General features: G+C 66.6%; 219 protein-coding genes and 1 riboswitch (2 of these 220 running past the window's edge). Of the genes, 101 read left to right on the forward strand and 118 right to left on the reverse strand.

Features of this window, described 5'->3' with window-relative positions:
- The 3 genes in view from xrtQ to DZC73_RS12290 are tightly spaced (each overlapping or abutting the next) and all read left to right on the forward strand, a layout consistent with a single transcriptional unit that may run on beyond the window.
- Positions 1-265 carry the 3' portion of an exosortase Q gene (xrtQ, locus tag DZC73_RS12280; RefSeq protein ID WP_161974554.1) on the forward strand. The gene continues 575 nt to the left of window position 1, outside the view, so only the last 265 of its 840 coding nucleotides appear in the window; its start codon lies beyond the left edge, outside the window; the stop codon is at positions 263-265.
- Positions 252-773 (forward strand): hypothetical protein, encoded by a 522-nt coding sequence (locus DZC73_RS12285; protein WP_124540545.1) that lies wholly within the window; start codon positions 252-254, stop codon positions 771-773. The genes xrtQ and DZC73_RS12285 overlap by 14 nt, the downstream gene beginning before the upstream one ends.
- Positions 770-2,029, forward strand: coding sequence for a biosynthetic peptidoglycan transglycosylase (locus DZC73_RS12290; RefSeq protein ID WP_124540546.1), 1,260 nt, complete (start codon positions 770-772; stop codon positions 2,027-2,029). Before DZC73_RS12285 ends, DZC73_RS12290 begins: the two co-directional genes overlap by 4 nt.
- A 1-nt stretch (position 2,030) precedes the next feature.
- On the opposite strand, the gene DZC73_RS12295 is transcribed toward DZC73_RS12290, so the two are convergent.
- Positions 2,031-2,828 (reverse strand): hypothetical protein, encoded by a 798-nt coding sequence (locus DZC73_RS12295; RefSeq protein WP_161974555.1) that lies wholly within the window; start codon positions 2,826-2,828, stop codon positions 2,031-2,033.
- 106 nt (positions 2,829-2,934) lie between these two features.
- Between DZC73_RS12295 and DZC73_RS12300 the strand changes: the two genes are divergently transcribed.
- From DZC73_RS12300 to DZC73_RS12310, 3 genes are all read left to right on the forward strand, one after another.
- Complete coding sequence (locus DZC73_RS12300; RefSeq protein WP_161974556.1) at positions 2,935-4,602, forward strand: CHASE2 domain-containing protein; 1,668 nt, start codon at positions 2,935-2,937, stop codon at positions 4,600-4,602.
- The gene (locus DZC73_RS12305; RefSeq protein WP_124540549.1) at positions 4,599-5,642 is read left to right on the forward strand and encodes a FecR family protein; all 1,044 of its coding nucleotides are present in this window, start codon (positions 4,599-4,601) and stop codon (positions 5,640-5,642) included. The genes DZC73_RS12300 and DZC73_RS12305 overlap by 4 nt, the downstream gene beginning before the upstream one ends.
- A gap of 121 nt (positions 5,643-5,763) precedes the next feature.
- Complete coding sequence (locus tag DZC73_RS12310) at positions 5,764-6,360, forward strand: DUF3617 domain-containing protein (protein ID WP_161974557.1); 597 nt, start codon at positions 5,764-5,766, stop codon at positions 6,358-6,360.
- Between the two features lie 75 nt (positions 6,361-6,435).
- On the opposite strand, the gene DZC73_RS12315 is transcribed toward DZC73_RS12310, so the two are convergent.
- The 9 genes from DZC73_RS12315 to DZC73_RS12355 form a co-directional block, all read right to left on the reverse strand.
- On the reverse strand, positions 6,436-6,852 hold the full coding sequence (locus DZC73_RS12315; RefSeq protein ID WP_124540551.1) for a F0F1 ATP synthase subunit epsilon: 417 nt from the start codon (positions 6,850-6,852) through the stop codon (positions 6,436-6,438).
- Between the two features lie 42 nt (positions 6,853-6,894).
- On the reverse strand, positions 6,895-8,307 hold the full coding sequence (gene atpD / locus DZC73_RS12320) for a F0F1 ATP synthase subunit beta (RefSeq protein ID WP_124540552.1): 1,413 nt from the start codon (positions 8,305-8,307) through the stop codon (positions 6,895-6,897).
- A gap of 33 nt (positions 8,308-8,340) precedes the next feature.
- The gene (atpG, locus tag DZC73_RS12325) at positions 8,341-9,219 is read right to left on the reverse strand and encodes a F0F1 ATP synthase subunit gamma (RefSeq protein WP_124540553.1); all 879 of its coding nucleotides are present in this window, start codon (positions 9,217-9,219) and stop codon (positions 8,341-8,343) included.
- Between the two features lie 36 nt (positions 9,220-9,255).
- On the reverse strand, positions 9,256-10,809 hold the full coding sequence (gene atpA, locus DZC73_RS12330; protein WP_124540554.1) for a F0F1 ATP synthase subunit alpha: 1,554 nt from the start codon (positions 10,807-10,809) through the stop codon (positions 9,256-9,258).
- Between the two features lie 121 nt (positions 10,810-10,930).
- Positions 10,931-11,467 carry a F0F1 ATP synthase subunit delta gene (locus DZC73_RS12335; protein ID WP_124540555.1) on the reverse strand — a complete coding sequence of 179 codons (537 nt, stop codon included), beginning with the start codon at positions 11,465-11,467 and terminating at the stop codon, positions 10,931-10,933.
- A gap of 12 nt (positions 11,468-11,479) precedes the next feature.
- On the reverse strand, positions 11,480-11,950 hold the full coding sequence (locus DZC73_RS12340; protein ID WP_124540556.1) for a F0F1 ATP synthase subunit B: 471 nt from the start codon (positions 11,948-11,950) through the stop codon (positions 11,480-11,482).
- Between the two features lie 46 nt (positions 11,951-11,996).
- Positions 11,997-12,245, reverse strand: a complete 249-nt coding sequence (gene atpE, locus DZC73_RS12345; protein ID WP_011827793.1) for a F0F1 ATP synthase subunit C — start codon at positions 12,243-12,245, stop codon at positions 11,997-11,999.
- A 56-nt stretch (positions 12,246-12,301) separates the two neighbouring features.
- Positions 12,302-13,186, reverse strand: a complete 885-nt coding sequence (gene atpB / locus DZC73_RS12350) for a F0F1 ATP synthase subunit A (RefSeq protein WP_124540557.1) — start codon at positions 13,184-13,186, stop codon at positions 12,302-12,304.
- Positions 13,187-13,213: 27 nt separating this feature from the next.
- A complete protein-coding gene (locus DZC73_RS12355) occupies positions 13,214-13,786 on the reverse strand; it encodes an ATP synthase subunit I (RefSeq protein WP_124540558.1) in 573 nt (190 codons plus the stop codon).
- A 53-nt stretch (positions 13,787-13,839) separates the two neighbouring features.
- Between DZC73_RS12355 and DZC73_RS12360 the strand changes: the two genes are divergently transcribed.
- Entirely contained in the window at positions 13,840-14,283 is a 444-nt protein-coding gene (locus DZC73_RS12360; protein ID WP_124540559.1) for a CopD family protein, read from the forward strand.
- A gap of 13 nt (positions 14,284-14,296) precedes the next feature.
- Here DZC73_RS12360 and DZC73_RS12365 read toward each other — a convergent pair whose 3' ends face one another.
- The 6 genes from DZC73_RS12365 to DZC73_RS12390 form a co-directional block, all read right to left on the reverse strand.
- Positions 14,297-15,874, reverse strand: coding sequence for a glycerol-3-phosphate dehydrogenase/oxidase (locus DZC73_RS12365; protein ID WP_124540560.1), 1,578 nt, complete (start codon positions 15,872-15,874; stop codon positions 14,297-14,299).
- Positions 15,875-15,900: 26 nt separating this feature from the next.
- Complete coding sequence (locus DZC73_RS12370; protein WP_124540561.1) at positions 15,901-16,803, reverse strand: SMP-30/gluconolactonase/LRE family protein; 903 nt, start codon at positions 16,801-16,803, stop codon at positions 15,901-15,903.
- Positions 16,803-17,678, reverse strand: coding sequence for an aldose 1-epimerase (locus tag DZC73_RS12375; RefSeq protein WP_124540562.1), 876 nt, complete (start codon positions 17,676-17,678; stop codon positions 16,803-16,805). Before DZC73_RS12375 ends, DZC73_RS12370 begins: the two co-directional genes overlap by 1 nt.
- Positions 17,679-17,743: 65 nt before the next feature.
- Positions 17,744-18,556 (reverse strand): HpcH/HpaI aldolase family protein, encoded by an 813-nt coding sequence (locus tag DZC73_RS12380; protein ID WP_124540563.1) that lies wholly within the window; start codon positions 18,554-18,556, stop codon positions 17,744-17,746.
- Between the two features lie 29 nt (positions 18,557-18,585).
- Entirely contained in the window at positions 18,586-19,095 is a 510-nt protein-coding gene (locus tag DZC73_RS12385) for a GNAT family N-acetyltransferase (RefSeq protein ID WP_124540564.1), read from the reverse strand.
- A 30-nt stretch (positions 19,096-19,125) separates the two neighbouring features.
- Positions 19,126-19,806: a cytochrome b/b6 domain-containing protein gene (locus DZC73_RS12390; protein WP_124540565.1), complete on the reverse strand. Its 681-nt coding sequence runs from the start codon at positions 19,804-19,806 to the stop codon at positions 19,126-19,128.
- A 277-nt stretch (positions 19,807-20,083) separates the two neighbouring features.
- On the opposite strand from DZC73_RS12390, the gene DZC73_RS12395 reads away from it, so the two are divergent.
- Positions 20,084-20,536: a c-type cytochrome gene (locus DZC73_RS12395; RefSeq protein WP_124540566.1), complete on the forward strand. Its 453-nt coding sequence runs from the start codon at positions 20,084-20,086 to the stop codon at positions 20,534-20,536.
- A gap of 103 nt (positions 20,537-20,639) precedes the next feature.
- On the opposite strand, the gene DZC73_RS12400 is transcribed toward DZC73_RS12395, so the two are convergent.
- A complete protein-coding gene (locus DZC73_RS12400; RefSeq protein WP_235835107.1) occupies positions 20,640-21,380 on the reverse strand; it encodes an alanyl-tRNA editing protein in 741 nt (246 codons plus the stop codon).
- A gap of 177 nt (positions 21,381-21,557) precedes the next feature.
- Between DZC73_RS12400 and DZC73_RS12405 the strand changes: the two genes are divergently transcribed.
- Both DZC73_RS12405 and DZC73_RS12410 read left to right on the forward strand, forming a co-directional pair.
- Positions 21,558-24,002, forward strand: coding sequence for a polysaccharide biosynthesis/export family protein (locus DZC73_RS12405; protein ID WP_124540567.1), 2,445 nt, complete (start codon positions 21,558-21,560; stop codon positions 24,000-24,002).
- A 5-nt stretch (positions 24,003-24,007) separates the two neighbouring features.
- Entirely contained in the window at positions 24,008-25,261 is a 1,254-nt protein-coding gene (locus tag DZC73_RS12410; RefSeq protein WP_124540568.1) for a GumC family protein, read from the forward strand.
- A gap of 31 nt (positions 25,262-25,292) precedes the next feature.
- Here the strand turns inward: DZC73_RS12410 and DZC73_RS12415 are convergent, their stop codons facing one another.
- Genes DZC73_RS12415 through DZC73_RS12440 form a run of 6 tightly spaced genes read right to left on the reverse strand, consistent with a single transcriptional unit; the run spans position 25,293 to position 30,476 of the window.
- A complete protein-coding gene (locus tag DZC73_RS12415) occupies positions 25,293-26,252 on the reverse strand; it encodes a threonine dehydratase (RefSeq protein ID WP_124540569.1) in 960 nt (319 codons plus the stop codon).
- Positions 26,253-26,257: 5 nt separating this feature from the next.
- The gene (locus DZC73_RS12420) at positions 26,258-26,914 is read right to left on the reverse strand and encodes a VOC family protein (protein WP_124540570.1); all 657 of its coding nucleotides are present in this window, start codon (positions 26,912-26,914) and stop codon (positions 26,258-26,260) included.
- Complete coding sequence (locus tag DZC73_RS12425; RefSeq protein WP_124540571.1) at positions 26,911-27,741, reverse strand: PhzF family phenazine biosynthesis protein; 831 nt, start codon at positions 27,739-27,741, stop codon at positions 26,911-26,913. The genes DZC73_RS12420 and DZC73_RS12425 overlap by 4 nt, the downstream gene beginning before the upstream one ends.
- A complete protein-coding gene (locus tag DZC73_RS12430) occupies positions 27,738-28,907 on the reverse strand; it encodes an aminotransferase-like domain-containing protein (RefSeq protein WP_124540572.1) in 1,170 nt (389 codons plus the stop codon). Before DZC73_RS12430 ends, DZC73_RS12425 begins: the two co-directional genes overlap by 4 nt.
- A gap of 49 nt (positions 28,908-28,956) precedes the next feature.
- Entirely contained in the window at positions 28,957-29,865 is a 909-nt protein-coding gene (locus DZC73_RS12435; protein WP_124540573.1) for a DMT family transporter, read from the reverse strand.
- Positions 29,862-30,476, reverse strand: coding sequence for a LysE family translocator (locus DZC73_RS12440; RefSeq protein ID WP_124540574.1), 615 nt, complete (start codon positions 30,474-30,476; stop codon positions 29,862-29,864). The genes DZC73_RS12435 and DZC73_RS12440 overlap by 4 nt, the downstream gene beginning before the upstream one ends.
- Before the next feature lie 117 nt (positions 30,477-30,593).
- Here DZC73_RS12440 and DZC73_RS12445 point away from each other — a divergent pair, with 117 nt between their 5' ends.
- Entirely contained in the window at positions 30,594-32,000 is a 1,407-nt protein-coding gene (locus DZC73_RS12445; RefSeq protein ID WP_124540575.1) for an aminotransferase-like domain-containing protein, read from the forward strand.
- Positions 32,001-32,070: 70 nt separating this feature from the next.
- Complete coding sequence (locus tag DZC73_RS12450) at positions 32,071-32,817, forward strand: hypothetical protein (RefSeq protein ID WP_124540576.1); 747 nt, start codon at positions 32,071-32,073, stop codon at positions 32,815-32,817.
- 13 nt (positions 32,818-32,830) lie between these two features.
- Here DZC73_RS12450 and DZC73_RS12455 read toward each other — a convergent pair whose 3' ends face one another.
- From DZC73_RS12455 to DZC73_RS12470, 4 genes are all read right to left on the reverse strand, one after another.
- The gene (locus DZC73_RS12455) at positions 32,831-34,714 is read right to left on the reverse strand and encodes an ATP-binding cassette domain-containing protein (RefSeq protein ID WP_124540577.1); all 1,884 of its coding nucleotides are present in this window, start codon (positions 34,712-34,714) and stop codon (positions 32,831-32,833) included.
- A 59-nt stretch (positions 34,715-34,773) separates the two neighbouring features.
- A complete protein-coding gene (locus DZC73_RS12460; protein ID WP_124540578.1) occupies positions 34,774-35,916 on the reverse strand; it encodes an ABC transporter substrate-binding protein in 1,143 nt (380 codons plus the stop codon).
- A gap of 213 nt (positions 35,917-36,129) precedes the next feature.
- Positions 36,130-37,080, reverse strand: a complete 951-nt coding sequence (gshB, locus tag DZC73_RS12465; protein WP_124540579.1) for a glutathione synthase — start codon at positions 37,078-37,080, stop codon at positions 36,130-36,132.
- Positions 37,081-37,092: 12 nt separating this feature from the next.
- Positions 37,093-38,277, reverse strand: a complete 1,185-nt coding sequence (locus tag DZC73_RS12470; RefSeq protein ID WP_124540580.1) for a benzoate/H(+) symporter BenE family transporter — start codon at positions 38,275-38,277, stop codon at positions 37,093-37,095.
- Between the two features lie 196 nt (positions 38,278-38,473).
- Here DZC73_RS12470 and DZC73_RS12475 point away from each other — a divergent pair, with 196 nt between their 5' ends.
- Positions 38,474-39,271, forward strand: a complete 798-nt coding sequence (locus tag DZC73_RS12475) for a hypothetical protein (protein ID WP_124540581.1) — start codon at positions 38,474-38,476, stop codon at positions 39,269-39,271.
- Between the two features lie 12 nt (positions 39,272-39,283).
- Here DZC73_RS12475 and DZC73_RS12480 read toward each other — a convergent pair whose 3' ends face one another.
- From DZC73_RS12480 to DZC73_RS12500, 5 genes are all read right to left on the reverse strand, one after another.
- A complete protein-coding gene (locus DZC73_RS12480) occupies positions 39,284-41,158 on the reverse strand; it encodes a potassium transporter Kup (RefSeq protein ID WP_124540582.1) in 1,875 nt (624 codons plus the stop codon).
- Positions 41,159-41,334: 176 nt separating this feature from the next.
- On the reverse strand, positions 41,335-42,630 hold the full coding sequence (gshA, locus tag DZC73_RS12485; protein ID WP_124540583.1) for a glutamate--cysteine ligase: 1,296 nt from the start codon (positions 42,628-42,630) through the stop codon (positions 41,335-41,337).
- Between the two features lie 203 nt (positions 42,631-42,833).
- The gene (locus tag DZC73_RS12490) at positions 42,834-44,378 is read right to left on the reverse strand and encodes an ammonium transporter (protein WP_124540584.1); all 1,545 of its coding nucleotides are present in this window, start codon (positions 44,376-44,378) and stop codon (positions 42,834-42,836) included.
- Positions 44,379-44,406: 28 nt separating this feature from the next.
- Positions 44,407-44,745: a P-II family nitrogen regulator gene (locus tag DZC73_RS12495; protein WP_124540585.1), complete on the reverse strand. Its 339-nt coding sequence runs from the start codon at positions 44,743-44,745 to the stop codon at positions 44,407-44,409.
- Between the two features lie 25 nt (positions 44,746-44,770).
- Positions 44,771-45,547 (reverse strand): TorF family putative porin, encoded by a 777-nt coding sequence (locus tag DZC73_RS12500; RefSeq protein ID WP_124540586.1) that lies wholly within the window; start codon positions 45,545-45,547, stop codon positions 44,771-44,773.
- 280 nt (positions 45,548-45,827) lie between these two features.
- On the opposite strand from DZC73_RS12500, the gene DZC73_RS12505 reads away from it, so the two are divergent.
- The gene (locus tag DZC73_RS12505; protein ID WP_124540587.1) at positions 45,828-47,345 is read left to right on the forward strand and encodes a YifB family Mg chelatase-like AAA ATPase; all 1,518 of its coding nucleotides are present in this window, start codon (positions 45,828-45,830) and stop codon (positions 47,343-47,345) included.
- An 8-nt stretch (positions 47,346-47,353) separates the two neighbouring features.
- Here the strand turns inward: DZC73_RS12505 and DZC73_RS12510 are convergent, their stop codons facing one another.
- The 4 genes from DZC73_RS12510 to metH form a co-directional block, all read right to left on the reverse strand.
- The gene (locus DZC73_RS12510; protein ID WP_235835108.1) at positions 47,354-48,133 is read right to left on the reverse strand and encodes an outer membrane lipoprotein; all 780 of its coding nucleotides are present in this window, start codon (positions 48,131-48,133) and stop codon (positions 47,354-47,356) included.
- A gap of 152 nt (positions 48,134-48,285) precedes the next feature.
- Positions 48,286-49,839 carry a DUF1501 domain-containing protein gene (locus tag DZC73_RS12515; protein WP_124540588.1) on the reverse strand — a complete coding sequence of 518 codons (1,554 nt, stop codon included), beginning with the start codon at positions 49,837-49,839 and terminating at the stop codon, positions 48,286-48,288.
- 17 nt (positions 49,840-49,856) lie between these two features.
- The gene (locus tag DZC73_RS12520) at positions 49,857-51,650 is read right to left on the reverse strand and encodes a DUF1800 domain-containing protein (protein WP_124540589.1); all 1,794 of its coding nucleotides are present in this window, start codon (positions 51,648-51,650) and stop codon (positions 49,857-49,859) included.
- Positions 51,651-51,869: 219 nt separating this feature from the next.
- Positions 51,870-54,608: a methionine synthase gene (gene metH, locus DZC73_RS12525; protein WP_124541126.1), complete on the reverse strand. Its 2,739-nt coding sequence runs from the start codon at positions 54,606-54,608 to the stop codon at positions 51,870-51,872.
- 59 nt (positions 54,609-54,667) lie between these two features.
- A riboswitch (S-adenosyl-L-homocysteine riboswitch) is annotated at positions 54,668-54,768 on the reverse strand.
- A 116-nt stretch (positions 54,769-54,884) separates the two neighbouring features.
- Between metH and DZC73_RS12530 the strand changes: the two genes are divergently transcribed.
- Positions 54,885-56,087 carry an HD-GYP domain-containing protein gene (locus DZC73_RS12530; protein WP_124540590.1) on the forward strand — a complete coding sequence of 401 codons (1,203 nt, stop codon included), beginning with the start codon at positions 54,885-54,887 and terminating at the stop codon, positions 56,085-56,087.
- A gap of 53 nt (positions 56,088-56,140) precedes the next feature.
- On the opposite strand, the gene DZC73_RS12535 is transcribed toward DZC73_RS12530, so the two are convergent.
- Positions 56,141-56,785, reverse strand: a complete 645-nt coding sequence (locus DZC73_RS12535) for a YbhB/YbcL family Raf kinase inhibitor-like protein (RefSeq protein WP_198414843.1) — start codon at positions 56,783-56,785, stop codon at positions 56,141-56,143.
- A gap of 122 nt (positions 56,786-56,907) precedes the next feature.
- On the opposite strand from DZC73_RS12535, the gene DZC73_RS12540 reads away from it, so the two are divergent.
- Positions 56,908-57,822, forward strand: a complete 915-nt coding sequence (locus DZC73_RS12540) for a LysR family transcriptional regulator (protein WP_161974558.1) — start codon at positions 56,908-56,910, stop codon at positions 57,820-57,822.
- Between the two features lie 62 nt (positions 57,823-57,884).
- Here the strand turns inward: DZC73_RS12540 and DZC73_RS12545 are convergent, their stop codons facing one another.
- From DZC73_RS12545 to DZC73_RS12565, 5 genes are all read right to left on the reverse strand, one after another.
- Positions 57,885-58,934 (reverse strand): homocysteine S-methyltransferase family protein, encoded by a 1,050-nt coding sequence (locus DZC73_RS12545; protein ID WP_124540592.1) that lies wholly within the window; start codon positions 58,932-58,934, stop codon positions 57,885-57,887.
- Positions 58,935-58,955: 21 nt separating this feature from the next.
- Complete coding sequence (locus DZC73_RS12550; RefSeq protein ID WP_124540593.1) at positions 58,956-61,163, reverse strand: putative bifunctional diguanylate cyclase/phosphodiesterase; 2,208 nt, start codon at positions 61,161-61,163, stop codon at positions 58,956-58,958.
- Positions 61,164-61,345: 182 nt separating this feature from the next.
- Positions 61,346-63,643, reverse strand: coding sequence for an ATP-binding protein (locus DZC73_RS12555; RefSeq protein WP_124540594.1), 2,298 nt, complete (start codon positions 63,641-63,643; stop codon positions 61,346-61,348).
- Positions 63,644-63,796: 153 nt separating this feature from the next.
- Positions 63,797-64,084, reverse strand: coding sequence for a BTH_I0359 family protein (locus DZC73_RS12560; RefSeq protein WP_124540595.1), 288 nt, complete (start codon positions 64,082-64,084; stop codon positions 63,797-63,799).
- A 151-nt stretch (positions 64,085-64,235) separates the two neighbouring features.
- Complete coding sequence (locus DZC73_RS12565) at positions 64,236-65,303, reverse strand: DUF3108 domain-containing protein (RefSeq protein ID WP_161974559.1); 1,068 nt, start codon at positions 65,301-65,303, stop codon at positions 64,236-64,238.
- A 136-nt stretch (positions 65,304-65,439) separates the two neighbouring features.
- On the opposite strand from DZC73_RS12565, the gene DZC73_RS12570 reads away from it, so the two are divergent.
- Positions 65,440-66,504, forward strand: a complete 1,065-nt coding sequence (locus DZC73_RS12570; RefSeq protein WP_124540597.1) for a fumarylacetoacetate hydrolase family protein — start codon at positions 65,440-65,442, stop codon at positions 66,502-66,504.
- 7 nt (positions 66,505-66,511) lie between these two features.
- Entirely contained in the window at positions 66,512-67,522 is a 1,011-nt protein-coding gene (locus DZC73_RS12575; RefSeq protein WP_161974560.1) for a TraB/GumN family protein, read from the forward strand.
- 102 nt (positions 67,523-67,624) lie between these two features.
- Here DZC73_RS12575 and DZC73_RS12580 read toward each other — a convergent pair whose 3' ends face one another.
- On the reverse strand, positions 67,625-69,439 hold the full coding sequence (locus tag DZC73_RS12580; RefSeq protein ID WP_124540599.1) for a S8 family peptidase: 1,815 nt from the start codon (positions 69,437-69,439) through the stop codon (positions 67,625-67,627).
- A 354-nt stretch (positions 69,440-69,793) separates the two neighbouring features.
- On the opposite strand from DZC73_RS12580, the gene DZC73_RS12585 reads away from it, so the two are divergent.
- The 6 genes from DZC73_RS12585 to DZC73_RS12610 all read left to right on the forward strand — a co-directional run bounded on the left by DZC73_RS12585 (position 69,794) and on the right by DZC73_RS12610 (position 76,302).
- On the forward strand, positions 69,794-70,435 hold the full coding sequence (locus DZC73_RS12585) for a PhaM family polyhydroxyalkanoate granule multifunctional regulatory protein (RefSeq protein ID WP_124540600.1): 642 nt from the start codon (positions 69,794-69,796) through the stop codon (positions 70,433-70,435).
- Positions 70,436-70,466: 31 nt separating this feature from the next.
- Entirely contained in the window at positions 70,467-71,702 is a 1,236-nt protein-coding gene (locus DZC73_RS12590; RefSeq protein WP_124540601.1) for an FIST signal transduction protein, read from the forward strand.
- Positions 71,703-71,786: 84 nt separating this feature from the next.
- The gene (locus DZC73_RS12595) at positions 71,787-73,289 is read left to right on the forward strand and encodes an FAD-linked oxidase C-terminal domain-containing protein (protein ID WP_124540602.1); all 1,503 of its coding nucleotides are present in this window, start codon (positions 71,787-71,789) and stop codon (positions 73,287-73,289) included.
- A gap of 1 nt (position 73,290) precedes the next feature.
- Positions 73,291-74,385, forward strand: coding sequence for a glycolate oxidase subunit GlcE (glcE, locus tag DZC73_RS12600; RefSeq protein WP_124540603.1), 1,095 nt, complete (start codon positions 73,291-73,293; stop codon positions 74,383-74,385).
- A 6-nt stretch (positions 74,386-74,391) separates the two neighbouring features.
- Complete coding sequence (gene glcF, locus DZC73_RS12605; protein ID WP_124540604.1) at positions 74,392-75,624, forward strand: glycolate oxidase subunit GlcF; 1,233 nt, start codon at positions 74,392-74,394, stop codon at positions 75,622-75,624.
- A gap of 210 nt (positions 75,625-75,834) precedes the next feature.
- Positions 75,835-76,302 carry an SET domain-containing protein gene (locus tag DZC73_RS12610; protein WP_124540605.1) on the forward strand — a complete coding sequence of 156 codons (468 nt, stop codon included), beginning with the start codon at positions 75,835-75,837 and terminating at the stop codon, positions 76,300-76,302.
- Between the two features lie 4 nt (positions 76,303-76,306).
- Here DZC73_RS12610 and DZC73_RS12615 read toward each other — a convergent pair whose 3' ends face one another.
- From DZC73_RS12615 to glpD, 13 genes are all read right to left on the reverse strand, one after another.
- On the reverse strand, positions 76,307-76,765 hold the full coding sequence (locus DZC73_RS12615) for a hypothetical protein (protein WP_124540606.1): 459 nt from the start codon (positions 76,763-76,765) through the stop codon (positions 76,307-76,309).
- Positions 76,766-77,116: 351 nt separating this feature from the next.
- Positions 77,117-77,803, reverse strand: a complete 687-nt coding sequence (locus DZC73_RS12620) for a thioredoxin fold domain-containing protein (protein WP_124540607.1) — start codon at positions 77,801-77,803, stop codon at positions 77,117-77,119.
- Between the two features lie 117 nt (positions 77,804-77,920).
- Positions 77,921-78,889 carry a DMT family transporter gene (locus tag DZC73_RS12625; RefSeq protein WP_124540608.1) on the reverse strand — a complete coding sequence of 323 codons (969 nt, stop codon included), beginning with the start codon at positions 78,887-78,889 and terminating at the stop codon, positions 77,921-77,923.
- 62 nt (positions 78,890-78,951) lie between these two features.
- Positions 78,952-79,818: an AraC family transcriptional regulator gene (locus DZC73_RS12630; protein ID WP_124540609.1), complete on the reverse strand. Its 867-nt coding sequence runs from the start codon at positions 79,816-79,818 to the stop codon at positions 78,952-78,954.
- Positions 79,818-81,899, reverse strand: coding sequence for a M13 family metallopeptidase (locus DZC73_RS12635; protein WP_124540610.1), 2,082 nt, complete (start codon positions 81,897-81,899; stop codon positions 79,818-79,820). The genes DZC73_RS12630 and DZC73_RS12635 overlap by 1 nt, the downstream gene beginning before the upstream one ends.
- 68 nt (positions 81,900-81,967) lie before the next feature.
- The gene (locus DZC73_RS12640; RefSeq protein WP_124540611.1) at positions 81,968-82,303 is read right to left on the reverse strand and encodes a hypothetical protein; all 336 of its coding nucleotides are present in this window, start codon (positions 82,301-82,303) and stop codon (positions 81,968-81,970) included.
- 207 nt (positions 82,304-82,510) lie between these two features.
- Positions 82,511-84,244 (reverse strand): ABC transporter substrate-binding protein, encoded by a 1,734-nt coding sequence (locus tag DZC73_RS12645; RefSeq protein ID WP_124540612.1) that lies wholly within the window; start codon positions 84,242-84,244, stop codon positions 82,511-82,513.
- Positions 84,245-84,330: 86 nt separating this feature from the next.
- Positions 84,331-84,639, reverse strand: a complete 309-nt coding sequence (locus DZC73_RS12650) for a DUF2160 domain-containing protein (protein ID WP_124540613.1) — start codon at positions 84,637-84,639, stop codon at positions 84,331-84,333.
- Positions 84,640-84,649: 10 nt separating this feature from the next.
- Positions 84,650-85,462 (reverse strand): carbohydrate ABC transporter permease, encoded by an 813-nt coding sequence (locus DZC73_RS12655; protein WP_124540614.1) that lies wholly within the window; start codon positions 85,460-85,462, stop codon positions 84,650-84,652.
- The gene (locus DZC73_RS12660; protein WP_124540615.1) at positions 85,455-86,339 is read right to left on the reverse strand and encodes a carbohydrate ABC transporter permease; all 885 of its coding nucleotides are present in this window, start codon (positions 86,337-86,339) and stop codon (positions 85,455-85,457) included. Before DZC73_RS12660 ends, DZC73_RS12655 begins: the two co-directional genes overlap by 8 nt.
- A complete protein-coding gene (locus DZC73_RS12665; protein WP_124540616.1) occupies positions 86,336-87,415 on the reverse strand; it encodes an ABC transporter ATP-binding protein in 1,080 nt (359 codons plus the stop codon). The genes DZC73_RS12660 and DZC73_RS12665 overlap by 4 nt, the downstream gene beginning before the upstream one ends.
- Position 87,416: 1 nt before the next feature.
- On the reverse strand, positions 87,417-88,487 hold the full coding sequence (locus DZC73_RS12670; protein WP_124540617.1) for an ABC transporter ATP-binding protein: 1,071 nt from the start codon (positions 88,485-88,487) through the stop codon (positions 87,417-87,419).
- On the reverse strand, positions 88,478-90,037 hold the full coding sequence (glpD, locus tag DZC73_RS12675) for a glycerol-3-phosphate dehydrogenase (protein ID WP_235835109.1): 1,560 nt from the start codon (positions 90,035-90,037) through the stop codon (positions 88,478-88,480). The genes DZC73_RS12670 and glpD overlap by 10 nt, the downstream gene beginning before the upstream one ends.
- A gap of 221 nt (positions 90,038-90,258) precedes the next feature.
- Between glpD and DZC73_RS12680 the strand changes: the two genes are divergently transcribed.
- The 4 genes from DZC73_RS12680 to DZC73_RS12695 all read left to right on the forward strand — a co-directional run bounded on the left by DZC73_RS12680 (position 90,259) and on the right by DZC73_RS12695 (position 95,618).
- Positions 90,259-91,026, forward strand: coding sequence for a DeoR/GlpR family DNA-binding transcription regulator (locus tag DZC73_RS12680; protein WP_124540618.1), 768 nt, complete (start codon positions 90,259-90,261; stop codon positions 91,024-91,026).
- A 16-nt stretch (positions 91,027-91,042) separates the two neighbouring features.
- The gene (glpK, locus tag DZC73_RS12685) at positions 91,043-92,545 is read left to right on the forward strand and encodes a glycerol kinase GlpK (RefSeq protein ID WP_124540619.1); all 1,503 of its coding nucleotides are present in this window, start codon (positions 91,043-91,045) and stop codon (positions 92,543-92,545) included.
- A gap of 123 nt (positions 92,546-92,668) precedes the next feature.
- Positions 92,669-93,355, forward strand: a complete 687-nt coding sequence (locus tag DZC73_RS12690; protein WP_124540620.1) for a PadR family transcriptional regulator — start codon at positions 92,669-92,671, stop codon at positions 93,353-93,355.
- A 397-nt stretch (positions 93,356-93,752) separates the two neighbouring features.
- On the forward strand, positions 93,753-95,618 hold the full coding sequence (locus DZC73_RS12695; protein ID WP_124540621.1) for a phosphoenolpyruvate carboxykinase (GTP): 1,866 nt from the start codon (positions 93,753-93,755) through the stop codon (positions 95,616-95,618).
- 127 nt (positions 95,619-95,745) lie between these two features.
- Here DZC73_RS12695 and DZC73_RS12700 read toward each other — a convergent pair whose 3' ends face one another.
- On the reverse strand, positions 95,746-95,991 hold the full coding sequence (locus tag DZC73_RS12700; protein WP_124540622.1) for a hypothetical protein: 246 nt from the start codon (positions 95,989-95,991) through the stop codon (positions 95,746-95,748).
- A 246-nt stretch (positions 95,992-96,237) separates the two neighbouring features.
- On the opposite strand from DZC73_RS12700, the gene hutU reads away from it, so the two are divergent.
- Genes hutU through hutI form a run of 4 tightly spaced genes read left to right on the forward strand, consistent with a single transcriptional unit; the run spans position 96,238 to position 101,175 of the window.
- Positions 96,238-97,968: a urocanate hydratase gene (gene hutU / locus DZC73_RS12705; protein WP_124540623.1), complete on the forward strand. Its 1,731-nt coding sequence runs from the start codon at positions 96,238-96,240 to the stop codon at positions 97,966-97,968.
- A gap of 5 nt (positions 97,969-97,973) precedes the next feature.
- Complete coding sequence (locus DZC73_RS12710; RefSeq protein ID WP_235835110.1) at positions 97,974-98,573, forward strand: HutD/Ves family protein; 600 nt, start codon at positions 97,974-97,976, stop codon at positions 98,571-98,573.
- On the forward strand, positions 98,570-99,961 hold the full coding sequence (locus DZC73_RS12715) for a formimidoylglutamate deiminase (RefSeq protein ID WP_124540624.1): 1,392 nt from the start codon (positions 98,570-98,572) through the stop codon (positions 99,959-99,961). The genes DZC73_RS12710 and DZC73_RS12715 overlap by 4 nt, the downstream gene beginning before the upstream one ends.
- Complete coding sequence (gene hutI / locus DZC73_RS12720; RefSeq protein ID WP_124540625.1) at positions 99,961-101,175, forward strand: imidazolonepropionase; 1,215 nt, start codon at positions 99,961-99,963, stop codon at positions 101,173-101,175. Before DZC73_RS12715 ends, hutI begins: the two co-directional genes overlap by 1 nt.
- On the opposite strand, the gene hutG is transcribed toward hutI, so the two are convergent.
- Positions 101,134-101,928: an N-formylglutamate deformylase gene (gene hutG / locus DZC73_RS12725; protein ID WP_124540626.1), complete on the reverse strand. Its 795-nt coding sequence runs from the start codon at positions 101,926-101,928 to the stop codon at positions 101,134-101,136. The two genes, hutI and hutG, sit on opposite strands and share 42 nt — an antisense overlap.
- 110 nt (positions 101,929-102,038) lie before the next feature.
- Here hutG and DZC73_RS12730 point away from each other — a divergent pair, with 110 nt between their 5' ends.
- The 5 genes from DZC73_RS12730 to DZC73_RS12750 are packed head-to-tail and all read left to right on the forward strand — an operon-like array spanning position 102,039 to position 105,630.
- Positions 102,039-102,992: an ABC transporter substrate-binding protein gene (locus DZC73_RS12730; protein WP_198414845.1), complete on the forward strand. Its 954-nt coding sequence runs from the start codon at positions 102,039-102,041 to the stop codon at positions 102,990-102,992.
- A complete protein-coding gene (locus tag DZC73_RS12735) occupies positions 102,989-103,762 on the forward strand; it encodes an ABC transporter permease (RefSeq protein WP_124540627.1) in 774 nt (257 codons plus the stop codon). The genes DZC73_RS12730 and DZC73_RS12735 overlap by 4 nt, the downstream gene beginning before the upstream one ends.
- Positions 103,759-104,538 carry an ABC transporter ATP-binding protein gene (locus DZC73_RS12740; protein WP_124540628.1) on the forward strand — a complete coding sequence of 260 codons (780 nt, stop codon included), beginning with the start codon at positions 103,759-103,761 and terminating at the stop codon, positions 104,536-104,538. The genes DZC73_RS12735 and DZC73_RS12740 overlap by 4 nt, the downstream gene beginning before the upstream one ends.
- Before the next feature lie 54 nt (positions 104,539-104,592).
- Positions 104,593-104,832, forward strand: a complete 240-nt coding sequence (locus tag DZC73_RS12745; RefSeq protein WP_124540629.1) for an Imm32 family immunity protein — start codon at positions 104,593-104,595, stop codon at positions 104,830-104,832.
- 15 nt (positions 104,833-104,847) lie between these two features.
- Positions 104,848-105,630 (forward strand): DUF7684 family protein, encoded by a 783-nt coding sequence (locus DZC73_RS12750; RefSeq protein WP_124540630.1) that lies wholly within the window; start codon positions 104,848-104,850, stop codon positions 105,628-105,630.
- Between the two features lie 12 nt (positions 105,631-105,642).
- Here the strand turns inward: DZC73_RS12750 and DZC73_RS12755 are convergent, their stop codons facing one another.
- Positions 105,643-106,584: an AraC family transcriptional regulator gene (locus DZC73_RS12755; protein WP_124540632.1), complete on the reverse strand. Its 942-nt coding sequence runs from the start codon at positions 106,582-106,584 to the stop codon at positions 105,643-105,645.
- A 167-nt stretch (positions 106,585-106,751) separates the two neighbouring features.
- Between DZC73_RS12755 and DZC73_RS12760 the strand changes: the two genes are divergently transcribed.
- A complete protein-coding gene (locus DZC73_RS12760) occupies positions 106,752-107,123 on the forward strand; it encodes a nuclear transport factor 2 family protein (protein ID WP_124540633.1) in 372 nt (123 codons plus the stop codon).
- A 118-nt stretch (positions 107,124-107,241) separates the two neighbouring features.
- On the opposite strand, the gene DZC73_RS12765 is transcribed toward DZC73_RS12760, so the two are convergent.
- The 3 genes from DZC73_RS12765 to DZC73_RS12775 form a co-directional block, all read right to left on the reverse strand.
- The gene (locus tag DZC73_RS12765) at positions 107,242-108,309 is read right to left on the reverse strand and encodes a porin (protein WP_124540635.1); all 1,068 of its coding nucleotides are present in this window, start codon (positions 108,307-108,309) and stop codon (positions 107,242-107,244) included.
- A 163-nt stretch (positions 108,310-108,472) separates the two neighbouring features.
- Positions 108,473-108,835, reverse strand: coding sequence for a DUF4148 domain-containing protein (locus DZC73_RS12770; protein ID WP_161974561.1), 363 nt, complete (start codon positions 108,833-108,835; stop codon positions 108,473-108,475).
- A 200-nt stretch (positions 108,836-109,035) separates the two neighbouring features.
- A complete protein-coding gene (locus DZC73_RS12775) occupies positions 109,036-109,401 on the reverse strand; it encodes a hypothetical protein (protein ID WP_124540637.1) in 366 nt (121 codons plus the stop codon).
- 251 nt (positions 109,402-109,652) lie between these two features.
- Between DZC73_RS12775 and DZC73_RS12780 the strand changes: the two genes are divergently transcribed.
- The 10 genes from DZC73_RS12780 to DZC73_RS12825 all read left to right on the forward strand — a co-directional run bounded on the left by DZC73_RS12780 (position 109,653) and on the right by DZC73_RS12825 (position 120,372).
- On the forward strand, positions 109,653-110,039 hold the full coding sequence (locus DZC73_RS12780) for a VOC family protein (RefSeq protein ID WP_124540638.1): 387 nt from the start codon (positions 109,653-109,655) through the stop codon (positions 110,037-110,039).
- 34 nt (positions 110,040-110,073) lie between these two features.
- Positions 110,074-110,460: a VOC family protein gene (locus DZC73_RS12785; protein WP_124541131.1), complete on the forward strand. Its 387-nt coding sequence runs from the start codon at positions 110,074-110,076 to the stop codon at positions 110,458-110,460.
- 19 nt (positions 110,461-110,479) lie between these two features.
- Positions 110,480-110,827, forward strand: coding sequence for a GFA family protein (locus tag DZC73_RS12790; protein WP_124540639.1), 348 nt, complete (start codon positions 110,480-110,482; stop codon positions 110,825-110,827).
- 27 nt (positions 110,828-110,854) lie between these two features.
- Positions 110,855-111,562, forward strand: coding sequence for a helix-turn-helix transcriptional regulator (locus DZC73_RS12795; RefSeq protein WP_124540640.1), 708 nt, complete (start codon positions 110,855-110,857; stop codon positions 111,560-111,562).
- A 134-nt stretch (positions 111,563-111,696) separates the two neighbouring features.
- Positions 111,697-113,427, forward strand: coding sequence for a molecular chaperone HscC (locus tag DZC73_RS12800; protein ID WP_124540642.1), 1,731 nt, complete (start codon positions 111,697-111,699; stop codon positions 113,425-113,427).
- 6 nt (positions 113,428-113,433) lie between these two features.
- Positions 113,434-115,008, forward strand: a complete 1,575-nt coding sequence (locus DZC73_RS12805) for a hypothetical protein (protein WP_124540644.1) — start codon at positions 113,434-113,436, stop codon at positions 115,006-115,008.
- Positions 115,009-115,225: 217 nt separating this feature from the next.
- On the forward strand, positions 115,226-116,467 hold the full coding sequence (locus DZC73_RS12810) for a 3-methyl-2-oxobutanoate dehydrogenase (2-methylpropanoyl-transferring) subunit alpha (RefSeq protein WP_124540646.1): 1,242 nt from the start codon (positions 115,226-115,228) through the stop codon (positions 116,465-116,467).
- Positions 116,468-116,532: 65 nt separating this feature from the next.
- Positions 116,533-117,537: an alpha-ketoacid dehydrogenase subunit beta gene (locus DZC73_RS12815; RefSeq protein ID WP_124541132.1), complete on the forward strand. Its 1,005-nt coding sequence runs from the start codon at positions 116,533-116,535 to the stop codon at positions 117,535-117,537.
- Between the two features lies 1 nt (position 117,538).
- On the forward strand, positions 117,539-118,867 hold the full coding sequence (locus tag DZC73_RS12820) for a dihydrolipoamide acetyltransferase family protein (protein WP_124540648.1): 1,329 nt from the start codon (positions 117,539-117,541) through the stop codon (positions 118,865-118,867).
- A gap of 137 nt (positions 118,868-119,004) precedes the next feature.
- A complete protein-coding gene (locus DZC73_RS12825) occupies positions 119,005-120,372 on the forward strand; it encodes a glycerophosphodiester phosphodiesterase family protein (RefSeq protein ID WP_124540650.1) in 1,368 nt (455 codons plus the stop codon).
- Between the two features lie 57 nt (positions 120,373-120,429).
- Here the strand turns inward: DZC73_RS12825 and DZC73_RS12830 are convergent, their stop codons facing one another.
- Complete coding sequence (locus DZC73_RS12830) at positions 120,430-120,789, reverse strand: hypothetical protein (protein WP_124540652.1); 360 nt, start codon at positions 120,787-120,789, stop codon at positions 120,430-120,432.
- 90 nt (positions 120,790-120,879) lie between these two features.
- A complete protein-coding gene (locus DZC73_RS12835; protein WP_124540654.1) occupies positions 120,880-121,803 on the reverse strand; it encodes a LysR family transcriptional regulator in 924 nt (307 codons plus the stop codon).
- A gap of 87 nt (positions 121,804-121,890) precedes the next feature.
- Between DZC73_RS12835 and DZC73_RS12840 the strand changes: the two genes are divergently transcribed.
- From DZC73_RS12840 to hpaH, 4 genes are read left to right on the forward strand one after another with little or no spacing between them, the layout of a single operon-like run.
- The gene (locus DZC73_RS12840) at positions 121,891-123,363 is read left to right on the forward strand and encodes an aldehyde dehydrogenase family protein (protein WP_124540656.1); all 1,473 of its coding nucleotides are present in this window, start codon (positions 121,891-121,893) and stop codon (positions 123,361-123,363) included.
- Positions 123,364-123,374: 11 nt separating this feature from the next.
- Positions 123,375-124,244, forward strand: coding sequence for a DODA-type extradiol aromatic ring-opening family dioxygenase (locus DZC73_RS12845; protein ID WP_124540658.1), 870 nt, complete (start codon positions 123,375-123,377; stop codon positions 124,242-124,244).
- Between the two features lie 5 nt (positions 124,245-124,249).
- The gene (locus DZC73_RS12850) at positions 124,250-125,164 is read left to right on the forward strand and encodes a fumarylacetoacetate hydrolase family protein (RefSeq protein WP_124540660.1); all 915 of its coding nucleotides are present in this window, start codon (positions 124,250-124,252) and stop codon (positions 125,162-125,164) included.
- A 19-nt stretch (positions 125,165-125,183) separates the two neighbouring features.
- Positions 125,184-125,987 (forward strand): 2-oxo-hept-4-ene-1,7-dioate hydratase, encoded by an 804-nt coding sequence (gene hpaH / locus DZC73_RS12855; RefSeq protein ID WP_124540662.1) that lies wholly within the window; start codon positions 125,184-125,186, stop codon positions 125,985-125,987.
- Positions 125,988-126,005: 18 nt separating this feature from the next.
- Here the strand turns inward: hpaH and DZC73_RS12860 are convergent, their stop codons facing one another.
- Entirely contained in the window at positions 126,006-126,302 is a 297-nt protein-coding gene (locus DZC73_RS12860) for a hypothetical protein (RefSeq protein WP_124540664.1), read from the reverse strand.
- Positions 126,303-126,417: 115 nt separating this feature from the next.
- On the opposite strand from DZC73_RS12860, the gene DZC73_RS12865 reads away from it, so the two are divergent.
- The 3 genes from DZC73_RS12865 to DZC73_RS12875 are packed head-to-tail and all read left to right on the forward strand — an operon-like array spanning position 126,418 to position 128,729.
- Entirely contained in the window at positions 126,418-127,023 is a 606-nt protein-coding gene (locus DZC73_RS12865) for an RNA polymerase sigma factor (protein ID WP_124540667.1), read from the forward strand.
- A complete protein-coding gene (locus DZC73_RS12870) occupies positions 127,020-127,514 on the forward strand; it encodes a hypothetical protein (protein WP_124540669.1) in 495 nt (164 codons plus the stop codon). Before DZC73_RS12865 ends, DZC73_RS12870 begins: the two co-directional genes overlap by 4 nt.
- Positions 127,515-127,544: 30 nt before the next feature.
- A complete protein-coding gene (locus DZC73_RS12875) occupies positions 127,545-128,729 on the forward strand; it encodes a hypothetical protein (protein ID WP_124540671.1) in 1,185 nt (394 codons plus the stop codon).
- A gap of 7 nt (positions 128,730-128,736) precedes the next feature.
- Here the strand turns inward: DZC73_RS12875 and DZC73_RS12880 are convergent, their stop codons facing one another.
- From DZC73_RS12880 to DZC73_RS12910, 7 genes are all read right to left on the reverse strand, one after another.
- On the reverse strand, positions 128,737-129,690 hold the full coding sequence (locus DZC73_RS12880) for a hypothetical protein (RefSeq protein ID WP_124540673.1): 954 nt from the start codon (positions 129,688-129,690) through the stop codon (positions 128,737-128,739).
- 112 nt (positions 129,691-129,802) lie between these two features.
- Positions 129,803-130,378, reverse strand: coding sequence for a YceI family protein (locus tag DZC73_RS12885; protein WP_124540675.1), 576 nt, complete (start codon positions 130,376-130,378; stop codon positions 129,803-129,805).
- Between the two features lie 29 nt (positions 130,379-130,407).
- Positions 130,408-130,977: a YceI family protein gene (locus DZC73_RS12890; protein WP_124540677.1), complete on the reverse strand. Its 570-nt coding sequence runs from the start codon at positions 130,975-130,977 to the stop codon at positions 130,408-130,410.
- Between the two features lie 47 nt (positions 130,978-131,024).
- Positions 131,025-131,603, reverse strand: coding sequence for a YceI family protein (locus DZC73_RS12895; RefSeq protein WP_124540679.1), 579 nt, complete (start codon positions 131,601-131,603; stop codon positions 131,025-131,027).
- Positions 131,604-131,622: 19 nt separating this feature from the next.
- On the reverse strand, positions 131,623-132,165 hold the full coding sequence (locus tag DZC73_RS12900) for a cytochrome b (protein WP_124540681.1): 543 nt from the start codon (positions 132,163-132,165) through the stop codon (positions 131,623-131,625).
- 157 nt (positions 132,166-132,322) lie between these two features.
- On the reverse strand, positions 132,323-133,714 hold the full coding sequence (locus DZC73_RS12905) for a HAMP domain-containing sensor histidine kinase (RefSeq protein WP_124540683.1): 1,392 nt from the start codon (positions 133,712-133,714) through the stop codon (positions 132,323-132,325).
- 58 nt (positions 133,715-133,772) lie between these two features.
- Positions 133,773-134,495 carry a response regulator transcription factor gene (locus tag DZC73_RS12910; RefSeq protein ID WP_198414846.1) on the reverse strand — a complete coding sequence of 241 codons (723 nt, stop codon included), beginning with the start codon at positions 134,493-134,495 and terminating at the stop codon, positions 133,773-133,775.
- 75 nt (positions 134,496-134,570) lie between these two features.
- Between DZC73_RS12910 and DZC73_RS12915 the strand changes: the two genes are divergently transcribed.
- Positions 134,571-135,536 (forward strand): serine hydrolase domain-containing protein, encoded by a 966-nt coding sequence (locus DZC73_RS12915; RefSeq protein WP_124540685.1) that lies wholly within the window; start codon positions 134,571-134,573, stop codon positions 135,534-135,536.
- Positions 135,537-135,699: 163 nt separating this feature from the next.
- Positions 135,700-136,278 carry an FxDxF family PEP-CTERM protein gene (locus DZC73_RS12920; RefSeq protein WP_124540687.1) on the forward strand — a complete coding sequence of 193 codons (579 nt, stop codon included), beginning with the start codon at positions 135,700-135,702 and terminating at the stop codon, positions 136,276-136,278.
- A gap of 27 nt (positions 136,279-136,305) precedes the next feature.
- Here DZC73_RS12920 and DZC73_RS12925 read toward each other — a convergent pair whose 3' ends face one another.
- Positions 136,306-136,692: a VOC family protein gene (locus DZC73_RS12925; protein ID WP_124540689.1), complete on the reverse strand. Its 387-nt coding sequence runs from the start codon at positions 136,690-136,692 to the stop codon at positions 136,306-136,308.
- 116 nt (positions 136,693-136,808) lie between these two features.
- A complete protein-coding gene (locus tag DZC73_RS12930; protein WP_124540691.1) occupies positions 136,809-137,687 on the reverse strand; it encodes a LysR family transcriptional regulator in 879 nt (292 codons plus the stop codon).
- Between the two features lie 99 nt (positions 137,688-137,786).
- Between DZC73_RS12930 and DZC73_RS12935 the strand changes: the two genes are divergently transcribed.
- From DZC73_RS12935 to DZC73_RS12945, 3 genes are all read left to right on the forward strand, one after another.
- Positions 137,787-138,770, forward strand: a complete 984-nt coding sequence (locus DZC73_RS12935; protein ID WP_124540693.1) for a zinc-binding dehydrogenase — start codon at positions 137,787-137,789, stop codon at positions 138,768-138,770.
- A gap of 133 nt (positions 138,771-138,903) precedes the next feature.
- Entirely contained in the window at positions 138,904-139,155 is a 252-nt protein-coding gene (locus tag DZC73_RS12940) for a hypothetical protein (protein WP_124540695.1), read from the forward strand.
- Positions 139,156-139,166: 11 nt separating this feature from the next.
- Entirely contained in the window at positions 139,167-139,634 is a 468-nt protein-coding gene (locus DZC73_RS12945; RefSeq protein WP_198414847.1) for a MerR family transcriptional regulator, read from the forward strand.
- 61 nt (positions 139,635-139,695) lie between these two features.
- On the opposite strand, the gene DZC73_RS12950 is transcribed toward DZC73_RS12945, so the two are convergent.
- The 6 genes from DZC73_RS12950 to DZC73_RS12975 all read right to left on the reverse strand — a co-directional run bounded on the left by DZC73_RS12950 (position 139,696) and on the right by DZC73_RS12975 (position 146,239).
- Positions 139,696-140,343, reverse strand: a complete 648-nt coding sequence (locus DZC73_RS12950; protein WP_124540697.1) for a hypothetical protein — start codon at positions 140,341-140,343, stop codon at positions 139,696-139,698.
- A 14-nt stretch (positions 140,344-140,357) separates the two neighbouring features.
- A complete protein-coding gene (locus DZC73_RS12955; RefSeq protein ID WP_124540699.1) occupies positions 140,358-141,050 on the reverse strand; it encodes an AHH domain-containing protein in 693 nt (230 codons plus the stop codon).
- Positions 141,051-141,071: 21 nt separating this feature from the next.
- On the reverse strand, positions 141,072-142,307 hold the full coding sequence (locus DZC73_RS12960) for a hypothetical protein (protein WP_124540701.1): 1,236 nt from the start codon (positions 142,305-142,307) through the stop codon (positions 141,072-141,074).
- A complete protein-coding gene (locus DZC73_RS12965; RefSeq protein WP_124540703.1) occupies positions 142,304-145,285 on the reverse strand; it encodes a type VI secretion system Vgr family protein in 2,982 nt (993 codons plus the stop codon). Before DZC73_RS12965 ends, DZC73_RS12960 begins: the two co-directional genes overlap by 4 nt.
- A gap of 193 nt (positions 145,286-145,478) precedes the next feature.
- Positions 145,479-145,871, reverse strand: a complete 393-nt coding sequence (locus DZC73_RS12970) for a GFA family protein (protein ID WP_124540705.1) — start codon at positions 145,869-145,871, stop codon at positions 145,479-145,481.
- An 11-nt stretch (positions 145,872-145,882) separates the two neighbouring features.
- On the reverse strand, positions 145,883-146,239 hold the full coding sequence (locus tag DZC73_RS12975) for a nuclear transport factor 2 family protein (RefSeq protein WP_124540707.1): 357 nt from the start codon (positions 146,237-146,239) through the stop codon (positions 145,883-145,885).
- A gap of 76 nt (positions 146,240-146,315) precedes the next feature.
- Between DZC73_RS12975 and DZC73_RS12980 the strand changes: the two genes are divergently transcribed.
- The gene (locus tag DZC73_RS12980; protein WP_124540709.1) at positions 146,316-146,705 is read left to right on the forward strand and encodes a MerR family transcriptional regulator; all 390 of its coding nucleotides are present in this window, start codon (positions 146,316-146,318) and stop codon (positions 146,703-146,705) included.
- 28 nt (positions 146,706-146,733) lie between these two features.
- Here DZC73_RS12980 and DZC73_RS12985 read toward each other — a convergent pair whose 3' ends face one another.
- The 5 genes from DZC73_RS12985 to DZC73_RS13005 all read right to left on the reverse strand — a co-directional run bounded on the left by DZC73_RS12985 (position 146,734) and on the right by DZC73_RS13005 (position 149,911).
- Positions 146,734-147,267, reverse strand: a complete 534-nt coding sequence (locus DZC73_RS12985; protein ID WP_124540710.1) for a hypothetical protein — start codon at positions 147,265-147,267, stop codon at positions 146,734-146,736.
- Positions 147,268-147,614: 347 nt separating this feature from the next.
- A complete protein-coding gene (locus tag DZC73_RS12995; protein ID WP_124540713.1) occupies positions 147,615-148,166 on the reverse strand; it encodes an SMI1/KNR4 family protein in 552 nt (183 codons plus the stop codon).
- Positions 148,167-148,198: 32 nt separating this feature from the next.
- A complete protein-coding gene (locus DZC73_RS29680; protein WP_161974562.1) occupies positions 148,199-148,339 on the reverse strand; it encodes a hypothetical protein in 141 nt (46 codons plus the stop codon).
- Positions 148,340-148,463: 124 nt separating this feature from the next.
- A complete protein-coding gene (locus DZC73_RS13000) occupies positions 148,464-149,279 on the reverse strand; it encodes a tetratricopeptide repeat protein (RefSeq protein WP_124540715.1) in 816 nt (271 codons plus the stop codon).
- An 80-nt stretch (positions 149,280-149,359) separates the two neighbouring features.
- Positions 149,360-149,911, reverse strand: a complete 552-nt coding sequence (locus DZC73_RS13005; protein ID WP_124540717.1) for an SMI1/KNR4 family protein — start codon at positions 149,909-149,911, stop codon at positions 149,360-149,362.
- A 184-nt stretch (positions 149,912-150,095) separates the two neighbouring features.
- On the opposite strand from DZC73_RS13005, the gene DZC73_RS13010 reads away from it, so the two are divergent.
- Positions 150,096-150,350, forward strand: a complete 255-nt coding sequence (locus DZC73_RS13010; RefSeq protein WP_124540718.1) for a helix-turn-helix domain-containing protein — start codon at positions 150,096-150,098, stop codon at positions 150,348-150,350.
- Positions 150,351-150,538: 188 nt separating this feature from the next.
- Here the strand turns inward: DZC73_RS13010 and DZC73_RS13015 are convergent, their stop codons facing one another.
- From DZC73_RS13015 to DZC73_RS13025, 3 genes are read right to left on the reverse strand one after another with little or no spacing between them, the layout of a single operon-like run.
- Positions 150,539-151,768 (reverse strand): phosphorylase family protein, encoded by a 1,230-nt coding sequence (locus DZC73_RS13015; RefSeq protein WP_124540720.1) that lies wholly within the window; start codon positions 151,766-151,768, stop codon positions 150,539-150,541.
- Positions 151,765-152,235: a response regulator gene (locus DZC73_RS13020; RefSeq protein WP_161974563.1), complete on the reverse strand. Its 471-nt coding sequence runs from the start codon at positions 152,233-152,235 to the stop codon at positions 151,765-151,767. The genes DZC73_RS13015 and DZC73_RS13020 overlap by 4 nt, the downstream gene beginning before the upstream one ends.
- The gene (locus DZC73_RS13025) at positions 152,216-155,740 is read right to left on the reverse strand and encodes a hypothetical protein (RefSeq protein ID WP_124540723.1); all 3,525 of its coding nucleotides are present in this window, start codon (positions 155,738-155,740) and stop codon (positions 152,216-152,218) included. Before DZC73_RS13025 ends, DZC73_RS13020 begins: the two co-directional genes overlap by 20 nt.
- A 449-nt stretch (positions 155,741-156,189) precedes the next feature.
- Between DZC73_RS13025 and DZC73_RS13030 the strand changes: the two genes are divergently transcribed.
- The 3 genes from DZC73_RS13030 (at position 156,190) to DZC73_RS13040 (ending at position 158,452) form a co-directional block, all read left to right on the forward strand.
- Positions 156,190-156,921: an SOS response-associated peptidase gene (locus DZC73_RS13030; RefSeq protein ID WP_124540725.1), complete on the forward strand. Its 732-nt coding sequence runs from the start codon at positions 156,190-156,192 to the stop codon at positions 156,919-156,921.
- A 78-nt stretch (positions 156,922-156,999) separates the two neighbouring features.
- Complete coding sequence (locus DZC73_RS13035) at positions 157,000-157,803, forward strand: substrate-binding domain-containing protein (RefSeq protein WP_124540726.1); 804 nt, start codon at positions 157,000-157,002, stop codon at positions 157,801-157,803.
- 61 nt (positions 157,804-157,864) lie between these two features.
- Complete coding sequence (locus tag DZC73_RS13040; protein WP_124540728.1) at positions 157,865-158,452, forward strand: MOSC domain-containing protein; 588 nt, start codon at positions 157,865-157,867, stop codon at positions 158,450-158,452.
- A gap of 3 nt (positions 158,453-158,455) precedes the next feature.
- Here DZC73_RS13040 and DZC73_RS30260 read toward each other — a convergent pair whose 3' ends face one another.
- The gene (locus tag DZC73_RS30260) at positions 158,456-159,169 is read right to left on the reverse strand and encodes a PEP-CTERM sorting domain-containing protein (protein WP_124540729.1); all 714 of its coding nucleotides are present in this window, start codon (positions 159,167-159,169) and stop codon (positions 158,456-158,458) included.
- Positions 159,170-159,340: 171 nt separating this feature from the next.
- The gene (locus tag DZC73_RS13050) at positions 159,341-160,432 is read right to left on the reverse strand and encodes an alkene reductase (protein WP_124540730.1); all 1,092 of its coding nucleotides are present in this window, start codon (positions 160,430-160,432) and stop codon (positions 159,341-159,343) included.
- Positions 160,433-160,556: 124 nt separating this feature from the next.
- On the opposite strand from DZC73_RS13050, the gene DZC73_RS13055 reads away from it, so the two are divergent.
- Both DZC73_RS13055 and DZC73_RS29685 read left to right on the forward strand, forming a co-directional pair.
- The gene (locus DZC73_RS13055; RefSeq protein ID WP_124540731.1) at positions 160,557-161,399 is read left to right on the forward strand and encodes a 23S rRNA (adenine(2030)-N(6))-methyltransferase RlmJ; all 843 of its coding nucleotides are present in this window, start codon (positions 160,557-160,559) and stop codon (positions 161,397-161,399) included.
- Positions 161,400-161,543: 144 nt separating this feature from the next.
- Positions 161,544-162,623: a hypothetical protein gene (locus DZC73_RS29685; RefSeq protein WP_161974564.1), complete on the forward strand. Its 1,080-nt coding sequence runs from the start codon at positions 161,544-161,546 to the stop codon at positions 162,621-162,623.
- Between the two features lie 4 nt (positions 162,624-162,627).
- Here the strand turns inward: DZC73_RS29685 and DZC73_RS13065 are convergent, their stop codons facing one another.
- The gene (locus DZC73_RS13065) at positions 162,628-163,191 is read right to left on the reverse strand and encodes an SRPBCC family protein (protein WP_161974565.1); all 564 of its coding nucleotides are present in this window, start codon (positions 163,189-163,191) and stop codon (positions 162,628-162,630) included.
- Between the two features lie 46 nt (positions 163,192-163,237).
- On the opposite strand from DZC73_RS13065, the gene DZC73_RS13070 reads away from it, so the two are divergent.
- The 4 genes from DZC73_RS13070 (at position 163,238) to DZC73_RS13085 (ending at position 166,289) form a co-directional block, all read left to right on the forward strand.
- Positions 163,238-164,455, forward strand: coding sequence for a CaiB/BaiF CoA transferase family protein (locus DZC73_RS13070; protein WP_124540733.1), 1,218 nt, complete (start codon positions 163,238-163,240; stop codon positions 164,453-164,455).
- 80 nt (positions 164,456-164,535) lie between these two features.
- Positions 164,536-165,234 carry a PEP-CTERM sorting domain-containing protein gene (locus tag DZC73_RS13075; protein ID WP_235835111.1) on the forward strand — a complete coding sequence of 233 codons (699 nt, stop codon included), beginning with the start codon at positions 164,536-164,538 and terminating at the stop codon, positions 165,232-165,234.
- A gap of 168 nt (positions 165,235-165,402) precedes the next feature.
- Complete coding sequence (locus DZC73_RS13080; protein ID WP_124540734.1) at positions 165,403-165,855, forward strand: Hsp20/alpha crystallin family protein; 453 nt, start codon at positions 165,403-165,405, stop codon at positions 165,853-165,855.
- A gap of 20 nt (positions 165,856-165,875) precedes the next feature.
- Complete coding sequence (locus DZC73_RS13085) at positions 165,876-166,289, forward strand: Hsp20/alpha crystallin family protein (RefSeq protein ID WP_124540736.1); 414 nt, start codon at positions 165,876-165,878, stop codon at positions 166,287-166,289.
- 24 nt (positions 166,290-166,313) lie between these two features.
- Here the strand turns inward: DZC73_RS13085 and DZC73_RS13090 are convergent, their stop codons facing one another.
- Complete coding sequence (locus DZC73_RS13090) at positions 166,314-167,060, reverse strand: helix-turn-helix domain-containing protein (protein ID WP_124540737.1); 747 nt, start codon at positions 167,058-167,060, stop codon at positions 166,314-166,316.
- A 108-nt stretch (positions 167,061-167,168) separates the two neighbouring features.
- Between DZC73_RS13090 and DZC73_RS13095 the strand changes: the two genes are divergently transcribed.
- From DZC73_RS13095 to DZC73_RS13120, 6 genes are all read left to right on the forward strand, one after another.
- Positions 167,169-167,645 (forward strand): YiaA/YiaB family inner membrane protein, encoded by a 477-nt coding sequence (locus DZC73_RS13095; protein WP_198414848.1) that lies wholly within the window; start codon positions 167,169-167,171, stop codon positions 167,643-167,645.
- 22 nt (positions 167,646-167,667) lie between these two features.
- Positions 167,668-168,084: a hypothetical protein gene (locus DZC73_RS13100; RefSeq protein WP_124540739.1), complete on the forward strand. Its 417-nt coding sequence runs from the start codon at positions 167,668-167,670 to the stop codon at positions 168,082-168,084.
- Positions 168,081-168,860: a DUF2145 domain-containing protein gene (locus DZC73_RS13105; protein WP_235835112.1), complete on the forward strand. Its 780-nt coding sequence runs from the start codon at positions 168,081-168,083 to the stop codon at positions 168,858-168,860. Before DZC73_RS13100 ends, DZC73_RS13105 begins: the two co-directional genes overlap by 4 nt.
- Before the next feature lie 10 nt (positions 168,861-168,870).
- Positions 168,871-170,124 (forward strand): amidohydrolase family protein, encoded by a 1,254-nt coding sequence (locus DZC73_RS13110; protein WP_124540740.1) that lies wholly within the window; start codon positions 168,871-168,873, stop codon positions 170,122-170,124.
- 76 nt (positions 170,125-170,200) lie between these two features.
- Entirely contained in the window at positions 170,201-172,120 is a 1,920-nt protein-coding gene (locus DZC73_RS13115; RefSeq protein WP_235835113.1) for an MFS transporter, read from the forward strand.
- A 26-nt stretch (positions 172,121-172,146) separates the two neighbouring features.
- Positions 172,147-172,824, forward strand: coding sequence for a CAAX prenyl protease-related protein (locus DZC73_RS13120; RefSeq protein WP_124540743.1), 678 nt, complete (start codon positions 172,147-172,149; stop codon positions 172,822-172,824).
- Between the two features lie 9 nt (positions 172,825-172,833).
- On the opposite strand, the gene tgt is transcribed toward DZC73_RS13120, so the two are convergent.
- Both tgt and queA read right to left on the reverse strand, forming a co-directional pair.
- Positions 172,834-173,964 (reverse strand): tRNA guanosine(34) transglycosylase Tgt, encoded by a 1,131-nt coding sequence (gene tgt / locus DZC73_RS13125; RefSeq protein WP_124540744.1) that lies wholly within the window; start codon positions 173,962-173,964, stop codon positions 172,834-172,836.
- 5 nt (positions 173,965-173,969) lie between these two features.
- Positions 173,970-175,046 (reverse strand): tRNA preQ1(34) S-adenosylmethionine ribosyltransferase-isomerase QueA, encoded by a 1,077-nt coding sequence (gene queA, locus DZC73_RS13130; protein ID WP_124540746.1) that lies wholly within the window; start codon positions 175,044-175,046, stop codon positions 173,970-173,972.
- A 49-nt stretch (positions 175,047-175,095) separates the two neighbouring features.
- Here queA and recG point away from each other — a divergent pair, with 49 nt between their 5' ends.
- From recG to DZC73_RS13155, 5 genes are all read left to right on the forward strand, one after another.
- A complete protein-coding gene (gene recG / locus DZC73_RS13135) occupies positions 175,096-177,159 on the forward strand; it encodes an ATP-dependent DNA helicase RecG (protein ID WP_124540747.1) in 2,064 nt (687 codons plus the stop codon).
- 121 nt (positions 177,160-177,280) lie between these two features.
- Positions 177,281-177,940 carry a hypothetical protein gene (locus DZC73_RS13140; protein WP_124540748.1) on the forward strand — a complete coding sequence of 220 codons (660 nt, stop codon included), beginning with the start codon at positions 177,281-177,283 and terminating at the stop codon, positions 177,938-177,940.
- Positions 177,941-177,944: 4 nt separating this feature from the next.
- Positions 177,945-179,012: a sensor histidine kinase gene (locus DZC73_RS13145; RefSeq protein ID WP_124540750.1), complete on the forward strand. Its 1,068-nt coding sequence runs from the start codon at positions 177,945-177,947 to the stop codon at positions 179,010-179,012.
- 4 nt (positions 179,013-179,016) lie between these two features.
- On the forward strand, positions 179,017-179,775 hold the full coding sequence (locus tag DZC73_RS13150) for a LytR/AlgR family response regulator transcription factor (protein WP_124540752.1): 759 nt from the start codon (positions 179,017-179,019) through the stop codon (positions 179,773-179,775).
- Between the two features lie 216 nt (positions 179,776-179,991).
- Positions 179,992-180,573: a Yip1 family protein gene (locus DZC73_RS13155; protein WP_124540753.1), complete on the forward strand. Its 582-nt coding sequence runs from the start codon at positions 179,992-179,994 to the stop codon at positions 180,571-180,573.
- Positions 180,574-180,589: 16 nt separating this feature from the next.
- On the opposite strand, the gene DZC73_RS13160 is transcribed toward DZC73_RS13155, so the two are convergent.
- Positions 180,590-181,135: a hypothetical protein gene (locus DZC73_RS13160; RefSeq protein ID WP_124540755.1), complete on the reverse strand. Its 546-nt coding sequence runs from the start codon at positions 181,133-181,135 to the stop codon at positions 180,590-180,592.
- Positions 181,136-181,301: 166 nt separating this feature from the next.
- On the opposite strand from DZC73_RS13160, the gene DZC73_RS13165 reads away from it, so the two are divergent.
- The 3 genes from DZC73_RS13165 (at position 181,302) to DZC73_RS13175 (ending at position 183,461) form a co-directional block, all read left to right on the forward strand.
- The gene (locus DZC73_RS13165) at positions 181,302-182,225 is read left to right on the forward strand and encodes a hydrogen peroxide-inducible genes activator (protein ID WP_124541138.1); all 924 of its coding nucleotides are present in this window, start codon (positions 181,302-181,304) and stop codon (positions 182,223-182,225) included.
- A 107-nt stretch (positions 182,226-182,332) separates the two neighbouring features.
- The gene (locus DZC73_RS13170; RefSeq protein WP_124540756.1) at positions 182,333-182,854 is read left to right on the forward strand and encodes a Dps family protein; all 522 of its coding nucleotides are present in this window, start codon (positions 182,333-182,335) and stop codon (positions 182,852-182,854) included.
- A gap of 1 nt (position 182,855) precedes the next feature.
- Complete coding sequence (locus tag DZC73_RS13175) at positions 182,856-183,461, forward strand: type 1 glutamine amidotransferase family protein (RefSeq protein WP_124540758.1); 606 nt, start codon at positions 182,856-182,858, stop codon at positions 183,459-183,461.
- Here DZC73_RS13175 and DZC73_RS13180 read toward each other — a convergent pair whose 3' ends face one another.
- Positions 183,462-184,346 carry an Fpg/Nei family DNA glycosylase gene (locus tag DZC73_RS13180; RefSeq protein WP_124540759.1) on the reverse strand — a complete coding sequence of 295 codons (885 nt, stop codon included), beginning with the start codon at positions 184,344-184,346 and terminating at the stop codon, positions 183,462-183,464.
- A gap of 73 nt (positions 184,347-184,419) precedes the next feature.
- Here DZC73_RS13180 and DZC73_RS13185 point away from each other — a divergent pair, with 73 nt between their 5' ends.
- Together DZC73_RS13185 and ubiA are read left to right on the forward strand one after the other, a co-directional pair.
- Positions 184,420-186,033 carry a peptide chain release factor 3 gene (locus tag DZC73_RS13185; RefSeq protein WP_124540761.1) on the forward strand — a complete coding sequence of 538 codons (1,614 nt, stop codon included), beginning with the start codon at positions 184,420-184,422 and terminating at the stop codon, positions 186,031-186,033.
- Positions 186,034-186,075: 42 nt separating this feature from the next.
- Positions 186,076-186,951 carry a 4-hydroxybenzoate octaprenyltransferase gene (gene ubiA / locus DZC73_RS13190; RefSeq protein WP_124540762.1) on the forward strand — a complete coding sequence of 292 codons (876 nt, stop codon included), beginning with the start codon at positions 186,076-186,078 and terminating at the stop codon, positions 186,949-186,951.
- 96 nt (positions 186,952-187,047) lie between these two features.
- On the opposite strand, the gene DZC73_RS13195 is transcribed toward ubiA, so the two are convergent.
- The 4 genes from DZC73_RS13195 to DZC73_RS13210 form a co-directional block, all read right to left on the reverse strand.
- Positions 187,048-188,322, reverse strand: a complete 1,275-nt coding sequence (locus tag DZC73_RS13195) for a Glu/Leu/Phe/Val family dehydrogenase (protein WP_124540763.1) — start codon at positions 188,320-188,322, stop codon at positions 187,048-187,050.
- Between the two features lie 191 nt (positions 188,323-188,513).
- Positions 188,514-189,092 (reverse strand): chorismate--pyruvate lyase family protein, encoded by a 579-nt coding sequence (locus tag DZC73_RS13200; RefSeq protein WP_161974566.1) that lies wholly within the window; start codon positions 189,090-189,092, stop codon positions 188,514-188,516.
- Entirely contained in the window at positions 189,089-189,901 is an 813-nt protein-coding gene (gene proC / locus DZC73_RS13205) for a pyrroline-5-carboxylate reductase (RefSeq protein WP_124540764.1), read from the reverse strand. Before proC ends, DZC73_RS13200 begins: the two co-directional genes overlap by 4 nt.
- Positions 189,902-189,932: 31 nt before the next feature.
- Positions 189,933-192,944, reverse strand: coding sequence for an L-glutamate gamma-semialdehyde dehydrogenase (locus tag DZC73_RS13210; RefSeq protein ID WP_124540766.1), 3,012 nt, complete (start codon positions 192,942-192,944; stop codon positions 189,933-189,935).
- A 95-nt stretch (positions 192,945-193,039) separates the two neighbouring features.
- Between DZC73_RS13210 and DZC73_RS13215 the strand changes: the two genes are divergently transcribed.
- The gene (locus DZC73_RS13215; protein ID WP_124540768.1) at positions 193,040-193,516 is read left to right on the forward strand and encodes an Lrp/AsnC ligand binding domain-containing protein; all 477 of its coding nucleotides are present in this window, start codon (positions 193,040-193,042) and stop codon (positions 193,514-193,516) included.
- Here the strand turns inward: DZC73_RS13215 and DZC73_RS13220 are convergent.
- Entirely contained in the window at positions 193,488-194,486 is a 999-nt protein-coding gene (locus DZC73_RS13220) for a helix-turn-helix transcriptional regulator (protein WP_235835114.1), read from the reverse strand. The two genes, DZC73_RS13215 and DZC73_RS13220, sit on opposite strands and share 29 nt — an antisense overlap.
- On the opposite strand from DZC73_RS13220, the gene DZC73_RS13225 reads away from it, so the two are divergent.
- Positions 194,485-195,414 carry a DMT family transporter gene (locus DZC73_RS13225; protein ID WP_124540771.1) on the forward strand — a complete coding sequence of 310 codons (930 nt, stop codon included), beginning with the start codon at positions 194,485-194,487 and terminating at the stop codon, positions 195,412-195,414. The genes DZC73_RS13220 and DZC73_RS13225 overlap by 2 nt on opposite strands.
- Here DZC73_RS13225 and DZC73_RS13230 read toward each other — a convergent pair.
- Entirely contained in the window at positions 195,359-196,045 is a 687-nt protein-coding gene (locus DZC73_RS13230; RefSeq protein ID WP_124540773.1) for a YggS family pyridoxal phosphate-dependent enzyme, read from the reverse strand. The genes DZC73_RS13225 and DZC73_RS13230 overlap by 56 nt on opposite strands.
- Positions 196,046-196,120: 75 nt before the next feature.
- On the opposite strand from DZC73_RS13230, the gene DZC73_RS13235 reads away from it, so the two are divergent.
- From DZC73_RS13235 to DZC73_RS13250, 4 genes are all read left to right on the forward strand, one after another.
- Complete coding sequence (locus tag DZC73_RS13235) at positions 196,121-197,164, forward strand: type IV pilus twitching motility protein PilT (RefSeq protein WP_124540775.1); 1,044 nt, start codon at positions 196,121-196,123, stop codon at positions 197,162-197,164.
- Positions 197,165-197,184: 20 nt separating this feature from the next.
- Positions 197,185-197,817, forward strand: a complete 633-nt coding sequence (locus tag DZC73_RS13240; RefSeq protein ID WP_124540777.1) for a cyclic nucleotide-binding domain-containing protein — start codon at positions 197,185-197,187, stop codon at positions 197,815-197,817.
- Between the two features lie 30 nt (positions 197,818-197,847).
- On the forward strand, positions 197,848-198,984 hold the full coding sequence (locus DZC73_RS13245) for a PilT/PilU family type 4a pilus ATPase (protein ID WP_124540779.1): 1,137 nt from the start codon (positions 197,848-197,850) through the stop codon (positions 198,982-198,984).
- A gap of 316 nt (positions 198,985-199,300) precedes the next feature.
- Positions 199,301-200,194, forward strand: a complete 894-nt coding sequence (locus DZC73_RS13250) for an NAD(P)-dependent oxidoreductase (protein ID WP_124540781.1) — start codon at positions 199,301-199,303, stop codon at positions 200,192-200,194.
- 102 nt (positions 200,195-200,296) lie between these two features.
- On the opposite strand, the gene DZC73_RS13255 is transcribed toward DZC73_RS13250, so the two are convergent.
- From DZC73_RS13255 to DZC73_RS13265, 3 genes are all read right to left on the reverse strand, one after another.
- Positions 200,297-200,929, reverse strand: coding sequence for a BON domain-containing protein (locus DZC73_RS13255; RefSeq protein ID WP_124540783.1), 633 nt, complete (start codon positions 200,927-200,929; stop codon positions 200,297-200,299).
- On the reverse strand, positions 200,926-201,522 hold the full coding sequence (locus tag DZC73_RS13260; RefSeq protein ID WP_124540785.1) for a phosphoheptose isomerase: 597 nt from the start codon (positions 201,520-201,522) through the stop codon (positions 200,926-200,928). The genes DZC73_RS13255 and DZC73_RS13260 overlap by 4 nt, the downstream gene beginning before the upstream one ends.
- A gap of 126 nt (positions 201,523-201,648) precedes the next feature.
- Positions 201,649-202,014 carry a YraN family protein gene (locus tag DZC73_RS13265; protein ID WP_235835115.1) on the reverse strand — a complete coding sequence of 122 codons (366 nt, stop codon included), beginning with the start codon at positions 202,012-202,014 and terminating at the stop codon, positions 201,649-201,651.
- Positions 202,015-202,018: 4 nt separating this feature from the next.
- Here DZC73_RS13265 and rsmI point away from each other — a divergent pair, with 4 nt between their 5' ends.
- Entirely contained in the window at positions 202,019-202,936 is a 918-nt protein-coding gene (rsmI, locus tag DZC73_RS13270) for a 16S rRNA (cytidine(1402)-2'-O)-methyltransferase (protein ID WP_235835116.1), read from the forward strand.
- Here rsmI and DZC73_RS13275 read toward each other — a convergent pair.
- A complete protein-coding gene (locus DZC73_RS13275; protein ID WP_124540791.1) occupies positions 202,891-203,859 on the reverse strand; it encodes an NmrA family NAD(P)-binding protein in 969 nt (322 codons plus the stop codon). The two genes, rsmI and DZC73_RS13275, sit on opposite strands and share 46 nt — an antisense overlap.
- A 92-nt stretch (positions 203,860-203,951) precedes the next feature.
- Here DZC73_RS13275 and DZC73_RS13280 point away from each other — a divergent pair, with 92 nt between their 5' ends.
- Complete coding sequence (locus DZC73_RS13280; RefSeq protein ID WP_198414850.1) at positions 203,952-204,863, forward strand: LysR family transcriptional regulator; 912 nt, start codon at positions 203,952-203,954, stop codon at positions 204,861-204,863.
- Positions 204,864-204,955: 92 nt separating this feature from the next.
- On the opposite strand, the gene DZC73_RS13285 is transcribed toward DZC73_RS13280, so the two are convergent.
- Positions 204,956-205,303 carry a hypothetical protein gene (locus DZC73_RS13285; protein ID WP_124540792.1) on the reverse strand — a complete coding sequence of 116 codons (348 nt, stop codon included), beginning with the start codon at positions 205,301-205,303 and terminating at the stop codon, positions 204,956-204,958.
- 209 nt (positions 205,304-205,512) lie between these two features.
- Here DZC73_RS13285 and tldD point away from each other — a divergent pair, with 209 nt between their 5' ends.
- The 4 genes from tldD (at position 205,513) to DZC73_RS13305 (ending at position 209,670) form a co-directional block, all read left to right on the forward strand.
- Positions 205,513-206,988: a metalloprotease TldD gene (gene tldD / locus DZC73_RS13290; protein WP_124540793.1), complete on the forward strand. Its 1,476-nt coding sequence runs from the start codon at positions 205,513-205,515 to the stop codon at positions 206,986-206,988.
- Between the two features lie 290 nt (positions 206,989-207,278).
- Positions 207,279-208,400 (forward strand): 3-deoxy-7-phosphoheptulonate synthase, encoded by a 1,122-nt coding sequence (locus DZC73_RS13295; protein WP_124540794.1) that lies wholly within the window; start codon positions 207,279-207,281, stop codon positions 208,398-208,400.
- A gap of 157 nt (positions 208,401-208,557) precedes the next feature.
- Positions 208,558-208,848, forward strand: coding sequence for an EF-hand domain-containing protein (locus DZC73_RS13300; RefSeq protein WP_161974568.1), 291 nt, complete (start codon positions 208,558-208,560; stop codon positions 208,846-208,848).
- Between the two features lie 243 nt (positions 208,849-209,091).
- Positions 209,092-209,670 (forward strand): outer membrane beta-barrel protein, encoded by a 579-nt coding sequence (locus DZC73_RS13305; RefSeq protein ID WP_161974569.1) that lies wholly within the window; start codon positions 209,092-209,094, stop codon positions 209,668-209,670.
- A gap of 60 nt (positions 209,671-209,730) precedes the next feature.
- On the opposite strand, the gene DZC73_RS13310 is transcribed toward DZC73_RS13305, so the two are convergent.
- Positions 209,731-210,309, reverse strand: coding sequence for a cob(I)yrinic acid a,c-diamide adenosyltransferase (locus tag DZC73_RS13310; protein ID WP_124540797.1), 579 nt, complete (start codon positions 210,307-210,309; stop codon positions 209,731-209,733).
- A 49-nt stretch (positions 210,310-210,358) separates the two neighbouring features.
- On the opposite strand from DZC73_RS13310, the gene DZC73_RS13315 reads away from it, so the two are divergent.
- Positions 210,359-211,780 (forward strand): FAD-binding oxidoreductase, encoded by a 1,422-nt coding sequence (locus DZC73_RS13315; protein WP_124540798.1) that lies wholly within the window; start codon positions 210,359-210,361, stop codon positions 211,778-211,780.
- On the opposite strand, the gene DZC73_RS13320 is transcribed toward DZC73_RS13315, so the two are convergent.
- From DZC73_RS13320 to DZC73_RS13340, 5 genes are all read right to left on the reverse strand, one after another.
- On the reverse strand, positions 211,781-213,367 hold the full coding sequence (locus DZC73_RS13320) for a SpoVR family protein (protein WP_124541141.1): 1,587 nt from the start codon (positions 213,365-213,367) through the stop codon (positions 211,781-211,783). It lies immediately after the preceding gene.
- Positions 213,368-213,405: 38 nt separating this feature from the next.
- Positions 213,406-214,683, reverse strand: coding sequence for a YeaH/YhbH family protein (locus DZC73_RS13325; protein ID WP_124540799.1), 1,278 nt, complete (start codon positions 214,681-214,683; stop codon positions 213,406-213,408).
- A 33-nt stretch (positions 214,684-214,716) separates the two neighbouring features.
- Positions 214,717-216,639 (reverse strand): PrkA family serine protein kinase, encoded by a 1,923-nt coding sequence (locus tag DZC73_RS13330; protein WP_124540800.1) that lies wholly within the window; start codon positions 216,637-216,639, stop codon positions 214,717-214,719.
- 457 nt (positions 216,640-217,096) lie between these two features.
- A complete protein-coding gene (locus DZC73_RS13335; RefSeq protein WP_124540801.1) occupies positions 217,097-217,999 on the reverse strand; it encodes a ParB/RepB/Spo0J family partition protein in 903 nt (300 codons plus the stop codon).
- Positions 218,000-218,016: 17 nt separating this feature from the next.
- Positions 218,017-218,577, reverse strand: a complete 561-nt coding sequence (locus DZC73_RS13340; RefSeq protein WP_124540802.1) for an RBBP9/YdeN family alpha/beta hydrolase — start codon at positions 218,575-218,577, stop codon at positions 218,017-218,019.
- 68 nt (positions 218,578-218,645) lie between these two features.
- On the opposite strand from DZC73_RS13340, the gene argC reads away from it, so the two are divergent.
- Positions 218,646-219,593, forward strand: a complete 948-nt coding sequence (argC, locus tag DZC73_RS13345) for an N-acetyl-gamma-glutamyl-phosphate reductase (protein WP_124540803.1) — start codon at positions 218,646-218,648, stop codon at positions 219,591-219,593.
- A 3-nt stretch (positions 219,594-219,596) separates the two neighbouring features.
- Here the strand turns inward: argC and DZC73_RS13350 are convergent, their stop codons facing one another.
- The 5 genes from DZC73_RS13350 to rsmG form a co-directional block, all read right to left on the reverse strand.
- Positions 219,597-220,385, reverse strand: coding sequence for a GNAT family N-acetyltransferase (locus tag DZC73_RS13350; protein ID WP_124540804.1), 789 nt, complete (start codon positions 220,383-220,385; stop codon positions 219,597-219,599).
- A gap of 72 nt (positions 220,386-220,457) precedes the next feature.
- Positions 220,458-221,489, reverse strand: coding sequence for an OmpA family protein (locus tag DZC73_RS13355; protein ID WP_124540805.1), 1,032 nt, complete (start codon positions 221,487-221,489; stop codon positions 220,458-220,460).
- 133 nt (positions 221,490-221,622) lie between these two features.
- Positions 221,623-222,393 carry a ParA family protein gene (locus tag DZC73_RS13360; RefSeq protein ID WP_124540806.1) on the reverse strand — a complete coding sequence of 257 codons (771 nt, stop codon included), beginning with the start codon at positions 222,391-222,393 and terminating at the stop codon, positions 221,623-221,625.
- 99 nt (positions 222,394-222,492) lie between these two features.
- Positions 222,493-223,104 carry a LysE family transporter gene (locus tag DZC73_RS13365; RefSeq protein ID WP_124540807.1) on the reverse strand — a complete coding sequence of 204 codons (612 nt, stop codon included), beginning with the start codon at positions 223,102-223,104 and terminating at the stop codon, positions 222,493-222,495.
- A protein-coding gene (rsmG, locus tag DZC73_RS13370) for a 16S rRNA (guanine(527)-N(7))-methyltransferase RsmG (RefSeq protein ID WP_124540808.1) crosses the window boundary here: on the reverse strand, positions 223,104-223,553 show its 3' portion. The gene runs 219 nt beyond the window's last position; the window shows 450 of its 669 coding nt (coding positions 220-669); its start codon lies beyond the right edge, outside the window — the gene reads right to left on this strand; its stop codon occupies positions 223,104-223,106. The genes DZC73_RS13365 and rsmG overlap by 1 nt, the downstream gene beginning before the upstream one ends.

Genomic DNA, 223,553 nt, shown 5'->3' on the forward strand with positions numbered 1-223,553 from the left:
GATGGTGTGGATGGCGTACTTCTGCGCCTGCGCCATGGCCGTCGCGGGCGGCGTGAGTGACAGGCGCTTCCTGCGTGCACTGCCCTTCGTCGGCGTTCTGGTGATGGCCGGAAACATCGTGCGCAACACCATGCTCGTGGGCTTGGAAGCGCAGCAGGTGGTGGTGGCCGGCTGGGCGCACCAGGCCATTGGCCTCGCCGTGCTGGCTGCGGTGTGCGGCACGGTGGCCATGATCGTTCGCGGAGGCCGCCATGGTCGTGCGTGACCTGCCGATGAAGCTCGCCTTCGCAGGCGCCATGCTGGCCTGCGCGCTGGCCCCGGCCTTGCACCGGACGGCACCCTCGGTCTCGCCCGAGGCTCAGGTCGAGATGCCCTCCGAATGGGAAGGCCGCCCCTTGCGCCCCCTGGCCCTGAGCCCGGTGGAGGAGCGCTTCGCCTCGCACTTCCCCGGCCAGCTTGCACGCCTGACCGATGGCACGCAGACGCTGGTGTGGCGCGAGGTGCAGCGCCCCACCCGCATGCTGCATCCCGCCGCAGATTGCTACCGTGGCCTCGGCTACCGCATCGAGGAGGCACGCCTGGAGCAGGACGCGCATGACCGCCTGTGGCGCTGCTTCATCGCCGTGCGCAATGGGCAGCAGGTGCGCGTGTGCGAACGCATCGTCGACGCGAAGGGCCAGTCCTTCACCGATGCGTCGAGCTGGTTCTGGGCCGCGCAGCTCGGCCAGTCCACCGGCCCCTGGCAGGCCGTCACCACCGCGAGGGTCCTGTGATCAAGCGCATTCTTTTCTTCATGACGGGCACCTTGCTGGGCCTGCTCGTCGCCCTGGCCGCCTTCGCCGCGGTCCTGCTCAGCCTCGTGCGGCCCACGCCAGGCGGCTGGACGCACACCCTGCGCATCGCCGGCATGGAACGCGAGGTCAGCGTGCCCGCGGTGATGCGCATGGCCACGCATCCCGTCGTGATGCGCGCCCTGCAGGACCGCGACTGGCACACCCCTCGCGGCGTGGTGCGCGTGAGCGCAGGCACCGACCCTGAAACATGGACGCTCACCTGCAGCAGCTGCCGCATTCCTGCCTCGGCCCAGGACGTGCTCGCGCTCGACCGCGTGACGCTGCATGCCCGCCGCAACGCACAGAACGAATGGCAAGGCGACGTCACGCTCGGAGAAGGCCAGCGTGCCGTGCAGGGCCGCTTCAAGTACACCTTCGACGACCGCGGCGGTGAGGTGCAGCTGCAATTGCCGGACACGCCGATCGCCAGCGTCTACGGCCTGTTCGCCCGTGCAATTCCGGAGGCGGGCAAGGCACAGATCGGGGGCACCATGCGGCTGAAGGCCAGCATCAAGCTGCCGCAGCGCGACCTGCGGGTCGAACCTTTCATCGACGGCTTCAGCGTGGCTGGCCTGGGCACCGAAGCCCTGCTCAACACCAGTAGCACCTGCCCGGCACCGACGAACGGCCTGGGCACCTGGCTGCCGCGCGCCGTGGTCGCCGCGGAGGACCAGCGCTTCTACGAGCACAGCGGCTACGACCTGCGCGAGATCGCATCTGCCCTCAGCCAGCGCAACACGGCGCAGAACGTGCCCCGCGGCGCCAGCACCCTGGACCAGCAGCTGGCCAAGCTGCTCTTCACCGGCGATTCACGCGACCACGTGCGCAAGCTGCGCGAGCTGCTGTACGCGGTCGAGATGGACCGCACCCTGGGCAAGCAGCGGCTGCTGCACCTGTACCTGAGCATCGCGCCCTGGGGCGAGGGCCAGTGCGGCGCCGCGGCTGCCGCGCACCACTACCTGCACAAGCGGGTGGACAAGCTCACGCCGATGGAAGCGGCCTGGCTGGCCAGCCTGCTTCACAACCCGGACCGCGACCTCGCCGCGCTGGCACGCAACGGGCAGGTCGACGTGCAGCGCGTGTGCTGGGTCGTCGACAACCTGCATCCGCTGCGGGCGAAGCAGCGCGAGGCCATCGCCGAGGCGCTGCCGACCTGGCGGCCCGCCGCGTCGGCCGCTTCCGCTCCAGCCCGCTGACTCACATGCGCGCAGGTTGCGGCGTGCTGGCCTCGGCCTCCACGCCGCGCAGCCATTCCTGCACCAGCGCATCGACATCCTGGCGCTGCGCGGCTTCCCACACCAGCTCCGGCGGCACCACCCGCGTGCCGGGCGTCGCCGAAGGCAGCCGCACCGCGAGCTGGGCCACGAATTGCGCGACCTTGGCCGGACGCACAGGCTTGTCACGCTGGGGGATCATCAGGCGCATCTGCGCCAGCACCCAGTCTGCCAGGCGTTGCAGCGGATGCGCCGACGATGCTGCGCCGCCCGGCATCTGAGCCGAGCGCACGAAGACGAGGTGCTCGAAGCCCAGGGCGGCGACGGCGTGCTCGTCCAGGTTGGCCAGGCCGCGCTTGAGGGCATCCGGCAGGCTGGCCGCAGCATGCGGCATCACCACGAGGAGACGGCGCAGGCCACGCTCGCGCAGCATCGCCGCCAGCACGGGCAACGTCTCGGGCTGAGGACGTGCGAAGGCCAGTTCCCGGCCGTTCGCATGGCGCTCGCGGTCGAAGACGACGATGGCCGTGTCCTCGGCCCCCGCCTCCGGGCGCTCGGCCAGGGCGGCTTCAGGCACTGTCGCCAGGCCGCGCACCGCCACGTTCAGCGGCTGCGACACCACCACCGAGACCTGCGCGAAGGCGGTGCTCGCCAGCAAGTGCTCCAGCACCGCCGCGCCCAGCGTGCCGGCGCCGCCCACGACGAGCACGCGCCGCCGGGTGATGGGCATCTGGATCTGGCCGGATTGCCCGGCGCGCAAGGCATGCTGCAAGAGGCTCATGGGCGCAGTATCGGCCTGCGAGCATCCATTGCCGTGTCTAGGGATTGCCCACCGCCTCCGGCAGGGCGATGCTGGACGTCGTCCTCAGGGAGCCTGGCCACCCGCCATGAAGGTCTTCATCAGCTACCGGCGCGATGACAGCATCATCCATTCACGGCTGATCCACAACGAGCTGGCCGCGAGGTTCGGGCAGGGCGATGTCTTCATGGACATCGACGACATCGACTACGGCGAGGACTTCGCGCGCAAGATCAATGACCGCCTCGATGCCGCCGACGTGGTGGTGGCCGTCATCGGCCCGCAGTGGGCCGGCATCCTCCAGCGTCGCGCGCACGGCGACGACTACGTGCGCCACGAGCTGGCCCGCTCGCTGGCCATGGGCAAGCGCATCGTGCCCGTGCTCATCGGCAATGCAGCGCCGCCCGATGCCGGGCTGCCACCCGACCTGGCGGGACTGCGCCTGCTGAACTGCCTGCGGATGGAGGAGCGCTCGCTCAAGGCACACATCAACGAGCTGGTGGAGTCGATCCGCGGCGGCAGCTTCGAGGACGAGCTGCGCGAGCGCAACCGGCTGCGGCTGGCCCGCTGGGCGGGCGCCGCGCTGGGCCTGGCGATGTTCTTCGCCGCGTGGCTGGCGCTGCTGGACTTCGCCGGGCTGGACACCCGCTTTGCCAGCGCAACGATGTGGCTCGCGCAGCCTGGCACCCACGCCCCGTGGAGCGGCGAGGTGCTGCTGGTCGCGATCGACGAGAAGACACAGGAAGCGCTGGGGCGCCCCTTCGATGCCTCGTGGCGGCGCGAGCATGCGCAGCTCATCGAGCGGCTGTCCCGGGCGGGTGCACGCAGCATCGCCTTCGACATCTTCATCGAGCGAGAAGGCAAGCCGGAGGACGACGATGCGCTCGAAGCGGCCATCACCGCCGCGAAGGCAACGCCGGTGGTGTTTGCCGTCAAGCGCATGGAGGGCAACCGGCCGGCGCTGCTGCCGCGCATCGCCAAGGTGGCCGCCGGTGGCATCGCCTGTGGCGGCATGAAGTTCGACTATGCGCGCTCGATGCCGCTGGCGGTGCAGCGCGGGCAGCTGCTGTTCCCGTCGCTGGCGCTGGGCGCGTTCAACGGCGGCGGCAAGGTGGAGAGCCTGAGCGAGGCGGACCGCGAGTTGCGGGTGCGCCTGGTGCAGGACGACCGCTCGCCGGACGTGGGGTTCTCGTCGGCCGAGACCAAGCGCACGGTGGAAGCGGCCTGCGAGGCCATCCAGCGGGGCGACCGCATCGCGCTGCAGTGGTTCGACCCGGCCTTGCTGCCGCAATTGCGGTCGCCGGACCGGCGCGTGCCCTACGAGCAGGTGCTGCAGGCCGCGGGCGATGCCGAACTCGCGGCCTTCAAGGACAAGATCGTGGTGGTGGGCCTCACCCTGGCCGGCCGTGACGTGTTCACCGTGCCGCGGGCGGGTGACCGCTGGGGCGTGGAGCTGCACGTGGAGCAGGTGGACGCCCTGGTCCGCGGGGACGTGATCCGCCCCATGGGTTTTGGCGCCTCGATTGGGCTGATGCTCGGGCTGGGGCTGGCTGGCGCCTCGATGCGCCACGCGTTGCGCCGCAGGGGATGGGGCGTGCGGGTTGTTGCCGCCCTGGGTGGGATCGTTGCGTGCGCAGCACTGGCCGTGGCGACCTACCGGATCGACCATGTGCTGGTCAACTTGCCCTATGCGGTGGCAGCATTCCTGCTGTCGTGGTGGCTGGCTGCCTGGCTGGAAAGGCGGGATGAACGATGAATGCAGGATCCTGGCGATGGATGCGAGCCGTGCTGGCGCTGCTGTGCGGCCTGGCGCTGGCCGGCTGCGGCAGTGCGCCGACACGGCCGCGCGAGATCACGCTGGCGGGCATCGTGGTCGACGGCACGCGCGTGGCCCGGCCCGATGAAGGCGGGCTGGTGCAGGTCAATCGAAACGGGGCCTGGCTGGATGCCAAGGCCAGCGCCGTGCTGCAAGAGGGCGACTGGATCAGCACGGGGCCGAATGCCTACGCCCTGATCCGCTACCCGTCGGGCAGCGAGATCTACATGCGGCCGAACACGCGTGGACGCATCGGGTCGTTCTCGGAGATGGTGGGCGAGGTGTTCGCCAAGATCCGCGGCCTGTTCGCGGTTCAGACGACCTTCGTGAAGGCTGGTGCCGAAGGCACGGCCTACTCGGTACGGGCGAACCAGTCGGGCGAGTACGCGGTGGTGGTGCTCGACGGGACGGTGCGCCTGTCATCGCTGAGCAATGCCTGGCCATCGGTGGCCCTGGGTCCCGGGACCATGGCCTCCGGGCGCCCGCAGGTGCCGCCACGGCCAACCTCCGTGCCGGCGTACGAGATCGAACGCACGCATGCCTGGGTCGACCGCATGGAGAAGCTGCTGCCTGCGCCGGCGTCGCAGGCGTCCTCGTCCGACGTGGGCAAGGCCCTGGCCGTGGCGGGGCTCATCGCGATCATCGCGGCGAGCCAGTCGTCCTCAGATGACCTGAAGGCGCCCACCGACCTGACGCCGCCCGGCACGGCGAGGGAGCCCGCCAGGCCCGGCTATTGCGGCGGGCTGACGCTGTCATGGAAGCCGGTGAGCGGCGCGCGCGAGTACCAGGTGACCGTCGAGCAGTTGGGCACTGCCCGCATTGCCTCGGCCCCTGCGCCCATCGTGCGCACCGCATCGACCAGCAGCCTCGCCTTCCCGGCACGCGCTTATGGGATGTACCGCTGGCACGTCGAGGCACGCGACGGGCATGGCAAGTCCGGTCCGGCATCGGAGCCGGCCCATTTGTACTGCCCAGGCTAGGGCTTGCCCTGACCCTGGGCGCCCTGCCGTTCACGTTTTCACGTTGTCTGTCAGCAAAATCCTCGGTGGGATCGTTTCCCGCAAGACCGCCACCTTTCTGGCCAACCCTTCTGGAGTCCACATGCGCACTGCCTCTCGTCTTCTGATGTCCGCCGGGCTCGTGGCCCTGGCCTGCACTGCCCAGGCGCAACCCGCGCCGCCGATCAAGCCCGGGCTGTGGGAGGTGCAGGTGGAGCGCGACGGCGCCGAGGCCAAGATGCCCGACATGAGCGAGCGGCTGAAGAACATGCCGCCTGAGCAGCGCGCCAAGATCGAGGAGATGATGAAGGCCCGGGGCATCGACATGGGCGCGGGCGGCGGGAAGATCCGCCTGTGCTTCGACAAGGAGTCGCTCAGCTCCGAACGCTGGGCAGCCAGCCGCGGGCCGGAGGGCGAAGTCAGCTGCAAGACCGACTTCACCACCCGCAGCAACACGAGCTGGAAGTGGCATTCGGTGTGCACGCAGCCGTATCAGTCCGAGACCAATGGCGAGGCCCTGTTCGCCGACGCCGAGCACTACATGGTCAAGAACACCACGACCCGCACGGTGCAGGGCCAGGCCAAGACCACGCAGATGACCTTGAAGTCCAGCTACGTGAGCTCGGATTGCGGAGATGTGAAGCCGATCAAGCCGGGGCTGGGCGGCAAGCCGCAGGTGAAGAAGCCCAACGCCGGCTGATTCCCTGCAAAACAAAACCCGCTGGGCTTGCGCCGAGCGGGTTTTGTCTTGATGCCTCGTCGCCGAGGCCTCGGATCACTTCTTCATCAGGCGGCGCAGCGCAGCGATCTGCGCGGCGTACAGCGCGAGTTCGCTCTGGGCGCGGGCGACGTCGATGTCGCTCTTGGCGTTCTTGAGCGCTTCCTCGGCCAGACGCTTGGCCTCGGTGGCCTTGGCTTCGTCGAGGTCCTTGCCGCGGATGGCGGTGTCGGCGAGCACGGTGACCGTGCCCGGCTGCACTTCGAGAATGCCGCCGGCCACGAACACGAACTCTTCCTCGCCGTTGTCGGCGCGCTCGATGCGCACCGCGCCGGGCTTGATGCGGGTGATCAGCGGCGTGTGGCGGGGCAGGATGCCCAGCTCGCCGTTCTCACCCGGCAGCGCGACGAACTTCGCTTCGCCGGAGAAGATCTGCTCTTCGGCGGAGACGACGTCCACGTGGATCGTTGCCATCTTGGTTCCTTAGCGTGTTGAGAGTTGGACGAAGAACCCCGATTACTGGAGCTTCTTGGCCTTCTCGAACGCTTCGTCGATCGTGCCGACCATGTAGAACGCTTGCTCGGGCAGGCTGTCGCACTCGCCGTTCACGATCATCTTGAAGCCGCGGATGGTTTCCTTCAGCGGCACGTACTTGCCCGGCGTGCCGGTGAACACTTCGGCGACGTGGAAAGGCTGCGACAGGAAGCGCTGGATCTTGCGCGCGCGGGCCACGGCCAGCTTGTCTTCCGGCGACAGCTCGTCCATGCCCAGGATCGCGATGATGTCACGCAGTTCCTTGTAGCGCTGCAGCGTGCCCTGAACGGCGCGGGTGGTGCTGTAGTGCTCTTCGCCCACGACGTTGGGGTCGACCTGGCGGCTGGTGGAGTCCAGCGGGTCCACGGCGGGGTAGATGCCCAGCGCGGCGATGTCGCGAGACAGCACGACGGTGGCGTCCAAGTGGGCGAAGGTCGTGGCGGGAGACGGGTCGGTCAAGTCGTCCGCAGGGACGTACACGGCCTGGATGGACGTGATCGAGCCGACCTTGGTCGACGTGATGCGCTCTTGCAGGCGGCCCATTTCCTCGGCCAGCGTCGGCTGGTAGCCCACGGCGGAAGGCATGCGGCCCAGCAGCGCGGACACTTCGGTACCGGCCAGGGTGTAGCGGTAGATGTTGTCCACGAAGAACAGCACGTCGCGGCCTTCGTCGCGGAACGACTCGGCGATGGTCAGGCCGGTCAGGGCCACGCGCAGACGGTTGCCCGGGGGCTCGTTCATCTGGCCGTACACCATCGACACCTTGGACTCGGCCAGGTTGTCGAGCTTCACGACGCCCGATTCGGCCATCTCGTGATAGAAGTCGTTGCCCTCGCGGGTACGCTCGCCCACACCAGCGAACACCGACAGACCCGAGTGGGCCTTGGCGATGTTGTTGATGAGTTCCATCATGTTCACGGTCTTGCCCACGCCGGCGCCACCGAACAGACCCACCTTGCCGCCCTTGGCGAACGGGCAGATCAGGTCGATCACCTTGATGCCGGTCTCGAGCAGCTCTTGCGAGGGGCTCAGCTCGTCATAGGCCGGGGCCTTGCGGTGAATGGGAGCGGTCAGCTCGGCGCTGACGGGACCGCGCTCGTCGATGGGCGCGCCCAGCACGTCCATGATGCGGCCCAGCGTCGCCTTGCCCACGGGCACGGTGATCGCGTTGCCGGTGTTGGTGACCATCAGGCCGCGACGGATGCCGTCGGACGAACCCAGCGCAATCGTGCGCACCACGCCGTCGCCCAGCTGCTGCTGGACTTCGAGCGTCAGCGCCGTGCCTTCGAGCTTCAGAGCGTCATACACGCGGGGCATCGCGTCACGCGGAAATTCCACGTCCACCACTGCGCCGATGCACTGGACGATCTTGCCTTGGGCTTGAGTGTTCGCCATGTCGATTCCTTCAAACAATATTCAGATGCGGGATCAGACCGCGGCCGCGCCGCTGACGATCTCGGAAAGTTCCTTCGTGATCGCGGCCTGGCGGGTCTTGTTGTAGACCAGCTTCAGCTCGGCGATCAGGTTGCCGGCGTTGTCGGTGGCGGCCTTCATCGCGACCATGCGCGCCGATTGCTCGGACGCCATGTTCTCGGCCACGGACTGGTACACCAGCGCCTCGATGTAGCGGGTCAGCAGCTCATCGATGACGGTGGCTGCGTCGGGCTCGTACAGGTAGTCCCAGCCGTGCTGCTTCTTCTCCTCGTCGGTCTGCGCCAGGCGCGAACCATCGAGGGGGAGCAGCTGCTCGACCATGGGCTCCTGCTTCATCGTGTTGATGAACTTCGTGTAGCAGAGATAGACCGCATCGAGCTTGCCTTCGACGAAGGCATCGAGCATCACCTTCACCGGGCCGATCAGCTTGTCGAGCTGGGGCTTGTCGCCCAGCTGCGTCACGTGCGACACGACGGCCGCGCCGACGCGGTTCAGGAAGCCCAGGCCCTTGTTGCCGATGGCCACCGCCTGCACCGTGCCGCCGCCTTGCTGCACTTCACGCATCTTGTTCGTGACCGCGCGCAGCACGTTGGTGTTCAGGCCGCCGCACAGACCCTTGTCGGTCGTGACGACGATGAACCCCACGTTCTTGGGCGCATCGCTGCGACGCATGTAAGGCGAGTGGTACTCCGGGTTCGCCTGCGACAAGTTGGCCGTGATGTTGCGGATCTTGTCGGCATACGGACGCGCATGGCGCATCCGGTCCTGCGCCTTGCGCATCTTGGACGCGGACACGAGCTCCATCGCCTTCGTGATCTTCTTGGTGTTCTCGAAGGACTTGATCTTGCCGCGTATTTCCTTGCCTACCGCCATGACGGTACTCCTTTCGTCTTGAGGTCCGTCAGGGGCTTAGGCGAAAGACTTCTTGAAGGCTTCGATCGCGCGAACCAGCTCGGCCTCGGCATCCTTGTCAAGGGCCTTGTCGCTCTCGAGCTTTTGCAGGAGAGCGGCGTGGCTGGACTTCAGGTGCTGGTGCAGGCCGTGTTCGAAAGCCAGGACCTTCTTCACGTCCAGGTCGTCGAAGTAGCCCTTGTTCACCGCGTACAGCGTCGCGCCCATCAGGCTGATCGGCAGCGGAGAGTACTGGGCCTGCTTGAGCAGTTCCGTCACGCGGGCACCACGGTCCAGCTGCTTGCGGGTCGCGGCGTCCAGGTCGGACGCGAACTGCGCGAACGCAGCCAGTTCACGGTACTGCGCCAGGTCGGTACGGATACCGCCGGACAGGCCCTTGATCAGCTTGGTCTGCGCAGCACCACCCACCCGCGACACCGAGATACCGGCGTTGATGGCGGGGCGGATGCCGGCGTTGAACAGCGACGTCTCCAGGAAGATCTGGCCGTCGGTGATCGAGATCACGTTGGTCGGAACGAAGGCCGACACGTCACCGGCTTGCGTTTCGATCACGGGCAGCGCGGTCAGCGAACCGGTCTTGCCCTTGACTTCGCCCTTGGTGAACTTCTCGACGTAGTCGGCGTTCACGCGGGCTGCGCGTTCGAGCAGGCGGCTGTGGAGATAGAACACGTCGCCGGGGAAGGCTTCGCGGCCCGGGGGACGGCGCAGCAGCAGCGACACCTGGCGATAGGCGACGGCCTGCTTGGACAGGTCGTCATAGATGATCAGGGCGTCTTGGCCGCGGTCGCGGAAGTACTCGCCCATCGTGCAGCCGGAGTAGGCCGACACGTACTGCATGGCAGCGGACTCGGACGCCGAAGCAGCCACGACGATGGTGTATTCCATCGCGCCGTTCTGCTCCAGTGCGCGCACGACGTTCTTGATCGACGAAGCCTTCTGGCCGATCGCGACATACACGCAGGTCATGTTCTGACCCTTCTGGTTGATGATCGCGTCGATGGCCACGGCCGTCTTGCCGGTCTGGCGGTCACCGATGATCAGCTCGCGCTGGCCACGGCCGATCGGCACCATCGAGTCGATGGACTTCAGGCCGGTCTGCACAGGTTGCGACACCGATTGACGTGCGATCACGCCGGGAGCGACCTTCTCGATCACGTCCGTCATCTTGGCGTTGATCGGGCCCTTGCCGTCGATGGGCTGGCCCAGCGCGTTCACCACGCGGCCGATCAGCTCGGGGCCCACGGGCACTTCGAGAATGCGGCCCGTGCACTTGACGGTGTCGCCTTCGGAGATGTGTTCGTACTCGCCCAGAATCACCGCGCCGACGGAGTCGCGCTCGAGGTTCAGAGCCAGGCCATAGGTCGGCTGGCCGTCCTTCGTGGCGGGGAACTCGAGCATTTCGCCGGCCATCACGTCCGACAGGCCGTGAATGCGGACGATGCCGTCGGTCACCGAGACGACGGTGCCCTGGTTGCGAATGTCCGCCGCGGCACCCAGGCCTTCGATGCGGGACTTGATCAGTTCGGAAATTTCAGCGGGATTCAGTTGCATTGCTTTCTCCGAAAGCGTGAAACGTGATGGGTGAAAGGTGAAACGTGAGGCTCAGTCGACGCCGCGTTTCGCTTCCCACATCTCACTTTTCACATTTCACGTTTCATGCAGCACGCACGGCTTACGCCGTGAGCGCCACCTTCATTTGTTCGAGACGGGCCTTGACCGAGGTGTCGAGCACTTCGTCGCCGACCACCACGCGAATGCCGCCGATGAGCTCAGGCTCCACCACCACGCTGGCGTTGAGCTTGCGGCCGAAGCGCTTTTCCAGCGCGGCCACGACATCGGACAGTTGCGTGCCGTCGATCGGGAAGGCGCTGTACACCGTGGCATCGGACACGCCCGACTGGGCGTTCACGAGGGCACGGTATTGCGCCGCGATCTCCGGGAGGGCGCTCAGGCGGCCGTTCTCGATCACCGTGCGCAGCAGGTTCTGCACGGCCGGCGCGAACGCCACAGCCTTCAAGGCACCGATGATGACGTCGTAGACGGCAGTGGCTTGCACCTTGGGGTTGTCGGCGAACTGGCGCAGCTCGTGCAGGCTCGCGACCTGGCCCAAGGCGTCGAGCTGGTCAGCCAGCTCGCGCGGATTGGACTGGCCCCGGGCCTTGAACAATGCCTCTGCGTAGGGACGGGCGATGGTTGCGAGTTCAGCCATGGCAGTGTCCGATCAAAGCTCGGTCTTCAGGCGGCCCAACAGCTCGGCGTGAACGCCGGCGTTGACTTCGCGCTTCAGGATCTGCTCGGCGCCCTTGACGGCCAGCGCGGCGACCTGCTCGCGCAGGACTTCACGGGCCTTCACGGACTCCTGCTCGGCTTCGGCCTTCGCGGCAGCGACGATCTTGGCGCCTTCCTCGCTTGCGCGGGTCTTGGCTTCCTCGATCATCGACTGCGCCAGGCGCTCGGCGTCAGCCAGTCGCTGGGTCGCGTCGGTGCGGGCAGCGGCAAGCTGCTCTTCGACGCGCTTGTTGGCGGCGAGCTGGTCGGCCTTGGCCTTGTCAGCGGCGGACAGTCCCTCGGCGATCTTCTTCGCACGCTCGTCGAGCGCCTTCGTGATGGGCGGCCACACGAACGACATCGTGAACCACGCCAGGATGAAGAACACCACGAGCTGTGCAAACAGGGTTGCGTTGATGCTCACGGCAACACCTTTCCTTGCAGCTAGGGGTTGATCGGAAGAAGTCGAATTACTTCAGAACGAACGGGTTGGCGAAGGCGAACATCATCGCGATACCAACGCCGATCAGGAACGCGGCGTCGATCAGGCCGGCCAGCAGGAACATCTTGGTTTGCAGTTCGTTCATCAGCTCGGGCTGACGAGCGGCGGATTCGAGGTACTTGCTGCCCATGATGCCGATGCCGATGCAGGCGCCGATGGCACCCAGACCAATGATCAGACCAGCGGCGAGAGCAACAAAACCAAGAACGTGTTCCATGAAAGACTCCTAGTAGGGAAAGGAAAAGTTGTGGTGGTGGAAAGAAAGAACTGCGATCAGTGAGCGTCGTGCGCCTGGCCCACGTAGACGAGGGTCAGCATCATGAAGATGAAGGCTTGCAGCGCGACGATCAGGATGTGGAAGATGGCCCAGCCCGTGCCCGCGAGCACGTGGACGATCCACATCGTGATGCCGGTGGCGCTGGAGAAGCCGACGGCCCCCATCAGCGCGATCAGCATGAAGACCAGCTCGCCGGCGTACATGTTGCCGAACAGACGCATGCCATGCGACACGGTCTTGGCGAGGAATTCGATCATCTGGAACAGGAAGTTCGGGATGTACAGCGCCCAGTGGTCGCCGAAGGGAGCGGAAACGAGCTCATGGAACCAGCCGCCCGCGCCCTTGATCTTGACGTTGTAGTACAGGCAGATGAGCAGCACGCCGATGGACATGCCCAGCGTGGCCGACAGGTCGGCGGTGGGCACGACGCGCATGTAGGCGTGGTGGGCGTCATGGCCGGCGGCGCCATAGATCTGCTCCCAGACCTTGGGCAGCAGGTCGACCGGCAGGAAGTCCATGGAGTTCATCAGGAAGATCCAGATGAACACCGTCAGCGCCAGGGGGCCGACGAACTTGCGGGAGGTGGCGTTGTGAACGATGGACTTGGCCTGGTTGTCGACCATTTCCAGCACGATCTCGACGGCGGCCTGCATGCGCCCGGGCACGCCTGAGGTGGCCTTCTTGGCAACGCTGCGCAGGACCCACAGGCCCAGCACGCCCATCAGGAGCGACCAGAACAGGGTGTCGAGGTTGATGACCGAGAAGTCGATGATGCCGTTCTGCTCATGCGAACGGAAATGCGTCAGGTGGTGCTGGATGTACTCACCGGCGGTGGGGCCAGCGTGTGCGGCGTGTTCGGCAACTTGAGCTTCGGCAGCCATGTCGAATCAGAGTCTTTCGTTGTTCTCTCAAACCGGCCGGCGCTGCCACAGCATCGCCAGCCAATTCACCTTCACGCACACGATCATGGCGACCAGCAACGCCGGCCAACTCAGATCGGGTACCACTCTTGGAGCGGCTGCCAGCATGGCAACCGCCACAGCAATCTTCACCATCTCCCAGAACATGAACCCGAACACCGCAGCGCCCGGGTTAGGACTGGTTCGCCTCGTCATTCCGCGCGCCAGCAAGGCACTGGGAAGGACGGTCGCGGCAGCGCCATACAGCGCCGACCACGACGTACCGGCGCGTTGAGTGACGGCCCAGGTCAGGACCGCACACAGCACACCGGCTAAAGCTTGGCTTCCAACCACCCGCCATGGCGACACCGGCGGGTGCTTGGCCCTCAAGGCCTGAGCTTCTTCTCGCGTCAGGGGCTTGAAAGGCGGATCCTCCACCTCATCTGGCGTTTGACCGTTGTGGTGGACCACGGGGCCCGTATTCGTCTTCACGGTCAAAGTTACAGTCGGTTTCGGCAAAGCCTCGGGATTATATACGTGGAAACCCGTGCGGCTTTCTACGACCCGGCCGGCACTGTGCATGGGTATGCTGTCCGGTACCTGACGAGCGAGGGGCTCAGCGAGGGGCAACACGCATGTGGACACTGGTCAAATTCGTGCATCTGGCCGCGGCCATCACATGGATGGGCGGCATGGGATTCATGCTCTTCGCGCTGCGCCCGGCCGTGGGCATGCTCACCCCACCGCAGCGGCTCACGCTGCTGGCTGAAGTGCTGTCGCGCTTCTTCCTCATCGTGCGTGTCGCGGTGGCACTGCTGTTCTTCAGCGGGCTGGCGATGGTGCTGCATGCCGGCCTGCGACAGGCTCCGCTCGGATGGCACCTGATGATGGGCATCGGCATCGTGATGTTCGCGATCTTCGGGCACCTGGATGCCGGCCCGCACCGAAGGCTTCAGCAAGCTGTCAGTGAGAACGACTGGCCGCGCGCGGCTGAAGCGATGAAACCGATCCCCACGATGGTGACGATCAACTTCGCACTCGGATGGATCGCCATCGCAGCCGTGAGCTTCATCGCGTGATGCGACCGCGCAATCAGGGCAGCTGGAGGTAGTGCGTCGCGAGCGCCTTGAATGCCGCGGATGACGCAGCGGCATCGAACCCAGCGCCGAGTTCGTCGCGCAGGATCGAGCCCACCTCATCGGCCAGCTCGCCGGCTTTCCGGGCATCGAGGAAGAGCAGGCGGCAGCGCCTGGCCAGCACGTCCTCCACGGTGCGCGCCATCTCCTCACGCGCGGCGAAGCGCACCATGGCCTCGCTGAGGCCGCCGCCGTCTTCGCTCCACAGCCAACGGTCGGCGCCGGGCAGGTCGCGCAGCCTGGCAGCCTCGATGCCGTAGAGATGCTCGCCCGGTGACTGCGTCAGCGACTCGGCACTGCGCCTGGGCGCACCGACAAGCGGCAGGTAGGCCGTGGCCGGTCCGCGCCGCGGCGACAGCAGGTGGCGATCGAAGCAGCGGTCCAGCACATCCTCGGCCATCGCGCGGTAGGTGGTCCACTTGCCGCCGGTCACCGTGACCAGGCCCGAACGCCCGACACGCACCACGTGCTCGCGAGAGATGGCCTTGGTGTCCTCATCGTCATCGGCTCGCACCAGCGGGCGCAGGCCCACCCAGACCGATTTCACGTCGGCCCGGGTCGGCGCCTGCGCCAGGTAGCGGCCTGCCTCGGACAGGATGAACTCGACCTCGTCATGGAACGGCGATGGCTCGGTCGCAAGGTCGTCACGCGGCGTGTCGGTGGTGCCCAGCACGGTCTTGCCCATCCACGGCACGGCGAACAGCACGCGGCCGTCGCGGGTCTTGGGGACGAGCAAGGCATGGTCGCCAGGCAGGAAGCGCCGGTCGACCACGAGATGCACGCCCTGGCTCGGGGCGACCATCGCCGGTCGCTTCTTGTCTCCTGGCGATGCATCCATGTCTCGGATGGCATCGACCCACACGCCGGTCGCGTTCACCACGCACCCAGCCTGCACATCGAAGGACTCGCCGGTCTCCGCATCCCGCGCCACCACGCCACGCACCTTGCCGTCTTCGCGCAGCAGCGCCGTGACCGCGCAGTGGTTGAGCACGCAGGCACCCTGCGTTTGCGCCGTGCGCGCCAGCGCCACTGCCAGCCGCGCATCGTCGAACTGCCCGTCCCAGTACTTCACGCCGCCGGACAACCCATCGCGGCGCAGGTTGGGCAGTTGCGACAGGGTCTGCGCAGCGCTCAGGAATTGCGTGTCGCCCAGCCCGCGTCGGCCGGCCAGCGCGTCGTACATCTTGAGCCCGAGGCCGTAGAAGCTGCGCTCCCACCACTGGTAGCTGGGCATGACGAACGCGATCGGCTGCGCCAAATGCGGTGCATTGGCCAGCAGCTTGGCGCGCTCGGCCAAGGCTTCGCGCACCAGCGACACGTTGCCCTGCGCGAGGTAGCGCACGCCACCGTGCACCAGCTTGGTGGCGCGCGACGAGGTGCCCTTGGCGAAGTCCGTGGCCTCCAGCAGCACCACCGAGAAGCCGCGCGCGGCGGCATCGAGTGCGACGCCGGTGCCCGTGGCACCACCGCCGATCACGGCCAGGTCGAACGGCCGGCCGTCACGCAACCTGGCGAGTTGATCGGCGCGCTTCATGGCCAATCGCGTCGCCGGTCTGGCGCTCAGGCCGCCATGTTCGCCGGCAACCCCGGCACGTCCACCCGCAGGCTGAGCACGCAGCCGGCCAGCGGTTGGCGGGCCAGCTCGTCGGCCGGACGCTTCTCGCGCGAGGTCGTGATGTACAGCGTGCGCAGGTCGGGCCCGCCGAAACAGGGCATGGTGGCGCACTGCACGGGCAAGTGCACCTCGCGCACCACCTCGCCCTGCGGCGACAGCTTGAGGATGCGCGCGCCTTCGAACATCGCGATCCAGTAGCAGCCCTCGCTGTCCACCGCGGCGCCGTCGGGACGGCCCCCATACGTGGCCAGGTCCTGGTCGGCCGCCTTCACCGGGAAGCTCGCGAACACCCGCCGCCGCGAGAGTTCCCCGCTGGCGAGGTCGAAGTCGAAAGCATAGATCTCGTGCGCCTTCGTGTCGGCCCAGTACATGGTGCGGCCGTCCGGGCTCCAGGCGAGGCCGTTGGAGTTGGTGATGCCCTCCGCGCGCCGCTCCAGCGTGCCGTCGCTCCAGCAGTACAGCGCCGCCATCGGCTCGCGCGGCTCGTAGATGGTGCCGGCCCAGAAGCGCCCCTGCGGATCGGCCTTGCCGTCGTTGAAGCGCTCCTTGGCGGCGTCGTAGGGCGGCTTGGCCAGGCGTTCGCGCTCACCGGTGGCCGGGTTGAAGCCAAAGAGGCCGTCACGCATGGCGAGAACCAGGCTGCCGTCCATGCGCGGCGCGAGGCTGGCGGGCTCGGTGTCGAAGTCCCAGTGCTTGAAATCACCCGTCTTCGGATCGAAGCGGTTCAGCCGCTTCGCGGGGATGTCGCAGTAGTACAGCACCTGCTCGCGCGGATGCCACATCGGCGCTTCGCCCAGCACGCCGGGCGAGGCCACGGCCACCTGGATGTCGGGATCGGGCTCGCGCATCACAGCACTGCCACCTCGATCGCCATCGTGGCTTCGAAGCTCTCGCCGGGCTGCAGGGTGCGCAGGCCGTGCGCCACCGGGTCGGCCATGTGGATGGCGTTGCCCACGTGGCTCACCGGCTCGACGCAGAAATAGTCCTTGTCGCGCGGGGTGTAGACCACGAGGTAGGGCAGGTTCGAGGTGAGCTGCAGCGAGAACTTCTCGTCGCGGATGCGCGCCGGGCCCTTCCAGCCTTCGAAGCCGTTGTCGAACTCCATGTGCGCGATGTCACCGTCGATGCCCGGCTGCGTCACCTTGCGCACGGGCAGCTGCTGCGCGTCCGGATCCCAGCGGTCGCTGAGTTCGACGTGCAGCCGGCTGCGGGCGCGCTTGGGGAAGTACGGGTGCCAGCCCAGGCCGACCGGCTGGGCAATGTCGGCCGTGTTGGTGATGATCATCTGCGCCACCAGCGACTGCGGCGTGAGCGAGAAGTGCTGCACGGCCTCGAAGGCGAAGGGCCAGTGCTCGTCGCCGGGGTGATCCAGCCGAAGTTCGACGTCGATGGCACTGTGCGCACCGACTTCCCAGGGCCGCATCCAGCCCATGCCGTGCACGGAGTGCGGGCTGTCGCCGAAGTTGCGCTGGGTGGTGTACTCGCGCCCTTTCCAGCGGAACTTGCAGTAGGCCAGCCGGTTGGAATACGGCACCAGCGGGAACGATGCCGACAGGCGCGCGCTTTGCAGCAACGCCGGCTCGGTGGACCGCATGATGGGTGTGTCGCGATGCCAGAAGCCCGCGATGCTGCCGCCCAGGTCGGGGCGGACCGCCAGCCGCAGGGCGCCGGCATGAAGTTCGAACGCCCGCGTGTCGGCGGCGGTGGTCGTGGGTGCGGTCATGGAACTCCCGGAAAGTCTTGGCGACATCCTACGCGCGTACCGGCCTGAAACTTGGGCCGCGGGAATCAGTACCCGGTTTCCTGCGTGCCGGCAGCCAGCGTGTGCACGTGTTCGGTGTCGCGCGTGCGCAGGGCCTGCAGCGCCGCCTGCGCGCCGCGCATCATGAAGCCGATGTCGGAGGACACCGCCACGTAGTCGAAGCCAATGGCGCGGTACTGCGCCACCATCTCGGCGCTGCTGCCCAGCGTGCCCACCGGGCAGCCCATGGCCTTGCAGCGCTGCACGGCGCGGGTGATCGTGTCCATCACCGCGGGATGCGTGAGCTGGCCGATGTGGCCCATGGCGGCGGAGAGATCGGCAGGGCCGATGAAGAGCGCGTCCACGCCATCGACGGCCGCAATCGCTTCGATCTGGTCGACGGCCTGCGGCGTCTCGATCTGCACGATCACGCCCACGTTCTCGTTGGCGGACTTGAAGTAGTTGCCGGTGGTGCCGAAGCGGGCAGCGCGCGTCATGCCGGCCAGGCCGCGGATGCCTTCGGGCGGGTAGCGGGTGGCGGCCACGGCGCGGCGCGCTTCCTCCGGCGTCTGCACCATGGGGAACATCACCGTGGCGGCGCCGGCGTCGAGCACGCGCTTGACCATCACCGCATCGTTCCAGGGCACGCGCACCACCGGCAGCATCTTGGTGCCCGACAGCGCCTGCAGCATGTGCACGAGGCCCATCACGTCCAGCGGCGCATGCTCCATGTCCACCAGGCCCCAGTCGAAGCCGGCATGCCCTATGGCCTCGGCCAGGATGGGACTGGCCGAGCTGATCCAGGTGCCCACGGGAGGATGCGCTCCCGATGACTTCAGCAGTTGTCGGAAGGCGTTCATGGTCACGGTCCTCGGCGGTTCGGAAAGGGTCAGTATTGCGAGGGCATCACCCCGAGCGTCGCCTTCAGGTAGTGCGCGCCAGGGATGGGGTTGTAGTAGTACGGCGGGATCTCCTCGAAGCCGAGCGAGGCGTACAGGCCGCGGGCGGCCTCCATGTCGTCCAGCGTGTCCAGCAGCACGTCGGAATAGCCGATGCGCTGGGCTTCGTCGAGCAGGGCCTGCGCGAGCACGCGGCCCAGGCCGAAGCGGCGAAAGGCCGGCCGCACGTACAGGCGCTTCATCTCGCTGGAGTTGCCGTGGTCGGAATCGCGGAAGGCGCGCAAGGCGCCGCAGCCGGCAAGCTGGCCGTCGACGAAGGCCAGCAGCACGGCACCCGAGGGGCTCGCGTATTCGCCCGGCAGCGAAGCCAGCTCTTGCTCGAAGTTCTGGAAGCACAGGTCCACGTCGAGACTTTGCGCGTACTCGCGAAAGATCTCGCGCGTGGCGGCGAGGAGTTCAGGCGTGTCCGGGGAGGCCAGACGTATCTCGGGGGCGTCCATCCGCAAGCGGAAAACGAGGGGGATTCGAGTTTAGCCCCCCAGGCTGACCAACCAGGCCACCCCGGCGCCGCACAGGGTGATCACCACGAGCGCCACGCCGCGCACGCCCCAGTGGTCGACCGAGGCGGGCGTGCCCGAGGGCAGGTCCTTGTCGCCAAGGATCATCGGCTTGACCAGGTTGCGCTTGCGTCCCACCAGGTAGAACACGATGGCCACGACGTGCAGCACGATGAGGGAAATGATGATCCACTGCCCCCAGGTCTTGTGCCAGGACGTGGCCTTGCCGCTGACGGCGCCGGACACGAACTTGATGAGCGGGCCAGTGTTGGCGATCTCGTCGTCGGCCACGAGGCCGGTGGCCACCTGCACCGCGAGGATGCCCAGCAGCCCGAAGACCGAGAACGCACCCAGCGGGCTGTGGCCCACCTCATGGTGCTCGTCGTCGCGACTTTGGCCGCGCAGGTAGCGCAGCACCGTCTGCGGCGCATAGATGAAGCGTGCGAAGCGCGACCAGTGCCCGCCGATCAGCCCCCACACCAGCCGAAAGGCCAGCAGCGTGAACACCACGTACCCCAGGCGGAAGTGCCACACCATGGCATTGCCGCCGATCTGGGCGCTGACGATGGAGGCGATCACGCAGGTGGCGAGCACCCAGTGGAACAGCCGCGTGGGGAGGTCCCACACACGGGTGGGCAGCAGGGGTTGGGACATTCGCTGGCTCCGGACTCTCTTCAGGACACAAGGAGACGCAACGATAACTGCGCGGAACCCTTTTGAAGAGGGTGCTTTCGAAGGAAAGCGCATGAGCATGTTCGCATCGGCCGTGGCGCGCACGCCGCACCGCCCTGGGACTTTCCCGAGCGCGGGAATGGTTGGAGGATGCGCTGCGTACACTCGTCAGCACTCGCGCCGGCCTGAAGGCCATGGGCCTGCGCGATCCGCTTCAACCGTTCGAACAACTCTCGATCAACGCCTTGGAGAACACTGCATGAAGAAACTCGTCCTGGCCTGCGCGGCCGTCTGTGGCCTCGCCGCTTCGCTGCCTGCCGCGGCGCAATTCCAGAAGCCTGAAGACGCCATCAAGTACCGCAAGGCCGCTTTCACGGTCATGGCCACGCACTTCGGCCGACTGGGCGCCATGGCCAACGGCCGCATCCCCTTCGACGCGAAGCTGGCCGCCGAGAACGCCGACATCGCCGCGATGGCCTCGAAGCTGCCGTTCGCCGGCTTCGTCGAGGGCAGCGACAAGGGCGACACCAAGGCCAAACCGGAAGTCTGGAGCGACTCGGAGAAGTTCAAGGCCGCCGCCGCCAAGATGCAGGAAGAGATGGCCAAGCTCAATGCAGCGGCCAAGACCGGCAGCCAGGATGCATTGAAAGCAGCATTCGGCCCGGTGGGGCAGGCCTGCAAGGGCTGCCACGACAACTTCCGCAAGGAATAATTGGAGCCCCTCGCCTGGCGGGAACGCCAGGCGATCCCCGAGGGGATTGCGGGCCAACTTGGGAGCGGCCCGGCGCTCAGCCCGCTTTGAGCCCCTTGGTGTCCTAGTCGGCGAAACCCAGGACCACCCGCCGGGTCATCGCCGACTTCTTCTCGATCTTGGTGACCACCGCCGCGCCGATCTCCGCGGTGTTGGCCACGTGCGTGCCTCCGCAGGGCTGCAGGTCCACGCCCTCGATCTCCAGCAGCCTGACGCGGCCGGTGCCGCGCGGGGGCTGCACGCTCATGCTGCGCACGAGGCCTGGGTTGGCGTCGAGTTCGGCGTCGGTGATCCAGCGGTGCGACACCGGATGAGCCTCGGCCACCAGGCGGGCCAGGCCGGCGCTCAAGGCGTCCTTGTCGAGAGGCTCGCTCATGTGGAAATCGAGTCGCGCATAGCCTGAGGTGATTGAACAGCCATCGACCGGATGGGGAACCAGCGCGCACAGCAGGTGCGTGGCGGTATGGAAGCGCATGTGGCGATGGCGGCGGTCCCAGTCGATGCGCGCGATGACCGGGCAGTCCCTTTGAAGGCTTGCGAGCAGTTGATCCTGCCCGGCTGCAGGCACATGGACGATCTCGCCCGGATGCTCGCCCTTGCGGGTGTCGGCAATCGCCAGGACGGCGCCGGAACCCAGCACCAGCTCACCACTGTCGCCGGCCTGGCCGCCACCCAGCGGGTAGAACACGGTCCGGTCCAGGCGGATGCCGCGCTCGTCGATTGAGACGATGCATGCGCGGCATTCGCGCAGGCGGGCGTCTTCGCGGAAGAGGTCGTCAGTGGGCATGGCAGCAGTCTCGAACATGGGGCGCCTCCAAGGGCCATCATAGGGTCCCCGCCGCATCCATTACCATCGCGGGCTGCCGGCTTTGCAGGCCGCAGGCCTAAAAATCGGCCAAGGGATGCCCACACAGGGGCCCGGCCACGCAGCCGACCGGCTGCAGTACAGCTTCGACACGTCTCGGCTTCCGCCCTCATCCGAATGCGCGCATTTCACTTTCTGCTGGCTCTGTGTCTTTCAAGTGGCGCAGCGCTGGCCCAGACAAGCTCCACCGACAAAAGCAGTGGTGGCACCTTCGTGTCCCCTGGCTATCCCACCGCCAGAAGCCCGCAGGGGCTCGGCACGCAAGCACCAAACACCAACGGCACAAGCAATCCTTCCGCCAACGACCAGAGCGCGCCCGGACTGAGAATGCCTCCCGCACTGCGAGGCAATCCTGCACAAAGCCCCGACGACGATCAAAATCAATCATCTCGGCGTCTCCTGAAACCCACCAAACCCAGTGAGTTTCAGCGCTTCGTCGAAGATGCTACCGGTCGCCTGCTGCCAGTGTTCGGCGCTGACTTCTTCTCACAGGGTTTGGCTGGGCCAAGCACCGTGGACAACGTTCCGGTATCCGGCGACTACATCATTGGTCCTGGCGACGAACTCATGATCCGTGCATGGGGATCCATCGACGTGGACTACCGTGCCGTCGTCGACCGCAATGGCCAAGTCAATCTGCCGAAGGTGGGTAGCTTCAACGTAGCCGGCGTACACGCCAGCGAGATCGACAAGCACTTGCGCGCGCAGATCGGTCGCGTGTTCACCAACTTCAATCTCAGCGTCACGCTGGGCCACCTCCGGGGTGTGAAAGTCTTCGTAGTGGGACCCGCCCAGCAACCTGGCGTCTACACGCTGGCCAGTCAATCCACCATCCTGTCGGCCGTGGTAGCGGCGGGCGGACCGGGCCCGAATGGCTCGATGCGCCGCGTACTGCTACGTCGTGACGGCAAACTGGTGTCCGAACTGGACGCCTACGACTTCCTGGTGCAGGGCGACAAGTCCAAGGACATCCAGCTGCAAGCAGGCGACGTGGTGGTGTTCCAGCCTGTGGGACCTCGGGTCGCCCTGACTGGCGCCTTGGAAACGCCGGGGATCTACGAGCTCAAGAGCCCCCAGGAGTCCCTTCGTGAGGTGCTTAGGTACGCAGGCGGCGCACCGGTGCTCGCCAACCAGAACCGGGGCCAACTTGAGCGGATTGATCCCGGCCAGCCGAAGGCACGCGTGGTCGAAGAATTCAAGCTCGACACGGCAGGCATGCAAAAGCCGTTGCGTGATGGAGACGTCGTGACGCTGCTGGAGATCTCACCGGAGTTCGCCAATGCGGTGACGCTCAAGGGTCACGTCGCGCAACCACTTCGCTATCCGTACAAGCCGGGCATGCGCGTCAGTGACCTCATCCCCGACAAGGATGCCTTGATCTCGCCGGACTTCTACCGTCGAAAGAACCTCCTGGTGCAGGTGATCGATGAACAGGAGGACGAAACGCCCGGGCACGGCTCGAATGGCCAGGCAACTGTCCCGGGTTCGCAAGTGCCGGATTCGAGCGGAAGCCGCATTCGCAAGTCCGATCAGCGGGACGCTGTCCGGGCGGCCGCCGAACGCGCCAAGAAGACGCCCTCCGCGTTATTTGATGAATTGAATTGGGACTATGCTGTCGTCGAGCGGTTGAGCACCACGGACATCAGCACTCAGGTGATTCCCTTCAATCTGGGCAAGGCGGTGCTGCAACATGATCCTTTGCAGGACATCCAGCTGCTGCCTGGTGACGTCGTCACCATCTACAGCCAAAAAGATATTCGCGTTCCGACCGCACGCCAGACGCGTCTTGTATCTCTGGAAGGCGAGGTAAAAGCACCCGGCGTTTATCAACTGATGCCGGGTGAGACCCTGAAGAGCCTGCTGACCCGCATTGGGGGACTGACCCCTCAGGCCTATGTCTATGGCTTGGAGTTCTCTCGAGAAGAAACCCGCCAACGCCAACGCGAGAACCTGCAGTCAGCTATGCAACGCCTGCAGGCTCTGTCGGCCACGCAGGCTGCACGAACCGCCGCCAATGCCCGAGACGATGCCGCCGACCGCAGCACGAGCGTCAGCCAAGCCGCAACCCAGGCGCAAATGGCCCGCTTGGCGCAGCTCCAGCCCAATGGCCGCATTGCCCTCGAGCTGCCGCCGGATGCGACAAGCGTCGACTCGTTGCCTGATGTGCCCTTGGAGCATGGCGACCACATCAACGTACCGTCACGTCCTGGCTTTGTGACCGTGGCAGGTGCGGTGCTGAACAACAACGGCTTTCTCTGGAAGCCGGGCCGCACGGCAGGAGACTATGTCCGCCTGGCCGGCTTGGACGAGGCCGCAGATCGATCGAACATGTTCATACTGCGTGCCGACGGGACGGTATCCAGCGCAAACGACAGGCGTGGCTTCTTTAGCTTCGGAGGTGTGGAGTCGCAGGTGCTACAGCCCGGAGACGCTGTCATCGTTCCGAATCAGCTCGACTATGAAACGTGGGGCCGGGCACTGGTACGCAACCTCAAGGACTGGTCACAGATCTTCTCGCAGTTCGGCCTGGGCGCTGCGGCAATCAAGACGCTGCGAAATTGACCGAAATGAATACGAAGACACCGGCCGTGCCCGGACACTCCCCTTCTCACGATACTCAGGCTAAAGGCATCACGCTGGCGCACGTTCTTGCTTGGCTTGGAGAGGGAAAGAAAACCATTGCCATCAGCTCGCTGATCTTCCTGGTTATCGGCGTCCTGATTGCATTCCTCACGCCACCGACATACACGGCGCGCCTCAGCCTTCTGCCGCCTGGATCTCAGCAGTCGGGCGCCTCTTCGGCTGCCTTGGCCGCGCTGGGCTCTCTTGGAGGGTTGGCTGGAGGCCTTGCACCGAAAACCACCGATGACCTGTTCGTGGCCCTGATCAAGAGTGACAGCGTCATTCGTGGCCTCGACCATCGATTCGAGCTGAAGAAGCGCTACAAGGCCGACACAAACGAGGCCTTGCGAAAATCCTTTGCAGTCCATGTCCGAGTGATGTCGGACAAGAAGACTGGTGTCATCGAAGTGGAGGTCGATGATGTAGATCCCGCTTTCTCCGCCGACTTGGCCAATGAGATCCCGCTGGAGCTGACAAAACTGTTGTCCCGCCTGGCCGTCACAGAGGCACAGCAACGCCGCATGTTCTACGAGCAACAGCTCAAGGACGGCAAGGAACATCTGGTCAAAGCCGAGCAGGACCTGCGGGTCGTCCAAGAAAAATCGGGGGTCATCGTCTTGGACAAGCAGGCCGAAGCACTCATTGGCGGAGCTGCACAACTTCGTGCAGTGATTGCAGAACGCGAAGTGCAGTTGAAGGTACTTCGCACCTCGGCGACGGAACAAAATCCAGACGTCCAGCGCCTGCAATCGGAATTGACCGCCTTGCGCTCCGAATTGACTCGAATGGAGTCCAACAGGGCGCCCGACAAGGACAAGTTCAGTCCGGTCGACCTCCCGGTGGGAAAGATTCCAGAAGCTGCAATTGACTACGTCCGTGCACGTCGAGAATTGAAACTCCAGGAGACCTTGCTGGAGGGCATCGTGCGACAGTATGAACTGGCCAAGCTGGACGAGGCCAAGGAAGGATCAGGCCCCCAACCGGTCGACAAAGCCATTGCACCGGATCACAAGTCCAAACCTGCCCGGGGAGTAATCATTCTCACCAGCGGATTGTTGGGATGGTTTGTGTCTGGTCTGCTGGTCGTGTGGCGGCGCTGCCTGGCCTATGACCGCGAACGCTATCCCGAACGGGCGCAGGCGTGGCAATGGGTTCGACAGGCTTGGAGCCTGCAACCGCTGAAAGCGCGATTGGAATAAGAAGAGTCATGCCCAGAAAGGCGACGCCCGCTCAGTTGCTCTGCCCGCCAAGCACCCGCTCAAACACGGCGCTGTCCACATTCGCACCGGTCAACACAACGCCAATCTTTCGCCCAAGCCATCGCGATTGCTGCTGCGAGGCAGCCGCCAATGAGGCGGCGCCTGCTCCCTCCGCCACGTTGTGCGTGTCGGCAAACAGCGCCCGCATCGCCTGCGCCACTTCGTCGTCGCTGACCGCCACGACGTCATCGACTTCCCGCAGGATGACCTCCAGCGCCTCGCCATCCGGCAGCCGGCAGGCCATGCCGTCCGCCAGCTTCGTGGTCACGGGCGACTCGATGACGCGACCAGCGCGGAACGAATCGAGGTAGGCCGTCGCATGGGCGGACACGACGCCGACGATGCGCGTGCGAGCCCCCGTGAAGGCACGTGCCGCCACGCAGGCGCAAATGCCCGACCCCTGTCCGATCGGCACGAAGACCACTTCCGGCTGTACCGCCTCGAAGAACTCGATCCAGTACGTCGCCACGCCGCGAACCAGGTCGGGATGGAACGACGGCACCATGTGCCACCCTTGTTCACCGGCCAGCCGCTGCGCATGCTCACGCGAGGCCTGGAAGTCATCGCCGTGCTCGATCAGCTCCACGCCCAGCGCGCGCATGGCGGCGTTCTTCTCCACCGAATTGCCGCGCGGCACCACGATGGTGGCCGATAGTCCGGCGCGCGCGGCTGCGAATCCGATGGACTGCCCATGGTTGCCTCGCGTGGCCGTCACCACGCCCTTGCAGTCCGGCTCGCGCCGGCGCAGTCCTTCGAAATACACCAGCCCGCCGCGCAGCTTGAACGCACCCACCGGCGTGTGGTTCTCGTGCTTGACCCACACGTTCGCGCCCAGGCGCTGGTTGAGCAAGGGCCACATCTGCTGCGGCGTCGGCGCAAAGGTGGCCCGCACGATGGTCCGGGCCTGCTCAAGGCTGTCTCGTTGGAACATGGTCGTCAGTCGCTGTTGAGTTCGACAAGGCCGCGCGGCGTGGTCAGCCGGGCGCTGAGCGCAGGGCCGTGATCAGCCGTCGATACACCCGTTGCCCGGCATTCGTCCCACGCGTGCGACGGCAGGCCGCGCACGTTCACCTGCTGCAGCACCACACCGCCTGGTGCCATGGTGTCCGTGGGATGCGGGCCATCCCACTGGATCAAGGTCGGCCATGCGCCATCGAAAAGCCGCACGCCGTCGGGACGCATCGAGATCCGCCAGCGCAGCCACCCACGCTCGGTCTGGCGTTCAGCCGCCAGCACGTCGCCGGGGTCGGCATCCACGCCACGCCATCGCGTGCTGCGCAGCTCGATGTCATCGCACCTCGCCACCCAGTGAACCAGCCGCGGCCCGCGGGCCAGGCGCTCGTGCATCGCCGGTGAGTCCAGGTCGAACCACCTCGCCCTGCCCGGGTGCGGCGCCTGCGGATCGACGGCGATGAACTCCAGGTAGGCCCGCGGCCACTGCGGCGACGCGATCGACATCACGCGGTTGTGCGTGCCCATCAGCGCGTGCTTTCCACCGCCGGTGGGAATCACGCCCAGCATCGCCTCGCACCACGCGACGCCTTCGTCCAGCGTGCGCGCGGCGACGACGAGGTGGTCGAGCTCGCAGCTCACCAGTTCAGCTCGCCGCGGATGACGGTGACGGTCTGGCCGCCCACCCACACGGTGTCGCCCTCGCGCTGCACATGCACGCGGCCACGGCGGTCCAGGCGCGTGCCCTGTGCGGCGACGTAGCGTTCGGGCGCCATGCCTTCGCCGATCAACCACTGCGCGAAGCTGGCGTTCAGGCTGCCGGTCACCGGGTCCTCCGGGATGCCGATCGGCGCTGCAAAGGCCCGCACCTCGAACTGCACCTCGCCCGAGGCATGCGGCGCGATCACGCCGACCTTGGCCAGGTTCTTCAGCAGCGAATGCTCCGGCTCGATGTCCAGCACCGATTGCGCATCCGCGAGCACGATGCCCAGCCACTTCGGACCGTTGTCCAGCCAGCTCACGGCCTTGACCTTGGAGTTCGGCAACTTGAGCGCCGCAAGCACGTGAGCCAGCAGTTGCGGGTCCACCGCCTCCCGCGTCGAAGGCGGTGCCGCGAAGGCCGTGCGCTTGCCGTCAAGGCGGATGGGCACCAGCCCCTTGGCGCACTCCTGGAACACACGCCCCGGCGTCTTCGGCCGGCCGCCGTTCTCCAGCCACGCATGACAGGAGCCCAGCGTCGGATGCCCGGCGAACGGCAGCTCGCCGCCCGGCGTGAAGATGCGCACGCGGTAGTCGGCCTCGGGCGAGGTGGGTCGCGAGAGGAAGGTCGTCTCCGACAGGTTGGTCCAGCGCGCGAAGGTCTGCATCTGCTCGTCGCTCAGGCCGTCCGCGCCGTGCACCACCGCCAGCGGATTGCCACGCAGCGCCGACTCGGTGAACACATCCACCTGGCTGAAGGCAAAGCTCATCGCTGCTGCTCCTTCAGGGTCTGGGCCAGGGCCTTCACGCCTTGCTCGATGCGCTCCTCGGACACGGTCACGAAGGACAGGCGCAGCGTGTTGAGCTTCGGGTGATCCGCATAGAAGGCCGAGCCCGGCACGAAGGCCATGCCGTTCTCCACCGCATGCGGCAGCAAGGCCATCGCATCGACACCTTCGGGCAGCTCGATCCAGAAGAACATGCCGCCGACGGGCGTGTTCCAGCGGCAGCCGGCGGGCATGTGCGCTTCCAGCGCGGCGCGCATCGCATCGCGCTGCGACTTGTACTTCGCGCGGATGGTGGGCACGTGCTGCTGCAGGAAGCCATCGCGGATCACCTCGTGCACCACGCGCTGGTTGAAGCTCGGCGTGTGCAGGTCGGCCGCCTGCTTGGCCTGAAGCAGCTTGGGGTACAGCGGCTTGGGCGCGACCACGTAGCCCAGGCGCAGGCCGGGCGCCAGCACCTTGGAGAACGAGCCCAGGTACACCGAACCATCGGCCCAGCGCGAAGACAGCGGCGCGGGCGGCGGCTCGTCGAACCACAGGTCGCCGTAGGGGTTGTCTTCCACCACCGGCAGGCCGATCTCCTGGGCGCGGGCCATCAGCGCGTCGCGCCGCGCGGCGTTCATGCAGCGGCCGCTCGGATTCTGGAAGTTGGGCAGCGCGTAGAGGAAGCGCGCACCACGGGCCACGTCGAGCTGTTCGGGCAGCGGGCCGTTGTCATCGCAAGGCACCGACACGAACTGCGGCTCATACGGGTTGAAGGCCTGCAGCGCGCCGAGGTAGGTGGGCGACTCCACCGCCACGCGGCTGCCGGCATCGATGAGGATCTTGCCCACCAGGTCCAGGCCCTGCTGCGAGCCGGTGGTGATGAGCACCTGCGCGGCCTCGACGTTCAGGCCTTGCGCATTGAGCTGCGCCGCCACCCATTCGCGCAGCGGACCGTAGCCCTCGCTGGCCGCGTACTGCAAGGCTTCGCGCGGGTTGTCGCGCAGCACGCGCTCGGCCGCTTCGCGCATGGCCTGGACAGGAAAGGTGTCGGGCGACGGCAGGCCGCCGGCGAGCGAGATGATGCCCGGCTTCTCGGTGACCTTGAGGATTTCGCGGATGATCGACGGATTCATCCGCTCGGCGCGCTTGGCTTGCTGGAACGTCATGCTGGTTCCCCTCCTTCGGGAACGCGGGTCAGGGAGAAAGACAACGGGGTCATGTCGCCGCCTTCAGGTTGGCCGGCATCTTCTTGCCGATGAACACCGTGGCGATCACGGCCAGCGAGAACACCACGGTGAGGGGTTCGAGCCGCTCGCCGAGCACCGGCACGGCAAACAGCAAAGCGAGAAAGGGCTGCACGAGCTGAACCTGGCTGACCCGCACGGTCCCTCCCTGTGCCAGGCCACGGTACCAGGCGAAAAAACCCAGCCACATCGAGAACACGGAAACGTAGCCGAACCCCAGCCATGACGCGGGATGGATGGCCGAGGCATCCACCGGGCGCGACAGCCACGCCACGGGTGCGGTCACCGGCAGGCTGAGCACCAGCACCCAGCAGATCACCTGCTCGGCCCGCATGCTCCGTGACAGCTGCGCGCCGGCGACGTAGCCGATCGCCGTGCAGGCGACGGCCAGCAGCAGGAAGCCGTCAGCCGCCTGGAAGTGCCCGCTGCCCTGGATGGCGGCGAAGGCCAGCACGAGTCCGCAACCGGCGACGGCGCAGATCCAGAACCCGGTGGAAGGACGCTGCCGGAAGGCGATCGCCGCGGCCACCGCCGTGCCAAGCGGCAGCACGCCGGTGATGACGGCGGCATGCATGGCCGGCACCTCTCGCAGCGCCAGCGACAGGAACAAGGGGAAGCCCACCACCGTGCCCAGGGCGCTGACCGCGATGGCGCCCAGCTGGCTGCGCTGCGGCTTCGGCGCCCGCGTGAGGGCAAGGTAGACCAGGCTGAGCGCACCGGCCAGCGCAGCGCGGCCTGCAGTCACGAACAGCGGCGGCAGCTGCGGGTCGCTGGACGGCCCCACGGCCAGCCGGGTCATGGGGAAGGTCATCGCAAAGATGACGACACCCAGCAACCCCCACCACAGGCCGCGTGACTCATGACGGGAAGAAATGGTCATGCGACGACCATCCAGCACGCCGTGGCCAGCAGCAGCGCGGCCATGACACGGTTGAACCACAAGAGGCGCGCGCCCTGCGCCAGCCACTGCCGCAGCAAGGCACCCGCGATGGCATAGGTCAGGTTGCTGGTGAGCGCGAAGCCCAGCATCACCGCGCAGACGATGGCCAGGCGCTCGCCTGGGTTGGCCACCGGCTGCCCGCCGCTGCTGGCCACCCAGCCGCCCGCCAGCGCAATGGCGAGCATCCAGGCCTTGATGTTCACGAACTGCATGGCCACGCCTTGGGCGAAGCTCACCTGCAGTCGATCACGCGACGCTTCGGCCAACGTGCCGGCGAACGAAAGCTTCCACGCCATCCACACCAGGTAGCCGATGCCGAACACCTTCACCGCCAGCCGCAGCAGCGGCATGGCCAGGATGAGTCCGCCCAGGCCCAGGCCGCAGGCCAGCATCATCAGCGTCCAGCCGGTGGGCACGGCCACGATGAAGTGCAGCGAGCGGCGCAGGCCGTGGTTGGCCGCCAGGGCGGTGGACAGCGTCGTGTTCGGGCCCGGCGTGAAGCTCATCGCCGTGGCGAAGAGCAGCAGTGCGGTGAATTCCTGGGTGGACATCGAGGCAGTTTATGGGCCCACTCCAACACAGAGCCAGTACACTTTGCCCTCACACGAAGCAATCTGTATTGGCGCCAACGCCAGCACATTCCGGGTTTGCCCGCAGCCCTGCACGCCATGACGCCCCCCTCCACCGCCACCCTGTCCCGAGGCGCCGACACCACCCTCACCGACCAGCTGTGCGCGCGCTTCGCCGAGCGCATCCGGCAGCGGCTGCTGGCTCCGGGCACGCGGCTGCCCTCGGTGCGCGAATGCGCGCGGCGGCATGGTGTCAGCGCGTACACGGTGGTCGCGGCCTACGACCAGCTGCAGGCCCAGGGCCTGGTGGAGGCGCGTCGGCAACGCGGCTTCTTCGTGCGCGAGACCCTGCACGAGGCCGTCCCGCGGCCGGCCAAGAAAACCCCCGCGCCGTTGCCGATCAGCGCCACCACGCTGATGCGCGGCATGTTCCAGCCGCCAGGCGCGCATCCGATGCCGGGCCTGGGCACGCTGCCCATCGAATGGCTGGACCTGCCCATGCTGAGCTCGGCCATGCGCCGCGTCTCGGGTCCGGCGCAGATCGCCCTGCAGTACGGCCAGCCGGCGGGCGACCCGCGCCTGCGCGCGGCGCTGGCCCACCGCATGGCCGACCACGGCGTCATGGCGTCGCCCGAACAGATCATCACCACCGTGGGCGCCACCCATGCACTGGACGTGGTCACCCGCACCCTGGTGCATGCCGGCGACACCGTGCTCGTGGACGAGCCTGGCTGGTCGGTGGAGTACGCGCGCCTTGCTGCACTGGGCTTGCGCGTGCTGCCGGTGCCGCGCGGCGAAGATGGGCCCGATCTGGCGGTGATGGAACGGCTCATCCTCGCCCACCATCCGCGCCTGTACGTGACAGTCTCGGTGCTGCACAACCCCACCGGCGCATCGCTGTCGCTGGGCACCGCGCACCGGCTGCTCAAGCTCGCGCAGCAGCACGACCTGCACATCGTGGAAGACGACAGCTACGCCAGCCTCGCGCCGGCACACCTGCCGCGCATGGCGGCGCTCGATGCGCTGGAACGCACGATCTACGTGTCGGGTTTCTCGAAGATCCTCGCCCCCAACTGGCGTGTGGGCTTCATCGCCGCGCCCACGCCGCTGGTGGACCGCTTCATCGACACCAAGCTGCTGAGCACGCTCACCACGCCCAGCCTGGCGGAACAGTCGCTGGCGCTGTGCCTGGAGCAGGGGCTGCTGCGCCGGCACGCCGAGCGCGTCAATGCCAAGCTCGATGCTGCCCGCGGGCGCGCCGTCAAGCTGGCAGAGCAGCACGGCTGCCGCTTCGCCGCACCGCCGCGCGGCCTCTTCGGCTGGGTCGACGTCGGGGTGGATACCGAGCGCCTGGCCCGCGTCATGCTCGACGACGGCTGGCTGCTCGCGCCGGGCGCCATCTTCCACGCCACACACCGGCCCACCTCGCTCATGCGCATCAACTTCGCGACCACGCAGGACGCGAGCTTCTGGCGCGCCCTGGCGGAGGCCCGATCGGCACTCTGAGCCATGGGGGCTTCATTTGAATTGCCCCGGCAACCCACTACAGTTGGTAGCACAGCACACGTCCCGACATATGTTCGAGTCCACGATTCCCTTCGGTGAGCCGGAGCTGATGCGCGCAAGCGCCTACAAGCTCTATCTCCAGGAACTCGAAGCCGAGGCGGCAGCGAGTGGCGTGAGCACGCGCATCTCGTCGCTGAGTCCTTCTCTGCGAGCCGACCTGTTCCGCTTCGAACAGCACGGTGCGATCTCCGAGTTCCTCGAAGTCGTCGCGGCCTGCGTTCGCCACAACAAGCGCGTGACCATCCATTTGCAACGCGCCGAGCACGTGGTGCCGCTCACGGTGTTCCCCGAAGAGCGGCTGGTTCACTGCCCGGTGCCGATGGTGCAGTTGCTGGAAGACACGGCCGGACTGCGGGTCCTGCACGTGGAGCCGGCGATGCTGGAACCGCCGGGTTACGAAACCACCGGGCCGGTGGGCGAGTTGCGCCTGCACGCGCCGCTGGCGCCGCTGCTGTGGGAGCTGGCGATGAACGGGCCGCGCGCGGAGCTGCTGCCCGAGATCGCGGGGCCCGCCGTCTACCGTGTCACGCCTGGCTTGCAGCTTGGCGCCATCACCGTCACGCGCACGACCATGGCCGCCATCTACCGGCTGCGGCGCGAGAGCGCCACGCTGCGCGAGATGAGCGACTGGGCCGGCATGAACAAGGAGCGGGCCATCCGCCTGCTCAACGCGCTGTACCTGCAGGCCGGGCTGATGGTGAGCCGCTCGCACCCCACGGCCATCGGCGAGAGCTGGTTCGGTGGTCTAGGCCGGTAGACCACTTCGCATCTCAGCGCTGGCCCAAGGCCTCCCAGCGCTCCAGGGCTGCCATCAATTCGTCGTCGATCTGCGCGAAGCGCACCTGCGCATCGGCCACGCGCTTGGGGTCGCTGGCGTACAGCTCGGGCTTGCCCAGCAGGTCGGACAACTCCTTCTGCTCCACCTCCAGTGCGTCGATGAGGCCCGGCAATTCATCGAGCTCGCGCTGTTCCTTGTAGCTGAGCTTGCGGGCCTTGGCCGGCGCAGCCTCGGCCTTCGGCTTCTCGGCTGCCTTGGGTTTATCTGCCGCCGGCTTCGCCTGTTCGCGCAAGGCCCGCGAGCGTTCGCGCTGCAGCTTCCAGTCTTCGTAGCCGCCTTCGTACTCACGCCACAGGCCGGGCTGCTCCTCGCCTTCCCAGGCGATGGTGCTGGTCACGACGTTGTCCAGGAAGCGCCGGTCGTGGCTCACGAGGAAGACGGTGCCCGCATAACCTTGCAGCAGCTCTTCCAGCAGCTCCAGCGTGTCGATGTCCAGGTCGTTGGTGGGTTCGTCCAGCACCAGCACGTTGGCCGGCAGCGCGAACAGTCGCGCCAGCAGCAGGCGGTTGCGCTCGCCGCCGCTCAAGGTCCGCACCGGCGAGTTGGCGCGTTCGGGCGAGAAGAGGAAGTCGTTGAGGTAGCTCATCACGTGCTTGCGCGCGCCGTTGAACTCCACCCACTCGCTGCCGGGGCTGATGGTGTCGGCCAGCGTCGCATCGAGGTTGAGCTTGGTGCGCATCTGGTCGAAGTAGGCGACCTCCAGGCGTGTTCCCTGGCGCACGCTGCCGCTGGTGGGCTGAAGCTCGCCGAGGATCAGTTTCAGCAGCGTGGTCTTGCCCGCGCCATTGGGGCCGATGAGCCCGACCTTGTCGCCACGCAGGATGGTGGCGCTGAAGCTCTTGACGATGGTCTTCTCGCCGAAGTGGATGCCGACATCCTTCAGCTCGGCCACGATCTTTCCACTGGGCACGCCGGAATCGACCTCCAGCCGCACCTGCCCGAGCGAGTCGCGCCGCGCCTGCCGCTGCGCACGCAGCACCTTGAGCCGCTCCACCCGCGCCACGCTGCGCGTGCGGCGGGCTTCCACGCCCTTGCGGATCCAGACCTCTTCCTGCGCGAGCAGCTTGTCGGCACGCGCATTGGCCAGCGCCTCCGCGGCGAGCTGTTCTTCCTTGGTGCGCTCGTAGGCGCTGAAGTTTCCGGGGTAGCTGCGGATGATGCCGCGGTCCAGCTCGATGATGCGCGTGGCCACGCCGTCGAGGAAGGCGCGGTCGTGGGTGATGAGCATCACGCTGCCCTTGAAGCCGCGCAGCAGCTCCTCCAGCCAGGCGATGGAGTCGAGGTCGAGGTGGTTGGTGGGTTCGTCCAGCAGCAGCACGTCGGGCACGGCCACCAGGGCTTGCGCGAGCGCGACACGCTTCTTCATCCCACCCGAGAGCTCGCCGACGATGCGCGAGCCGTCCAGGTGCAACTGCGCCAGTGTGGTGTCCACGCGCTGCTCCCAGGTCCAGGCGTCCAGCGCCTCGATGCGGGTCTGCAAGGCGTCCAGGTCGACGCCCGGCGCATGTTCTTCGTACTGCTGGCGCACGGCCTTGGCTTCGGCCACGCCTTCGCTCACCACGTCGAAAACGCTCAGCGACAGGTCGAACACCGGCTCCTGCGGCACGTACTGGATGCGCAGGCCCTGCGTCATCTGCAAGAGCCCGTCGTCGGGCTTCTCCAGCCCGGCCAGGATCTTCAGCAGCGAGGACTTGCCTGCGCCGTTGCGGCCGATGAGTCCCAGGCGCTCGCCGGTCTCCAGCGAGAAGTTGGCGTCGTCCAGCAGGGCGACGTGGCCATAGGCCAGGTGGGCATTGGAAAGAGAGAGGACGGCCATGGGAAATGCACGCGCGGCAAAACGCGCATTGTCGCGCGTGCGCCCAGGCCGGGGTCGCGTCAGCGGATGTAGCGGCCGTTCGGACCCACGATCATCAGGTCCACGAAGCTGGATCCGTGGTGGTTGGCTGAGGAGAAATTGACGGTGAAGCCGCCCATGTCCACCTTGCCCATGCCTTCGATGGCGCGCACGATGCCTTGCGCGCTCAGGTCCTTGGCCGAGCGCTTGAGGCACTCGATGACGCTGCGGATGTCCAGGTATCCGAAGAAGTGATCGAAGTCGACCGTGAGCTTGGCACGGTCCATGGCCGCGCCGTAGTCGCGCGTCAGGGCCGACGTGCGCTGGTAAGGATACGGCACCGTCTGCGTGATAGCCAAGCCGCGCGCCTCGTCGCCCAGGGCCTCCAGCAGCTGCTTGGAGTTCGCCACCGACGGCGCATAGACAGGCACGCCGATCTGCGCGCGCGCCGCCTTCACGAAAGGCACCAGCGCCGGCCCGAAGGCCATGAAGATCACACCCTGCGGCTTGGCAGCGGCCAACGCCTGGCAGACCTGCACCGCATTCTGGCCGGGGATGTCCAGCGCCTGCTTGGCCACGAGCGTGGAGCCTTGTTCCTTCACCACCTCCTCCACCACGGGCAGCATCAGCTTGCCGAAGGGGCTGTCGTGGTAGGCGAGCGCCAGCTGCGTGCGGCCGACAGTGGCGAGGTTGCGAACCATCTTCACCACTTCGTCGCGGTAGCTGGCGGTGAAGGTGAAGAAGTACGGATGCTGCTTGGCCCGCAGTGCCGGCGCACCGGTGTACACGCCGATCAACGGCACCTGCTTCTCGGCCAGCAGCGGCAGCACGGCCACCACGTTGCCGGTGCTCGCCAGGCCCGTGAGCGCCACCACCTTGTGCTTGTCGATCAGCGTGGTGACGTTCTCCACGCAGCGCTTGGGGTCGTAGGCATCGTCCAGCGTGATGATCTTGAGCTTGCGGCCGTTGATGCCGCCCTTGCGGTTGATCTCGTCGATGGCCAGTTCCTGTCCGCTCACCACCGAGGTCATCGTGGACGCCAGCGGCCCGCTCAGGTGCGTGCTCTGGCCGATGAGGATGTCTTCCTTGCTCTCGGCAGCGAGGAGGCTGCGGGTGGCGCCGAGCGTGGCAGTGGCGGCAGCCAGGCTCTTGAGGACGTGGCGGCGGTTCAGCGGTTGGCTCATGAGATGTCTCCGGTCGCATCGACATGTGCGATCTGCGGCGCACAGTAACGGCGTGTTCCGGGCCGCGGTGTCACCTTGGAGATAAAACCAATGCGTTGGCACTCTGCGGTCAGTGCCGAATCACAACTGCTTCACGCTCGCGTGGTGTCTTCGCATCGGGCGCGCAGCGGCTGAGTCCGAGAGGACGTGCAGCCGCTCACCCGGGCACTGAGTTCAGGCGCGGCTGACCGCCGCCTCCAGCGCATCCACGAACATCCGCGGCACGTCGAAGCCGGTCTGCTGCGTGATCTCCTGGAAGCAGGTCGGGCTGGTGACGTTGATCTCGGTGAGGCTGTCGCCGATCACGTCCAGGCCGATGAGCAGCAGGCCGCGCGGCGCGAGCACCGCGCCGATGCTCTCGGCGATCTCCCGGTCCCGTGCCGACAGCGGCTGCGCCACGCCCTTGCCGCCCGCGGCCAGGTTGCCGCGGATCTCGCTGCCTTGCGGGATGCGCGCGAGCGAGAACGGCGCGGGCTTGCCGCCGATGACCAGGATGCGCTTGTCGCCCTTCACGATCTCGGGCAGGTAGCGCTGCACCATCACCGTCTGCGTGCCCTGCTTGTTCAGCGTCTCGGTGATGCTGCCCAGGTTGAGCCCGTCAGGCCCCACGCGGAAGATGCCCATGCCACCCATGCCATCCAGCGGCTTGAGGATGATGTCCTGGTGCTCGGCATGGAAGCGCTTGATGGCCTGCTCGTCGCGCGTCACGAGCGTGGGGCCGATGAACTGCGGGAACTCCATGATCGCCAGCTTCTCGGGGTGGTCGCGCAGGGCCGAGGGCTTGTTGAACACCCGCGCGCCGTCGCGCTCGGCCTGCTGCAGCAGGTGGGTGGCGTAGAAGTATTCGCTGTCGAAGGGCGGGTCCTTGCGCATCACGACCGCATCCAGTTCGGCCAGCGCCAGGCGCACACGGCCGCGTTCCTCGAACCAGGGGTCCAGGCCGCCGGTGAGGGTGATGTCACGGCACACGGCCGATACCCTGCCATCGCGCTCCCACACGAGCTGGGCCGGTTCGCAGGCGAGGATCTGGTGGCCTCGCGCGGCCGCCTCGCGCATCATCGCGAAAGTGGTGTCCTTGTAGGTCTTGAAGGCTTCGAGCGGGTCGGCGACGAACAGCAGTTTCATGATGGAGTTGTCTCAGGCAGTCCGCACGGGCCGCCACTGTTGCACAAAAAGCGCGATCGCGCCGGCCACCACGCCCCAGAAGGCCGAGCCGATGCCCCACAGGCTCAGGCCGCTGAGCGTGACGAGGAAGGTGATGAGCGCGCTCTCGCGGTGGGCATCGTCCTTGAGTGCCACGGCCAGGCCGCCGCCGATGCTGCCCAGCAGCGCGAAGCCGGCGATGGCCACCACCAGCTCGCGCGGGAAGGCGGTGAGCACGCCCGTCACCGCCGCGCCGAACAGGCCGATCACGCAGTAGATGAGGCCGCAGGCGGCCGCCGCGATGTAGCGCTTGGCCGGATCCTCATGCGCCTCGCGGCCCATGCAGATGGCTGCGGTGATGGCCGACAGGTTCAGCGCGAAGGCGCCGAAGGGAGCGAGCAGCAGGGTTGCCAATCCGGTGAGCGTGATGATCTTGGAGATGGGCATGTCGTAGCCCGCGGCGCGGATGGCTGCCACGCCAGGAAGGTTCTGCGAGGCCATGGTGACGACGAAGAGCGGCAGCGCCAGGCTGACGATGGCCGCGGGTGTGAACTCGGGCATCACGAACACGGGCAGGGTGAGCTGCCATTGCACGCCTTCCAGATGCAGGCGGCCCTGTGCCGCGGCGAAGACGATGCCCACCAGCAGCACGCCCGGCACGGCGTAGCGAGGCCACCAGCGCCGTCCGACAAGGTACGCGGCCAGCATCACGGCCACGAGCACGAAGGCTGTCTTCAAGGCAATGAAGGCATCCAGCGCGAAGCGCGCCAGCACGCCAGCCAGCAAGGCGCTGGCGATGGCCATGGGGATGCGGTCCATGAGTTTCTCGAACCAACCGGTGACGCCGAAGAGCGTGATGGCCGCCGCGCACACGAGGAACGCGCCCACCGCCTGCGCCAGCGTGAACTGGCCGGAAGCCGCGGCGGTTGCCAGCACTGCCGCACCCGGCGTGCTCCATGCCACCATCACCGGCTTGCGCCACAGCATCGAAGGCAGCAGCGAGCACAGGCCCATGCCCAGGCCGAGCGCCCACATCCAGGAACTGATCTGCATCGGCGTGGCGCCCAAGGCGGTGGCCGCCTGGAAGACGATGGCCACGGAGCTGGTGAAGCCCACCAGCACCGCGACGAAGCCGGCGGTGACGGACGACAGGGAAAGGTCGCGCAAGGCAGATCGCATGCGCGAAGCTTAGCGGCCCGTCCCCCGCGACGCCGGACTGGGCCCTTTGCGCCAGGCCTGCCGAGAACCGGCGTTTGCGTGACAGGGTGCACGACCCGATCCGAAGACGGAACGGTAAAGTCGGGCCGCAAGAATGGCCGGCCCGTCGTCCAGGCGCGCGCCGGTACACACCACAAGCAGCACAACGGGAGGCACGATGATCATCGTCTGGGGCAAGAAGCACGTTCGGCGTTCGCTGGGCTACGTGGCGGACTTCTGCCCGATCTGCCGCCGGCCGAGCGCGTTCAACCTGCGCCGCGTCGGGCTGGCTGGGCACGTCTACTACATCAGCCTCGGCGAAGGCGACCTCGTCGGCCACGAGCGGACGTGCAAGCGGTGCGACACCCCGTTCGAGGCCGACCCGGGTCGCTACCGCGGGCCCGCGAAGAAGCTGGCTCCGCTGAAGGAACTGATCGCGCAGACCTTTCCCGATCTCGGGACCGTGTGGCGCGAACGCATCGAGTTCGAGAACCAGCTCCAGCAGGGCTCGGTCGCCATTTCATCCGCGGACAGGCCGCCCCTGATTCTTTCGCCCTTCCTGCTGCTCTCGCCCAAGGTGGAGCGCCAGTTCGCCACGACGCACCTGGACAAGGAAGTGGGCTTCGCCTTCGCCGGCCTGATGGCGATGTTGTACATCGTCCCGGCCATCATGCACAAGGTCGCGCCGGACAAGGCCGACGATGCGTTCCTGTTCGTGCTGCTGGCCGGCGTCTTGCTCGTGCTGTGGCAGGTGGCCATGACGGGGCGGCGCTTCATGCGTCGCGAGATCGCACCGGTGGTCGCCCAGGCCTTGCGGCCCCTGAAGCCTCGCACCTCGGAGATGAGCCGGGCATTGGACGAACTCAGGAAGCACGGGCACAAGATCGGGCGCAAGCTCAAGGTCAGTGACATCGAAGCGCATCTGAAGCAGCCCGCGCCTCGGCCTGAAACCTCGACAGCAAAGGCGCCTCGCTGACCGGCAAACCGGTCAGATCTCGACCTTCGACCCCAGCTCCACCACCCGGTTCGTCGGCAGGCTGAGGTAGTCCGCCGCCGCCGACGCATTGCGGTGCATGCCGGCGAACAGCTTTTCGCGCCAGCCCGACATGCCGCTGCCGATGGTCGGGATCACGATGTCGCGCGAGAGGAAGTAGGACGTCTCCATGTCGTCCAGCTGGAAGCTGCGGTTGTGCAGCAGTGCAAGTGCTTCCGGCACGTCGGGCTCGTTCTTGAAGCCGAAGTGCAGCGTCACCTGCCAGCAGTCGTGGCCCAGCGGCTCCATCTCGCTGCGCTTGTTGAAGCCGATCCACGGGACTTCATGCTGCTTCACCGTGACGAAGAGGTTGGTGTCGTGCAGCACCTTGTTGTGCTTGAGGTTGTGCAAGAGCGCGTTGGGCGTGATGCCCTGCTCCGCCACGAGGAACACCGCCGTGCCCTGCACGCGCGTGGGCGGGCTCACGAACACGGCTTCGAGGAAGCTCTTCAGGTCGATGGCGTCGTCGCGCAGCCGCTCGGCCATGAGCACGCGGCCCTGCTTCCACGTGGTCATGAGCGTGAACATCACCGCGCCGATGACCAGCGGGAACCAGCCGCCGTCCAGCACCTTGACGATGTTGGCGCTGAAGTAGGTCACGTCCACGAGGAAGAAGAACACCGTCGCGGCAATGCTCACCACCCAGGGGTACTTCCAGCCGTAGCGGATCACGAAGAAGGTCATGATCGTCGTGATGGTCATGTCGATCGTGACCGTGATGCCGTAGGCGCCGGCCAGCTTGCTGCTGGAGCCGAAGAACAGCACCGCGCCGACGATGCAGGTGTACAGCCCCCAGTTCACGAAGGGCACGTAGATCTGGCCCGTCTCGCGCACCGAAGTGTGGGTGATGCGCAGCCGCGGCATGTAGCCCAGCTGGATGGCCTGCTTGGTCACCGAGAACGCGGCGGAGATCAAGGCCTGCGAGGCGATGACGGCCGCGCAGGTGGCCAGCGCGATCAGCGGGTACAGCGCCCAGGCCGGCGCCATCTCGTAGAAGGGGTTGCCGACCTTTTCGGGTGCGTCGAGCAGCATCGCGCCCTGGCCGAAGTAGTTGAGCACCAGAGAAGGCATCACGAGGCTGAACCAGGCGGTGCGGATGGGCCGCTTGCCGAAGTGGCCCATGTCGGCATACAGCGCCTCGGCCCCGGTCACGCACAGCACCACCGAGCCCAGGGCGACGAAGGCGATGTGCGGATGGAAGAACATGAACTCCAGCGCATGGTGCGGGCTCAGCGCCCACATGACCGCCGGGTTGCGGATGATGTGCCCGAGCCCGAGCACGCCGATGACGATGAACCAGATCGCCGTGACCGGCCCGAAGAACTTGCCGATGCCGCCCGTGCCGTGGCGCTGCACCATGAAGAGCACGGTGATGACCACCAGCGACACCGGCACGATGTAGGCATGCAGCCCGGGCGCGGCGACCTCCAGGCCTTCCATCGCGCCCAGCACCGACACCGCGGGGGTGATGACGCCGTCGCCGAAGAAGATGGCCGTGCCGAAGATGCCCAGCATCAGCAGCCGCCGGCGCAGCACCGGCTTGTCGCGTACCGCCTGCGAAGCCAGGGCCAGCATGGCGATCAGCCCGCCCTCGCCGTTGTTGTCGGCGCGCAGGATGAGCACCACGTACTTGATGGACACCACCACCGTCAGCGTCCAGAACATCAAGGACAGGACGCCCAGGATGTTGGCCGGGGTGAGCGGCACGTGGCCGTGTGCGAAGACTTCCTTGAAGGCGTACAGCGGGCTGGTGCCGATGTCGCCGTAGACGACGCCCAGAGCGCCCAGTGTCAGGACTGCCAGGCTCGATGTAGGACGGTGCTGGTTCACGATCAACCGCGGCGGCTCGGCCCGCGCGGCTTTGTTTTGGGGGAGTCAGATTGTGCGCCCGCCCAAGCCCGCTTCCGCCCACCGAAGCGCGGGAGTCCGATCAGACCATGGTGCCTTTGTTGCAGCGCAGCAACTTGTGCGCTATACGGCCACTCCGCCGGGCTCCCGTCAGGGCTTCACTCGTAGATCTCGGCGTCCGGGTCGGTCGCTTCCAGCTCGTAGCTGGCCGCCACCATCGCCAGGCGGGCGATCACGCCATACATGTAGAACCGGTTGGGGGCGCTGGCGCCGGGCTTGGCACCCGGCTTGGGCAACTGGTTCGACTCGGCGAAGGCCAGCGGCACGAAGCTCGCTCCCGGGGAGTTGAGGTTCTCGTCGATGCCGCGCTCGGCATTCACGCGGTAGAAGCCGCCCACGACGTAGCGGTCGATCATGTAGACCACGGGCTCGGCCACGGCGTCGTGCACCCGCTCGTAGGTGGGCACGCCTTCTTGCAGGATGACCTCGGAGACCTCCTGGCCATCCTTGATCGTGCTCATCTTGTTGCGCGTGCGGCGGTTCAGGTCGGCCAGCTCCTTCGGGTCGCGCACGGTCATGATGCCCATGCCGTAGGTGCCGGCATCGGCCTTCACGATGATGAAGGGCTTCTCCTGGATGCCGTATTCCTTGTACTTGCGACGCACCTTGGCCAGGAGCGCCTCGGCATTGCTCATCAGGCACTCGGCGCCCGTGCCGTCGCTGAAGTTCACCTCGCCGCAGCGGGCGAACATCGGGTTGATGAGCCACGGGTCCATGCCCAGCAGCTTGGCGAACTTCTTGGCCACTTCCTCGTAGGCCTGGAAGTGGTTGGTCTTGCGCCGCACCGCCCAGCCGGCATGCAGCGGCGGCAGCAGGTATTGCTCATGCAGGTTCTCCAGCACCTTGGGGATGCCGGCTGACAGGTCGTTGTTGAGCAGGATGGTGCAGGGGTCGAAGTCCTTGAGTCCCAGCCGGCCGCGGTTGCGCACCAGCGGCTCCACCGTGAGCGAGGTGCCGTCGGGCAGCGCGATCTCGGTGGGCGACTTGATCTCCTCGTTGAGCGTGCCCAGGCGCACGTTCAGGCCGGCCTGGTGGAAGATCTGCACCAGCCGCGAGACGTTGGTGAGGTAGAAGGTGTTGCGGGTGTGGTTTTCCGGAATCAGCAGCAGGTTGCGCGCTTCCGGGCAGATCTTCTCGATGGCCGCCATGGCCGCCTGCACCGCCAGCGGCAGCATCTCCTGCGTCAGGTTGTTGAAGCCGCCGGGGAAGAGGTTGGTGTCCACCGGCGCCAGCTTGAAGCCCGCATTGCGCACGTCCACCGAGGTGTAGAACGGGGGGGTGTGCTCCATCCACTCCAGGCGAAACCAGCGCTCGATGGCGGGCAGCGATTCAAGGATGCGCTGCTCCAGTTCGTTGATCGGGCCGGTGAGCGCGGTGATGAGGTGAGGAACCATGGAGGGTGACCCGATGAGAGCGCCCCCGCCTGGTGCGGCCGGAGCTGGAGTTTCGGAAGATTCTAGGCATTTGGGGTGCCGCTCGCTTGTGGCAAGAGGGGCGGCCTCATCCGCCGTGCGCCTAACGCGTGCACACGGCACGCCGCGGCCCCAATGAAAAAGGCCGCCCGAAGGCGGCCTTTCAATCGAAGGGAAGTACCGGCTTACTTGCTGTAGGCCGTCTCGCCGTGCGAAGAGATGTCCAGGCCTTCGCGCTCTTCTTCTTCGGTCACACGCAGGCCGATCACCAGGTCGACGACCTTGTAGCTGATGGCAGCCACGACGCCCGACCAGACCACCGTCACGCCGACGGCCTTGGCCTGGATGATGAACTGCGCCCAGATGTCGTTGGAGCCGGTCGCGGCCGTGACCCAGTCGGTCACGAGGCCCGGGCCACCCAGCGACTGGTGGTTGAAGATGCCGGTCAGCAGGGCACCGATGATGCCGCCCACGCCGTGCACGCCGAACACGTCCAGCGAGTCGTCCGCGCCCAGCAGCTTCTTCAGGCCGGTCACGCCCCACAGGCACAGGAAGCCGGCAGCGCCGCCGACCACCAGGGCACCCATGATGCCGACGTTGCCGGCGGCGGGGGTGATGGCCACGAGGCCGGCGACGGCGCCCGAAGCCGCACCCAGCATCGAGGCCTTGCCCTTGAGCAGCGATTCACCAATGCACCAGGCAAGCACCGCGACGGCCGTGGCCGAGAAGGTGTTCAGGAAGGCCAGGGCAGCGCTGCCGCCCGCTTCCAGAGCCGAGCCGGCATTGAAGCCGAACCAGCCCACCCACAGCAGCGAGGCACCGACCATCGTGAGCGTCAGCGAATGCGGCGTGAAGGCTTCACGGCCGTAGCCGACGCGCTTGCCGACCATGTAGGCACCCACGAGGCCGGCGACGGCAGCATTGATGTGCACCACCGTGCCGCCCGCGAAGTCCAGCGCGCCCCATTGCCAGATCAGGCCGGCCGTGGCGTTGACCTTGTCGACCACTTCCTTGCTCGTGTAGGCGTCAGGACCGGCCCAGAACCAGACCATGTGCGCGATCGGCAGGTAGCTGAAGGTGAACCACAGCACCATGAAGGCGAGCACGGCCGAGAACTTGATGCGCTCGGCGAAGGCGCCGACGATCAGGCAGCAGGTAATGGCTGCGAAGGTGGCCTGGAAGACCACGAACACGATCTCGGGAATGACCACTCCCTTGCTGAAGGTCGCGGCGTTGGCGAAGTCGCCGCCGGTCGCGTTCGGCGTGAACACGCCGTTCAGGAACAGGCGAGACACACCACCGAAGTAGGCGTTGCCTTCCGTGAACGCGATGCTGTAGCCGTAGAGCACCCACAGCACGACGATCATCGAGAAGGTGACGAACACCTGCATCAGCACCGACAGCATGTTCTTGCTGCGGACCAGGCCGCCGTAGAACAGCGCGAGGCCCGGGATGGACATCATGATCACCAGCGCGGTGGACACGAGCATCCAGGTGGTGTCGCCCTTGTTGGGCACAGGGGCGCTGGCCGCTGCGGCAGGGGCCGAGGCGGCGGCAGCGGTCGTCGTGGCCGACGCAGCGGCAGCCGGGGCTGCAGCAGTCGTCGTGGCCTCGGCCGCGGAAGCGGCGGCTGATGCAGCGGGTGCCGAGGCGGCATCTGCCGCGACGGATACACCCGTGAAGCCCAGGGCGGCAAAGCCCAGGGCAAGGGTGGCAAGAAGTTTCTTCATGGTGGTGTCTCTCTCTGGGGTGATGACGTCAGAGCGCGTCTTTGCCGGTTTCGCCCGTGCGGATGCGGACGACCTGTTCCAACGACGAAACAAAGATCTTGCCGTCGCCGATCTTGCCCGTGCGGGCAGCCGCTTCGACGGCTTCGATGACGCGATCGACGATGGCGTCGTCGACTGCCGCCTCGATCTTCACCTTGGGCAGGAAGTCGACAACGTACTCCGCGCCGCGGTAAAGCTCGGTGTGGCCCTTCTGGCGACCGAAGCCCTTCACTTCGGTCACCGTGACGCCCTGCACGCCGATGGCGCTCAGGGCTTCGCGCACTTCATCAAGCTTGAACGGCTTGACGATGGCAGTCACCATCTTCATGGTCATCTCCAGGTTGAAAAGGGGATCAGAAGGTCTTCTTGACGGCGAGGACCAGGCCGTTGCGTCCGAGGTTCTTGCCCGAGGGGGACGGGTAGGCGAAAACACCGCCCACGCCCGTGTCGTGCTTGGCATCGGTGCCCACGATGGCGCCGCTCCAGGTGAAGCCGGCGGCGTCCTTGCTCACGGTCAGCGAGTAGTCGGTGTAGGAGCCATCGCTCCAATTCTTGACCTTCTGGTGGCCGATGTGCGGTGCGACGCTGAAGCCATTGCCCACGTCGAAGGTGGCGCTGAAGTCGAGGTAGCCGCTGCCCTTGCTGTCGACCGTGCCGAACAGAGTGGTCAGCGAGTGCGAGTACTTGACCGTGAACGGGCCGTAGGTCAGCGCGCCGTAGAGCTCCAGCGTGTTGGCGTTCTTGGCGATGTTGGCCAGGTGGTTGCCGGGGTACCAGTACTGCAGCAGGCCCACGTCATAGGTGAAGTCCTTCTGGATCTCGCCCTTGTAGCCGCCGTAGAAGTCGATTTCGACCGGAGCACTGCCGGTGTCCACGCCGGTGATGGTGCCGGCGTCCTTGATCCAGGAAATCGTGGAGCCCCAGGTGCCGACGTAGAAGCCATTCGGCAACGCATAGTCGGCACCACCTTGCAGAGCGGGCTTCAGGCGGCTTTGCGAGATGCCGCGATAGCGGTAGTCGGTCGTGAGGCTGACGTTGAACGACAGGGGGTTCGCGTCTTCGGCATGCACGAGCACGGGCATGGAAGTCACGACAGTCGCGGCGGCCAGACTCAGCAAGGTCTTCTTCATCGGAATTCTCCTGGGTTCGTTGGATAGGTGCGGGGGCACTTCTGCAGCTTCTGTGCCCGCTTGCAACAAGGTTTTGGCGCCCCATCGGTGCGCGCCAATGCGCCGAAACAGTGCGTTCATTGACCCGAGTTGGGCTGGCAGTCAGCTTGAGGCTGGTTTTTGGTGCATTCCGCCAACCACTGCGCCTCGCCCATCGGGGTGGCCCGCAAGGGGCGCGCGCTTTGGTGCACGGGTGGCCAGAATCGCCGCCCATTCACGATGCACGATCAAGGGAAATCAGATGTCGCTGGCCGTCCTGCACAGCCGCGCCCTCAATGGGCTGGCCGCACCCGAGGTGATGGTGGAGGTGCACCTGGCCAACGGCCTGCCGAGCTTCACCGTGGTGGGCCTGGCCGACACCGAGGTCAAGGAAGCGCGGGAACGGGTGCGGGCCGCCTTGCTGCACAGCGGGCTGGACTTCCCTCACAACAAGAGGATCACCGTCAGCCTGGCCCCGGCCGACCTCCCCAAGGAGTCAGGCCGCTTCGACCTGCCAATGGCGCTGGGCATCCTGGCGGCCAACGGGCAGATCGATGCGAACAAGCTCGGACGCTATGAATTCGCGGGCGAGCTGTCACTGGCCGGGCACCTGCGGCCGGTGCGCGGCGCGTTGGCCATGGCGCTCGCAATGCAGCGGCTGGGCTCGAACCGGGCGCTGGTGCTGCCGGAGGTGAGCGCGCAGGAGGCGGCGCTGGTGGAAGGATTGAAGATCCACCCGGCCAGGCACCTGCTGGACGTGGTCCAGGCACTTTTGCCCGATGAAGCGGCGCAAGGGCTGCCGACCGCCGTGGCCGGCACCCGGTGCGCCCCGCCTGCGCCGGCGGACCTGCGCGAGGTGAAGGGGCAGGTGGGCGCCAAGCGGGCCTTGGAATTGGCGGCGGCCGGAGGCCATTCGCTGCTGATGGTCGGGCCGCCAGGCACCGGCAAGTCCATGCTTGCGCAGCGCTTTATCGGCCTGCTGCCGCCCTTGTCCGAGGCGCAGGCGCTGGAGTCAGCGGCAGTGCTGAGCCTCACCTCGCACTTCGACGTCAGCCGATGGGGGCAGCGGGTCTTGCGCACCCCGCATCACACGGCGTCGTCGGTGGCCCTCGTGGGCGGGGGGTCACCGCCTCGGCCGGGGGAGATCTCGCTGGCTCACGAAGGGGTGCTCTTCCTGGATGAGCTGGCCGAGTACCCACGCAACGCCTTGGAGGCCTTGCGCGAGCCGTTGGAGACAGGTCGCATCGTCATCTCCAGGGCTGCTCGCCAGTCGGAGTTCCCTGCCCGCTTCCAATTGATCGCGGCCATGAACCCATGCCAGTGCGGTCACCATGGCAACACCTTGAGGGCCTGCCGCTGCACACCCGACGCCGTGCTGCGCTACCAAAGCCGCATCAGCGGCCCGCTGCTGGACCGCATCGACCTGCAAGTGGAAGTCCCCGCCGTCGCCCCGGAAACCTTGTCGGCAGCGCCCGACGGGGAAGCCAGCACGCAGGTGGCCTCACGCGTCATCGAGGCTCAGCAGCGCCAATTCTCACGGCAAGGCAGCCTCAATGCAGGCTTGCGAGGCGATGGCATCGACCTGCACTGCGCGCTGGACGCGGCTGCATCGAAGTTCCTTCAAACGGCCGCCACCAAGCTCGGCTGGTCAGCGCGCAGCTTCCACCGCGTGCTGCGCGTGGCCCGCAGCGCGGCGGACCTGGCCGGCGAGTCCGACGTCAAGACGCATCACATCGCCGAGGCCATCCAATACCGCCGTGTGTTGAACCACGGCGTCTGAGCCCGGGTTCAGGCGTTCTGCGCCGCCACGTGCACCACGCCGTTGTCCACCGTCACCCGCGAGCCCGCCGCCGGCGCGGCCTTCTGGCGGATGGTCCGCACGGTGCCGTCGTCCATGCGCACGCGCACGTCGTAGTACGTCTCGGCCTTCGAGCGCTTCTCGATCTCGTTGCCGGCCATGCCGCCGCCGATGGCGCCCAGCACAGTCATCGCCGCGCGGCCGTTGCCATGGCCGAACTGGTTGCCCACCACGGCACCCAGTGCACCGCCGGCCACGGCGCCGGCGCCGCTGCCCTTGCCCTTCACGGTCACGGCCTGCACCGACTCCACCACACCGCAGCGCGTGCACACCGCGGCGGTTTGCGTGGACGTCTGCGCGGACGTTCCCGTGCCGCTGCTGTTGGCATGCGACGCCGTGCCGGCGTGCTTGGTGCCCGCATGCGTTGAAGCCGTGGCCCCGGCATTCGCCGTCTTCGCATCGCCTTGCGGTGCCACCGCCTTCTCATCGGCCGGCGGCACCGGCGTGCCGGCCTTGTCTGCCTTCACAGGCTCGACCAGGCTTTCGTTCGCGGCCAGCGATGCCTTCGCGGCCTGCGCCGATCCCGGCGCCATGATCTGCGGCTCCGTCGGCGCGCGCAGCGTCAGTCCTGCGGCAACGCCCAGGCCGGTCAGCGCGAGGCCGCCAGCCACCAGCAATGCCTTGTGATTGAACCGGCCGCCGAACAGGCCTGTCGATGCCGCCGGCGAGGCGGTCGTGGTCGAGGTCGAGTCGGGGGAGGTCGTGCTCATGGTTGCTCCTTGGTCTTGAATGCTGGACGCCGGCCCAAATCCGGCGACACCTGCATTTGAACGATGGAGCAGGGGAAAACGATGCCCTCCAGGCTGCATCAGATGTAAGCGGGTGCGAGCGCGTGAGTCCGCACTCCGCCGCATCCGACGCCTCAGCTCATGAAGCCCAGGTCACGCCTGGACACATCGAAATTCTTCAAGTTCGGAAAAACGTCGATTAGTTGCGCGTCCGACAGGCCGAACCAGCGGCCGAGCGTCGCACCGAGCTGGTCCACCGAGTTCTCCGGCAGCAGCGCACCGTTGCCGATCTGGTTGGGGCTGCTGTCGAAGTTGTTGTTGTTCGCGTTCTTCAGGCCCAGCACCGGGAAGTTGCCGTACAGGTCACCGCCCTTGACCGCCCCGCCCATCACGAAGTGGTGCGCGCCCCAGCCGTGGTCGGTGCCGTCGCCGTTGCTCGTGAAGGTGCGGCCGAAGTCCGAGCCGGTGAAGGTGGTCACCGCATTGCGCGCATTCAATGCGCCCAGTGTGGTGTCGAAGTAGCGCAGCGCCTGCGCCAGCCTGGCCATCAGGTCGGCGTGGTTGCGGTTCTCGTTGTCGTGCGTGTCGAAGCCGCCCATGCTCACGAAGAACACCTGCCGCTTCACGCCGATGGCGCCGCCCATGCCGGCGTCGATCAGCCGCGCCACCACCTGCAACTGCTGCGCTAGCGGGTTGGCCGACTTCGCGCCGGTCAGCGGGTTGTCGTACTGCAGCTTCGGGTCGTTGTTGGCGTTGTAAGCGCCGCTCGCGGGCGCGGTGCCAAAGAGCGGATCGCTGGGCGCCTTCAACGCCGTGCGCAAGGCCAGCTCGGCATCGAGCGCACGGCTGGAAATCGCCGCCAGGTCACCCTCCAGCACGTGCGTGCCGCGCGTGCCCTTGACGATGCGCTCCAGGGCCGCGGCCACGTCGGTCGAGCCGTAGACGCGGCCGTTCGAATCGCTGCCGATGCGGATCGCGCCGTTGGTGCTCACCTGGTACTGCTTGATGCTCTGCCCCGCCAGCCACACCGAGTTGCCCGATGCGGAAATCGAGGTGAACACCGCCTTGCTGTTCTGCGCGCCCATCAGGTCGGCCATGCGGCCGCCCCAGCCGGTGGTCGCCCCTTCGGGCTTGAAGGTCTGCCAGGTGTTGGACTGGTCGTTGTGCGAGAACAGGTGCGCGGGCTTGGGGAAGGTGCTCTGCGCGTACTGCGCCTTGCTGGTGGGCATGATCAACGGCCCGGTGTTGGGCAGGATCGCCAGCCGCTTGTCAGTGTTGAACATGGTCTGCAGCGTGCCCATCAGCGGATGCAGCGCGAAGGTGCGGCCCTGCGCGTTCAGCGGGGTGATGGGCAGCACGCCACCCAGGCGCGACGGCGACCCGGCCGCCGCCGTGCCCACGGCAGCGGTGCCGGGTGCCAGCAGCGCGATGGAATCGGGGGCCTGGTTGCGCGTGGCGGTGTAGGCCGCCCACGAGCTGGCGTCGGTGGGCAGCACCATGTTGATGGAGTCGTTGCCGCCGAACAGGAAGATGCAGACGATGGCCTTGTAGTCGGAGGCCGCCTGCGCCGAGGCCGAACCCAGCGCCGCCAGGTTGAGCGCAAAGGGTGCGGCGCCTGTGCCGACGGTGGCGGCCATGGCGCCGGCATGGCGCAGGAACAGGCGGCGGGATGCATTGGTGGTGGTCATGGTGTTCTCCCCTCGCCTCACTTCTGGACCAGGAATTCCGGCGACACGATGGTCAGCAGGATGGCCGCGTTCACGCGGTTGCGCTTGGCCGTGTCGATGGCCGCCTGGTTGGACCCGCCGCTGTTGAGCGCAGGGATGGTGATCTTCTCGACCGCGCCCTGGATCTCGGTCTTCAGCGCCGCCGGCATGGTGCCGTACATCAGCTTGGCGTTGAGGCGATCCAGCAGGTCCGCGGGCTTGTCGGCCAACGCGAGTTCGCCGGTGAAATCAGGCTGCAGGTCGCGCCGGTTCAGCGTCACGCCGTTGACCACGGTGTTGTACTGCCCCACGCCGAGCATGAGGTTGTCACGCATGAAGTTCACGTAGCCCGACATGGTGGTCTCGTGGGCGATCTGCATCTCGGGCACGACGAGGTTGGCCGCTGCCGCAGCGGTGCCCGGCGGCACATAGCCCGGCCGGTAGAAGTTGAAGACCGAGGGCGAGCGCATCGGCGTCTGGCCCAGCTGCGTGCCGGGGTTGTCCGTCACGCCCACCTTGAAGAAGCCGGTGTCGGACTTGAAGCCGAAGGCCCGCATCACCGCCGACAGGCGCAGCACCGGCTCGCGCACCTTGCCGGCGCTGTTCGAACTCGTGCGCGCTTCCGGGTTCATCAGTACGGCCTTGATCACCGCCTTCATGTCACCCCGCACGCCGGCGCCGTTGTTGTCGAAGGCGGCGGTCACGGCCTGCACGTACTGCGGGCTGGGGTTGCTGGTGACGAAGCGCTGGATGAGCTGCTTTCCGATGAAGGGCCCGACGTTGGGGTGGTTGTACAGGCCATCGAGCGCCGTCTTCAGGCTGTCGTCCGGCGAGGCCTTGGTCTGCGGCGCGATGGTGATGCCGAGGAACTTCTTCTCCTCCGTGCTGTGGTACTGCGGGTACCCCTGCATGGTCTTGAAGCTGCGGTCCGGGTCGGAGTTCCCGTTGGCCGAGCCGCTGAAGAAACAGCTGTTGTCCGGCCACTCGGGACAGTTCCAGCTCCAGCCGGTGAACACCTTGGCCAGACCGGCGATGTCTGTGGCGTCGTAGGTGTCGACGGGCGCGCCGTTGGTGAGCCTGGCGCTGCCGTCGGCATTGAGTTCCTGCAGGCCGATGGAGAACAGCTGCATCACCTCGCGGGCGTAGTTCTCGTCGGGCACCCGGCCGCTCTTGGCATCGGCCTTCTGGTTGCGCATGGAGCTGAGGTACAGGCCCATCATCGGATGCAGCGACACGCCCTGCAGCAGGTCGCGGTAGTTGCCGAAGCTCTTGTCGCTGAGCATGTCCAGGTAGTTCGCCACCGCACGGGCGTTGTCTGCAAGCGCGCCGTCCTGCAGCGAGATGACGAAGATCTGCGACAGCGCGTAGGCGGTGCGCTGCCGCAACTGGTCGTTGCCGGACACCGCCTGCGTCCAGAAGCTGTTGACGACGCCGTCGCCCGCGATGGTGCCCGTGGGGTTGGTCGACTTGACGATGGCGTCAGCAGCCTCCCACGCAGCACGGTGCGACACGGCCTGCGTCTTGGTGAACTGCTCGTCGATCCATGCCGAGTAGCCCACGTCCATCAGGTGGTCGACGTCGGCATCGGTGGGTCCGAAGGTGGCCTGCGTGAGGAAGCGGGCGGCCTCGGCGCGCGTGCCCGGCTTCTCGACCTGGGCGGGCGGCGTGGTGGTGTCGCCGTCGTTCTTGCCGCCGCCGCATGCGGCCAGTGAAAGCGCGATGAAGGCGGCAAGGCCCAGGCGCCGAACGGCCTGCGCGGCGCGGCCCGGCGCGGATGCATCTCTTGTTGTCATGTCCGACCCTGAAGTGGTTGCTTCGTGCGCGCGTGGCAACGCAGCAGTCGTGCCAGGGCCGAACTGGCAGAACGGGGCAGTTTCAGAACGGCAATCGCGCAAAGCGATGGGAAATCGCGTCGTTCGATGCCTCGGTCCGCGCGGGGCGCGGACCGAAATCGGAGGCTTTACTAAGAGATGTTGCGATGCGTCACCGATTGCAACCGCATCGCTTCATCCTCACAGCATGGATGCCAGCGAGCGCCGCACCTGGTCTTCTTCCAGGCCTGCACGCCGCGACCAGTCCGCGAGCTGGTCGTCACCGATCTTGCCGACGTTGAAGTACGCCGCCTCCGGGTGCGCGATGTAGAAGCCACTCACGCTGGCGGCCGGCGTCATCGCCAGGCTTTCGGTGAGCGCCATGCCGATCTCGCCAGCCTGCAGCACGCGGAACATCTCGCCCTTGACGGTGTGGTCCGGGCAGGCGGGGTAGCCGGGCGCCGGGCGGATGCCCTTGTACTTCTCGGCGATGAGATCGGTGTTGCTCAGCGCTTCGTCCGACGCGTAGCCCCACAGCTCCTTGCGCACGCGCTCGTGCATGCGCTCGGCGAAGGCTTCGGCCAGGCGGTCGGCCAGGGCCTTGAGCATGATGGCGCTGTAGTCGTCGAGGTCGTCGAGGAACTGCTTTTCCTTCTTCTCCACACCCAGGCCGGCCGTGACTGCGAACAGGCCCACGTGGTCGGCCACGCCCGAGCCCTTGGGCGCGACGAAGTCGGCCAGGCAGCGGTTGGGCCGCATCACGCCGTCCACCACCGGGCGCTCGGTCTGCATGCGCAGGCCGCGCCAGGTCATCAGCACTTCGCTGCGCGACTCGTCGGTGTAGATCTCGATGTCGTCGTCATTCACCGTGTTGGCCGGGAACAGGCCGATCACGCCGCTGGCTGTGAGCCAGCGGCCTTCGATCAGCCGCTTGAGCATGCGCTGGCCGTCGCTGAGCACGCGGCGCGCGGACTCGCCCACGATCTCGTCGGTGAGGATGGCGGGGTACGGTCCGGCCAGGTCCCAGGTCTGGAAGAACGGGCCCCAGTCGATGTACTGCGCGAGTTCGCCGAGATCGTAGTTCTTGAACACGCGGCGACCGATGAACTTGGGTTGCGGCGCGGCGTAACTTGTCCAGTCGATGGGCGTCTTGTTCGCACGCGCCTGTGCCAACGTCACCAGCGGCGTGGCCTTCTTGTTGGCGTGCTGCTGGCGTACCTTCTCGTAGTCGGCCTTCATGTCGTCGATGAATGCCGCCGCCTTCTCGTCGCTCAGCAAATCGCTGCACACGCTCACGCTGCGGCTTGCATCGGGCACGTAGACCACCGGGCCGTCGTAGTGCGGAGAGATCTTGACCGCGGTATGCACGCGGCTGGTGGTCGCGCCGCCAATCAGCAGCGGGATCTTCTTCACGCGGAAGTGTTCGTCGCGCTGCATCTCCGCGGCCACGTGCTGCATCTCTTCCAGGCTGGGCGTGATGAGGCCGCTCAAGCCGATGATGTCAGCGCCCTCCACCTTCGCCTTGGCGAGGATGTCCTGGCACGGGACCATCACGCCCATGTTCACGACTTCGAAGTTGTTGCACTGGAGCACGACGGTGACGATGTTCTTGCCGATGTCGTGCACATCGCCCTTGACGGTGGCGATGACGATCTTGCCCTTGGGCTTGGCCTCGCCGCCCGCGTCGACCATGGCCTTCTTCTCGGCCTCGATGTAGGGCAGCAGGTGCGCCACGGCCTGCTTCATCACGCGGGCGCTCTTGACCACCTGGGGCAGGAACATCTTGCCCTGGCCGAACAGGTCGCCCACGATGTTCATGCCGGCCATCAGCGGCCCTTCGATCACGTGCAGCGGCCGGCCGCCTTCAGCCTTGATGCGCTGGTAGACCTCTTCCGTGTCCTCGGTGATGAACTCGTTGATGCCATGCACCAGCGCGTGGCTCAGGCGCTCGTCCACCGGCTTGGCGCGCCAGGCGAGCTTGGCGGAGTCGTCCTTGGCTGCGCCCTTGGCGCTCTCGGCCACCTCGACCAGGCGCTCGCCGGCATCGGGGCGGCGGTTGAGCACCACGTCTTCCACCCGCTCGCGCAGCGTGGCTTCGAGGTCGTCGTACACGCCCACCATGCCGGCGTTGACGATGCCCATGTCCATGCCCGCCTTGATGGCGTGGTACAGGAACACGGTGTGGATGGCCTCGCGCACCGGGTCATTGCCGCGGAAGCTGAAGCTCACGTTCGACACGCCACCAGACACTTTCGCACCCGGCAGGTTTTGCTTGATCCAGCGCGTGGCGTTGATGAAGTCGACCGCGTAGTTGTCGTGCTCCTCGATGCCGGTGGCAATCGCGAAGATGTTCGGGTCGAAGATGATGTCTTCCGGGGGGAAGCCCACTTCGTCGACGAGGATGCGATACGCCCGCTGGCAGATCTCCACCTTGCGCTCGAAGGTGTCGGCCTGGCCCTTCTCGTCAAAGGCCATCACCACAGCCGCGGCACCGTAGCGTCGCACCAGCTTGGCCTGGTGCTTGAAGATGTCCACGCCTTCCTTGAGCGAGATCGAGTTCACGATCCCCTTGCCCTGCACGCACTTCAGCCCGGCCTCGATCACCTCCCACTTGGAGCTGTCGATCATGATCGGCACGCGCGCGATCTCGGGCTCGGAGGCGATGAGGTTGAGGAAGCGCACCATCGCGGCCTTGCTGTCGAGCATGGCCTCGTCCATGTTGATGTCGATGACCTGGGCGCCGTTTTCCACCTGCTGGCGCGCCACCGCCAGCGCCTCCTCGAACTGGCCGTTCAGGATGAGCCGCGCGAAGGCCTTGGAGCCCGTGACGTTGGTGCGCTCGCCCACATTCACGAACAGCGAACCCTCGCCGATGAGCACGGGCTCCAGGCCCGAGAGCTTCATGGGCGGCACGTGGACAGGGGTGGTGGCGGTGGTCATGGCGGCGGGCAGGTTGTCAGACTTCAAAACCGGCCGCGAAACTCACCGCGGCCGCAAAGGTCGGGTGAGCGCCGTTGGAACACCGGCCCGTCGCTGGAGCAGGGGGCCGATCTGCCCAAGCCTGGCAACCGTGACGGTTGTCGCAACGCTCCTTGGGCGAACCGCGATTGTAAGCGGGCGCCTCCAAACCCCTGGGTTCAAGTTGGGTGAGGAATTGCCGAAATGAAAGCGACGCGGCAACCTTGCCGTCTGTCCAGTCGCGTCAGAACGTTTTTCATGGCCGTCATCCAGCTTCCGCCGCACATCCTGAAGATCGGACTCCCGGTGCCCTTCGCCTTGCGCGATTCGGCCGGGATGCTGCTCGTGCCGCGCGGCGCCACGGTGGCCACCGAAGCGCAGCGCCAGCAGCTCATCGCCCGCGGCATCTACGTGGACGAGAACGACTCCCAGCAGTTCAAGAAGGCGCTGGCCGGCAAGGTCGACTCCATGGTCCGCAGCAATGCGCTGCTGGGGCAGATCGCCAAGGCCACGGCCGACGTGCCCGAGGCCCCTGCGCAGCCGCTCACCCGCCGGTCCATCGCCGACCCGGTGACGGGCTGGAACAACCTGATGCTGCGCGCCAGCGCCATGCTTCACGATCCGCCGCAGGCCGACTTCGGCTCGCGCGTGGAGAAGCTGGAGCGCGACCTGCTGGAGCTGCTGGACGGCGACACCGATGCCGGGCTGCTCACGCTCATCCACGCCACCACCAGCGAGCTGCACCAGTACAGCGTGACACACGCCCTGCTGGTCACCAGCGTGTGCGACCTGGCCGCGCGCAACCTGCCGTGGCCGGCCGAATGGCGCGTGTCGCTGCGGCGCGCGGCGTTGACGATGAACATCGCGATGACCACGCTGCAGGACACGCTGGCCCTGCAGGACGGCCCGGTCACGCCGCGCCAGCGCGAGGTGATCGATGGCCACGCCGCGAAGGCGGTGAAGATCATGCGCGAGCTGGGGGTCAGCGACGACCTGTGGCTGCAGGCCGTCGAGCACCACCATGCCTCGCCGCCCGGCCCGCTGGCCGAACTCTCGCCGTGGATGCAACTGGCCCGCCTCATCCAGCGTGCCGACATCTTCGCCGCACGCCTGAGCCCCCGGAAGATGCGCCAGGCCATGCCCGCCATCGCCGCGGCCAAGGCCGCCTATCTCGACGAGAACCAGAAGGCCGACGAGGCAGGCGCCGCCATCATCAAGGGCGTGGGCATCTACCCGCCCGGAAGCTACGTGCGCCTGGCCAGCACCGAGGTGGCCATCGTGCTGCGCCGCGGGGTGCGGGCCAACGAACCGAAGGTGGCCAGCATCATCAGCCGCAACGGCACGCCGCTGGGCGAGCCGGCGATGAGGGACATCCGGCAGAAGACGTACGAAATCACAGGCGGCGTCGCGCCGCACGAGGTGAAGGTTCGCCTCAACCTGCAGCGCCTGCTGCAGTTGTGAGGCCCCGACACGATTCTCGACAGCGGATCCGCTCGAGATTGATCTCGCCGCGCTCAGCGTCCGTAGGTCGCGACAAACGACGTCTTCGCGAGCAACTGGTTGCCGATACCCTTGTTCAGGATGAAGCTGTACAGCCCTGCAGTCCCCGAGCGGGGGATGCCGGCTGCAGCCTGCACGTCAGGAACGCCGTAGGCATAGAGCGTGAACTGGTAGCGGTGCGGCTTGTCGCCGGTGGGTGGGCAGGGGCCGGCATAGTTGCCGTTGCCACCGGTCGCCCCCGTATCCAGGAAGTCGGTGTTGCCGCCGAAGGCCGGTGCAGGCAGTGACGACGCGGCGTTGCCTGCGCCTTGCGCGAGACCCGTCGCGCTGGCCGGGATGTTGTACACGGCCCAGTGCCAGAAACCGCTGCCTGTCGGCGCGTCGAGGTCCAGCACCTGCAGTGCGAAACCCTTGGTGCCGGCAGGTGCGTTTTGCCAGCGCAGCTCCGGCGAGACATTGCCGCCGGTGCATCCGAAAGCATTGAGCGTGTACTTGGCGGCGAAGGTATTGCCGACGAGGTCGGGGCTGCCAAGCGCGAAGCCCGCGGTCTGTGCGTTGGCGTTGCCGCCACCGCAGGCCGCCATCGCGGTGACCGCGATCACAACGGTCACTGCCGACAGTGCGCGGATCGGGCTCAGAGCTTGAGGGAAGGTGTTCATGGGTTCTCCTGTGGATGGACCGGGACTCGGTGAGGGGCAAATCTACGCAGCAGGTGAACTTGCATCAATCGATAACATCGCAACCTCCGCTTGCGAAATTGCAATCATTCAAGGAGTGGGCGATGATCCTGGGCATGAACTGGGATGACTTGCGTTTTGTCTTGGTGGTGGCCGACACCGGGTCCCTGGCCAGCGCCGCGCGGGAGCTGCAGGTCACGTTGTCGACGGCGATGCGTCGGCTCGACCAACTCGAAGCCGGCCTCGGCACGCGCTTGTTCGAGCGCCATCGCAAGGGCTACGCGGTGACTGACGCTGGCGAATTGCTGTTGCGCGAAGCCAAGGCCATGGCGCCGCGCATCGACGAGGTCGAGCGTCAACTGCAAGGCCGTGACCAACGCCTGAAGGGAACGGTCCACCTGACGACGGCGTTCGCCACCGTGTCATACCTGCTCTCGCAAGCGTTGGCAGACTTCGCCAAGGCGCACCCGGGGATCTCGGTCGATATCAGCGAAAGCAGCGCATTGCTCGACCTGTCACGGCGAGAGGCCGACGTGGCGCTGCGCTTCTCGCGCGAACCGCCTGACCATTGGGTCGGGCGTCAACTGGGGGTGGTGCAATACCGCGCCTGTGCGAGGCGTGGAGCTCCTGCCCTGCCCCAGGGGAAGACGCAGCTGGACGCCCTGCTCGGGATGTCGCCGTGGATCGAATTCGGTGGTTCCGACAACCGCTGCTCACGCTGGATGCGCAGCCACCTGCCCCCGAACCACGTGCGCTTTCGTGTCGATACCTTCGGCAGCATGGTGGCGCTGTTGCGCAGCGGTTGCGGCATTGGCATCTTGCCGTCCTACGTGGCCGCCGGCGAGCCCGAGCTGGTCGCGGTGTCGGATGACATCGCAGAGCTGGCCAACCCCGCGTGGCTTCTCACCCACCCCGACCTGCGCCGCACCGCCCGCATCCAGGCCTTCATGCGCTTTGTTGGCGAAGCGGTGGCGAAGCGGCTGCAAGGCACACCAGAGACAGATCGAATCGCCGCCTGAGTCAGGCACGGTCACCGACGCCGGCAAGCCCATGCTCCCCGGCTCGCCTGCCTCGCCAATGACTAAGCTGCCAGCAAGGAAGTGAACGCGCCGTGCTGGACACAGCGCGGCTGGTACTTGCCGACTCGCTGAGCGATCTGCGCGATGTGAGCCGGCGTCGTTCCGCAGCACCCACCCGCGACGTTCAGGAAGCCCGACTTCGCGAACTCCTCCACCAGGCTCCCGGTGATCTCCGGCGTCTCGTCGAAGCCGGTGTCGCTCATCGGGTTGGGCAGGCCCGCGTTCGGATAGCAGCTGATGAACGTGTCGCCTGCCACCTTGGACAGCTCTTCGATGTACGGCCGCATCAGCGTCGCACCCAGCGCGCAGTTCAGGCCCACCGCCAGCGGGCGGGCATGGCGCACGCTGTGCCAGAAGGCGCTGACGGTCTGGCCTGAGAGGATGCGGCCGGACGCGTCGGTCACCGTGCCGGAGATGATGACGGGCAGCCGCTCGCCCGTCGCCTCCATCAGCTCGTCCAGCGCAAAGATGGCCGCCTTGGCGTTGAGCGTGTCGAAGATGGTTTCCACGAGGAAGAGGTCGCAGCCGCCTTCCATCAGACCTTCAGCCTGCTCGTAGTAGGCGGCCTTGAGCTCGTCGAAGCTCACGTTGCGCGCCGCGGGGTCGTTCACGTCCGGGCTGATGCTGGCGGTGCGTGGCGTGGGGCCAAGCGCGCCGGCCACGTAGCGCGGCTTGTCGGCAGTGGCGTACTTGTCGCAGGCTTCGCGCGCCAGCTTGGCGCCGGCCACGTTCAGCTCTCGGGCGACGTGGGCCAGGGCGTAGTCTTCCTGCGCCACGGTGGTCGCGCCGAAAGTGTTGGTCTCGATGATGTCCGCACCCGCCGCAAGGTATTGCTCATGGATCTCGCGGATCACGTCCGGCCGCGTGAGCTGCAGCAGGTCGTTGTTGCCCTTCAAGTCCTTGCCGTGGTCCAGGAAGCGCTGGCCGCGGAAATCGGCTTCCGTCAGCTTGTAGCGCTGGATCATGGTGCCCATGGCGCCATCGAGGATGGCGATGCGTTGCTTGAGGATCTCGGGCAGCGCCTGGGCGCGGGTGTAGGCGATCGGGTTCATCCCTCGATTCTAGGAAACCCGTCAACCCCCTGCCGCGCCGCCATGCCGCCGCTGGGCGCGCAGGGCCTGGACACTGTGCAGGCCGTCCTGCGAGCTGGAGCGCGGGGCGTCGCCCATCACGGACACGTCAGTCTCGGCGAACAGCGAGGCGCGGAATGCGTTCTTGGCGGGCTTGTCCTCCACCGCCCACAAGAGCAGCGCCCGGGCGGACATGGGCCGGGCGAACAGGTAGCCCTGGAATTCATCGCAGCCCAGCTGCAGCAGGATGTCGCGCTGCTGCACCGTCTCCACACCCTCGGCCACCACCTTCAGGCCGATGGCATGGGCCAGTTTGAGCACGGCGTCGACGATGGCCTTGGCGTCATCGCTGGTGTCCAGGTCCATCACGAAGCTGCGGTCGATCTTCAGCTCGGTGGCCGGCAGCCGGCGCAGGTAGCTCAGGCTGGAATAGCCGGTGCCGAAGTCGTCGATGGACAGGTGGATGCCGGCCTGCCCCAGGCGCTCGAAGGTGCGCTGGGTGACCTGCGTGTCTTCCATCGCCACCGATTCGGTAATCTCGCAGGTGAGTCGCGACGGGTTCACGCCGTGGCGCTTCAAGGCGGCCTGGATGCGCTCGACCAGGTCGTTCTGGCGCATCTGGAAGACCGACAGGTTGATCGCCACGCGCATTTTCAGCCCGCGCTCGCGCCACACCCGTGCCTGCCGGCAGGCATCGTCGATGACCCAGTTGCCCAGCGCGCCGATCAAGCCATGGCGCTCGGCCAGCGGAATGAACACATCGGGGCTCAGCGTGCCGCGCACCGGATGGTGCCAGCGCAGCAGCGCCTCGGCGGCCGTCACCTGCCCGCTGCGGGCGTCGATCTTGGGCTGGTAGAACAGCTCCAGTTGCTTGTTCTCGATGGCATGGCGCAAGTCGCGCAGCAGCTCGTGCTTGTCGCGCGCATCGTCTTGCATGCGCGGCTCGAAGGCCATGTAGGTGCAGCCGCCCGCCGCCTTGGCCGCATGCATGGCGGCATCGGCGCGAACGATGAGCTTGGAGGCGCCGCCGTCTTCCGGGAAGCAGGCGATGCCGATGGACGCCGACAGCTTGAGCTCCTGGCCGTCGCAGTTGATGGGGCCGTCCAGCACCTCCAGCAGCTTGGCGGCCGAGCGCCCCAGCGACTGCCGGTCGAGGTGGCCTTGCAGCATCAGCAGGAATTCATCGCCGCCCAGGCGGGCCAGGGTCTGGCCGATGACGCGCGGCGGTCCCACCAGGGTAGCGGCATGCTCCACCAGGCGCCGGCTGACTTCGCGCAGCACGCTGTCGCCCAGTGCGTGGCCAAAGGAGTCGTTGACGCTCTTGAAGCTGTCCAGGCCGATGAGCAGCAGCGCCACCCGGTGGCCCTGGTTCTCGGCCTGCTGCGCGGCCTGGCGCAGCGAGGCTTCCAGGCCCACGCGGCTGAGCAGTCCGGTGAGCGGATCGGAGAACGGCGTGCGTTCAAGGTGGGCGTGCGCCTGCTGCAGCTGCGCACCCAGCAGCTGGTGGCGGCCCATCATGAGGCGCTCCATGCGCCAGGCCTGCATGGCCAGCAGGGCCATGCCGAACGCCAGCACGGCCGTGAGCAATTCGCCCGCGGGCATGACCGGGTCGGGCATGGGCAGCCAGAAGGCCATGGCCGCGATGGGCAGTGCCTGGGCCAGGCCCAGCGGCAAGGCAGCCTGGATGCTGCGCTTCCAGGGCGCGTGGCGGCGGTTGCGCTGCCAGTGCGACAGCGTCCACACCATGGCCACCTGCGCCGCGATGGCACCGGCGCACACCGCCAGCACGGCGGTCAGCGGGGTCTTCCATTCCAGGGATTGCGCCAGCGTGGCCACGACACACAACAGCAGGAAAGAGGCGCCGGCCGCGGCAGGCGGGCGATGCCGCTTGCGGCGCGAGGTGCCGCCGATGAAGGCCACCAGCGCCGAGGCGATCGACAGCAGCAGTGCGAATGCCGCGCCGGCCAGCGGCACACGGCCCGCGCCGGCCATGCCCATCGCCACGCACAGGGCGGCTGACCAGAAGCAGGCGCCGACGATGACCGCCGAGGTCACCAGCCAGCTTCGCTCCACGCGCGCATCCGTGCCGTCGGCACGCTGCGCCATCATCAGCGCCAGCAGGGCGCCGCACCCCAGGCAGGCCAATGCCGCAGCCAACCGCAGTGGCAGGGCCAGTTCGGTGAGGAGGGGAACGTCGGCGGGGGAAGTCATGCAAACAGCAGGAAGCTCGGCGTGCGCGGGCGCAAGTCCTTGAAGTCTGCATGGCGAAGTGGGTTTGCGCCGCTTGAGCTTGCCGGCCCGAGGCCATTGCCCGTGGAGGAATAACGATTTCGCCGAGGGCGTGATGTGCGCCGCGAATCGGCGCCTTGCATTTCAGCCCGGCGTCAACTTCATCAAGCCCGGAATCCGATGCCGCGGCGCTGCCGCACCTCGGGCTTGACCTTGTGCTCGGCTTCGAGCTGGGCGAGGAATTCGTCCGGGTCGAAGCTGGTGCCCAGCACGTCCACCTGGCGCTTCACGGATGCGAAATCGCCGGGGGCGAGCTGGTCGAGCTCATGCAGGCGGTCGCGCTGCTCAGGTGTCAGCCTGGCAGCCTCGCCATCCAGTGCTTCGGCCACGAACATGCGCTCGCGCTGCTCGGGCATGAGCGCCTTGAAGCGGATCTTGAAGGTGAAGCGCCGCAGTGCTGCCTCGTCCAACTCCTCGAAGAGGTTGGTGGTGCAGATGAAGACGCCCGCATATCGCTCCATGCCCTGCAGCATCTCGTTGACCTCGCTCACTTCGTAGTTGCGCTCGGCCATGCGGCGGCTGCGCATGAAGCTGTCGGCTTCGTCCAGCAGCAGCACCGCATGCTCGGACTCTGCGTCCTCGAACATCGCGGCCATGTTCTGCTCGGTCTCGCCGACGAACTTGCTCACGAGGTCGGACGCCTGGCGGATCATCAGCGGCCGCTGCAGTTCGTGCGCGATGTGCTCGGCCAGTGCCGTCTTGCCGGTGCCGGGCGGCCCGTAGAAGCACAGCGTGCCGAAGCCCTTGCGGCGCAGCGCCTCGACGATGCGCGGGATCTCGAAGCGTGACTCGGTGTTGACCAGGCTCAGGTCGTAGTTCGTGACCACACGGCGCGGCCCGCGGCCCATGTTGCCGTTGCCCAGCGCCTTGTCGGCATTGCCGATCTGCCGCTCGATGAGCGCCTCGACCTGCCCCGCCTCGCCGGCCAGCCGCGCGAACTTCACCGCCGTGCGCACCTGCGCGGGCGTGAGGCCCTTGCGTTCGGCCAGCTTGGCGGCGAAGCCCTCGGACACCGGCACGCCCGCCAGTGCCTTGGTCACCAAGGCTTCACGCGCGCCCGGCGGCGGGCTCTTGAGTTCCAGGTGGTACTGGAAGCGGCGCCGGAAAGCCGGGTCGATCTGCTCGATGCGGTTGGTGACCCAGATCACCGGCACCGGGTTGGTCTCCAGGATCTGGTTCACCCAGGCCTTGCCGCTGACGCTGCCGCTGGGCGAGCCGTCGCCGGTGTCCAGCCGCGCCATGATCTGCGCCGCATCGGTGGAAATGGGTGGGAAGACGTCCTCCACCTCATCGAACAGCAAGGCCACGTTGCTGCTGCCCTTGAGGAAGACTTGGCTGATCTGCAGCGAGCGGTAGCGGTCGCGGCCGCTCAGCGAATTGCCGTCGCGGTCGGCGTATTCGACCTCGTACAGCTCCAGCCCCGCCGCCTGAGCGGCCACCTTGGCCAGCTCGGTCTTGCCCGTGCCGGGTGGGCCATACAGCAGCACGTTCACACCCGGTTCCTTGTGCGAGACGGCACTGCGCAGCATGGCGGTCAGCACGCGCTGGTCGTCGCCGACGTAGTGGAAATCGCCCGGCGCGAGTTCGCTGCGCGTGGCCGGGCGGGTGAACACCGCCATGAGGTCGGACGGGCCTTCGTACTGCCGCATGAGCACCGGCGGCAGCTGCTCGCTGACCTTCATCAGGTCCGCCAGGTCGGTGATGTTGTGCTCGGAGATGAGGTTCTCCACCATGCCGATGCGTTCGAGCCGCGAACCGGCGCGCAGGGCCTCGGCCACTTCGGCTTCGTTGACGCCGGCCACGGAAGCAATGGCTGCGTAGGCTTCCTGCGCATTGGAGACCTTGAACTCCACCAGCAGCCCGCGCAGGTCGCGCTGGTAGCGCGCCAGCGTGCCGTACAGCAGCAGCGCCCGCTCGGCCGGGTTGAGTTGCAGCAGGCCGGCCAGCGAATCGATGTTCTTCTGGACCAGCGTGGATTCCTTCTTCAGGCTGCGATCCAGCCAGTCGGCGGTGGCGCCCAGCACGGCGAGCAGGTCCTTGGGCGAATCCTTGATGTATTCGTCGACGTAGAAGAAGAGCGTGCCTTCCTCGTAGGGCCCGCGCCAGCCGCCGTGGCGCTCCATGAAGGCGTCGTCGCCCAGGGTCTCATGGCCCTTCCACTGCTCGTTGCCCTTGCAGCGGTTGGTGAGGAATTCGCGCAGCCGCGCCAGCACCGAGCCGGGCCACACGAGGTGGCGGCCGGTGAGCGACAAGAGGCTGTTCCAGTCGCGCCGCAGGTTGAAGCGGCCGACGTGCCGCATGGTGAGCGTCAGCACGAACTGCGAGCACATGCGGTCGAGCACCGGTGCTTCTTTCAGCCCCGGCGACAGCACCACACGGACTTCGCTCGCGCTCTTGCCCATCCACATCCTCCACACAGCCACGGGGGAAGGCCCGAGGCCATCTTGGCGCAGCATGCCGCAGGCGGCAAGCCCCCTTCAACCCAGGGCCTGATCGTCCCCGGGGTGCCGTGAGAAATTTGTGAATGCGCCGGTGGGCAGGCTGTCAGCGCCGTGTCAGTGCAGGATGACGGGCTGCTGCATGATGGAGCTGAAGCGCCCGAGGTACTCGTCGATCTCCTCTTCCGAGGGCTCCATCTCGATGAGCGCTTCCACGCCCTCCTTGAAGCTCTCGGCCAGCGCGCCCTCGATGAAGATCTCGCGCCGGGCGAACTTGTCGACGATCTCGTAGCCGCCGCGATTGAGGGTGAACGGGCTTCCCTCGCCCGACGCGTTGTCGTCGGACGCTGGCGGCACGTCGAACATGACCACCGCGAAACTGTCCGAGTTGTAGAGCATTTGCATATGGACTCCTTGGCGGGAAGCTGAGTCTTCCAACGCAAATTTCAAGCCAAGGGCCGACGCAGGGACATTGCTGGCATGTGAAGTTGGGTAAGCAGGCGTCAGCCGGCCTGGTGCAATGCACCCGGTGGCATCGCCAAACCGCCGCTGGCCCTCAGGGCGACTCGATGTCGCGCAGCAGCAATTCGAAGGCGGCGCCATCCGCACTGGCGGTGAATCGGGCGCGGATGGGCAGGTGGTTGCGGGTCGGCGCCAGCCAGACCTCCACCGTCCGGTCGTAGGCCTTGCGGGGTTCGCGTGTAAATTTGACCGCTTTCCAGATGCCCGAATCGGTGCGCAGGTTCTCGGTGCCGGCGTAACGGAAGATCCAGACATCGGCATCGCCGGCCGAACCGGTGACGAACAGGGTCACCTTGCCGTCCGGGGCCGCCAGCCGGGGGTCCGCATTGAGGACGCCGCTGATCTGCACCATCCAGCTCAGCCGGTCCTGCGCGCCGGGGATCAGGGGCACCTCCACCGTCGGGCCGGAATAGGTGATCTTGCCCTTGTCGCGCTGGAAGTTGGCCGCCGCCGTGCCCTTGCGAGAGCGGGTGTCGGTGAAGCGCACCGGGGCGATGCCGTAGGCGTCGATCAGCCCCCCGCTCTGCTGGGTGAGCAGCGTCATGCCCGCGACGGTGCCGTCCAGGCGCAGTTCGTACTTGTCGCCCGACGGCTTCCAGTTGAGTTCACCCGAGCCGGAGAAGAAGCCACGATTCAGGCTGTAGCGCATCTTGAAGGCCGGCGGCAGCACCGTCTTGTAGACCGGCACGGTTTCTCCCTGGCTGGGCGTCGATGCGTTGGCGGCCGGGGCCGCGACCTGGACGACCATGTCCGGATTCACCGGGGCCGGCGGGTCGGCGGCCTTGGCCAGCTGGGGAGGCGGCGGTTCGCTGTCGACGGGCACCGGTGTGGGTTCGGGCGGCTTGGGCGCCGGCTTCGGAAGATCGGGCTTGGCAGGCGCCGGGGTCGGCGTGGGTTTCTGCGTGGGTATCGGAAGAGGCCGGCCTGCCGGTGCCGGGGCGGGCTCCTGCACCACCGGCACAACCGGCGGCTGGGGCGCCGCGACCGCCCTCACCTGCATGGCCGCCGTCCGGGCAGGCTCGACCTGCAGGTGCAGTTCATCACCCATCGTCAGCAGCACTGCGTGGAGGACAGCCGCCGCGGCGAGCGGCACTGCCAGCACCCGCAACCTCGGGTGTCGGCGAGGCGCGGTGCGGGGCGGCTCGGTGGGCATCGGTTCAGGCGGCGGTCGGGCGTCGACGAAGCATCGACAATGGGGGCATCGGACAACAAGGGCGCCAGGAGCGCACCGGGCAGACATGAAACTCGCAAGCTACAAGGACGGATCGCGCGACGGACAGCTCGTCGTGGTGTCGCGCGACCTGAGCACGGCCCATTATGCGACTGGCATTGCCACCCGCATGCAGCAGTTGCTGGACGACTGGAACTTCCTCTCGCCGCAGCTCGAGGACCTGTACCAGACCCTCAACCACGGCAAGGCGCGCCACGCCTTCGCGTTCGACCCCAAGCAATGCGCCGCGCCGCTGCCGCGCGCCTTCCAGTGGGCCGACGGCTCGGCCTACATCAACCACGTGGAGCTGGTGCGCAAGGCCCGCAATGCCGAGGTGCCCGAGAGCTTCTACACCGATCCGCTGATGTACCAGGGCGGCAGCGATGACTTCATCGGGGCGTGCGACGACGTCGTCGTGCCCAGCGAGGAGTTCGGCATCGACTTCGAGTCGGAGATCGCGGTCGTCACCGGCGACGTGAAGATGGGTGCCACGCCCGACGAGGCGCTGGAAGGCATCCGCCTGCTGATGCTGGCCAACGACGTGAGCCTGCGCAACCTGATTCCCGCCGAGCTCGCCAAGGGCTTCGGCTTCTTCCAGAGCAAGCCCGCCACGGCGTTCAGCCCGGTGGCGGTGACGCCCGACGAACTCGGCGACGCCTGGAAGAAGGGCCGCGTGCACCTGAAGCTGGAAAGCGTGTGGAACGGCAAGCGCGTGGGCCTGACCGACGCGGGGCCCGAGATGACCTTCCACTTCGGCCAGCTCATCGCCCACATTGCCAAGACGCGCAACGTGCGGGCCGGCAGCATCGTGGGCTCGGGCACGGTGAGCAACAAGGACTGGGCGCGCGGGTATTCGTGCATTGCCGAGAAGCGCGCGATCGAGACCATCGAGAATGGCGCACCGAAGACGGAGTTCATGCACTTCGGCGACACCATCCGCATCGAGATGAAGGGGGCCGACAACATGAGCGTCTTCGGAGCGATCGACCAGAAGATCGTGCCGCTGCATCCGGTGGTGGCCAAGCCGGCGCCGGTGGAGGAACCCGTTGCCGAACCCGTGGCTGAATCATCCGATGCGGCAGATGCCGAGTGATTGCGTGATGCCCGCGTCGACCTCGATGGCAGTGAACGCGCAGGCCTTGTTGCGCTGGGCCCGGCGGTTGCTGGGCCTGGTGGCACTGGGCGCAGCGCTTCAGTCGCACGCCGAATCGGCGGACTGCCCGCCCGCGGCCGAGCCCGTCAGCATGGACGTGGCGAAGCTGGGCGACGCAGCGGACCGTGGCTTCATGTGGCGCATCGACAAGGGCGGGCGCACCTCCTACCTCTACGGCACCATGCACGTCGCCCGGCGCGACTGGGCGGTGCCGGGCGCCACGCTGGTCAGCGCCATCCGCGCGAGCGACGTGCTCGCGCTGGAGATGGACGTGCTGGACCCGTCCATCATGAAACGCCTGCTGGCCGCCATGGCCCCGCGCCCGCAGGACGCCCTGGACGATGCGTTGAAGGCGCGGCTGGTCGCGCAGATCAAGGCGGCGTGCCTGCCGGAACAGATCCTCGGCGTGATGTCGCCGGAGATGGCATCGACCACGCTGGTGGTGATGGCCGCGCGCCGGCAGGGGCTGGATCCGGCCTATGCCATCGACCGGTCACTGTCGGAAGTCGGGCATGGCCTGGGCCGTGCGGTGGTGTCGCTGGAGACGCCGGAGCTTCAGATCGCCGCCCTGCGCAGCCGCACGCACGCGCAGGCGAAGGAAGCCATCGAGCAGACGCTGCAATCGCTGGAGACCGGCGAGGCCACACCCCTGCTGCTGCGCATGGCCGACGTGTGGGCCGAGAGCCGCTACAGCGAGCTGGACCACTACGAAGACTGGTGCATGTGCATGTCCACCGAGTCCGAGCGGGCGCTGATGAAGCGGCTGCTGGATGAACGCAATCCGGCGATGGCGCAACGCATCGATGCGTTGCATTCGAGCGGCAAGCGCGTGGTGGCGGCGGTGGGCAGTTTGCACATGATTGGACCGACGGGCTTGCCGCAGCTGCTGGCCAAGCGGGGGTACAAGGTGGAGCGGGTGGAGTTCGCGCCGCCGGGGGCGGTGGCGCGGCAGCAGTAGGCCCGCAGCCGCAAGAACTTCCAAAGACAAGGGCCGCGATCAACGCGGCCCTCGTTCCATCAGTCCCCGGCCCTCGTCAGGTCGGTTTCCGATCCATCACCATCACTGCAGCTTCAGCGTGTAGGTGCCGGTGCTGCCGGTCTTGCCAGCGTAGTACAGGACCCGCACGTAGTAGGTCGCCGAGGACGAACCGGTGTTGGTCGTCGAGGCGGAATCCACTGCGCCGGTGCCCTTCTCGCTGGACGCCACCTGGGTCGAGCCCTTGTAGATGTACAGGTCGTAGTCGGACGTGCTGTTGGGCGTCAACGTGGCCGTCAGGCTGCCGCCTGCAGGCACGGTCAGCTTGAAGTAGTCCACGTCGCTGCTGCTGGACATCGTGCCGTTGATGGTCACCGGCTTGGTCACGGCCTGCGCGGTCGAGGTCGAGTTGTTGGGCTCGACTTCATTGCCCGGCGGGACGACGATGCCGCCGGCCGCATCCACTGCAGCGCTGGCATCGACGATGCCGGTGCCGCACTGCGAGCAGGTGGCCGGGAACGCACGGGTCGAGCCCTTCAGGCGGGTGGCCACGTCATCGGGCGTCAGCGACGGGTTCTTCGACAGCATCAACGCCACCACGCCAGCCACGTGGGGCGTCGCCATCGAGGTGCCCTGGTAGTAGGCGTAGCTGTCGGCGCCCGGCGAGGTCGTGCCCGCGTTGAGCGTGGACAGGATGCCGTTGGTCTCGCTGGAGCGCACGTCGCCGCCGGGGGCGGCCACCGCCACGATCGAACCGTAGTTCGAGTAGTAGGCGCGTCCGCCGCTGCGGTTCGTGGCCGCCACGGTGATCACGCCCGAGCAGCTCGCCGGTGAGAAGCCCGATGCATTGGCGTTGGAGTTGCCCGCGGCCACCACCACCACCGTGCCGCGGCTGCGGGCGGAGTTGATGGCGTTCTGCGAGGTCGTGTCGCACGAACCGGAACCGCCCAGCGACATGTTGATCACGCGAGCCGGATTCGGATTGCTCGGCAGGCCCGAGACCGTGCCGCCCGACGCCCAGATCATGCCGTCGGCGATGTCGGAGGTGTAGCCGCCGCACTTGCCCAGCACGCGCACCGGAAGCACCTTGGCGTTGAAGGCCACGCCCGCCACGCCGGAGCCGTTGTTGGTCACCGCCGCGATGGTGCCGGCCACGTGCGTGCCGTGCCAGCTGCTGTCCTCGGCGGGCTCGCCGCTGCCGCACTCGCCGGCAGCCACGGCGTCACCGGGGTCCTTGGCGTCGCTGTCGCGGCCGTTGCCGTCGTTGGCCGTGGCTGCGTCATTGATCATGTCGTAGCCGGGCAGGATGTTGGCCGCCAGGTCGGCGTGAGGACGATAGCCGGTGTCGATCACCGCCACCACCACGCCGGAGCCGGTGGACTTGTCCCACGCAGCGGGCAGGTTCAGGCCGCCGGTGGACTCGAAGTACTGCCACTGCTGGCCGTACTGCGTGTCGTTGGGCACGAACATGGGCTTGAGGATGCGGTCGGCCTCGGCGTATTCCACGTTGGGGTCGCTGGCCTTGATCTCGCGGGCGATGCGCTCCACATCTGCGTGCGCGAGCCGCCGGTCAAGCTTCATGATGTGCGTGTCGAAGCCGCCCACGCGCAGCAGCTTCATCTGGACGCCTGCTCGCAGGCCCACATCCTGGGCCGTCTGATGCAAGGTGGCCCGCTGTCCCGTGGTGGAACTGGCCGCCACACCCATCAAGCCACTGCGGTACTTGATGATGATGCGATCAGTCGGATGGGACTGGGGCGTGCCCGATAGGGCACTTGGCGCTGCTGCCGCACTGAAGGCAGATCCGCCGGCGCTCGCGGCTTGTGGCCCGAGCAATGCCAGCGAAAGCACGCCGAAGGCGATGGCCGTGAAGCCACGCCGTTCTACGTTCCGGTTCATCGAAAAACCCTCCTGAGGTAACGCCGCCGCGGGATTGGGCGGCGCGGGCGGAGACTCTGCGAAAACCGCACGTCGGTCCACTAGGGTAAGTCTGGTACTGATCAGTACCGAGCCGAAATGGTGCAGTGCAGTGTGATCGGCCCGCCCTCTCTCTCCTCGGTGGCGCGCACCGTTCTGGGTTGCCCAAATTACGCCTGCTTTCACAAGGCCCTGCCGTGACAACTCTGGAAGACGGCAGGGATTCTTCACCGGTGCCATGAGCATGTGATATTCGCGCGCACAGGGCTCGCCCTGAGACGTGCCGGCCCGAAGCCCATGCACAATGAAATCGAACCACGAACCCAAGGAGACCCCATGGCCGACGCGCCCGCCTTCACCAAGCTCGTTCCCGGATTCGAATTCCTGCAGGGCCTGGTGAAGAACGCCGGATCCGCCTTGCCCAACATCGGCCAGTGGGTGGCGCCCACCCTGAACCCGGAAGAGCTGGAAAAGCGCATCGAGGAACTGCGCACGGTGCAGTTCTGGCTGGAGCAGAACGCGCGCATGCTGGGCGCCACCATCCAGGCGCTGGAGGTGCAGCGCATGACGCTGTCCACGCTGAAGACCATGAACGTGCAGATGGATGACCTGCGCGATTCGCTGAAGATCCGCATGCCCGGAACGGAGAAGCCGGCAGCACCGGAGGAAGAACCCGAACCCGCCAGGCCAGCGGCCAAGGCACCGCGCAAGACTGCCCAGGGCAAGGCCGCCCGCCCCACCCTCGCCGCCACACCGCCGGTGGACCCGATGCAATGGTGGGGCGCCCTCACCAAGCAGTTCACCCAGCTGGCCACCAGCGCGATGAAGGACACCGCCACCGACGCGGCGAAGAACCTGGCCACCAGCATGGTCAAGCAAAGCTTCGATGCGGCCGGGCAGACCCTCAAGAAGGCGGTCGCGGTGCCAGCCACGGTGGCCCGCAAGTCCACGGCCGCGCGCAAGCGCAAGAGCCCCTGAGGCCGGGGCCTGACCTGCCGCTGAGCGAGTGATGAAGCTGTTCCTGCATGCCCACGCGACGCATCCTGATGCGCACATGGCCCTGGCGCTGGCTGCCGCGCAGATCGATGCGCAGCGCCGCCAGCGCGACGCGATCGTGCAGCCCACGCTGGGCTGGATGTACCTCACCGATCATTTCTCCGTCCAGGCAGAAGCATTGCTGGCCGAGGTGCAGCAGCGCTGGCCGGGCGTGGCCTGGGTGGGTGCCACGGGCGTGGGCATCGCGGCCAACGGGGTGGAGTACTTCGACGAGCCGGCGGTCTCGCTGATGCTGGGCGACATCCCGCGCGACCGCTTCCAGCTGTTCTCGGGCGTGAAGCCTCTGTCCGGCTTCGATGCCGCCACCGCACAGGTGCACGCCGACCCCAACACCAGCGAGCTGGCCGACCTCGTGAGCGAGCTGGCCGACCGCACCTCCAGCGGCTACCTGTTCGGTGGCCTCAGCTCCTCGCGCGCCGACGTGCCGGCCGGGCAGGCCTGGCCGGCGCGCAACGTGCACATCGCCGACGGGGTGTTCGAAGGCGGCCTGTCGGGCGTGGCCTTCGGGCCTGACGTGGCCCTGGTCTCGCGCGTCTCGCAAGGCTGCCAGCCGGTCGGGCCGGTGCGGCATGTCACGGCGGCGGAGCGCAACCTCGTGCTCACGCTCGACGACCTGCCCGCGCTCGACTGCCTGCTGCAGGACATGGACATCAACGAGCGCGAGCCGCGGGAAGCCCTGCCCCGCCTGCGCCAGGCGCTGGTGGGCCTGAGCGATCCGCAGGATGCGGCGCTGTCGCGCGGCGGCCAGTTCGGCACCGACACCCGCGTGCGGCACCTCGTGGGCCTGGACCCGGCGCGCAAGGGCATCGCCATCGCCGACATCGCACCGGTGGGCACGCAGCTCGCGTTCTGCCGGCGCGACGTGGTCGCGGCCCGCCGGGACCTGGTGCGCATCTGCACCGAGATCCGCGAAGAGCTGGAGCCCGAGACGCTGCCGCTGGAAGCTGCACTGGCGCTGCAAGGCAGCGCCGCGGAGGGCGCCGCACATCCGGCGCGCCGCATCGCGGGCGCCGTCTACGTGAGCTGCGCCGGCCGCGGCGGTGGACACTTCGGTGCACCCTCGGCCGAGCTGGCCATCGTGCGGCAGGCCCTGGGCGACGTGCCGCTGGTGGGCTTCTTCGCCTCCGGCGAGATCGCGCGCCACCACCTCTACGGCTACACCGGCGTGCTCACCGTCTTCCCTGCCTGAACGCGACACGGCGATTACCTTCACTGCAGTCAAAGCGGATTTGACTGCGCGGCCCGGCCACATCGCGTTACATTGCTCGGGCCCATGAACGCCCCCTCGCGACTCGACCCCGGCCACACCAACGAACGAGCCCAGCGCCGCGCGCAGGTGGTGGCCGAACTGGGCGGACTGCTGCCGCCGCATGCCTTGCTGTGGCACAGCGAGGACACGATTCCCTACGAGTGCGATGGGCTCACGGCCTACCGCCAGCAGCCCTTGGCGGTGGCACTGCCCGAGACCGAGGCGCAGATCGCCGCCGTGCTGAAAGCCTGCCATCGGCTGGACATTCCGGTGGTGGCGCGCGGCGCCGGCACCGGACTGTCCGGCGGTGCGTTGCCGCACCGCATGGGCCTCACGCTGAGCCTGGCGAAGTTCAACAAGATCCTGGCCATCGATCCGCTCGCGCGCACAGCACGGGTGCAATGCGGCGTGCGCAACCTCGCCATCAGCGAGGCGGCCAAGCCGTACAAGCTGTACTACGCGCCGGACCCGAGCAGCCAGATCGCCTGCACCATCGGCGGCAACGTGGCGGAGAACTCCGGCGGCGTGCATTGCCTCAAGTACGGCCTGACGCTGCACAACGTGCTGCGCGTGCGCGGCTTCCTGGCCGATGGCACGCCGGTGGAGTTCGGCAGCGAGGCGCTGGACGTGCCCGGCCTGGACCTGATGTCCGTGCTCGTGGGCAGCGAAGGCATGCTCGCGGTGGTCACCGAAGTCACCGTCCGGCTCATCCCGCTGCCGCAGGTGGCACGCTGCATCATGGCCAGCTTCGACGACGTGCGCCACGCCGGCGACGCGGTGGCCAACGTGATCGCGGCGGGCATCATCCCCGCCGGCCTGGAGATGATGGACAAGCCCATGACCGCCGCGGTCGACTCCTTCGTGCAGGCGGGCTACGACCTGAACGCCGCTGCCATCCTGCTGTGCGAGAGCGACGGCGCGCCCGAGGAGGTCGAGGAAGAGATCGCCCGCATGGTGCACGTGCTGCGCGCCAGCGGCGCCACCAGCATCGCCGTGAGCGCGGACGAAGCCCAGCGGCTCAAGTTCTGGAGCGGACGCAAGAACGCCTTCCCGGCCAGCGGGCGCATCAGCCCCGACTACATGTGCATGGACTCGACCATCCCGCGCAAGCGGCTGGCCGACATCCTCATCGCCATCGCGCAGATGGAGAAGAAGTACGGCCTGCGCTGCGTGAACGTGTTCCACGCCGGCGACGGCAACCTGCATCCGCTCATCCTCTATGACGCAAACGACCCGGACCAGCTGCACCGCTGCGAGCAGTTCGGCGCGGACATCCTGGAGACCAGCGTGGCGCTGGGCGGCACGGTGACCGGCGAGCATGGCGTGGGCGTGGAGAAGCTGAGTTCCATGTGCGTGCAGTTCTCGGCCAACGAGCGCGAGCAGATGCTGGGGGTGAAGCGCGCGTTCGATCCGAAGGAGCTGCTGAATCCGGGCAAGGTCATCCCCACGCTGTCGCGCTGCGCCGAGGGCGGCAAGATGCATGTGCGCGGCGGGTTGCTGCCCTTCCCCGACATTCCCCGCTTCTGAAATGAGCCAAGACGACCCCGCACTGCGACGATTGATCGACCAGGTGAAGGCCGCCTCGGCGGCATCGCAGTCACTGCAGATCCGAGGCGGCGGCACCAAGGCCTTCTACGGAGAGACGCCGCACGGCACAGTGCTGGACACAACGCCGCTGCGCGGCATCTCCAGCTACGAGCCCACCGAGCTGGTGGTGTCGGCACGCTGCGGCACCCCCTTGTCCGAACTGGAAGCCACGCTGGCCGAACGCGGGCAATGCCTGGCCTTCGAGCCGCCGAGCTTTGCGCCCGGCGGCACGGTGGGCGGCATGGTGGCCGCCGGCCTGTCCGGCCCGTCGCGGGCAGCGGTCGGCTCGGTGCGCGACTTCGTGCTGGGTGCCAGCATGCTCAACGGCCGCGGCGACGTGCTGAGCTTCGGCGGGCAGGTGATGAAGAACGTCGCCGGCTACGACGTGTCGCGCCTGCTGGCGGGCTCCATGGGCACCCTGGGCGTCATCCTGGAGGTGTCTCTCAAGGTGCTGCCCATCGCGCCGGCCAGCGCCACCGTGCGCTTCCAGCTGGACGAAGCCCAGGCCTTGCAGAAGATGAACGAATGGGCCGGCAAGCCCCTGCCCATCAACGCCAGCGCCTGGTGGAACGGCACGCTGGTGCTGCGGCTGCGCGGCGCGCTGGCCGCGGTGAACGCCGCCATCGGCGCGCTGGGCGGCGACATCATCGAGGCCGACTTCGGCACGCGGTTCTGGCAGGGCATGCGCAACCACACCGACGAGTTCTTCGAGCATGCCGCCAAGGCGATCGACGGCGGGGCCACGCTGTGGCGCCTGTCGGTGCCCAGCTCGACAGCACCACTGGCACTGCACGGCGAGACGCTGATCGAATGGGGCGGTGCGCAGCGCTGGCTGGTGAGCCCGCAGTCGGCCATCCACGTGCGCGAGCTTGTGCGCCAGGTGGGCGGCCACGCCACGGTCTTCCGCGGCAAGGACAAGTCCCCAGGCGTCTTCGCCCCGCTCGCGCCGGCGCTGATGCGCATCCACCTGGACCTGAAGAAATCCTTCGACCCGGCCGGGATCTTCAACCCTGGCCGCCTGTACCCCGGGCTCTGACGCCGCATGCAAACCAACCTCGCGCCCGAATTCAAGGACACGCCCGAAGGCCGCGAGGCCGAGGCGATTCTTCGCAAGTGCGTGCACTGTGGCTTTTGCACCGCCACCTGCCCCACCTACCAGCTGCTGGGCGACGAGCTGGACGGGCCGCGCGGACGCATCTACCTCATCAAGCAGGTGCTGGAAGGCCACGGGCCCACACGCAAGACGCAGGAGCACCTGGACCGCTGCCTCACCTGCCGCAACTGCGAATCGACCTGTCCGTCGGGCGTGCAGTACGGCAACCTGGTGGAGATCGGGCGCGACATCGTCGAGCGCAAGGTGGAGCGCCCCCGCGGCGAACGCACCGTGCGCTGGATGCTCAAGGAAGGCCTCACCTCGCCGCTGTTCAAGCCGGCGATGGCGCTGGGCCAGACGGTGCGGCCCCTGCTGCCCGGCACGCTGCGCAACAAGGTGCCGCCCAAGGCCGATGCCCAGGCGCACCGCTGGCCCACCCAGTCGCATCCGCGCGCGGTGCTGATGCTCATGGGCTGTGTGCAGCCGGCGATGATGCCCAACATCAACAGCGCCACCGCGCGGGTGCTGGACGCGGCCGGCATCCAGACCCTGGTCTCCGACGAAGCCGGCTGCTGCGGAGCGATCCGCCTGCACCTCAATGACCATGAAGGCGGGCTGGACGACATGCGCCGCAACATCGACGCCTGGTGGCCGACGGTCTCGGCCGGCAAGGTGGAGGCGCTGGTGATGAACGCCTCCGGCTGCGGCGTGACGGTGAAGGAATACGGCCACGCGCTGGCCCACGACCCGGCCTATGCTGAAAAGGCAGCACGCATCTCTGCGATGACCCGCGACCTGAGCGAGCTGCTGCCCGCGCTGGTGCCTGCCCTGAAGAACAAGGTGCGCCGGCGCAAGGCCACGCAGCTGGCCTACCACCCGCCCTGCACGCTGCAGCATGGGCAGCAACTGCGCGGCGGTATCGAAGGATCGCTTCGCGAGCTGGGCTTCGAGGTGCAGCTGGCGGCCACCGAAAGCCACCTGTGCTGCGGGTCCGCCGGCACCTACTCCGTGCTGCAACCGGAGCTCGCCCATGCCTTGCGCGACCGCAAGATCAGGCAGCTCGAACCCATCAAGCCACAGGTGATCGTCTCGGCCAACATCGGCTGCATCCAGCATCTGCAAAGCGGCACGGCCACGCCGGTGCGGCATTGGGTGGAAGTGCTGGACGACGCACTGTCCTGAGGCGGCGGCCCCGCCTTCGCGCGGGTACGGAGCTTGCGAAAGACCGCAGGCACGACACGGCTGTTGAACGCCCGTCACACGAGGGCCTCAGCATGCGCCCCGCGCTGCCCTCATCGCCCGAAAGGCATTGGCTGCGGGCTGCGTGAACACCGCTACAGTCCAGCCTTTTTTGCGCGCCGCGCAGGCGCGTGCCTTGCCGACCCGCTTCGCATGACCATCATCGCTTCCCCCTGCATCGACCTGGACGAGGTCGAAGTCCGACACAGCAGCATCCATGGGCTGGGCGCCTTCGCCCGCCGCGGCATGCAGCCCGGGCACCTGGTGGGTCACTACGAAGGCCGGCGCTACAGCCCCACCGAGGAAGGCGAAGCCGAGGTCGACACCAGCCTCACCTACCTCTTCGGCCTGTCGGATGGCTCGCTGATCAACGGCGCCGAGGGCGGAAACGCCACGCGCCACATCAACCACTCCTGCTCGCCCAACTGCCAGGCGGTGGAGGAGCGCGACGAGGATGGCGAGATCCACATCGTGATCCGCACGCTGCGGCGTGTGAAGGCGGGTGAGGAGCTGTTCATCGATTACCGGCTGGAGGTGCCGGACGACGACTCGGATGACTACCCCTGCCATTGCGGCGCGGCTGGCTGCCGCGGCACCATGGCCGCCGTCGGCGGCGATTGAGGGTTCAGGCAGCCGGCGGCTTGCGCAGCCGGTCGACGCGCTTGCGCGCCGCGCGGCTCACGAACTGGCGCTCGAAGAAGCTGGCGTTCTTCAGCAGCCCCTCGCCCTGGGTCTGGCAGGCGCTTTGAGCATGCTCCAGGTCGGCCGGCGGCATGCCCGCCTGCGCCTTTTCGGCTTCCTTGAGCAAGGCGTCGGCCTCGGCGCCGCGGATGCCTTGCTTGTAGACCACGCCGACGAAGGCGAAGGATGCGGTGACCACCGGGAGGAGTTGCGCCTCGGCGCCGACATCACCCTCGCGCATGCGTTGGGCAATGGGTTCCGCGCGGGCCTGCAGCGCGGCAACGCACGCGGCAGCCTGCTTCGGGCTGGGGTCGGCCAGGGCGCACGGGGTGGCCAGAGCTGCCGTCAGAACCAGGGTCAGGCTACGGAAACGAGACAAACGACACGACAAAGTCATTCGCATGGGTGAAAGCGGTGCAAGCGCGGTGCCTGCCTCCGGCGTCCTTGGGGCGCGACTTTCAGAACGCTTAAGGCTGACATCAGGACGACGGGACCGTAACACGAAGACACTATCTCTGTTCCCCGCGGGGAGGCAGCCCCACCAAGGTGGCGCCGCGGCACTTCGAGGTGCGTCAAGCACAGCATGCCGAAGCGGGCATTCCCAAAGGGGCCAGTGTTGGCCCCTTTTTTTTATGGGCCCCCCAGTCGCTGGCGCTCCTGCCCCCGAGGGGCGCCACCCTGCGGACTGGCGGAGCCAGATCCGCGGGCGTTGCTTGAGTTGTCGCTTCGCTGCGCTTGCTCTGGTCGCTCCTTTTTACAGGCCGACCATTTGGGCCAGTTCTTCTGCGGAGACGGTGCCGTCGTGCTTGCCGAACTGACCGTTCTTGCCATTGCGGTAGACGATGAGCGGGACGCTCTCGGCGCCCAGGGCCTTGAAGATGTCGGTGTTGGCCTTGACCTTGGCGACGACGTCGTCGCTCAGGCTCTGGCTGACGGTGATGCCGCCGCCGTGGGCGAGCACGCTGGTTTCGTTTTCGCCCATGGCGGCGATCGGGTCCTTGGCGGACAGGATGGTCGCGCCTTGCGGTCCGGAGGAACTGCGCAGCAGGCCGATGGGCATCCAGACGATCTTCAGGCGGTTCTGCAGGGCCTGGGCGTTGTTCCACAGCGCGGCGCAGTGCGGGCAGGTGGGGTCGAAGAAGACGTAGACGGTGTTGGCGGCCATCACCGGGCCGGTAGTGAAGCCGCTGCCCTTGGAAGCAGCTTCATAAGCCTGGCGCGGAGACTGCTGGCCGGGCGCGGCGGTGGGTTCGGCGGCTGCCGACGTGGCGGACGCGCCGGCATCCGGTGCGGGAGCTGGGGCCGCAGCGGCAGAAACGGCAGAAGCGGCCGGTACAGGCGCAGGGGCCGCGGCTTCCGGCGTGGACTTGCTGCAGGCCGACAGTGCGGCGACGGCCAATGCCAGTGCGCTGGCGGTGAAAAGGGAACGGTGACGATTCACGGACTGGATTCCTTCCTGTGGGCAGCCCCGGCGGGCACCTGCCTTTGGGCCGAATGGCGCGCGGGAGTTCAGCGTCTGGCGCCGGACATGCGAAAAAACATGTCGAATTTACACGCCTCAGGTGGCATGCCCTTCCGCCGCCAGTGGCTCAGGCCTGGCGCGCAGCGCCCACGCCACGCCCGCAACGAGGCAGACGATACCGGCGAGCGTGGCCGGTGCGGGCCCTTGTCCCCGAAGAAGGAAGGCATAAGCAAGCGCTGACAAGGTCTCGAAGACGATCAACTGCCCGGCCAGCGTGGTGGGCAGGCGTTGGCTGGCTTCGTTCCAGCACAGGGTGCCCAGCCACGACGCCAGCAAGCCGATGGCGAACATCAGCCCCACGAACAGGACCGGGGTGGGCCCAAGGGGCATCGGGAAGCTGGACCTGCTGCCGGCATTCCAGGCCCAGAAGCCTACAAATCCGATGACGGCCAGCGGCAAGGTCGCGATGCCCTGCGCGGTCGCCCAGGTCCGCGGGCTGCGGTCGGGGTGGGCGCGCAGCCAGTCGGCATTGCGGATGGGATACCAGGTCCAGCAGACGAGCGCACCCACCGCCAGCAGCGCCCCCAGCGCGTAGCGGGGAACGTCGGCATTCCGGTCGGCACGCAGTTGCTCGATCTCCACCTGGTTGACGAGCACGATGCCCAGCCCGATCACCAGCAGCGAAGGCGCGAGCCTGGCCCAGGGCAGGCGGCCGTCCCGGTCGGCATTGCGCAGGTTGGAGCAGATGGCGATCACCACCGGCAGCGTGCCGATGATCATGGTGGGCAAGGGCCCGCCCGCGCGCTGGATCGCCGCGGCCAGGCACAGGTAGTACAGCACGTTGCCCACCATCGAGAGCTTGAGCGCTTCGATCCAGTCAGCCCGTGTGAGCTGGGAGAGCCGCTGGCGGTCCAGCCAGGCCAGCGGCAGTGCGATGACGCCGAAAGCCAGGTAGCGCGAGAACGAAAGCATGGCCGCCGGGTAGTCGGGCAGCATCAGGGGGGCGACAAAGACCAGGCCCCACATGAGGCCGGCGGCGAGTGCGAACAGGGTGCCGATGAACATGCCGCCAGTGTGACCGTCCGGCCGCGGCGGGTCTTGTACGAGCTTGCTGCCGCCCCGGGATTTCAGCGCGCCGGGCGCTGGCCCAGCTGCTGCTGGTAGCGCGCCGGCGTGACGCCGTACATGCGGGCGAACCGGCGGGTGAGGTGCGCCTGGTCGGCCAGCCCGACATCGGCCGCGACGGCCACTGGTGCGCAGCCGGCCGCGAGCAACTGCTTGGCGCGGAACAGGCGCAAGGCCATCAGCACCTGGTGGGGCGTGGCGTGATGACGGGCCTTGAAGCGACGCTGGAAGTGGAAGGGGCTGAGGTCGGCAACGGCCGCCAAGTCGTCCAGGCTGAGGGAATCGGCCAGCCGGTCACGCATCAGGGTGATGGCGCGATCCAGCGCAGAATCGCTCCCGACAGGCGTGGCCTGCCCTGGCCCCGCGCCTCTTGCCAGCGGGCGCACGGCATCGAGCAGTTCCATCAAGGCGCCATCGCGCGCCAAGGCATCGTCGGCCTGCCACATCGACGCCAGCAGTGCGTTGAGGCGTTGTGCCACCGCCGGCTCATGCGCCACCGGCTCGGCGAACCACCATCCGCGCTCGCCGGTCACCGCCTCCACGACCCGAGGCTCGATGTAGATCATGCGGTAGCGCCAGCCCTGAGGCGTCTCGGCGCGGCCGGTGTGCAGCACATCGGGGTTCATGAGCACCACCGACTGCGCCGGCGCGAGGTGGTCGCTGCCGCGGTAGCGGAATCGCTCGACGCCGGCCTCGATCGCGCCCAGCCCGAAGCCCTCATGCACATGCGGATCGAAGGCGAAGCGCACGATGTGCGCCTGGTACAGCTCGATGCCTTCGCGATGCATCCGCTTGAACTGCGCCGCATCGTGCGGATGGTCGAACCGTGCGGGAACGGCCGCGCATTCGGGCAACCGCTCCCCGTCCATCACCACACCTTGCAGACCTTGTCGCGCACCATCGGCTGGCCCGGCTTGCACGAGAACGCGCGGGCGAACTCGGGCATGTTGGACACCACGCCGTTGACGCGGTACCTGGACGGCGAATGCGGGTCCGTCAGCGCCTGCAGGCGCAGCGTCTCGGGGCGGACGTTGCTGCAGGCCCATTGCGCCATGCCGATGAAGAAGCGCTGGTCGGGCGTGAAGCCGTCGATGTCCGATAGCTTCTGGCCGGCCGTGGTCGCCTTCCACGCCACGTAGGCGAGGATGGTGCCGCCGAAATCAGCCACGTCTTCGCCCAGCGTGAGCTTGCCGTTGATCTTGACGTCGTCCACGACGGTGTAGCCCGAATACTGATCCACGATGCAGGAGGTGCGCTTGACGAATTCGTCGGCGTCCTTCTTCGTCCACCAGTCGCGAAGGTTTCCGCGCGCGTCGAACTGCCTGCCTTCGTCGTCGAAGCCGTGGGTCAGCTCATGGCCGATGGTCGCGCCGGTGTTGCCGAAGTTGGGGGCGTCGTCCATCTTCGGATCGAACAGCGGCGGCTGCAAGATGCCCGCGGGGAAGTTGATGTCATTCATCTGCGCGTTGTAGTAGGCATTCACCGTGGGCGGCGTCATGCCCCACTCGCTGCGGTCCACCGGCTTGCCGATCTTGGCCAGCTCCCGCCGCGCCTCGAAGGTCTGCGCGCGCTGCACGTTGCCGAAGAAGTCGCCCGGCTTCACCTCCAGTGCCGAGTAGTCGCGCCACTTCTCGGGGTAGCCGATCTTGTTGACCAGCGAGTGCAGTTTCTCCAGCGCCGCCTTCTTGGTGGGGGCGCTCATCCAGTCGAGGTTGTTGATGCGGCCTTCCATCGCGACCTCGATCGCACGGGTCATGTCGGCCGCGCGCTGCTTGGTCTCGGGCGCGAAGGTGCGCTTGGCGAAGACCTGGCCCAGCGCCTCGCCCAGGTCACGGTCGACGGCGCGCACGCAGGTCTTCCAGCGCGGGGGCATCTTCTCCACACCTCGCAGCTTGGTCGAGAAGAAGTCGAAGTTGGCCTGCGCGAAGGGTTTGGCGAGGTTGGCCGCCTGCGCATCGACGACCTTCCAGCGCAGGTAGGTCTTCCAGTCGGCGAGCGAGCGCTTGGCCAGCAGGCGGTCGAGCTTCTTGTAGAAGGCCGGCTGCGTGACGTTGATGCTTTGCGAGGTGGACACGTCCAGCGCCCTGAAGTACGTGGCCCAGTCGAAGTGCGGCGCCGTCTTCTTGAGTTGCGCGAAGCTCATGCGGTGGTAGATCTTGTGCGGATCGCGCTGCTCTTCCCGGGTGAGCGAGGACTTCGCAAGGTCGGTCTCCATCGCCACCACCACGATCGCATTGCCCGCGGCCGTCTCCTTCGAATCGCCCAGCAGTTCGAACATGCGCGCGACGTGCGCCTGGTAGGCACGGCGGATGTCCTTGGACTTGGCGTCCATCTTCAGGTACTGGTCGCGGTCGGGCAGGCCCAGCCCGCCGGCGTCGGCAATGGGAATGACCTGCGCGGAGTCGGCATAGTCCTGGTCCGAGCCGAAGCGGAACATCGCGTTGTCGGTGCCGGTCAGGTGCAGCCAGCCGATCAGCCCGGCCGCATCCTTGGGCGACTTCAGCTGCGCCACGCGCTGCAGTGCGGCCTCGATGGGCTTGGCGCCCGCCGCGTCGATGACGCCTTCATCCATGCAGGCGGCGAAGTAGTCACCCGTCTTCTGCTCCGACGGCGTGCGATCGGCGCGCGGCGCGGACACCTCGTTGAGCAGGCCCCAGAGGTAGTGCAGGTTCTCGTCGTGCAGCTTGCCGTACACGCTCCAGCTGGACTGGTCGGCCGGAATCGGGTGCTTCTGCTGCCAGCCGCCGCAGGCGTACTGGTAGAAGTCCACGCAGGCGTTGGCGCTGGGGTCCATCGAGCCCTGGTCCAGGCTCGGCGAGTACGGCAGCGCGGTCAGCGGTGCGTCGGCGGGCTTGGCATCCTGGGCAAATCCGCTGGTGAAAGTGACGGAGCTGACCAGGGCGATCGACGCGGCGATCGCCACGCGCGTGAGGGAACGGCAGGAAGTCATGGGCTGCGGCACCTTGTGGGTGCTGTGTTCAGACGAAGCCACGAGCATGCCACGGCCGCACGGGACACTCAGTGAGCCTTGCCCTTGGGACGCTCCATCTGCGCACCCGGCGCGTGGAAGGCGACTTGTTCGGCCACCAGGTTGCCTTCGTCAGGGGCGATCAGCTCGGTGCGCATGGCAATGGCCACCGAGGCGGGGTTGACCTTGCTGCTCGGGTGCGCCGCCGCCTCCACCATCTGCCGGTACAGGTTGGCCGGCAGCAGCATCGCCAGCTCCAGGCTGAGCTCGTTGGCCCGGTCGTAGTCGTCCATCGGCGAGTTCTTGTCCAGCGAGCCGGCCAGCACGAGGTACATGGAGACCTTCTCGGCCAGGTCGAGCTTTTCGCGGGCGGGCAGGTTTTTCATGGGGTGCCTCCGTGGGTGAGGGGCGAGGGTAACGCAGGCGCGCCGCCATGAACCAGATCATCTGAATGGCTTGCCCTGATCCGCCGGGCCTGCTCCCATGAAAAAGCCCCCAGGCGCTCACAGCGCTTGGGGGCATCAAAAGCGGCCACGGGTCAATGACAGCCGCTCACTTCTGGTTCCCTGAGGAACAGAACAGGAGAGAAACGCTCAGCGGACCTTGCCGTTCTTCCAGGCGTTGAGCAGGGTTTCGTAGGCGATGGTTTCACCCTTGGGCTTCTCGTTGGCCAGCTTCTTCCACGGCGCGCCCTTGTCCGAGAGGTACTTGTTCGGGTCGCCCTTCGGATTGAGTTTCGGCGCGCAATGGGCCATGCCGGCGCGTTCGAGGCGGCCCATCACCTGGTCCATCTCGTCGGCAAGGTTGTCCATGGCCTGCTGCGGGGTCTTCTCACCCGTCACCGCCACCGCCACGTTCTTCCACCACAGCTGTGCCAGCTTCGGGTAGTCGGGCACGTTGGTGCCGGTGGGCGTCCAGGCCACGCGGGCCGGGCTGCGGTAGAACTCGATCAGGCCACCGTACTTGTTCGCGTTCTGCGTGAAGTACTCGTGGTGGATGTCCGAGTCGCGGATGAAGGTCAGGCCCGTGATCGATTTCTTCAGCGACACGGTCTTGCTGGTCACGAACTGCGCGTACAGCCAGGCGGCCGCGGTGCGGCTCGCGTCGTGGTCCTTGAAGAAGGTCCATGAGCCCACGTCCTGGTAGCCGTTCTGCATGCCCTGCTTCCAGTACGGGCCGTTGGGGCCGGGGGCCATGCGCCACTTGGGCGTGCCGTCCTCGTTCACCACCGGCAGGCCCTTCTTGGTCATGTCGGCCGTGAAGGCGGTGTACCAGAAGATCTGTTGCGCGATCTGGCCTTGCGCGGGCACCGGGCCGGCCTCGCCGAAGGTCATGCCGGTGGCTTCCTTGGGCGCGTACTTCTTCATCCAGTCCACGTACTTGGTCAGCGCGTAGACCGCAGCGGGCGAATTGGTCGCGCCGCCGCGGGCCACGGAGGCGCCCACCGGCGTGCACTTGTCGTCGGCCACGCGGATGCCCCACTCGTCCACCGGCATGCCGTTGGGAATGCCCTTGTCGGCGGAGCCGGCCATCGAGAGCCACGCATCGGTGAAGCGCCAGCCCAGCGACGGGTCCTTCTTGCCGTAGTCCATGTGGCCGTAGATGGGCTTGCCGTCGACGGTCTTCACGTCGTTGGTGAAGAACTCGGCGATGTCCTCGTAGGCGGACCAGTTCAGCGGCACGCCCAGGTCATAGCCGTACTTGGCCTTGAACTTGTCCTGCAGGTCCTTCTTGGCGAACAGGTCGGCGCGGAACCAGTACAGGTTGGCGAACTGCTGGTCAGGCAACTGATACAGCTTCTTGTCCGGCGCGGTGGTGAAGCTCGTGCCGATGAAGTCCTTCAGGTCCAGGCCGGGGTTGGTGAATTCCTTGCCGGCGCCGGCCATGTAGTCCGACAGCGGCATGATCTTGCCGTAGCGGTAGTGCGTGCCGATGAGGTCGGAGTCGCTGATCCATCCGTCATAGATGGACTTGCCCGACTGCATCGAGGTCTGCAGCTTCTCGACGACGTCACCTTCCTGGATGATGTCGTGCTTGACCTTGATGCCGGTGATCTCCTCGAAGGCCTTGGCCAGCGTCTTCGATTCGTATTCGTGCGTCGTGATCGTCTCCGACACGACCGAGATTTCCTTGACGCCCTTGGCCTGCAGCTTCTTGGCGGCATCGATGAACCACTTCATCTCGGCCATCTGCTTGTCCTTGGACAAGGTGGATGGCTGGAATTCGCTGTCGACCCACTTCTTGGCTTCGGCCTCGCCTGCATAGGCGCCGTGACCCATGACCAGAGCGGCTGCTGCGAAAGCGACGGCATTCACGCGCAACTTCATTTGTGTCTCCTCAAGAGCTTCCCATTTCATCGCTTGGACGAACCGGCTGGGAAGGAAGAGCCGGCTCCCCTTTCTCTCGTAAAGCGTCAACCCTTGCGCAGGATGAAGGTGAGCAAGAGCATCGAGATGACGAAACTGATCCACACCGACGGTTCCTGGTCCAGCGAGAACCAGGTGACCATCTTTTCGCTGAGTGCGACGAACATCAGGTTCACGTAGGCCGCGCTGAGCAGGCCGATGAACAGGCGGTCGCCGCGGGTGGTTTCCATGGGCAGGAAGCCCTTGCGCATCGTGGTGGGCGACTTGATCTCCCACACCGTCATGCCGACGAGCATGAGCACGATGCAGGAGAAGAAGACCGCCACGGGCAGGGTCCAGGCCATCCAGTCGAACATTGCTTTCTCCTCAGACGCGGCCCATCGCGAAGCCCTTCGCGATGTAGTGGCGGACGAACCAGATGACGATGGCGCCCGGCACGATGGTGAGCACGCCAGCCGCGGCCAGCACGCCCCAGTCCATGCCTGACGCGCTCACGGTGCGCGTCATCGTCGCGACGATGGGCTTGGCGTTCACGCTCGTCAACGTGCGGGCCATCAGGAGCTCCACCCAGCTGAACATGAAGCAGAAGAACGCCGCCACGCCCACACCGGCCTTGATCAGCGGAATGAACACCGTCAGGAAGAAGCGCGGGAACGAGTAGCCGTCGATGTAGGCCGTCTCGTCGATCTCGCGCGGGATGCCGCTCATGAAGCCTTCGAGGATCCACACCGCCAGCGGCACGTTGAACAAGAGGTGTGCGAGCGCCACCGCGATGTGCGTGTCCATCAGGCCCAGCGTGGTGTAGAGCTGGAAGAAGGGCAGCAGGAACACCGCGGGCGGCGTCATGCGGTTGGTCAGCAGCCAGAAGAAGACGTGCTTGTCACCCAGGAAGCTGTAGCGCGAGAACGCATAGGCCGCGGGCAGCGCGACGATGAGCGAGACGACCGTGTTGATCGCCACGTAGATCATCGAGTTGATGTAGCCCGAGTACCAGCTCTCGTCGGTGAAGATCGTCTTGTAGTGGTCCCAGGTGAAGTGCTGCGGGAACAGGCTGAAGGTCGAAAGGATCTCCTCGTTCGTCTTGAACGACATGTTGACCATCCAGTACACCGGCAGGATGGCGAAGACGAGGTAGAGGATCAGGAAGATGACCCGCTTCTGGAAGCGCTGGTTATCCATGGGCCGCCTCCGTCTTCTCTTGGGTGCCCACGCGCTGCATCCAGTTGTAGAGGATGAAGCACAGCAGCAAGATAATGAGGAAGTAGATCAGCGAGAACGCAGCGGCGGGTCCGAGGTCGAACTGGCCGACGGCCTTCTGCGTGAGGTACTGCGACAAGAAGGTGGTGGAATTGCCGGGGCCGCCACCGGTGAGCACGAAGGGCTCGGTGTAGATCATGAAGCTGTCCATGAATCGAAGCAGCACGGCAATCATCAGCACGCCGCGCAGCTTGGGCAGTTGGATGAAGCGAAACACCGCGAGCTTGCTGGCGCCGTCGATGCGGGCCGCCTGGTAGTACGCATCCGGAATGGCGCGCAGGCCGGCATAGCACAGCAGCGCGACCAGCGGCGTCCAGTGCCACACGTCCATCAGCAGCACCGTGAACCAGGCGTGCGTGGCGTTGCCGGTGTAGCTGTAGTCGAAGCCCAGTCCCTTCAGCGCCGCGCCCATGAGGCCGATGTCGGTGCGCCCGAAGATCTGCCAGATGGTGCCCACCACGTTCCACGGGATCAGCAGCGAGATCGCGACGATCACGAGCACCGCCGACGACTTCCAGCCCTTGGCCGGCATGGACAGTGCGAGCAGGATGCCCATCGGGATCTCCACCAGCAGCACGGCGAAGGAGAAGGTGATCTGCCGCAGCAGCGCGCCTTGCAGGTCGTCGTCGCGCATCACCGCCTTGAACCACTCGGTGCCGACGAACACGCGACGCTCGGGAGAGATGATGTCCTGCACCGAATAGTTCACCACCGTCATCAGGGGCAGGATGGCCGAGAAGGCCACGCACAGGATGACGGGGAGGATGAGGAACCAGGCCTTCTGATTGACCGGCTTCATGCGATCAACTCCTCGTTCTTGTAAAAGCAGGTGTGGCTGCCCAGCACGTTGAGCCACACGTCATCGCCGACTTGCGGCGTCCTGGCTTCGGGGCTGAGGCGGGCGCGAATGACGGCGTCGCCGCTGGTGGCGGTGAGCAGCCAGTACGTGCCGATGTCCTGCGCCTTCTGTACCTTGGCGGGCAGTGCATCGGCCTGGTTCGGCTGGGCGAGCTGCACGTACTCGGGCCGCACCCCCAGCGTGAGTTCCCCGGCCTCGTGCAGCTGCGGCCGCGACGCACTGCGCAGCAGATGGCCGCCCACGACGATGCCGTCGGCCTGCGCCTTCGCCTTCAGGAAGTTCATGCCCGGCGAGCCGATGAAGTTGCCCACGAAGGTGTGCTGCGGGCGCTCGAACAGCTCGGACGCCGTGCCCACCTGCACCGCCCGGCCGCGCGTCATCACCACCACCTTGTCGGCGAAGGTCAGCGCCTCCACCTGGTCGTGGGTCACGTACACCAGCGTGAGCTTGAGCTCGTGGTGGATCTGCTTGAGCTTGCGGCGCAGCTGCCACTTCAGGTGCGGGTCGATCACGGTGAGCGGTTCGTCGAACAGCACGGCACTCACGTCCTCGCGTACCAGGCCACGGCCCAGCGAGATCTTCTGCTTCGCATCGGCCGAGAGGCCGGCCGCGCGGGTGTTGAGCTGGCCGCTCATCTCCAGCATCTCGGCAATGGCGCCCACGCGCTGCTTGATCTTGTCGGCCGGCACGCGCCGGTTGCGCAGCGGAAACGCGAGGTTCTCGGCCACGGTCATGGTGTCGTAGATCACCGGGAACTGGAACACCTGGGCGATGTTGCGTTCCTGCGGCGAGAGCCTGGTGACGTCGCGGCCGTCGAACTTCACCGTGCCGTGCGAAGGTGTCACCAGGCCCGAGATGATGTTGAGCATGGTGGTCTTGCCGCAGCCCGAGGGACCGAGCAACGCATAGGCGCCGCCGTCCTCGAAGCTCATCTTCAGCGGCAGGAGCGCGTAGTCTTCGTCGCGCTGCGGGTTGGGCTTGTAGGCGTGCGCCAGGTCGAGGTCGATGCGGGCCATGTCAGCGCGCCTCCAGGAAAGGGGCCACGAGCAGGTTGCCCGCGGCATCGAACACATAAACCTGCGACGGGTTCAGGTACAGCGTGATGGACTCGGCCAGGTTGAACTGGTGTACGCCGGTGAGCTGGGCCACCAGTTCACCGATGGCCGTGTCCACGTGGACGAAGGTGTCGGAGCCGGAGATCTCGGCCAGCTCCACCTTGCCGGGCAGCGCCAGGTCACCCTCGCGCTGGTGGACACGCAGGGCGCTGGCGCGAACGCCGATGGTCAAGGCCGACGTGCTCGCCGCCGGCAGCGGCACCGACAGGTTCACGCCGGCTTGGAGCGTGACGCCGATGGACGCCGCCGTGCCCGGCAGCAGGTTCATCGGCGGGTCGCTGAAGGCGCGCGCCACGCGGATCGACTTGGGCTTGTGGAACACCTCGGCCGTCGGGCCGTACTGCAGCAGTTCGCCCTGGTCCAGCACGGCGGTGTAGCCGCCCAGCAGCAACGCCTCGGTGGGCTCGGTGGTGGCATAGACCACCGTGGATTCGCCCGTCGCGAACAGCTGCGACAGCTCTTCTCGGAGTTCCTCGCGCAGCTTGTAGTCCAGGTTCACCAGCGGCTCGTCGAGCAGCATCAGCGGCGCCTTCTTCGCGAGTGCCCGGGCCAGGGCCACACGCTGCTGCTGCCCGCCGGACAGTTCCGCCGGCAGCCGCTTGAGGAAGGGCTCGATGTGAAGCTTCTTCGCCAGCTCCGCCACGCGTTCTGCGATGCCCTTCTCGCCGCGCAGCTTCAGCGGCGAAGCGATGTTGTCGGCCACCGTCATGGACGGGTAGTTGATGAATTGCTGGTAGACCATGGACACGTTGCGGTCGCGCACCGACTTGCCGGTGACGTCCTGTCCGTCGGCCAGCACGCGGCCCTTGGTGGGCGCGTCCAGTCCTGCCATCACGCGCATCAGCGAGGTCTTGCCGGCCTGCGTGGCGCCGAGCAACACCGTCACCGCGCGCGGGACGAGCGTGAGGTCCATCGGGTACAGGTGGGTCTGCGCTCCCACCTGTTTTTCGATGCGTTCAAGCATCAGTTCCATGTCATCTCCGAACGTGCCTTTCCGGCGCCAGCCGTCTGTGCGGCCATGGGTTCCCAATTCGATTCGCACCACTGCGCCACCGCCGCGCGTTGCGCGGCATCCAGATGCAAGCCGAGCTTGGTGCGCCGCCACAGCACGTCGTCGGCGCTGCGCGCCCACTCGTGCTGGTGCAGGTAGCGAAGCTCCGCCTCATGAAGGCCGGGCACCACGAGCGGGCCCAGGCCGTTCTTCAGCAGCAGGTCGGCCCGCGCGCCGTAGTTGCGCGCCAGGCGACGGATCAGCGTCGGGTCGACGTCCGGGTGCCGCGCGGCCAGCGCCTGCGTGAAGCGCTGGATGTCGGTGTCGGGCCGCTGGGCCGCGCCGATCCACGGGCCCAGGTCGCCACCGGGCAGGTAGGCATGGCGCGTCCAGGCGCCACGCTTGGCGCCGAGCGATGGCGCGAGCCTGTCGGCGGCCTCCTCGGCCAGCTTGCGGAAGGTGGTGATCTTGCCGCCCCACACCGACATCAGCGGCGCTTGTGCGGTGTCCAGGTCCAGCAGGTAGTCGCGCGTCACGGCGGACGGATCGCCCGAGTCGTCATCCAGCAGCGGGCGCACGCCGGAGTAGCTCCACACCACGTCGGCCGGCGTGATGGCGCGGGCGAAATAGCGGCTCGCCTGCTCGCACAGGTACTGCGTTTCGCCGGCGTCGATGCGCGCTTCGCCGACGGCACCGTCGTGCTCCACGTCGGTCGTGCCGATCAGCGTGAACTCGCCTTCGTAGGGAATCGCGAAGATGATGCGGCGGTCGGTGTTCTGGAAAATGTAGGCGTAGTCGTGGTCGAAGAGCTTGGGCACCACGATGTGGCTGCCCTTGACCAGGCGCAGCGACTTCGGGTCGCGCACGTGCGCATGCTCGGCGAGGAACTGGCCGGTCCACGGCCCCGCTGCATTCACCAGCGAGCGTGCCGAAACCACACGCTGGTCGCCCGTCACCTCGTTGCGAAGCGTCGCCCGCCAATGCGTGTCGCCGCGCTGCGCATCGATGCAGCGCCAGCGCGTGAGCACCTCGGCACCGTGGGTGGCCGCGTCGATGGCGTTGAGCACCACCAGGCGCGCATCGTCCACCCAGCCGTCCGAATACTCGAAGCCGCGCGTGAACCCCGGCTTGAGCGGCGCGCCGCTCGGGTGCTCATGCAGCTTGACCGTGTTCGAGCCGGCCAGCACTTCGCGGCGGGCCAGGTGGTCGTACAGGAAGAGGCCCGCACGGATCATCCACACCGGGCGCATGCCGGGATCGTGCGGCATGACGAAGCGCATGGGCCGCATGATGTGCGGCGCACTCTTGAGCAGCACCTCGCGCTCGGCCAGCGCCTTGCGCACCAGCGAGAACTCGTAGTACTCCAGGTAGCGCAGGCCACCGTGGATCAGCTTCGTGGATGCCGACGACGTGTGCTGCGCAAGATCGTCCTTCTCGCACAGGAGCACGGACAGGCCTCGCCCCGCGAGGTCGCGTGCGATGCCGGCGCCATTGATGCCGCCGCCCACCACCAGGGCGTCGACGGACGACACCTCAGGACTCCAGCCGGGATGCCGGGGCTGATTCAACCAATCACTCCTCAGGAGGTCAAAAAGAAACGAACATCCCGAGATGTTCGTTTTCGTTCGTTTCGTGTTCTTCTTTTTTCGTTTTATCGCAGAAGCGAACGAATTGCAAGCTCGCAATCCACCATGGATTTCCCTGATTCGCTCGCTATGCTGCCCGCCATGCGCACTCAGAACATGTCGCTTGAATGACACCCAATCCGCGCCAATCCTTGCTCCTGGACGAGGTGCGTGCTCGCGGCTCGGTGTCCGTGGAGGCTTTGTCGGACCAGTTCGGCGTGACCCTTCAAACGGTTCGTCGCGATGTCAAATTGCTTTCGGATGCAGGCCTTTTGGCGCGTTTCCACGGCGGCGTGCGCCTGCCCAGCTCGACCATCGAGAACATCGCCTACAGGCAGCGGCAGCAGCTCAACGAGAGCGGCAAGCAGCGCATCGCGAGGCAGGTGGCGAAGGCCGTGCCTCACGGCTGCTCGCTCATCATCAACATCGGCACGACCACCGAGGCGATCGCGCGCGAGCTGCTGCACCACAAGGGCTTGCGCGTCATCACGAACAACCTGAACGTGGCGGCCATCCTGTCGGACAACCCCGAGTGCGAGGTCATCGTCGCCGGCGGCGTGGTGCGCTCGCGCGACCGCGGCATCGTGGGCGAAGTCACGGTGGACTTCATCAAGCAGTTCAAGGTGGACATCGGCCTCATCGGCATCTCGGGCATCGAGTCCGACGGCACGCTGCGCGACTTCGACTACCGCGAGGTGAACGTGGCGCGAGCCATCATCGAGCACTCGCGCGAGGTGTGGCTGGCGGCCGACCACAGCAAGTTCAACCGGCCCGCGATGGTGGAGCTCGCGCAGCTCAGCCAGATCGACCGGCTGTTCACGGACGCGCACCCCACCTCGCCCTTCCCCAGCCTGCTGCATGACGCAGGCGTGCAACTGACCATCAGCGATTCCTGATCGAGGCGCTCCAGCCATGGCCGACAAGCAATACCTCCTCGCCCTGGACCAGGGTACTTCCAGCTCGCGCAGCATCGTGTTCGACCGGCAGGGGCAGATCGTGGCCATGAGCCAGCGCGAATTCCGGCAGATCTATCCGCAGCCGGGCTGGGTGGAGCACGACCCGAAGGAGATCTGGGACACGCAGCTGGCCACCGCGAAGGATGCGCTGGCCAAGGCTGGCCTCACTGCGCAGCAGATCGCATCCATCGGCATCACCAACCAGCGCGAGACGACGGTGGTGTGGAACCGCCGCACGGGCGAGCCCATCCACAACGCCATCGTGTGGCAGGACCGGCGCGCGGAGCCGACCTGCGCATCGTTGCGCGAGCAAGGGCTGGAGGCGTTGTTCCGCGAGAAGACCGGGCTCATCATCGACGCGTACTTCTCCGGCACCAAGCTCAAGTGGATCTTCGACCACGTGAAAGGTGCGCGCGAGGCCGCAGCACGGGGCGAACTGGCCTTCGGCACCGTCGACTCGTGGCTGATGTGGCACCTGACCGGCGGACAGGTGCATGCCACCGACGTGAGCAATGCATCGCGCACGCTGCTGCTGAACGTGCGCAGCAACACCTGGGACGAGGAGCTCCTGAAGATCCTCGACATCCCGCGCGAGGTGCTGCCGGCGGTGTATCCGTCCAGCCACGTCTATGGACAGTCGCGCGCTGAGTTGCTGGGCGCATCGGTGCCCATCGGCGGCGTGGCGGGCGACCAGCAGAGCGCATTGTTCGGCCAGGCCTGCTTCCAGGCCGGGCTCGCGAAGAACACCTACGGCACCGGCTGCTTCATGCTGATGCACACCGGCGCGCAGTTCCAGACATCGACCAACGGGCTCATCACCACGAGCGCTGCGCAGCCCACTGCCCAACCCGAGTTCGCGCTCGAGGGCAGCGTGTTCATTGGCGGCGCGGTGGTGCAATGGCTGCGCGATGGGCTGCGCGCCATCAAGGGCAGCGGCGAGGTGCAGAACCTGGCCGAGACCGTGCCCGACAGCGGCGGCGTGATGTTCGTGCCGGCCTTCACCGGCCTGGGGGCGCCGTACTGGAATGCCGATGCCCGCGGCGCCATCGTCGGCCTCACGCGCGGCAGCACGGTGGCGCACATCGCGCGGGCGGCGCTGGAGAGCATCGCCTTCCAGAGCGCCGCCTTGCTCAGCGCCATGAGCCGCGATGCCGTCGCGGCAGGCGGCTCGCCCGTGAGCGAGCTGCGCGTGGATGGCGGTGCTTGCGTGAACAACCTGCTGATGCAGTTCCAGGCCGATCTGCTGGGCATTCCGGTGGTCCGGCCGCAGGTGATCGAGACCACGGCGCTCGGCGCCGCCTACCTCGCGGGCCTGAGCAGCGGCGTGTACGCCAACCTCGGCGAGCTGGCCGCGCAATGGAAGGTGGAGCGACGCTTCCATCCCACCATGCCGCGCGACCGGGCACACGAACTGATGCAGCGCTGGGAACACGCCGTGCGGCAGACCGTCGCTGCCTGACGCCTTTCCCGCAGGACGGCGCGCCGATGCCGCGCGCCGGACAAAGTGCATGCCGGCCCTTTTCATTTTGGTGCCTGTAGATATATCGTACGATACATCCAACGATACCTTGAAAGGTTCATCATGCACGACTTCCTGCGACGCTGCGGCTTCGACCTGCCGCACCACCACCATCGGCACGGCCACCGCCATGACCATCACTTCGGGCGCCACGGCCGGCACGGCCACGGGTTTGGCTTCGGACGGCACGGGGGCTTCGGCGGCGATGCCTCCATGGCCGGTTTCGGCGCCGGCCGCAAGATCAGCTCGGGCGACCTGCAGTTGCTCATCCTTGCCTTGCTGGCCGAGAAGCCGCGCCACGGCTATGAGCTGATCAAGGAACTCGACGAGCGCTCCAAGGGCTTTTACGTGCCCAGCCCCGGCATGGTCTACCCGGCGCTGAGCTACCTGGAGGAGACCGGCCTGGCCAGCGTGGACGCCGAGGGCACGAAGAAGCTCTATTCGGTGACGGTGGCAGGCCTGAGCCACCTGGACGAACACCGCGCCGCCGTCGACGCCATGCTGCAGCAACTCGCCTGGATCGGCGCGCGCATGGAGCGTGTGCGCGACGCGTTCGGCAGCGAGGACGAAGCCGGTTTCGACCCACGCGGGCGCGGGCGGCGCGGATTCATCGACGAACTGCATGACGCGATCCATGCCGTGCGCTCTGCCATCCGGGAAGTGGGCGACGAAGCCGACCAGCGGCGCGTGGCCGAGATTCTTCGCCGGGCCATCGAGGAGATCCGCCGAGGCCGCAAGGAAGGCGCCTAGCGCGGTTTCCAAGCCGCTGAGCAAAACAGCCCCGGATCGTCCCTCCGGGGCTTTTGTTTTTCGGGCCTGCCGCTTGCTAAAGATGAGCAAGCGTCTCTCCTCGGCTGACAGCCACCTGAAAGTTTGGAGCCGGCCCATGCATGGAACCATGCCAGATCTGCATGACCCCCCGAAACCCGGTGGTTACGGCCAAATTACACTGAGAAGACAATCGATTCACGAGGTGGGACGGGCCCGATGAAGGCACGGAACACCGGTAACTGGCGGTAATCCAATCGATGGCCGTCAGCCCGAAGCGGCATTGGGAAAGTCTTGAAGGGGCGCCCGACAGCAGGCGCCGCGACAGCGACAAGGCTTTCCCAATCCCGCTTTTTTGACTTTGATGATTGGAATCGCCATGAACCGTCCCGTGCTGGAAGGGTTGCGCCTGAACACGCCTGCCTACGTTCGCCATGCCCGACTCGTCGAGTGGGTCGCGCAGGTCGCGGCGCTCACCGAGGCCCGCGAGGTCTACTGGTGCGACGGCTCCACCGAGGAATACAACCGCCTGTGCGCCCAGCTCGTGGCAGCCGGCACCTTCAAGAAGCTCAACCCCGAGCTGCGCCCCAACAGCTACCTGGCCTGCTCCAGCCCGAGCGATGTGGCGCGCGTGGAAGACCGCACCTTCATCTGCTCCGAGAAGAAGGAAGACGCTGGCCCCACCAACAACTGGATGGCGCCCGCCGACATGCGCGAGCTGCTGCAGACCGGTGACAAGGCCCTCTTCAGGGGCGCCATGCGCGGCCGCACCCTGTACGTCGTGCCGTTCAGCATGGGCCCGCTGGGCTCGCCCATCGCCCACATCGGCGTGGAGCTGTCCGACAGCCCGTACGTGGCCGTCAACATGAAGATCATGACCCGCATGGGCAAGGGCGTGCTGGACGTGCTGGGCGCCGACGGCGAGTTCGTCCCCTGCGTGCACACGGTGGGCGCGCCGCTGGAGCCGGGCCAGAAGGATGTCTCCTGGCCCTGCAACAGCACCAAGTACATCGTCCACTACCCCGAGACCCGCGAGATCTGGAGCTATGGCTCGGGTTACGGCGGCAACGCGCTGCTGGGCAAGAAGTGCTTCGCGCTGCGCATTGCCAGTACCATGGGCCGCGACCTGGGCTGGCTGGCCGAGCACATGCTGGTGCTGGGCGTGACCAGCCCCGAAGGGCGCAAGCACCACGTCGCCGCCGCCTTCCCCAGCGCTTGCGGCAAGACCAACTTCGCGATGCTGATTCCGCCGGCCGGCTTCCAAGGCTGGAAAGTCACGACCATCGGCGACGACATCGCCTGGATCAAGCCGGGTGCCGATGGCCGCCTGTACGCCATCAACCCCGAGGCCGGCTACTTCGGCGTGGCCCCGGGCACGAACGAGAAGACCAATTTCAACTGCATGGCCAGCCTCAAGCGCGACGTGATCTTCACGAACGTGGCCATGACCGACGATGGCGATGTGTGGTGGGAAGGCATGACCGACACGCCGCCTGCGCACCTGATCGACTGGCAAGGCAAGGACTGGACGCCAGCCCTCGCGAAGGAAACCGGTGCCAAGGCCGCCCACCCGAACGCCCGCTTCACCGTGGCCGCCACCAACAATCCGGCGCTGGATCCCGAGTGGGACAACCCGGCCGGTGTGGCCATCGATGCCTTCATCTTCGGCGGCCGCCGCTCCACCACCGTGCCGCTGGTGACGGAAGCCCGCAACTGGGTCGAAGGCGTCTACATGGCCGCGACCATGGGCTCGGAGACCACCGCCGCCGCTGCCGGCCAGCAAGGCGTGGTGCGCCGCGACCCGTTCGCGATGCTGCCTTTCATCGGCTACAACATGGCCGACTACTTCCAGCACTGGCTGAACCTGGGCAAGAAGCTGGAAGCCAAGGGCTCCCGCCTGCCGCGCATCTACTGCGTGAACTGGTTCCGCAAGGGCGACGACGGCAAGTTCGTCTGGCCCGGCTACGGCGAGAACATGCGCGTGCTGAAGTGGATGCTCGACCGCGTCGAAGGTCGCGGCGAGGGTGTGGAGAACGTCTTCGGCGTGACGCCCCAGTACGAGAACATCACCTGGACGGGCCTGAACTTCACGTCGGCCCAGTTCGACCAGGTGACCAGCATCGACAAGGCGGCATGGAAGGCGGAGCTGGACCTGCACGGCGAGCTGTTCCAGCAGCTGTCCTACCACCTGCCGGCCGAGCTGATCGAGACCAAGGCCAAGATCGAGGCGCGCCTGAACGCCTGATCAAAAAGGCCAGCGCAAAAACGACAAAGCCCGCTTCGTGCGGGCTTTTTCTTGGGCTGGGCGGCCACTCTGTATCCTGGATCAAGTCAATGAACGTGAGTACACGCTCATTGCCAGATCTTCAGGATCACAGGCCATTCTCTTGCTCGTGACGGTCAGCGGCGGCGCGCAGGTCAGCGGCGAAGCTGGGTTGCGAGCTGTACTGGCTGGCAAGTGCACGAAGGCGGGCGGCAGCTTCTGCCGGGCTTTCGTTGCGGGGCCGCATCCATGCCGCGACCGCGGCGACGACGCCGGCGATCGCCGTGCCGAACGGCTGGGCGAGGCGCGGGGCGCTGGTGCGCAGGGTGCTTTGCAGGGTGACGGTGGTGCTCATGGCTTTCTTTCCTTGAAGTACGGGTTAACCCGTAGCACGAACTATAGGGTAAACCCCGAGATCATGCAAATGACGGATTTGGCACTTCCCATGCATTTGCCGCATATCGCCCGCCGGCGGCCGGCGAACCCCTTCCAGCCGGATCCTCCCGGGTTGACGGCGCCGGAGTCTTCACGCATGCTGGCGAAAGTGGTCTAGACCACTTTGCAGAACACTCGCTTCGCCCCTTCCAGCACAAGGCAGTCCATGCACTCCAACGACATCTCCCAGATCGCCAGCACCGCCACCCAAGCCGCACGCAGCGCGCCAGGACGCGTGGTCAAGGCGCCGCATGGCAGCACGCTGCACTGCAAGTCGTGGCTGACCGAAGCGGCCTTCCGCATGATCCAGAACAACCTCGACCCCGGCGTGGCCGAGCGGCCGGAGGAACTGGTCGTGTACGGCGGCATCGGGCGCGCCGCGCGCGACTGGGCGTCGTTCGATCGCATCCTCGAATGCCTGCGCGAGCTCAATGACGACGAATCGCTGCTGATCCAGTCGGGCAAGCCGGTGGGCGTATTCAAGACACATCCCGATGCGCCACGCGTGCTGCTGGCCAACTCCAACCTCGTGCCGAAGTGGGCGAACTGGGAGCACTTCAACGAGCTCGACCGCCGCGGCCTCTTCATGTACGGCCAGATGACTGCCGGCTCGTGGATCTACATCGGCACTCAGGGCATCGTGCAGGGCACCTACGAGACCTTCGCCGAGGCCGGCCGCCAGCATTTCGGCGGCGACCTCGCCGGCCGCTGGGTGCTCACCGCGGGACTGGGTGGCATGGGCGGTGCGCAGCCGCTGGCCGCGACCTTTGCAGGTGCGGTGTCGCTGAACATCGAGTGCCAGCAGTCGAGCATCGACTTCCGCCTGCGCACCCGCTATCTCGACAAGCAGGCCAAGGACCTCGACGACGCGCTCGCGCTCATCGCGCACCACACGAGCCGCAAGGAAGCCGTCTCCATCGGCCTGCTCGGCAACGCGGCCGAGGTATTGCCCGAACTCGTCAAGCGCGCCAAGGCGGGTGGACTCAAGCCGGACATCGTCACCGACCAGACCTCGGCGCACGACCTCATCAACGGCTACCTGCCCATCGGCTGGACCGTGCAGCAATGGCGCGATGCGCAGAAGGATCCGTCGCAGCACGACAGCCTGAAGGAGGCAGCCGCCAAGTCCTGCGCCATCCACGTGCAGGCCATGCTCGACTTCCATTCGATGGGCGTGCCCACCGTCGACTACGGCAACAACATCCGCCAGGTCGCCTTCGACCAGGGCGTGAAGAACGCCTTCGACTTCCCCGGCTTCGTGCCGGCCTACATCCGCCCGCTGTTCTGCGAAGGCAAGGGGCCGTTCCGCTGGGTCGCGCTGTCGGGTGACCCGGAAGACATCCGCAAGACGGACGCGAAGATCAAGGAACTCTTCCCCGACAACCACCACGTGCACCGCTGGCTGGACATGGCCGGCCAGCGCATCGCCTTCCAGGGCCTGCCGGCGCGCATCTGCTGGCTGGGTCTGGGCGAGCGGCACCTCGCGGGCCTGGCATTCAACGAGATGGTCAAGAGCGGCGAGCTGAAGGCACCGATCGTGATCGGCCGCGACCACCTGGACACCGGCTCGGTGGCCAGCCCCAACCGCGAGACCGAAGGCATGAAGGACGGCACGGACGCCGTCTCCGACTGGCCGCTCCTGAACGCGCTGCTCAACTGCGCGGGCGGCGCGACCTGGGTGTCGCTGCACCACGGCGGTGGCGTGGGCATGGGCTACTCGCAGCACTCGGGCATGGTCATCGTGGCTGACGGCACCGATGCCGCCGCGAAGCGCCTGGCGCGCGTGCTGGTCAACGACAGCGGCTCGGGCGTGATGCGCCACGCGGACGCCGGCTACGAGCTCGCGGTGAAGACCGCGAAGGCGCAGGGCCTGAACCTGCCGATGATCGGCCGCTGACGCGCGTGGCGCCGGAGATCATCACGCTCGAGCGCATCGAGCCTCGCCCCTGGAAGAACGGCGCGGGCCGCACGCGCGAGCTGGCCGTGCACCCGCGTGATGCCGGCATGGACGACTTCGAGTGGCGCATGAGCCTGGCCGAAGTGGCTGCGGATGCGCCCTTCTCTGCCTTTCCCGATGTGGACCGCTGCATCGTGCTGCTGCGCGGCGCCGGCATGCACCTGCGTTCCGAGGACGGACGGCTCGACCAGCGGCTGGGCGAGCCGCTGGAACCCTTCCATTTTTCCGGCGATGCCGCCTTGCATGCAACGCTGATCGACGGCCCGAGCAGCGACTTCAATGTGATGACGCGGCGCGGCCGCTGGCGAGCCGACGTGACGCCGCTGTCCGACACGCACGACGCCTCTGCCTGCGCCGCCGCGCTGCTGCTTTGCCGCAGCGGCGAGGCCACCATCAGCATGCCGGGCGATGCACCCCGCAACCTGCAATCCGGCCAGGCCGCGCTCTGGCGGCACGATGCGCCCGCACTGCACATTGCCCCTTCCTTCGCCGCCACATTGCTGCTCGTGCAATTGAGGCCGCTGTGCCAGGATGCGATGCCATGAGCACTGCCCGCATTGACACGCAGCACGCCCTCATCGCGCCGCATGCGCTGCTGGAACACGGCTGGGCGAGCGACGTGCTGCTGGTGTGGAATCCCGCCGGCACGCTGGTGGGGGTGACCCCTGGTGCGGCCGGCATCAACGGCGTGCGGCGCGCACCCGGCCCCGTGCTGCCGGGCATGCCCAACCTGCACTCGCACGCCTTCCAGCGCGCTTTTGCCGGTCTCACCGAGTACCAGGCCAACCCGAGCGACAGCTTCTGGAGCTGGCGCGACCGCATGTACCGATTCGCCGCAGCGCTCACGCCAGAACTGCTGGAGGACATCGCGACCCACCTCTACGTGGAGATGCTGCGCGCGGGCTACACCTCGGTGTGCGAGTTCCACTACGTGCACCACGATGCGCAGGGCAAGCCATACTTCGAGCCGGCGGAAATGGCCTTGCGCATCAGCGCTGCGGCCCGGCGTGCAGGCATCGGCCTGACCTTGCTCCCCGTGCTCTACCAGACGAGCGGATTCGGCGGCAAGCCGCCGCTGGACGGCCAGCGCCGATTCATCAACGACGTGGACGCGCTGCTGCGCATCGTGGAGCGCCTGCACGACAGCGACGCCAGCGTGGGCATCGCGCCGCACTCGCTGCGGGCCGTGCCGCCCGATGCGCTGGCCCATGCCGTCGACGGCCTGCATGCAATGGATGCCAAGGCGCCGGTCCACATCCACATCGCCGAGCAGCAGAAGGAGGTCGATGACTGTCTCGCCTGGAGCGGACAGCGGCCCGTGCAGTGGCTCTTGGACCACGCCGAGGTGGACGACCGCTGGTGCCTCGTGCACGCCACGCACGTGGACGAAACGGAATTGAAAGCCATGGCGGCGAGCCGCGCCGTCGCCGGGCTGTGTCCGAGCACCGAAGCCAACCTGGGCGACGGCGTGTTTCCTGCCGCGGCATTTGCTCATGCCAACGGCATCTGGGGCATCGGCTCGGACAGCCATGCCTGCGTCGATGTCGCCGAGGAGCTGCGGCTGCTCGAATACTCGCAACGCCTCGCGCTTCAGCGGCGCAACGTGATGGCCTCCTCCTCGATGCCGGACGTCGCGCAGCACCTGTGGATGAACGCCGTGAAGGGCGGCGCGCAGGCCAGCGCGCGGCCCATCGCCGGGCTGGCCGCCGGGCAGCGGGCCGACTTCGTGGTGCTCGACGCCGGAGGCACCATGCACGGCCTCTCACCGGCGCAGATGCTGGCGAGCCATGTCTTCGCGCGGCATGCGCAGACCCACGTGCGGGAGGTGTGGGTGAGTGGGCGCCGTCGGGTGGCAGACGGCCTGCACCAGATCGGCGACACGGCACGATCGGCCTTCGTGGCCGCACGATCAAAGCTGCTCGCGGAGGCTTGATGCTGGACCTGCTGATCCGCAACGTGCGCATCGTCGATGCCGTCGGCGATGACTGCATCGCCTCGGCGCCGAGCTTCCTCGGCGTGCATGACGGGCGCATCGCCTGCATCGGCCTCATGCAAGACCTCGACGCGACGATCCACGCTGCCGCGAAGGACCGCGACGGCGACGGCAGCCTGCTCACGCCGGGCTTCATCGATTGCCACACCCACCTCGTCTACGCCGGCGACCGCGCCCGCGAGTTCGACCTGCGTCTTCGCGGCGCCAGCTACGAAGAGATCGCACGAGCCGGCGGCGGCATCCGCTCCACCGTCAAGCTCACACGCGAGGCGGACGAGCGTGCCCTCTTTCTCGCCTCGGCCCGTCGTCTCAAGGAGCTGATGCGCCACGGCGTCACCACCGTGGAGATCAAGTCCGGCTACGGCCTGTCGCTGGACCATGAACTGAAGTGCCTGCGCGTGGCGCGCCTGCTGGGTGAACGCTTTCCCATCGAGGTGCGCACCACACTGCTGGCCGCGCACGCCGTGCCGCCGGAGTTCGACGGGCAGGCCGACGCCTACATCGACGAGGTCGTACAGCGCATCATTCCCGAGGCGAAGCGGCAGGGCCTGGCCGATGCCATCGATGCCTTCTGCGAGACCATTGGCTTCTCGCCGCAGCAGACGCGCCGCGTCTTCGATGCCGCCCAGGCCGCCGGCCTGCCGGTGAAGCTGCATGCAGAGCAGCTGTCGAACCAGCATGGCGCCGCATTGGTGGCGGAATATGGCGGCCTCTCCGCCGATCACCTGGAGCATCTCGATGAAGCGGGCATCGCCGCCATGGCGAAGGCCGGCACCGTCGCCGTGATGCTGCCCGGCGCCTTCTACTTCCTTCGCGACACCAAGCTCCCGCCCATCGACCTGCTGCGCCGGCACCGCGTGCCCATGGCCGTCTCCACCGATTGCAACCCCGGCACCAGCCCGTGTACGCACCTGCCGCTGATGATGAACATGGCCTGCACCCTGTTCCGCATGACGCCGGCCGAGGCGCTGCTGGGCGTGACGCGGCATGCGGCGAAGGCGCTGGGCCTGCAGGCCACGCACGGCACCATCGAAGTCGGCAAGTGGGCCGACCTGTGCCTGTGGAACGTCGACCAGCCCGCCGAGCTGGCCTACGCGATCGCCGGCAGCCCGCTAGCGGGCCGCTTCCACCACGGCCTGGAGCATGCGCTGTAGCACCGGCTGCACCCGCGGCGCCAGGTCGTCGCGGTAGGCGAAGGGCGGCGGCTCGTCCATGTAGGTGGCGTGGCACATCTCCATCTGCAGCGCGTGGATGTTGCGCGAGGGTTCGCCGTAGTGCCGGGTGATGTGGCCGCCCTTGAAGCGGCCGTTGCTGACGTGCGAGAACAGGCTTTGCGACTTCAGCACCGCTTCGGCCGCGGCCTGGACCTTCGGCGAGCACGAGCGCCCTTCGGCGGTGCCCAGGTTCAGGTCGGGCAAGCGCCCCTCGAAAAAGCGGGGCAGCACACTGGAGATGGAATGCGCATCCCACAGCACGGCCACGCCGTGCGCGGCCCGAAGGCGGTCGAGCTCGGCGCGCAAGGCATCGTGGTAAGGCTGCCAGCAGTCACGGCGGCGCTGCTCGATCTCCTGCGCATCGGGCAGCTCGCCATCGCGGTACAGCGGCTCCTTGCGGAAGGTGTCGATGGGCACGAGGCCGGTCGTGTCCTGCCCGGGGTAGAGGTTGGTGTCTTCCGGTGGGCGGTTCAGGTCGATGACGTAGCGCGAATACCGGGGCACCAGGGTGCTCGCGCCCATCTCCCGCACGAAGTCATAGAGCCGCGGGAGGTGCCAGTCGGTATCCGCACGCAGCAAGGCGGCGTCCGTCATGCGCCGCGCGATACTCGCCGGAATCTCGGTGCCCGCATGCGGGAAGGACACCAGCAAGGGGATGGTGCCGGGGGTGAGCACACAGGCGTCGGAAGCCATGATGGAAAGTGGTCTAGACAGCTTTGAAACGCAATGCGAAAGTGTAGAGGCCCGGCACAGGCTTTGCATGCTGCGCTGCCACAAACCATGTTGAACTGTCAGGAGTCGAGATGAAGGCTTTGCACCGTTGGACATTGGCGGCCGCCGCGGCCGCTTTCGCCGCCGCCGCCCCGGCCCAGGAAACACCCGTCGCCATCGCCATCTCCGGCTGGACGGGCTTCGCCCCGCTCACGCTGGCCAAGGAAGCGGGCCTGTTCAAGAAGAACGGGCTGGACGTCTCCATCAAGAAGATTCCCCAGAAGGACCGCCACCTGGCCATTGCCTCGGGCGACGTGCAGTGCGCGGCCACCACGGTGGAGACCTGGGTCGTGTGGAACGCCAACGGCGTGGCCACCACGCAGATCTTCCAGCTCGACAAGAGCTTCGGTGCCGACGGCATGGTGGTGCGCAACGGCATCGCGAAGATCGGCGACCTGAAAGGCAAGACGGTGGCGGCCTCCGCGCCCGGCACGGCGCCCTACTTCACGCTGGCGTGGATGCTCAAGAAGAACGGCCTGTCGGTCAAGGACGTGAAGGTGGTGACGCTGGAGCCCCAGGCCGCGGCCAACGCCTTCGTCGCCAACGCGGGCGACCTGGACGCGGCCATGACCTACGAGCCCTACCTGTCCACGGTGCGCGCCAAGCCGGAGGCCGGCAAGATCATCGCCACCACCCTGGACTACCCGATGGTGATGGACACCTTCGGCTGCACACCCAAGTTCCTGAAGGACAACCCCAAGGCCGCGAAGGCGCTGGCGGACAGCTACTTCGAGGCGGTGGACATGATCAAGCACGATCCGAAGAAGTCCTTCGAGATCATGGGCGCCGACGTGAAGCAGACCGGCGAGGCCTTCGAGAAGTCGCAGGCCTACCTGCGCTGGCAGGACAAGACATCCAACCAGAAGTTCTTCGCCGCCGAGCATGCGCAGTTCTCCAAGGAGGCGGCCGACCTGCTGCTGGAGATGGGCGTCATCAAGCAGCTGCCTGACATGAAGGCCCTGGCCGACACGCACTTCATCCAGTGAAGCCGCTGCGGCCCGTCGCGTCAGGCCCGCGGCTTGCGCTGGGCTTGCTGTTCTTCGTCGTGTTCTTCGCGCTGTGGGCGGCGGCGACGCTGGGCGGCTTCGTCTCCAAGACCTTCCTCGCCGACCCCATCACCATGGTGCGGGCCGGCTGGAACCTGCTGGCCGAGCAGGGCTTCGCCAAAGACATCGGCATGACGGTGTGGCGCGTGCTCGGCGGCTTCGTGCTCGCCGCCATCGTGGCCGTGCCGCTGGGCGTGGCCATGGGCGCGTACAAGGGCATCGAGGCCTTCTTCGAGCCCTTCGTGTCCTTCGCGCGCTACCTGCCGGCCTCGGCCTTCATTCCGCTGCTCATCCTGTGGGCAGGGATCGGCGAGGCGCAGAAGCTGTCGGTCATCTTCATCGGTTCGTTCTTCCAGCTCGTGCTGATGATTGCAGTGAGCGTGGGACAGACGCGGCGCGACCTGGTGGAGGCGGCCTACACGCTGGGCGCGAGCGACTGGGGCATCGTGAAGCGGGTCCTGATCCCGTCGTCGGCGCCGCAGGTGGCGGAGACCTTGCGGCTGGTGCTGGGCTGGGCGTGGACCTACGTGATCGTGGCGGAGCTGATCGGCGCGTCCAACGGCATCGGCCACATGATCACCGACAGCCAGGCGTTGCTGGCGACGGACCAGATCATCTTCGGGATCATCACCATCGGGCTGATCGGGCTGGTGTCCGACCTGGCGTTCAAGCGGCTGAACCGCGCTCTCTTTGGCTGGGCATCGCTGTGAGCCAACTGTCGATCCGTGGCGTGGGCCGAACCTTCGAAGGCGTGCACGGTGCGGCGCCGACCCTCGCGCTGCAGCCCACTTCGCTGGACGTGGCGACCAACGACTTCATCACCATCCTCGGGCCGTCGGGATGCGGCAAGTCCACCCTGCTGCGCATCGTGGCAGGCCTGGACACACCGACGACAGGCGAGGTGCTGCTGGACGGCCAGCGCGTGACCGGACCCGGCGCCGACCGCGGCATGGTGTTCCAGAGCTACACGCTGTTCCCGTGGCTCACGGTGCGGCAGAACATCTGCTTCGGTTTGCGTGAGAAAGGCATGCCGGCGAACGAGCAGGCCGACATCGCGTCACGGTTCATCGAGGAGGTGGGGTTGCGCGGGTTCGAGAATCACTTCCCGAAGCAGTTGTCGGGCGGCATGCAGCAACGCGTGGCGCTCGCCCGTGCCCTGGCCAACGACCCGAAGATCCTGCTGCTCGACGAGCCCTTCGGTGCACTCGACAACCAGACCCGCGCGCTGATGCAGGAACTGCTGCTGTCGATCTGGGAGCTGCACAAGAAGACGGTGCTCTTCGTGACGCACGACATCGACGAGGCAATCTTCATGGCCAATCGCTGCGTGGTGTTCAGCGCAAGGCCGGGGCGGATCAAGAACGAGCTGGCGATTGATCTGCCGTATCCACGGCACTACACGGTGAAGACGACGGCAAGGTTCATGGAGCTGAAGGCGCTGGTGACGGAGGATATTCGGGTGGAGAGTTTGAAGAGCGTTGGATAGCGTGCAGACAGATCACCCTGGGCTATCGTGCCGGTTGACTCACAAGGAATCACCATGAAGCTGTACGGCTGCGCCAACGAGGGGGTCGAAGTCCCTCAAGCCAAGCCGAAGGCATTGGCCGAGATCACACTGTGCGCATCGCCGCAGGAGCTGCGCCGGATGGCGGCATTTCTGCAGCATTGCGCGGCAGAAATGGACCGCATGGGTGAGTCCTATGACCACATCCACCTTGGCGATCACATGAAGGAGTTCGATCAGACCTCGCCTCACCTCGTGGTCTTTCGAAACGTTTGATTGGAGACTGCCGTCTTGGCCACCGCGAAAGGAACACTCCTCACACCCGACGATGTGGTCGTCAAGGAAGGCACATTCTTGTATGACGGGACAGTCCTGTGCCACCTACACGTCGTTCACAGCCGGCTTTGGCGCGGCAGCGGTGACTACGAGGACCCGCCCGAGATTTGCAACGATCGGGACTGTGATGCGTACTACGTGTGGTACAGCTCGACCACCGACACGGAGAATTTCAACTCGGGCAGCGGACCCTATGCCAACTTGGATGAGGCCGTCGCAGGCGCCCAGGCAGCACCCGGCATCGGCCCTACAGTTCGTTGGAAGAACGGCAACGAGGACCACGCCAACATCTGCTTGGTTCATCAAGGCACCGACCGTCACATCACAGTCGTCCGATCAAACGACTTCGCGACCTCGAAGCCTGTGAAGCTTGAAGGACGCAAGTATGTGTTGTTCATCGCAAGCCATCGTGCCGCGAGGTTTTCCACTCCAGAGCTCGCCCGTCGCTGGATCGATGCAGGCGCGGTCTATGTCTGCGCATGGGGTCCGGCATCAGAGCAAGTGGAAGAGGACTTCGACTACGCGTCTTTCTTGCCAGACTTGGGAACTCCACTGCCCTTCACATTGATGACGACGTCGCATCCCGATGAGAGCTTGTTCGAATCGTTGTGGTTCGCGCTTTACAGCGCGCAACCGGTGAGCAACCTCGATGCGGAGCTGGACGACGTGGTGATCCTGGTCGATTCATCGGAGCTGGAGCACGCGTGCCTGAGCTGGGTGCGATCAAACACCGAATGAGCGGCGGTGCACTCACGCCGCCACCTGCATCTGCCTCCGATACGCCCCCGGCGCCACCCCCGCCACGCGCTTGAACGCCTTGTTGAACGCAGCCTCCGACTCGTACCCCACGCTGCCTGCCACCTCCACCATCGCCTTGTCCGTGCGACGCAGCAGGTGGCTCGCGCGGAACATGCGCCAGCGGGTCAGGTAGTCCAGCGGCGATTGCCCGATCTTCTCCTTGAAGCGCATGGCGAAGGCCGAGCGCGACATGCCGGCGGCTTCGGCCAGTGACTCGACAGTCCACGCAGCCGAGAGGTCCTTGTGCAGCAGACGCAGGGCCGCACCGAGGCGGCGATCTGCCAGTGCCGCGAACCAGCCGCTGCCCGATTCCGCATCCACCGATTCCACATGCGCCCGCACCGCCTGCATGAAGATGATGTCCGCCAGCCGGCTCACCACCAGGCCTGAGCCCAGTCCCCGCTGAGAGGTCTCCATCGCCAGCACCTGAAGCGTCGATTGCAGGAGTTGCGTCCGCTCATGGTCCATGCGGATGTGGATGAGCGGCGGCAGCAAGTCCAGCAAGGGCCGCGCGCCTTCCTGATCGAAGTTGAACCAACCGCTCACGACGACCGTTTGAGGCCCATCGCCCGGCCCGCCCACCTTCACCACGCCGCCCACGTTGCCCTTGATCGCATCCACGCAATTCACCGTGGGCGACTTGGGCGCGTCGCGCAGGGTGTAGGGCCGGCCATGCGGGATGACGAAGCAATCGCCGGCCACCAGCGCCACCGGCGCCTGGGTCATGGACTCGTCATCCAGCGTCAACCAGCAGCCGCCGCGCAGTATCAGGCCGAAGCGGGCGGTGCCGTCGACGCCACGCGTCTTCAGGCCCCAAGGCGCGGTGGCCTCCAGCCGGGCGTAAAGCGCGTTTTCCACGCGCATGGCCTCGAAGACATCAACAAGGGGGTCCACGGCAGCTCAAGAATTGGACGATGGGACAAGAACTCTAGCGCTTGAAGCATTGTTCGTCCATGTCTGCGTCCCTAGCATGCATCTCATGCCGTCGCGGCCGTGATCGTGGCGGCGTCGTACCGGCGGTTCGCCCGCATTCCCCCGACCCCTGTGACCAAGGAGCCATCATGACCCCCATCGACGCACAAGCCCTCGCCGACCGCTACGCCGCGGTCTGGAATGACAGCAACCCGAAGACACGGCGCGACACCATCGAGACGCTGTGGTCGCCGGACGGCGAGCACTACGTCGGTGTGCGGGAGGTCCGCGGCCACGAGCAACTGCAAGAACGCGTGACCGGCGCCTACGAGAAGAACGTGCGCGACGCGAAGCACCTCTTCCGCGCGGTGAAGAACGCGCAGCACGTGCACGGCGTCGTGACCTTCAACTGGGAAATGATCGAACCGGCCAACGGCGAAGTGCTCGCCACCGGGCTGGAGTTCCTGCAGCTTGATGCGCAAGGCCGCATCAAGGTGGATCACCAGTTCATCGTCGGCTGAACGGCGCTCCAGACGAAAAAAAGGGCGGACCCATCAGGCCCGCCCAACGCAGTTCCGGAGAACCAACCATCCGGAAGGGTTCCTGCAGCCTGGCACAGCCAGCCCGCAGGGAGATGGATCAGAACGAGTGGCGAATGCCGGCGACCAGCTCGGTGATCTTGCGGTCGCTCGCGTTGGTCAGGCCGGCCGGCAGGCTGGAGTTCCAGCGGTCGGCGTAGCCCGTGCCTTCGTTCTTGAAGTAGGTCAGCGAGCTGTACAGGTTCGTGCGCTTGGACAGGTCGTACTGGTAGCCCGCGCCGATGGCCTGGGTCTTGCCGTCGCCGCCGTTCTTGACCTTGTTCACGAGGTACTGCGCCTTGAACAGGTTCAGGCCCACGCGGTAGTCGCCGCCGATCCAGTAGCCCTGGCCGTCGGCATTGGCCGCGCTCTTGTCGTTCACGGAGATCACGCCGCCGGTGACGCGCCAGTCGCCGAAGGTGTAGGCCGCGGCGCCGGAGACGGTCGTGACGTTCAGGTTGGTGGCCGCGACGCGGTCATCGATGTACGAGACCATCGCGTCGACCGGGCCGGCGGTGTAGCGGGCGTAGACGTCGGCAATGCGGGTCTTGGTCGTGGAACCGGCGACTTCGCCCAGGCCCCACATCGCCCCGCCCTTGAAGCCATTGAAGTTCGCGGACTCGAACTTCACGGAGTTGTTGACACGGGCCGGGCCGCCATTGCCGGTGGCCGCGATGCCGGCGCCGCGCACCGGCTCATAGCCGCCGAAGCCGCCGATCACGGCCGTGCTCGCGCCGGTCGGGCCGTTGGTGAATTCAGAGAAGTCACTGGAGAGGTAGTAGATGCTGCCGTACTGGCGTCCCAGGCTCACGGTGCCGTAGGTCGAACCCAGGCCCACGAGCGATTGGCGGCCCCAGAAGGCGCCTTGGCCGTTGGTGCCGTCGTCGAGGTTGATGCCGCTTTCGATCTGGAAGAAGGCGCGCAGTCCGCCGCCGAGATCTTCATTGCCCTTGAAGCCCAGGCGCGAGCCGGACAGGCCGCCGGACTGGACACGGGTCAGGGTGGAGGCGCCGTTGGCGTACTGGCCGTAGGCGTCGACGACGCCGTAGATGGTGACGGTCTGCGCTTGCGCGCCGGCAGCCGCGGCCGCCAGGGCAATCGCGGTGAAGGCGATGTGCTTGATGTTCATGGTTCGTTTTCTTTTGGACGAAGTGATGCCGATGGCCCGCGCAAAGGCGGTCCGGCATCGTTCCTCAGAGGGTGTTCAAGACAGCCGGTGACCCGGCTGGGCCCCGGGGCCAGGACCGACGCGACTCGGTCACGAGGCCACGGGACTGAGCCCGCTCAGCGGCTCAGTGGGCGCGGGCAGCGCGCAGGGCGGCCAGCGTTTCGGCACGGACGTCAGCGCGGGTGCGCACGCCGGGCTGGTCACGGAACTCGGTGGCATCGCCCAGGCGGACGACTTGCACCGGGCCGGGTTCGGCGGTGGCGTAGACACGGCCTTGCGACGGCGCCTTGTCGACGAAGACGGTGGCTTCGCCGTACTGGACGACGTTGGTGGCCTTCAGGGCCTCGGCCTTGACTTCAGCACGGGTCTTCGTGCCCGGCACGGGGGTGTCCTGGGTGGCTTCCACCGCGAATGCGCTGGTCATGGCGACGGCGCTGGCAAGGGCGATGGCGACAGTGGCGAGGGTGGGATACAGCTTCGAGCTCATGTTGATTCCTTCGATGTGGTTGACGTTCCCGGGCATGGCGGTGCTTCTGAGTTGTCACCGTCTGTCCAGCCTCGGTGAGTCGTGCAGTTGCACTCGGCTCATCGATTAGGGTTAACTCTATGTGTATCGAAGGGATCAATAAATGGCTATTCGCTCAACTAGTCATTTCAAAATCAGCAATGAACTTCGCCCTTGAAAACTCACATCGGCTGCGTGTCGGCCCACGTGATGGGCGGTTTTCGCACAGACTTGTCGTCCGGCGTGGGTTCGAGCACCGGTTCCGGGAAGGGTTCACGCGGCGCCATCTTGGGCGCCAGCGGCGAGCGGCGGGCCAGTTCTGCGGTCGTGAGACGGCGGCGGTACTCGGCCACGATGCGCTGCAGTTCCTCGACCTGCTTGCGCGCCTGCATCTGAAGCTTCAGCGTGGACTGGTAGGTGCCGTCGAGCTGCGAGAGCCGGCGGTCGGCATCGCGGATGCGCCGCATGTAGAACCAGCGGCACAACCCCCAGGTCGCCAACATGGCCACGGGAAGCGCCGCCGCCATCATCCAGAGCTCGATGTTCATGTTGTTCTTTCAGCGGCAGGTCCAGAACGCCGCGCGGCAACATTCAGCCACACAACGATGACTTTGTGGCAGCCATTGGGTCGCTGCTCGCACCCCATGTGACAGATGCATCGCCTTGGGGCCATCCCGTGTGAAGTCTTGCCGCGCCGCGTCCCACCACGGCGACATCATCCCTGTCCGGCTGCTGACAGAACGCTGTCAGCAGCCCCCTCGCACCATGCGCTCCTCACACCCACCCACAGGAGATCGACATGGCCAAGCACGACAAGAACCACGCCCTCAACTGGTTCGAGATTCCCGTTCGCGACATGGACCGCGCCCAGGCTTTCTACGAGAAGCTGCTAGGCCACGCCATGCGCCGCGAGCAGATGGGCCCCATGAGCCTGGCTGTCTTCAACTACGACGAGACGGCCGTCGGGGGCTGCCTGCTGGCCGGCGAAAACCAGCCGCAGCCCTCGACCGACGGCGCGCTCGTGTACCTCAACGCCAAGCCCTCGCTGGACGTGGTGCTCGAGCGCGTCGAGGCGCTGGGCGGACGCATCACCACCCCCAAGGTGCAACTGCCCGGCGACATGGGCGTGTTCGCGCACATCACCGACACCGAGGGAAATCGCGTCGGCCTGCACGCACTGTCGTAGGATGCCCAGCCACCCATTCAACGGAGGCTTCGCGATGCAGTTCGGCTACACCATCGTCTACGTCAGCGACGTGGCGGCGTCCCTCGAATTCTTCGAGCGGGCATTCGGACTGGCGCGGCGCTTCCTGCATGAATCGGGCGGTTACGGAGAGCTCGAGACCGGCGCCACCGCGCTGGCCTTCGCGCAGCACGAGGTGGCGCGCAGCAACCTGGGCCGCGACTACGTGGCCGCGGGTGCCAGCGGCAGCCCGCTGGGCATGGAAGTCGGCCTCACCACCGGCGATGTGCCTGCGGCCTACGAACGCGCCGTGAAGGCCGGCGCCGAAGGCCTGTCCTCCCCGGTGCAAAAGCCCTGGGGCCAGACCGTGGCCTACGTGCGCTGCCCCGATGGCACGCTGGTCGAGCTGTGCACCCCGATGTGACCGAGGCAGGAGGCGAACCATGAACTACCAAGGCTCCTGCCACTGCGGCCGCACCCGCTTCGAGGTGCACGGCGAGATCGGTCCCGTCATCGACTGCAACTGCAGCCACTGCAGCCGCAAGGGCGTGCTGTGGTGGTTCGTGCCGCGGCAGGCGATGACGCTCAAGACCGACGAGGCCGAACTCTCCACCTACTTCTTCAACAAGCACGTCATCCAGCACAAGTTCTGCCCCACCTGCGGCTGCCAGCCTTTCGGGCTCGGCACCGACCCGGCAGGCAACCCGACGGCCGCGATCAACGCGCGCTGCCTGGAAGGCGTGGAGATCAACAAGCTCAAACGCATGGCCTACGGCGGCCGCAGCAAGTAGCTTCCATCCGCCTTGCCACCCACCACCATGCGACGCGCCGAACGCCTGTTCCAGATCGTGCAGCTCATCCGCGGCAGGCGACTGTCCACCGCGGATTTCCTCGCGCAGCGGCTGGAGGTGTCGGTGCGCACGGTGTACCGCGACGTGGCCGACCTGCAGGCGCAGGGCGTGCCCATCGAAGGCGAGGCAGGGGTCGGCTACCGCATGCGGCCGGAGTTCGACCTCCCACCGCTCATGTTCACCAAGGATGAAGCCCGCGCCCTCGTGGCCGCCGTGCGCATCGCGCAGCCGCGGCTGGACATGGCGCTTGCCCGCCAGGCCGACGAGGCCTTGTCCAAGATCCTCGCCGTGCTGCCGCTGGACGCACGCGCCGCCGCGGAGAGCCTGGCGGTGTACGCGCCGCCCGTGCGCCAGGACGACGGCACGCGCGCCCGGCTGGAGGTGCTGCGCATCGCCGCCGAATCGCGCCAGAAGGTGCACCTGCGCTACCTCGACCTGAAGGACCAGATGAGCGAGCGCCTGGTGCGCCCTCTCGGCTGCTTCTACTGGAGCGACGTGTGGACGCTGGCCGCCTGGTGCGAGGTGCGCGAGGACTTCCGCAGCTTCCGGGTGGACCGCATCCGCGAGGTGGGCGTGCAGGACGTGCGCTTCCGCGACGAGCCGGGCAAGACGCTGGCCGACCTGTTCCGCGTCGTCGAGGCCAGGCGCGAGAACTTCGTCTCCTCCCGCGTCTGAGAGGCCCCGCCCGCGACCTCGTTCACACGGCATCCCGGCCCGCTCAGGCTACGATCCGGCATCGCCACGCAGCAGTGGCATGGCCAGGCGCCGCGGACGCGCAGCAGCGCGACGACGGGCCGCAGGGAGTCGGGATGATCGTCGGTATTGACCTGGGCACCACCAACAGCCTGGTGGCCGCCTGGAAGGACGGCGCAGCAACGCTGATCAAGAACGGGTTGGGCGAGGTGCTCACCCCTTCGTGCGTGAGCCTGGACAAGGACGGCACGGTGCTGGTGGGCAAGGCCGCACGCGAGCGGCTGCAGACGCACCCGGACCTGAGCGCCGCGGTGTTCAAGCGCTACATGGGCAGCAACAAGACGCTGCGCCTGGGCAAGCGCGAGTTCCGTGCGGAAGAGCTGTCGTCGCTCGTCCTGCGCTCGCTGAAGGCCGATGCCGAGGCAGCGCTCGGCGAGACGGTGACCGAGGCCATCATCACCGTGCCCGCCTACTTCTCCGACGCGCAGCGCAAGGCCACGCGCCTGGCCGGCGAGATGGCCGGCCTCAAGGTCGACCGCCTGCTCAACGAACCCACGGCGGCGGCCCTGGCCTACGGCATGCACAACCTGGGCAGCGAGAGCCGCTTCCTGGTGTTCGACCTGGGCGGCGGCACCTTCGACGTGTCCATCCTCGAACTGTTCGAGGGCGTGATGGAGGTGCGTGCGTCCGCCGGCGACAACTTCCTGGGCGGCGAGGACTTCGTCACCGCGCTCGTCGAACTCTTCTTCCAGCGCAACAACCTGCCGGAGAAGCTGCGCCACGACAAGGCATTCATGCAGCGCCTGGCGGCGCAGGCGGAGCTGGCCAAGCGCACGCTCAGCGGCAAGTCCAAGGCCACGATGAGCCTGTTCAACGGCGACCAGGAATTGACGCTGGAGGTCGACGAGCCCGCGCTGGAACAGGCCTGCGCCCCGCTGCTCAAGCGCCTGCGCGCGCCGGTGGAGCGCGCGCTGCGCGACGCCAACCTGCGCAGCAGCCAGCTCGACAACATCGTGCTGGCCGGTGGCGCCACGCGCATGCCCATCGTGCGCAAGCTGGTCACCATGATGTTCGGCCGCTTCCCGGCGGTGGACATCAACCCCGATGAAGTCGTCGCCATGGGCGCGGCAGTGCAGGCCGGCCTGAAGGCCAAGGACGCCGCGCTCAAGGAAGTGGTGATGACCGACGTCGCGCCCTACTCGCTGGGCGTGGAGGTGTCGCGCCGCATGCAGAGCCAGGCGGTGTCCAGCGGCCACTTCGACCCGGTCATCGAGCGCAACAGCACGGTGCCCATCAGCCGCGTGAAGTCCTACTTTCCGATGGACGAGCGGCAGTCCCAGGTGGACCTGAACGTCTACCAGGGCGAAGCCCGGCTGGTGAAGGACAACATCCACCTGGGCAAGCTGGTGGTGCCGCTGCCGCGCGTGGCCGACGACGAACGGCAGGTGGACGTGCGCTTCACCTACGACGTGAACGGCCTGCTGCAGGTGGAGGCCACGGTGGTGAAGACCCAGGTCACTCACACCCTGGTGATCGAAGGCAACCCCGGCACGCTGACGGACGCGCAGATCAAGGACAGCCTGCAGGCCTTGTCCACGCTGAAGATCCATCCGCGGGACATGATCGAGAACCGCACCGCGCTCGCCCGCGCCGAGCGCCTGTACGAACAGTTCCGCGGCGACATGCGCGAGTGGCTGGGCAAGCAGATCGGCCACTTCGAAGAGGCGCTGGCCACGCAGGACGTTCGGGTGGTGAACCCGCAGCGCAAGCGCTTCGAGGAAATGCTGGATCAGCTGGAGCGCGACAGCTTTCTCGATGGCGGCGGCAGCAACGACGACCAGCGGTGAGCTGCCATGGCAACACCACCGTTCCTTGAACACCTGGGCCTGACCGAGGCGGTCAGCGACGAGCGCGAGATCAAGCGTGCGTATGCGCGCATGCTCAAGCAGATCGACCAGGAGGCCGATCCCGCGGGCTTCCAGAAGTTGCGCGAGGCGTACGAGACGTCGATCGGGTGGTTCGGCTGGCGGGCGCATCAGCAGGCGATGCAGGCGCAGGAAGAAGCGCAACAGCAGCCCGCTGGCGATGTTGCCGAGCAGGTCACGGCTGCGACCGAACCGCATGACGCCACGGCCAGCCAAACGCCTGTCGAGGCCACACACGCCGGCGACCCGCGAGGTCGGCACATCGACGAGGTACTGCCAGTGCCTGTGCCTGAAGCAGCGCCCTCGCCAACCGCTCCCGAGCCGGAGATTCCGCGGCCCCAGGCCCATGCGACCGCCCTCTTCGACGAACACTTCAGCGAGCCATGCCGCGAGGACGACACGGCCGCCCGCCTGGCGGCCTGCCTGGACGACGACCGGCTCATCGACCTCGAAGCGCGCGCCATCTTCGAATACCGCGTCGCCCATGCGCTGGCCGAGGGCTACACCGAAGGCAAGCATTTCCTGTGGAAGGCCGCGCAAACCACCTTCGGCTGGGACGAGGACCACACCCGCCTGCGGCAGTTCGGCCGCGCGGGGCAGGTGCTGGAGAACGCCCTGAACGAGCAGGATTTCTTCGAGCGGCAGGATGAGCTGCGCATCACCTACCAGGCCCGCATCATGGAACGCCTTCGCAGCGACCAGATGCCGCACGAGACCGAGTTTTCCAATCTGATCCCTCCGCTGGAATGGATGCTGGCCACCTACCCGAACCTGATGTGGATCAGCACCAAGGCGGAGAACGTCCACAAGTGGCGCGAGCACCATCAGAAGCTGCCGTTCCACCTTCAGGCGGCCCAGGCTTCCGGCCAGGATGAAAGTCGCACTCCACCGGCGCCGGCATCACAGGCGCAGGAGTCGTCGTCCAAGGGCAGCTATTGGGTGTTCATGCTGTGCTTCATGGGGCTGATGACCATGTTGCGATTCATGGGCGGCAGCAGCCCGTCCGATCACTCCTACCGGATGGACCCGGACACCCTGCAAACGCAGATGGACGAGATCAAGCGCAAAACGCAGGTCGCCGCGCCGCCGCCTTCGCCGAGTACCTTGACGGCCTCCGACCTGGCCCAGGCCAATGGTCTGTCGGCCGGTCCGCGCGACCGGGCCCGTTGCCGCGAAGGCGCCGAGCTGGCCCAGCGCCTGAAGGTGGGCATCGTCAGGCCCGATCCGCTGGACAGGAACTTCGATGCCTTCATTGTCGAGTGCGTCAAGCGCAAGCTGTGGCCGACCACGGGCGACCCGGCATCGGTCGCCGCACTGGACAACGCGCCGGTGCCGTCCGGCCGGATCCAGGTGATCACACCGGGAGGCGTCTTGCCTCCGTCGTCCGCTCAGGATTTCCCGGCCACGCCCAGCCTGGGCAGCGACATCCCGGGCGTGACTCTGCCGGAGGACACCTCTGGCCCGCTTCTGGGCAACAAGAAGCCCACGTTCCAAGGGCTCTGACGTCTGTGCGATGGGTCACTGACTGCGTAGTACCACCTGCGCGAAGTCCCGCATAACCCCGCCCCCCGAAATCCGCTACCCTGGGTCTTGAAGTCCACCTGCCGCGGCGACCCCGCGCGGGTGGGATTCGCGTTTGCCGGCACTGCACCGCCACCCGTGGCGCGGGGCCGATCCCAAGAACTTGGGCGTTCGACACGATCGAGCGCGGAGCATTGCGATGAGCGAGCACGACACGCTGCGTCTGCACGTGCCTGAGCCCACGGGCCGGCCCGGTTGCCAGACGGACTTCTCCTACCTCAAGGTCGCCCGCGCGGGCGAGGTGCGAAGGCCACCGACCGACACCGCGCCCGCCGACACCACCGACCTGGCCCACACGCTGATCCGCGTGCTCGATGAAGAGCACAAGGCCGTCGGCCCCTGGGACCCGCAGGCCGACCCGCAGCTGCTGCGCCGCGGGCTGCGCGCGATGATGAAGACGCGCATCTTCGACACCCGCATGCAGATCGCGCAGCGGCAAAAGAAGATCTCCTTCTACATGCAGTGCCTTGGCGAAGAGGCCATCGCCTGCGCGCATGCCCTGGCGCTGTACCACGGCGACATGTGCTTTCCCACCTACCGCCAGCAAGGGCTGCTGCTCTCGCGCGACGACGTCTCGATGGTGGACATGATGTGCCAGCTCATGTCCAACGAGCACGACCTGGTGAAGGGCCGGCAGCTGCCGGTGATGTACTCCTTCAAGCGCGCGGGCTTCTTCACCATCAGCGGCAACCTCGCCACGCAGTTCATCCAGGCGGTGGGCTGGGCCATGGCCTCGGCGATCAAGAACGACACGAAGATCGCCTCCGCCTGGATCGGCGATGGCGCCACCGCCGAAGCCGACTTCCACACCGCGCTCACCTTCGCCCACGTGTACCGCGCACCGGTGATCCTCAACGTGGTCAACAACCAGTGGGCCATCTCCACCTTCCAGGCCATCGCGGGGGGTGAAGCCACCACCTTCGCGGCACGCGGCGTGGGATGCGGCATCGCTTCGCTGCGCGTGGACGGCAATGACTTCCTCGCGGTGCTCGCTGCCTCGCGCTGGGCGGCCGAGCGTGCACGCAGCAACCTCGGGCCCACGCTGATCGAATGGGTCACGTACCGTGCAGGTGCACATTCCACCTCCGACGACCCGACCAAGTACCGCCCCGCCGACGACTGGCAGCGCTTCCCGCTCGGCGACCCGATCGTGCGGCTCAAGGGCCACCTGATGAACATCGGCGCGTGGTCCGACCAGGAGCACTCGCAGGTGCAGGCCGAGCTGGAAGCGGACGTCGCCGCGGCGCAGAAGGAAGCGGAGCGCTACGGCTCGCTGCTGGACGGGCACATCCCGCCCATCGAGTCGATGTTCGAGGATGTCTACAAGGACATGCCCCCGCACCTGCAAGACCAACTTCAACAAGCACGCGCGGGGGTGTGAGCATGCTCAAGCAGATCGATTCGACCGTCATCCAGCCCGACATCAGCGAGCTGAAGAAGTCGCCGATGACGATGATCCAGGCCTTGCGTTCGGCCATGGACGTGATGATGGAGCGCGACCCCAACGTGGTGATCTTCGGCCAGGACGTGGGCTACTTCGGCGGCGTGTTCCGTTGCACCGAAGGGCTGCAGGCGAAGTACGGCAAGTCGCGTGTGTTCGATGCGCCCATCAGCGAAGGCGGCATCGTGGGCGCGGCGGTGGGCATGGCGGCGTATGGCTTGCGGCCGGTGGTCGAGATCCAGTTCGCCGACTACTTCTACCCGGCCTCCGACCAGATCGTGTCCGAAGCCGCACGCCTGCGCTACCGCTCGGCCGGCGACTTCACCGCGCCGCTGACCATCCGCATGCCCTGCGGCGGCGGCATCTACGGCGGGCAGACCCACAGCCAGAGCCCGGAGGCGCTGTTCACGCACGTCTGCGGCATCCGCACCGTGATGCCTTCGAACCCGGTGGATGCGAAGGGGCTGCTCATCGCGTCCATCGAGAACGACGACCCGGTCATCTTCCTGGAGCCCAAGCGGCTCTACAACGGGCCCTTCGACGGGCACCACGACCGGCCCATCGTGCCGTGGTCCAAGCATGCGCTGGGCGAAGTGCCCGAGGGCTACTACAGCCTGCCGCTGGATTCGGCCGCGGTGTTCCGCCCCGGCAAGGACCTGACGGTGCTGGCCTACGGGACCATGGTATGGGTGTGCGAGGCGGCAGCGCAGGAGACCGGCATCGACGCCGAGATCATCGACCTGCGCACGCTGTGGCCGCTGGACCTGCACACCATCGTCGAGTCGGTGAAGAAGACCGGCCGCTGCGTGGTCGTGCACGAGGCCACGCGCACCAGCGGCTTCGGCGCGGAGCTGGTGTCGCTGGTGCAGGAGCACTGCTTCTATCACCTGGAGGCGCCCATCGAGCGCGTGGCGGGCTGGGACACGCCGTATCCGCATGCGCTGGAGTGGGCGTACTTCCCTGGGCCCGAGCGCGTGGGCCAGGCGTTCAAGCGTGCGATGGAGGACTGACATGGGCGTACACACGATCAAGATGCCCGACATCGGTGAAGGCATCGCCGAAGTCGAGCTGGTGGCATGGCACGTGAAGCCGGGCGACGTGGTCAAGGAAGACCAGGTGCTGGCGGATGTGATGACGGACAAGGCGAATGTGGAGATCCCGTCGCCGGTGAACGGCACGGTGCTGTCCCTGGGCGGGAACGTGGGGCAGGTGCTGGCGGTGGGGTCGCCGCTGATCCAGATCGAGGTCGCTGAGATGGCGGAGGCTGGGGCCGTCGCGCGGGCCGAGCGAGCCGGAGTGATGGAGGCTGCTTCGTCGAACCGGCCCTCGCCCACGAGAGAGGCGCAAGCCGTGGCGCCGCCGGTGGAGCGGCCAGCGCCGGCTCGGCCGCGTGAAGCGTCTGATGCACAGCGGCACGACCGACCCATCGCCTCGCCCTCGGTGCGGCGCCGCGCGTGGGAACTGGGCGTGGAGCTCGAACGCGTGCTTGGCACCGGGGCAGGCGGCCGCATCATGCATGGCGATCTCGAAGTGCATGTCGCCAAACATGGCTCAACCTTGCCGAAGCCGGAAGCTCACTCTTCGGCGGCAAAACGCGAGCCCGCCGTCACGGTCACCACGACGCCCAGCTACGCGCCCAACCACGAGCAGCAGCAGATTCCCATCATCGGCGTGCGCCGCAAGATCGCGCAGAAGATGCAGGAGTCCAAGCGCCGCATCCCGCACTTCAGCTATGTGGAGGAAATCGACGTCACCGATGTCGAGACCTTGCGCGTGCAGCTCAACGAGCGCTTCGGCCAGCAGCGCGGCAAGCTCACGATGCTGCCCTTCATCGCCCGGGCGATGGTGATCGCGCTGCGCGACTTCCCGCAGATCAATGCACGCTTCGACGACGATGCAGGCATGGTCACGCGCTACGGCGCGGCGCACATCGGCATCGCGACGCAGACCGACTCAGGGCTGATGGTGCCGGTGATGCGGCATGCCGAATCGCTGGACCTGTGGGGCATGGCGCGCGAGATCAACCGGCTGGCGCAGGCCTCGCGCGCAGGCAAGGTGACGCGCGATGAGCTGACGGGGTCGACCATCACCATCAGCAGCCTCGGCGCGCTGGGCGGGGTGGCATCGACGCCGGTGATCAACCACCCGGAGGTGGCGATCGTCGGGGTGAACCGCATCGTGGAGAGGCCGGCGTACCGCCACAACACCATCGTGCCGCGCAAGCTGATGAACCTCTCGTCGAGCTTCGATCACCGCGTGGTGGATGGCGTGGACGCGGCGAAGTTCATCCAGGCCGTTCGTTCGCTGCTGGAGGTGCCGACGGGGTTGTTCGTGGACTGACCTCTTGATGCCGCCAGTCTTGCAGGACCCTGACCGGCGATACGCGAACGGTCGATCGTGAATGTCATGTGACGGACATCGACGGGCCTGACCATGGTGTGGTCTTGAAGACCATCCCTGCAACCAGCCCCACGACCATGACCACGCCCCTGATCACCGCCTCGCGCCTGCTTCGCCCGTTGGCCCTGGCCGCCACGCTGACTGCTGCCCTGACCGCCTGCGGCGGTGGTGGCAGCAGCAACACGCCACTGAACACCCTGGACGGTTCGGTGCCGCTGATCCTCGGCCACCGTGGCTTGCCCGGCCTGTACCCCGAGGAGACGCTGCCGGCGTATGAAGGTGCGGTCGACGCCGGTGCCGACTCGCTGGAAGAAGACCTGCACCTGACCAAGGACTGCCAGCTGGTGGCGCGCCACAACCCCTGGCTCAGCGACAACACCAACATCGCCGACATCGCCGCGCTGATCCCCGCGGTGGCCGCCCGCAAGCGCACCACGCCGGGCGTGATGGTCAACGTGACCTACGACCTGGCCAAGTTCGGCGGCCCTGCGCAGTACCTGAGCGACCGCATCGACGCGAACGATCCGAAGTCCGTGCTGAAGGCGCTGGTGGTCGACGGCGAGGACCACACCAACGACTGGTCGATCACCGATTTCACCGTGGCCGAACTGAAGGCCTGGCTCGGCGGCACGACCTACGACGCCCGCGACCAGCGCCCGTCCAATCTGAACGGCCAGTATCCGATCCTCACGATGCAGGAGATCATCGACCTGGCCAAGGCCAAGAGCCAGCTCACCGGCCGCACGATCAGCGTCTACCCGGAGGCGAAGAACCCGTACTGGAACAACGCCCAGGCCATCGCCAATGGCTGCGACACCGCCGGCACGGGCCATCCGTTCGAGGACGCCATCGTCCAACTGATCAAGGCCAACAACCTCAACACCAAGGCCGCGCCGATCTTCGTTCAGAGCTTCGACCCCGCCAGCCTCAAGTACATGCGCTCCATCGGCCTGGCGACGAAGGTGGTCCAGCTGATCGACGCCGACGACGTCGACTACAAGACCGGCAACATGGTCTATTCGGGCGCGAACGACATCTACACCTTCGTCGACGGCCGCCCCTACAGCTGGACTGTCAACGGCGATGGCCGCTACTTCGACAGCCTGCTGACGCCTGCCGGCCTCGCCGACGTCAAGACCTATGCCGACGGCATCGGCCCCTGGAAGCCGCAGGTGATGAAGCTCTCAGGCAGCGCCGACGGCAGCGCGAAGGGCGTGAACTCCGCCGTGCCGACCAGCCTGATTGCCGACGCGCACAAGGCGGGCCTGTTCGTGCACGTCTACACCTTCCGCAACGAGGCCAAGTACCTGGTCGGCATCTGGAACGGCGACCCCGCGGCCGAGCTGACGGCCTACCTGCGCGCCGGGGTGGACGGCGTGTTCACCGACTTCGCGAACACGGCGGAAGTCACGCTCAAGCAGTACCTGGCGAGCACTGGGCGTTGATGGTCTGAGGGCGGGGGCTCTGGCGCACGCAACCAGGGCCCCGCTCGGCCGGACGTGCTAGGCCGCGTTCTTCTCACGCGACTCGGTTTGCTCACGGTGCGCCAGAAGAAAGCGGCGCTGAACTTCACTCTTCTGCGACAGTTGATGGGCTTCAAGAAAGCCCGCCAGGTCCGACGACGCAGCCGGCGATTTCAACTGCCTCGATCGCACGGCATCGAGCTGGATCGGCTCACGACACGCTGAACAGACAACAAAGTTCGTCCGAAGGAAGGGGATCGTCTTGATCATGAAGAACGAGACCCACTCGGTTTCTCGCCAGTGCTCCCAGTCTCTGGTTCGCTGGCACCGATAGCAGTAGCAGCTGAGTGCACGTCCCATTTCCGTGCGGTCCTTCACCCAGCCAAACAGGACGAACATTCGTGTGCCTCCCTCGTGAGGGCTCAAGTGTATGTGTGCATCGGCCCATCGTTTGACAGGTGGAGCGCGTGGCGCCGTACATCGTCGTGCTCACCGCCCACCCTTCGGCATCCGCTCCCGCCGCACATGCTGCCGCAAAAACTCCGCCAGCCCCTCCGCCGCCGGCGACAACGGCCGCCGCGTCGAACAATACAGGCTCATCTCCCGCATCACCTCCGGCTCCACCACCCGCCGCATCACCAGCTTCATCGGCGTCGCGAAGGGCGCGACGTAGGCGGGCGACAGCGTCGCGCACAGGTTGGCTGCCGCCATGCCCAGCGCGGTGGAGATGTTGTCCACCACGTCCACCGGCGTGATGCGGTCCTGCTCGGGCACGCCCTCGCGCATCTGCGTGACGCTGAGTTCGTGGTCGCGGCCCGCGGCGACCAGCGCATGCGCCTTCAGCTCGCGCCACTTGATGGTCTTGCGGCGCGCCAGCGGATGCTCGGGCGAGCACCACAGCACCCAGGGGCTCGGGTACAGGCCCTGCCGCGACACGTCCTCGTCCGTCACGCGGTCGGGGCCCAGCGCGAGGTCCGCGTCGCCGTCGCTCACCATCGGCGCGAGGGCATCCACCGCGCAGTCGCGGATGCGCACGACCACCTTGGGCTGTTGTTGCTGGTAGGCCTTGAGCAAGGGCGGCAGGATGACGCTGGCCACCACCAGCGGTGCCGCGACGCGCACCACGCCGGCCGACCGGTTGCGCAGGTCGGACGCTGCTGTTTCCGCGAGCCGCATGTGACGCAGCGCCGTCTGCGCGGAAGCCACGAACTCGCGGCCGGCCGACGACAGCGCGACCTTGCGGGTGGTGCGGTCGAAGAGCTTGAAACCGACGGCAGATTCCAGCTCGCTCACCAGTTGGCTGACCGCCGAGGGCGTGAGGCCCAGGCGCTCGCCGGCCGCGGTGAAGCCCTTGAGATCGGCCACCTCGGTGAAGGCTTCGAGCTGGCGGACGGACATTCTGGAAAACGGCATGACGGGCTGGATTGTTCAGGTCGACTGAAAAATAGACCAGTATTCATCGCTTGTCCATCCACCCTCGCCTGCGGACACTCGCAGGCCATGAACCTCGCCCTGGACATCGCCGGCATCCCGGTCTCGCCCGACCACTACATCGGCGGCCAGCGCGTGGCCAGCAGCGAAAGCTTCGAGATCTTCTCCCCCATCGACATGAAGCCGCTGGGCCGCATCGCGCAGGGCCTGCACGCGCATGTCGATGCCGCCATCCAGGCCGCCCAGCGCGCGTTCCCGGCCTGGGCCGCGCTGTCGGCGCAGGAGCGCCACACGCACCTCATGCGCTTCGCTGCCGAGATCGAGCGCCGCGCCGACGCGCTGTGCATCGTCGAGTCCAACGACGCCGGCGTGCTGCATTCGCGCATGCGCCACGGCGTCGCGCCACGTGCCGTGCAGAACATCGCCTTCTTCGCCGAACACGCGCTGACGCTGCAGGACCAACGCATCGAGACCGAGCAGGCCACGCACTTCGTGCGGCACGACCCGGCCGGCGTGGTGGCCATCATCACGCCCTGGAACGCGCCGCTGATGCTCACCACCTGGAAGCTCGGCCCCGCGCTCGCCGCCGGCAACACGGTGGTGGTGAAGCCACCGGAGTGGGCGCCCCTCACCTGCTCGCTGCTGGCCGATGCGGCGCATGCGGCCGGCCTGCCACCGGGTGTGCTGAACGTCGTGCAGGGCACGGGTGCCGTCACCGGCCAGCGGCTCGTGTCCGACCCGCGGCTCGCTCGCATTTCCTTCACGGGTTCCGTGCCCACAGCCCGTGCCATCGCGCAGGCGGCCGGTGCCAATCTCGTGCCGGTCAGCCTGGAGCTGGGCGGCAAGTCGCCGTTCATCGTGCTGGCCGACGCCGACCTGGACAACGCCTCGCGCACCGCCGCGCTGATGTACCGCAACGCCGGCCAGGTGTGCCTCGCCGGCACGCGGCTGCTGGTGCATGAGCGCGTGGCTGGTGACTTCACGCAGCGCCTTCGCGAGCAGGTGCAGCAGCTGAACATCGGCGACCCGCGCCATGACGCCACCGAGATCGGTCCCATCATCCATCCGCGGCAGATGAACCGCATCCAAGGCTTCGTCGACCGTGCCATTGCCGCCGGCGCCACCTGCCTGTGGGGAGGACAACGCCACGCCTTCGGCCCGCTGTACTACCAGCCCACGCTGCTCACGAACGTGAAGCAGGACAGCGAGGTCGTGCAGAACGAGGTGTTCGGCCCGGTGCTCACCTTGCAGACCTTCGCGAGCGACGACGAGGCCATCACGCTCGCCAACGGCACGGACTACGGCCTGGGCGGCATCTGCTACGGCGAGACCGCCCACGCCACGGCTGTGGCCGAGCGCGTGCACACCGGCTTCATCTGGGTGAACTCATTCGGCATCCGCGACCTCGCCGCGCCCTTCGGCGGCTGCAAGCGATCGGGCATCGGCCGCGAGGGCGGCGACTGGAGCTTCGAGTTCTTCTGCGACGTGAAGGACGTGGTCGTGCCGAAGAAGCCGTTCCGCGCCAGCTTCGCGCATCGCTGAAGGAAGACCGCATGGGACAGATCGTCGGCGCGGCCCTCGTCTCGCACCACCCCGGCCTGATGCAGGACGACGACTTCCGCGTCCGCATGGGCGACGGCGCGGACTCCGACCTCGTGCCCGGCTTCGACCGCCTGCGCGCCCACATCGACGCGGTGAAGCCCGACACCTTCATCCTCTTCGACACGCACTGGTTCACCACCGGCTACCACCTCGTCGATGCCGGCGCGCACTACCGCGGCGAGTACATCTCCGACGAGATGCCCTGGTACCTGCACGGCCAGCGCTACGACTACGCGGGAGATCCGGTGCTGGCCCGCCTCATCGAAACCGTGGCCGTCGAACAAGGCGTGATGAGCAAGGCCATAGCCGCGCCCACGCTGCCGCGGCACTACGCCACCATCAACGTCGTCAACAAGCTGTGCCGCGGTGAGCGCGTGGTGACGGTGAGCACCTGCCAGAACTGCCAGCCGCGGCACTACCTGGAATCCGGTCGTGTCATCGGCGAAGCCATCCGCCGCAGCGAGGCGCGCGTGGTGCTGCTGGCCTCGGGTGCGTTGAGCCACAAGTTCAACGAGATCGACTGGGTGCAGAAGCATCCGCGCATCTACCACGAGACCAACGTGTCGCGACCCGAGAACGTGGTGCGCGACAAGGAGGCCATCGCGCTGCTGCAGCAAGGGCGGCACGACCTCATCCTGGAGCAGTGGGACGCGAAGTTCCGCCCCCTGCCCTGGGAAGGCTTCGGCGCGCACTACCTGCAGATGGTGGCCGCGCTGGGCGGCGCCGATTGCCGTGCACGCGGCACCCCCTGCTCCGACTACGAGAACGCACGCGGCACCGGCAACGTGCAGATGTGGTTCGACGTGAACCCCAAGGATTGATCCCAATGAACCCGCTCCCCGATGTGATGAAAGGCCCGCGCGTCGAACGCCGCCGCGTGCTGGTCGATGGCCGCGCCTGTGCCGGCGTGGTGCTCGACGATGGCCGCCTGCGCCTGGACGACGGCCGCCTGGTCGACCTCGCCGGCGCCGTGCACCTGCCGCCGTGCGAGCCCACCAAGATCATCTGCGTGCACCTGAGCTACCGCTCGCGCGGCATCGAGTCGCGCAACCTGCCGCAGCCCACGCCGACGCCCACCTACTTCATGAAACCGGTGACGGCGCTCAACGTCCACGGCGGCAGCGTCGCCAAGCCGGCCGATTGCAAATACCTCAACTACGAGGGCGAGTTCGCCGTCGTCATCGGCCGCGCCTGCCGCGACGTCACACCGGCCGAGGCCTGGGGCTGCATCGCCGGCTTCACCGCTGCGCTGGACATGGGCCTGCACGACTTTCGCGACACCGACGCCGGCTCCATGCTGCGCGTGAAGGGCTCCGACGGCTTCCTGCCACTGGGCCCGGGGCTGGTCAGCGGCATCGACATCCGCGAGCAGACGCTGCGCACCTTCCGCAACGGCGAGCTGGTGCAGGAGGCGAGCATCGGCGAAGAGCTGATCTGGGACCCGGCCTACATGGTGGCCGACATCGCGCGGCACATCACGCTGGTGCCGGGCGACGTGATCCTCACCGGCACGCCCTGCCATTCACGCTCGCTGGACGCGGGCGACAGCATCGAGGTGGAGATCACCGGCATCGGCCGCCTGGGCAGCCGCATCGTGGCCGCGCCCGCGCCGCGCGCGACGGCCCTGGGCATCGGACACCCGCCCACCGACAGCGAGGAAGCCCGCCGCGTGGCACTGGGCAACGACGAGCGCGTGCCGCAGCGCTTCAAGGACGCCTACCGCCGCGCCGCCCGGCGCTGACCACCGGAGACCACCCACCATGCTCAGCGCCGACACCATCCGCGAACTCGCGCAGCGCCTGCACGAGGCCGAACGCAGCCGCACGCAGGTCCGCCACTTCTCGCGCGAGTTCCCGGGCATGACCATCGACGACGGCTACGCCATCCAGCGCGAGTGGGTGAAGCTGCGGCTGGCTGACGGCGCCAAGCCGAAGGGCCGCAAGATCGGCCTCACCTCGCGCGCCATGCAGCAGGCCGCGCAGATCACCGAGCCCGACTACGCGCCCTTGCTCGACGACATGTTCTTCGAGCAGGGCACGGACATCCCGATCGACCGCTTCATCCTGCCGCGGGTGGAGGTGGAGTTGGCGTTCATCCTCGGCAAGCCGCTGCAGGGGCCGGGCGTGACGCTGTTCGACGTGCTGGCCGCCACCGACTACGTGACGCCGGCCATCGAGATCATCGATGCGCGCATCGAGCAGTTCGACCGCGAGACGCGCGCGCCGCGCAAGGTGGTGGACACCATCTCCGACTTCGCGGCCAACGCGGGCATCGTGACGGGCGGCCGGCCGGTGCGGCCGATGGACGTGGACCTGCGCTGGGTGGGCGCGCTGCTCTACAAGAACGGGGTGATCGAGGAATCGGGCCTCGCCGCCGCGGTGCTCAACCACCCGGCGACGGGCGTGGCCTGGCTGGCCAACAAGATCGCGCACCACGACGAGCGGCTGGAAGCCGGCGACCTGGTGCTGTGCGGTTCATTCACGCGGCCAGTGGCGGCCGCGCGGGGCGATGCGTTCCACGTGGACTATGGAACGCTGGGCGGGGTGTCGTTCCGGTTCGCTTGAGATCCGGGTTCGGCCGGATCAGAAGTGAACCATCCGCCCGAACTGGTGGATGGCGACGGTGCTCAGGCCGAGAAAGACCACGAACGCCACCACCAGGCCGCCAAAGCCGATGCGCGATTCGCGCTTTCGGTACTGGATGGTGAGGTCACGCGGGACGTGATAGCCAGACAGGGAATGAAAACCAGTGGGCATGAACTCACTGGGCCGCTCGTCCGCCGGCTCTTCTTCCCAACCAAAGGTGTGAGGATTGCTTCGCATGGCCGAATTTTTCTCCTGAGTCGTAACTGAAGGTAGTCCGTGTTTGAGGGCGCTCATTCACGGGGCGGGTTTTCTCTAAGGCCTTGCGCACAAGGCGCGGGAACTTCAGGCCGGGTTCGTTGCAATAGAAGGAGTGGCGGCGCACAGTGCCCGCCGCCAACCCACCGCACCGATGCCGCTCATCTCCTGGCCCAAGCGCACGCCCCAAGACGACGCCACCCTCGTGGCGCGCGTGCGTGCCGGCGACCAGGACGCGATGGCGGCGATCTATGGCCGCGAGTCGGCCGCGGTGTACCGCTACGCGCTGGCGCTCAGCGGCAATCCGAACTGGGCCGATGACGCGATGCAGGAAGCCTTCATCGCGCTGGCGACACGGGCAGAAAGCTTCGACGCGGCCCAGGGGAGCCTGGGCGCCTGGCTGGCCGGCGTGGCGCGGCACTGGCTGCTCGCGCAGTGGCGCGCGGCCCACCGGCACGAGCCGCTGGACGAGCACGACGGCGACGATGGCCCCGGCGTCGCCGCCACCGATGCCGTGCTCGTCCGCCGGCAGGACATCGATGCGCTGTGGACCGCCGTGCGCGCCCTGCCCTGGCCTTTCCGCGAAGCGCTGGTGCTGGTGGACCTGCAGGAGCGGCCCTACGAGCAGGCCGCGGCCATCGCGGGCGTCGAGATCAACACCCTGCGCAGCCGCCTGCACCGCGCCCGGGCGCGGCTGGCGGCGCTGCTCAACGAGCCGGCACCGGCCACGGCGGGCCAGGCCGCTGGAGAAGTTGCATGAACGCCTCACTCCCACCCTCCACGCCGCAGACGCTGCGCCAGGCCCTGGCGCGCGCATCGGCGGACTTGAACCGGCAGTCGCCCTCGCCGCGTGTACCCGATGCGGTGATGTCCGCCATGGCCCGGCCGGCCGCGACCGGACACAAGCACCCTCGCCTGCGCCGCTTCGTCTGGGCGGGCGGCGCACTGGCGGCGCTCACCCTCACGCTGGGCGAGGCGCTGCTCTTCATGGCACCGCCGGCCGCCATGCCGCCAGTGCAGCAAGAGCTGTCCACCGCCTTCATGCCCGTGGGCAACACCGAACACTGGTCGCAGCTGATGACCGATGCCCGCGAGCCCGGCCACGCCTGGGTGGTGCCCACCGAGCTGCCCAGCGAGAGCCTGGCCGCCATGGGCCTGCCCTACGACCCCGCCAGCGCCGGACAGACCGTGCGCGCAGAACTCCTGGTGCACGCCAGCGGCGATGTGCTCGCCGTGCGCTTCGTGCGCTGAACCCCCACGCATTCCCCAAAAGGACACGCCATGAACATCCACACACTGAAGACGCTGCTGTGCCTGTCGCCCCTTGCCATTGCCTGCACCGCGGCCTGCACCGCGCAGGCCCAGGACCTGGTGTTCGGCCCGCCCGAACTGCTGGCGGCGGAGCTCGCCACGCCCATGGCCGACGTGCACATGCTGTTCGATGGCGACGACACCGTGGCCTTCGCCGCGGGCGAGCTGCACCGCGAGCGGGTGGTCAAGGGCGCACCCTACTGCGCGGATGCGATCCAGGAGTCGGTGCAGCCGCTGGCCGACGGCAACCGCATCGTGCGCAAGCAGAGCACCCGCCTGTGCCGCGATGGCGAGGGCCGCACGAGGCAGGAGGTGGAGCGCGGCGGGCGCAAGATCGTCTACCTGCGCGACCCGGTGTCGCAGCAGATCTGGGTGCTGGACCCCGAGCGCAAGACCGCGCGCCGGCTGGGCTTGCACATGGCGGGACACTCGGCGGAGTTCACCGACGGCGCGGCCTGGCGCGAGTACGGCGACAAGATGCGCGAGTGGGCGAAGAACTTCCGCGAGCAGATGAAGAAGGACGGCACCACCACGGCTCCCACGCCGCCGGCCCCACCTGCAGCGCCTGCGGCCCCTGCTGCGGCCATGCCGGTCGTCATCACCGAAGAGTCCCGCGAGGTGCGCGATGCCGGCGGCAAGCCGCGCAAGGACGTGCAGGTCCAGGTGATCCGCATCGAAGGCGCCGGTGTGCCGATGCCGCCGCTGGAGCGGCCCGCCCTGCCGGCCCTGCCCGCAACCGCGCCGCTGCCGCCCATCGCCGCGCTGCCACCCGGCGTGGCCTTCCGCGCGCAGATCGGCGCGCCGCGCGGCCCTGGCGCAACCACGTCGCTGGGCACCAAGGACATCGAGGGTGTGAAGGCCAACGGCGAGCGCACCACCTGGACCATCGAGGCCGGCAAGGTGGGCAACGAGAAGCCCATCGTCATCACGCGCGACGTGTGGACTTCGCCCGACCTGATGGTGACCGTGCTGAGCAAGGACAGCGACCCGCGCGTGGGCGAGACCACCTACCGGCTGGCCAACCTCAAGCGCGGCGAGCCGGAGGCCGCGCTGATGAAGGTGCCCGCGGACTTCCAGGCCAGCAAGCCCATGCCGTGGCCGCCGACCGCACCCAAGGCACCCATGGCCCCGAGCGCGCCGACGGCCAAGGGCTGAGCCGGGCTCAGTCCAGCATGCGGTAGGCGACGCTGCCATCGTCTGCTGCCGTGCGCACGGCGGCCTGCTTGCGGCCACCGGTGACTTCGAGCCAGTCGGGGTCGGAGGCATCCTCCCAGCGGTCCTCGCGGGTCATCACGCCGATGTCGCGTTCGGCCCAGTCCATCATCTTCATGAGGAACTTGTCGGCGTACTCGTTGGCCGGGCAGGGCTCCATCTCGGACCAGAAGTCGCAGACGACGATGTCCGCAGGCCAGTCCTTCATGTCCTTGGCGAGCAGCTCGGGGGTGAGTTCGCCGATGACCGTCACGGCGTGGCGGTAGGGGCCGTACTCGCTCATGTGCTCGAACTGCAGCCGGTTCAGCGTCACGTCCGGGTTGTCGCGGGCGATGCTGTCTTCGATCGCGTGGCACAGCGTGTCGCACACGAAGCCCTTGGAGGCCCAGACCAGCTTGGAGTATTCGCTGGCCTGGCTGAACCGGCCGACGCTGCTCTCGCGGATCTTCTTGCACTCTTGCCCTGCCGCGAATGCGCGCTTGCGCTCGACGTCGATGCCCTTGCTCCAGTCGGCCTTGTTCGCGCACTGCAAGGAACCCGGCACTTCATAGAGCGTGGTCTTGACGTCGGCGATGGCATCGCCGGCGAGCTGGAGGTGCCTTCGCTTGCGGGCCGCCGTGCTGGACGCCGTGACCGACGTGATGGACAGCAACGCCAGCTCGGCGCTCGCGCCGACGACGGCTGCCGACGCCTGCGTCGCGGCATCGGCCGACAGGCGCTGCGGTGAAGGGCGCCGCGGCGGCATCGAGTGCGGGCTCGTCGATGTGCCCGAACGGCCTTCGATCGGCGAGGTGGAGCGCCCCCTCAGCGTGTTCGGGTTGCCGGTGCTGTGGTCACCGCCTTGCGGCACGCCCGCCGGCTCGCCTTGCGGCGTCTGCGCCTGCCCGGTCCCATGCAATTTCATTCGCCGGCCCACCGTTCATGTTGCCAATCGGATGAGCAGGCTAGCGGCGTGCCGGCGCCAGGGCCATGCACCGAACTGAAGCGGTGTTGCGGGATGCGAAGCGCGGAACGCGCTAGGGCTGGCGGATGCCTTCGACCGAAATGATCAGCCGCACCTTGTCGCCCACGAAGGGCAGGCCGAAGGTGCTGCCGTAGTCGCTGCGCAGGATCTCGGCCACGAAGTCGCCGCCGCACACTTCGCGCTTGAGCATCGCGTCGTCGCGGCAGTTGAAGTTGGAGGCGCTGAGTTCCAGCGGCTTGGACACGCCGCGCAAGGTGAACTCGCCGCGCACGGTGTTGAGCTGGCTGCCGTCGAAGCGCAGTTGCTTGGCCACGAAGTAGGCCTGCGGATGGGATTCGCTGGCCAGGAAACTGCCGTTGCGCAGCACCGCGTCCAGCGCGGGCACGCCGCTGGAGACCGTGGCCGTGGGGATGGTGATCTGCACCTCGCCCGTGCCCTTGTCGCGGTCGATGACGATGCCGCCATCCACCCCGTCGAAGCGGCCGCGGTGGGTGGAGGTGCCGAAGTGCCGCACCTCCCAGTACACCTTGGTGTGCGACGCATCAATGCCGTAGGTGACGGGCTCCGCCTTCACGGGCGCCGAGCCCGCCGCCGCAAGCAGCGCTGCCAGGAACGAATAGGTTTTCATGGCAGCACCTCTTTGCGTCAGTCGGCGGCTTACTGCTTGGCCGCTTCCACCTGGATCAGCAGGCGGATGTTGTCGGGAATGCCGTAGTCCAGGCCGTAGCTCATGCCCCACTTCGAGCGGGTGATCGTGGTCTCGAAGTCACCGCCGCAGACCTCGCGCTTGATCAGCGGGTTCTGGTAGCAGTTGAAGTTGGTGGCGTTGAGCGTGACCGGCACGGTCTTGCCCAGCATCGTGAGCTGGCCCGACACGGAGGTGACCTTGTCGCCGTCGAAGTTGAGCTTGTCGCCCACGAACTTCACCGTGCCGTTCTCGGCCACGTTGAAGAAGTCCTTGCTCTTGAGGTGCGTGTCCAGCGGGGCCACGCCGGTGCTCACCGAGGCCGGGTCCAGCGTGAGCTCGACCTTGCCGGTCTTGCCGGCGCGGTCGAATTCCACCGTGCCTTCCTTCTTGTCGAAGCGGCCACGCAGCGTGGAGGTGTTGAAGTGCTTGGCCTCGAAGGTGACGAAGGTGTGCGTCGGGTCGATGGCGTAGGTGGCGGCTTGGGCGTTCACGGCACCCAGCAGGGCGGCGGCGGCCAGGACGAACAGGGTCTTTTTCATGGTGTGGAGCAGGTGGGTGGGTGAGGGGTAGGACGAGGGGCCAGCGGTCACAGCGCGGGAACGCCGGTGAGCTGGAGCTTGAACTTCACTTGCACGTCGTTGGCGACCATGGAGGTGTCCTTCCAGTCGCCGTCGCCGATCTTGAAATCGAGGCGCTTGATGGTGAATGCGCCGGTGGCGGTGGTGTTGCCGCCGGCCTGCGCCAGCGCCACGGGCACGACCACGTCATGCGTGCTGCCCTTGATGGCCAGCTTGCCGGCCACCTCGAACTTGCCGCCGCCCAGCGCCTTCACGCTGGTGGAGGTGAAGCTCGCCTGCGGGAACTGCTTGAGCGAGAACCACTCGGGCTTGGCCAGCTCGGCTTCGGTCTCCGGCGCGCCCAGCGAGGCACTGCCCAGGTCGATGGTCAGGCCGATCTTGGCGGCCTCGGGCTTCTTCGGGTCGAAGGCCACCTGGGCATCGAATTTCTTGAACTTGCCATCCACCGGCACGCCCATCTGCTTGCTGGTGAAGCTGATCTCGCTTTGCGCCGGCACGAGCTTTTGCTGCGCGCAGGCCGGCAAGGCGGTGGAGGCGGCCAGGGCGAAGGCCACGGTGGCGAAGTAGATCTTCAGGGTCGGTTTCATCGGGTTCTTTCTGCGTTGTTCAGTTCTTGGCGAACCACATGCGCGACAGCAGGCCGTCGCGGTCAACGAACTGGTGCTTGAGGGCGCCGGCCACGTGGGCCAGCACGACGATGGCCATCAGCCAGGCCAGCCACCCGTGCCAGGGCTTGATGGCTTCGGCCAGGGCCTTGTCCGGGGAGACGAAGTCCGGCAGCGGGAGCACGCCGAACCACACGACGGGGAAGCCTGCCGCCGAGCTGTAGGCCCAGCCCACCAGCGGCACGGCGAAGAAGAGCACGTACAGCGCGTAGTGCGCGCCGTGCGCCGCGGCACGCTGCAGGGGCGGCATCGGCACGTCGGCCGGCGGGCGGTGCGTGAGGCGCCAGACCAGCCGCAGGAAGGACAGCGCGAGGATGGTCACGCCCGCCCACTTGTGCCAGTTGTAAAGCTTCAGGCGCTGCGGCGACATGGGCAGGTCGCTCATGTACAGGCCCACGCTGAAGCTGGTGAGCAGCGCCAGGGCGAGCACCCAGTGCAGCACGACGGCGGTGCCGGTGTAGCGGTTGGTCGATGTGTTGGCCATGGTGCGTGGGTTGGGTGAGGTGTTCGTGTCGGTCCTGGGCACATACGAGGCCAGGAGGCCGGACGGACGCACTGTAGGTGTACGACCGTTGCGGTTATTTCATCCGGCTTGTCGGGGATGTTCAAATTTTTGAACGAACCATCACCCCTGTGTCGCTTCACCCCGAGGCTGGTCGGGGCACATCGGCGGCCGGTAACCAGATGCAAAGACGCGTGCCTTGCACGGCCGCGCCGCTTTCCAGCGTCCATCGCCCGCCATGCAACTCCACGATGGTCCTGATGATGACCGAGCCCAGGCCCAGCGACATCGACGGATTCGCCGCGCCAGCCTGCAGCCGCTGGTGCCGCCGCTGGCCGAAGGCGGCGATGGCCTGCGCGCCCATGCCCGGTCCGTCGTCCTGGATCGCCACGCGCACCATCGGCCCTTCGGCGGCCACGGCGATGTCGACCTGCCCGCGGGCATGCCGCGCCGCGTTGTCCAGCGCATTGCGGAACACCCGGGCAAGCAGCATGCGGTCGCCGGACACGGGGCCGGCGTCCTTCGCATCGAGCCTGAAGCGCAGCCCTTCGCGCGCCTGGAAGGCGGCCATCTCGCTGCGCAGGATGTCCGCCAGCGCCAGGGGGTCGGAGTTCTTGCGGTAGTGCGGCTCCGCAATGTCGGCGATGAAGAACAGGTCGTCGATCAGCCGCACGAAGTATTCGAGCTCGCTGTTGATGATGCCGATGAACGCCTCGCGCTCCAGCTCGGGCATGGCTTGGCCATGCACGCTCACCGTCTCGATGGAGGTGCGCAGGCTGGTCAGTGGCGTGCGCAGGTCATGGCCCAGCTCCTGCAGCAGGCTGCGGCGCGCGTCCTCGGCCTGCTGAAGCCGGCCGACCAGGCGCTCGATCTCGTCGGCCATGCGGTTGAAGTCCAGCATCAACACGCCCAGAGCATCCAGCCGCTCGGGCACGAAGCGGGCGCGCAGGTCGCCGGCTTCCAGGCGGGCGATGACCTCGCGCGCCTGCCGCGAGCGCAGCCGCAGGTACAGCGTGATGAGCGTCAGCCCCAGGAACACCGCGCCCGCCAGGGCGATGACGAAGGCCGCGAGCTGCTGCATCAGCAAGGGCCGGCCGGGCAACCCGGTGAAGCGCGCCACCAGGTAGCGCGGCTCGCTGCCGGCCAGGCGCACGATGCCCACGGCCGGGCCACGCAAGCCGCCACCCGCGATGCGGTGCATCTCGTGCGGTTGCTGTGGCCGGTCGGCCGCCAGCCAGTCCAGCGGCGGCGCGTTCGCGCTGCGGGCGGCCAGCACGCGGCCGGTGGCGTCCACCACCCACATCTGCCGCGGCACTTCGGGCGAATCGGCGAGGTAGCCGTCGAGGCGGCGCATGGATTCGTCGATGGGCCCGTCCTCCACGATGCGCGCCACGAACAGCAGCACGCTGCGCTGCACGCCGCCGCGGCCCGACAGCGAGGTCTCGCGCATCAGCCACAGGTAGGCCAGGCTCATCAGCAGCGCGAAGACCATGCTGATGGCGAAGAAGCGCCACCAGATCGAACGGCTCATCGACAAACCTCCGCCCTGCGGGCTGCGGTGCGAGTCCCTTCGGGCGGCCGGGCGGGGCTCACGTGGGCATCTCCAATCGATACCCCACACCGTAGATGGCCGTGATGCGCACCGCCGCGCCCGCGTCCTTGAGCTTGCGGCGCAGGTGGCTCAGGTGAGAGTCGATGGTGCGGTCGTAGATCTCGCGGTCGCAGTCCAGCATCGCGAGGATCTGCTCGCGCGTCACCGCGCCGCCGCCTTCGCGCACCAGCAGGTGCAGGATGTCGAACTCGCGCTTGCCCAGGTGCAGGTCGCGGCCATCGACGACCACCATGCGGCGCTTCGTGTCGATGGCCACCGGCCCGAAGGCGAGCGATGCGCGGTCCTTTGCGCGGCGCTGCACCAGGCGCTTCATGCGGGCGCTCAGCTCCAGCAGGCCGTAGGGTTTGCGCACGTAGTCGTCGGCGCCACCGTCGATGCTGGCCACCGCCGTGGCTTCTTCGGTGCGGGCGGTGAGCATGAGGATGGGCACGTCCGCATCGCGCTCGCGCACCTGGCGGCAGAAGTCCACGCCGCTGCCGTCGGGCAGGCCCACGTCGAGCATCAGCAGGTCGAAGCCGCGTTCGGCCAGCACCGCCTGCGCCTGCTGCAGGCTGGTGGCGATGCTCAGCGCGAAGCCCTGGTAGCGCAGGCTCATCGCCAATGTCTTGGCGATCATCGGGTCGTCCTCGACCAGCAGGACCTGGTGCGGCGCATCGGGCGTCATGAGCGCGGCATTGTGCCCGGCAACACCTGCTTTCAAGTGCCTTCCACAGAATTTACAGATTGCTTTCCTAGAGTGGCTTCACACCCCTCACCACCGACAAGGAGGCAAGACATGAACACGCCCATGAACAAGCTGTTGGCGGCCGCCCTGGCCGCTGCCGGCATGGCCGCGGCACACGCCACGCCCACGCTCAACCAGCGCATCACCGCCGCCACGCAGACGGCGCACCAGCATGCGGACTGCACCGCCATCGCGCCCTTCTACTGGGAGGTCGGCGGCGCGCAAACGCGGCTCGCCGGCGACTCGGTGCTGTCCACCAGCGACCCGACCGTGGTGGATGCCAACACCCTCATGAACATCGCCTCGGCCTCGAAGTGGATGTTCGCGTCCTATGTGGTGCAGCGCCAAGGCACGCTCACGCAGGCCGGCATCGACCTGCTCACCTTCACCAGCGGTTTCACCAACTTCAAGATCTGCCTGCCGGGGCAGACCGTGGGCAGCTGCCTCGACATGGGGCAGAACGGCGTTCGCTCGGACGACACCATCGGCCACTTCTTCTACAACGGCGGCCACATGCAAAAGCATGCGAGCCTGCTCGGCCTGGGCGACATGGACAACACCGCGCTGGCCCACGAGATCCGCACGCAGCTCGGCCTGGACGTGCAGCTGAGCTACTCGCAGCCGCAGCCCGCCGGTGGCGTCGTGACCACGGCCAGCGACTACGCACGCTTCCTGCGCAAGATCCTCACGGGGACGCTTGCGATGAAGCAGTACCTCGCGACGCCCAGCGTCTGCACCCACCAGGACCCGGTGAAGTGCCCGTCGGCCATGCACTCGCCCACCGACCAGGCCTGGCACTACGGCCTGGGCCACTGGATCGAGGACGACTACGCCAACGGCGACGACGGTGCCTTCAGCAGCGCGGGTGCGTTCGGCTTCTACCCCTGGATCGACGCGGGCAAGACCTGGTATGGCGTTGTCGCGCGTCGAACAGACGACGCTGGCGAAGGGTTCGAATCCCAACAGTGCGGGAAGCAAATCCGCCGCGCGTGGGTCACCGGCGTGGTGCAGCACTGAGCGGGCGAGGGGGGGCCTGAGACGGTGAGGCGCGGCCTGGACGCGAAAGACATCGCGGCCACCAGGGAGGACGAACGACACGTGGGCCGCGCCTCACAGGCTGGTGCAGGGCTTGCATGCGATGTGCAGCGAGGGCGAGCCGTTGCACTGAAAGGAAGATCGCATGAGAACCTTGATGGCCTGCACGGGATCGCGCCGTGTCCGTTCCTGGGTGGTGGGCGCCGCCTTCGCGGCGCTGGGCGTGGCGGCCGCTCCGGCGCAGGCGTCCACCTTCTGGCTGGGCGACGTGAGCTCGCCCAAGACGCTGTCGTGGAGCCGGTCCGGCTTGCTCGGGCCCTTCGATGACCACCTGCTGTTCACGGTGACCTCGAGCCAGCCGCTCGTCTTCTCGGGCTTCGTGTCCACCGGCATCTCCCGGCGCAGCTTCATCCTCGACATGGAAGGCGACCTGCTGCAAAGCGACGGCAGCGTGCTGGAGGCGGGCGATGCGCAGACGGTGTTCACGCCGGAGGGCTGGCCGTCGCGCGACATCAGCTTCGCGTCGTTCAGCCTGGCGAGCGGGTCCTACGTGTTGAGGATCCACGGCACGGAGACCTCGGCGTTTCCGGATGTGCCCATCACGGGGCAGTACACCGGCACGGTGAGCTTTGCGCCGGTGCCGGAGGTGCAGACCTGGGCGATGTTGCTGGTGGGGCTGGCGGCGGTCGGGTGGCTCAGGGCCTGGCGAGGGAAGACCCGCTGAACGGGCCTTTCGCGCCGGTGGCAAGCGTCATTGCTCTGCCGGCGGTTGCCACAGCTCGACCTTGTTGCCCTCGGGGTCGATGACCCAGCCGAACTTGCCGTATTCCGAGTCGTCGGTCTTGTCCAGCACGTTGCAGCCTTCGGCTCGAAGCGTCTGCAGCAGCGCGGCGAGATCGTCGACGCGGTAGTTGATCATGAAGCTCGCCTTGCCGGGCGCGAAGTGGTCGCTGTCGGCCGAGCCGATGGACCAGATGGTGGAGCCCTTGGCCGGGTCCGCCACCGAGTCTGCCCAGTTGAAGATGGCGCCGCCCCAGGGCGTGACGTCGATGCCCAGGTGGGTCTTGTACCAGGCGCGCAAGGTCTCGGGGTCCTTGGCGTTGAAGAAGATTCCGCCGATTCCGGTGACTCGCTTCATTCGGTTCTCCTGATCGCCGCAAGACCGAGAGGGTAATGCCTTTCGATGACGGACTACCCCTCGCAGCGGCCGCCGGTGGATGGGTCCATGGTGTGCTCCTTGGGCTCAGGCAGGTGCTACGCGAGTTCCGCGAACGACTGCCACAGCTGGCGTGCAACCCGGCCGGAGGCTGCGCCGCGCCGCCGGGCGACGACGAGTTCCAGCTTGCTGCGCTTGAAGTGCCTTCCCTCCAGGGACAGCAGCTTGCCCGCACGCAACTCGCGCTCGATGAGGTGCAAGGGCATGTGGCCCCAGCCCATGCCGTGGACGATCAGGTCCTTCTTGGTCTGCTGGTCCGCGACGGTCCAGCTGTGCGCCCCCGGCACGACGAAGTAGTTGCGTCCCTCGGCAGACGCTGAATCCCGAATGATGACCTGGACGAAGGGCTTCATCTGCTCAGGACCGAGGTTCTTGCTCACGGGAAACGGCAGGTAGTCGCGGGCGGCCACCGGCACCAGCGTGACGGCCTGGAGGTCCTGCCATTCAAAGCGGCTGTCACTCTTGTCGATGTGGTGGACGATGAAGTCGGCCTCTCCAGCCAGCAGCCGCTCCCAGGGGCCGCTCAAGGCCTCGAAGTGCAGGTGCAGGCGCGTTCTCGGGCAGGCGGCAAAGAAGCGCTTGAGGTGCCGCAGCACAGGCGGCACTGGCGTGAGGTCCCCGATGACCACCTTGAGGTCCGTCTCTTCGCCACCGCCCAGTTGCTGTGCCAGTGCCTCCAGGTGGGAAGCCTTGTGCAGCAACTCCTGCGCCTCGCGGTGGAAGGCCTTCCCGGCCTCGCTGAGCCTGATCCGATAACCCTCGCGGTCCAGCAGCGCGATGCCGGTGTTGTGTTCGAGTTTCTTCAGGGTCGCGTGCACTGCTGGGTGGGTCCGGTGCAGTTTGGTGGCCGCAGCCTGAAGGCTGCCTTCCTCCGCCACGGCGGCCAGGCATTCGAGATCGGCGAGCGTGAAGCGCATTGTCAGATTTCATGACATGGAGTTCTCGAATTATCGAATTTCTTGTGACAGTCGTCGCCGGTAGCCTTGCGTCATCGCGTTTTCGAAAGGAGCAGACGAATGAAGGCGATCGTGCGGCAGGCCTACGGTGGACCGGAGCAATTGCGTATCGAGGAGGTGCCGGACCCGGTGCCAGGTGAGGGCGAGGTGCTGGTCCGCGTTCGCGCGTTCGGGCTCAACCGGGCCGAGCAGTATTTCCGGTTGGGTCTGTGGGGCGAGGTGGCATCGATCTCGGGCATCGAATGCGTCGGGGAGATCGAGCACGACCCGAGCGGCAGGCTGCTTCGCGGCCAGAAGGTGCTTGCGCTCATGGGTGGCATGGGCCGCACCAGGAGCGGCAGCTACGCAGAACTCGTGTGTGTTCCGGAACAGAACGTGGTGCCGGTGCGCACTCGCCTGCCGTGGGAGCGGCTGGCCGCGTTGCCGGAAACCTTCGCGACCGCCTGGAGCTGTCTGCACGACAACCTGCAAATCGGCCGGGGCGACGTGGTGTTGATTCGCGGATCGACCTCAGCGCTTGGGCAGGCGGCCGTCCAGCTTGCTGCAGGCGCCGGGGCGAGGGTGATCGCCGCGATCCGGACGGCGGAGCGCGAGCCCCTGGTGCGTCAGCTGGGTGCGACATGGTCGCCGCTGGAAACCTCGGGGTTCGAGGACGGCGTGCGGGAAATCGCGCCCCGCGGAGTCGATGCCGTGCTCGACCTCGTGGGGACGCGCACCATCCTCCAGTCCCTGCGGCTTGCGCGCCGCGCAGGCCGGGTGTGCCTTGCCGGCTTCCTCGGCGGCGGCGAGCCGATCGCGTCGCTGGATCCGATGCGGGACCTGCCCAGCGGGCGCCATCTCAGCTTCTTCGGCAGCGCGTTCGTCTACGGCACGGCGGACTACCCTCTGACCGATGTGCCGTTCCAGCACCTGATCGACCGATCGGAAGACGGCCGGCTGCATCTCCAGCCTGCCCGTGTCTTTGCCTTCGAGAAGATCCAGGAGGCACACCGCCTGCTCGATGCCGAGGCCAGTGGCGGCAAGATCGTGATCAGCCTGGGGTGAGGGGCCGGCAGTATTGAAGCTGTCCTGGGTCCTCGGGATCAGGTGGCCGGATTGTTGTCCACGAGCAAAGTGCTTGCTCCTCAAGTGGCTTGAGGTTTTACCGTCCTCGCATCGTCACAACGAGGAAGGTCTCATGAAGCCTTGGAAAATCGCGCTCGGCCTGGCCGCCGCATGCGCCGCGTGCTGTGCCATTCCGGCGCTGGGCCTGGCCGGCGGGCTGGCCGCCTTGGGCTCCGGCTTGCTGGCTTGTGCCGGCGAACTCCTGCCGGCTGCGGCGGTTCTGTGCACCGCGACGCTGGCAGCCGCGGCGTGGTGGTGGCGCCGGCGCGCAGCACGAAGCGCGGCGGCTTGTGGTTGCTCGACGGCCTGTTCCAGGGAGGGCTAAGCTCCGGCCCCATGAACACCTCGCTGGCCATGTCCATTGGCGTGCTGGCCCGTCAGACCGGCTGCACGGTACCCACCATCCGCTACTACGAAGAGATCGGCCTGCTGCCGGCAGGGCCGCGCACCGAGGCTGGCCGGCGGGTGTACGAACAGTCGGCGGTCCGGCGGCTCACGTTCATCCGGCGATGCCGTGACTTCGGTTTTTCCATCGAACAGGTGCGCGAGCTGGTGGGGCTGGTGGACCAACCGGACCGGCCTTGCGCGGAGGTGCGTGACGCAGCGGCCAGGCATCTGACGCAACTGCGCGAGAAGCTGGCCGAACTGCAGGCACTGGAGCGGGGGATGGTGGCCTTGGTGCAAAGCTGCGACACGGCGTGCGCGGGTGGGAAGGCGGTGGATTGCGTGGTGCTGGAGGATTTGGGGGCGGCGGGATCGACCGCTTCGATGACCGCTGTGCGGTCATCGGGCTGTTGTGGTTGACTGTTCGCCGTGACGTGATCGCGCATCGCGACCATCTTTGAGTCGTGGTCGCAGCTGCGGCTTACCACTTGTCTGGATAGTCCTGCAACGAGAGAACCTGCGCTCCGGATTTGCCGTGACCATCAAACAAGTGCGCGATGGACGTATGAGCAAGAACGAAGGCGTCCGTCGCGCCGCCCAACTGGAACAGGAGGCGCTCTTCCAACGGGACTTTGCGCAGCTTGTCGTTGTCCAGCCGCAGTTCATGGATGGTCCTCAGGACTTCGCCACCTCCCAGGTCGATGCCATGCCCTCTTTCATAGTCGGAGCGCTTGCGGCTCCAGCAGTCGAACTCTTCAGTGAAGGTCAGATACCAGTAGTCTTCATGCCATTTGTCCCAGTCGTCGATGAAGATTGCCGGTTGGATCTCCAAATTCGGAATGTTGAACTGCAACAGTTTGTCGCGAATAGGTGTGTGAACGACAGGGTTGGCACCCTCGAACAGGATCGGTGGCGGAATTCTGATGCTTGTCTGCTTCAGTCTCGCCTGACGCTCTTTGAAGCCATTGACGAAGACAAGCGGCTTGCTTCCGAAGGGAATAGCCTTGTATCGGAAAGGCAATGATGCGGTGTCGTCGTCGGGCGTCAGCGCAGGGATCAGATCGTGGTCCTTGTCGTCATCCTGCCTAGGTTCAAGAATCAAGAAATAGTCGAAGTCGAATTCTTCCATCGGTCTGGTCATAGCTACCTTCCTGGCCGTGGCACATACCGGCCATCTTTGAGTTCAAAGGTGATGTTCTCGACAGTTTGGCCCACCCTCTGTCGTTGATAGTGATTCCGATGGACGGGGCAGGGCCTGGACGCCGAGTGTGATCCAACGCTATCTGCGCCAGAGCAACCAATGGTGTTGCCAAGCAGAAAGCTGTCGGCGACTTTTGTCAGCCTGGCTCGATTCGGTTTTCCGTAGATCAGCATCAGAATCTCTTGGCTCAGGTCGTTCATGATGGACATGACCGCGTCCTTGTCCTTGTCGCCATCGCGCCCCGTACACTTCTTGTCAATCTTGACCTCGAGCCGTTTGATCGCTCGCGCGACCAAGGCGTGATAGTCCCGAGGATGAGCATCATCATCATCAAACTCATCCTGAGCCTCCCCGTCACTGAGCGCAGTGTGATTTCCGCGATGAGGTTGAATGCCGAGGTAGCAAGCCCCCTGCAGCGTGCAGGGCAGGAAAGCAAGGTTCTTGGCGACGTTGATGTCGTAGCCGAAACCCACCAACTTGCGTCCCAATTGCGAGAGCTTCGCACCCTCGGCAGACAAGATGTGATGCGCCTGCATCTTCACGCCATGATGGCGCGGATGCCTCACATCCGGCGCGATGCGCGTCTTCAGCGTCGACAGATACGTCGTGGTCTTGGTGATTGTTCCCGTGGCCATGATGGACTCTTGATCTGGAAATTACCTGTACTCGATCGTGCCCAGCCGGTGCCGCGGCGTGGTGTGCTGCGGGCTTCCACACAGGCGGCACTTGCGGTCACGGCGGATGGATTTTTTCTTCGCCGAGATGGTGGATTTGGTGTTGCCCCGCAGGACCAGATTGCGCTGCCGGGCGCTGCGCAACTTTTCACCGAGGACGCGCAAGTCTTTTGCGGCATCCACAAAATCTTCCACCGCACGAATGAAGGCATTCAGCGCCTCGATCGCCTTCTCGATCTTGCGCGCCGCACGTGAGACCTTCGCGCTGCTGGCGGCCAGGCGTGCGACCAGCATGGTCACGCGTGCGCCAGCGGCGGCGCCTGCCGACAGCAGGGCCGTCACCAGAAGCAGCAAGACCTCGCAAATCACGTACACGCCACCCTTGGCCGCCAGGTAGCCGTAGAAGTTCGGCGGAACGGCTTCCATCATCAGGCCCACGTACGACAAGTACGACAGGATGCTGTCGTGGTCCGCAATGACTTCGAGCACCACGTAGAAGTTGGGATCGTTGCGGATCTCCTTGGCGAGTTCCGGGTCGATGTCCATGAGCACCGTGTCGACGAACGCCTGCACGGGCTTGGGGTCGCCCTGCACCAACAGGTCCGGCAGGCCGAGGATGGCATCGCGATGCTTGTAGATCTTCTGGGCCTTGGTCAGCGTCTTGCCGGCACTGTCGATCGCGGACTGGATGGCGTGCTTCTCGGCATCGATGCGCGTCTGGATGGCCTGCTTGGCTTCCTCGCTCAGCTTCTCCAGGCTGCTCTGCCACCACGCCCAGTTCTTCACCGTCTGATCGGGGTTGTCGAACACCTCGCCGGCCTCCTTGGCCGCCTGCGTGCTTCGCTCCACGATGTTGTTGTAGACCTTCTGGCTGTAGTTGGCTGCGCCGTCCAGGGCTGAACCCGCGGCGTTCTTGATCTTGCTGCCCAGCTCCGTCCACATCTTCTCGGTGAACATCTCCGCGAGGTCTTCGCCCCAACCGGACGCGCCCGAGGCGGCACCTTCCTTCGCGCTCTCCCACAGCGCGGTTGCCGGGTCGGCATCCCATTGGCGCTGATACGGCTGCATGCTGTCGGTCAACTGCATGTACGCCGCATCCAGGCGCTGGATGACCAACTCACGGTCGTCGTTGATTTCTTTTTCCGTGACCGTCGGGTACGCGGTGGCGACAACGTCGCCGTCCTTCGGAATCAACCAGTTCTGTGCGGTTTCTGTCATGCCCCCTCCCGCATGGGTTCGATGCTGATGCCTTCGTGGACCGTGGCGCGATTGACATCGACCTTGACCTGGTCGAGCAGCCAGCCCGTGTTCCAGGCGTCGTCGTAGTGGCCTTCAAACTTGACCCACGAGTTGTCCGCACTCGGCATCACCGGCATCACGTAGTCCGTCTTCCCACCGGAAATGAAGCTCTTCTTGCCCGCCTTCACGGTGATCTTGCCCGGACATTGCACCGTGATGTTCCCGCCCTCGATCGTGATGTTGGCGCCGCCCGCCGTGCTCATCACGATCCGCTTGGCGGCCGCCCAATCCACGTGCGCACTGGCGCTCTGAACCGTCACGTTGCCTTTGGCTGCCACCTGCATCGCATCGGCCTGCGCCTGCACCTCGATGTCGCCGCGCCCGGCAATCAGCGTGATGCCCTTGCCCACCGCTTCCGCCCCCGGCTTGATCGCCCCGGCCAGCAGGCCGATGGCCTGCCCGGTGTGGATGCGCGCCGCGCCGCCGATGGCCCACTGCGTGTCCTCGCCGCTGCCCAGGGTGATGGTCTCGCCGGCGCTCATCTGCACGTCCTGGCCAGCCACGGCCGCCAGGCCGGCCTTGGCCGCAATGGCCAGCACCGGGTCGGTGGTGTGCGGCGTCTTGGTCGCACTCGTCGCCATGTTCTTGGCGGATGCGTCCTTCAAGGCAGCATCCACACCGCTCCCGTCCACCATCCCGCGCAAGGCCGTGTGCAGTGCCTTCAGCGGTGCGCTGGTGCTGTCGAGCATGCTCTGCGATGCCTTCAGGCTGCCGATGTGCGCCGCCATCTGCACCGACTCGTGCGTATTCGCCGTCGTGCTGAATGCCTCGCCCAGCGTGGCCACCTGCGACGCCAGCGCGATGCCCGCGGCGTTGTCGCCGGCAGGCTCGGCAGCTTGCGTGTCAAAGGTACTCAGCAGCACGCCACGCCCGCCGCGCACCACGCCGTAGGCATCCGTGCGCAACTCGAAACCCAGCCCGCGGAAGCTGCCGCGGAAATTGTCGGCCTGGTGGATGAGGTGGCCCATGCTCAGCTGTGTGCCGTACTGTGTGCTGCCCAGCTGCACCCGCAGCTGCTGGTCGCTGTCGTCGAACACGAGCTGGTTGAAGCCCTGCCCGCCGAACTCCTTGCTCTTCACGCCGCTCAGCGCGGACGCGTTGCCATGGCCCTGCGCATCGGCGCTGGCGCCGTGCCAGGCCGGGCTGTTGCCGCCTGCCAGGTTGCCTTGCGCGCTCGGGCTGTGGTCGCTGCTTTGGGCGAAGACACTGGTGTCGCTCTCCCCCGCCTGGCCGCCTGGCGTGCGGGCCACGCCGCCTTCGCCGCGGCCGGTGTACATCGCGGCCACCACCATGGGGCGGTCGATGTCGCCATCGCAGAAGTCCACCAGCACCTGCTGCCCGATGCGCGGCACGAACTGCAGGCCCATGCCGCCGCCCGCGTAGCGCTGCATCACGCGTACCCAGGTGGACGCCTGGCTGGTGCCCTCGCCTTGCATGCCCTGCTGGAACTCGTACTGGATGCGCACACGCCCCAGCTTGTCGGTGTGGATCTCCTGCCCACCCGCCGCGCTGGTCTCGCCTTGCGGGCCCACCACCGTGGCCAGCAGCGGCCCGCCGACCAGCGGCTTGGGGTTGAGCCGCGCGCCGGTGTCATCGGCCAGCATCGGCCGCCAGGGCACCGCGGCGCGGATGAGCGTGGCACTGTTGCCGTAGCCGGTCAGGCCCGCGCGTTCGGCCACCGGGCGAGGCACCCAGGGCTTGAGCCGGTCAATGAGGCGCTGACGCTGTTCGTCCGCGCTGCGTTGCATGCGCGAGCGGTCCAGCAGGTGCAGCGGCAGGTTGTTGATGCCGGCGTGGATGACGCCCGTGACCAGGAAGCGCCGGTCGGGCGATTCACCCAGGGCGGCCAGATCGTCCAGCGTGCTCTGCGTCAGCTCGAACTGCGTGCCGGCGGCGAAGGTGCGCACCGTGCCTTGCGCCGTCCAGGTCTTGTGCCGCGCTTCGATGGCTTCCTGCGCGAGGCGAGCGGCGCGCTCGGCCTGGCCCACGTCGGCGAAGGCGTAGGCGCCGGCGTGGTCGTAGTGCTCCAGCCGCGGGGCCGTGTCCCCGGCGAAGGCGGCGGCCGTGGGCATGCTGGACGCCACGGCGCGCTTGCCCTTGTAGTCCCAGCCCAGCAGCGACACGGTGGCGCTGGCCATCTGGCGGGTGGCCACCATCGCCTGGATGGCGTCCTGCTCTTCGAGCGGCGAATGGCGATGGAAGCGGATGCCCTGCCCGCCCAACATCGACAGGCTGCTCGGGTCTTCCGGGCAGCTCTGCTGGCTGACTGTGTCGGCCAGGAACACCACGCGGTGCCCGAGCGGCGCCGCGTCGTCACGCTCGAAGCGGTAGACGATGCCTTCCTCGGCCAGCAGGCGCTGCACGAAGGCGAAATCGGTCTCGCGGTATTGCACGGTGGTGCTGCGCACGCCGCCGTTGGCGCTGGATTGCAGGTGCGCGGCGATGTCGTCGGCCCATTGCCAGGCGGCGTGCTGCGCGTGGGCGGCGAACACGCTCTCCACGATCTCGATGACGCTCTTTTCCTGCCACACCTGGCTGCGTCGGTTCATGCGCAGCAGAGACAGCCAGGGCTGCATCACCAGGTCATAGCGGGCGAGGCCGCCGTCCGCCCCGCGGGCGTGGGCGCTGGTGACGATGCCGCTGCGGCTGACCTCGCTGCCGTCGCTGAGCAGCGTGTGCAGGGTGATGCGCTGCGCCAGCATGGCGCGGTGGTCGAGCCGGGCGTTCTCGCTCAGCGCGCTGAGGTGAATCTCCCAGGGCTCGTTCAGCGCTTCAGTGCCGCACCAGGTTTCCAGCAGCAGCTCGGCCAGCGGGCCGTCACCTTCCAAACGGTGCAGCCGTGTGAGCGAGTCGAACGAGCCAAGCCCGAGCGTGGACAGGTCGATGTCCAGTGCCATTTGTTGTTGTCCTCCCTGAGACGCGAGTCGGTTTTGAGTGCCGCTCGAATTTGAGGGGGAGATGTTGCTGGGGCGTGTACGGGATGGGCACCCCTATCTGGGGGATTGGGAGGAAACAGTTCGTGTCTTGGAGGGGCGTTCCCGATCATGGGGCCTGCCGACCTCGCGCCCACCCACCGCGTCCGATGACGGGCTACCCCTCGGAGCGGCCCGTGCCGTCGCGGTCGCGCTCGTAGTGCCTCGTGAGCGGAAACGGCGGCAGCCAGGACTCGCGGCGCAGGGTCCAGAGTTCGTAGGTCGGCTGGAACTGGTCGGGGGCGTCCAGGCTTCCGAGGTTCACTTCGACTTCGTCGCCGGTGCGTGAGAAGACGGACGAGCCGCAGCGGGGGCAGAAGAAGCGTCCGGCGTAGTCGCGGGTTTCGCCTTCGATGGTGACGGCGTCCTGCGGGAAGATGGCCGAGGCATGGAACAGCGCGCCGTGGTGCTTGCGGCAGTCGAGGCAGTGGCAGATGCCGACGCGGTAGGGGCGGCCGGTCGCGGTGATGCGGACCTTGCCGCAGAGGCAGCCGCCGGTGGATGGGTCCATGGTGTGTCTCCTCAGGGCAGCGGACCGAAGAAGCTCAGGACCGCGAGCATCGATGTGCCGGACGCGTCGAGTTCGACAACGTCGTACCCCTCCAGTGTGCGACCGTTGACCTCGAGCCGCCACGCATAGCGGCACAGGTGATGGTGGGCATCGAGGCCCGATGCGAGCGAGATGCGCGCCGCGGGGCTTGCGGCTCGGAATTCGAGCAAGCAGGCCACGAACGCATCGATGCCGATCGTGCTGCGCTTCGGGTCGAGGTAGCGGGTCGTGGCGGTGAAAGTGTCGGCGAGCTGAGCCCGCATCTCGGCAGCGTCGTGCGCGTTCCAGGCCGCGAAATAGTGGACAAGCCAGGTCGGAAGGTTCTGCATGCAAGGTCCGTGAGGAGCGCGACGGGCGCGCGGAACGCCGATACTCAGTTTGAACCCAACTTCAAGGTCAAGCCCCATGCGCATCGGCGAACTTGCGGACCGGACCGGTCTGGCGCCGTCGGCCATCCGCTTCTATGAACGCGAGGGCCTGATGCCGGCCGCCAAGCGGCAGGCGAACGGCTACCGCGTCTACGGTGAGGCGGATGTCGAGAGGCTGGCCATCCTGAGCCTGTCGCAATCTTTCGGCCTCTCGCTGACACAGATTCGGACGGCGTTCGACAAGGTCGGCGTGCTGGCGAAGGACCGCATGCTGGCGGAATTGGACGCTCGCCTGCAGGACATGGACACCCTCATCAAGGAGCTGAAGCAGCGGCGCCGTCACATGGTCGAGGTGCGGGCCACGTTGGCTGCGGCTTGGAGTGAGGGACGGTGTGTGGATCCGCGGACGCTGGGTGTGCCACGCTGAGGCGTGTCTGCGTTGGGCAGTACCCGCGCTATGTCAAACGCACTTGAGCCATGCGAATTCTGAAAATGAATGCCTGGAAGTCTGGCGCTTCCTGGATGTCAGGGCTGCAGTGATAGATGCGTTCATTCGACGACAGAGTCTCGACCCAAAAGCCCGCATTGCCGCCCCACTTCGACTCTAGAAGAGACTCGCCCAACTGCATCTTGTAGACATTCCACACAAATAGCTGTTGATCAGAACTCTCAAAGTCGACCTCAACAAAGTTTTCGTACCTGTCGTCAGCCCAAGTGCGCAAGGTGGGCACCTCATTTCCGTCATTGAGGCGGAGCCAGCCGTTCACACTCAAATCGAATCCCTGCTCGATCGCAGGGCTTGCCTTCAAGATTTCGGCGTACACACGCCCGCTGCGCTGTACATCCCAGACATCAGAGGTTTGAACCAGGCGGTTGCCCCACTGGATCGTCAAAGGTCGCCGAGGGACTCTCATGGTGCTTCGCTTCGCACAGTCCAGCATCGCCTGCTGGATCGAGAGCCCTGTGTCCTTGTAGTCGATGCCTTCCATGCTAACGACGAGTCTTGAGGGTTCGCATTGGATCAACAGGTGCGCGATTCGCTGGCCACGTCGGCCGCCGGCGGCTCAAGACGCCTCAACCCAGATGGTCTGACCCGGATGATGCTCTTTGATGGTCGTGATCGCGTCTTCGAGCAACTCTCGGTCTCCCAGCGGATACGTGAAGCGGCTCAAGTCGGGAGCACCAAGACTCGCCCAGCCTGCCTCGCTGATAGCGTCGCTGCCGCACCAGACAGTGTGAGAGTCGGCGGCCTGTCGGAGAGCTTCGGCGAGGCCGGCAGAGGTGATTGCCAAGAAGACCATGTTCCTACCGTTCCGTGGTGTGTTCGAACTGCAGACTACCCTGCCAACAAGGACCAAAACTCGATGCTTCGGGTTTCGTCGATCTGATGGTGAGGCATGCCAAAGTAGTAGTAGAACTCGTTGTGCAAGTAGTGCTCCAGGTCGCTGCCGTAGTAGATGATGTCCGTCTGATAGACCGAGTACACCGGGTTGCCGCGTGCTGCAGGCCGGTCGGGCATGTACCGATGTCCCATGATTGGAATCAGCTTCGGTGCCTCGGCCACGCGTTGGCGAACTACCTCGTAGGCGGCCGACTCGTCACTCGGCTTCGCTCCCCATTCCTCCAGCCAGAAGGCGTTTTGCTGAACGTCGAACCAGATGCCTTCCAGCGGCCATCCCAGGGCGTGAGCAATGGCCGGGTCGTCAAGATCTCTCCAGTTCGGAAAGCGCTCACCACTTGGCAAGGCGAACATGAGGAATTCGCGCAGGTCTTCCGGAAAGGCCAAAGAGAACCGACTTTCCGCGGCGGTGATCTCATGACTGGACAGCCCAAGCTGGAAGTTGACGCCTGCGCGTTCGAGGGTTGATTTGATGTGCTGGAGGTCCATGCCTTGCTGCGGATGAGCTGCCCAACCCGCGTTCAGTTGGCCTTCGTACCCGATATCCGCCGTGCAGCTTTCATCGTCTCCAACCCACGAGCCGTCAACTTCGCCGGATTGCCATTGGCCAGCACGGTGCACGTGATGCGCAGCTCACGCGACATGAGGATGCCTTGCGTCATGTACTTGGCCAGCCGCCGGGGACAGCGAAGACGAGGCTGCGCGGTCAGGGATGGGGAGGGGTCGGGTCGGTGCAGACGGTTGGAAGCGAGACCAGGAGGGCGAGGAGTGGGACAAGGGCTTTGATCATGTGGGAGTCGCTTCTCCGTGCACGTAATTCAGGGATGGCCCTTCCGTTCCCGCCTCATCCCAGAAACGCCAGATGCCATGCTCCTTGCCGCCGACGTATTCGCCTAGTGCGGCGAGCTGTCCGTTGGGGTGGAAGTCTCGCCACAGGCCGTGCTCCTGGCCTTGAACATAGTGGCCTTCCGACAGCCTTTGCCCCGCCTCGCTGTATTCGGTGAACAGCCCATGCCTGATCCAGCGTGCGGCGTCAGCGAACATCACACGTGCATACCGGAAGCGGAGCTGGCCATTGTCGTGAGGCACTTCGGCGATGTTCAGGTCGGCCGTCGAGGACGCGGCCACCTCGGCCAAGCGCTTCTCGATGAGTGCCCGGGTGCGCGGGTCTGGTTGCAGGGTCAGGCACTTCTTGAGGTCAGCGATGGCGTGGACCCAGTCGCCGAGTGTGATGTGCAGGCTGGCCCGGTTGTAGTAGATCAGGGGGTTGCCTGGTGTCAGGGACTCTGCCTTGGCGAAGCTCGTCAGCGCGGCTTGGTGGTCACCCTGTTCCTTTTGAACGGTGGCCAAGGTGGTCAACACCGAGGCGGCATCGAAGCCCAAGTCCAGGGCCTTGTTCAAGTCGAGGATGGCTTCTTGATGACGGCCTGTCATCGCATACACCGTGCCCCGGTCTGCGTAGGCCATGGAGAAGTGCGGGCTGTCTTTGATGGCTTGGTCGAGAAGCGCAAGAGCCTCCGCCACCTTGCCTTGTGACACCAGAGTGCGGGCCTGCACGCAGAGGTCGGTGGGATTGACCTTCTTCTTGAAGAACTTGAACACGGGGCGCCCCTTGGTTGGGACGCAGTTGTAGCAGAGCGGGCGGATCGACGGCAATGGGACAGTGTTGACGAGACGGGCGGCTATTCGACGAACGATGACCAGAACTCGATCGTTCGCGTTTCGCCGATCCGGTGCGGCGGCGTTCCGAAGTAATGGTAGAACTCGTTGTGCAGGTAGTTCTCTAGGTCGCTGCCGTAGTGGATGATGTCCGTTTGATAGACCGAGAACACCGGGTTGCCGCGCTTCGCAGGCCTGTCGGGCATGTACCGATGACCAATGATTGGAATCAACTTTGGCGCCGCGGCTACGCGTTTGCGGATCACCTCGTAGGCGGCCGACTCGTCATCTGGCTTTGTGCCCCACTCCGCCGGCCAGAAGCCGTTTTGCTGAACGTCGAACCAAATGCCCTCCAGCGGCCAACCCAAGGCGCGGGCAATCTCCGGGTCCTCTGGGTTCCTCCAGTTCGGAAAGCGCTCACCGCTTGGCAAGGCAAACATGAGGAATTCGCGCAAGTCGTCAGGAAAGGCCAAGGAGAAGCGATCTTCTGCAGCCTTGACCTCGGCACTGGACAGCCCGGGTTGGAAGTTGACACCTGCGCGTTCGAGGGTGGATTTGATGTGGCGGAAGTCCATGACTTGCGTGGTGGGGGCTGGACGAGAGCTGAGCGGGACGGAAAGCCTGGTCGCCCTGACGCAGGGCGAGAACGATGATGGCGACGAAATAGAACCCTTCTAGGACCATACGTATCTCAAACAGTACATACTGTACTCATCTGAGGCGTGGATGTAAACCAGGGTCGTCGCGATGCTTGCCCCTATGAGGAAGGCATCCAAGACTTTGACTGCGCGAGAGGTGTTCGCGAGGAACGTGCGCCGTGCGCGGCGATTGAAGGATCTCTCGCAGGAGAGCCTGGCGCTGGAGCTCGGAATGAGCCGGCCCTACTTGAGTAGCGTGGAACGCGGGACACGCAACGTGTCGATCGACAACATGGGGAAGTTGGCTGATGCGTTGGGCGTGCCGTTGAGGGATTTGGTGGACCCGGAGAAGTTCAGAGGACTCGACGATAGTTGAGCGCTGCGAGCAATCTAAGTCAAATTCTCCATGCCGCTTCGGACAGGTTACCGATGGCCTTTGCCTCTGAACTATCCCTCTGTGCCAGAAAGCCTCATGGCACCTGAACCTCGCCAGTTGCTTGCGTCGATGCATAAGCGTCCCAACGACTTGGCATCCGGTCAGTCATCTGGCCTGCACATCCCTCTCTAACCGGCGAACGCCACGTGGCGGAACAAGTGATCGGCGAACGCTGCACTTGTGTATGCTGCATACGTTTGCCAGTCGTCGTCCTTTTTGGCATCAGCAAAGTCGCAAACGGACTTAATCACTATAGATATCGGCGCTGGCACCCTTGCGTACTCGGCCGCAGCCATGACCGCATAACCTTCCATTTCGATAGCCAGCAAGTCTTTGTGCTGACCGGCTATGGACGCTGCAAACTCGCTCGCTGCCACCACACTTGCGCTCGATGCCATTGGGCCGACCCGGACTGTCAATGTGCCCGCCGGGACGCGTTCCGACCACCCCGCCCGGATGGATTGCACAATGGTCGGTTCTTTAGCCAGCTCGGAGGCTATGTGCATGACGTTGACATCAAGCTGTCTTTGGTAGGGAGCCGCCTTAAAAACAGGAGATCCATAGACGTCTTCTGCCTGCTTTCCGCTTCCACAATCCCAGGTGGGGTCCGCGACAATAATGTCGCCCAATGCCGCTTTGCCAGCAAGTCCCGCGCATATTCCCGTCATCACCAAATATTTCGGGGAAAACAATGTGCTCACACGCGCCGCCAGTGCGCCCGCCGAAGGCATACCCTTTCGAGTGGCACAAGTGGCAACAACCGTGAGAGGCGCACGATCACTGCCGCGTTCGATCGTTCCGAAGTAGTACGGGGTCGGATCGCCCGACAGCCGCTCCTGCCTCCACTTGTAGGGCAGATTCAATACTGCGTCGAGTTCTGGACTTCTAAGCGCAGTCACGATGGCGATATCCACATTACGCGGAAGATCGCGAGTTCTCTTCTTCCTGTGGCAAATGTATTTTGCGCGGCCGACTAGCGCGCATTTCCAGAGCGTCAGATCAGCTCGATACTGGTAGATCATTGCCCCGAGCGCAGCCACCTTAGAAGTTGCATTTTCAAGCAACTCCTCTCGTCCGCTAAGAAATATGACGTCGGTCGGAAGTTGCACCTTGTCATCGAGGCACATCATCGAAAGCAGAGCTAACCCGCCTTCTGCTGAGCCCTGTTCACCGATCACGTCTGGCAAGTGCAGATCGATTACAAGTAGGTCGATGGCATCTCGACGAAGTGTCGCACGCGCTGCTTGCGCAGTCGTCTCGTGAACTATGTTCAGATCGAAAATCTCTGGCACCGCTCTCAAAGCGGCTGCAATAGCCTGGACCTTACTGTATTCGTCGTCGACGATGAGCACTCTCATGACTGCTCCTTCATGTGCGCGTCAATGAGTTTTCGTAAAGACGGCTTCCATCCCTCTTGCGCGGCGTTGTAGTACACGTATCCCTTGTACGTTTTTCCGTATTCCGTGTGCAAATTGTGGGCCAATTGCTCCAGCGAGATTTTTCCTTTCTTCTCGCCAAACTTATCAAACATTGTGATGATGATGACCGGTATTTCGATACCCCTCAGCTTCATCTGAGCAAGTAGTTCCTGGCCTGCAAACGATTCTGGCGTCCCGCCACTTGGTTCGTCAGGCGTCACGTCGTAGTTCGGCATGCTCATGTCCATCAGCACAAGATCGACCGTGCCTTGCCCGGAGATCAGTGCCCGGAGGCCACCATTCAGAGATTTCGCAATGGAACAAGAGCTGCTTGGATAGTGTGTTCGAATGAATTCCTGCACTGTCCTTGCCTTGTCCTCGTCATCCTCAATCATCAAGTAGTGCACCTTCTGCTCCTGCGATCCTGCATCCAAATTCGACAGAGAACTGATTGTGCGCATCAACGTTGAGTTCGAGCCGTGGGTCCATGTATGAAGGTCCCTTTAGCGCAACCCAAATCTTGTGAAAGCCACTTCCGCGTTCAAGTTGGGCCCGCTGAACGGACTGCGCCATTTGAAGCGAGGCTCTCACCTCCTCTATCCGCTGAAGCGCCTCAACACTTCGCTTCGAATCATTCCAGTTGTTCTCTACCCTGACTGCGTAAACACCATCTCGAAGCGACAGCTGAATGCGAACAGAGAGATCCTGCGACTCCAAACCGGAGTGGCGTACAGCGTTCTCTAGAAGGACATAGTAGATATCCACCATGGCGTCGAGAGTGCGCCCCGGCATCCTTGAGCCTTCGGATACATCCGATTGAATCTCTGCACCTGACCATCCTTTCGCAGTCGACATTGTCCGCGTAATCATGTTCTGTGCAATTTGTATTGGAAACTCGGGCGCGTAGTCAGGCCTGTCATAGACCTCGCTTCTTCGAAACCAAGATGCAACCAAGCTCACTTGAACACTAGTTGCCGTTTTGGCGCGAGCAATGGCGTTGTGGACCTCATTGATTCCGTCGACGTGCGCATAGGGCCCTAGAGCATCGCTCAATTCATCGAAGATGCTCATTAGTTTCTGACGAACTTTCTTCTCCAGCGCCTCCTGCACCGATTTCAGATTGAAGTCAGTTTTTTCCCACAGCGACTCGACACAACTGTCAACAAGCTCATCTATGTCTTTGAAAGCTTGATCGCTCGCCTGGAAGAAGCGACGCTCCATGTTGGATGATCGATAGACGAACAGTGCCTCGTTGTTTTCTCCAGCGTCCTTAAGTTCGTGGAGAACTTTGATCTGAAGCAAGCTATCTCGTAGGTGATCCACGACCCCATCAAACTTGGCTGCAAAGTTCTCAAGTCGAGCGGCGATTCTCGTCCATTCTTCACTTCGCCCAACAGGGTCCGATTTCCACAAACTGTTTTCTACGTATCCGACACCTGACTCGTGCCTTGAGGTAACTAGTCGTTCATCAGCCACAGGCTTGCGCAGAGTGTTAGCGAGTGCACCATGCCGAACTCTGGTACTCAGGTATGCGTTGAGCCCGTGCTCGCCTCTCAAAAATTCATTTGTTACCTCGGCGACTATTGCTGCGAACTGAACATCAGCCTCGGTCTCTGGAGGTTGCGAGACGAGATGGATCTTGGACAGGAGCTGGCGCAATGGTGTGTCCTTCGTTTGCAATTCGGACATCAGCTCCGTAAAGCTATCCAGAAGCGGATCGTCCTTGGACTGATACCCCTTCTTGTACCTGGCGTAGGAGTCGCCAAGCTTCTTTCGAAGAGCACTCTTGATGGCCTGGATGTCCACATAGACCTTGCTCTGTTCCACCAAGGTCGTTGCCTTTGCAATCTCCTGCTTCTTGATGCGTGTTCGAATCTCTGCCATGTAGTCGGCTGCGTTTACGGGATCGATACCCGCTAGCGCTCCACAGACGCGGATGCGCGCGTCCTCGATTTCCCTCGTTTGCGAATACAACACTGTTTGACGCATCACCTCTGGGCGCCACACACGTGCAAGATAGGCGACAACTCGCTCTTTGCCGAACTCTTCAATACGATCAACTAGGTCCTCGGGCGCCCCTATGGCATTAGCCTGTTGGAAGCGCTCGAACGCATATCGCAGATGGGTGAGCTGGCCTCGATTGAAGTAGGTTGCATAAAGTTCAAATACGATCGGGAGGGCGATCGATTGGGGCCAGTTTGCTGGCTCTTTCAGCTTGTCGACGACCGCCGGTATCGGTAGTAGGCTCGGAGCATTTACATTTGCGAGGTACGAGTCAACCACGATGCCGACGGCACGCTCGAATTGATTGAGCTTTAGGCAAGCGAGCGCGGCGGACCCTGCGCAGCGAATGCGATCCGAGCCAAGTCCTCGGCTGACCAATGTCTCAAAGTAGGCTAGCGCCGCTCCTGGATCACCGTTGGAAAGCTCATAAATTCCCAGATAGCGTGCCAGTCGCGGGTCGTTGACCATACTGGTGCCAAATACCCCCTTTGTGACTGCACTCAGAATTGATTGCGTCCGTGGATATGCGCGCGCGATCTCCTCATTGTCTACGTAGCCCAATGAACTTTTTGTCGTTGCTATTGCGCTAAACGGCGTGGTATTTGGATCGCGCACATAGACATCTCGTAGCCATATAGGTGGGAATCTCGCTTCCTGCTCTCTCAGCTCATATCTGACAATCGCCCCTAAATAGCCGGCCCAAGCCTGTCCGTAGTAGCGGTCTGCTATGGTTAACAGATTCAGCGCCTCGGTGTAAAACCCAGATTCGGCGGCGATGACGACGGCTAGAGCCTTCTTTACATCCGAGAGGACGCCCGGAGTCTCGGGTACGTCGAGCGCGCCGTGCAAGCACGCACGGAGCTGAAGCACATGCATAGCCACATCGTCTGGCGTTTCCACGAGCCAATATGCCGACTGCTCGACAACTAAGCCGTATTGAGCAGCCGTGTACAACTCAAGAATCTTCGCCCGCTGTGGATCTATAACGGCGCGCTCTTCTGGAATTATTCCCAGACCAAGCATGATTCCCGGCAATCGGCGATCAGCCGTCCTGCGATGGAGCACCCTGAGAGGCTTCTCAATTCGGGCAACCATGTGAGCAGGGATCGTGCGATCAGAGGCTGCGCATTGCAAGATTGCGATAAGTGTCTCGTAGTAGTCAATCGCACAAGATTGCGCTTCAAAGAAGAGCGTCGCAGCGACGCTACTAGTTCGTACATCCTGCAACTCGAATAGTTTCGTTCGAAGGTAGCAGGCCGCGTCTTCGTTGCCGAGCCGGTCGGTTAGTTGCGCAAGCTCAGTTTTGAGGTAGTCCTTTAGCCCGGTGGCCTCAACGCGTTTGCCTATGTATTCAATCAATGTTTGAACTAGAGCGTTGCCAGAGGCACCTACGGAATGGGATCGAACAAGTCGGCGCGTCTCCTCAATACCTTCCCAATATTGGGCAGATGCAAACCGGCTTTGCAGGAGCCAGATGCTGGCTCCAAACTGCTGCTCCACCGAATTGAGCGTAGCGTCCGCGGCGTCCCGCCTATCGGCAAGGAAGCTTCTCTCGTAAGACTCTCGCAGTTGGTTAAATCGCCGAAGTTCTGCGCCCCGCTGAATCGAACACGACAGCGCCCATGCAACCTCGTTGAGTGCTCCTGCAGGTCTCCCAATTGCCCTCTGCGAAAACAGCTTGGTAAGTTCCGTTGGAAATGGCTCTCCCTGCAAGCGCTCCAATTCTCCTTGCTTCGCAAAGAGACGGGGAAAGATTGCAAACAAGTCATCAGCGCTGCATTGCACACGCAGTCGATAAATTGCGACCGCGCGTTGATTCGCGATAGGGCTGGCGTTGGCAACTCTTCGTACTAGAGAGTCGCGCAACGATGCCTTCGGATTCGCTCCTGATCTTCTTGCCTTTGTCATGAGACTTCTTCGGCTGGATGGCTACGCACCTTTAAGGAGGCTTCACTCCGCACTGAATACGGCAACTGCGTCACTCCGCCCTTCTTAGCCGCGACATCGGCATCTGTGCGCAATGGTGGAGCCAACCCGGAGCGCCAGTCCGGGCAATGAACCCGCTATGTGCGGGTAGGCGTCGGAGATCGCAAGTCGTTCGACACATCCGGAGGCGTTTGGCCATCAGCTCACAACTGCTTTCGATCGGGCGTCGACGCAGATCTAGATCTAACCCGTCCCGGGTGACGTAGACATGAGCCTCTCGAAAAGACTTGTGCTCATACTCGCCATGAGCACCCGCCCGAACCAACCAAACGGCCATTTGGCTCCTCCCTAGATCTGGAGCTGTTTTCACCCATTGTGAGCCGTTGTAACCTCGCCGAAAACCAAGAGGTTCTACCTACTACTCCCGACCGATGTGCTCCAACTACCGCCCCGTCACCTCCCTCGACCGCCTGCTCACATTCTTCGGCGTCGAGCGTGACCCGCGCGACCCGCCGCCGGACATCGAGGTCTGGCCCACCGGCAATGCCGCCTTCATCCGCCTCAGCCCCGACTGGGACGGCACCGGCGACCCTCGCCTCGTCGCGCACAACGGCGTGTTCGGCCTGCTGCCGCACTTCGCCACCGAGGTGAACTTCGGCAAGAAAACCTACAACTCGCGCTCGGAAACCGTCCACCGCCTGCCGAGCTTTCGCGACTCCTGGCGCGAAGGCCGCCGCTGCATCGTGCCGGCCGAGTTCATCTACGAACCTTGTTATGAAAGCGGCGAAGCCGTGCGCTGGCGCATTGGCCAAGCTGGTGCCGTTCCGTTTGGCATCGCGGGCATCTATGCGGAATGGGTCAATCCAAAAACCCAAAAGCACGAATTCAGCTTTTCGATGCTCACGGTGAATGCGGACACGCATCCGTTTTACAGCCGCATGCACCGGCCCGGCGAAGAAAAGCGCATGCCCATCATCCTGGACCCTTCGCAGTACGGCGACTGGTTGACCTGCTCGGTGGCGGAGGCACGTGGCTTCTTTCGGCAATGGCAGGGCGAGTTTGAGGCGGGGCCTGATCCGTTGGTGCGGCGGGCGAGCAAGCCCAAGCCGCCGGCGCCGCCGGAGCCGCCGCCGATGCCGATGACGGGGGACTTGTTTGATTGAGGGTGGGTGGTTTTGGGAAGGACGCGTGGGTCCGCTTCGCTTGACCCACCCTATGGGGCACGCGGCTAAACTTCCCCAATGATCTCGCGCCGACAAGCACTCTGGGGGACGGCCGCCGCTCTCGCGACGCCGGGTTGGGTTCACGCCGTGCAGCGCGAGTCGCTGACGGATCCGTTGCGGCTGGCCGCCGACGACGCGCTCTTCGAGTCGGGCCTGGCCACCGCCTTGCAAAAGGCCTTCGGCGGCGACACGGGCGTGGCCGTCAACGTGGTGCACGGCCCCGCCACGCCGGTGCTCGAAGCGCTGGAGCGCGGCGAGTACGACGCGGCGCTCACCAACGCGCCGCCGGTGGAAGAGAACCTGGACAAGCAAGGCTTCGTGCACGACCGCCAGCTCATCACGCGCGGCGATTTCCTCATCGTCGGCCCCACGGTGCTGGCCAAGCCGCTGGACGCCAAGCGCGACGTGGCCCTGGCGCTGCAGCGGCTGTCGCAGGCCGCGGTGCCCTTCATGACGCGGCCCGACGGCTCGGGCACCTACCTGGGCGAGCAGTCGGCATGGCGCGCGGCCAAGGTGGAGCCCAAGGCGCCGTGGTACCTCACGGCAGACGGCAAGGCACCGCTCGTCGCGCAGGCCGTGAAGGCCAATGCCTGCTTCTTCGTGGAGCGCGGCATGTGGCTCGCGCAGGGCGCGGGCATGGCCGGCAAGGGCTACGGCGTGCTGGTGGATGGCGACCCGCGCATGGATGTGGAGGTGCACGTGATGCGCACCTTCCGCGCGGAGCGGCAGCACCCCGCGGGCAAGCTCTTCGTGGCATGGATCAGCAGCTCCAAGGGCCGCCACGTGGCGGCCTCGCACCGCGGGTACAAGGCCGCGCGCTGAGCGGGCATCGCGCACGGCCCTTCGCGGGCGTGGGCCACGGGGGTGGGGCATCATGCGCGGCATGCCTGAACTCGTCCTGCGCAGCCTGAACGTCTCCCGCGCCATCGCGGTGCCCATCAACGGCCAGTCGGTGATGACCGGCATCTTCAAGAAGCCGGTGAGCGGCCCGCAAGCGGTGAAGCCGCTGGGCGTGGAAGGCGACGAGCAGGCCGACCCTTCGGTGCACGGCGGCTTGTCGAAGGCGGTGTATGCGTATCCGCTGGAGCACTACCCGTTCTGGAAGACGGTGCGTGCGCAGGCCAAGGCCGCCGGGTGGGACGATGAACTCGCGCCCGGCGCGATGGGGGAGAACCTCTCGCTCTCCGGACTGCTGGAAAGCGAGGTCTGCGTGGGCGACGTGCTGCGCTTTCCCGATTGCGAGCTGGCGGTGAGCGAGCCGCGCTTTCCGTGCTTCAAGTTCAACGCGGCCATGGGGTTCAACCAGGCGGCCAAGCTGATGGGGCAGAACGCGTGGTGCGGCTTCTACCTGGCGGTGCGCACGCCGGGGACGATCGAGGCCGGACAGCAGTTCGAGCTGGTGCCCGGGCCTCGGGAAGTCGGCATCCAGGAGCTGTTCCGCTCCAAGATGTCGAAGCTGAAGAACGGCTGAGCTTCAGCTCGCTCTGCGACGCCGCGCCAGGAAGGCCACGATGCCCAGCCCGCCCAGCATCAGCGCATAGGTCTCGGGCTCCGGAATCGTCGGGATCGGGTCGGTGCGCAAGTCGAAGCTCGAGCCGGCCACTTCGCCGTTGTCGCCCACTTCACCGATGTACATGTACAGGCCCGCGGTGGAGGTGAGCGCCGTCAGGTTGAAGCCGATGGAGCCGTTGTCGCCCAGGCTGATGAAGCCGTCGGGTGTGACGGTGCTGGAGAAGCCGTCGAAGGACCCGAGGCGCGCGACGCCGTTGTCCAGCGTGCTGCCGGTGGGGCCGGTGCCGAAGAGCTTCGGGTCGGCCGGGGCGCGCTGCGTGCCGGGGGTGAAGACCACGCCCGACACGAAGTCGAACAGGCTCAGGCCCGCGGCAGACGAGGCGCAGGCCGCGGTGGCGCAGTTGGTGGTCGACAGCTTGATGGCGTCGAGGTCGAAGCCGGTGAACTGCCCGGTCGCACCGCCAAAGCCGCCGCTGGTGTCGTTGATGAGGATGGCGGCAAAGTCGCCGAGGCCCGCGCTCGCGAGGTCGGCCTTGTAGACAGCCGTGCCTTCGCCGCCGGGCGCACCCACCAGGCCGGTGAGCTTGGTGAAGGACACCGGCACGGCGTGGGCCGCGGAGCCGGCCGCCATGGCCGCCGCGAGGGCTGCCAGGCGCAGGGAAGTGGACAGTTTCATGTGGACTCCTCCAAAGTGGATCTCCGCCGTGGGCGACTGCCTGCGGCGCAGACACGAACACTAACGAGGGGGTCCGGTGGTCACAAGGCGCGCACCTCCCAAGGGTTTGGGAGCGGGGCCTGTCCACCCACCTGAATGAGGGGCGGCTTTACCCTGCCCCTTCCGACACGTTCAGGCCAGCGCCGGATAGTCGATGTAGCCCTCGGCGCCGCCGCCGTACAGCGTGGCCGGCTGCAGCGCATTCAGCGGAGCGTCTTCCTTCAGGCGGCGCACCAGGTCCGGGTTGGCGATGAAGGGGCGGCCGAAGGCGACCACGTCGGCCTTGCCCTGCGCCACCACTTCCAGCGCCATCTGCCGGTTGTAGCCGTTGTTCACCACCCAGGCGCCCTGCGCATGGCCTGCCTTGAAGCGCTGGCGCATGTGCTCGAAGTCGAAGGGGGCGAAGTCGCGCGGGCCGCCGGTCTGGCCTTCCACGACGTGGATGAAGGCAATCTTCAAGGCCGCGAGGCGGTCCACCACGTGGTCGAACAAGGCCTTGGGGTTGCTGTCCTGCGCGGCGTCGTTGCTGGGGGTCACCGGGCTCAGGCGCACGCCGGTCCGGTCGGCGCCGATCTCGCCGGCCACGGCTTCCATCACCTCCAGCAGCAGGCGGGCGCGGTTCTCGATGGAGCCGCCATACGCATCGCTGCGGTCGTTGATGCTGTCGCGCAGGAACTGGTCGAGCAGGTAGCCGTTGGCGCCGTGCACTTCCACGCCGTCGAAGCCGGCGTTGATGGCGTTGCGCGCGGCGCGGCGGTAGTCGTCCACCAGGGCGGGCAACTCGTCGGTGCGCAGCGCACGGGGCTCGGACACCTGGGCGAAGCCACCCTGGATGAAGGTCTTGCCGTTGGCCGGCTTCGCAGTGGACGACACCGGCGCGCTGCCCTCGGGCAGCAGGGACACGTGCGAGATGCGGCCCACGTGCCAGAGCTGGATGACGATCTTGCCGCCCGCGGCATGCACCGCATCGGTCACCTTCTTCCACGCCGCCACCTGCTCGGCCGAGTAGATGCCCGGGGTGTCGAGGTAGCCCTGGCCCTGCGGGCTGATCTGGCTGGCCTCGGTGATGACCAGGCCGGCCGAGGCGCGCTGGGCGTAGTAGGTGACGGCCAGCTCGCTGGGCACGCGCCCGGCAGCCGCTCGGTTTCGCGTGAGCGGCGCCATGGCGATGTGGTTGGACAGCTCGATGGCGCCGACGCGGGTGGGTTCGAAGAGGTTGCTCATGGGGTGTTGCCAAGTGGGTCGCAATGGGCGCGATGCTAGGCAGGCGCCAAAAAGTCTGCAGGCACAAGCTCTTCGTGTTTCGTGTATGGGCGCGAGGCCACGGAACCCGATTACAGTCGCCCCCATGCTCGCCTATCGACATGCCTTCCACGCGGGCAACCACGCCGACGTCCTCAAGCACACCATGCTCGGCATGGTGCTGCGCTACATGAACCAGAAGGACAAGCCCTACCGGCTGGTGGACACCCATGCCGGCGCCGGCGGCTATTCGCTGGAAGGCCGCTACGCGCAGAAGAAGGGCGAGTTCGAGCAGGGCATCGGCCGCCTCTGGGAGCGCGACGACCTCCCCGAAGCCGTGGCCAACTACGTGGACGCGGTGCGCAGCTTCAACCCCGGCGGCGCCCTGGAGCAGTACCCCGGCTCGCCCGCCTTCGCGCAGATGCTGCTGCGCGAGCAGGACCAGGCCCGCTTCTACGAGCTGCATCCCACCGACTACCGCATCCTCGAGGCCTACCTGGGCAAGACCAAGCACATGCAGGTGATGAACGCCGACGGCTTCGAGGGCCTGAAGAGCCAGGTGCCGCCGTCCACCCGCCGCGCGCTGGTGCTGATGGACCCGAGCTACGAGGGCACGGCCGACTACGGGAAGGTCATCGCCTCGCTGCGCGACGCGCTCACGCGCTTTGCCGAGGGTGTCTACATGGTCTGGTACCCGCAGGTGCAGAAGGTCGAGGCAGCGCAACTGCCGCGGCGTTTGGAAGCGCTCGCTCCCAAGGGCTGGCTGCATGCGCGGCTGACGGTGCAGGAGCCCGATAGCCAAGGTTTTGGCCTCGCGGGCAGTGGCGTGTTCATACTGAACCCTCCGTACACTCTGCACGACGAACTTCTGACCGTGCTGCCTTACCTGGTCGATGTGCTCGGCCAGTACGACGAGGCCGAATACCTGCTCGAACAGCGGGCCTCCTGATCACAAGTTCTTACAGAAACTGCGACACGGCGCGTCAGTCGCCGCGCGGCACGTTTCTTGATCTTGTCTTCGCATATGTGGACCCGGCATCGCATCATCGCCCGCTCAGCACTGGCCCTCGGAGTAGCCGCCTTCGGCGCGCTCATGAGCGGCTGCGCCGCCACCTCGGTGGCCACCTTCGCCTACGAGCAGGCGAACAAGGGGGAATGCATCAGCGCCGGCTGCGCCGCCGCGGCGGTGCTCAGCTACGCGATGGACAAGGTGACGGAAGGCGACCCCACGCCCTGCCACAAGCTGAATTCGGTCGAGCGCGCGCTGACGGCTCGTTGCGGTGTGTATCAACCCGGTACTTTGTTGGCGAAAGATGTCACGACCTCGGGTTTACCCCGGTGCCCGCTGAGCATGGCCACGCGCGACCCCAAGTACTGGGCGATGCTGCCGGAGCTGCTGTCCAAGGGCGCGGCGCCCGAAGTCTGCGACCAGCCGCCGCTGGTGGCGCTGGCGCAGGCCAACCCCTGCCCCGATTTCGCGGCGGCGCCGGCTGAATCGCTGAAGTCGCTGCGCTGGATGGCCGAGAACGACACCCGCGCGGTGCACCACGACGTGGTGCGCATGCTGAGCTGCCCCTCGGCCCGCAACGTGGGCCTGAACACGGTGCTCGACACCTGGCTCGCGCAGGGCCAGCTGCCCTCGAAGGGCCTGACCTTCGGGCCGCTGTCGGCCCTGCATCCCGACTACGTCACCTCGGCCTTCTCGCGTTCGCTGGAGGCCCAGGGCCACACCGCCCGCACCGGCCTGGGCGTGTACAGCGGCCAGCTGCCCACGGGCTTCGACGTCGCCCTGCGCGAAGGCAACCGCCCCGCGCTGGACTGGTGGTTCGCCCGCGTTCCCAAGCTGATCAACCAGGTGCCCTCGCAGCAGGCCAACCAGCTGCCGTGGATCCCGCTGGTGCGGGTGCTGACGCCGACCTACCTGGCCCACCCCGAGCAGCAGGAGGCGATGGTGGCCTACCTGCTGTCGCGCGGCGCCGATCCGTGGAAGTCACTGCCGCATGACCCGGGCAAGACGGTCATCAGCTTCGCCGAGCAGGTGAAGAGCCCGTCGCTGGCGCTGCTGCAGGCGCCGGTGCAGCCTCAGGTGCAGATGGCGGTGAAGCCGCAGACGCCGGTTGCCGGCAAGGCGGCCACCGCGATGGGTGCCGCCGCCGTCGTCGCGACGCCCTGATTCCTCACTTCCCCGCCGACGGCGCCGCGTGCGCCTTCTTCAGGTTGTCCATCCAGTCGGTCCAGTCCATCGGGCCGGTCTCGTAGCGCTTCTTCAGGTTCGCCAGCACATAGCCCCAGGCGCGGTCGAAGTAGGCGTAGGTCTTGTCCCATTCGCCGCCATCGCCCCAGCCCACGTGGGTGAGCGTGACCTTGGTGCTCTTGCCGTCCACGTCCGCGAGCCGGACGATGACGAAGGTGCGCTGCTGCCGCGCCTCGGGCAGTGACGGCGGCGCATTCCAGTCGAAGCTGATCATCTTCATCGGCTGCAAGGCCATGTAGCGCATGTCGTCGGCGCCCTTCATGCCCGGCTCTGCCAAGGGGTCGATGTGGATGTGGAAGGCGCCGCCCACGCGTGCGTCGACTTCGGCCTGCGGTGCAAAGAAGGACTCGATGCCGGCCTTGGTGGTCCAGCTCTGCCAGACCTTCTCCACCGGCGCCGGGACGACCACCTCTTTCTCGATGGCGCGCTCGGCGGCTTGAGCCGCGAATGACAGGACAAGGCACAACGCGAGGGCGAGGTGTCGCATCGAAAGCTCCGGTTCTTGTGTTGGGCGGGACACTACCATCGCGGGCATGGACGCTCAAGCTCAAGCCGAAACATCGGCGACTTTCGGCCCGCTCGCCGGGCTCAGGGTGGTGGAACTGGGTCAGCTCATCGCCGGCCCCTTTGCTGCGAAGACATTGGCCGACTTCGGGGCCGACGTGGTCAAGATCGAGCCGCCCCAAGGTGGTGACCCGCTGCGCCAGTGGCGCTTGCTGCACGAGGGCACCAGCGTGTGGTGGCAGGTGCAGTCGCGCAACAAGAAGAGCGTGGCGCTGGACCTGCGGCAGGCCGAGGCGCGCGACATCGTGCGGCGCCTGATCGATGAAGCCGACGTGCTCATCGAGAACTTCAAGCCCGGCGTGATGGAAGGCTGGGGCATGTCGTACGACGCGCTGAGCGTGACCAACCCGAAGCTCGTCATGCTGCGCATCAGCGGCTATGGCCAGACGGGGCCGTACAAGGACCGGCCCGGATTCGGCGTCGTCGCAGAGGCGATGGGCGGCCTGCGGCATCTCACCGCGGAGCCGGGTCGCGTGCCGGTGCGCGTGGGCGTGAGCATCGGCGACACGCTGGCCTCGCTGCATGGCGTGATCGGCGTGCTGATGGCCTTGCAGCACCGCGCGACGACGGGCCGCGGGCAGGTCATCGACGTCGCCTTGTACGAGGCCGTCTTCAACTGCATGGAAAGCCTGCTGCCTGAATACAGCGCCTTCGGTGCGGTGCGCGAGCCCGCGGGCTCGGCGCTGCCGGGCATCGCGCCAAGCAATGCATATGCCTGCGACGATGGTTGGGTATTGGTCGCGGGCAACGGGGACTCGATCTTCAAGCGGCTGATGAATGCGATCGGCCGCGAAGACCTGGCGAACGATGCGGCGCTTGCGGGCAACGCGGGGCGCGTGAAGCGCGTGGAGGAGATCGATGCGGCCATCGGCGCCTTCACGTCGACGCGAAAGGTGGTGGAGGTGCTCTCGGTGCTCAACGCGGCGCAGGTGCCGGCCGGGCGCATCTACACGGCGCGCGACATCGCCGAGGATGAGCATTTCCGGGCACGCGGCATGATCGAGTCGGTGACGACGCCCGAAGGCCTGGCCGTGGACGTGCCGGGCATCGTGCCCAAGCTCAGCGACACGCCCGGCCGCATCGCGCGGCGTGCCCCCACGCTGGGTGAGGACACCGAATCGGTGCTGCGCGAGATCGGCGTCACGGCTGAACAACTGCTTGCACTGAGACAGCGCGGTATCTGTTGAAACGCCTCGCCCGCGACGCTCACCATGACGTGAACGTGGCCGTCTAATTTGCGCCTCGCCAATCACTCCGAGGAGAGCAGATGAATCTGACCGCGTCGTTGACCCGTCTTGCTGCAGGCATGGCCATGCTTGCAGCCGCCGCGAGTGCCAGTGCCGTGAGCGTCACGGTGCAGGGCAAGTCCGACCCGTGGCTTGCCGGCATGCCCTCAGGCAGCCCTGCATCCGTGAACGACCATGCGCCCGGGCAATCGCCCCTGCTGGTCACTGGTCTAGGCAGCTTTTCGGGCGGCTACGTGACCTTCACCCACGTGACGGGCGGCGTGTCGTACACGCCCAGCTGCTGCGGCAGCGTCGAAGGCGACGGGTTCATCAGCCACACCCCCGGCGCGGAGAACGGCTTGTCGAACGTCACGGCGCCCATCAACTCGCTGGTGGGCGTGTTCCTCGACGACACGCAACCCAGCCTGTCGGCCGCGCCCGGTGCGCTGGACTTCACCGGCAACCTCAACTTCTCGACGCTGAACCCGGCCTTGCGCCAGGTGTTCTTCATCGGCGACGGGCAGGCCGCCTCGCTCGCGCAGCAGTTCTTCGTGCCCACCGGCGCGACGCGCCTGTTCCTCGGCACGATGGACGGCTACGAGTGGAACAACAACTCGGGCTCGTTCACGCTGGACGTGAGCTACTTCAGTCCCAGCGCCGTGCCCGAACCCGAGACCTACGCCTTCATGCTGGCGGGCCTGGGCGCGATGGCCTTGTTTGCACGCCGCCGCCGGGGCTGACAAAAAAATCACTGTCCGCCCCTCTTGAAAAAGCCGGCTTCGTGCCGGCTTTTTCGTGCGCGCACGGCGGGTCTTGAAAGGTGTTTCGCGGCCCCTACTTTCGATGGGCCGGCGCCGAGCGCCGGCACCCGACAACCCCGCCATGCATCCCAAGAAAGGAGCGCACACATGGTCTCGTCTCTCCTGAGATTCCCCGGCGACGTGTTCGCCGATTTCGACGAGCTGCATCGCCAGCTCGATCGACTGCTGGGTGTTCGAAACACCAGCGCCAGCATCCGCGCCGTGCAGCGCGGCAGCTTCCCTGCCGTGAACATCGGCAGCACGCCCGAAGCGGTGGAGGTCTTCGCCTTCGCACCGGGCATCGACCAGGCGACGCTGGACGTCACCATCGACAAGGGCCTGCTCACCATCAAGGGCGAGCGCCGGAACGCTTCCACGGAAGCCAGCGGCAAGGTCACCGTCCATGCCCGCGAGCGCGGCGAAGGCAGGTTCACCCGCGTGGTGACGCTGCCCGAGGACGCTGATCCGGAGCGGGTGAACGCGACGTATCGCGACGGCATCCTGCGCATCACCGTGCAAAAGCGCGAGGCCTCGCGTCCGCGCCGCATCGAAGTGACCTGAAGACTGCAAGGAGTTCCGACATGAGCCAACAAGAACTTGCCCAACGCGAGGCCGAGGCCGCCTCCACCGCAGTGCGCCGCGAGCCTGCCGCCGAGCAGAACACCTCCGTGCTCGTCCCGCTGGTGGACGTGAGCGAAGACGACACCGGCATCACCGTGGTGGCCGACGTGCCCGGTGCTTCGCGCGAGACACTGTCGCTCGACGTGGACAGCGACACACTGACCATCGAGGCGCCCATCGCGCTGAACCCGCCGACCGAGCTGCAGGCGGTGTACGCCGAAGTGCGCTCGGGCCGCTACCGCCGCAGCTTCACGCTCAGCCGCGAGCTGGACAGCCAGCGCATCGAGGCGACGCTGAAGGACGGCGTGCTGACGCTGCGCGTGCCGAAGCTGGAGAAGGCAAGGCCTCGGCGGATTGAAGTGAAGACGGCTTGAGCCGGGAAGGCCCCGACACGCACATCAAGGCGCTTCGGGGTCCCTTTTCAAATCCTTGAACGCCGCGAAGAACCAGCTTCGCATCCCCACCACCAGCGTGTAGGGCCGCTTCTGCGCAACCTGCAGCTTCTGGTCCGCCAGGTGCTGCTGCGCGAAGTCCTGCCCCACGCGCTGCAGGCGCTCCACGAAGGTCGCCGCCTGGCTCGGGCTCACCTGCCCGTGCACCAGCATCAGCAGCTCGCCCTCACCGTCGAAGCCACCGTTGTAGTAGTCGTCCACCACGTGCTTGCGGAAGAACTGCATCACCGGGCCGTTGGGCCGCCAGCGAAAGCCCTTGGCCACCTTCAGCCGGTAGCGGTTCAAGGGCCGCAGCTCGATGATGCCCAGCCGATCCAGCGCCACGAGGTAGGCCACGCACTCCGGTTCGCTGAAGGTGTAGGTGGCAATCATCTGCTCGAAGGTCCACTGGCTCAGGCAGCAGATGGCCAGCAGCAGCAGCCGCTTGTCGGCCACCACGGCCCGCTCCTGCTCCAGGGTCAGCTCGGCGCGCAGCGGCTGCGCATCGGCCACCTTGCGTGCCAGTTCGGCGAAGTCCATCTTCAGCACGCGCAGCACGTCGTCGATGCGTGACAGCGGCATGTCCGCCTTGGAAAACACGCGCTTGATGCTGGACTCCGACATCTGCAGATGCCGGGCCAGGTCGGCGTAGGTCACGTTCGACGCCTTCAGCTCGGCCTTCAGCGCGTTGACCAGGTCCTGGGTGGTGCTCATCCCCTCGATCCCCCAAAAAGTATCGCGTGATGATACTTGCGATGGCGAGAAGCACAACCCTCCCCGGCGTGATTGATACCCACGCCGCCCCTCACGATGATCGCGGCCATGTCCAACAACCGCTCATCGACCATGAACTCCCCCGCGATCCGCAAAGACACGAAGGCCTGGAAGGCCCAGGTCTGGATCTCCTTCGTCGCCGCCGCCGGCCTGTGCGGCATCGGCCTGGCCTACCTGCCGGGCCGCGACGTGGACCGCGCGTTCATGGTGATGGGCTACGTGTTCTGCATGTGCACGGCCTTCGCCCTGTCGAAGTACGTGCGCGACAACGAAGGCCGCCGCATCGACACGCCGATGTGGGGCCTGGTGGTGTGGGGCGGCTTTGGCCTGGCCATGCTGCTCACCGCCTGGGGCCTGGGCGAGATGGCCATCAACCCGACCTACAAGGCCTTCATGGGCGTGAGCTGGCTGTTCCTCATCTCCAGCGTGTTCACCCTGGCCAAGACGCTGCGCGATGCGCATGAAGCGCTGATCGCCGACGCCCGCCGCGAAGGCATGGCGATGCGCAACGGCCGCGACGAGTAAGCGCCACTGCAGGAGACCCGACATGACACGCCTGATTCCGATGACCCTGCTGGCCGCGGCGCTGGCCCTCGGCAGTGCCCGGGCCAGCGCCCATCCGCCCAACGCCTCCGACGCGAGCGCCCTGTCGATGCTGCCCATCGCCGTCTCGGTCACGGCACCGGTCACGCTGCTGTCTGCCGGTGCCGTGCTCACGGTGGTGGCGGTGGAGGCCACGAGCACCGACACCGTGTGGGTGCTGGAGCGCGCCTCCGACGGCACGCGCATGAGCCTCACGCTGTCGGGCGCTGCGGCGGGCGGCCTGTCGGTGGCGGCCGGCGCGTCCGTCACGGTGACGGCCTTCAGCGCGGGCTGGGTGCTGTCGCAGGCGGGCCAGGCGATCGCCTACATCCCCAATGCCGTGGGCAAGGCGCTGCTCTACAACGAGCGCATCACACCATGAACGCACTGCGGCGCACCGCGGTCTCGATGGTGCTCGCAGCCACCGCCTTCACCGCCCAGGCGGGCCGGTCGTGCGAGCCGCAGCGTCCCGATGCCGGAAAGATCGTGCAGGCCATGACCCTGGCCGATCACGTGAAGACGATGCTGGATGCCAGCGGCGCCCAGGTGGTGGTGCTGGCGCGCATCGGGCAGGACCTGAGCAAGTACGGCCAGCGCTACTCGCACCTGGGCCTGGCCTACCGCGACGGCAACACCTGGCGCATCGCGCACAAGCTCAACGAATGCGGCACGGCGCATGCCGCGGTGTTCCGCCAGGGCCTGGGCGAGTTCTTCCTCGATGACCTCTTCGAGTTCCAGGCCGGCGTGGCCGTGCTCTCGCCGCCGGTGCAACAGAAGCTGCTGCCCGTGCTCAGGGACAACGCCCGCCTGGCGCAGCTCAACACGCCGAACTACAGCATGGTCGCCTACCCCTGGGCGCAGGTCTACCAGCAGTCCAACCAGTGGGCGCTGGAGACGCTCGCGATGTCGCAGGACCCGTACGCCACCACGCGCGAAGGCGCGCAGTCGTGGCTGCGGGCGCAGGGCTACCAGCCGACCACCTTGCACCTGTCGGCCTTCCAGCGCCTGGGTGCGCGCATGACCGCCGCCAACGTGTCCTTCGACGACCACCCCAACGGCAAGCGCTTCACCGACCGCATCGAGACCGTGACGGTGGATTCGGTCTTCACCTGGCTGCAGCGCAGCGCTCTCGCGCAGGCGCCGGTCGCCGTGCGCTGAGGAGCACGACATGCATCGCCGACACGTCCTCGGATGCTGCGCCGCCCTCGGCGCGGGCCTGTTCACCAGCCTGGCCCCGCAGGCCCAGGCCTTCACCCTGCGCGACGGCCTGAGCAACCCGTGCCTGGGCACATTGCCGCCGGACCTGGCCCGGCACGACATCGTGCTGCAGGCCTTCGAGGGCATCGCCATCGACCAGCTGTGGGACGCGCATGCCCACCTGCTGGGCACGGGCGACTCCGGCTCGGGCTGCACCGTCAACGCCCGCATGCACGAGTGGTGGCACCCGGGCGACGTGATCCGGCGCAAGGCCATCCTCAACGCGGCCTGCGTGGGCAGCGACGCGGCCACCGTGGATGGCGCCTACCTTCAGCGCCTGAAGACCCTGGCCGAGGCCTTCCCCCAGGGCGCAAAGTGGCTGCTGTTCGCCTTCGACCACGCCCACGACGACACCGGCCAGCGGCGCCCCGACTGGACCACCTTCCACGTGCCCAACGCCTATGCGATGAAGGTCGCTGCCGACCACCGCGAGCGCTTCGAGTGGGTGGCCTCGGTGCATCCGTACCGCGACGACGCGCTGCAGCGGCTGGACGAGGCCATCGAACAAGGCGCGGTCGCCATCAAGTGGCTGCCCAGCGCGATGAACATCGACCTGCGGCACCCGCGCTGCCGGCCCTTCTACGACCGCCTCGCGCAAAGCCGCCTGCCGCTGATCGTGCATTGCGGCGAGGAGAAGGCCGTGCCCGGAGCGGGCCGCGACGAGCTCGGCAACCCGCTGCTGGCCCGCCGCCCGCTGGAAGCCGGCGTGCGGGTGGTGATGGCGCATGCCGCGTCGCTCGGGCATGCGCTGGACATCGACCGTCCCTCGCAGCCGCGCGTCGCCGCTTTCGAACTCTGGTCCCGGCTGATGGACGAGCCCGAGTGGCGAGGCCGCCTCGTCGCCGACATCTCCGCCGTGTTCCAGGCCAACCGCCGCGCCGAAGTGCACCGCGCCGTCGTCCAGCGCGAGGAATGGCACCCGCGCCTGCTGCACGGCTCCGACTACCCGCTGCCCGGCGTGATGCCCTTGTTCGCGCCCGGCCAGCTCGTGTCCGAGGGACTGCTGGACGAGGGCGACGTCGAGCCGCTGCGGCGCATCCGCACGCACAACCCGCTGCTGTTCGACTTCGTCCTCAAGCGCCGCCTGCACCTGGGCGATGTGCGCCTGCCACCCTCCGTCTTCGCGACCCGCCGGTTCTTCCAGCGCGACACTCGCGAGGCTTGAGGGAAAGCGTCACCCCGGTTGTCGCGGCTTGCCGCTACAGTCGCCGACCAACAGGACCGTTTGCAGGAGCCACGCCTTGTCGTCCGCCCACGATCATCCGAACCAGTTCGCCTTGCTCGGCCAGCGCCGTTTCGCACCCTTCTTCTGGACGCAGTTCCTCGGGGCCGGCAACGACAACCTCTTCAAGTTCGCCTTCACCGTGATGGTGACGTTCAAGCTGTCGGTGTCGTGGCTGCCGCCGGAAACGGCGGGCGCCATCATCGCGGGCGTCTTCATCCTGCCGTTCCTGCTGTTCTCGGCCACCAGCGGACAGCTCACCGACAAGTACGACAAGACCCGCGTGATCCAGTGGGTGAAGTCCCTGGAGGTGGCCATCATGCTGCTGGCGGCCTGGGGCTTCTGGACCACCAACGTGCCCGTGCTGCTGGCCTGCGTGTTCTTCATGGGGCTGCACTCCACGCTGTTCGGCCCGGTGAAGTTCGCCTACCTGCCGCAGCACCTGAACGAGCGCGAACTCACCGGCGGCAACGGCATGGTGGAGATGGGCACCTTCGTCGCCATCTTGCTGGGCCAGGTGGCCGGCGGGCTGTTGATCGCGATTCCCGAGGCCGGGCGCCACTACGTCGCCATCGGCTGCGTGACCGTCGCCGTGCTGGGACGGCTCACCGCGCAGTTCGTGCCGCCCTCGCCCTCGACCGATCCGGGCCTGAAGATCAACTGGAACCCGGTGACCGAGACGCTGAGCAACCTCAAGCTCGCGCACGGCAACATCGTGGTGTACCGCTCGCTGCTGGGCATCTCGTGGATGTGGTTCTTCGGCGCGGTGTTCCTGTCGGAGTTCCCGGCCTTCGCCAAGCAGGTGCTGCACGGCGACGAGCACGTCGCATCGCTGCTGCTGGTGGTGTTCTCGGTGGGCATCGGCATCGGCTCGCTGATGTGCGAGATGCTGTCCAAGCGGCATGTGGAAATCGGCCTGGTGCCGCTGGGCGCCATCGGCATGACCATCTTCGCGGTGGACCTGTACTTCGCCTCGCGCAGCCTGCCGCCGGCGGCCAGCCTGGGCGTGGCCGAGTTCGTGCGGCAACCGGCGCACTGGCGGGTGATGGCCGACCTCGGGCTGCTGTCGCTCTTCGCGGGCATCTACAGCGTGCCGATGTACGCGCTGATCCAGCTGCGCTCAGTGCCCAGCCACCGGGCGCGCATCATCGCGGCGAACAACATCCTCAACGCGCTGTTCATGATCGTGAGTTCGCTGCTGGTGGGCCTGCTGCTGAGCCTGCACTTCACGATTCCGCAGGTGTTCCTCGCCACGGGCCTGGCCAATGCGGTGGTGGCGACCTACATCTTCCTCTTGATGCCGGAGTACCTGCTGCGCTTCATCGCGTTCATCGCGACGCGGCTGATCTACCGGTTCAAGGTGATCAACGACGAGCACATCCCGACGCAGGGCGCGGCCATCCTCGTGTGCAACCACGTGAGCTTCGTCGATGCGGTGCTGCTGATGGCGGCCAGCCCGCGGCCGATCCGCTTCATCATGGACCACCGCATCTTCAAGATCCCGGTGCTGGGCACGCTGTTCAAGCTGGCCAAGGCGATTCCCATCGCGCCGCAAAAGGAAGACCCGGCGGCCTACGACCGGGCCTTCGCCGAGGCGCGCAAGGTGCTGGAAGAAGGCGACCTGCTGTGCATCTTCCCCGAAGGCGGCATCACCCGCGACGGACGCCTGCAGGAGTTCAAGGGCGGCGTGATGAAGATCCTGCAGACGCACCCGGTGCCGGTGGTGCCCATGGCCCTGCGCAACCTGTGGGGCTCGTTCTTCTCGCGCATCGACGGCGCGGCGATGACCAAGCCCTTCCGTCGCGGCATCTTCAGCAGCGTCGGCCTGGCGGTGGGCGAACCCCTGGCCGCGGCGGACGTGAGCCCGCAGCGCCTGCGTGAGCGGGTGCAGGACCTGCTGGGCAGCGAGGACGGGACGGTGCAGCAAGTTCCCGCGTGACAATGCCGGCCCAAGGAGAAAGCAAGATGGGCTTCACGCTGAGCCGGGGGGCGATCGCACGCATCGCGCCGTTCGTGCTGTTCATGGTGCTGCTGTTCGCGCGGGGCAATGTGCCGCAGGCCATGCTGCCCTTCGACGTGCGCTGGATCTACGGCATCGCCGTGCTGGCGGTGGGCGGCCTGGTGCTCTGGTTCTGGCGCGAATACGGCGAGCTCGACCGGCAGAACCTGCCCTCGCTGCAGGAGACCAGCATTGCCGTGCTGGTGGGCGTGGCGGTGTTCGTGCTGTGGATCAACCTGGACGCCAAGCCGCTGCGCATCGGCGAAGCCACCGCCACCTTCACGCCGCTGGATGCCAACGGGCAGATCATCTGGCCGCTGGCTGTGGTGCGCTGGATCGGCGCGTCGCTGCTGGTACCGGTGATGGAAGAGCTCTTCTGGCGCAGCTTCCTCATGCGCTGGATCGACAAGCCGCAGTTCGAGACGGTGGTGCCGCAGCAGGTGACGATGAAGGCCATCGTGCTGTCGACCTTCGTGTTCATGCTGGCCCACACGCTGTGGCTGGCGGCGATCATCGCCGGCCTGGCCTACGCGTGGCTGTTCGTGCGCACCGGCAAGCTGTGGGTGCCGGTGATCGCGCATGCAGTGACCAACGGGGTGCTCGGGGTCTGGGTGCTGTTGACGGGGAACTGGGCGTTCTGGTGATCCGCAGGGTCAGCCAACGCCGCGCGACCGATCTTCCCTGAACCGCTTCACGAACCCCGCGAAGTCCCCCGCATCCAGCGACTCCCTCACCTCTTTCATCAGGTTGAGGTAGTAGTGCAGGTTGTGCACGCTGGTGAGCATGGGGCCGAGCATCTCGCCGCAGCGGTCGAGGTGGTGCAGGTAGGCGCGAGAGAACCCGCGGCAGGTCACGCAGGTGCAGGTCTCGTCCACCGGGCGCTCGTCCGTCTTGTAGCGGGCATTGCGCAGGCGCAGGTCGCCGAAGCGGGTGAAGAGGTGGCCGTTGCGGGCGTTGCGGGTGGGCATGACGCAATCGAACATGTCCACGCCGCAGGAGACGCCCTCCACCAGGTCTTCGGGCGTGCCCACGCCCATGAGGTAGCGCGGCTTGTTCGCCGGCAGCCGGTGCGGCGTGTGGGCCATGATGCGCTGCATCTCTTCCTTGGGCTCGCCCACGCTCACGCCGCCCACCGCATAGCCGGGCAGGTCCAGCTCGACGAGTGAATTCAGCGACTCCTCGCGCAGGTGCTCGAACATGCCGCCCTGCACGATGCCGAACAGTGCATTCGGGTTCTGAAGCTTGTTGAATTCGTCCAGGCAGCGCCGCGCCCAGCGCAGGCTCAGCTCCATCGACACCCGCGCCTCGCGCTCGGTGGTCTTGTGGCCCTTGGTCTCGTAGGGCGTGCATTCGTCGAACTGCATGACGATGTCGCTGTTCAGCACATGCTGGATCTGCATGCTCGTCTCTGGCGTGAGGAAGAGCTTGTCGCCGTTCACGGGCGACGCGAACTTCACGCCCTCTTCGCTGATCTTGCGCATCTCGCCCAGGCTCCACACCTGGAAGCCGCCGCTGTCGGTGAGGATGGGCTTGTCCCAGCCCTCGAAGCGGTGCAGCCCGCCGAACTGGCGCAGGATGTCCATGCCCGGGCGCAGCCACAGGTGGAAGGTGTTGCCCAGGATGATCTGCGCGCCCATGTCGTGCAGCGACTGCGGCATCACGCCCTTGACGGTGCCGTAGGTGCCCACCGGCATGAAGATGGGCGTCTCCACGACGCCGTGGTTGAGGGTCATGCGGCCGCGCCGCGCCAGGCCCTCGGTCTTGATGAGTTCGAACTTCAGCATGGTGGTCAGGCGGTGGCCTCGGTGATGTCGGCGGGGGCGGCGCGCTCCAGCAGCATGGCGTCGCCATAGCTGAAGAAGCGGTACTGGTGCGCGATGGCGTGCTGGTACAGCGCGCGGATGTGCTCGTAGCCGGCGAAGGCGCTGACCAGCATCATCAGCGTGCTCTTGGGCAGGTGGAAATTGGTGATGAGCACGTCGACCACGCGGAAGGCGAAGCCGGGCGTGATGAAGATGTCGGTGTCTCGCGAGCCGGCCTCGAGCGAGCCACCCCGTGCGGCGGATTCGAGGGCGCGCAAGGTGGTGGTGCCCACGGCGACCACGCGGCCGCCATCGCGCCGCGTGCGCTCGATGGACTGCACCGTCGCCTCGCTCACCTCGAACCATTCGCTGTGCATCTTGTGCTCGGCCAGCGATTCGCTGCGCACCGGCTGGAAGGTGCCGGCGCCCACGTGCAGGGTCACGTGCGCACGACTGATGCCGCGGGCCTCCAGCGCCGCCAGCACGCCTTCGTCGAAGTGCAGCGCGGCCGTCGGCGCGGCCACGGCGCCGGGCTGGCGCGCGAACACGGTCTGGTAGCGACGCTCATCTTCCGCATCGTCGGAATGCGTGATGTAGGGCGGCAGCGGCACGTGGCCGAAGCGGTCCAGCAGCGCCAGCGGCTCGCCGGGGAATCGCAGGTGGAAGAGGGAGTCCTCCGGTCCGGCGCGACCCAGCACCTGGGCCTCGAAGCGCTCGCCGTCTGGTGCATCGAAGAAGACGCTCGCGCCGGGCTTGGGCGATTTGCTCGACCGCAGGTGCGCCCACACCTCGTGGTTGGGCAGCACACGCTCGACCAGCGCCTCCACCGCGCCGCCGGTGGACTTGGCGCCCAGGAGCCGCGCCTTGATGACCTTGGTGTCGTTGAACACCAGCAGGTCGCCCGGCCGCAGCAGGCCGGGCAGCTCGCGGAAGATGCGGTCCACAGGCGGATCGATGCGGCCGTCGAGCAGGCGCGATGCGCTGCGTTCGGCCGCGGGATGCTGTGCAATGAGTTCGGGAGGCAGAGCGAAATCGAAGTCGCTCAGGGTGTGGATGCGGGACATGCCGTTGAGGGCCTGACGGGGCCCGTGCCAAGGAGGGCAGAATTGTCCCATGTCCCTGCCCGCCGCCGAGCCCGAGAACCCCAAGCGCGAGAAGTCCGCACCGCAACGGGCGATGGAGAAGCTCGGCCTGGTGCGCGACATCGACCTCGCGCTGCACCTGCCCTACCGCTACGAGGACGAGACGCGCATCGTCTCCATCGCCTCGCTGCGCGACGGCGACAACGCGCAGGTCGAAGGCACGGTGCGCGACGCGCAGGTGCAGTTCCGGCCGCGCCGGCAACTGGTGGTGCGCATGGACGACGTGAGCGGCGGCCTGCTGGTGCTGCGCTTCATCAACTTCTACCCGTCGCACCAGAAGACGCTGGCCGCGGGCCATCGGGTGCGTGTGCGCGGCGAGGTGAGAGGCGGCTTCTTCGGGCTGGAGATGGTGCACCCGACCTTCAAGGCGGTCGAGGAGGACACGCCGCTGGCCACTGCGCTCACGCCGGTCTACCCGACCTCCGCCGCGCTGCCGCAGGCCTACCTGCGCAAGGCGGTGGCCTCGGGCGTGCAGCGCGCCGACCTGGCGGATTTCATCCCCGCCGAGCTGGTGCCCAAGGGCATGACCAGCCTGCGCGAGTCGCTGCGCTTCCTGCACCACCCCACGCCCGACGTGAGCCTGGCGGAGCTGGAGGACAAGAGCCACCCCGCTTGGCAGCGCCTGAAGTTCGAGGAGCTGCTGGCGCAGCAGCTGTCGCAGCTGCAGTCGCGCCGCGAGCGCGACCTGCAGCGTGCCCCTGCGTTCGAGATCAAGGCCGGCGGCCTGCAGGAGAAGCTGCTGGCCGCCCTGCCCTTCGCGCTCACGCCGGCCCAGCGCCGCGTGGTCGAGGAGATCGCCGGGGACCTGCAGAAGGACGTGCCCATGCACCGCCTGCTGCAAGGCGACGTGGGCTCGGGCAAGACCGTGGTCGCGGCGCTGAGCGCGGCCATCGCCATCGAGGCGGGCTGGCAGTGCGCGCTGATGGCACCCACCGAAATCCTCGCCGAGCAGCACTTCCGCAAGCTCATCGGCTGGCTCACGCCGCTGGGCGTGGGCCTGGCCTGGCTCACCGGCAGCCGCAAGGGCAAGGCGCGCAAGGAGATGCTGGCCAAGGTGGCCTCGGGCGAGGCGAAGCTGATCGTCGGCACGCATGCGGTCATCCAGGACGAGGTGGCGTTCGCCAGGCTCGGCCTGGCCGTCATCGACGAGCAGCACCGATTCGGCGTGCAGCAGCGGCTCACGCTGCGCCACAAGCTGGCGGCGCAGTCGCTGGAGCCGCACATGCTGATGATGAGCGCCACGCCCATCCCGCGCACGCTGGCGATGACGCTCTTCGCCGACCTGGACATCAGCACCATCGACGAGCTGCCGCCCGGGCGCACGCCCATCGTCACCAAGGTGTTCGGCGACAGCAAGCGCGATGCGGTAATCGAGCGCATCCGCGACGAGGTGGAGCAGGGCCGGCAGGTGTACTGGGTGTGCCCGCTGATCGAGGAGTCCGAGAAGCTGGACCTGCAGAACGCCACGGCCACGCACCAGCAGCTGTGCGAGGCGCTGCCCGGCCGCGTGGTGGGCCTGCTGCACGGACGCATGCCGGCGGCGGAGAAGGCGGCGGTGATGTCGCTGTTCAGCAGCGGCGAGATGGCGGTGCTGGTGAGCACCACGGTGATCGAGGTGGGCGTGGACGTGCCCAATGCGAGCCTGATGGTCATCGAGCATGCCGAGCGCTTCGGGCTGAGCCAGCTGCACCAGTTGCGCGGCCGCGTGGGCCGCGGCTCAGTGGCGAGCGTGTGCGTGCTGCTGTACACCGGGCCGCTGTCGGACACGGGCAAGTCGCGGCTCAAGGCGATGGCCGAGACCACCGACGGCTTCGAGATCGCGCGGCGCGACCTGGACATCCGCGGACCGGGGGAGTTTCTTGGGGCGCGGCAATCGGGCGCACCGCTGCTGCGGTTTGCCGACCTGGCGACGGATGAGCACCTCGTCAAGACCGCGCGGATCGCCGCCGAGCGCCTGCTGGACCGGTTTCCGCAGGCGGCGGAGAAGCACATCCAGCGATGGCTGGGTGGGCGGTCGGAGTATCTGAAAGCGTGAGACCAGACTCGTTCCCCGATCACATGCCTTCGTCCGCCTGCGGCGGCCTTCGTCGCAAGGCGCTTGTGCATGACAACGTGGCGCCAGACCATGCGCCTCACCTTTGCACATGGAGCTTGCGATGAACCTCAAAGTCCTCGTGGCCGCCCCCGTCGTGGCCTTCCTGGTCATGGCCAACGCGGCCGAGATGAAGCGCCCCGAAGGCTGGTCCTGGACGGCCCAGTCATCGTCGGAGGCGCACAACGTGTACGACATGGGCCTGGACGAACAAGTGCTGTACCAGGGCCAGCGCAGCCTCACCCTGCGCGGAACGAACCAGACGGACATCTCATACAGCGCCGCCATGCAGTACGTGTCGTCCAAGGGCTACCAAGGCAAGAAGGTGCGCTTCAGCGGCATGCTGCGCACCAGCGGCATCGACAACTGGGCGGGCATCTGGGTGCGTTCGGACAGCGTGGGCCACGACGTCTTCAGCGGCGACATCCCTCCGCCAGGAATGGGCAGCACACAGGCGCTGTCGCAGTGGACGCCGGTCAGTGTGGTGGTGCTGGTGGGTCCGCAGGACAGCCAGATCGCGATGGGGCTGGGACTCGTCGGCAACGGACAGGCCTGGCTGAGCGATCTCAAGTTCGAGATGGTGGACGACACCGTCCCCGTGACCACGACCCGGCCCGCCATCGACCTGGCCAAGTACAAGAAGTGGGTGTCGCAACGCCAGGCCCGGGCCTTCGAGGGGCCGGACCGCGCCTTGCCTCACAACCTGGAGCTGAAGACCGAGTGAGTGCATGACTTCGATGACTCCCCGGCCGGACTTTGAGCCTTTGCGCGACTATGCCGATGGCCGCCGCATGCTGGGGTGGGCGCTGGTGGCCTTCGTCGCGGCGGCAGCCACCTTCGTGTGGACGGGCTGGACCGGTTGGCTGTCGCTGACCGTTCGCCTGTGGCTGGCCTATTCAGCCGGCCACGTGGCGCTGTGGCTGCACCATCGGCGAGGACGCGCACTATCGTGGCCCTGGGTCATCGGCGGCGTGCTGGGCACCACGCTTGCCGCCAGTCTGGCAGGCTTGCCACTGGCGCCGGACTTCGTCGCCGATCGGCTGCGTTCGCCATCGTGGCTGCTGCAACGGATCGCACTGCCCCTGGGCTTCGGCCTGGCCATGCATCTGCCCGCCCTGGTGCTGCGCGCCCGCGAATGGCAGCAGCACCGGCAGCGCATCGCGGCAGCCGAGTCCGAGGCCGCACGCTCGGCCCTGCAGCGCCAAGTGACGCTGGCCGAGCTGCGCACCCTGCAGGCGCAGGTGGAACCACACTTCCTCTACAACACGCTGGCATCCGTGCAGAGCCTGGTGCGCCGTGACCCGGCCCGGGCCGACGAGATGCTGGACCACCTGCATGAACACCTGCGCCAGTCGCTGCCGGCCATGCGCTCGGAGCAGTCGACGCTCGGGCGCGAGGCGCAGTTGGCCCGCTCGTACCTCTCGATCATGCGCATCCGCATGGATGACCGCCTGGCGTTCCGCATCGACGTGCCCGACGACCTGGCCCACGAATCCTTCCCGCCGATGATGCTGTCCACGCTGGTCGAGAACGCAATCAAGCACGGCATCGAGCCCAGCACACGCGGCGGCACGGTGGTGGTCTCGGCCGAGCGCGTGCCTCAGGGCCTGGCCGTGAGCGTGGTCGACGACGGCGTGGGCCTGGGCGCCAGCACGGCCACCAGCGGCAGCGGACTCGGGCTGTCGAACGTGCGCGAGCGCCTGCGGGCGCTGTTCGGCGAGCAGGCTTCATTGCGCGTCGAGTCCCGCGACACGGGTGGCGTGCAGGCCTGCATCACCGTTCCCGCGGCACACTGAACCCATGGCCGCCACGCCCCCACCCACCGCCGTCCTGATCGAAGACGAGCCCTTGCCCCGTGCAGAACTCAGGCAGATGCTCGCCACGCTGTGGCCCGAGCTGCACATCGTGGCCGAGGCGGTCGACGGCGCCAGCGGCTTGCGCGCGCTCACCGAGCTGCGGCCGCAGGTGGCGTTCATCGACATCCGGCTGCCCGCCATGAGCGGACTGGACCTGGCCGCGCATGTCAGCGGCCGCTGCCACGTGGTGTTCGTCACCGCCTTCGACGATGCCGCCGTGCGGGCCTTCGACGAAGGCGCGGTGGACTACGTGCTCAAGCCCATCGCCATGCCGCGGCTGGCCAAGGCCGTGGAGCGGCTGAAGCAGCGCCTGCTCGGCGCGCCGGCGGACCTCTCGCCCTGGCTGTCGCGCGCGGCCGCTGCCACGGACGCGCAGGCGCCGCTGCGCTGGCTGCAGACCGGGCACGGGCAGCAGCTGCGTCTGGTCACGGTCACCGACGTGCTGTACTTCCAGTCCGACGCCAAGTACACCCGGGTCGTCACCCGCGAGGGCGAGTCGCACATCCGCATGTCGCTGAAGGAACTGCTCGCGCGGCTGGACCCGGAGCAGTTCTGGCAGATCCACCGGGGATGCATCGTCAACATCGCCCACGTCGCCAGTGTCTCGCGCGACCTCATGGGCCGCATGGACGTGGTGCTGAGGTCGCACCCGCAGCGGCTGGCAGTGAGCCAGGCGTTCCAGGGGCGGTTCAAGGCGATGTGACGGCAGGCGCCGCCTACATTCGGCAACACCCGGGCGGTCGGCGGCCTGGCCTGCGCATGCGTTGAGGCCCGCGGCGGCAAACGTCAAGCGGATCAATTCGCTGTTCGCCGCGGGGGCATCGTGCGATCCTCGTGCGCGGCACCCCCTAGCTTGCAGTGCGAGGCCCATCGCAGCCCACACTAGCATCCCGACCCATTGCGACCAACCGGAGGGACCATGAACCTGATCCAGCGCGTGCAAGACATCCTGCTCAAACCCAAGGAAACCTGGCCGGTGATCGCCCAGGAGACGGATGACATTGCCGCGATCTACAAGAAGTACCTGGTCTTCCTCGCGGCCATTCCGCCGGTGGCGGCCTTCCTGGGCATCTACGTGCTGGGCTTCGGCATGTTCGGCTCGCGCATGGGCGGCTTCATGATGAGCGGGCTCATGCACATGATCGCCCACTACGTGGTGTCGCTGGTGCTGGTCTTCGGCGTCGCCTTCGTCGCCAACGAGCTGGCCCCCAGCTTCGGCGGCACCAAGGACCTGCTCTCGGCCTTCAAGCTGGTGGCCTACAGCATGACCGCTGGCTACGTGGGCGGCGTCTTCAGCATCATCATGGCGCTGAGCGTGCTGTCGCTGCTGGCCAGCATCTACGGCATCTACCTGCTGTTCCTGGGCGCGCCGGTGCTCATGAAGATCCCCGAGGACAAGGCCCCCGGCTACACCGCGGTGCTGGTCGTCATCGTCATCGTGGCTTCGCTGGTGCTGGGCGCCCTGACCTACGGCTCCATGGGCATGGGCATGCGCATGTGATGCCGCGCCGGCGGCGTCAGGTGCCGAAGTGCATCTGGTACTTGGCGCCGTCGGAGAACTGGCACACGCCGGTGCCCATGGTCGGGCCGGTGACCACGTACTCGCACTGCACGTTCACGCCCTTGCTGCCGTAGGCATTGGCGATGCCGCGGCGGCCGTTGAAGCTGCGCTGGGAGTAGCCCAGCACCTCGTTGTGGATGCGTCCGAAGGCGGCGTAGCCTGAATCCACGCGCGTGGCCTCGCCCTGCATCGAGTCGCCCAGGTAGGCGATGGTGAAGGTGCCTCGGCCGGTGTTGTTGTCGATCACCGAGGCGGTGAGCATGCCGCCCTTGTTGGCCTGCTGGTTGAGCGGATACAGCCGCGCGCTCAGCACGGTCACCGCCGGCGGCAGGCCAGCCACGGGTGCCGGCGGGGTCACCACCGTGACGGACTGGCCGTAGGCATCGTGTCCGTGGGGCGGATAGGGCCGGCCGGTGGCCGGATCGACCGGCAGCACCACGCAGGCGCCCAGCGAGGCAGCGGTGGCGAGCGTGGTGAGAGCGAGGGCGGTTCGTCGACTCATGGTGTGGCTTTCATGGCGCGGCAACGTCGCCGCGGCGGGAGAATCCATCCGAACGACCGGCCGGCCAAGCACCTCCAAAGGCAGTACCAGGCCGCGATACCGCCCGGGGCGTGCAGCGCGCCGTGCTCGCTGACATACTGGCGGGCCTCCTGAGTCCTTCGTGGCCATGACCCTCACCGAACTCCGCTACATCGTCGCCGTCGCCCGCGAACGCCATTTCGGCCGTGCCGCCGAGGCCTGCTTCGTCTCGCAGCCCACGCTCAGCGTGGCCATCAAGAAGCTCGAGGAAGAGCTGGACGTGAAGCTCTTCGAGCGCGGCGCCAACGAGGTGAGCGTGACGCCGCTGGGCGAGGAGATCGTGCGGCAGGCGCAATCGGTGATCGAGCAGGCCGCGGCCATCAAGGAGATCGCCAAGCGCGGCAAGGACCCGGTGTCCGGCCCGCTGCGGCTGGGGGTCATCTACACCATCGGCCCCTACCTGCTGCCCGACCTGGTCAAGCAGGCCATCGACCGCGTGCCGCAGATGCCCCTGGTGCTGCAGGAGAACTTCACCGTCAAGCTGCTGGACATGCTGCGCACCGGCGAGCTGGACGCGGCCATCATGGCCGAGCCCTTTCCCGACACCGGCCTGGCGGTGGCGCCGCTGTACGACGAGCCGTTCATGGTGGCGGTGCCCACGACGCACCCGCTGGCCAAGCGCAAGCGCATCAGCGCCGAGGAGCTCAAGAAGGAGACCATGCTGCTGCTGGGCACGGGCCACTGCTTCCGCGACCACGTGCTGGAGGTCTGCCCTGAATACGCCCGCTTCTCCAGCGACGCCGAAGGCATCCGCAAGAGCTTCGAGGGCTCCTCGCTGGAGACCATCAAGTACATGGTGGCCTCGGGCATGGGCGTGACGGTGGTGCCGCAGCTGTCGGTGCCCAAGGACGCCCAGCCGCACGTCACCTACATCCCCTTCTCGCCGCCGGTGCCCACCCGTCGCGTGGTGCTGGCCTGGCGCCGCACCTTCACCCGCTACGAGGCGATTGCCGCGCTGCGCAATGCCATCTACGCCTGCGAACTGCCCGGCTTGAAGCGGCTGACCGCATGAGCGCCCACCGGCCCAGCCAAGGCTATGGCCCCGATGGGGTCAAGCGATTGGCACGCCCGTACGGCAACCGATAGACTGAATTCATCGACCTGCTCGGAGCGCATTGCATGGCCAAGTCCGCCACCAAGAAGACCAAGCCGTCCACAGCGGCCGGCGTCGGGATCCACATCGGCATCAGCGACAAGGGCCGCGGGGCCATCGCGGCCGGACTGTCGCGGCTGCTGGCCGACACCTACACGCTCTACCTCACCACGCACAACTTCCACTGGAACGTCACCGGGCCGATGTTCAACACGCTTCATGCGATGTTCATGGCCCAGTACACCGAGCTGTGGAATGCGGTGGACCCGATCGCCGAGCGCATCCGCTCGCTGGGCCACACCGCCCCGGGCTCGTACGCACAGTTCGGCCAGCTGGCTTCCATCAAGGACGCGCCCGCGACGCCGCCCAAGGCGCTGGAGATGGTGCGCATCCTCGTCGAAGGCCACGAGGCGGTGGCCCGCACGGCGCGCAGCATCTTCCCCCAGGCCGATGCGGCCAGCGACGAACCCACCGCCGACCTGCTGACCCAGCGGCTGGCCATCCACGAGCAGACGGCCTGGATGCTTCGCTCGCTGCTCGAGGAATGACATGCGCGTCGCCATCCTCACCTTCGACGGATTCAACGAGCTCGATTCCTTCATCGCATTGGGTTTGCTGAACCGGCTGAAGGCCGAGGGCTGGAAGGCGGAGATCACGAGCCCCAGCACCCGTGTCACCTCGATGAACGGCGTGGTGGTGGAGGCGCAGCAGCCGCTGGAGTTCGCGAACAAGGCCGATGCGGTGATCTTCGGCAGCGGCATCTACACACGGGCCATCGCGGAGAACAGCGCGCTGCTGGACCGCTTGCAGCTGGACCCGCTGCGGCAGCTGATCGCCGGGCAGTGCTCGGGCACCTTGCTGATGGCGCGGCTGGGGCTGCTGGCGGACATTCCCGCCTGCACCGACTCGACGACCAAGCCCTGGGTGGTGGAGGCGGGCATCCGCGTGATCGACACGCCCTTCCATGCGCGCGGGCCCATCGCCACGGCGGGTGGCTGCCTGGCGTCGCAATACCTGGCGGCGTGGATGATGGCCCGCCGCGCCGGGGCCGACAAGGCCGTGCAGGCGCTGAGCTATGCGGCGCCGGTGGGCGAGAAGGACAGCTACGTCGAGCGCATCATGAAGATCATCGCGCCCTTCGTGATCGAGGACTGATCACTTCTCGATGTCGTCGATGTGCCTGGGCCAGCTCGCCTTGAGCAGGCGCGACAGTGCACGATCGGCCAGCAGCTTTCCGCCGGTCTGGCAGCGGGCGCAGTAGTTGGTCTCGTTGTCGGCGTGCACGATCCGCTGCACCGGCGACTCGCACACCGGGCACGGCAGGCCGTAGCGGCCGTGCACCGCCATCTTCGGGTGGAAGGCGGTGACCTTGTCCGGCCAGTCGCCGGCCTCGTCGCGCAGCAGCGCGGTCCATTCACCCATCACGGCGCGGGTGGCGTCGAAGAGGCGCTGGATCGCCTCGTCGTCCATGGAGCGTGTCAGCGTCACCGGCGACAGCCGCGCGCGATGCAGGATCTCATCCGAATACGCGTTGCCGATGCCGCTGAACAGCCGCGGGTTCGTCAGCGAGCGCTTGAGCGTGTGGTTCTCGGCCTTCAGCCGCTCGGCGAAGGCGGCCAGGTCGCTCGCGAAGACATCGATGCCGCCGGGGTCCATCGCGTGCAGCGCGGCCCGGTCCGGCAGCAGGTGAACCGACGCCCTGCGCTTGCTGCCCGCCTCGGTCAGCACCAGCGTGCCGCCCTCGAACTCGAAGGTCGCCAGCGAGATCTTGCCCGGCGGCTTGGCGCCCGCGGCCAGCCAGCGCAGCCGGCCAGCGATCATCAGATGGATCACCAGGAACAGCCCGCCCTCCAGCGCCAGCACGATGCGCTTGCCCAGCCGCTCGATGCCCAGCACCTTCTTTCCTTCGGCCGACGAGATGGGCGGCACCGCCGTGCGCAGCAGGAAAGGGTTGAGGATGCGCACCCGCTTGAGCGTGTCGCCGCGCACCTTCGCGTCCAGGCGCTCGACGTAGACGGTGATATCTGGCAGCTCCGGCATGCGGGCGAGTTTGCCATCCCGCCGATAATCCACCCTTTCGACCCCGCAGCCGGCAGTTCCTGGCCGCAGCCCCATGTCCGACCTCACTCCCCAGGTGCGCCGCCGCCGCACCTTCGCCATCATTTCCCACCCTGACGCGGGCAAGACCACGCTCACGGAGAAGCTGCTGCTGTTCTCCGGTGCAATCCAGATCGCCGGCTCGGTGAAGGCGCGCAAGGCCTCGCGGCATGCGACCTCCGACTGGATGGAGATCGAAAAGCAGCGCGGCATCTCGGTGGCGTCGTCGGTGATGCAGATGGAATACCGCGACTGCGTCATCAACCTGCTGGACACCCCGGGCCACCAGGACTTTTCCGAAGACACCTACCGCGTGCTCACCGCCGTGGACGCGGCGCTGATGGTGATCGACGCGGCCAACGGCGTGGAGCCGCAGACGCGGCGCCTCCTGCAGGTCTGCCGGGCACGCAACACGCCCATCCTCACCTTCGTCAACAAGATGGACCGCGAAGTGCAGGAACCGCTGTCGCTCATGGACGAGATCGAGCGTGAACTGGGCATGAGCGTGGTGCCCTTCACCTGGCCGGTGGGCATGGGCAAGGCCTTCCACGGCGTGATGGACCTGCGCGAGGAGCAGATGCGCGTGTTCTCGCCCGGCGAGGACCGCAAGACGCTGGATGACGAGATCATCGACGGCCTGCAGAACCCGGTGTATGCCGAGCGCTTCGGTGCCGAATACGAACACGCCAGGCACGACATCGAGCTCGTGCAGATGGCAGCGCCTTCGTTCGACGAGGCCGAGTTCCTCTCGGGCAAGCAGACCCCGATGTTCTTCGGCTCGGCCATCAACAACTTCGGCGTGCGCGAGGTGCTCGATGCGCTGGTGGACCTGGCACCGCCGCCGTCCAACCGCACGGCCATCCAGCGCGAAGTCAAGCCCGATGAGAGCAAGTTCAGTGGCGTGGTGTTCAAGATCCAGGCCAACATGGACCCGGCCCACCGCGACCGCATCGCCTTCGTGCGCGTGGCCTCGGGGCACTTCGAGCGCGGCATGCGCCTGAAGGTGGTGCGCTCTGGCAAGGAGCTGCGGCCCAACACGGTGGTGTCTTTCCTGTCGCAACGGCGCGAGCTGTTGGACGAGGCCTTTGCCGGCGACATCATCGGCATTCCCAACCACGGCGTGCTGCAGCTGGGCGACACGCTGACCGAGGGCGAAGCGCTGCAGTTCACCGGGCTGCCCTTCTTCGCGCCGGAAATGTTCCGCACCGTCGAAGTGGCCGACCCGCTGCGCACCAAGCAGCTCAAGGCCGGCTTGCAGCAGCTGGGCGAGGAAGGCGCGATCCAGGTGTTCCGCCCCGTGGCCGGCTCGATGCTGCTGCTGGGCGCGGTCGGGCAGCTGCAGTTCGAAGTGGTGGCGCATCGGCTGGAGCATGAGTACGGCGTGAAGGCCCGCATCGCGCCGTCGCGCTTCCAGGTGGCGCGCTGGGTGACCTGCGACGACGCCAACGAACTCAAGCGATTCATCGACGGCAACTCGCACCGCGTCGCTCACGATGCGGTGGATGCGCCGACGGTGCTGGTGGAATACGCGCCGGAACTGCGTGCCATCGAGGCCAACTGGCCGAAGATCAAGTTCCACGCGCTGCGCGAGCATGCGGGGCTGGTGTTCCAGAAGCATCTGGACGGTTGAGGTCGATCGGTCATCGCCCGACGCAGGCGCGACAATCGCCCCATGAGCGCATCGACCCTGCCCGACACGCCTTCGCGCCTGTCGCTGTACCTCAACCTGATCCGCTGGGACCGGCCCGCAGGCACCTACCTGCTGCTGTGGCCGACGCTGGCTGCGCTGTGGATCGCGGCCGGCGGCTTCCCGGGCTGGCACCTGCTGGTGGTGTTCGTGGCCGGCACCTTCCTCATGCGAAGCGCGGGCTGCGCCGTCAACGATGTGGCGGACCGCGACTTCGACAAGCATGTGAAGCGCACGGCGCAGCGGCCAGTGACCAGCGGCGCGATCACGCCCAAGGCCGCCCTGGTCTTCGGCGCTGCACTCGCGCTCATCGCCTTCGCGCTGGTACTCACCACCAACCTGCCGACGATCGCCTGGAGCTTCGCTGCGCTGGCGGTGGCCATCTTCTACCCCTTCACCAAGCGCTTCTTCTCGATGCCGCAGGCCGTGCTGGGCGTGGCCTTCAGCTTCGGCATTCCCATGGCCTTCGCCGCCGTGCGCGGCGAGGTGCCGATGCTCGCGTGGCAGCTGCTCATCGGCAATCTCTTCTGGGTGCTCGCCTACGACACCGAGTACGCGATGGTGGACCGCGATGACGACTTGCAGATCGGCATCAAGACCTCGGCCATCACGCTGGGGCGGTTCGATGTCATCGGCGTGATGCTGTTCTATGCGGCGTACCTGGCCATCTGGGGCGTGCTCGGCGCGCAGCTCGGATTCGGCTGGGGGTACTTCGCCGGCATCGCCATCGCAGCCGGCCAGGTGCTGTGGCACTTCACGCTGATCCGTGAACGCACGCGCGACGGATGCTTCAAGGCCTTCCGGCTGAACCACTGGGTGGGGTTCGCGGTGTTGGCGGGCGTGCTCATCGGCAAGCTCTGATCGCTCAAAGACCCAAAGAAAAACACCGGCCAAAGCCGGTGTTTTGTTCTGAGGCCCATGGATCCCGGCGTTCGCCGGGATGAGGTGCCAAAGGGCTCAGGGATACAGGCCGCGCTCTTCGCGGGCGATCAGGATGCGCTCGCAGGCCACGGCAAAGGTGGCCGTGCGCAGCGTGATCTTGTGCTTGTCCGCCGTGTCCCAGATGTGCTTCAACGCATCGACCATGATCTTGTCCAGTCGCACGTTGATCTCGTCTTCCGTCCAGAAGAAGCTGGAGAAGTCCTGCACCCACTCGAAGTAGCTGACGGTCACGCCGCCGGCATTGCAGATCACGTCGGGCACCACGAGGATGCCGCGCTCGCGCATGACGTCGTCCGCATCGGGCAGCGTCGGGCCGTTGGCGCCTTCGAGCACCAGCTTGGCCTTCAGGCGGTTGGCACGGGCGGTGTCGATCTGGCCTTCCAGCGCGGCGGGGATGAGGATGTCGCAGTCCACGTCCCAGAAGGACTCGTTGTCGACGCGCTCGGCTTCCTTGAAGTTGCCCACGCCGCCGTCGCGGCGCACGGTGGCCATCAGGCCCTGCATGTCGAAGCCGTTCTTGTTGACGAGGGTGCCGGTGTGGTCTTGCACCGCAACAATCTTCGCTCCGGCGCCGACGAACAGCTCGGCCGCTGCGCTGCCCACGTTGCCGAAGCCCTGCACCGCCACGCGGGCGCCGTCGAGCTTCAGGCCGATGCGGCGGGCGGCTTCCCTGCCGGTCACGAACACGCCGCGGCCGGTGGCCTTCACGCGGCCCAGCGAACCACCCAGGTGGATGGGCTTGCCGGTGACCACGCCGGTGGCGGTCGAGCCGGTGTTCATGGAGTACGTGTCCATCATCCAGGCCATGATCTGGCCGTTGGTGTTCACGTCAGGCGCGGGAATGTCGCGCTGGGGTCCGATGATGATGCCGATCTCGCTCGTGTAGCGGCGCGTCATGCGCTCCAGCTCCTTGTGCGAGAGCGTTTTCGGATCGACCCGGATGCCGCCCTTGGCGCCACCGTAGGGCAGGCCGACGCCGGCGCACTTGATGGTCATCCACGCCGACAGGGCCATCACTTCTTCCAGCGTGACGTCGGGGTGGTAGCGCACGCCGCCCTTGCCGGGGCCCCGCGACAGGTTGTGCTGGACGCGGAAGCCCTCGAAGTGGCGGACGCTGCCGTCGTCCATCTCGATGGGCACGTCCACGATGAGGGCGCGCTTGGGTCGCTTGAGGGTTTCGGCCCAGCGGGCGAGGTTGCCCAGGTAAGGCAGCACGCGGTCGACTTGCGACAGGTAGGTGTGCCAGGGGCTCGAGTCTTCAGAGCCGACGTAGGAAAGAGGATTGCTCATGAAATGTCTCCGCGAAAGTGTGTTCGTCGGGGTGGCACCACGCTCTTTCGACCCGCTCGTGACGAGCCTGGGCAGGGGATGCCACCTGCATGCGGCGAGACTGTAGGCGCGAGCGTGCCGAGTTTTTCACCATTCGTCATGCAGGGTTTGCATGACTTGCAGCGGCCGGGGCATGAAGCGGTCCGTGCGGGTCAGTGCCGTGTGGAATCCTTGGCAATCTGCTTGCCGATGGGCGGCTTCCAGCCGGCCAGCTTCGGCGAAAACACTTCCATCACGCGCAGCGGGGCGCCGTGCTTGTGGAAGATGGAGCTGCGCGCCCACACCATGTTGTGCGGAGGCTTGTGCCCATTGGCCTTGAACCATTGGCGCAGCATGCGTTCGCGCAGCGGGCTGCCGTGCGAGAGATGTTCCACCCGCAAGGGGCTGCGGGTGACACGCGGGTCCTTGAACAGCAGGTCAGCCAGCGGTCGGCTTCCGAGGCCCAGCAAGGCCCGCCAGGGTCCGGCCAGCGAAGGGCGCGGCGCGACGCTGCGTGCCCAGATCATCGGCAGGCCGTCCACGCGCAGCAGCACCTCGCGCACCCAGACGCGTCCGCGTGCATGGTGGCCCAACTGCTCGATCTCGCGGCGATGCAGCCGTGCCGGGCCCTGCCGCAAGGTCTGCACCGCAAAGCGGTCGCCCAGCGCGGCCAGGCGCCGGCTCAGCGAGCCGGGCGCATGCAGCCACTGGCGCAGGACCGAGCGGCGCGGCGGTTTGCTGTCGGGCTTCAAGCGCGACCGAACTCGTCGCCGAGTTCGCGCGCGCGGTGCTGCGCGGCCTTGAGCGCCTTCACGAAGGCGGCCTTGACGCCGTCCGATTCGAGCGAGGTGAGCGCAGCAAAGGTGGTGCCGCCCTTGGAGGTGACGCGTTCGCGCAGCACGTCGGGCGGGTCTTCGGAGGCCGCTGCGAGCGAGGCGGCGCCGGTGAAGGTTGCCAGCGCGAGCTGCTTGCCTTGCGCGGCCGTGAGGCCCATGTCGGTCGCGGCCTGCATCATGGCTTCGACGAAGTAGAAGACGTAGGCCGGGCCGGAGCCCGACAGCGCGGTCACCGCGTCGAGGTCTTCCTCGCGGGCGACCCACGTCACCTGGCCGGTCGGTGCGAGCACGGCTTCCACCGTCTTGCGCTCGGCCTCGGTCACGCCCTCGCGGCCGAAGAGTCCCGAGATGCCCTGGCCGATGAGCGCGGGCGTGTTGGGCATGGAGCGCACCACGCGCTGCGTGCGCACCGCGGTGGCGATGGCATCGCTGCGGATGCCCGCCATCACGCTCAGGTGCAGGGCTCGGCCCACATGCGCGGCGCACGGCAGCGCGGCGGCCTGGAAGTACTGCGGCTTCACGGCCCACACCACCAGCGAAGCTTCTTCCAGCGTGGCATCGGCGGCGCCGAGCACACGCACGCCGAAATCGGCCTTCAGCTTCTCGCGCTGCGCGTCGCCGGGGTCGACGACGAGGATGGAGGCAGGTGCGCGCCCGCTGCGAATCAAGCCACCGATGATGGCCGCGGCCATGTTGCCGCCGCCGATGAATGCGATCGTGTCCATGGCGTCCAGTTTAAGAGCTTGGCCGCACCTCTCATTCGCCCGCGACGGCACCCGTGAATCCGGCCAGCAAGGCCGCGTTCCCGCCGGCTGCCGCCGTGTTGATGGTCAGCGTCTGTTCCGCGCAGAAGCGGTACAGGTAGTGCGGGCCACCCGCCTTGGGCCCCGTGCCGCTCAGGCCCTCGCCGCCGAAGGGCTGCACGCCCACGACGGCGCCGATCATGTTGCGGTTCACGTAGACATTGCCGATGCGAGCCGCATGCGCGAGCCGCAGCGCGCGGCTGTCGATGCGCGTCTGGATGCCCAGCGTCAGGCCGTAGCCCAGCGCGTTCACCTGCGCGATCACGGCGTCCACGTCGCCGCCCCAGCGCACGACGTGCAGCACCGGGCCGAAGATCTCCTGCGACACGTCGGCAATGCGCGGCAGCTCGAAGGCGATGGGCGCGACGCTGTGCTTCAGGCCCGCCGGCAGGTGCGTCTCGCCGATGAGCTTCGCGTCCTTGCGCAGGCGCGCCACGTGGGTGCTGATGCCATCGAAGGCTTCCGCATCAATGAGCGGCCCCACGTCGGTGGACAGGCGCGACGGGTCGCCCACGTTCAGCTCCTTGAGCGCGCCGCGGATCATCTCGATCACGCCGTCGGCCACGCTCTCGTGCACGCACAGCAGGCGCAGCGCGGAGCAGCGCTGGCCGGCGGAGCGGAAGGCGCTTTGCACGACGGCATCGACCACCTGCTCGGGCAGCGCGGTGGAATCCACCACCATCGCGTTGATGCCACCCGTCTCGGCGATGAGCGGCACGATGGGGCCGTCCTTGGCCGCCAGCGTCCGGTTGATGATCTTGGCGACCGCCGTCGAGCCGGTGAAGCACACGCCGGCCGTGCGCGCATCGGCCACCAGCGCCGCGCCGATGGTCTCGCCCGGGCCGTGCAGCAGCGCCAGAGCGTTGCGCGGCACGCCCGCCTCATGCAGCAGCGCGACCATGCGCTGCGCCACCGCGGGTGTCTGCTCCGCCGGCTTGGCCGCGACGGCATTGCCGGCCACCAGCGCCGCCACCACCTGGCCCGCGAAGATGGCCAGCGGGAAGTTCCACGGGCTGATGCACACGAACACGCCGCGGCCATGCAGGTGCAGCTCGTTGCTTTCGCCGGTCGGACCGGGCAACGCCTGTGAGGCAAGCCGTGCCTCGGCCTGGTCGGCGTAGTAGCGGCAGAAGTCCACCGCCTCGCGCACTTCGGCCACGCAATCGCCGAGGGTCTTGTGCGCCTCCTTCACCAGCAGGCCGCAGAACTCGGGCAGGCGCGATTCGAGCGCGTCGGCCGCGCGGCGCAGCACGGCTGCGCGCTGGGCGAGCGGGGTCGAGTTCCAGGCGGGGAAGCCGGCCTGCAATTGGGTTATCGCGGTGTCGACATCGGCCTTCGTGGCTTCGGGCACGGACTCCACCACCGCAGCAGCCACGGCCTTCTCCAGCGGCGCCCGCTCTTGCAGGCAGGCCAGGTCCGCGCCCATGGAGTTGGCCCGGCCTTCCACGCCATCGAAACCGTACAGCGCCACCGGCATCGGCAAGGCCGGCGCGCTTGCCGGATGCAGCGGCGAGGCCAGCAGGTCCTTCACGTTCACGGCTTCATCGGCCAGCTGATGCACGAAGGAGGAATTCGCGCCGTTCTCCAGCAGCCGGCGGACGAGGTAGGCGAGCAGGTCGCGGTGCTCACCCACCGGGGCATAGACACGCACCGGCACGCCGGCATCCTTCATCACTTCGCGATAGACACCCTCGCCCATGCCGTGCAGGCGCTGCATCTCGAACTTCGCGTCCCTGGCCTGCGCCATCTGCAGGATGGCCGCGATGGTGCCCGCGTTGTGCGTGGCGAACTGCGGGTAGATGACGTCGGCGTGGTTGATCAGCGCCCGTGCACAGGCCAGGTAGGAGATGTCGGTGTGGTGCTTGTGGGTGAACACCGGATAGCCGGTGAGGCCCAGCTCCTGCGCGCGCTTGATCTCGCCGTCCCAGTACGCACCCTTCACCAGCCGCACCATGAAGCGCAGCTTGTGCTTTCGGGCGATGCGGGCGACCTCGTCCACCACCTGCAGGGCCCTGGTCTGGTAGGCCTGCACCGCCAGTCCGAAGCCGCGCCACTGCGGGAACTGCCGGCCGATGAGTTCGGCCAATGCATCGAGCACGTCCAGCGAGAGTTCGAGGCGGTCGGTCTCCTCCGCATCGATGGTGAGGTTGATGTTGGCGTGCGCGGCCAGCTCCACCAGCGTCCACACGCGCGGCAGCAGCTCGGCGAAGACGCGCTCGCGCTGGGCGTCCTCGTAGCGCGAGAAGAGCGCGGACAGCTTGATGGAGATGCCGTCGGCCGCCTCGGGGCTCGCAGCCACCTTGTCCGAAGCAATGGCGCGGATGGCGTTCTGGTACGAGGCGAGGTAGCGCTGCGCGTCGGCTTCAGTGCGGGCGCCTTCGCCCAGCATGTCGTAGCTGAAGCGCAGCGACGCATGCGCCTTGCGGGCCGAAGCCGCCTCGTCCATGGCCTCGCCGATGGAGCGGCCCAGCACGAACTGACGGCCCAGCAACTGGATGGCGCGCACCGTCGCCGCCACCACCGTCTGCGCACCCAGGCGCTTGAACAGGCCCGCCTCGCCTTCATGCTCGGGCAGGAACTTCTTGGACAGCGCGATGGCGCTGGCCGACAGGCTGGCCAGCATCTTGTGCGGGCCGCCGCTGGTGGAATCGAAGTCCGCCTTGCCGAGCTGGTCGGCGGTCAGCGCAATGGCGGTTTCCGCGTCGGGCACGCGCAGCAGCGCTTCGGCCAGCCGCATCAGCGCCAGGCCCTCGGCGCTGGAGATGGGGTACTCGCGCAGCAGCGACTCCATCGCCCAGAACGGCGCCGGCTTGTCGCGCACCGCCTGGACCCAGGGCGCGGCGAGGTCGGCGGCGCGGGCCCAGTCCAGGCCGGTCTGCAGCTGTCCCATCAGCTGGGCCAGCACCTCCATTTCGTTGCGATACGGATACGGCAGGCGTGCCGCAGGAGCAGGGACGGTGAACATGTCAGGGGACCTCGCTAGAATTACTTGCTAGGTTAGCGGCTTGCCTCCAGCATTTCTCTCCAAAGAAGGCCGCGTCACTTTGCAAAAGCTCAGCCATGCCTCAAGACGCCGGCTCCACCATCGACAAGATCGACGCAAAGATTCTGCGCGTCCTCCAGAAGGACGGACGCATTTCGAATCTCAAGCTCGCCGAGGAAGTGCACCTGTCGCCCACCGCCGTGCTCGAACGGGTGAAGCGGCTCACGCGCGACCAGTTCATCCTGGGCTACGAGGCCAAGCTGAACCCGGCCAAGCTGGGTGCGGGGCTGCTGGTGTTCGTCGAGATCCTGCTGGACCGCACGGTGCACGACGTGATGGACAACTTCAAGGCCGCGGTGCAGGTGCGGCCCGAGATCCTCGAATGCCACCTGGTGGCCGGCGGCTTCGACTACCTGCTCAAGACCCGCGTGGCCGACATGACGGCCTACCGCGAGTTCATCGGCTCGGTCATCTGGACGCTGCCCGGCGTGCGCGAGACGCGGACCTACGCGGTGATGGAAGAGGTCAAGAACGTGACGGCGCTGGCGATCTGAACGCCGAGGCCGAGCCCAGGCCGGCCCGCTTGAGCGCCGTGTTCATGTGCGACAGGTGCGCGTAGCCGCACTGCTGCGCGACCATCTCCAGCCCCAGGCCGCCTTGCGGCAGCAGCCGGCGGGCGCGCGCCAGCCGGCGCTGCATCACCCACGCATGCGGGCTCATGCCGAAGCTGGTTTTGAACATGCGGGCGAAATGGAATTCCGAGAGGCACGCCGCCTCGGCGAGATCGGCCAGGTTCACCCCATCGGCCAGGCGCGACTCCACGCATTCGATGACCCGGCGCCTCGCCGCCGGCGACAGCCCACCCTTCACGTCGCGGGACGGCGCACGGTGCACCAGGTGCTGATCGAGCAACTGCTCCTGCACGTCCAGCGTGAGCTGCTGCAGCGCCAGCGGTGCGTCGGTGCCATCCCAATCGAGCCGGGCAATGTCCGCGCACAGCGAGGCCAGCCGCGGGTCGTGGAAGAAGATCTGCTCGGCCAGTTCCGCGAAGCGCGGGTCCAGGTCCAGCCAGCGTTCGGCCGATTGCGCGAAGTGCAGCGTGGGCAGGTAGATGTGCAGCAGCTGGAGCGAGCCGTTCACGTCCCAGTTGGATTCATGCCCTGAGGGCAAGGTGCACATCCGCCCAGGCTCGCCGCGGGCCGAGGGCGCCTCGTGGCAGCGCACCTCGTGGCCGCCTTGCAGATAGATGGTGAGCGTGTGGTGGCCAGGCCGGAGGTAGGCCGTGCGCGTGTCGGCATTGCCCCAGTGCGCCACCCACACGCCATCGGGCAGCGCATGCGAACGCAGCAGCTGCGCCCTGGATTCGAGCAGGGCGGCGCTCACGTCGAACTGGCGGATGTCCTGGGCCGCGGATGGCATGGGGCACAGCTTACGACGCCGCTTGCCGCACTGCATGCGGGCCGGTCGCAAATGCGCAAGATCCTGCGAGTCCATCACGGGCGCCGCACGCAGACTGCCGGGCATGACGAACGCCTGGCTGTACCTCCTCACCGTGCTCATCTGGGGCACGACCTGGATCGCGCTGAAGCTGCAGATCGGCAGCGTGCCCATCCCCTGGTCCATCGCCTACCGCTTCTGGCTCGCGGCCGCGGTGCTCCTGGCATGGTTGGCCATCCGCCGGCAATGGCGCTGGCCCACGCGGCAGATCGCGCCGCTGCTGCTGTGCCAGGGGCTGTGCCTGTTCTGCCTGAACTTCATGTGCTTCCTGCACGCCAGCCAGTGGGTGGCCAGCGGGCTGGTCGCCGTGTGCTTCTCGACCGCCCCCTTGTGGAATGCACTCAACGGCCGGGTCTTCCAGGGCAAGGCCTTGTCCGGCCGGGTGATGCTGGGGGCGGCCCTGGGCCTGGCCGGCCTGCTGCTGCTGTTCGGCGGCGAAGTCGCCAAGGACCTCGCCCGGCCACAGACGCTGTGGGGCCTGGGGCTGGCAATGGCCGGCACCTACTGCTTCTCGCTGGGCAACCTGCTGTCGGGCGCCATGCAGAAGCAGGGCCAGACGCCCTTGCAGACCAACGCCTGGGCGATGCTGATCGGTGCGACGGTCATCGCTGGCTATGCGCTGGCGACGGGGCAGCCGATGAACTTCGATGTGTCCGCGCACTACGTCGGCGCCTGGCTGTACCTCGCGATTCCGGGATCGGTCATCGGCTTCACCGCCTACCTCACCCTGGTGGGCCGCATGGGTGCAGATCGTGCGGCCTACTGCACGGTGCTCTTCCCCGTGGTGGCGCTGAACGTGTCCGCGCTGGTGGAAGGCTATGCGTGGACCATGCCCGCGCTGCTGGGCCTGGCGCTGGTGGCGGCGGGCAACGTGGTCGTGTTCTGGAAAGGCTCGCTCGCTAGCGCCCTCCAAAGATGGCCGTTCCGACGCGAACGATCGTTGCGCCTTCCATGACGGCGGCTTCGAGGTCGGCCGACATGCCCATGGACAGGGTGTCGACGTCGAGGCCTTCACGCTGCAGTTCGCCCAGGAGCTGACGCAAGGCCGCATGCGGGCGGCGCTGCGAATCGAGATCGCCGGCCGGCTCGGGGATGGCCATCAGCCCGCGCAGCTTCAGCCCCGGCAGGGCAGCCACCTCGCGCGCCACGCCGGCCACCTCCTGCGGCGCGAGACCGCTCTTGCTGGCCTGCGCGCTGATGTTCACCTGCAGGCACACCTGCAGCGGCGGCAGGTGTGCCGGCCGCTGCTCCGACAGCCGCTGCGCGACCTTGAGCCGGTCCACCGAATGCACCCAGTCGAAGTGCTCGGCGACCACGCGGGTCTTGTTGCTTTGCAAGGGACCGATGAGGTGCCACTCGATGTCGCCGCGCAGATCCGCCAGCGCTGCCACCTTGTCCACGCCCTCTTGCACGTAGTTCTCGCCGAAGCGCCGCTCGCCCGCAGCGTGCGCCTCGCGCACCGCTTCGGCGCCGAAAGTTTTGCTCACACATAGCAGCGTGACGCTTTGCACGGGCCGTTGTGCCCCGGCACAGGCCGCGGCTATGCGAGCGCGCACTTGTTGTATGTTCTCGGGGATCGTCGCCATAATGCGCCGAAGTATCACGCAGACCCTGTGCCGCAGGCCCTGTGGCCGCCACGCTGAGCGCAACAACCAGACCCCATGGACATCACCCAACTGCTGGCGTTTTCGGTCAAGAACAAGGCTTCGGACTTGCACCTGTCGGCAGGCCTGCCGCCCATGATCCGGGTGCACGGCGACGTGCGCCGCATCAACGTGGACCCGCTCGAGCACAAGCAAGTGCACGACATGGTCTACGACATCATGAACGACTCCCAGCGCAAGGCCTACGAAGAGACGCTGGAGTGCGACTTCTCCTTCGAGATCCAGGGCCTGGCGCGATTCCGCGTCAACGCCTTCAACCAGAACCGCGGCTCCGGCGCCGTGTTCCGGACCATTCCCTCCAAGATCCTCACGCTCGAACAGCTCGCCGCGCCCAAGGTCTTTGCCGACCTGGCGCTCAAGCCGCGCGGCCTGGTGCTGGTGACCGGCCCCACGGGCTCGGGCAAGTCCACCACGCTGGCAGCCATGGTCAACCACCTCAACGAGAACGAGTACGGCCACGTGCTCACGGTGGAAGACCCGATCGAATTCGTGCACGAGTCCAAGAAATGCCTGGTCAACCAGCGCGAGGTGGGGCCACACACGCTGAGTTTCTCCAATGCGCTGCGCTCGGCGCTGCGTGAAGACCCGGACTGCATCCTCGTGGGCGAAATGCGCGACCTGGAGACCATCCGCCTGGCGCTGACCGCCTCGGAAACCGGCCACCTGGTGTTCGGCACGCTGCACACATCGAGTGCCGCCAAGACCATCGACCGCGTGGTGGACGTGTTCCCCGCGGCCGAGAAGGAAATGGTCCGCGCCATGCTCTCGGAGTCGCTGGTGGCCGTCATCTCGCAGACGCTGTGCAAGCTGAAAGACGGCTCGGGCCGCGTGGCGGCGCACGAGATCATGCTGGGCACGGCAGCCATCCGCAACCTCATCCGCGAGAACAAGATCGCGCAGATGTACTCGTCGATCCAGACCGGCAACAGCATGGGCATGCAGACGCTGGACCAGAACCTCGCGGATTTGGTGCGTCGCAACATCATTTCGCCGGCGGAAGCGCGCGGCAAGGCGAAGTTCCCCGAAAACTTCCCCGGCTGATCTCCAGCACGCGAGCGTCCGTGAAGCGCCTGCTGGATCGCATCAAGCGAAAGCCGTCGTCGAACAACGGCGGCGAGGACACCGGCTTCTTCTCGTCCGTCTACCAGGAGCCGCCGGAGTCGCCCCAGGTGCTCACCGCCTGGAAAGACCGCGCCGGGCAGATCGGCGCCAGGACGGTGGACCGCAAGTCCGCCGCCGACACCTTCGGCAAGCTGTGGGGCGCCGACCGGCACGTGGTCTCGCTCACGCCCGATGAGCTCATGCGCATGGCGCAGTACCTGGAGTTCGTGCAGGTGCCGGCTGCGCAGGAAGTCATCAGCCAGGACGAACTGGGCGACTACATGATCATCGTGCTGGACGGCACGCTGTCGGTCGACCGCGGCCATTCCTGGGGAGGCAAGACGCGCCTGGCCGAAGCCCACGCGGGCGACATGCTGGGCGAGATGTCGCTGCTGGACGCCGGCGCCCGCTTCTCCTCCTGCGCCACGCTCACGCCCTGCCTGCTGGCGGTGGTGGAAGCCAAGCGGCTGGACGAGATGATCGCGCAGGAGCCGCGCCTGGGCGTGGCCCTGCTGGCCTCGCTGTCACGAAGACTTTCACTGCGCTTGAGGCAAGTCAGTGCGCGCCTGAGCGCCTTGCTGTCGCAGAATTGAGGAACTGACCGAACCATCGGGGAAAGCAGTATGGAAAGAGACCAGGCATCGAAATTCGTCAACGACCTGCTGCGGCTCATGGTGTCGCGCAACGGGTCGGACTTGTTCCTCACGGCCGACTTCCCGCCCGCCATCAAGGTCGACGGCAAGGTCACCAAGGTGTCGCCCCAGCCGCTGACCGGCCAGCACACCCTGGCACTGACGCGTTCGGTGATGAACGACAAGCAGGCCGCCGAGTTCGAGCGCACGAAGGAATGCAACTTCGCGATCTCGCCGCAGGGCATCGGCCGCTTCCGCGTCAATGCCTTCGTGCAACAGGGCCAGGTCGGCCTGGTGCTGCGGACGATTCCGCAGACCCTGCCCACCATCGACTCGCTGAACCTGCCGCAGGTGCTCAAGGACGTGTCCATGACCAAGCGCGGGCTGGTCATCTTCGTGGGCGCCACCGGCTCGGGCAAGAGCACCTCGCTGGCGGCGATGGTGGACTACCGCAACGAGAACTCCTTCGGCCACATCATCACGATCGAAGACCCGGTGGAGTTCGTGCATCCGCACAAGAACTGCATCATCACCCAGCGTGAAGTGGGCATCGACACCGACGGCTGGGGCCAGGCGCTGAAGAACACGCTGCGCCAGGCGCCGGACGTGATCCTCATGGGCGAAATCCGCGACCGCGAGACCATGGAACATGCCGTGGCCTTCGCGGAAACCGGCCACCTGTGCATGGCCACGCTGCACGCCAACAGCTCCAACCAGGCGCTGGACCGCATCATCAACTTCTTCCCAGAAGAGCGGCGCGCGCAGCTGCTGATGGACTTGTCGCTGAACCTGAAGGCGCTGGTGTCGCAGCGGCTGCTGCCGCGCCAGGAGGGCAAGGGCCGCATCGCGGCGGTGGAAATCCTGCTGAACACGCCGCTGATCTCCGAACTCATCTTCAAGGGCGAGGTGAGCGAGATCAAGGAGATCATGAAACGCTCGCGTGAGCTGGGCATGCAGACCTTCGACCAGAGCCTGTTCGACCTGTACGAGAACCAGATGGTCACGTACGAGGATGCGCTGCGCAATGCGGACTCGGTGAACGATCTGCGGCTGCAGATCAAGCTGCACAGCCATCGGGCGCGCAGCAGTGACCTCTCTGCGGGCACCGAGCATCTGACGATTGTTTGAGCCCCCCAGTCGCTGCGCTCCTGCCCCAGGGGCCACGAAGGGGCCCCTTCGTGGCCCCTGGGCGCCACCCTGCGGGCTGGCAAAGCCAGTCCCGCGGGCGTTGCTTGATGGACGCTTCGCTGCGCTCGCTTGGTGAGGCCCGGAGGTCGTTCGGGCTGAGCTTGTCGAAGCCTTGGTCGCGCGAACCCGCCTCCCCGTTCGCGTTGAGGTATCGACGCTCACTTCGCATCAGCCCGACACCCGTTCAGGCTGAGCCTGTCGAAGCCCCCTCCCAATCCATGCGACAGTCACGGCAATCCACGATTTCGGAGCCAAGATGACCACTCGCGCCTACGACCCCATCGAATCCCGTCCCGTCGCTTTCCTCGGCCTTGGCGTGATGGGCCATCCCATGGCCGGACACCTGGCTCGCGCGGGACATCGTGTGACGGTCTACAACCGCACGGCCAGCAAGTCCGCCGCCTGGGCGAAGGAGTACGGTGGTGCCAGTGCACCCACTCCTCGTGAAGCAGCCGCAGGCGCCGATGTCGTGTTCGCTTGCGTGGGCAACGACGATGACCTGCGCTCGGTGACCATCGGCGCCGACGGCGCCTTCGCCGGAATGAAGCCGGGCGCGATCTTCGTGGACCACACGACGGCATCGGCCGCAGTCGCGCGCGAGCTGGCTGCTGCCGCGCGCGAGCGTGGGCTGGAGTTTATCGACGCGCCGGTCTCCGGCGGCAACCTCGGCGCCATCAATGGCGCGCTCACCGTCATGTGCGGCGGCAACGCCGAGGCATTCGAGAAGATCCAGCCCGTGGCATTGGCCTTCTCGAAAGCCGTGACCTTGCTGGGCGAGAGCGGCGCCGGCCAGCTCGCCAAGATGGTCAACCAGATCTGCATCGCCGGGCTGGTGCAAGGCCTGTCCGAAGCCATCGCCTTCGGCGAGAAGGCCGGCCTGGACATGAAGGCCGTGCTCGGCGTCATCGGCAAAGGTGCTGCGCAGAGCTGGCAGATGGACAACCGCGGCCCGACGATGATCGACAACAAGTTCGACTTCGGCTTCGCGGTGGACTGGATGCGAAAAGACCTGGGCCTCGTGCTCGACGAAGCCAAGCGCAACGGCGCACGCTTGCCGGTGACGGCGCTGGTAGACCAGTTCTACGCCGACATCCAAGCACAAGGCGGCAACCGCCAAGACACGTCCAGCCTCATCAAGCGACTGAGGTAGAGCCCCCCAGTCGCTGCGCCCCTGCCCCCGAGGGGCGCCACCCTGCGGGCTGGCAAAGCCAGTCCCGCGGGCGTTCCTTGATGGCCGCCTCGCTACGCTTGCTTACTTGTTCGGCTTCGGCGCGAGGTCCGCCAATTCCTGTTCAGTCAGGATCTCGAACAGCTTCACCACCTTCTGCACGCCGCTCACGCCGCGCGCGATCTCCACCGCACGATCGGCCTCGCGCTCGGTGACGCGGCCCATCAGGTACACCGTGCCGCGCTCGGTCACGACCTTGAATGCATTGGCGAAGATGTCCTTGGCGTCCACGAACGAGGCCTTCACCTTGCTCGTGAGGATGGCGTCGTTGGAGCGGCTGGTGAGCGAGCTCGCACCCATGATCTCCACCTCGTTCACGGTGGACTTCACGTTCTCCACCTTGGCCACCGCCGCCTCGGCCGCAGCCTTGTCGGCCTCGGTCTGCACCTCGCCGGTGATGAGCACCACGCGGTTGTAGCTGGTGGTGCTGACGTGGCCGCGCTCGCCGAGCGCATCGCGGATGCGGTTGAGCGACTTCAGCTCGATGGCCTGGTCTTCCACCTGCGCGCCGGAGGTGCGGCGGTCGGTGGCCATCAGGGTGCCGCCCAGCATGGCACCGCCCACCACCAGAGGTGCGCAGGCGCTCATCAGGGCGGATGCCGCCACGGCCGAGAGGACGAGGGTGGAGCGAAGCTTGAGGCGAGAGGCGAAGGTCATGCGTTGTCCTGTTCTCCCAGGAGCTGCAGGTCCACCGCGTCGCACAGGCAGTGCAACACGAGCAGATGGACCTCCTGGATGCGTGCGGTGCGCTCGTGCGGAACGCAGATGTGCACGTCGGTTTCGAGGAGTTGGTCGCGCATCTTGCCGCCGCCGCGGCCGGTCAGCGCGATCACCGTCATCTCCTTGGCGTGCGCGGCTTCCACCGCGGCCAGCACGTTGGCTGAGTTGCCGCTGGTGGTGATCGCGAGCAGGACGTCGCCGGGGTTGCCGAGCGCCTGGACCTGCTTGGAGAAGATGACGTCGAAGTTGTAGTCGTTGCCGACCGCGGTGAGGATGGAGGAATCGGTGGTCAGCGCCACCGCCGCAAGGCCCGGGCGCTCGCGCTCGAAGCGGCCGATGAATTCGGCGGCGAAATGCTGCGCGTCGCTGGCGGAGCCGCCGTTGCCGCAAGCGAGCACCTTGCCACCGCCGGTGATGGAGCCGACGACCGCGCTCACGGCGTCGGCGATGGGTTTGGCGAGGATCTCAGCAGCCGCGTATTTCAGGTCTGCACTGTCGAAGAACTGCTGCTGGATGCGTTGTTCAAGCATGGTGACGGATGATAAGTCAGTGCCGCATCAGGGTTTTGTGACGGGACTTGGTGCCGACTGGGGGCCAAAGGGTTCCCGGTCGGCCTCACATGGGGGCATCCACGCGTCTGCCAAGCCCGGGATGTTTCAGGCTGCATCAAAGGCCGCCCGCAGCCACTGCACGCGGCCAGCTTCGATGCTGACCACGTCGAAGCGGCAAGGCGGCAGCGTCGAGAAGTGGCGCAGGAACTGCTGGGCCGCGAAGACGATGCTGCGCTGCTTGGCAAAGGTGACGCTGCCCGCTGCACCGCCGAAATCCGAACTGCGGCGCTTCCTCACTTCGACGAACACCAGCGTCCCATCGCGTTCGCGCATGATGAGGTCGATCTCGCCCCCACGCGCGCGCGGCCCGCGGGCGACCCGATAATTGCGCCGCACCAGCACGAGCCCGTGGGCCAGCAGGTGTTCCAGGGCGACGGCTTCCGCATCGTCGCCCACCTCTTTCGTCGACACCGTCGTGACCAATCCAAACGCCTCGTTGTTGTTGCAAGCAGCGGCCGCCGCGGCCGGGGGGCAGCAGTATCCCGCAAGCGCGCTGTACGTCGTCGCCACGCCCATCGGCAACCTGGCGGACCTGAGCCTGCGGGCCATCCATGTGCTGGCCCTCGCCGATGCGGTGGGCTGCGAAGATACGCGGCACAGTGCACCGCTGCTCCAGCATCTGGGGCTGGACAAGCCGCTGCTGGCGGTTCACGAGCACAACGAGCGGGAGGCGGCGCAAGGCGTGCTGGCGCGCCTTGCGCGTGGTGAACGCGTGGCCTACGTGAGCGATGCCGGAACGCCCGCGATCAGCGACCCGGGCGCGGCCTTGGTGGCCGCCGTGCGCGATGCCGGATACACGGTGGTGCCGGTGCCCGGCGCCAGCAGCGCCGTGGCGGCGATGAGCGTCGCCGGCGACGTGCGGGGCACGGGCTTCCAGTTCACCGGGTTCCTGTCATCGCGCGGCGCAGAACGTTCCCAGGCGCTGAAAGCCCTGGCCGCCAATCCGATGGCGCAGGTGCTGTTCGAGGCGCCGCACCGCATCGAGGCGCTGGTCCGTGACCTCGCCGCTGCATGCGACGAACGTCCCATCACGCTGTGCCGCGAGCTGACCAAGCAGTTCGAGACCATCGCCACCCTGCCCGCCCAGGCACTGCCGGCGTGGCTCGCAGCCGACACGAACCGCACCCGCGGCGAATTCGTGCTGGTCGTGCACGCGCTGGAAGCCAGCGCCGGCAACCTGGACCAGGCCCGCCACGACCCCATGCTGCGCACGCTCATGGCCGCGCTGCCGCTCAAGCAGGCCGTGGCCATCGCCGCCGAGCTCACCGGCGATGCACGCAACGCGCTCTACGCCCGGGCGCTCACGCTCAAGGACTCGGCCGACGAAGGCTGATGGTCGCGCCATGCCGCCACCAGGGCATGGGCCAGCGGCGTGTGCGGCACGCTGCCGATGAGCTGGCGCAACTCGGTGTCGTCCAGCTGGTGCGGACGCTTGAAGAGATAGTGCATGGTGACCACCTCGCGCAGCAGGGGCACGAACGGCGCGAGCACGCGCAGCAGCGGCCACATCATGCCGGCTGTGCGAAGCGGCTTGCCCACCGCGTGCTCCATGGCCTGGCGCATCTGCTCGCCAGTCACCGCATGGCCGGTGAAGTGCAGGCGGTGCGCCCCCTTGAGCTGCGCCCGCTGCTGGGCCACGCGCACGAAGGTCTGCGCGAGGTCTGGCAGGTAGGCCCATGAATGCAGCACGTCCACATCGCCCGGGTACACGAACTTGCCGGACTTGATGCGCGTGGTCAGAGCGAGGTCGAACCACGAGCCCTTGCCGGCGCCACCGAAGAAATCGCCGGCGCGGATGACCACGCTGTCCAGCCCTGGCGTCGCGGCCATGCGTGCCTCGATGTCGATGCGGGTCTGCGCCTTGGGCACGTCACCGTGTTCAGGCGTGCGGACCGTGAGCACTTCGGGCAGCTGCGTGCCGAAGTTGTAGACGTTGCCCGGCAGCATGAGCAGCGCGCCGGCCGCACGCGCGGCGTCGATCGCCGCTTCGGCCAGCGGCTTGGCCAGCTTCTCCCACTGGGTGTAGGGCGGGTTGAGCGCGTGCACGACCACATCGGCGCCGCGTGCGGCCTGGCGCAGGGCGAACGCATCGAGCGCATCGCAACGCACCCACTCGATGCCGCCGCGCTGGGCCAGCGCCGGCGGCAAGGCCTTGCGGGCCTGCGCGCGGACCGTCCAGCCCGCCTCGGCGAAGGCCTGGGCGAGCACCTGGCCGATGCGTCCTGCAGCGCCGAGGATGAGAACCGTGGAAGTCATGGAGTGCCTCGCAGTCAGTGATGGGATGCAGGCATTGTTCGACCCGCGGCACCTATCCGGAAGACTGCCCCATGCATGTCTATCATTCACACATGAATACCAGAATCCGCCGCCAGCCCGTGCCGCTGCCTGAGCCCGACTGGGCACTGCTGCGCGCCTTCGTCGCCGTGGCCGATGCCGGCTCGCTCAGCCGCGCGGCCGAGCTGCTGGGCAGCAGCCAGCCCACGCTGAGCCGGCAGATGAGTGCGCTGGAGCAGCACATCGGCGGCGCGCTGTTCGAGCGCACGCGGCGCGGGTTGCGGCTGACGGAGGCCGGCCAGACCCTGCTCGGTCCGGCGCAGCGCATGCAGGAACATGCCCGCGAGTGGTCGCTGGCCGCGGCGGGGCAGTCGCAATCGCTGGCCGGCACCGTGCGCATCACCGCCAGCGAGACCATGAGCGCCTTCCTGCTGCCGCCCATCCTGCGGCGGCTGCGCGACGAGCATCCGCAGATCCAGGTCGAGATGGTGGCCAGCAACGCGGTGGAGAACCTGCTGGAGCGCGATGCCGACATCGCCCTGCGCATGGTCAAGCCGGCACAGTCCGCGCTGATCGCGAAGAAGGTGGTGGAGTTGCCGCTGGGCTTCTACGCCCACCAGAGCTACATCCAGTCCCGCGGCATGCCCAGCTTCGAGACCTTCATGACCCATGAGTGGGTGGGCTTTGACAAGTCCGATCAGATGATCCGCGGCTTCCGCGAGGGCGGCTTCAAGGTCACGCGCGAGTTTTTCGCCTTTCGATGCGACAACCAGATCGTCAGCTGGCAGGCGGTGAAGGCGGGCCTGGGCATCGGTGTGGGCATGCAGCGGGTGGCCAGGCTGTCGCCTGATCTGGTGCGGGTGCTGCCTCAGCTGCCGGTGCCACCGTTGACGCTGTGGATCACGGCGCATCGCGAGCTGCGCAGCACGCCGCGCCTGAAGACGGTGTTCGACGCCCTTGCCACCGCCTTGGCCAAGCCTGAATGAAAACAAGCCCCGCGTCTGGCCGGCGCGGGGCTTGCAAGTGAGAAGGAATTTTCTAGTTCTGGACTGCTCGGGGTTTCAGCTCTCGGAGGTGATCAGGCCGCCGGGGCGGAGGCCGCCTTCTGGCGGTCATGCTTCTGGTGATGGATGTCGCGGCTGGCGCGGTTCTGCATCTTGTTGAGGTGACGGCGCTCCTTGGCGGTCACGGTGCCGTCGGCCTTGGCCTTGTCTTCGGCCTTGCCGATGGCGGCTTGTTCCTTTTCCAGGCGATTGGTCTCGCGGGCATTGAGCTCGCCGGAGGCGACGCCCTTCTCGATGCGCTGTTCCTGCTTGGCCTCGCGCTTGTCGACGCGCGGGGTCTGGGGGGCAGAGGCGGCTTGGGCGAAAGCGCCGATGCAGGCGATGGCGATGGTGGCGCCGACGGCAAGGGACTTGAAGTTCATGGTGTTCTCCTATTCGGTGGTGGTTTCGGGCTCGTGGACTGCCGGCCCGTGCAACAGACAACGGGCCAGGTTTCGCCGATGCCGACGCGACGTCGGTAAAGATCGGTTAAACCGCGCTTTGCACCGGGCAACATCGGGCCGCCCGCGCGACCCGCAGGGACAGGCCCCCACTCCTACAATCGACCACCGCCCACGAAGGACCAGCGCGCATGATTTCCCGCGAACCCACCATCGAACGCCTTGCCATCGCCCGCTCGCTGCTGCTGGAGCCGTATGGCCTGAGCGAGGCGACGCTGTCCAAGGCGCTGCAAACCATCGCCACCCACCGCATCGACGATGCGGATCTCTACTTCCAGTACACCCGCAGCGAGGGCTGGAGCCTGGAGGAAGGCATCGTCAAGAGCGGCAGCTTCGGCATCGACCAGGGCGTGGGCGTGCGGGCGGTGGCCGGTGAGAAGACGGCCTTCGCCTATTCCGACGACATCTCCGAAGCCGCCCTGCTCGACGCAGCCCGCACCGTGCGCACGATTGCCGCGGCAGGCCAGAGCCGCAAGGTGAAGGTCAGCGGCAAGCACACCGTGGCGGGCAGCCGCGTGCTGTATGCACCGATGGACCCCATCGCCACGCTGGACAGCACGCAGAAGGTGGCGCTGCTGGAGAAGGTGGAGAAGCTGGCCCGGGCCAAGGACCCGCGCATCGCGCAGGTGATGGCAGGCCTGGCCGGTGAATACGACGTGGTGCTGGTGGCACGTGCCGACGGCACCATCGCCGCCGACGTGCGCCCGCTGGTGCGGCTGTCGGTGACGGTGATCGCCGAGCAGACCATCAACGGCGAGACGCGCCGCGAGGTGGGCACGGGCGGCGGCGGCGGTCGCTTCGGCTTCGGCTACTTCCACGACAGCATCATCGAAAGCTACGTGAACGATGCGGTGCATGCCGCGCTCACCAACCTCGAATCGCGCCCGGCGCCCGCCGGCGAGATGAACGTGGTGCTGGGCTCGGGCTGGCCGGGCATCCTGCTGCACGAAGCCATCGGCCACGGGCTGGAGGGCGACTTCAACCGCAAGGGCTCCAGCGCCTTCTCCGGCCGCATCGGCCAGCGCGTGGCGGCCAAGGGCGTGACGGTGCTGGACGACGGCACGCTGCCCGATCGCCGCGGCTCGCTCAACGTGGACGACGAAGGCAATGCCTCGCAGCGCAATGTGCTGATCGAGGACGGCATCCTGCGCGGCTACATCCAGGACTCGATGAATGCGCGGCTGATGAAGGTCAAGCCCACCGGCAACGGCCGCCGCGAAAGCTATGCCGCCGTGCCCATGCCGCGCATGACCAACACCTACATGCTGGCGGGCGACAAGACCAAGGAAGAGATCATCGCCGGCCTCAAGCGCGGGCTGTACGCCAGCAACTTCGGCGGTGGGCAGGTCGACATCACCAGCGGCAAGTTCGTGTTCTCCGCGAGCGAGGCCTTCTGGGTCGAGAACGGCAAGATCCTCTACCCGGTGAAGGGCGCGACCATCATCGGCAACGGCCCCGACGCGCTGACCCGCGTGACCATGATCGGCAACGACATGAAGCTGGACACCGGCGTGGGCACCTGCGGCAAGGAAGGCCAGAGCGTGCCGGTGGGCGTGGGCCAGCCCACGCTGCGCATCGATGGGCTGACCGTGGGCGGCACGGCGTGACGATGTCGATCTGACGGCAAAGGCCGTTGATCCGGCGGCGTTTGCAAGAACATGCTTGACGCCCGCCCGGACCGCCGTGCTACATTCGCCCCCATGCTTTCCAGCAAGTCCTACTTTTTTGCTTACTTTTGGTTCTCGCACCGCCCGGCGGATGGAGAGGCAAGCGCGTAAGCAGAAGTAGAGCGCAAACCGAATCCCAAAACCGCCGGGCGAACCCCGGCGGTTTTTTTTCGCCTTCTCAGATTTCCAAGTTTTCAGCCACTTCCAACCGACCGCAGGAGCTCATGGACATGACGAACAAGAACGCCGCCACCACGGAGGGTTGGTATGCGAGCACCGAGAAAACCAGCCAGACCGACGATGAAAGGATCAAGGACGTGATGCCGCTGCCGCCTCCCGAGCACCTGATCCGCTTCTTCCCGATCAGCGGTACACCGGTCGAGAAGCTGGTGGGCGAGACCCGCCGGCACATCCGCCACATCATGCAGGGCAAGGACGATCGGCTGCTGGTCATCATGGGCCCGTGCTCCATCCACGATCCGGCGGCCGCGCTGGAATACGCCCGCAAGCTCAAGGAGCAGCGCGACCACTACGCCGACACGCTGGAAATCGTGATGCGGGTGTACTTCGAGAAGCCGCGCACCACCGTGGGCTGGAAGGGCTTGATCAACGACCCCTACCTCGACGAAAGCTACCGCATCGACGAGGGCCTGCGGATCGCGCGCCAGCTGCTGCTGGAAATCAACCGCGCCGGCATGCCCGCCGGCAGCGAGTTCCTGGACGTGATCTCACCGCAGTACATCGGCGACCTCATCTCCTGGGGCGCCATCGGCGCGCGCACCACCGAAAGCCAGGTGCACCGCGAGCTGTCCTCGGGCATCTCCGCGCCCATCGGCTTCAAGAACGGCACGGATGGCAACATCCGCATCGCCACCGACGCCATCCAGGCCGCCGCCCGGCCACACCACTTCTTGTCGGTGCACAAGAACGGTCAGGTCGCCATCGTGGAGACCAAGGGCAACAAGGACTGCCACGTCATCCTGCGCGGCGGCAAGGCGCCCAACTACGACGCCTCCAGCGTGGAAGCCGCCTGCAAGGACCTGGACGCCGCCAAGTTGCCGGCCAACCTGATGGTGGACTGCTCGCACGCCAACAGCAGCAAGCAGCACGAGAAGCAGATCGACGTCGCCCGAGACATCGCCGGCCAGATCAGCGGCGGCAGCAAGCGCATCTTCGGCGTGATGGTGGAAAGCCACCTCAACCCCGGTGCGCAGAAGTTCAGCCCCGGCAAGGACGACCCGACCAAGCTCGCCTATGGCCAGAGCATCACCGACGCCTGCATCGGCTGGCCGCATTCACTGGAGGTGCTCGAGGTGCTGAGCCAGGCTGTGAAGGCGCGCCGCAAGCACTGAGGGCGTGCCAGGCGAAACAGAAGGCAAGCAAGCACCTGAAAGTCCACGTAAGCAGGCCCTCACTGTCTGTAAGCCGGGTAATGTCGAGCAAGACTGCTTGGCCGAACAGGAGTGAGCGGTTGCAATGGCGCTCCGTTCAACTGATTCGGAGAATTCAATGACTCGCTCTCTGCTCGCCCTCGTGCTCGCTCCCGTGGTCCTGGCCAGCGCCGGCCTGACGGCCGTGGCCCAGACCAAGGCCCCGGCCACCGAACAACCCGTGGCCGCCAAGGACAAGGCCGTGATCGAATCCGCGTTCGCCAAGGCAGACGCCAATGGCGACGGCAAGCTGTCCAAGGACGAAGCCGCCAAGCTGCCCGCCATCGGTGCCCGCTTCGATGAGCTGGACAAGAACAAGGACGGCGTCCTCACCGTCGAGGAGTTCAGCGCTGGCTTCGCCACGAACTGATCGTTGCCTGTTCTCTAGGCCAGGCAACGGCAGTTGCCTGGCATCGGTCTCAGAGCGCCGCCCCCTCGGGCGGCGTTTTTGTTTGTCCGGCCGGGAAAGAGTGCTCCAAAACTGTGCACTTAGCACATCCGATGTCGCGGCAGACCGACAGTCCGGGTCCCCTGCCCACGTACGATTCGCCCCGGCCGCGGGGAAACCATGAGTGCGGCCGTCACATCCGAATCCAAAAAAGGGACCTATTCCATGAAGAAACTTCTTGCCGCAGCCGCTTTGACCCTCGGCGCCGCCATGAGCGCCCACGCCGCCGACGCGAACGGCTTTCGCTTCCTCGTCGGCGCCGGCCTGACCTTCGGCGGCGACACACTGATCACCGTGCCGTTCACCGACGGCTCCCATGAAGACATCAAGGCCGGCGGCCTGGTGCATCTCTACGGCGGCGGCGAATTCCGCCTGGGCGACCAGGTCGCGCTGCAGGCCACCATCGGCTACCACGTGAACGACACGTCCGCCGCCAGCAACGGCAGCGTGCGATTCACCCGCATTCCCGTGGACCTGCTTGCGATGTACCAGCTGAACGACACCGTCCGCCTGGGCGTGGGTGCGCAGTTCGTCAGCGGCGCCGAGCTCAAGGGCAGCGGCGTGGCCAGCAACATCAACGCCAAGTTCGATTCGACCACCGGCGTGATCCTCGAAGGCGAGTACCTGTTCTCCCCCAAGGCCGGCGTCAAGCTGCGCTACGTGGCGGAGAAGTTCAAGCCGCAGAACAGCAGCACCAAGATCGACGGCAGCCAACTCGGCCTGATGGCAAGCTACTACTTCTGATCGGCTCCGCCGATTCGATGCAGAAAGCCCGGCACCTGCCGGGCTTTTTCTTTGCGCGGCCTACTCCGCTTCCTGGCGCTTGAGCCGCTCGCTCTGCCAGTAGATGTCGTCCCCGCCCAAGCCATCCAGGTTGGCGCGGTTGAGCACGCGGGCCAGCACGAACAGCAGGTCGCTCAGGCGATTGAGATAGTGTCGCGGGGAGACGTTGATCGCCTCCTGCGCTGCCAAGGTCACCACTGCACGCTCGGCGCGTCGGGCCACCGTGCGGCAGACATGCGCGATCGACGCGCTGCGGGTGCCAGCCGGCAGGATGAACTCCTTGAGCCGCGGCAGGTTCGCGTTGTAGTGCGCCAGGGCTTCGTCGAGCCGAAGCACGGCCTCTTCCTTGAGCAGCTGATAACCCGGCATCGAGAGCTCACCACCCAGGTTGAAGAGCTCGTGCTGGATGACCACGAGCAGTTCGCGGACATCATCGGGTAGCGGCTCGGCCAACAGCACGCCGATGTTGGAATTGAGCTCGTCCACGTCGCCCATGGCCTGCACGCGCAGGTGATCCTTGGGAACGCGCTGCCCGTCGCCGAGACCGGTGGTGCCGTCGTCGCCGGTGCGCGTGGCGATTTGCGAAAGTCGATTGGCCATGGGGCCGATCCTACAATCCTTGGCACCTGTCGGCCCCGAGGAGTACGCCATGAACGCACCGCTGCCTGCGCACCTTCAGCCCCTGCTCGATCCGCGGCCGGTGCCCCCGGCGATGATCGATGCGTTGAAGGCGCGCTTCGGTGACCGCTGCTCCACTGCACTGGCCGTGCGCGAGCAGCATGGCCGCGACGAATCGCCCTTCGACGTGCCGCCGCCCGACGTGGTCGTGTACTGCGACAGCACCGACGAAGTGGCCGCCGTGGTGAAGCTGGCCGACGCGCATGCGGTGCCGGTCATCCCCTACGGTGCGGGTTCATCGCTCGAGGGCCACCTGCTGGCCGTGCAAGGCGGCGTGAGCATCGACCTCAGCCGCATGAACCGCATCCTGTCGATCCAGCCGGAAGACCTCACCGTCACCGTGCAGGCTGGCGTGACACGCATGCAGCTGAACAACGAGATCCGCCACACGGGCCTGTTCTTTCCCATCGACCCGGGCGCGGACGCGAGCCTGGGTGGCATGAGCGCCACGCGTGCCAGCGGCACGAACGCCGTGCGCTACGGCACCATGCGCGAGAACGTGCTGGCGCTGACGGTGGTGACGGCCAGCGGCGAAGTCATCCACACCGGCACGCGCGCGAGGAAGAGCAGCGCAGGCTACGACCTCACGCGCCTCATGGTCGGCAGCGAAGGAACGCTGGGCGTGATGACCGAGATCACCCTCAAGCTCTTCCCGCAGCCCGAAGCGGTGATGGCCGCGGTGTGCAGCTTTCCGACGATCGCCGATGCGGTGCAGACGACCATCGAGGTGATCCAGATGGGCGTGCCCATTGCGCGTTGCGAACTGCTGGACGGCAATGCAGTGAAGGCCGTGAACCGCCACGACAAGCTCTCGCTGCGCGAGTCGCCCATGCTGCTGATGGAGTTCCACGGCACGCCGGCCGGCGTGAAGGAACAGATCGAGACCGTCGAGCAGATCGCCGGCGAGCACCAAGGCCTGGCTTTCGAGTGGGCCGAGACGCCGGAGGAACGCACGCGCCTGTGGACGGCGCGGCACCACGCCTACCTGTCGGGCCTGCAGCTCAAGCCCGGCTGCCGCGCGGTGACCACCGACACCTGCGTGCCGATTTCGCGCCTGGCCGAATGCCTGCTGGACACGGTGGCCGAGGTCGACGAATCAGGCCTGCCCTACTTCATCGTCGGCCACGTGGGCGACGGCAACTTCCACGTCGCCTACCTGATCGATCCGAACATCCCCGCCGAGCGCGAGACGGCCGAGCGCCTCAACCACCAGCTCGTGCAGCGTGCGCTGCAGCTGGATGGCACCTGCACCGGCGAGCACGGCATCGGGCTGCACAAGATGGAGTTCCTGGTGAGTGAAGCGGGCGCCGGCGCCGTCGACATGATGCGCACGGTCAAGCGTGCGCTCGACCCCAAGAACATCATGAACCCGGGGAAGATCTTCGCGGGCTGATCAGCCGTTGTTGCCAGGCGCGGGCACCGACCAGCGCTTGGTGACGGTGCCTGCGGCGTCCACGCTTTCCATGTGCACGCCGAAGCCCCACAGCCGCGCCACGTGCTTGAGCACTTCCTGCGCGTTGTCGTGCAGCGGCCGGTCGTTGTGCTGCGTGTGGCGCAGCACCAGCGAACGGTCGCCGCGCGTGTTCACGCTCCACACCTGGATGTTCGGCTCGCGGCTGCCCAGGTCGTACTGCCGCGACAAGGCCTCGCGCACGCGCCGGTAGCCGGCTTCGTCGTGGATCGCCGACACCTCCAGCTCGCTCTCACGCTCGTCGTCGAGGATGGAGAAGAAGCGGAACTCACGCATCATGTTGGGCGAGAGGTACTGGCCGATGAAGCTCTCGTCCTTGAAGTTGCGCATGGCGTGGTCGATGGTCTCCAGCCAGTCAGCGCCCGCGATTTCGGGGAACCATGCACGGTCCTCGTCGGTGGGTTCCTCGCAGATGCGCTTGATGTCGTTGTACATCGCGAAGCCCAGCGCATACGGGTTGATGCCGCTGTATGCGCGGTGCCCCACCGGCGGCTGGTACACGACGTTGGTGTGTGACTTCAGCCATTCGATCATGATGCCGTCGGTGAGGTGGCCGTCGTCATACATGGTGTTGAGCAGCCTGTGGTGCCAGAAGGTGGCCCAGCCTTCGTTCATCACCTGCGTCTGGCGCTGCGGATAGAAGTACTGCGCGACCTTGCGCACGATGCGCACGATCTCGCGTTGCCACGGCTCCAGCAGCGGCGCGTTCTTCTCGATGAAGTACAGCAGGTTCTCCTGCGGCTCCTCGGGGAAGCGGCGCTGCTGCGACTCGTCCGCTGCATCCTTGCTGCGCTGCTTCTTGGGCAGGGTGCGCCACATGTCGTTGATCTGGCGCTGCGCATAGGCCTCGCGCTCCTCGCGGCGCGCCTGCTCCTGCGCGAGCGACAGCTTGCTCGGGCGGCGATAGCGGTCCACGCCGTGGTTCATGAGCGCGTGGCAGGAGTCCAGCGTCGTCTCCACCGCATCGAGCCCGAAGCGTTCCTCGCATTCGGCCACGTAGTTCTTGGCGTAGACGAGGTAGTCGATGATGGACGACGCATCCGTCCACATCTTGAAGAGGTAGTTGCCCTTGAAGAAGCTGTTGTGGCCGTAGGCTGCATGCGCGATCACCAGCGCCTGCATCGCCATCGTGTTCTCTTCCATCAGGTAGCTGATGCAAGGGTTCGAGTTGATGACGATCTCGTAGGCCAGGCCCATGTAGCCGCGTCGGTAGTTCTTCTCCGTGGCGATGAACTCCTTGCCGTAGCTCCAGTGGCGGTAGTTCACCGGCATGCCGACGGAGGCGTAGGCATCCATCATCTGCTCGGCGGTGATGATCTCCAGCTGGTTCGGGTAGGTGTCCAGGCCGTAGCGCTGCGCCGTCTGGCGGATGTGCTGGTGATACTGGTCGATCAGCTCGAAAGTCCAGTCACTCGGGCCGGGCAGCGGCCTCTCGGCCTTGGGAGGCGTGACGATGTCGGCGGCGCGCGTGACGCGCACCTTGGGGTCGGGAACAAGCGTGTCAAACATGTCGACGGTGGGGTCCGGCAAGGTGATCGCTTTGCGCGTCATGTCGTGGCCCCTTCCTTCTTGAATAGATCGCGGAAGACGGGGTAAATCTGCGAGGCCTCGGTGACCTTGCGGATCGCGAACGCCTTGGCTTCCTGGGCCAGGGCGTAGTACTCATCCCAGAGGTTCTGCTCTTCTTCCGCCACCTGCACGTAGGCGAAGTAGCGGCACAGCGGCAGGATCTGATTGGCCAGCAACTCGCGGCAGCGGCCGCTGTCGTGGTGCCAGTTGTCGCCGTCGCTGGCCTGCGCACCGTAGATGTTCCACTCGCTGGACGGGTAGCGCGCACGGGCGATCTCTTCCATCAGCACCAGCGCGCTGGACACGACGGTGCCACCCGTTTCAGTCGAGTGGAAGAAGTTCTGCTCGTCCACTTCCTGCGCCTGCGTGTGGTGGCGGATGAAGACGATGTCGATCTTCTCGTAGTGCCGCGTGAGGAACAGATACAGCAGGATGAAGAAGCGCTTGGCGAGGTCCTTGCGCGCCTCGTCCATGGAGCCGGACACGTCCATCAGGCAGAACATCACCGCCTTGGAGGTGGGCACCGGCACCCGCACGCGGCTGCGGTAGCGAAGGTCGATGGGGTCGAGGTAGGGAATGCGGCCCAGGCGTACGCGCAGCGCCTCGATCTCTTCCTCGATGGTCTTGATCTCGTGCTGGCGCCCCGGTGCCTCGGGATGGCGCTTGAGCACCTCCAGGTGCTCCTCCAGCCGGCGCAGCTCGCGCCGCGAATCGCCGCCCAGCGCGATGCGTCTTCCGATGGCACCGCGCATGGAGCGAACCACGTGCAGGTTGTTGGGCGTGCCGTCGCTGGAGAAGCCCGCGCGATGGGTCTTGAACTCCGGCGTCTCCGCGAGCGTGGTGCGCGCGAGATTGGGCAATGCGAGGTCGTCGAAGAAGACCTGCATGAACTCTTCCTTGGAGAGGTGGAAGACGAAATCGTCCTCGCCCTCGCCCTGGTCGCTCGCCTGTCCGCCTCCGCCGCCACCACCGCCACCCTTGGGCCGCTCGATGCGGTCGCCGCGCACGTACTCCTGGTTGCCCGGGTGCACCATCTCGCGCTTGCCGCCCTGGCCGTGGCCGAAGACGGGCTCGGAAATATCGCGCTTGGGAATGCGGATGTCCTCGCCCTTCTCCATGTCGCGGATGCCGCGCCCATCGACCGCACGCTTGACCGCCTCGCGAATCTGCTCCTTGTGGCGGCGCAGGAAGCGCTCGCGGTTGCCGATGGACTTGTTCTTGCCCGCCAGCCGCCGGTCGATGATCTGCTGAAGCATGTGGACCTTTCCTGAAACTAGGCCACTTTCACATCACGAACTCTTGCGAACGCGCAGGTACCACTCGCACAGCAGGCGCACCTGCTTGGGCGTGTAGCCCTTCTCGACCATGCGGGTCACGAAGTCCTCGTGCTTCTTCGCCTCGTCGGCGCTGGCCTTGGCGTTGAAGCTGATGACCGGCAGCAGCTCCTCGGTGTTGGAGAACATCTTCTTCTCGATCACCGTGCGCAACTTCTCGTAGCTCGTCCAGGTCGGGTTCTTGCCTTGGTTGTTGGCCCGGGCGCGCAGCACGAAGTTGACGATCTCGTTGCGGAAATCCTTCGGGTTGCTGATGCCCGCGGGCTTCTCGATCTTCTCGAGCTCCGCGTTCAGCGAGGCGCGGTCGAACACCTCGCCGGTGTCGGTGTCGCGGTACTCATGGTCCTGGATCCAGTAGTCCGCATACGTGACGTAGCGGTCGAAGATGTTCTGCCCGTACTCGCTGTAGCTTTCCAGGTAGGCCGTCTGGATTTCCTTGCCGATGAACTCGGCATAGCGGACCGCCAGGTGCTCCTTGATGAACGCAAGGTACTTCTGCTCAGTCTCCGCCGGGAACTGCTCGCGCTCGATCTGCTGCTCCAGCACATACATCAGGTGCACCGGATTGGCCGCGACTTCGGTGGAGTCGAAGTTGAAGACCTTGGAGATGATCTTGAAGGCGAAGCGCGTGGAGATGCCGCTCATGCCTTCGTCGACACCCGCGTAGTCGCGATACTCCTGGTAGCTCTTGGCGCGCGGGTCGGTGTCCTTCAGGTTCTCGCCGTCGTACACCAGCATCTTGGAGAAGAGCGACGAGTTCTCCGGCTCCTTCAAGCGCGTGAGGATGCCGAACTGCGCCATCATCTTGAGCGTGCCTGGCGCGCAGGTGGCCTGCGCCAGCGACGAGCCGCGCAGCAGCTTCTCGTAGATCTTCACCTCTTCGGACACGCGTAGGCAGTACGGCACCTTCACGATGTAGATGCGGTCGAGGAAAGCCTCGTTGTTCTTGTTGTTGCGGAAGGCCTTCCACTCGCTCTCGTTGCTGTGCGCGAGCACGACGCCGTCGAAAGGAATGGCGCCGAAGCCTTCAGTGCCCTTGTAGTTGCCTTCCTGCGTCGCCGTCAGCAGCGGGTGCAGCACCTTGATCGGCGCCTTGAACATTTCCACGAACTCGAGCAGGCCCTGGTTGGCCAGGCACAGGCCGCCGGAGTAGCTGTACGCATCCGGGTCGTCCTGCGCGTAGGTCTCGAGCTTGCGGATGTCGACCTTGCCGACCAGCGAAGAGATGTCCTGGTTGTTCTCATCGCCCGGCTCGGTCTTGGCGATGCCCACCTGCTTGAGCACCGAGGGGAAGCGCTTGACGATCTTGAACTTGCGGATGTCGCCGCCGAATTCCTCGAGACGTTTCACGGCCCAAGGTGACAGGATGCGGTTCAGGTAGCGACGAGGAATGCCATATTCCTTCTCGAGGATGGGACCATCCTCGTTCGCATCGAAGAGCCCCAGCGGCGATTCGTTCACCGGCGAGCCCTTGATGGCATAGAAGGGCACTTCCTGCATGAGCTGTTTCAGCCGCTCGGCAATCGACGACTTGCCGCCGCCCACCGGGCCCAGCAGGTAGAGGATCTGCTTCTTTTCTTCCAGCCCTTGCGCGGCATGGCGGAAGTAGGACACGACCTGCTCGATCGAGTCTTCCATGCCGTAGAACTCCGCAAACGCCGGATAGATCTTGATGACCTTGTTGGCGAAGATGCGAGACAGGCGCGGATCGTTGCGCGTGTCGATGGTTTGCGGGTCGCCGATGGCCTTGAGCATGCGCTCCGCGGCAGTGGCGTACGCCAACGGATTGCGCTTGCACTCGGCGAGGTACTCCTCCAGCGTGAGTTCCTCTTCACGGGTGCGCTCGAAGCGCGCAGCGAAATGGCTGATCACATCCATGCTGACCTCCAGGTTCTGGTCGGCAAACGGTCGAGGCGCCACCTCGTTCGTCGCCTTGGGAAGTTCTGATGAAGTCCGACCCGTTGCCTGTGGCACTGGGCTCCATCAGAGCTTTCCTTGCGATCAGCGTCAATGCTTGTTTCTAGCTTCCCTCAATCCGCAACGCTTGAAACCATGAAGTGAGGGACAAGCGCCCCGCAGTTCATATCTTCAAACCCTGCAGTCCGGTTCAGCAAGACCTGTGCCTTCACGATACTCCACTTGCACCGGAAAGCGCCAGTCCTTGCATGCAGGGAGATGTGTGGATGTGACGAAGTTCCGTCCGTACTAATGCGGTCAGTGAAAGTGCGGTCAGTGAAAGTGCGGTCATCGTGATCCCTACCTGCCTCGTTCGCAGATGGATGCAATGATGCGCAAGGACGTGCGGTGCACAAAGCGCCGCACGCCGGCATGGCTGTCAGCCTCGCGAAAGGCCCAGCTTGTCGAGCAGGCCGTTGAGCTCGTCCAACGAACCGAAGGCAATGGCGATTTCACCTTGTTCGCCGCGCTTGGTTCTTTTCTTCACGCGAATTTCCACGCTCGCGGTAAGCGCATCAGAGAGCTCCTCCTCGATGCGGCGCAGGTCGCGCGGCTTCTCGTTCTTCACGCGCAGCAAGGGCTTCTGCCGCGTGGCGCTGTTCTTGACCACCAGCTTCTCGGCCTCGCGCACGCTCAGCTTCTTGGCGACGATCTCACTGGCGCAAAGAATTTGCTGCGCACCATCGAGCGGCAGCAGCGCGCGCGCATGGCCCATGTCGATGTCGCCGGCCATCAGCATGTGCTGCACCGGCTCGGACAGGTTCAGCAGCCGCAGCAGGTTGCTTGCTGCACTGCGTGAGCGGCCCACAGCCTGCGCGGCCTGTTCGTGGGTCAGGTCGAATTCGGTGATCAGGCGCTGGATGCCCTGCGCCTCTTCCAGCGGATTGAGGTCTTCACGCTGGATGTTCTCGATGAGCGCCATTGCCGCGGCGGCTTCATCGGGCACCTCCTTGACCAGCACCGGCACTTCATCGAGCCCCGCCAGGCGCGCGGCTCGGAAGCGCCGTTCACCGGCGATGATCTCGTAGCGCTGCTCGCCCACGGAGCGCACCAGCACCGGCTGCATGATGCCCTGGGCCTTGATGCTCTCGGCCAGCTCGTACAGCGAGCCCTCGTCCATGCGGGTGCGGGGCTGGTACTTGCCGGGCTGCAGTTGGTCCAGCCGCAGCACATTGGGCGCGCCCGGAACGACGGCCGCCGGCGCGGCCTCGCCCTCCTTCACGCGTGGGCCCAGCAGCGCTTCGAGGCCCAGGCCCAGCCCCTTCGGTTTCTTCGTTGCCATCCGCGGATTGTCCTTGATCAGGGGCGGTCCCCCGCCAGCTCGCGTAACCAGGCGATGCCTTCGGGCCAGTCGCCCAGGCCTGATTCGCCATTGACGTGGCCGCGTGCACCGATCTTGCGCACGGCGCTGCCCCAATCGGCGGCCATGCCCAGGCCACGGTCCAGGCTGCAGAAGGGGTCGTCGGAGCTCACCACCACCAGGCTGGCGAAGGGAAGCCGCTGGCGGACGATGGGCCGCCAGTTGAAGAGCTGGGGCGGGGTATCGGGGCGCTCGGTGTCCGGCGGCGCAGCCAGGAAGGCGGCGCGCACTTTCGCCGTGTGGCGCGAATGCGCGGCCCAGGAGGCCACGAGCTGGCAGCCCAAGCTGTGGGCGACCAGCACGGCGGGTTGGCTGCAGTCCTGCAGCACCTCGTCCAGCCGCGCCATCCAGTCGCCCCGGCGCGGCCACTGCCAGTCGTCCTGCTGGACGCGCTCGAAGCCGTACAGGGCCTCCCACCGGCTTTGCCAGTGGGCCTGGCCTGAATCCAGCCAACCCGGCAGAAGGAACACTTTCGATGTCCGCAAGGCCTGTTCTGTCATGTCTTCGCGTTTATCCTTGGCGGTTCGCCCCGTAGTTGTTGAAACCACAGCAGTTGAAAGAGAAGGCCATGAAGCATCGCGTGTTCGTCGACGGCCAGGAAGGCACGACCGGCCTGCGCATCCACGAGTATCTCGCGCAGAGAGCGGACATCGAGGTCCTGCGCATCGATCCGGAGCGCCGCAAGGATGCAGCCGAACGCGCCCGGCTGCTGAACGAGGCGGACGTGGCCTTCCTGTGCCTGCCCGATGCCGCAGCCCGCGAGGCAGCCGCGCTGGTCACGAACTCCAAGACCTGCCTGATCGACGCCAGCACCGCCCACCGCACCGCGGCGGGCTGGGTCTTCGGCATGCCAGAACTGGCACCGGGGCAGCGCGACAAGATCCGCGCCGCCAAGCGCATCTCCAACCCGGGCTGCCACTCCAGCGCCTTCATCCTGCTGCTGCGCCCGCTGGTGGATGCGGGCATCGTGCCGCGCGAGCTGGCGGTGTCGGCCACTTCCATCACCGGCTACTCCGGTGGCGGCAAGAAAATGATCGAGCAGTACGAGGCCGGCGGCGATGCGAAGCTGGACTCGCCGCGGCCCTACGGCCTCACGCTGGCACACAAGCACGTGCCCGAGATGACGGCGCACACCGGTCTGAGCGTGAAGCCGGTGTTCCAGCCGATCGTCGGCAACTTCCTCAAGGGATTGGCGGTGAGCGTGCCGCTGCACCTGTCGCAGCTCAAGCCGGGCACGACGGCCGAAAGTCTCCATGCGGCCTTTGCCCAGCGCTACGAAGGTGAGCGCTTCATCCGCGTGATGCCGCTTCGCGACCCCGGCACGCTGGAGCAGGAAGGCGGCTTCTTCGACGTCCAGGCCTGCAACGACACGAACCGCGTGGACGTGTTCGTGTTCGCCAACGACAGCCAGGCCATCGTCATGGCGCGGCTGGACAACCTGGGCAAGGGCGCGAGCGGCGCGGCCGTGCAGTCGATGAACGTGCACCTGGGGCTCGACGAAGGCCTGGGGCTCTGAGCGTCAGGCCGCCGTCGGATGCGTCGTGCGATAGTGGTAGGCGTAGGCGTCGATGAAACCCATGCGGTGGTACAGCGCCCGGGCCGGGGCGTTGGCCGCATCGACCTGCAGGTAGGCCGTCTTCGCGCCGCGTGAGAGCGCGTCGGCCAGCAGCTGGCGGCACAGGACACCGGCCACGCCCCGCCCCCGCGCAGCCGGCGCGGTGAAGATGTCGTACAGGCCCACCATGTCGCCTTCGATGGCAACCTGACCGCAGCCGACGACCTCGCCGCCACGCTTGAGCAGCGCCGCGAAGAAGGGCACCGGTGAGTTCGCGAGGCGCTGGGCGTGGGCTTGGCGCTGGGCCAGGCTGGAGCCGCGCAGAGCACCGACGGTCTGCGCGAAGGCGTCGAGCCCGACGCGTTGAAGGCTCATGTCCGGCGGCAATCCGCCACCGATGTGGCGTGCAGGATCGGCACAGACCATGACCCGCGTGTCGTCGAGCTTGCGCAGGCCATGCGCTTCGAGCTGCGCATCCAGGCCCGAAGGCTCGCTGAATGGCGTGATGCGGATGAACAGCGGCAGCTCGGCTTCGTCATAGACGCGTTGGCACAGGGCCAGCTTGTCCGCCACCAGCAGGCGTCCCGCGGAGATGGCATTCACCGAGCGCGCACGCTTGGCCTTTCCCGGGCAGAAGCGCACGAGCCAGCCATCGATCAGCAGTTGCTGCGGCGGGGCGCTGGCATTGAGGCTCGCCTCCTCCAGGCGATGCAGGAGCGTGGCGTCGAAGGCGCGCGGAGCGCGGTCGTTCATGGATGGATGCCGTGATTGGGCCCCACGACACGCGGGGCCCTTCTCGGCATTCTCACCCGAGGACGCCGTCGTTCACTGCAGAACCAACTCGACGCGTCGGTTGCGAGCGCGGCCTTCGTCCGCAGCATTCGACGCCACCGGCGCCAGGCTGGCCACACCGCGCGCGACCATGCGCTTCGCATCGATCTTGTACGGCGCCGCCGCCAGAGCCGCGGCCACCGCCTGCGCCCGTTGCTGCGACAGCGTCACGTTTGAATCCAGCGTGCCCTGGTTGTCGGTGTGGCCGACGATGTAGACCTTCAGCGCCGGCTGCGACTGCAGCAGTTTGGCCATCTCGTCAAGCTGGCCCTTGGACTCGGGCTTGACCTCGGACTTTCCGGTCTCGAAGTAGATGCCGTACAGCGCGACCTTGCCGTCATTCTGCAGGCCGGCCTGCAAGGCCACGGCGTCGAGGTTCACGGTGACCTGCCCGCTGGTCATGGCCTTGGGCTCGGCGATCTCGACGAAGGTGGCGGGCATGTTGGTGGAACTGTACGCAGCCGCGGTCGTCGCGACCGCGACGTGGACCTGCTGGCCGTTGCGGTTGAGCACGCCGTAGAGAAAGCGAACTTCATCGGTGCCCAGCGCCGAGGTAAGGCTGAAGCGACCGCCCGTGGTGGCGGGAATGTCGCCCTTGGTCCAGCTGAAGCCGTTGCCGAATTTCTTGTAGTGCCAGATGATGTCCACGCAGTTGGTCTCACACAGCACCTTGACCTGCAGGCCGGCCTTCATCAGGGCGTCCTGGTAGTTCCGAAAGACCTCCAGGCGGCTCTTGCCCACTTGGCCCAGGTAGAAGGCGCGGGTGATCTTTCCTTCCACCACCACCGGACTGGCGAACTCGTCCTTCTGGCTCTTGTCGATCTTCATGCTGCTGGGAAACATGGTCTGTTCCCACTGCATTTGCTGGTAGCCGATCAACACCGAGCCCGGGAATCGGGCGAGCAAGGGGTGATCAGCACTGCCGGGCGCGTCCTTCGTGGGCGCATCGGCGACAGCCCACGGCGACGCTGCGGCAGAGCAAAGCAAGGCAAGCAGGACGAGCAGGCGCCCCGGTTGGAACTTCATGGAATCTCCCTCGGTTTGAGATTGGTCAGCGATTGGTCAGCACAATTTAGCCAGCGAATGTCTCTGCAACGCTAAGCTGCATGTAACCGTTTGTTGATCAAACACAGGTGTGAGCGCAAGCTCACAATGAGGGCTACAGCGATTTGATCCGCAGCACCATCTCTTCCGCGAACTCGATGAACGACTGCGCGCCCTTGGACGCCGGATCGAACACCACGCCCGGCAATCCGTAGCTCGGCGCTTCGGCCAGACGCACGTTGCGAGGGATCACCGTGTTGAACACCTTGTCCGCGAAGTGCGCCTTGAGCTGCTCGCTCACCTGCTGCTGCAAGGTGATGCGCGGGTCGTACATCACCCGCAGCAGGCCGATGATCTGCAGGTCGGGGTTCAGATTGGCATGCACCTGCTTGATGGTGTTCACCAAGTCGCTCAGGCCTTCCAGCGCGAAGTACTCGCACTGCATCGGCACGATCACGCCGTGGGCGCTGCACAAGCCGTTCAAAGTCAGCAGGCTCAGCGAAGGGGGACAGTCGATGAGCACGAAGTCATAGTCGCTGGCGACGGTCGACAGTGCCGCCTTCAGCCGCTTGTCCCGACGCTCCAGTTTCACCAACTCGACTTCTGCGCCGGCCAGTTCGCGGTTGGCACCCAGGACGTCATAGCCGGATTTTTCGGCGCGCTGGCGTGCTTCGGCCACCGTCGCGCTTTCCAGCAGCACGTCGTAGACGCTCAGCTCCAGCGCCCGCTTGTCCACGCCAGAACCCATGGTGGCATTGCCTTGTGGGTCCAGGTCGATCACCAGCACGCGCTGGCCGATGCGGGACAAGCCGGCGGCGAGGTTGACGGTCGTGGTGGTCTTGCCGACACCGCCCTTCTGGTTGGCGATGCAAAAGATTCGAGCCATGTGCGTGTGATGTGTTGGGCGGCGCGTGATTGTCAGGGCTGGCACGTCCCCCACCAAGCGGGTCACCCCGCCTTGTCTGGGATGTACAACCTGGAGGCGTCAGTTCTTGATGAGCCGGATCCCGAATCCGATCAGGAAGACACCGGCCAGCCGCGACAGCCAGCGTGCAAGCGTCTGGTGCGCACGGACCTTGGCGGCCACGGCGTTGGCAAAGGCGGACAAGGTCAGGCAATAGGTTGCCGTCAGGGTGGCGATGGTCAGCGCCATGGCCAGGAAGGTCGGTAGGCCGCGGTGGGTGGCCGGGTCGATGAACAGCGGGAAGAAGGCCATGTAGAAGATGATGGCCTTGGGATTGAGCAGCGTGATGAAGAAGGCCTGGCGGAAATACTGGCGCGGCTGGATCTGGATCGGCGACGCATCGCCGGGCTTGGCGAACACCAGCTTGAAACCCACCCACGCCAGGTACGCGGCACCGGCGTACTGGACCACATGGAAGGCCAGTGGATAGGCAGCCAGCAAGGCCGCAACGCCACCCACGGCCAGCCACAGCAGGCACTGGTCACCGACGATGAGGCCCAGGGTGGCCGCTGCACCCGCCTTAAACCCACCCTTCCCCGTCGAGTTCAGCAGTGCGAAGGTACCCGGCCCGGGCAAGGCCAGGAAGACGATCACGGCGAGGCAGAAGGCCCCGAAATCAGCAATTCCGAACATCACGGCTCCTTGGGTGGTTGAGCTTGTGGGCGCATCCAGACGATGCAGCGGTCAGCCGCCAGATGCGGCACGATCAGTTGTTCCACGTGAAACACGTCCACGTCGGATGGCAATGCGGCGAGTTCGTCATCTGGGGTCTTGCCTTTCATGGCCATCCAGACGCCCGTTGGAGCGAGGTGTTTCCGGGTCAGCCGGACGAAGTCAGGCAGAGACGAGAACGCACGGGACGTGACGACATCGAAAGGCGGCAGCTTCAGATTCTCAACGCGCGCATGCTCGGATCGCAGGTTTCGCAGGCCAAGCTCCACCGCAGCCTGCTGAATGAAGGCAGCCTTCTTTCCGACTGTGTCTACGCAAACCACCTGCCAATCCGGACAGGTCGCGGCAATGACCACGCCCGGCAATCCCCCGCCGCTGCCCACGTCCAGCAGCCGCCCCTTGGGGGACAC

It is taken from the genome of Rhizobacter terrae (assembly GCF_003852895.1).
In the GTDB taxonomy this organism is placed as follows: Bacteria; Pseudomonadota; Gammaproteobacteria; order Burkholderiales; family Burkholderiaceae_C; genus Albitalea; species Albitalea terrae.

Bases quoted from the DNA above. Each gene is read 5' to 3' on its own strand.
- DZC73_RS12285 (WP_124540545.1), top strand. From the start codon at position 252: ATGGTCGTGCGTGACCTGCCGATGAAGCTCGCCTTCGCAGGCGCCATG.
- DZC73_RS12295 (WP_161974555.1), bottom strand. From the start codon at position 2,828: ATGAGCCTCTTGCAGCATGCCTTGCGCGCCGGGCAATCCGGCCAGATC.
- DZC73_RS12300 (WP_161974556.1), top strand. From the start codon at position 2,935: ATGAAGGTCTTCATCAGCTACCGGCGCGATGACAGCATCATCCATTCA.
- DZC73_RS12305 (WP_124540549.1), top strand. From the start codon at position 4,599: ATGAATGCAGGATCCTGGCGATGGATGCGAGCCGTGCTGGCGCTGCTG.
- DZC73_RS12310 (WP_161974557.1), top strand. From the start codon at position 5,764: ATGCGCACTGCCTCTCGTCTTCTGATGTCCGCCGGGCTCGTGGCCCTG.
- DZC73_RS12315 (WP_124540551.1), bottom strand. From the start codon at position 6,852: ATGGCAACGATCCACGTGGACGTCGTCTCCGCCGAAGAGCAGATCTTC.
- atpD (WP_124540552.1), bottom strand. From the start codon at position 8,307: ATGGCGAACACTCAAGCCCAAGGCAAGATCGTCCAGTGCATCGGCGCA.
- atpG (WP_124540553.1), bottom strand. From the start codon at position 9,219: ATGGCGGTAGGCAAGGAAATACGCGGCAAGATCAAGTCCTTCGAGAAC.
- atpA (WP_124540554.1), bottom strand. From the start codon at position 10,809: ATGCAACTGAATCCCGCTGAAATTTCCGAACTGATCAAGTCCCGCATC.
- DZC73_RS12335 (WP_124540555.1), bottom strand. From the start codon at position 11,467: ATGGCTGAACTCGCAACCATCGCCCGTCCCTACGCAGAGGCATTGTTC.
- atpE (WP_011827793.1), bottom strand. From the start codon at position 12,245: ATGGAACACGTTCTTGGTTTTGTTGCTCTCGCCGCTGGTCTGATCATT.
- atpB (WP_124540557.1), bottom strand. From the start codon at position 13,186: ATGGCTGCCGAAGCTCAAGTTGCCGAACACGCCGCACACGCTGGCCCC.
- DZC73_RS12355 (WP_124540558.1), bottom strand. From the start codon at position 13,786: ATGCACAGTGCCGGCCGGGTCGTAGAAAGCCGCACGGGTTTCCACGTA.
- DZC73_RS12360 (WP_124540559.1), top strand. From the start codon at position 13,840: ATGTGGACACTGGTCAAATTCGTGCATCTGGCCGCGGCCATCACATGG.
- DZC73_RS12365 (WP_124540560.1), bottom strand. From the start codon at position 15,874: ATGAAGCGCGCCGATCAACTCGCCAGGTTGCGTGACGGCCGGCCGTTC.
- DZC73_RS12370 (WP_124540561.1), bottom strand. From the start codon at position 16,803: ATGCGCGAGCCCGATCCCGACATCCAGGTGGCCGTGGCCTCGCCCGGC.
- DZC73_RS12375 (WP_124540562.1), bottom strand. From the start codon at position 17,678: ATGACCGCACCCACGACCACCGCCGCCGACACGCGGGCGTTCGAACTT.
- DZC73_RS12380 (WP_124540563.1), bottom strand. From the start codon at position 18,556: ATGAACGCCTTCCGACAACTGCTGAAGTCATCGGGAGCGCATCCTCCC.
- DZC73_RS12385 (WP_124540564.1), bottom strand. From the start codon at position 19,095: ATGGACGCCCCCGAGATACGTCTGGCCTCCCCGGACACGCCTGAACTC.
- DZC73_RS12390 (WP_124540565.1), bottom strand. From the start codon at position 19,806: ATGTCCCAACCCCTGCTGCCCACCCGTGTGTGGGACCTCCCCACGCGG.
- DZC73_RS12395 (WP_124540566.1), top strand. From the start codon at position 20,084: ATGAAGAAACTCGTCCTGGCCTGCGCGGCCGTCTGTGGCCTCGCCGCT.
- DZC73_RS12400 (WP_235835107.1), bottom strand. From the start codon at position 21,380: ATGTTCGAGACTGCTGCCATGCCCACTGACGACCTCTTCCGCGAAGAC.
- DZC73_RS12405 (WP_124540567.1), top strand. From the start codon at position 21,558: ATGCGCGCATTTCACTTTCTGCTGGCTCTGTGTCTTTCAAGTGGCGCA.
- DZC73_RS12410 (WP_124540568.1), top strand. From the start codon at position 24,008: ATGAATACGAAGACACCGGCCGTGCCCGGACACTCCCCTTCTCACGAT.
- DZC73_RS12415 (WP_124540569.1), bottom strand. From the start codon at position 26,252: ATGTTCCAACGAGACAGCCTTGAGCAGGCCCGGACCATCGTGCGGGCC.
- DZC73_RS12425 (WP_124540571.1), bottom strand. From the start codon at position 27,741: ATGAGCTTTGCCTTCAGCCAGGTGGATGTGTTCACCGAGTCGGCGCTG.
- DZC73_RS12430 (WP_124540572.1), bottom strand. From the start codon at position 28,907: ATGACGTTCCAGCAAGCCAAGCGCGCCGAGCGGATGAATCCGTCGATC.
- DZC73_RS12435 (WP_124540573.1), bottom strand. From the start codon at position 29,865: ATGACCATTTCTTCCCGTCATGAGTCACGCGGCCTGTGGTGGGGGTTG.
- DZC73_RS12440 (WP_124540574.1), bottom strand. From the start codon at position 30,476: ATGTCCACCCAGGAATTCACCGCACTGCTGCTCTTCGCCACGGCGATG.
- DZC73_RS12445 (WP_124540575.1), top strand. From the start codon at position 30,594: ATGACGCCCCCCTCCACCGCCACCCTGTCCCGAGGCGCCGACACCACC.
- DZC73_RS12450 (WP_124540576.1), top strand. From the start codon at position 32,071: ATGTTCGAGTCCACGATTCCCTTCGGTGAGCCGGAGCTGATGCGCGCA.
- DZC73_RS12455 (WP_124540577.1), bottom strand. From the start codon at position 34,714: ATGGCCGTCCTCTCTCTTTCCAATGCCCACCTGGCCTATGGCCACGTC.
- DZC73_RS12460 (WP_124540578.1), bottom strand. From the start codon at position 35,916: ATGAGCCAACCGCTGAACCGCCGCCACGTCCTCAAGAGCCTGGCTGCC.
- gshB (WP_124540579.1), bottom strand. From the start codon at position 37,080: ATGAAACTGCTGTTCGTCGCCGACCCGCTCGAAGCCTTCAAGACCTAC.
- DZC73_RS12470 (WP_124540580.1), bottom strand. From the start codon at position 38,277: ATGCGATCTGCCTTGCGCGACCTTTCCCTGTCGTCCGTCACCGCCGGC.
- DZC73_RS12475 (WP_124540581.1), top strand. From the start codon at position 38,474: ATGATCATCGTCTGGGGCAAGAAGCACGTTCGGCGTTCGCTGGGCTAC.
- gshA (WP_124540583.1), bottom strand. From the start codon at position 42,630: ATGGTTCCTCACCTCATCACCGCGCTCACCGGCCCGATCAACGAACTG.
- DZC73_RS12490 (WP_124540584.1), bottom strand. From the start codon at position 44,378: ATGAAGAAACTTCTTGCCACCCTTGCCCTGGGCTTTGCCGCCCTGGGC.
- DZC73_RS12495 (WP_124540585.1), bottom strand. From the start codon at position 44,745: ATGAAGATGGTGACTGCCATCGTCAAGCCGTTCAAGCTTGATGAAGTG.
- DZC73_RS12500 (WP_124540586.1), bottom strand. From the start codon at position 45,547: ATGAAGAAGACCTTGCTGAGTCTGGCCGCCGCGACTGTCGTGACTTCC.
- DZC73_RS12505 (WP_124540587.1), top strand. From the start codon at position 45,828: ATGTCGCTGGCCGTCCTGCACAGCCGCGCCCTCAATGGGCTGGCCGCA.
- DZC73_RS12510 (WP_235835108.1), bottom strand. From the start codon at position 48,133: ATGAGCACGACCTCCCCCGACTCGACCTCGACCACGACCGCCTCGCCG.
- DZC73_RS12515 (WP_124540588.1), bottom strand. From the start codon at position 49,839: ATGACCACCACCAATGCATCCCGCCGCCTGTTCCTGCGCCATGCCGGC.
- DZC73_RS12520 (WP_124540589.1), bottom strand. From the start codon at position 51,650: ATGACAACAAGAGATGCATCCGCGCCGGGCCGCGCCGCGCAGGCCGTT.
- metH (WP_124541126.1), bottom strand. From the start codon at position 54,608: ATGACCACCGCCACCACCCCTGTCCACGTGCCGCCCATGAAGCTCTCG.
- DZC73_RS12530 (WP_124540590.1), top strand. From the start codon at position 54,885: ATGGCCGTCATCCAGCTTCCGCCGCACATCCTGAAGATCGGACTCCCG.
- DZC73_RS12535 (WP_198414843.1), bottom strand. From the start codon at position 56,785: ATGAACACCTTCCCTCAAGCTCTGAGCCCGATCCGCGCACTGTCGGCA.
- DZC73_RS12540 (WP_161974558.1), top strand. From the start codon at position 56,908: ATGATCCTGGGCATGAACTGGGATGACTTGCGTTTTGTCTTGGTGGTG.
- DZC73_RS12545 (WP_124540592.1), bottom strand. From the start codon at position 58,934: ATGAACCCGATCGCCTACACCCGCGCCCAGGCGCTGCCCGAGATCCTC.
- DZC73_RS12550 (WP_124540593.1), bottom strand. From the start codon at position 61,163: ATGACTTCCCCCGCCGACGTTCCCCTCCTCACCGAACTGGCCCTGCCA.
- DZC73_RS12555 (WP_124540594.1), bottom strand. From the start codon at position 63,643: ATGGGCAAGAGCGCGAGCGAAGTCCGTGTGGTGCTGTCGCCGGGGCTG.
- DZC73_RS12560 (WP_124540595.1), bottom strand. From the start codon at position 64,084: ATGCAAATGCTCTACAACTCGGACAGTTTCGCGGTGGTCATGTTCGAC.
- DZC73_RS12570 (WP_124540597.1), top strand. From the start codon at position 65,440: ATGAAACTCGCAAGCTACAAGGACGGATCGCGCGACGGACAGCTCGTC.
- DZC73_RS12575 (WP_161974560.1), top strand. From the start codon at position 66,512: ATGCCCGCGTCGACCTCGATGGCAGTGAACGCGCAGGCCTTGTTGCGC.
- DZC73_RS12580 (WP_124540599.1), bottom strand. From the start codon at position 69,439: ATGAACCGGAACGTAGAACGGCGTGGCTTCACGGCCATCGCCTTCGGC.
- DZC73_RS12585 (WP_124540600.1), top strand. From the start codon at position 69,794: ATGGCCGACGCGCCCGCCTTCACCAAGCTCGTTCCCGGATTCGAATTC.
- DZC73_RS12590 (WP_124540601.1), top strand. From the start codon at position 70,467: ATGAAGCTGTTCCTGCATGCCCACGCGACGCATCCTGATGCGCACATG.
- DZC73_RS12595 (WP_124540602.1), top strand. From the start codon at position 71,787: ATGAACGCCCCCTCGCGACTCGACCCCGGCCACACCAACGAACGAGCC.
- glcE (WP_124540603.1), top strand. From the start codon at position 73,291: ATGAGCCAAGACGACCCCGCACTGCGACGATTGATCGACCAGGTGAAG.
- glcF (WP_124540604.1), top strand. From the start codon at position 74,392: ATGCAAACCAACCTCGCGCCCGAATTCAAGGACACGCCCGAAGGCCGC.
- DZC73_RS12610 (WP_124540605.1), top strand. From the start codon at position 75,835: ATGACCATCATCGCTTCCCCCTGCATCGACCTGGACGAGGTCGAAGTC.
- DZC73_RS12615 (WP_124540606.1), bottom strand. From the start codon at position 76,765: ATGCGAATGACTTTGTCGTGTCGTTTGTCTCGTTTCCGTAGCCTGACC.
- DZC73_RS12625 (WP_124540608.1), bottom strand. From the start codon at position 78,889: ATGTTCATCGGCACCCTGTTCGCACTCGCCGCCGGCCTCATGTGGGGC.
- DZC73_RS12630 (WP_124540609.1), bottom strand. From the start codon at position 79,818: ATGGACGGGGAGCGGTTGCCCGAATGCGCGGCCGTTCCCGCACGGTTC.
- DZC73_RS12635 (WP_124540610.1), bottom strand. From the start codon at position 81,899: ATGACTTCCTGCCGTTCCCTCACGCGCGTGGCGATCGCCGCGTCGATC.
- DZC73_RS12640 (WP_124540611.1), bottom strand. From the start codon at position 82,303: ATGAAAAACCTGCCCGCCCGCGAAAAGCTCGACCTGGCCGAGAAGGTC.
- DZC73_RS12645 (WP_124540612.1), bottom strand. From the start codon at position 84,244: ATGAAGTTGCGCGTGAATGCCGTCGCTTTCGCAGCAGCCGCTCTGGTC.
- DZC73_RS12650 (WP_124540613.1), bottom strand. From the start codon at position 84,639: ATGTTCGACTGGATGGCCTGGACCCTGCCCGTGGCGGTCTTCTTCTCC.
- DZC73_RS12655 (WP_124540614.1), bottom strand. From the start codon at position 85,462: ATGGATAACCAGCGCTTCCAGAAGCGGGTCATCTTCCTGATCCTCTAC.
- DZC73_RS12660 (WP_124540615.1), bottom strand. From the start codon at position 86,339: ATGAAGCCGGTCAATCAGAAGGCCTGGTTCCTCATCCTCCCCGTCATC.
- DZC73_RS12665 (WP_124540616.1), bottom strand. From the start codon at position 87,415: ATGGCCCGCATCGACCTCGACCTGGCGCACGCCTACAAGCCCAACCCG.
- DZC73_RS12670 (WP_124540617.1), bottom strand. From the start codon at position 88,487: ATGGAACTGATGCTTGAACGCATCGAAAAACAGGTGGGAGCGCAGACC.
- DZC73_RS12680 (WP_124540618.1), top strand. From the start codon at position 90,259: ATGACACCCAATCCGCGCCAATCCTTGCTCCTGGACGAGGTGCGTGCT.
- glpK (WP_124540619.1), top strand. From the start codon at position 91,043: ATGGCCGACAAGCAATACCTCCTCGCCCTGGACCAGGGTACTTCCAGC.
- DZC73_RS12690 (WP_124540620.1), top strand. From the start codon at position 92,669: ATGCACGACTTCCTGCGACGCTGCGGCTTCGACCTGCCGCACCACCAC.
- DZC73_RS12695 (WP_124540621.1), top strand. From the start codon at position 93,753: ATGAACCGTCCCGTGCTGGAAGGGTTGCGCCTGAACACGCCTGCCTAC.
- DZC73_RS12700 (WP_124540622.1), bottom strand. From the start codon at position 95,991: ATGAGCACCACCGTCACCCTGCAAAGCACCCTGCGCACCAGCGCCCCG.
- hutU (WP_124540623.1), top strand. From the start codon at position 96,238: ATGCACTCCAACGACATCTCCCAGATCGCCAGCACCGCCACCCAAGCC.
- DZC73_RS12715 (WP_124540624.1), top strand. From the start codon at position 98,570: ATGAGCACTGCCCGCATTGACACGCAGCACGCCCTCATCGCGCCGCAT.
- hutI (WP_124540625.1), top strand. From the start codon at position 99,961: ATGCTGGACCTGCTGATCCGCAACGTGCGCATCGTCGATGCCGTCGGC.
- hutG (WP_124540626.1), bottom strand. From the start codon at position 101,928: ATGGCTTCCGACGCCTGTGTGCTCACCCCCGGCACCATCCCCTTGCTG.
- DZC73_RS12730 (WP_198414845.1), top strand. From the start codon at position 102,039: ATGAAGGCTTTGCACCGTTGGACATTGGCGGCCGCCGCGGCCGCTTTC.
- DZC73_RS12745 (WP_124540629.1), top strand. From the start codon at position 104,593: ATGAAGCTGTACGGCTGCGCCAACGAGGGGGTCGAAGTCCCTCAAGCC.
- DZC73_RS12760 (WP_124540633.1), top strand. From the start codon at position 106,752: ATGACCCCCATCGACGCACAAGCCCTCGCCGACCGCTACGCCGCGGTC.
- DZC73_RS12765 (WP_124540635.1), bottom strand. From the start codon at position 108,309: ATGAACATCAAGCACATCGCCTTCACCGCGATTGCCCTGGCGGCCGCG.
- DZC73_RS12770 (WP_161974561.1), bottom strand. From the start codon at position 108,835: ATGAGCTCGAAGCTGTATCCCACCCTCGCCACTGTCGCCATCGCCCTT.
- DZC73_RS12775 (WP_124540637.1), bottom strand. From the start codon at position 109,401: ATGAACATCGAGCTCTGGATGATGGCGGCGGCGCTTCCCGTGGCCATG.
- DZC73_RS12780 (WP_124540638.1), top strand. From the start codon at position 109,653: ATGGCCAAGCACGACAAGAACCACGCCCTCAACTGGTTCGAGATTCCC.
- DZC73_RS12785 (WP_124541131.1), top strand. From the start codon at position 110,074: ATGCAGTTCGGCTACACCATCGTCTACGTCAGCGACGTGGCGGCGTCC.
- DZC73_RS12790 (WP_124540639.1), top strand. From the start codon at position 110,480: ATGAACTACCAAGGCTCCTGCCACTGCGGCCGCACCCGCTTCGAGGTG.
- DZC73_RS12795 (WP_124540640.1), top strand. From the start codon at position 110,855: ATGCGACGCGCCGAACGCCTGTTCCAGATCGTGCAGCTCATCCGCGGC.
- DZC73_RS12800 (WP_124540642.1), top strand. From the start codon at position 111,697: ATGATCGTCGGTATTGACCTGGGCACCACCAACAGCCTGGTGGCCGCC.
- DZC73_RS12805 (WP_124540644.1), top strand. From the start codon at position 113,434: ATGGCAACACCACCGTTCCTTGAACACCTGGGCCTGACCGAGGCGGTC.
- DZC73_RS12810 (WP_124540646.1), top strand. From the start codon at position 115,226: ATGAGCGAGCACGACACGCTGCGTCTGCACGTGCCTGAGCCCACGGGC.
- DZC73_RS12815 (WP_124541132.1), top strand. From the start codon at position 116,533: ATGACGATGATCCAGGCCTTGCGTTCGGCCATGGACGTGATGATGGAG.
- DZC73_RS12820 (WP_124540648.1), top strand. From the start codon at position 117,539: ATGGGCGTACACACGATCAAGATGCCCGACATCGGTGAAGGCATCGCC.
- DZC73_RS12825 (WP_124540650.1), top strand. From the start codon at position 119,005: ATGACCACGCCCCTGATCACCGCCTCGCGCCTGCTTCGCCCGTTGGCC.
- DZC73_RS12830 (WP_124540652.1), bottom strand. From the start codon at position 120,789: ATGTTCGTCCTGTTTGGCTGGGTGAAGGACCGCACGGAAATGGGACGT.
- DZC73_RS12835 (WP_124540654.1), bottom strand. From the start codon at position 121,803: ATGCCGTTTTCCAGAATGTCCGTCCGCCAGCTCGAAGCCTTCACCGAG.
- DZC73_RS12840 (WP_124540656.1), top strand. From the start codon at position 121,891: ATGAACCTCGCCCTGGACATCGCCGGCATCCCGGTCTCGCCCGACCAC.
- DZC73_RS12845 (WP_124540658.1), top strand. From the start codon at position 123,375: ATGGGACAGATCGTCGGCGCGGCCCTCGTCTCGCACCACCCCGGCCTG.
- DZC73_RS12850 (WP_124540660.1), top strand. From the start codon at position 124,250: ATGAACCCGCTCCCCGATGTGATGAAAGGCCCGCGCGTCGAACGCCGC.
- hpaH (WP_124540662.1), top strand. From the start codon at position 125,184: ATGCTCAGCGCCGACACCATCCGCGAACTCGCGCAGCGCCTGCACGAG.
- DZC73_RS12860 (WP_124540664.1), bottom strand. From the start codon at position 126,302: ATGAGCGCCCTCAAACACGGACTACCTTCAGTTACGACTCAGGAGAAA.
- DZC73_RS12865 (WP_124540667.1), top strand. From the start codon at position 126,418: ATGCCGCTCATCTCCTGGCCCAAGCGCACGCCCCAAGACGACGCCACC.
- DZC73_RS12870 (WP_124540669.1), top strand. From the start codon at position 127,020: ATGAACGCCTCACTCCCACCCTCCACGCCGCAGACGCTGCGCCAGGCC.
- DZC73_RS12875 (WP_124540671.1), top strand. From the start codon at position 127,545: ATGAACATCCACACACTGAAGACGCTGCTGTGCCTGTCGCCCCTTGCC.
- DZC73_RS12880 (WP_124540673.1), bottom strand. From the start codon at position 129,690: ATGAAATTGCATGGGACCGGGCAGGCGCAGACGCCGCAAGGCGAGCCG.
- DZC73_RS12885 (WP_124540675.1), bottom strand. From the start codon at position 130,378: ATGAAAACCTATTCGTTCCTGGCAGCGCTGCTTGCGGCGGCGGGCTCG.
- DZC73_RS12890 (WP_124540677.1), bottom strand. From the start codon at position 130,977: ATGAAAAAGACCCTGTTCGTCCTGGCCGCCGCCGCCCTGCTGGGTGCC.
- DZC73_RS12895 (WP_124540679.1), bottom strand. From the start codon at position 131,603: ATGAAACCGACCCTGAAGATCTACTTCGCCACCGTGGCCTTCGCCCTG.
- DZC73_RS12900 (WP_124540681.1), bottom strand. From the start codon at position 132,165: ATGGCCAACACATCGACCAACCGCTACACCGGCACCGCCGTCGTGCTG.
- DZC73_RS12905 (WP_124540683.1), bottom strand. From the start codon at position 133,714: ATGAGCCGTTCGATCTGGTGGCGCTTCTTCGCCATCAGCATGGTCTTC.
- DZC73_RS12915 (WP_124540685.1), top strand. From the start codon at position 134,571: ATGAACACGCCCATGAACAAGCTGTTGGCGGCCGCCCTGGCCGCTGCC.
- DZC73_RS12920 (WP_124540687.1), top strand. From the start codon at position 135,700: ATGAGAACCTTGATGGCCTGCACGGGATCGCGCCGTGTCCGTTCCTGG.
- DZC73_RS12925 (WP_124540689.1), bottom strand. From the start codon at position 136,692: ATGAAGCGAGTCACCGGAATCGGCGGAATCTTCTTCAACGCCAAGGAC.
- DZC73_RS12930 (WP_124540691.1), bottom strand. From the start codon at position 137,687: ATGCGCTTCACGCTCGCCGATCTCGAATGCCTGGCCGCCGTGGCGGAG.
- DZC73_RS12935 (WP_124540693.1), top strand. From the start codon at position 137,787: ATGAAGGCGATCGTGCGGCAGGCCTACGGTGGACCGGAGCAATTGCGT.
- DZC73_RS12940 (WP_124540695.1), top strand. From the start codon at position 138,904: ATGAAGCCTTGGAAAATCGCGCTCGGCCTGGCCGCCGCATGCGCCGCG.
- DZC73_RS12945 (WP_198414847.1), top strand. From the start codon at position 139,167: ATGAACACCTCGCTGGCCATGTCCATTGGCGTGCTGGCCCGTCAGACC.
- DZC73_RS12950 (WP_124540697.1), bottom strand. From the start codon at position 140,343: ATGGAAGAATTCGACTTCGACTATTTCTTGATTCTTGAACCTAGGCAG.
- DZC73_RS12955 (WP_124540699.1), bottom strand. From the start codon at position 141,050: ATGGCCACGGGAACAATCACCAAGACCACGACGTATCTGTCGACGCTG.
- DZC73_RS12960 (WP_124540701.1), bottom strand. From the start codon at position 142,307: ATGACAGAAACCGCACAGAACTGGTTGATTCCGAAGGACGGCGACGTT.
- DZC73_RS12965 (WP_124540703.1), bottom strand. From the start codon at position 145,285: ATGGCACTGGACATCGACCTGTCCACGCTCGGGCTTGGCTCGTTCGAC.
- DZC73_RS12970 (WP_124540705.1), bottom strand. From the start codon at position 145,871: ATGGACCCATCCACCGGCGGCTGCCTCTGCGGCAAGGTCCGCATCACC.
- DZC73_RS12975 (WP_124540707.1), bottom strand. From the start codon at position 146,239: ATGCAGAACCTTCCGACCTGGCTTGTCCACTATTTCGCGGCCTGGAAC.
- DZC73_RS12980 (WP_124540709.1), top strand. From the start codon at position 146,316: ATGCGCATCGGCGAACTTGCGGACCGGACCGGTCTGGCGCCGTCGGCC.
- DZC73_RS12985 (WP_124540710.1), bottom strand. From the start codon at position 147,267: ATGGAAGGCATCGACTACAAGGACACAGGGCTCTCGATCCAGCAGGCG.
- DZC73_RS12995 (WP_124540713.1), bottom strand. From the start codon at position 148,166: ATGGACCTCCAGCACATCAAATCAACCCTCGAACGCGCAGGCGTCAAC.
- DZC73_RS29680 (WP_161974562.1), bottom strand. From the start codon at position 148,339: ATGACGCAAGGCATCCTCATGTCGCGTGAGCTGCGCATCACGTGCACC.
- DZC73_RS13005 (WP_124540717.1), bottom strand. From the start codon at position 149,911: ATGGACTTCCGCCACATCAAATCCACCCTCGAACGCGCAGGTGTCAAC.
- DZC73_RS13010 (WP_124540718.1), top strand. From the start codon at position 150,096: ATGAGGAAGGCATCCAAGACTTTGACTGCGCGAGAGGTGTTCGCGAGG.
- DZC73_RS13015 (WP_124540720.1), bottom strand. From the start codon at position 151,768: ATGAGAGTGCTCATCGTCGACGACGAATACAGTAAGGTCCAGGCTATT.
- DZC73_RS13025 (WP_124540723.1), bottom strand. From the start codon at position 155,740: ATGACAAAGGCAAGAAGATCAGGAGCGAATCCGAAGGCATCGTTGCGC.
- DZC73_RS13030 (WP_124540725.1), top strand. From the start codon at position 156,190: ATGTGCTCCAACTACCGCCCCGTCACCTCCCTCGACCGCCTGCTCACA.
- DZC73_RS13035 (WP_124540726.1), top strand. From the start codon at position 157,000: ATGATCTCGCGCCGACAAGCACTCTGGGGGACGGCCGCCGCTCTCGCG.
- DZC73_RS13040 (WP_124540728.1), top strand. From the start codon at position 157,865: ATGCCTGAACTCGTCCTGCGCAGCCTGAACGTCTCCCGCGCCATCGCG.
- DZC73_RS30260 (WP_124540729.1), bottom strand. From the start codon at position 159,169: ATGAAACTGTCCACTTCCCTGCGCCTGGCAGCCCTCGCGGCGGCCATG.
- DZC73_RS13050 (WP_124540730.1), bottom strand. From the start codon at position 160,432: ATGAGCAACCTCTTCGAACCCACCCGCGTCGGCGCCATCGAGCTGTCC.
- DZC73_RS13055 (WP_124540731.1), top strand. From the start codon at position 160,557: ATGCTCGCCTATCGACATGCCTTCCACGCGGGCAACCACGCCGACGTC.
- DZC73_RS29685 (WP_161974564.1), top strand. From the start codon at position 161,544: ATGAGCGGCTGCGCCGCCACCTCGGTGGCCACCTTCGCCTACGAGCAG.
- DZC73_RS13065 (WP_161974565.1), bottom strand. From the start codon at position 163,191: ATGCGACACCTCGCCCTCGCGTTGTGCCTTGTCCTGTCATTCGCGGCT.
- DZC73_RS13070 (WP_124540733.1), top strand. From the start codon at position 163,238: ATGGACGCTCAAGCTCAAGCCGAAACATCGGCGACTTTCGGCCCGCTC.
- DZC73_RS13075 (WP_235835111.1), top strand. From the start codon at position 164,536: ATGAATCTGACCGCGTCGTTGACCCGTCTTGCTGCAGGCATGGCCATG.
- DZC73_RS13080 (WP_124540734.1), top strand. From the start codon at position 165,403: ATGGTCTCGTCTCTCCTGAGATTCCCCGGCGACGTGTTCGCCGATTTC.
- DZC73_RS13085 (WP_124540736.1), top strand. From the start codon at position 165,876: ATGAGCCAACAAGAACTTGCCCAACGCGAGGCCGAGGCCGCCTCCACC.
- DZC73_RS13090 (WP_124540737.1), bottom strand. From the start codon at position 167,060: ATGAGCACCACCCAGGACCTGGTCAACGCGCTGAAGGCCGAGCTGAAG.
- DZC73_RS13095 (WP_198414848.1), top strand. From the start codon at position 167,169: ATGTCCAACAACCGCTCATCGACCATGAACTCCCCCGCGATCCGCAAA.
- DZC73_RS13100 (WP_124540739.1), top strand. From the start codon at position 167,668: ATGACACGCCTGATTCCGATGACCCTGCTGGCCGCGGCGCTGGCCCTC.
- DZC73_RS13105 (WP_235835112.1), top strand. From the start codon at position 168,081: ATGAACGCACTGCGGCGCACCGCGGTCTCGATGGTGCTCGCAGCCACC.
- DZC73_RS13110 (WP_124540740.1), top strand. From the start codon at position 168,871: ATGCATCGCCGACACGTCCTCGGATGCTGCGCCGCCCTCGGCGCGGGC.
- DZC73_RS13120 (WP_124540743.1), top strand. From the start codon at position 172,147: ATGGGCTTCACGCTGAGCCGGGGGGCGATCGCACGCATCGCGCCGTTC.
- tgt (WP_124540744.1), bottom strand. From the start codon at position 173,964: ATGCTGAAGTTCGAACTCATCAAGACCGAGGGCCTGGCGCGGCGCGGC.
- queA (WP_124540746.1), bottom strand. From the start codon at position 175,046: ATGTCCCGCATCCACACCCTGAGCGACTTCGATTTCGCTCTGCCTCCC.
- recG (WP_124540747.1), top strand. From the start codon at position 175,096: ATGTCCCTGCCCGCCGCCGAGCCCGAGAACCCCAAGCGCGAGAAGTCC.
- DZC73_RS13140 (WP_124540748.1), top strand. From the start codon at position 177,281: ATGAACCTCAAAGTCCTCGTGGCCGCCCCCGTCGTGGCCTTCCTGGTC.
- DZC73_RS13145 (WP_124540750.1), top strand. From the start codon at position 177,945: ATGACTTCGATGACTCCCCGGCCGGACTTTGAGCCTTTGCGCGACTAT.
- DZC73_RS13150 (WP_124540752.1), top strand. From the start codon at position 179,017: ATGGCCGCCACGCCCCCACCCACCGCCGTCCTGATCGAAGACGAGCCC.
- DZC73_RS13155 (WP_124540753.1), top strand. From the start codon at position 179,992: ATGAACCTGATCCAGCGCGTGCAAGACATCCTGCTCAAACCCAAGGAA.
- DZC73_RS13160 (WP_124540755.1), bottom strand. From the start codon at position 181,135: ATGAGTCGACGAACCGCCCTCGCTCTCACCACGCTCGCCACCGCTGCC.
- DZC73_RS13165 (WP_124541138.1), top strand. From the start codon at position 181,302: ATGACCCTCACCGAACTCCGCTACATCGTCGCCGTCGCCCGCGAACGC.
- DZC73_RS13170 (WP_124540756.1), top strand. From the start codon at position 182,333: ATGGCCAAGTCCGCCACCAAGAAGACCAAGCCGTCCACAGCGGCCGGC.
- DZC73_RS13175 (WP_124540758.1), top strand. From the start codon at position 182,856: ATGCGCGTCGCCATCCTCACCTTCGACGGATTCAACGAGCTCGATTCC.
- DZC73_RS13180 (WP_124540759.1), bottom strand. From the start codon at position 184,346: ATGCCGGAGCTGCCAGATATCACCGTCTACGTCGAGCGCCTGGACGCG.
- DZC73_RS13185 (WP_124540761.1), top strand. From the start codon at position 184,420: ATGTCCGACCTCACTCCCCAGGTGCGCCGCCGCCGCACCTTCGCCATC.
- ubiA (WP_124540762.1), top strand. From the start codon at position 186,076: ATGAGCGCATCGACCCTGCCCGACACGCCTTCGCGCCTGTCGCTGTAC.
- DZC73_RS13195 (WP_124540763.1), bottom strand. From the start codon at position 188,322: ATGAGCAATCCTCTTTCCTACGTCGGCTCTGAAGACTCGAGCCCCTGG.
- proC (WP_124540764.1), bottom strand. From the start codon at position 189,901: ATGGACACGATCGCATTCATCGGCGGCGGCAACATGGCCGCGGCCATC.
- DZC73_RS13210 (WP_124540766.1), bottom strand. From the start codon at position 192,944: ATGTTCACCGTCCCTGCTCCTGCGGCACGCCTGCCGTATCCGTATCGC.
- DZC73_RS13215 (WP_124540768.1), top strand. From the start codon at position 193,040: ATGCCTCAAGACGCCGGCTCCACCATCGACAAGATCGACGCAAAGATT.
- DZC73_RS13225 (WP_124540771.1), top strand. From the start codon at position 194,485: ATGACGAACGCCTGGCTGTACCTCCTCACCGTGCTCATCTGGGGCACG.
- DZC73_RS13220 (WP_235835114.1), bottom strand. From the start codon at position 194,486: ATGCCCGGCAGTCTGCGTGCGGCGCCCGTGATGGACTCGCAGGATCTT.
- DZC73_RS13230 (WP_124540773.1), bottom strand. From the start codon at position 196,045: ATGGCGACGATCCCCGAGAACATACAACAAGTGCGCGCTCGCATAGCC.
- DZC73_RS13235 (WP_124540775.1), top strand. From the start codon at position 196,121: ATGGACATCACCCAACTGCTGGCGTTTTCGGTCAAGAACAAGGCTTCG.
- DZC73_RS13245 (WP_124540779.1), top strand. From the start codon at position 197,848: ATGGAAAGAGACCAGGCATCGAAATTCGTCAACGACCTGCTGCGGCTC.
- DZC73_RS13250 (WP_124540781.1), top strand. From the start codon at position 199,301: ATGACCACTCGCGCCTACGACCCCATCGAATCCCGTCCCGTCGCTTTC.
- DZC73_RS13255 (WP_124540783.1), bottom strand. From the start codon at position 200,929: ATGACCTTCGCCTCTCGCCTCAAGCTTCGCTCCACCCTCGTCCTCTCG.
- DZC73_RS13260 (WP_124540785.1), bottom strand. From the start codon at position 201,522: ATGCTTGAACAACGCATCCAGCAGCAGTTCTTCGACAGTGCAGACCTG.
- DZC73_RS13275 (WP_124540791.1), bottom strand. From the start codon at position 203,859: ATGACTTCCACGGTTCTCATCCTCGGCGCTGCAGGACGCATCGGCCAG.
- DZC73_RS13280 (WP_198414850.1), top strand. From the start codon at position 203,952: ATGAATACCAGAATCCGCCGCCAGCCCGTGCCGCTGCCTGAGCCCGAC.
- DZC73_RS13285 (WP_124540792.1), bottom strand. From the start codon at position 205,303: ATGAACTTCAAGTCCCTTGCCGTCGGCGCCACCATCGCCATCGCCTGC.
- tldD (WP_124540793.1), top strand. From the start codon at position 205,513: ATGATTTCCCGCGAACCCACCATCGAACGCCTTGCCATCGCCCGCTCG.
- DZC73_RS13295 (WP_124540794.1), top strand. From the start codon at position 207,279: ATGACGAACAAGAACGCCGCCACCACGGAGGGTTGGTATGCGAGCACC.
- DZC73_RS13300 (WP_161974568.1), top strand. From the start codon at position 208,558: ATGACTCGCTCTCTGCTCGCCCTCGTGCTCGCTCCCGTGGTCCTGGCC.
- DZC73_RS13305 (WP_161974569.1), top strand. From the start codon at position 209,092: ATGAAGAAACTTCTTGCCGCAGCCGCTTTGACCCTCGGCGCCGCCATG.
- DZC73_RS13310 (WP_124540797.1), bottom strand. From the start codon at position 210,309: ATGGCCAATCGACTTTCGCAAATCGCCACGCGCACCGGCGACGACGGC.
- DZC73_RS13315 (WP_124540798.1), top strand. From the start codon at position 210,359: ATGAACGCACCGCTGCCTGCGCACCTTCAGCCCCTGCTCGATCCGCGG.
- DZC73_RS13320 (WP_124541141.1), bottom strand. From the start codon at position 213,367: ATGTTTGACACGCTTGTTCCCGACCCCAAGGTGCGCGTCACGCGCGCC.
- DZC73_RS13325 (WP_124540799.1), bottom strand. From the start codon at position 214,683: ATGCTTCAGCAGATCATCGACCGGCGGCTGGCGGGCAAGAACAAGTCC.
- DZC73_RS13330 (WP_124540800.1), bottom strand. From the start codon at position 216,639: ATGGATGTGATCAGCCATTTCGCTGCGCGCTTCGAGCGCACCCGTGAA.
- DZC73_RS13335 (WP_124540801.1), bottom strand. From the start codon at position 217,999: ATGGCAACGAAGAAACCGAAGGGGCTGGGCCTGGGCCTCGAAGCGCTG.
- DZC73_RS13340 (WP_124540802.1), bottom strand. From the start codon at position 218,577: ATGACAGAACAGGCCTTGCGGACATCGAAAGTGTTCCTTCTGCCGGGT.
- argC (WP_124540803.1), top strand. From the start codon at position 218,646: ATGAAGCATCGCGTGTTCGTCGACGGCCAGGAAGGCACGACCGGCCTG.
- DZC73_RS13350 (WP_124540804.1), bottom strand. From the start codon at position 220,385: ATGAACGACCGCGCTCCGCGCGCCTTCGACGCCACGCTCCTGCATCGC.
- DZC73_RS13355 (WP_124540805.1), bottom strand. From the start codon at position 221,489: ATGAAGTTCCAACCGGGGCGCCTGCTCGTCCTGCTTGCCTTGCTTTGC.
- DZC73_RS13360 (WP_124540806.1), bottom strand. From the start codon at position 222,393: ATGGCTCGAATCTTTTGCATCGCCAACCAGAAGGGCGGTGTCGGCAAG.
- DZC73_RS13365 (WP_124540807.1), bottom strand. From the start codon at position 223,104: ATGTTCGGAATTGCTGATTTCGGGGCCTTCTGCCTCGCCGTGATCGTC.